This is a genomic window from Streptomyces yaizuensis, from assembly GCF_034961445.1.
Taxonomy (GTDB): Bacteria; Actinomycetota; Actinomycetes; order Streptomycetales; family Streptomycetaceae; genus Streptomyces; species Streptomyces yaizuensis.
In genome coordinates, this window is record NZ_BSBI01000018.1 from 1 (window position 1) to 179,014 (window position 179,014).

Sequence of the window (179,014 nt, forward strand, 5' to 3'; positions counted from 1 at the left end):
GCATCGCCACCCTCGCCACCACCCTCCGCCAGAGCGACCCCACCACCGCCATGCGCCTCGCCCTCGCCGCCCACCACACCGCCGACCTCCCCGAAACCCGCGCCGCCCTCACCACCGCCGCCACCCAAAAAGAACACGGCGTCTTCATTCCTCCCGACCCGGGCACGGCGGACCCTCAGGCCCAGTACCGGCTCACCGCCGACGGCCGGACACTTCTGCGGATCGGTGCCCGGGAGATCGTCCGCTGGGATGTCAACACCCACCGCCGCACCGGGTCGTTCCCCGGTCTCGGCAAGCACGCGCAAGCCTCGTACTCGGTAAGCCCCGACGGCCGCAAGCTCGCCGTGATGAGCCTCGACGACGGTGTACTGCTGTGGGATGTCCCGGCGGGCCGGGTGACGAAACGGATACAGAGCGAATTCGGATTGGCGGAGTTCAGCCCCAGCGGCCGAACCCTCGTGATCCAGAACGGCGGTTCCGGCCGAGGGGAGACCACGCTGCTGAGGGATGTGGCGAGCGGGCGGGTGCTCTGGCAGCAGACGGCGACAGGCCACAGGGGTTCCCCTGCCACCTCGGCCGCGGTGAGCGCCGACGAGCGTCTGGTCGCGTACTGCGAGTCCGGGCGGCAGATCCGCCTCTGGGAGATCGCCACCGGTCGCCCGCTGCCCGCCCCCTGGGCGCCCTGGGCCAACGGCCCAAAACCGCCCGGGTCCGACAAACGCGGCTGCTTCTACCCACCCCGCTTCGCCAAGGGCAGCGAACGCCTTGCCCAGGAGCACCCCGACAACGGTGTCCGCGTGTGGGACATCGCCTCGGGACGGCGGCTGATCGACACCGCCGAGCCCGCGAGCTACACAGTCGCGTACAGCTCGGACGGTGAGTACCTGGCGGCGCACAACAGGGGCACGATCCAGCTCTGGCGCATCACCGGGGACGGTGACGAGCCCGACTTCCGGTACGACGTGCCCGACGCCGCTTCGGCCGGGCTGGTCCTCGATGTCGGGCAGCGGCAGGTCCGCTATCTCGTGGGGAAGACCGTGCGCTCCTTCAGCCTGGACGGAGTCGTGACGTCCGACTGGTCCGGCACCAAAACCGCGACCGTCCACGGCCCGGACGAGCGCGACGTCGCCTCGGTCCGGCTCACCCCGGGCGTGGGCCGGCTGCGGTTCCGGCTCGACGCCGACGGCCGGACGACCGAGTTCTCGCGCGCCTGCAACCCACCCTCCTGGACACAACACCGCAGCTGCCCGGTGACCATGGCGTTCAGCGCGGACGGGCGTACGGTCGCGTTCGGCACACAGAGCAGCCAGGATCGGTCCGGCCAGGGCTTGAGCGACGTGGTTCTCAAAGAGACACTGGGCCTTCTCCTGGAGAGCGTGACCGTGGTCGACGTCCGCACCCGCCGGACCACGGCCGTCCTCCGCAGGACCCTTCCCCAGAACCATGCCGGTCTGGAAATCGGAGGCATCGCCTTCGCCCCGGACGGCAAGTCCCTGCTGGTCACCCGGCCGATGGGCGTCAAGGGCACGGTCGACCAATGGGATCTGCGCACCGGCAAGCGGATCCGCTCCATCCCGGGGCCGGCCGGCCAGATACGTGCGCGCCCCGGGGCCCGGACCGTGCTGGCCGCGAGTGGCGACCTGCTCGATCCGGCGTCGCGCCGGGTGACCCATACCGCCCTGGCGCATGAACGTATCGAGCACCTCGCCTACAGCCCGGACGGCAGCCGGCTCGCGACCGCCGACAGGTTCGGCCGGGTCACCCTGTGGGACCCGGTCCGCCATCGGCAGCTGGCCGTGTTCCCGTCGGACTCCTCCGAACCGTCCAACTCCGCGAAGGTCCTGGCCTTCTCACCGGACAACCAGACCTTGGCGGCCGGTTCGAAGGGCTCGGTGCGACTGTGGGACGTGCGTTCCCTCCAGGAGATCGGCATGCCCCGGCCCACGGGAGGCAGCGTCGTGTCCTCGCTGGCCTTCGGCCCCGACTCGAAGACCCTGCACGTCACCAGCTGGAACGTACCGGCGCGGACGTACCGGCTCGACTCGCGCAGCCTCGTCGCCCAGGTGTGTGCCCAGGTGCGTACCGGACTGTCGGAGGAGGAGTGGAATGCCCGCTTCGACCACGCCCCCTACCGCGCCACCTGCAAGAAGGCGTAGGTCTTTCACGGAGACGGTGGCAGTGGGGGCGGGGGCAAGAGCGGCGGCATGGGCCGGGTCAGGCCCCATTTGTGGATCCTGCCGGGGGTGAAGGGCACGTCCCGGACGGTGCGCAGGGCCGCTTCGATGCCGCCCCGGGCGTAGGCGGCGGGCACGTCGGCCCCGGTGAGGATGCGCAGTTCCGCGGCGATGGAGGGACGCAGGCGCTCCTCGTCGGTGAACTCCTCGACCAGGTCGGTGAGGGTGACGGGCACCCCGAAGCGGTGGCAGACCGCCGGGTCCAGAGTCTCCCGCAGCTCGCTCCACCGCTCGTCCGCGAATGGCAGTTCCTCCGCGTCGCCGCTCAGCCAGAGGCCCGCGATGTTGCCGAAGCGGACGAGGGCGTTGAAGCGGACCTCGTCGTCCGGGTCCTCGTGTGCGCTGCGCAGCAGCAGGCCGGCGGCGGCGGGCGAGCCGATCAGGAAGACGGGGTCGACGGCCGCCCGGCGGACCTCGGCGCCGGGGTCGGCCAGCGCACGGGCGAGCGCGTGCGGCGAGTCCTCGTCCAGGACCAGGCGGTACGCGCCGACGGCCAGTGCGCGGGCGGCCTCGTGCGGGCTCGCGAGGAGGGGGTGGAGGGCCGCCGCGCCGCTGTGGTCGCCGGTCGTGGCGAGGGCGATGGCCGTGTTGACCAGCAGCAGGGGCCACTCCGGGTCGACCGGTTCCCTGCGCTGTTCCGCCAGGACCGCGCGAAGGGTCTCGTCCGTCCCCGTACGGGCCGCCCCCTGGAGGGCTTCGGCGGCGGCGGCCCGGGTGGTGGGGGGTGCCGTGCGGTCGGCGAGGGTGGCCTCGACCCGGTCGGGTCCCTCGTCCCCGCCGCTGCGGGCCAGCGCGTACAGGACGCTCGCCGCCAGGGCGGCGGGGCCCGCGCCGGTGTGGGTGAGCAGCACCGGGACCGCCTCGGGGGTGGTGCTGCGGCGGATGACCTCGTACAGCACCGGGTGGTGGCGGTCGGGCCGTTCGACGGCGGTGGCGAGGACGCGGCGCAGCGCCTCCGGGCCGGCGGCGAGCAGGTCGCGGACGGCGCGCTCGGCCCGCGCGGGGTCGTCGCCGGATCCGCCGGGTCCGCCGGGTCCGCCGGGTCCCTCGGCGGCCAGGGCCTCCTGGATCAGTTGCTCGTACGCGGTCATGCGGTGCCGCTCCTCTCGCCCGCCCGGGATCGACTCCGGAGATCGCACAGGCCCCGGAGACTCCGGAGATCACGGAGACCCCGGAATACTAGGAAATGTCCTTCCTGATATCGGCCTTGATCGACTCGAAGAACGAGGTGATCGGCCGGTGCTGCTCCCTCCTGATGAAGATCAGGTTGTGTACGTCGTTCGTTCCGCCCCAGTTGACGGGCTTGATGTGGTGCTCGTCCCACGGGTTGACCATGTAGAGGTCGAGCCACGCCATCCCGAGTTGCGACGCCACCTCGTTCTTCGCGTTCTTCTCCGCCCGGTCCCGCTGGCCCGGCTGGTTCCGCTGGGGGTTGTTCCGGAGCAGCTTGTCCTTCTCGGCGTCCGCGCGCCGGCGCAACTCGGTCCGCCAGGCCTCGGTGAACTGGGCGCCCCCTGTGCTCCCGCCGGGGACGGTGTAGGTGCCACTGGGACGCGGCACTGTGCCGTCGGCCCGGTTGAAGTGGACGTTCCCCGGGTGCTTGTCGATGGGGCGCAGGAGGTCGTACCTGCTCCAGGCGGACTGGATGAAGTTCGCGAAGTCGCCGGTGAAGGTCTGGTCGTCGACCTTCCTGGCCTTGTAGAGCCCCGGTCCGCCGCCCTTGATGAGGACCGGCGGGCTTGTCTGCGACGGGTTGATGGACGCCTTGAAGTGGACGGCCCTGCTGGTGGCTCCCTGCGCGCCCTGAGCGCCCTGCCCGCTCTGGCCGCCTTGTTCGACCACGAGGGTGAGGGCGGAGAGCTTGTGGCGGCGGCGGATCGGGGGGAGGCCCTTGCGCAGGCTCTCGACGGTCGAGTCCGGTTTCACCAGCCCGCGTGCGTCGCTGAGCGCCGCGCCCAGGGCCTTGTCCTGCTCCTCCGGGGTGCGTTTGTCCTTCCGTGTGAACTTCCGTGTGAACTTCGCCGCCAGCTTGGAGCCGAGCTTCTTGATCAGACCGATGATCTTGTCGAGGACCCAGTCCACGGCCGTGTTGACCGGTCTGGCGAGCGCCTGGACGATCTGCTTCACCTTCGCGGCGATGCCGCCGATGCCCAGCAGTGAGGCCAGGAAGCCGAGGAGTACGGGGATGGAGCGCGCGAGGGCGCGTTCGACCAGGGCGGGGACGCCGCCGCTGCCGCCGCGGGCGATGGCGATGACGGCGTCGAGTACCGCGTTGACGAACTCGATGACCCGGCGGCCCTGGGTGACGACGAAGGTGATGACGTCGATGATGAGCTTGACCGCGCGGACGAAGGCCGACGCCGGGTTGAGCAGGGAGAGGATCCAGGTGATCCCCGCGGTGACGATCGTGGGGACGACATACTCGATGACCTTGTCGAGGAGGTTCTTCCGCAGGTCGCCGACGCGGGCCTTGAGGTCGTCCCACAGGGCGGCGACTCCGCGCCTGCGGACCTCCGCGATGATCGGCAGGGCCGTCTCCGCCGCCGCGACCAGCCGCTCCGGCACCCGGCGGGTGATCCTGGACCGGATGTTGGCCCAGGTCAGCCCGAGCAGTGAGGCGAGCAGCGACAGGACGCCCTGGGTGTCGAACTTGGCGGGGAGCTGGATGCCCGCCTCGGTGGCCTGGCCCAGCAGCCAGGACATGATGCCCTGCCGCAGATGTGTGCCGATGTTGCTCAGGAACTGGCGCAGGCCGGCGCCGACGGCGCGGACCAGGTTGCCGAGGAAGCCGATCGGGTCGGTGAGGATCATCATGACCGCCTGCGCGGCCTTGGCCAGGACCGCCAGGAGCAGCCGTTTCAGCTCCAGGATGGTGTCGATGACGCCCTTGACGGCTTCGACGGCCTTGGCGACCAGGCCCTTGTTCCGCTCCCGCTCCACCGCGATCTCGTCGTCCACCGACTTGAGCGCGTCGGTGTAGCGGGTGGCGAGGGTGTCGACGAGTTCGGTGCCCTTGTCGTCCACGGACTGGGTGAGTTCCGCGAACCGGTCCTCGAAGCCGGCGGCGGCCTCCCGGCCGATCGCCCTCAGGTCGGCGGGGAGCCCGTTCACCGCCGTGCGCATCTCGGTCCTGCCGTCGGCGATCCGCTTCTTGGCCTTGCCGAGCTGGGTCCCGATGGTGGTGGCCACCTGGGAGATGACCTGCCGCATCCGGCGCAGATAGCCCTCCCGGGCCTGGTCGAAGATGCGGTCCGCCTCGGCGGGCAGCCCGGCGAACAGGTCCCGGAGCCAGCGCAACGAGCCGCCCGGCCCTCCGTACCGGCGGTCCTTGTACTCCTCCATCTTCTGCCGGTGCTCGGCGGTGAAGGCGTCCCGGGCCTCCTTCTCACCCGCGGTGAACTGGTCGTCCACCAGCTTGTCGAGACCGCTCAGGATGGTCTCGACGTCCTTCTTCATCACGTCGAAGACGCCTTGCAGGACGGTCGCGACCTTCGCCCGCTTCTCCTCGTCGCGGGCCTTGGCGCCTTCCTTTCCGGCGCCGACCCGCCGGCCCGCCGCCACCCGCTGGGCGCTGATGGCGCCCATCGCCGCCGCGCCGGCCTTCCGGGCCTGTGCGGTGGCGCCGTTCAACTCGGCCGCCTCCGCCTTGCGCATCCTGCCGGGGGCGGTGGCGGAGTGCTGTTCGGCGGTCTTCTTGTGCCCCAGGGCCTGGGTGAACGCCGGTTCGTTGGCCTTCCTGAGCTGGCCTTCGGTGATCTGTGCCGCCGCCATCCGACCCTGGACCCGGGCGGGTCCGGCGGACAGGTCGGTGGCGGAGGGGGGCAGCCGGTCGGGTACGGCGTTCGCGGCGTTCGGCGGGGCGGGCGTGCCCGGCGGCCGGTCCGCTGCCAGTGGTGTGACGGGTTTGGGGACGGCGGCGGAGGTGTCGGGCGGGGCGGCGGTCGTGGTGGCGATCTCCCCGGCGGACTGCTCCTTGCCGTCGCCGACCTTGCCCTGGACCTCGGCGCGGACCTCGTCGGCCTTGCCGGAGTCGGCGAACTTGTCCGCCTCGTCCAGGTTCTTGGGGGCCTTCTCCTTGATCGCCTTCTCCACCGCGGCGATGAAGGCCTCCTTGTCGAAGTCCTTGGGTTTCGCCTCGTTCATCCGCTCGGCGTTGGCGGACTTGCCCTGGGCCTGGGCGTCGTCCTTCGGGGGCAGCGCTGCGGCGTGCGCCGCGTCGGCCTCCGTCCGCGCGGGCGGGTGCGACGAGGACACCGCGCGCTTTTTACGGCGTACGTCCTGTTTCAGCGCGGCGAACTTCGGGTCGGCGTGGGGGCCGGGTCGGCGCGCGCCTCCCGCGGCGGCCTGTCCCGCTCCGCCAGGGGCCGGGGCCGCCGCGGGAGTCGCCTGGGGTTCCGTCGTGGGACCGGCCGCCGGCGCACCGCCACCACGGGCCGCCGCCACCGCGCTGTTTCCCACCGGGGCCTGCGCCGCCGCTCCGGGCGGCGGTCCCGGGGGCCGGGATCCCGGCCTGCTCACCAGGGCGGCCGCCATCGCGGCGTTGGACACCGGGCCCGGCGGCCGGGCCCCGGCGGCGTGCGCCTCCGCCCGGTCCCTGACCGGCGCGGGGATCGGCGCCACCGCCTTCGGCCGGGGCGCGCGTGTCCGGGCCAGTGCCATCGCGGGGCCTCCCCGTACTCCTCGTACCCCTGTACTCCTCGTACCCCTCGTCCGGTGCCGAGCGTGGCAGTACGGGCGTGACCGGGCCGTCGTCAGAGCGTCGCCGAACCGTCTCCGGGGCCGGCCGGTCCGTACACATCCGGCTCCCGGTCCGTTCCCTGGGCCTGCGTGAGCAGCTTCTCGAACGGGATCCGGTCGAACAGCACCTCGTCGGACTCGCCGTCGGGGACCGTCCGGCCGTTGACCACCACCGTGGGTGTGCCGGGCCCCCGGGGACGTTCGAATCTCTCGTACGCCTTCTGCGAGGCGACGACGAAGTGCCGGAACTTCATCTGCCGGACGGAGTGGTCGAATTCGTCGCCGCGCAGCCCCGGCACCCTGTCCGCGAGGGCGAGCAGCTGCTCGGTGGTGTACTCCTTGCCGGGACCACCCTCGGCCCGTTCGGGCGGTTCGGGCGGTTCAGGCGATTCGGGCGGTTCGCCGAAGAGGACGTCGTGGTACTCGGTGAACTTGCCGACTTCCAGCGCCGCGCGCAGGGCGTTGACCGCGCGTGCGGAACCCTTGCCGCCCATCCCCCGGTCACGGGACGACGCGAAGGTGTACTCCGCCTTCACCCGGCGGTCGAGGAGCAGCTGCCGCAGCGACGTGGCACCGCCGGACCGCTCGAACTCCTCGACGACCGGGCACCTCGGGTCCTCGAAGACCCGCACCGTGGAGGTCGCCATCGGATCGCCCACCGCGATGGTCGTGCCGTCGGGTCCCAGCGACTCGGGCAGCTCGGCGATCCCGGCGTAGGGCAGGGGATCCTCCCACCCGCCTTCGGACGGCGACGGCCACCCGCACCCGGCCAACGCCACGACCAGCACACCCGCGGCGACCGCCGTGGTCGCCTGTCTCACATACTTCACCTGCTGCGATCCCCCTTCCTGCGGATGGGAGGACTGTAAGGGCTCGCTCACCGGACGTATACGTGACCGACCGTCGAGGACTTCGCACGCGGGATCAGCCCTACGGCAAGTCCAGCCACCGGATCGGGTGTTGTGCAGAGGATCAGGTCCGGGGACGCGTGCCGCGCGCGCTCTTCCCGGCCTGCTCAGGGGCGTTTGAGACAGTTTCCGGCCGGGCCGCGAATCCGTCTTGACCTCAAGTCAACTTGAGGTTGCACAGTTGGTTCATGACGCAGACGACAGCCAACAGCGACCCCGCCGGAAACCCCGCCGACCCCGGTGCGATCTCCGGCACCGACACCCGGTTCGGCTTCGGCGATCTCGACCGCCTGATGTCCCTGATGACCGGCGACGAGAAGCACGGACCCGCCGCGACCTCCACCCTGGACGCGCTGTGGGTCCTCTACGACCGGGTGCTGCGGGTGTCGCCCGGCGCGCCGGACGACCCGGACCGGGATCGGTTCCTGCTCTCCAAGGGACATGGGCCGATGGCTTATTACGCCGTAATGGCGGCCAAGGGGTTCTTCTCCGAGGAGCTGTTGTCCGGTTTCGGGGGATACGACTCGCCGCTCGGGCACCACCCGGACCGGGTACTGGTGCCCGGGGCGGAGATCGGCAGCGGCTCGCTGGGGCATGGGCTGCCGCTCGCCGTGGGGAGCGCCCTGGGGCTGCGGCTCCAGGGGCGTACGGACTCCCGGGTGTGGGTGCTGATCGGGGACGCGGAGCTGGACGAGGGCAGCAACCACGAGGCCATCGCCTACGCGGGCCCGGCCGGTCTTTCGGCGCTGCACGCGGTGGTCATCGACAACAGCTCGGCCACCCATGGCTGGCCCGGCGGCATCGCCTCCCGTTTCGAGGCGGCGGGCTGGTCCGCCGTGACCGTGGACGGGCGCGACCACGAGGCCCTGTACGCGGCGTACACGATGGCGCACCCGGGACGGCCGCATGTGGTGATCGCCCGGGTGGAGTCCAAGCCCGACCTGGGCGAACCCAAGCCCGGCTGACCGCCCCTCCCCCGTAGAGACCTCGTCCGCAAACCCGACCGACGCATCCGACGCATCCGACGCACCCGACCCGACCGACGCATCCGACTCAAGGGACACCCGCCATGGACACCATGCGTGAACGCTTCATCTCGACCACCTCCCGCCTGCTCGACGAGGACCCCCGGCTGGCCGTCGTCCTCGCGGACATCAGCGCCGACGGCTTCCGGCCCGCCCAGCTGGCGCACCCGGACCGGGTGATCAATGTCGGCATCCGGGAACAGCTGCTGGTCGGCGTGGGCGGCGGGCTGGCGCTGACCGGGGTCCGGCCGGTCGTCCACACCTTCGCCAGCTTCCTGGTGGAGCGCCCCTTCGAGCAGGTCAAACTGGATCTCGGCCATCAGGACGCCGGTGCGGTGCTGGTCAGCGCGGGCGGCTCGTACGACTGGCCGGCCGGGGGGTTCACGCACATGGCGCCCGGCGATGTCGCCCTGCTGGACACCCTGGACGGCTGGACGATCCATGTCCCCGGCCACCCGGACGAGGCGGAGACCCTGCTGCGCCAGGCGGTCAGGGGCGACGACCGGGTCTATGTCCGGCTCTCGCTCCAGCAGAACGACAGCGCTCTCCCGGTGACCGGCGCGGAGTTCCTGACCCTGCGCGAGGGCGGCTCGGGGGTCGTGATCGCGGTGGGCCCGATGCTCAGCGCCGTGGAAGAGGCGGTGGCCGGGCTGGATGTGACCGTGCTGTACGCGACGACCGTACGGCCCTTCGACAGCGCCACCCTGCGGCGGGCCACCGAGAGGGCGTCGTCCGACGTGGTGATCGTCGAACCGTATCTGACGGGCACCTCCACGGCCGCCGCCAACGACGCGCTGCGCGACCTTCCCCACCGGGTCCTCGGCCTGGGGGTGGGGCGCAAGGAACTGCGCCGCTACGGGCAGATGTCGGACCACCTGACGGCGCACCGGCTGGACCCGGCTTCCCTGCGGGAGGACATCACCGGTTTCCTCGGCGTGCGGTGAGCGCTCCGGACGGTCGAAAACGGAGTGCGTACCGGGGGTCGGGCGGCCCATGATCGACGGATGACCGGCTACGAGGTACTGCTCATCGGGGGACGCTCCGGCGTCGGGAAGACGACCGTCGGATGGGAGGTGTCCGAGCTGTTGCGGGCGGCGGACGTCGACCACTGCGTCGTGGACGGGGACTACCTGGGCCATGTGAGCCCGCCCCCGGCGACGGATCCGCACCGTTCCGCGATCACGGAGCGGAACCTGCGGGCGGTCTGGGCGAACTTCGCCGCGCTCGGCCAACGGCGTCTGATCTACACGAACACCGTCAGTGTGCTGGAGGCCGACATGGTGTGCCGCGCGATGGGCGGCGGCCCGTCGCCGTCGGCACCGGCGGTGCCGACCCGGGCCGTCAGGGTGCTGCTGACCGCGACGGACACGACGGCCGGCGCCAGGCTCGGCCTGCGGGAATCGGGATCCGGGCTCGCCGCCCACATCGAGCGCAGCGCACGCGCGGCACGGCGCCTGGCGCGGGAGGCCCCCGCCGACACGGTCACCGTGGCGACGGACGGGAAGTCGGTGCTGGACGTGGCCCGCGAGGTCGTGGCCGCCACGGGCTGGCGGACCGGCACCTGACAGCGGCATCCGACCGGCGGCGCGGCCCGGGGCGGGCTCGACGCCGGGACTCCTGGGGTCCGGCGCCGACTTCGCGACCGGACCCGGCGGTCTCCCGGACCGCCGCCCCCTCTACCATGGTGTCCATGATGACCGGATTTTCCCTACGCCGGCCCCAGGGCGGGGCGCGTAGGGAAGGAAGAGATGGCTCACTCACCGCACCGGCGCTGGAAGGGTTGCCCGCTGTGCGCGCCGCACAAGCTGCGGGGACACGGTCGGCCGGTCCGTGACCCTTGGCCGGTTCTGCGGAAGCTGGGGCGGAAGCGCCGCTTCGGCCGCCGCGACCTCGGCGACCAGGAATGACACCCGGCCAGGAATGACGTCGCACGACATCGGCTGACATCAGCTGACATCGGCTGAGCCCGCCGGACCGGACCGGGCCGGATTCCGTCCGGTCCGGTCCGGCGGCCACGTCGGCCCCCCGGGAAGTGACCCGGCGGCCCCGGCCACAGGGGCTCCTCCCCCGGGGCCAGTAGACTCGACGGCTGTGGCGGATACCCAGTACGAAGACCTGTTGCGGCTGGTGAGCACCTCCGGGACGGCCAAGGCCAGCCGGACGCGCACCGGCACCCGAAGCGTCTTCGGGCACCAGCTGCGCTACGACCTCGCGCAGGGTTTCCCCCTGATCACGTCAAAGAAGGTGCACCTCAAGTCGATCGTGTACGAACTGCTGTGGTTCCTCCGCGGCGACTCGAACGTCGGCTGGCTGCATGAGCACAACGTCACCATCTGGGACGAATGGGCCGACGCGCACGGCGATCTCGGTCCCGTCTACGGCGTGCAGTGGCGCTCTTGGCCCGCTCCGGACGGCAGGCACATCGACCAGATCAGCGAGGTGCTCGACATGCTGCGCCGGGATCCGGACTCCCGCCGGATGGTGGTCTCCGCCTGGAACGTCGCCGAGTTGGACAAGATGGCCCTCGCGCCGTGCCACGCCTTGTTCCAGTTCTACGTCGCCGACGGCAGGCTCTCCTGTCAGCTGTACCAGCGCAGCGCGGACCTCTTCCTCGGTGTCCCGTTCAACATCGCCGGCTATGCCCTCCTCACGCACATGGTGGCGCAGCAGGTCGGCCTCGAACCGGGTGACTTCATCTGGACCGGGGGCGACTGCCACATCTATGACAATCACGTCGAGCAGGTGGCCGAGCAGCTCTCGCGCACGCCGTTCGAGTTCCCCCGGCTGCGGCTGCGTCAGGCCGACTCGCTCTTCGCGTACGCCTACTCCGATGTGGAAGTGCTCGGCTACGAGCACCATCCGGCGATCAAGGCCCCGGTCGCGGTGTGACGGTCGGGCCCGCCCAAGAGCAGGGCCCGGGCCTTTTCGCGCGCGCGGACACCGTCCCTGCCCGTGTCGCGACGCCCCTGCCCGTGTCGCGACGCGCCTGCCCGGGGTGCGTCCCTGCCCGTGTCGCGACGCACCGTCCTGCCCGGCGGTACGATCGACCCAGGATTTGAACCTGTTCAAAACTTTGGGGGACCCGCCATGCCCGGACCGACGGCAGCCGGATCGACCGACTCACCCGCCACCCTCCTGGGGCCCACCGCCCTTGCCCTCGGCGCCTATTCCGCCCTCAGCATCCTGGGGCAGCCGGTCATCTACGAGCTGGTTCCTCCGCTCGCCTTCCTGACCCCTTTCGCGGTCATCGCCGGAGCCCTCGCCATGGTCCTCGGCGCGGCGGGCATCCTGTACGCACGCCGGGGCGTCGGCCGGATGGGGGTCGCCGTCGCGGGGACCCTCCTCGGCACCATCGGGTTCACCACCGTGGTCGTCTTCCTGTTCCTGCTGGTGAGCGCCTACTGAGCCCGCGCCGCTCACGGGCGGCCCCGCGCTCCGCGCCCCAACGGCCGTACAGGTCCCGCGACTTGGTCTAGACCTGACGGCACCAGGAAGCTACGCTCAGACTTGGTCTAGACCGCACTGCTTGATCGCCACCCCCACCCGGCGACCCCCACACTCCCCCAGGAGCGAAGCATGCGCAGGAAGATCACGTCAGTCCTGGTCGGTCTCGGTGTCCTCGGCGGCACCCTCGTCGCCGCCTCCGGCAGCGCGCAGGGGCACGGTTACGCCAACGCCGCGCCCAGCCGCCAGCAGCACTGTGCGACGGGCACGGTGCAGAACTGCGGCCAGATCCAGTGGGAACCGGAGAGCGTCGAAGGCCCGAAGGGGTTCCCGGCCGCGGGCCCCGCCGACGGGCAGATCTGCGCCGGCGGCAACGGCCGCTTCTCCGAGCTGGACGCCCCGCGCGGCGGCGCCTGGCCGACCGCGCAGCTCGCCTCCGGCCAGAGCCACACCTTCAGCTGGAGGATCAAGGTCCGGCACGCCACCGCCGACTTCCGCTACTACATCACCAAGGACGGCTACGACCCCAACAAGCCGCTGACCCGCGCCGACCTGGAGCCGCAGCCGTTCCTGAACGTACCGTTCGGCGGGGTGCGCCCGGCCGCCACGGTGACCCACACGGGCACGCTGCCGCAGAAGTCCGGACGTCATCTGATCCTGGGCGTCTGGACGATCGCGGACACCGCGAACGCCTTCTACGCCTGCTCCGACGTACGGTTCTGACGGCGCACGGCACTGCCGACGTACGGTGCTGATCAGGCACCGTTGATCAGGTCGCCGTACGCGGTACGGCCGTGATGGACGGACGGACGGCTGTGCCGGCCCCGGTGCCCCGGGGCCGGCACACCCCGCCGACCGGCGACGCGGGCCTCAGGCCCGCATCTCCTCCACCAGCGCCGACGTGCTGCTGTCCGCCCGGCCGGCCCGTATCCCCCGCTCGAACACATCCACGACGGCCTGCGGCAGGGTCGTGTCCACGCCCGCGTCCGCCATGGTGCGCAGCACGTGTTCCGCGCTCGCCGCGGCCATCGAGAGACGGTCGGCCTCGCCCGCGTGGTTGCCCGCGTCGACCCGGGCCGCGTAGAAGGCGAAGAGACCCGGGTCGGCCGCCACCGCCGTGGCCGCGTGCGGAACGATGTCCGCGGCCTTGATGCCGTGGGCGTTCGCCAGGGCGACGGCCTGCCAGAAACTGAGCAGCGAGGTCCAGAACATCGTCATGCCGATCTGGTACATGAGCGCGGCCCGCGCGGGCTCCTCGCCCAGGTAGTCCACCCTGGTCAGCACCTCCAGGGCGGCACGGTGGCGCTCCAGGGCCTCGCGCGGACCGCTGTAGAAGGTGTACGAGGCAGGGTCGCCGATCCCCGAGGGCGCCGCCGTGACACCTCCGGCGAGGAACTGCCCACCGCGTTCGGTCACCCAGCGCGCGCCCTCCTCGGTCCGCTTCGGCGTGTCCGAGCCGAGGTTGACGATCACCCGGCCCCGCAGCGCGTCCTCGGCGGTTCCGAGCAACGTGTACATCGCGGCGTAGTCGGTCAGGCTCAGGACCACGAGTTCCCCGGCGCGCAGGGCACCCGCCACATCCGGCGCGAGCACCGCGCCCCGCTCGACCAACTCGGCCGCCCGGGAGGGGGTGCGGTTCCAGAGGGTGACCCGGTAGCCCTGGTCGAGGAAGGCGCCCGCCATGGCCCGGCCCATGGGCCCGAGGCCGATGACGGTGACCGTGCGGGTGTCGGTGTCGGTGTCGGTGTCGGTGTCGGTGTCGGTGTCGGTCGAAGGCGCCACGTCGGTTGTGGACGATGACGCGGGAGTGGTCGCAGAAGTGGTAGCGGGAGTGGTCGCAGGAGTGGGCGTGCCGGTCATGAGTGCCTCCGGACATCGATAACTAGAGCGATCTATCTAGTGTGCTGGCGGGACGCTACCACGAACCCTTCGAAGGCGGGGACCGTGGGCGGTTCACGCAGCCCTCGGCCTGCGGAAGTCAGCCGTCCCACGCCCCGGCCCCCGGGCCGGCGGCCTTCCCGGCCTCCGGCGCCCGTCAGGCCTTCCCGTTCCCGCTCCCGTTTCCGTCCTCTTCCGCGCTCTCGGGGGCTCCCGTCTCCCGCAGCCCGCCGTCCGCGAGCCGCAGCCACCGGTTCACGCCGATCCGGGCGAGGAACCGCTCGTCGTGGCTGACCACCACGAAGGCACCCCGGTACGAGCCGAGCGCGCTCTCCAGCTGAGCGGCGCTGACGAGGTCCAGATTGTTCGTGGGCTCGTCCAGCAGCAGCAGCTGCGGGGCCGGTTCGGCGCACAGGACACAGGCAAGGGTGGCGCGCAGGCGCTCGCCGCCGGAGAGCACGCGTACGGGGAGATGGGCCGCGGCGCCCCGGAAGAGGAAGCGGGCCAGCAGGTTCATGCGTTCCGCGGGCGGGCGGCCCGGGGCGTACGCGGCGAAGTTCTCCGCCACCGTGCGGTCGGGGTCGAGCAGGTCGAGGCGCTGGGAGAGATAGGCGATGCGTCCGTCGTTGCGGCGGATCTCCCCACTGGCGCCGCTCACCACACCCTGTCCCGCCTCCCCCGTTCCCGTGCCGGCTGTCGCCTCGCCGCCGATCAGGCGCAGCAGGGTCGTCTTGCCGGTGCCGTTGGCCCCGGTGAGCGCGATCCGTTCGGGGCCCCGGACGGTCAGGTCGATGCCTTCCGGGGCGAAGAGCGCCCGCTCGCCGTGGTGGACCTGGAGCCGTTCGCCGTGGAAGAGGGTGCGTCCGGCGGGTACGTCGGTCTCGGGCAGGTCGAGCGTGATGCGCTGGTCGTCGCGCAGGGCCCGCTCCGCCTCGTCCAGCCGGGCCCTGGCCCCGTCGACGCGGGCGGAGTGCGTCTGGCCCGCGCGACCGGCGGACTCCTGGGCTCCGCGTTTCATGTTTCCGGCGAAGATACGGGGCAGACCGGCGCTCTTGAGGTTGCGGGCGGCGTTGCTCGCGCGGCGGTCGGCGCGTTCACGGGCCTGCTGCAACTCCCGCTTCTCCCGCTTCAGCTCCTGTTCGGCGTTGCGGATGTTCTTCTCGGCGACCTCCTGTTCGGCGCGTACGGCCTCCTCGTACGCGGTGAAGTCGCCCCCGTACAGACGCAGCCGGCCCCGGTCGAGTTCGGCGATGCGGTCCATGCGGTCGAGGAGCGCCCGGTCGTGGCTGACGAGCAGCAGGCAGCCGTGCCAGTCGGCGAGGACGTCGTGGAGCTTGTGGCGGGCGTCGGCGTCGAGGTTGTTGGTGGGCTCGTCGAGGAGCAGGACGTCGGGTCGTTTCAGCAGCTGGGCGGCGAGGCCGAGGGAGACGGCCTGGCCGCCGCTGAGGGTGGAGAGGGTCCGGTCGAGGGCGAGGCCGGCGAGGCCCAGCCGGTCCAGTTCAGCCCTGGTGCGGTCCTCGATGTCCCAGTCGTCGCCGATGGTGGTGAAGTGCTCCTCGCGGACGTCGCCGGATTCGACGGCGTCCAGGGCGCGGATCACGTCGGCGACGCCGAGGACTTCGGCGACGGTGAGCCCGCCGGAGAGCGGCAGGCTCTGGGGCAGATAGCCGAGGGTGCCGCCGACGGAGACGGATCCGCCGGTGGGCCTCAGCTCGCCGGCGATCAGCCGGAGCAGGGTGGACTTGCCGGAGCCGTTGGGCGCGACGAGGCCCGTACGGCCGCTGCCGAGGGTGAACGACAGGTCGTCCAGGACGGGGGTGTCGTCGGGCCAGGCGAAGGAGAGCTTCGAGCAGACGACGGAGGCGGGGGCGGCGGCGCCGGGCGCGGGCAGGGTCAGGGGCATGGAGGGACCTCGCGGAAAGCGGGCGGGCGGCCGCCGGGCAGGGGCCGTCCGCGTGACATGGGCGGGAGCGGAAGGGGACGACGAAGCGGGCCACTGCGCGGCGATGTGCTCACGCGTGGGGGCGCGACGCGTCCGTGCGTCGGCCCGTGGCCTGCCGGAACCGGGTCTTCACCCGGAGATGTCGTCAGTCCCTGCCATGTCTGGTCTCCTCGGTCGGTGACAGTGGGACGACTGTAGCAACCGGGGGCGCCGGGACGCCTCCGGTTTTTTCCGCCGCTCTTCCGCTGTTCTTCCGCCGCTCTTCCGCCGCCTTTCCGCCGCCTTCCGCTGCGCCGGGCGGGTGCGCACCGCCGCTCAGACGCGGGCCGTGGCCTCCTCGGCGGTGAGCGTGGTCCCGAGGCTGCCCTCGTGCAGGTCGCCGAAGACCTCGATCCGGATGGACTGGTCGATGCCGCCCACGGAGACCGGGTCGAATCCGGCGGTACGGATCAGGCCGGCCACCGTGTCCCCGGCCGCCCGGTCGTCGGCGGCGTAGAAGGCGACCGCGCGCGGGTTGCGGTGCGCGGCCGCGCCCAGGGTCTCGGCCATGAAGGTGCCGAACGCCTTGACGAGGCGGGCGCCGTCGGGGAGCTGGGCCGCGAGGACGCCGCCGGAGGACTGGTCCTGGGGGATCGTCTTGGTGAAGGAGCCGTCGGCGGCCGGGGCGATCGGGTTGGACGGGTCGACGACGATCTTTCCGTTCAGCCGGGCGCCCCAGGCGTCGAGGAGCTGTTTGATGACGTCGAACCAGACGGTGAGGACGAGGACGTCGGCCCGGTCGACGGCCTCGTCCACGGAGACGGCCGTGACGCCGTCGCCGAGCCCTTCGGCGACCCGCCGGGCGTCGGCGGGATCCCGGCTGGCGATGAGCAGCTGCTCGCCGCCCTTCGCCAGGTCGGCGGCCAGGCGGGAGCCGATATTGCCCATTCCGATGATGGCTGTGGTCATGGTGGTGCTCCTCGCGCTACGCAAAAACAGTGGGGACGGTCGACAGCGGGACGGATGGCAGGTTCAGGAGATCAGCGAAAGGGCGGGGACGGCATGCCGCGCGGGTCCGCACGGGTGAACCCGCGGCCCGGGGCCGGGGTCGGCCGGGGTCCCGGCGGCCCGGTGCGCGGTCGCGTGGCTGTACGGTCGGTCGTACGACGACGGGGGCCGCCCCGCGTTCCATCTGTGCAGGAGATACGACGAGGGAGTCGCCCGATGACCGAACGGCTCACCGTGGCGGTACTGGGCACGGGCGTGATGGGCGCCGCGATGGCCCGTAACCTCGCCCGTTCCGGCCATGCCGTACGGGCCTGGAACCGCACCCGCGCCAAGGCCGAGGGCCTCGTCGCGGACGGTGTCGATGTCGCCGCGACGCCCGCCGACGCGGTGCGGGACGCAGACGTGGTCCTCACCGTGCTCCACGACGGACCGGCCGTACTCGACGTCGTGCGCGAGGCCGCCCCCGCGCTGCGCTCCGGCGCGGTCTGGGCGCAGTCCACCACCGTCGGCGTGGACGACGTGCCGGAGCTGGCGGGGCTCGCCCGCGAACACGGGCTGGTCTTCTTCGACGCGCCCGTGCTCGGTACGCGGGAGCCCGCCGAGGCCGGGCAGCTCCAGATCCTCGCGGCGGGACCCGCCGGGGACCGGGCCTCGGTGACACCCGTCTTCGACGCGATCGGCTCCCGTACGGTGTGGACCGGCGAGGACGGCGCGGCCGGGACCTCCACCCGGCTGAAGCTGGTGGTCAACAGCTGGGTGCTGACCGCCACCAACGCCGCCGGCGAGATCCTGGCCCTGGCCGGGGCGCTCGGTGTGGATCCCGAGGGCTTCTTCGATCTGATCGCGGGCGGCCCGCTCGACATGGGCTATCTGCGGCTCAAGGCCGATCTGGTGCGCGACGGCCGCCTGACGCCGGCGAGTTTCGCGGTCGCCACGGCGGCCAAGGACGCGCGCCTGATCAGCGAGGCGGGGCGGCGGTACGGGGTCCGGCTGGACCTGGCGGATGCGGGGGCGGCGCGGATGGAGCGCGCCGCCGCGCAGGGCCATGGGCGGGAGGACATGGCCGCCGCGTACTACGCGAGTTTCCCCGAGGAAACAGACACCGGCGACCGCCCAACCTCCCCTTAAATAAGGTGCGTTGACGAGAAAGGCCGTCCTAGGGTCCGGAATCATGGATGACATCGAGGACGGCTGGTTCGGGGAGAGCGTGGCGGCGGGCTACGACACGTCGACGGGTATGTTCGCGCCGGACGTCGTGGCGGAGACCGCCGATTTCCTGGCGGCCCTCGCCGGCGGCGGCCGGGCGCTGGAGCTGGGCATCGGGACCGGGCGGATCGCCCTGCCGCTGGCCGCCCGGGGAGTCCCCGTCCACGGCATCGACATGTCGCGGGCGATGGTCGCCCGGCTGCGGGCCAAGCCGGGCGGCGCCGGGATCGGGGTGACGATCGGCGATTTCGCGACGACGCGCGTCGAGGGGGCGTTCTCCCTCGTCTATCTCGTCTACAACACCATCAACAATCTGACGACGCAGGACGCCCAGGTGGAGTGCTTCCGCAACGCCGCCGCGCATCTGGAGCCCGGAGGCTGCTTCGTCATCGAGGTCGGCGTCCCGGATCTGCGGAAGCTCCCGGCCGGGCAGACCGCCGTCCCGTTCCACATCAGCCCGACGCGCTGGGCCTTCGACGTGTACGACGTCGTGACCCAGGCGTTCAGCTCCAACTATGTGGAGCTGGTCGACGGGCAGGGCTCGTACCGGTCCATTCCGTTCCGGTACGCCTGGCCGGCGGAGCTGGACCTGATGGCCAGGATCGCGGGGCTGCGGCTGCGCGACCGGTGGGAGGGGTGGTCGGGGGAACCCTTCACCAGCGGGAGCGAACGGCATGTCTCGGTCTGGGAGAAACCGGCCGACGCGTCCTGACCAAGGGCAGGTTCTAGCGGGGCAGGCTGGACAGCCACCCCAGCAGCAGTTCGTTCAACTCGGCCGGCTTCTCCTGCTGGATCCAGTGCCCGCAGTCCTCGATGGCATGGGTCTCCACGCGCGGCAGCGACTGCGGGAACGCGTCGATCGCGTCCTGCATCCACTGCGCCGAGAGGTCCTGGTCACCGGCCACGAACAGCGCGGGGCAGTCGATCGCCGCGCCCGTCCACTCCGCGGTCAGCTCCCAGTCCCGGTCGATGCTCCGGTACCGGTTCAGCGCGCTGCGGACTCCCGCCGTCCGCAGCGCGTCGACGCCGTGGTCCAGGACGTCGTCGGTGAGCCACTCCGGCGTCGCGGCGGGGAACTGGTCGCACATGCGTGAGCCGTCGGGTACGAGGAACGCGGCCGGGGCGCTCGTACCGGCGGACACCGCGGCGTACAGGCCCCGCAGCCAGCCGCGCGGATCGGCCTCGATCTCCGCCTCGGCGAGCCCCGGTGTCTGGAAGAAGTCGATATAGAAACGGAATCCGGCGGGCCCGACCGCGGCGAAGTTCTCCGTGGGGACGGTGTGGTTGCGGGAGGCGTACGGAATGCTGAGCAGCCCGAGGGCGCGGACGAGGTCGGGCCGGGCGAGGGCGGTGTGGGAGGCCACGTTCGAGCCCCAGTCGTGGCCGATGACCACGGCCGGCTGCCCGGCGCCGAAGGCGTCCACGACGCCGACGACGTCCGAGACGAGTTGCGGCATGGAGCAGTCGTCGGGTGTCGGGGCCGGGGTCGAGCGGCCGTAGCCCCTCAGGTCGAGGGCGGCGACACGGTATCCGGCGGCGACGAGCGCGGGGATCTGGTGGCGCCAGCAGTACCAGGTCTCGGGGAAGCCGTGGATCAGGACGACGAGCGGGCCTTCACCGTCCGTGACGACGTGGACGGGGCCGCCGGGGACGTCGACAAAGCGGGAGGGGTGGGGGCTGACGGTCACGGGTCACTCCTTCAGGCGGGGCGGCAGAAGTCCAGGCTGAACGACGCCGAGCACTCGGTCACGGCGGGGACGACGCCACTCCCCCGGACCAGCTGGAAGAGTCCCAGCACCACGAGGACGGCGAGCAGCACCGTGAAGACGCGCTGGTGCCGGCCCTGGAAGCGGAGGTCGGTGAAGGTCCGGTAGGCGTACCCGAACGAGGCGAGCCCCGCGACGATCGCGGTGAAGTTGAGGTAGGTGTACTCGGTCAGCTTGCCGTTGACGATATTCCGCTGCTCGATGACGACGGGCAGCAGGAACGGAAGCAGTGCTACCAGGGCTATGCCGATGGCGATGCGCTTGACGAGTCGTCTGTCCACGATGTCGATGTCGGTCACCCCGTGATCGTAGGACGGCCCGGCCGGGGCGGTGATCCCCTTCCGCGAAGGGGCAGTTGATCGTTTCCCCTCCGGGATCGACCGGTTACCGGCGTATGAGCATCGTCGCGTGATCGAGACAGAGCGCCTGACCCTGCGTCCGTTCCGTCCGGAGGACGCCGACCGGTTCGTGGCCCTGCACGCGGACGACCGGGTCAACGCCTTCGTGGGTACGTACACGCTGGAGACGGCCCGGGACCGGCTGCGGTTGAGCGAACGCCAGTGGGCCGAGCGCGGCCATGGCATCCTCGCCGTCCACCGCAGGAGCGACGACGCCTTCCTCGGCCGCTGCGGTCTCACCCACTGGGAGGCCTTCGGCGAGACGGAGATCGGCTGGACCCTGTCGGCGGAGAGCTGGGGCCACGGTTACGCGACGGAGGCGGCGCGGGCCTGCCTGGACTGGGCCTTCGGGGCGGGGGCGCTGGGCGTCCCCTACATCACGGCCATGATCCACCCCGGCAACACCGCGTCGGCACGGGTCGCCGCCCGGCTGGGCTTCTCCCGGCTCCGGGACGACACATTGATGGATCGGGGAGTGACGGTGTACGCCCTCCATGCCCTGGACCGGCCGGCGGCGGACGCGGCGGGCACGGCAGGCACGGCGGGCGCCTGAACCGGCCGGCGGCGCGGACCGGGGCACCTTCCCCCGGGGGAGTTCACCGTGCGGGTGCCGTCAGCGGGTGCCGTCAGCGGGCCCCGGTGAGCCCCCCGTAGATCTCGCCCAGCCGACGACCGGGGCGGCCGGGCTCCTCCCCGCCCGTCCCCGTCGCCGCCTCCTCCGCTTCCGCTTCCTCCGCTTCCTCCTCCGAGGTCGGATACCCCGCTGTCCAGGGCACCGCACACGGCCCGGAGTGCTGCGAGTCCGGGCAGAGAAGGCCGGTCAGCTCCTCCGGCAGTCCGGCCACGTCCTCCCGGGACGGCAGGAGGACACCCGTCCTGATCTCGTGGACCCGCCGCTCGCCCGGGGCCTCGCCCGGGTGCTCGGCCGCCCACTGCTCCGGCAGTTCCTCGTACAGCTCCGCCACGGTCATCACCGCGTCCGGCGTCGGCTCGTCGGGGCCCACCACGGACTGCTCGCACGGTACGGCCCGTTCCGTCAGGAAGCGGCGGAACTCCCCCGCGACCTCGGCGGCCACGGCCGGGGACGCGAAGACACCCGTCCGGATCTCGTACAGCGGCACGTCGTGCCCCGCTCTCTCTCGAAGTCTTCATGCCGTCAGGTCAGGACGACGGGGTTGGTGAGCGCCGCCATCCGCCCCTCGTGCACCCCGGTACCAGGAACGGCCCCGGCCGGGGAGGTGGTTCGGCGGGAAGCCCGCGTGCTGGTGCTGCCCGGCCGGCGCCTCCCTGCCCGCAGCCGCGCGGACCGGGCCCGGCTCCCCTCCCCCGGGGGCCGGGCCCACCGCGTGCCCGCGGGGACGTCCGTACCGCCGTGACGACGAGAACGAGCGGCCCGGTCTCCCCCGAGCGACACTCCACCGTACGTGGCGGTCCCGGCGTGTCGGCCACGGCCCGGCGCCCAGGCCACCCGAACGGCCGGTACGCATCGCCGCGCGCGCAACTCCCCTGCCATCTGCCCCGGTTCGACCCAGTTTGGCCCGGCCGGTGATCACGTAATGACGAAACCGCTGCCGGGCAGCCGGTGTTCCTCAGAAGCCGGGCTCACTCAAGGGCACCGACCTCGTGTCAGGAAGGCAGGCCGTACGCATGACCAGTATTCGCCGCCGTGGCCACACCCATCGCTCCGGCCCGCGCTCAGTCCCGCGCTCCCGTCCGCACGGCCGGCGCCGAAGCCGGGCGCGGGCCCTTCTCGTGGGATGTGCGGCGCTGGCCGTCGCCGCGGGTACGACTTCCGCTGGGGCCGCCGGCCCCGGGTCGGGCTCCGGGTCCCCGCCCGAGCAGCGCGCCCGGTGGAGCAGTTCGCAGGTGGCCCCGGACCGGGCGTCCGCCCTCAAGAGCACCCGGGTCGACGCGCACCGCACCTGGGTCGCGGGGCTGCGCACGGCCCGCCTGGGCAACGGGCTGATCACCCTGCGGCCCGCGCTCTGGGAGCGCGACGAGCGCGTGGGTCCCGGCTGGAAGCAGCTGCCGACCGTGCCGGTCGAGGCGAACAGCATGCGCTTCAACGATGTCGACGCCGTGTCGCCGGACGCGGCCCTGGTCGTCGGGGACAACCTCACCGGCGGCGGAATCGTCACCCAGCGGTGGGACGGTACGCGGTGGCGCACCGAGCCGGCCCCCAGCGCCCCGGACGCCATCGGTGGCGGGCTGCTCGCCGTCGACGCGCGCACGCCCGGGGACGCCTGGGCGGTCGGCTGGCAGCAGGTGCCCATGGCCCCGGACACCTCCCGGCACGTGGGGGTGATCCAGCGCTGGAACGGCACCGAGTGGAAGCCCGCGCACCTGCCGGACGTGGGCGAGGGCCCGGCGGGCGAGGTCACGTTGTGGGACGTGGTCGCCACCGGCCGGGACACGGCATGGGCGGTCGGCAACCTTGTCGACGGAGCCGGGGCCGGGGCCGGGGCCGAGCCGCTGGTCCTCCGGTTCGACGGCACGCGGTGGCACAAGGAACAGCTGCCCTCGTTCGCAGGCATACGGGCGGGTCTTGAGTCGGTGACGGCCGGTCCCGACGGGACGGTGTGGGCGGTCGGCAGGAAGGCGCTGGGCGGGGGTGTGCGTTCCGGGCTCGTGCTGCGGTACGACGGGCGGAGCTGGACCGAGGTGCCGGTGCCGGACGATGTGCAGCGAATCCATTCGGTGGCCTTCGCGGGCGGTGCGCCGGTGGTCGTCGCCACGGTGGCCGACGCCTTCGCGGGCCAGGCGCCGAGGGTGCTGCGGTACCGGCACGGCTCCTGGGGCTCGCTGGAGCTGCCGGGTGCGGTCGACGGCGCTCCGCTCAGCGCCTGGCACGTCTCCGCGCACAGCGACGGTCTCGATGTCGCGGGCAGCCTCCCGTCCGCCGACGGTCAGGAACTCGGGCCCGCCGTCGTGCTGAGCCTGCGCCGCTGACTTCCCCCTGACGTTCCGTACTCCCCCGACGTTTCGGACGCCCCTGACGTTTCGGACGCCCCGGAGGGTCAGGCGTGGGAGCCCGCCGGGGAGAGAGCCGCCGGCCTCTCCCCACCGTCCGCATCCGCGTCCGGGCGCAGACGCGGGGCTGCGGTGAACGGCGCCGGCAGGACGATCCGCACCCGCCGCGCCGCGCCGGCGGCTGCTTCCCGCAGGTCCCGAGCCCGTACGGGATCTACGTCAACGATCCCTTGCGGCTGCGGTCCGGCCGTCCCCGACCGGACCCGTTCCCGCGTCAGCAGTGTCAGACCGCCCGCCACCATCGCCCCGGCGCCCAGCGCGAGGACCGAGCCCACTCCCCCGTACCGGAAGGACTCCCCCAGCAGCGCCATCCCGATCACGGCCGCCACCACGGGGTTGACCACGGTCACCACCGCCAGCGGCGTCGCGAGGCCCGCGCCCCGGTAGGAGGCCTGCGAGGCGACCGTGCCCGCCGCCGCGAAGGCCGCGATGACGACCACGGTGGTGAGCGCCCCGGCGGTGTTCCCCGCCGCCCAGTCGACAGCGGCGGCCTTCGTGAAGACCGAGCCCACCCCGTAGGCCACGCCCGCCGCGCAGGCGAGAAAGGTGCCGCGTGTGACCGGACTGCGGCGCGCCGCGCGTCCCGCCGTCGTGAGCGCGGCCACCGCGGCGAACGAGGCGCAGGCCAGCGGCGCCCGGTCGGCGGCCGCGAGGGAGCCGGTGCCCGCCGAGCCGGTCAGCGCCAGCAGCCCGGCGAGTCCGGCGGTGGCCATCGCCGCCCCCTGCCAGGCGGTCGCGCCGGCCCGCCGCCCGGTGCAGAGCACCGCGAGCGGCAGCGCGAAGACGATGGTCAGCGCCCCGAGGGGCTGCACCACGCTGAGCGGCCCGCAGGCCAGCGCGACGACATGGAGCAGTGCGCCGGTGCCGTTGAGGCTGTTCGCCGCCCACCAGCCGGGCGTACGGAGGAGGGTGGCGAGCCCTTCCGGTGTGGTGGACGCGACCCGCTCCTGGACGATCGCGCCGCCCGCGTAGGCGATCGCGGAGACAAGGGAGAGCAGCACCGAGAGGGCCAGGCCCCCGGTGGGGTCGAAGGTCATGTCCATCCTCACTCGCTCGTCGTCCCGTGTGCGGGGAGCGGCTGTACGGGGGGGGTGAACCGGCGTACCGGCGTACCGGCGTACCGGTGTACGAGGGCTGTACGGGTTCGGTAGGTCGGTACCGGGCCGCGGCCTGCGGCGCCGGTGCCCCGGATCCGGATTCCGGGGGTGGGGGGCCGGCGCTGGTACCCGGACCGGGTTGGGTCGGGGACTCGCACAGCAGCGTCCTCCAGCGCGCCTGTGGGTCGCTATAGGCCCGGTACAGTCCCCGCTTTAGGCGCGTGTGCCGGCCCGCGACGGCCGTCTGAGCCACCCGAGCCCTCACAAGCGTCCAAGCACCACCAGCAGCGAAATCGGCCCCATTCGCCCCGCACGGGCCTGCCGTTGCCCCGCTGCCCTCCCCCGCAGCGGCGCGCACACCGTACCCAGCGATGCGAACACTGTGCTCATCTTTTAACGGCGTACGCTTCCTGCGAATGGCGTGCGCTACCGTGGGGCCGGACGAGACGAAGGAGGGCGCATGCCCGTCGACCCGCAGCCGATTCCGTCGGTGTGGGCCCGGCCCCGGGACCGCCGTGAGCAACCGTCCCTGAGCCGGGAGCAGATCGTTTCCGCGGCCGTCGAACTCCTCGACACCGACGGCATCGACGCCTTGAGCATGCGCAGGCTCGGCACCCGGCTGGGCGCGGGCGCGACCTCCCTCTACCGGCATGTCGCCAACAAGGACGAGCTGATCGAGCTGGTCGTCGACCAGGTCTACGGGGAGCTGGACATCCCCGTCCCGGACCCCGGGACCGCGCCCGGCTGGCGGGTGCTCATCACCCGGCTCGCCCACGACATGCGGGCGCTCGTCCTCGCCCACCCCTGGATCGCGTCCGTCCTCGGCGGTCTTGGCGTGGCCTATCTCGGGCCCAACATGACCCGCCTCTCCGACCGGGTGCTCGGTCTCTTCGAGACGGCGGGCTTCCCGCCGGACGAGGCGGACAGCGCGGTCCGCGTGATCTTCGCGTACGTCACCGGCACGACCGCGGGCGAGGCGGCCTGGCTGACCCTGCTCGCGCGGAGCGGGCAGAGCGAACAAGAGTCGCTGAGCGGGCTGTGGCCCGCCACGGAGGAGGCCGTGCGCGACCATCCCCGGCTCCACCGGTCGTACGAGGCGGCGCGCAAGCACGACCCGGCCGCGCGCCGCGACCACAACTTCGCCTACGGGCTGGATCGGACGCTCGACGGGCTGGCGGTCCGGCTGGAGCAGCTGGGCCGGGCGGGAATCCCCTCCGGAGCGAACGGCACATCCGGCGCGAGCAGTACGGCCGGGACACACGGGGCCACCGGGACACACGGGGCGACCGGGTCGGAGCGACTGAGCGTCCCCCGGCCCATGAGCCACCGAACCTGGGAGAAGGGGCGGACGGGATAGACGAGGCACAGTGCCCGGCGGCCTTGCGGGGCGCGGCGGTCCCCCCGGGAGCGCGCGTCCTCTCACCCGGTGACGGCGCGCGCGGCCCCGCCGTGCGTCCGGCGCGGGAGCGGTCGGGCGCACGGCAGGTCCGGCGGGAAGCGGAACGACGGCTCCGGCGGTGTCCGGATCGCCCACGGCCCGCGTTGCCTTCCCTCGACAACCATCCGCCGATGCGCTTTATTGCTACGGGCGCCGGCCGTCGGCCAGCACGGCCGGGCGCCCTTGTCACGGGGAACGACGAGGTCCACGGGGGACGTGTGCCCGGTCAGCCGGGTCGGCTTCGCCCTGCGCCAGAGTGCCGCAGGGCTCCTTCGGCATGCCCGGACTCCTCCCTTCCGCACCTGACTCCCGCGCCGGAGACGACGTCGGAAACGATGCCGGGACCGCCATCGCGAACCGTACCGGAACCGGCTTCACCCTCCAGGTCTCCACGATCCAGGCGAAGCAGGCACTCCGCGCGTATCAGGCAGGAGAGACCGGCCCCTCGGCGGCACGCCGACACCCCGGGGGCGTACGAATATCCCCCGCGCGCCCCCGGTCTGATGATCTGCCGCGCGGGCCGTCTCCCCTGCCGATCTTTCTCGTTGTACGCGCCAGGGCGGGAATCCCGGTCCCCCCGGGACACCACGCGCCGCCCCGCCGTTCCCGGCACCTGCCGGACCCGCGGAAGACGGTCGGTTAGCCTGTGCTGAATACATCTGTGAAGTTGAGTCGCTTCAGTCGCTGAAAGGAACGTCGATGCCCCCTGACCTGGGGATTCCTAACAGCGACTCAGCCCTGGGCGGGTCCGGCACAGCGTCCGACGCTGTGCCTGCGCCCTGGGCGGACCCGCTGGAGACCGCGCTGTGGTGCGCCGCGCAGGGGTGGCCCGTCCATCCCCTGTCCCCCGGGCGCAAGACCCCGGCGCCCAACTGCCCCGACTGCCGGGACCGTCCCCATTCGCCCCAGGAGTGCACCTGCATTCCGGCGGGACACTGGTGTCACGGTTTCCACGCAGCCACCACGGACCCCGCCGTCATCGGCGCCTGGTGGGGGCGGCAGCCCCGGTTCGGCGTCGGCGTGGCTTGCGGGCCCGCCGGGCTCGTCGTCATCGACGTCGACGCCCACCCGGCCCCGCTGCCCACCCCCGACCGGCTGCTGCCCGGCATCCACATCCCCGACTCGGTCTGCCTGGACGGGCTGCGGCACGGCTTCCACAGCCTGGCCGTCCTCGCCGCGCTGCGCGGCCGGCCCGACCCCGCCGAGGACGCGAGCACCCTGCGCGTACGGACACCGTCCGGAGGGCTGCACCTCTGGTACACGGCCCGCCCCGGGCAGGAGTGGCGCTGCTCCACGGGCTCGGGCGCCGCGCGCGCCCTCGCCTGGCAGGTCGACGTCCGGGCGCACGGCGGGTACATCATCGCGCCGGGCACCCGTACCGCCTCCGGCCGTTACACGGTCTGCGGCTCCGTACGGAAACCCGCCCCGCTGCCCGAGTGGCTCGGGGCCGAGCTGGCGCGCACCGGCCATCGACCCGTGCCGCCACCACCACGGGGGGCCTCCCCCACCCCCGTACCCTCACGGGCCCGTGCCGCCGTCATCGCCGCGCGCGGCGGGCGGGACTCGGCCGAGCGCGCGCTCGCCACCGTGCTCGCGGCGGTCGTGGAGTGCGCTTCGGCCCCCGAGGGCACGGGATTCAGCGAGAAGCTCAACCGGGCCGCCTTCACCGCCGGCGGGCTGGTGGGCGCGGGCCGGATGAGCGCCGAAGCCGCCGAGTCCGCGCTGCTGGCGGCGGCGCTGCACGCCCGCCCCGGGCAGGAGCGCCGCTGCCTGGCGATCATTCGCAGCGGTATGGGCGCGGGCAGCAGGCGGCCACTCGACCTGGGAGAACGCAGGTGAACGACGCCCCCATCTCTCAAGAGTCCACCCACACCACCCGCCGGGAGCACTCCCGGGTGACCCGGGAGCAGACCGACGGGTCCGTGCGCGAGAGCGACCACGGACCGGTCCAGGGCGCCCGGGACACGTCCCAGGCGAGCCTGTTCGACCCGGTCGAGGTGGCCCGTCAGATCATCCTGGGCTCCCCCGGCGGCGTCCCCGCGCAGGCGGCGCCCGGGCCGGAGACCGCCCGCGTCGCCAGCGAGCACGGCGTGCTCCCCGACAGCCTCAGCGACCGGGGCAACGCCAAGCTCTTCGTCTCGCTGTACGGGCGGGACTTCCGCCATGTCCCCGGGCTCGGCTGGTACCGCTGGAACAAGTACCGCTGGGACCTGGACGAGGACGACGGCGTCATGTGGGCGGCCGGCGAGATGGCCGAGATGCTCGCCGAGACCGATGTCCGGGGCCGGTTCACGGACAGTTCGCTGCGCCGGCACCGGCGCCGGGCGCTGTCGACGGCCGGCATCAAGGCGATGCTGGCGCAGGCGAAGGCCGCGCCCGGGATGGTCCTCAGCCCGTCGATGCTCGACGCCGACCCGTACGCCCTGTGCACCCCCGAGGGCGTCATCGACCTGACCCGGGGCACGCTCACGCCGCCGGATCCGGAGAAGCACTACCACGCCCGGTCCACGAGCGTGGCGCCCCGGCCCCGCGCGACGCCGCGCTGGGAGCGCTTCCTCGCGGACTGCTTCGGCGACGACGCCGAGGGCCGGCAGATGATCGACTTCCTGCATGAGCTGCTGGGGTACTCGATCACCGGCGATGTGGGCGCGCAGGTGCTGCCGTTCCTGTACGGGCAGGGCAAGAACGGCAAGAGCGTGCTGCTCGACGTGATGGTCAAGCTGCTGGGCGACTACGCGGACGCGGCGCCGCCGGGCTTCCTGATGGCCAGGCCGTTCGAGGGGCACCCGACCGACCTGGCGGAGCTGCACGGCCGGCGGATCATCGTCTGTTCGGAGCTGAAGCCCGGCGACCGCTTCGACGAGGCCCGGGTGAAGCTGCTCACCGGTGGCGACCGGATCAAGGCCCGCCGGATGCGGCAGGACTTCTTCAGCTTCGGCCCGACGCATAAGCTCTGGCTGCTGGGCAACCACCGGCCCGAGGTGGGCACGGGTGGGTACGCGTTCTGGCGCCGGATGAAGCTGATCCCGTTCGAGCGGGTCGTGGACGACGACCGCAAGGTGGACAACCTCGCCGACGTCCTGGTCACGGAGGAGGGTCCGGGGATCCTCAACTGGCTGGTGGAGGGGGCCCGGCGCTATCTGAACGGCCCCCGCGACCTCACGGGCCCGGAGCAGGTGCGGACCGCCACCACCGCGTACGCGGAGACGGAGGACCACACCGGCCGCTTCCTCTCCGAGTGCTGCACGCTCGGCCCGGCGATGCGGGCGGAGCAGACCCAGCTCTACGCGAGCTACAAGGACTGGTGCCAGCTGGAAGGAGCCAACCCGGCATCCTCCCGCGCCTTTGCCGCCCGGGTGCGGGACACTGTCGGCATCTCCACCCCGAAGGAGATGATTCTGTCCAACCAGCGCAAGTTCTATCCCGGGATCGGGCTCAACGCCGAAGTGGGAGAAATGTCATGAGTGCCCTCATCGAGCCCACACAACTGGCCCACGAGGCCGAGCTGGTGTGGCTGGAAGACATCGAACCCCTGGACTACGTACGCCAGACCCTGGACCGGCTGCCGACCCGCCGGGGCAGGCCCGCGTACCACCGCGACGGCCGAATGGTCGGTTATGCGGTTCTTGGTCCGAAGGCACGTTCCTCCCGGGTGTCGGGGACCTTCCTCCGGCGGGTCTTCTGGCTGCTCCCGCACGACCGGGACGGGCGGCCGGACGGGCTGTACGCGTCGGGGGCGCCCTCGGAGGCGGTGGACCCGAGGACCATCAAGGCCGGGGTGAAGGGGTACAAGACCCAGCGCTCCGAGGGTGGGCCGGAGTCGGCCGCCATGCGTGAGCTGGGGATAACGCTTCCGATGAACTGAGGGCCCGCCGCGACCGGAGCGGCGGGCGGGCGGCGGCGGGCATCCCGCCGGCCGCAGCGACTGAAGCACGAGGGCCCTGCCGGGCGATGGACGACCGGCAGGGCCCTCCGACGTGTCCGGGGCGGGCGGCAGTCGCTGTCGGGGGCCGTTCGAGACTGAAGCCCAGCGACCCTGAAGCGTTCGGTAGCTGCTTCGGTCTCAGCATAAAACAGCAGGTCAGAGGCTGTTTCCTGACCCCTGAGCGACTGAAGCGACTCAGCGATCCTGTCTATAAGACATTTCCCGGGTGTGGGTATGTGTCCGCGTGTACAAGATTTACGTTATAGATACGGTCGCTCAGTCGCTTCAGTCGCTATTGAGGTATCAACACCTCATCTGACCTGGGGATTTACCATGAGACTGAAGCAGCTACCCAAGAGTCGCTGAGTCGCTCGACTCCGAGCCCCGCAGCGGGAACCACTCCCCCGCCTGGAGAAAAAGCCCTGAGAGCCCGCCTGAGGGCTTCAACCCCCCTCCCCGGTCAGCCAGTCCAAGGAGTCCCCCCGAGGGCCCACAGCCCCGCTCCAAGCCCTTTCTGGGCGGGGCTGGAGCGGGGCCGCGGAATCAACGGAGCGTGGACCACCGGCGGTTGTCCCGCCCGGCCGGCTCCCCCACCGGGGAGACCGGGCGCGCGGTCCGCACCACGACCGGCGTGGAGACCTCTTCCCGCGTCTGCTCCCGGGTCTGGTTCCGCGTCTGAGCCCCTGTCTGGTTCTTCACCTGGCTCTGCACTTGCACGTGCACCTGCCCCTGCGGCTGCCCCTGAACCTGTCCTGATGACTGGTTTTCAGCCATTCCCGCTGTGTCACCCGTACGGCGGTTGCGCCGACGGAGTGCACGGGCGCGGTGCCGGGCCGAAGGCTCCGGCAGCGGCGGGCGGACCATGGTGATCAGCCGTACGAGCTGATGGAAGCAGGCCAGTGCCGCGAGCGACGGAAGCGCTGCCGCCGCGATCCCCGGGAGGGTCCTCGGCGCCTGGGTGACGCAGAGCACGGTGGCCAGGGAGGTGAAGAGCAGGACCACGAACCAGGAGTGCAGTGCCCGCCGCCGGTGCAGCGCGGCCCGCAGGATCGACAGCGACGCCACCGTCCACGGGCCGTACACCAGCAGCGGCCACCAGGCGATCAGCCCTGCTTCGGTACGGTCGGCCGCCACATTGCGCAGCGGCTCCATGGCGACCATCCCGCCGAACACACTGACCATGGAGACCAGCAGGGCCGCCAGGAGGGCGATGGTGAAACTCAGCAGCCGCCCGAACACATAGCGCCGGCCGCGCTCGCTCGACCACCACTTGCGCTTCCTCCGCCGGTTCGGCCCGGAACGGGTCCGGCGGACGACAACAGACGGAGCGGCTTCCCTCCTGCCGGTTTCCCGAGCGTCGGTCGCCTCGTCCGTGTCGTCGTACTCACCGGGCTCGTCGGCCCCGTCGTACGCACTGTTCCCACCAGGTCCGCCGGACTGGTGGTTGCGCTCGTGGTCGTCGTCCTCGTACCCGGACTCATACCCGGACTCGTGCCCGCTCCCGTGGTCGGATGCCCGCTCGTACGCGTGACGCCCGGCCTGGTCCTCGTGCCCGGTCCGGCCGTCGTGGGCGTATGGGTGGTACGGGTCTCCGTACCAGGGTCCGCCGTCATAGCCGGGTCCCTCCCCCACTCCGGGGTATCCGGGCTGGTACGTCACGCCGGTGATACCGCCGGGTGCGAACGCTCCTGCGGGCGCGTCTCCCAGCTGGGCGTTGCGGAGCATCTGCTGAAGCTCCGCCGTGGGATCCCAGGACGGGTCCCACCCCGCGGCCAGGGACTCCCCGCCCAGGGGACCCATGGGATGCACCGGGGCCATGAAGCCCAGGGGATCCATCGCCCCCACAGGGCCTACAGGACCCAGCGGACCAAAAGCCCCCATGGCTCCCATGGCTCCCAGCGGCACGTCCTGGTGGTGTCCCGGGAATCCCGGGTGAGGTTCACCCCAGCCCGGGTGGCCATCCGGTGGAGGGGGGCCGTACGCATGGTGGGTGCCGTGAACCGTGTACTCCTCTGTCATCGCCTCCGTGTCCTCTACGCGTCGCCACGCACGGACGCTCCTGCGGTCCCCGACATCCGCCGGAAGTCCGATTGGATCTGCTCCAGGGCTGTCAGCAACTGCTTGAGGACCGACGAGGAGTACGTCAGCTCGATCCGCTGGTCCTCGCGCTGGAGAGCGGCCCGCCCGGTCGGAGGCGCGGCCGACCGGGGCACGAACACCCACGTCGTCGACCGGGCCGCTTCCGCGCCGACCACCACGCGCCCTGAGGGCAGGGGTGCAGTCTTTGTTCTCGTCATGTCCCGGTTAACGACGGTGTGGAAGACCGTGAATTGCGGCAAGTGGGCGACGCGTTTGGGCCATATGGGCGTTTTACCAGATGTCCATCTCTTTGTACGACGAACGCATGACCTGTCCGCCTGCTCCCCGGCCCCTCCCGGACCACTCCCCCACCGGCTCGGCACCCTCCTTTTATTACGGCGTAATACTGAGCCGACGAGCCTCTCCCCCGGCCTCCTGCCCTGCCGGCCCACCCCCCCTCTTCATTACGGCGTAATGAAACATCGTCGGCCCGCGCGTCCCTCAGTCGGAGCAACCTCATGGCTTACTAACGTGTCGGTGAATCAGTTGATCACGTGAGTTAGTAAGGTGACTCCATGACTTCGCCCTCCTCCGGCGACCGGGAAAAGGTCGTCTCCAAACTTCCCGCCGCGCTCCAGCAGGATCTGAAGGTCCGTACGGCTCAGCACGGCGTCGACATCCAGCACGCCGTCGAAGCGGGCATCACCGCCTGGCGCGGGCTCGGTGCGAACCTCTCCCCCATCGACACCGCCGGAGCCAGGTCTTTCTCGACCTGGCTCCCGCCGGGTCAGTGGGAGGAGTTCCGCCGGGACTGCGCGGCACGCGGCGTGCCGCTCGTCCAGGGGCTCGCCCAGTCCGTGCAGCTCTGGCTCGACCGCAATCCCGCCCCGGGCATTCAGCGGCCCGTGGTCGTCAAGCGGTTCATCGTCTGCAACCAGAAGGGCGGCGTCGGCAAGACGGCCGTGACCGCCGGTGCCGGCGAGGCCCTGGCCGAGGACTCGGAGCGACTCCACCCCGTACGCGTCTCCAAGTACCTCGCCAGCGCCCGCGCGGGAGCCGAGAACGGCAACGGCCCCACCGACGACGACCCGCTCGACTTCGAGGATCTGCCGGGCCTCGGGCTGCGGGTGCTGCTCGTGGACTTCGATCCGCAGTGCCACCTCACCAAGCAGCTCGGTCATGAACCCCTCCCCCTCGACGGCGACAGCCTCACCAAGCACATGGCGGGCGAGGGCAAGGCGGAGCTGCGCGAGCTGATCGTCACCGTCGAGGGCGACCGCTTCGGCGACCGGCTGCACCTCCTCCCGGCCTGTACCGACGCCTTCCTTCTGGACGTCAAGCTCTCCGGGGTCCGCGCCCGGGAAGCCGCGCTGGAACGGGCGCTCGCTCCCCTGGAGGACGAGTACGACGCCATCCTCGTCGACTGCCCGCCCAGCCTCGGCCTGAGCATGGACGCCGCCGCCTACTACGGACGCCGCCGTCCCGGTGAGACCCCCGGCAACTCGGGCGTGCTCGTCGTCGTCCAGGCCGAGGACAGCTCCGCCGACGCCTATGGACTGCTCACCTCGCAGATCGAGGACCTCCGCAGCGATATGGCGCTGGAACTGGACTACCTCGGGATCGTCGTCAACCACTACGACGCCCGGCGCGGCTACATCGCCACTTCCTCGCTCCAGAACTGGATGGAGATAAAGGATCCGAGAGTCGTGGGTGTCATCGGTGATCTGAAGGAACAGAAGGAAGCCGTCCGGGTCAAGCAGCCGCTGCTGGCCTACGCTCCCCGCAGTGGCCAGGCCGTGGCCCTGCGCGCGCTCGCCCGGGAGATCTCGTGAGCAAGGCGTCCAGGCTGGGAACGGGCTCCTCGTTCCAGCAGGCCCAGTCCATCAGTCCGCGCCGGCAGGCGATCAACGACGCGACCAAGGCCCCGACGGCGGGCGCACTGCCCCCCGTCGAACTCGGCGTCGATGTGATCAGCCTCAACCCGGCCAACCCCCGGACGGAGCTGGGTGACCTCTCCCATCTCGCGGGGAGCATGCGGGACCACGGTCAGAAGACCGCGATCAGCATCATGTCCCGCTTCTCGTATGTGGAGGCCAACCCGGACCACGAGAGCGGTCTTGAGCCGGGCACCAAGTATGTCGTCATCGACGGCAACTCACGGCTGGCCGCCGCCCGGGAAGCGGGCATGACCACCATCAAGGTGATGCTGGACGAGAGCCTGGGCCGGAACCCCGACGAAATACTGGAATCCGCTCTGGTGGCCAACATCCACCGGCAGGACCTGGACCACCTGGACGAGGCCCGTGCCCTGGAACAGCTCCTGTCCGTGCACGGCACGCAGGAGGCCCTCGCGGCCCGGCTGCACCGTTCGCAGGGATGGGTGTCGCAGCGGCTGGCCCTGCTGAAGCTCACCCCGGATCTCCAGCGGAAGCTGGAGACGGGGGAGGAGCCGGCCGAACTGCTCCGCAGCGTCGGGCGGAAGAAGCCGGACGAGCAGGAGGAGCATCTGCGGCTGCTGAAGGAGAAGAAGGCCAGGGCCGCCGAACGCAAGGCGGCGCTGGCAGCGGAGGAGCTGGCGCGGGAGACGGCGGGGGAGGAGCCCGCAGCCTCGGAGCCGTCCGGTGGGGCGGCCGCCGAAACGCCGGTCGTTCCCCGTCCGGCCGACGGTCTTCATTACGGCGTAATGAAGACCGTTCCGCAGAGCGCCGCGCAGACCGCAGCGACCGAGCCCCGGCCGGAGCCCGCAGCCGCGCCGAAGCCCCCGGCCTCCGCCCCCCAGGCGCCGGCCGGAGCGATCGAAGCGACCGGAGCGACCCAAGCGACGGAAGCAACGAAACCGGTACAGGTAACGCCCGCGTCGGCGGACCCCGCCCGATCCACCGCCGAACCCGATCAGCAGCCGCGTCAGATCAAGATGCCCTGGGGTGACGGTGCAGCCAGCATGGACATCATCTTCGCCAAGGTCTTCGGCTCCGAACGACAGCGGATGATCGGCCGCTATCTGGAGCTTCTCGGCGACCCGGAGGCATTCGTCTCCGATCTGGTCGCGGCCAGCAGCCCCGAGTACCGCCGCAAGGTGGCAGAGCTGCTGCTCGCAGCGGAGTAGCGGAACGGCCCGACCGACGGCGCTGCCCGGCGGTGGGGGAGTGGACTCTTTATTACGGCGTAATGAAGAACGGTCCACCTCCCCCGCGCCGGGCGCCGGGGAGCGGGAACGGCTGGGGTTCAGGGGGCCGAGTATTACGCCGTAATAATCGACGGCCTTCCGGCCGAGCAGCCGGAGCACTCACCAACCCCGCCCGCCCCGGCTCTCATCCGCTGTCCGGCTGCCCCGCTGCCCCTTCTCCCCGGCCCTTGGTCGGACCGACGTCAGCAGGACGTCGGTCCGACCAAGGGCCGGTTTTATTACGGCGTAATACTCGCCCCCTCGACGGGAGCCGGTCTCCCGACTCCCGCCCCCCGAGACTCCCGGCTGTCGGCTGTCGGCTGTCGGCTCCAGGTCTCCGGCGGCACGTCGGCTCGACCCGTCCTGGGGGCCCCGACGGCCCATCGCCCTCTCCCCTTTATTACGCCGTAATGGCGAGCGGCCCCGAAGCTGCTCGCGCTGGGCAGGCGTCCGGGGAGCCCCGGTCTTTTATTACGGCGTAATACTCGGACCGCCGACCGCCGACCGCCGACCATCCGTGTCCCGGAGAGACAGCGGGGGAGTGGGGGAGCGGGGGAGTGAGGAGGCGGATGCCCGCCGGGTGACGGCGGGGGCTGCTGTCCGGGTCCGGGTCGGGCTTCATTACGGCGTAATAATCCCCACCGGGTCTCCGGACCTGCCCAGCAGGGGTCATCGCGCGGTCTGTTTCCGCCTGCGTGCTCCGTACGGTGTGCTGATCCTTCACTCTCCGTACGATGCTCCGTCAGATGTACACCGTACGAGGACGTGCGGCGGCCCACTGGTTCCGGACCCACGAGGAATGAACCATGCACACGCCGAGCAATGAGAACCAGTACCAGCACTCCTCCGGGAACGGTGGCTGTGCCGGCGGGGGAGGGTGGCATCCGGCGGAGTTCCCCGCGCGCTTCCCAGCACCGTCCCCCGCGTCGCCGATCGGTGGGGCGGCTCTCCCCGTACCGGGGCCGCCCGCCCCGCCCTTCGGGCCAGGGGTGCGCGCGGGGCTGCGGCCGGGTCCCCTCGGGGGCGACGCCCGGGAGCACCGGGAGGTGCCGCCCGATCTGGCGCACTGGTCCGGCCGCCTCGATGCCCTCCGCGCCGAGTACGACGTCCCCGGTGCCTCGCTCGCGATCCTGACCGGCGGCCGGATCCACGAGGTGGCCACCGGGGTGCTCCACCGGGGGACCGGTGCACCCGTGACCCCGGCCTCGCTCTTTCAGCTCGGTTCGATCGCCAAGGTCTACACGGCGACGCTGGTGACCCGGCTCGCCGACCTGGGAGCGCTGGATCTGGATGCGGCGGTCGCGGACCTGGTGCCGGAGTTCTCCGCTGCCGGCTCGCCGGGAGCGGACCGGGGGATCACCGTCCGGCAGCTGCTCTCCCACACCGGTGGACTTCCGTGCGACTTCTCGTACGACCCGGGCCGGGGCGACGACTGCCTCGCCCGCTATGCGGCGGCCGTCGGCTCGATCGCCCCCGACCGCCCGCCGGGGCTGGCCATCTCGTACAGCGGTACCGGCTATGCCGTTCTGGGACGGCTGGTCGAGGTGGTCACCGGTCAGGTGTGGGACGCGGCGCTACGGGACCGGTTGCTCGACCCGCTCGGTCTCGACCACACGGTGACGCTGCCGGAGGAGGCCCTGTGCTTCCCGGTGGCGATGGGTCATCTCGCCGGTGATGGCGGCCGGGAGCCCACGCCGGTCCCGCACTGGGATCCGACTCCGCGTTCGCTCGGGCCCGCGCGGCGGGTCGTCGCCACCGCCGCCGATCTCGTCCGGCTGGCCCGGATGCACCTCGCCGGCGGCACCGCTCCGGGCGGCGCCCGCGTGATGTCGGTGGACGCCGTCGCCACGATGCAGCACCGCGAGACCGGGGTGCCCGATCAGTGGACGGTCGGGGCCGATGGGTGGGGGCTGGGCTGGACGCTCTACGACTGGGACGGCATCCCCGGCTTCGGGCACGACGGTGTGGGCATCGGGCAGCACGCGTTCCTGCGGGTGGTGCCGGAGACCGGGGTGGCCGTCGCCCTGCTCACCAACGGGGGACGGGCGCGCGCGCTGTGCCGGACACTCCTCGGTGAACTGCTCGACACGCTCTCCGGAGTGGTACTCCCGCAGGCCTTCGCACCGGCCGCCGACCCGCCGACGGTGGACCCCGCCCCGCTGGTCGGCACCTATCGACGGGCCGGGGCGGTCATCACCGTCACGGAATCCCAGGGGCGGGGACGGCTGCGGTACGAGCCCGACGAGCGTTTCCTCATGTGTTCCGTCCCCCGGGACATGGACCTGGTGCCGGTGACGGACAAGGTCTTCGCCGGACCGGCGATCGGCGCGGGGACGATGGGGGAGTGGCTGCCGGTGGTGTTCACGACCCTGCCCGACGGCAGCCGGTGCGTGTACCTCGGCATGCGGGCAGCCACCCGGTACCCGTAGACCTGTTTCATCCTATGATCTGAACTGTCCGAAAGAAGAAAGTAGTTGGGCAACTACCCCAAACCATCCACAGGATGCGGTACCCCGCTGACCATCTGTCATAGGGGCTCAGCCGGAGAACGGGCGAAGTCGGAGATCCTCCGGAAGCCGCCGCGACATGGCCGAAAATCTACGGCGCCCGCCCGTGCGTCGGGGGCGACGCGTACGAAACCCTGGGACGGAAACACCGACGGCCGGGGACCCGCAGGTCCCCGGCCGTATCCGTATCACTTCTCGTCCTTCTCGGCAGTGCCACCGGCGCCGCCCCGCCGTCCCGGTCAGGAGACCGCGCGGAAGATCTGACGCCGCCTCTCGTCGTCCTTCCGCCGCCGCTTCTCGGCGAGCTGGTCCTGATAGGCCGTGACGGCGCTCTGGTACCGCTGGACGAAGTCGGGGGCGTTCAGCCGCTGCTCCCTCGGCATGGCCCGGACCGCCGCCACCGCGTCCTCGGGTGAGAGGTACCCGGCGAGCATCGGATTGATCTGGTAGATCCCCGGCCGCTGCTTCTTCACCAGCTGCGCCAGGTCCAGGTCGCGCAGGGCCGCGTTGACGGCGGCCCTGCTCAGCCCCAGGAGCTGGGCGATGGTGATCTGGTCGATCTCGATGCGCCCGCCGGGCTCGCTGTGCGCCCTCAGCTTGAGCAGCACCCGGTACGCCGCAGGCAGCAGATCGAGATCCGCGACGACCCCCTCCGCGTTGACGGCGGCGAAATGCAGACCGCTCACTTCTCTCTCCTCTTCTCCTGCTGCTCGGCCCGCCGCCGGCGCCGCCGGGCCCGCTCTTCCGCCCGCTCCGCCCGCAACCTGGCGATCTCCTCGCGCATCTTCTCCAGGGAGGGGAAGCGCACCAGCTCGGGGAGCGTCTGGTCCGAACGGATCCGGTTGATGGTGGTGTGCTGGTCCACTTTGACGTATTCGGCGGGTGTCGTCTCGGTTCCGGGGATGAACTCCGCCACCCGGTAGCTGTAGGGCGGGTTGAACTGGTACACCCCCCGCTTCACCTTGAACACGATTCCATGGAACATGATTTCGCTCAGGGTTTCGTTGACCTTGGTGCGTGAGATGTCCAGAACCGTCGCCATTTCGTCCTGCGTCAGCTGGATCCGCCCGCCCGCCCGCTGGCAGGCGATCAGCAGCAGAATCATCCGCAGCGGCAGCGCCTCCCGGAAGAACTGGGCGATGACGAGGAAGAACTCAAGGCTGTCCATGGAGAAGGCGTTGGGCTGCTCCGGAGTCCCGTAGAACTCCAGCTGCCTCCGCTCACCGTCGAGCGTCAGCTTCCGCCCCGGGTAGCGCCGGGCCACGTCGTCCAGCTGCCGCACCGGCCGGAGCAGCGGCTGATCCCAGGCGTCCGCCGGATCGCTCAGGGGCAGCTGCGGCTGTGGCTCGGACAGAGGCATCCCGAATACATCGGCACCAGTGTCGCGGTACTGCCGCTCACTCGACATGACACTGCTCCCCCGATCTGGATCTTCGTTCGAGGACAGTATGTCATCTCCGCTTGACACCCATGTCGCACCAACACGACATGGCAGCACGTTCCGTCCCCCTAGGGGGTACATATCTCGCCGCCCTCGACGCAATCCGCCCGTCCCTCAGGGTCCGAGAAAATGTCGCCTCGGCTTGACATAGGCCCGATCGCCATGTCGCCCGCACTTGACACAGGAAATCCCGCTGTGTCGCCTCCAGTTGACATCGCGAGCCCTCTATGTCAACTCCAGGCGACATAAAAACTTTCCTAATGTCGACTGGAGTTGACATTTGAGCCTCGTTATGTCCCCTCACGAGGGACACATCGATCGCGTTATGTCCCCCCAGGAGGGACATAACTCAGCGACCACACCACCTCTGACCTGCGGTTTTGTGGTTCTCCGTAATTATTAAGTGACGGCTCCGTAGGGCGTTCCCGTCGCTGGCTGATGCCGCTTCGCGCGCGGGCCCGTCTGTTCGGCGTCGACCATGGTCAGCAGCAGCGGAACTGCGTCTCGGGTGGTCAGGGCCGTGACGACCCCTCAACGAGACCTTGGGGCGGTACGGCTGGAATGTGCCTCCGCCGCCCGGCCCGAGGGGCCGAACGGCTAGTGTGTCCCCGTACGCCGGAAGTGCCCCGACGGCCGTGAGGGGTCGGCGTTCGGTGGCTGAGGCACGATCAGGGTTGTGGGGGAGTACCCACCGGGAGAAACAGCCGGGCGTCGCCCGGCTCTCTTCGGCAGGAGCGTCCCAGCGGAGCGCACCGCGTACCCGTCGCTTCAGAAACCGACGTACGGAGACGGACGTTGAAGGCGAAGCCCGAGAGGAGTTGGCCCGGGCCGCGTCCACGGCCCGGGCCAACTCCAGGGCCCTTCTGCTGTCCCTCTGCGGGCCTTGTGAGGCTGTCGGCCAATCGGCCCCATGACAGGCGCTGTTGCCGCGCCACAGAGCCCCACAGGCGGGTCAGGGCCGGTCAGATGTGCTCAGGGCGCTATCTTGTGCGCGATCCAGGTGTCCAGCTCGTACCGGGCGCCGATCACGTCCAGCGTGCCCGCCGTGACCCGGGTCGCTATCTCCGACTCCCCGAGCAACTGTGTCCGTATCCGCCGGACGTTCTCGTTGATCGACACGTTCTGCCGGTCCGGGGTGCCGACCGAGGGAATCGCGTCCTTGATCGCCTCGGTCAGGTACGTGAGGCGGGGCGGATAGGGGTTGGGGAGCGTCGGATCAGTGTTGTCCTTCTTGCGGATCGCCTCCTTCACCGCGCCGCAATTCTGGTGTCCCAGGACGACGATGAGCTTCACCGTGGGCTCCAGGGCGGCGTAGATGATGCTGCCGAGGACCGCTCCGTCCAGCACCTGGCCGGCGGTCCGGGCGACGAACAGGTCGCCGAGGCCCTGATCGAATATCAGCTCCGGCGGTACGCGGGAGTCGATGCAGCTCACGATCATCGCCCACGGGTGCTGTGCCCCGACCAGCAAGTTGCGCGTCCACGCGTCCTCGCGGGGGTGCACCTGCCCCTGGTTCATCCACCGGGCGTTCCTCAGGAACAGTTCGGTTTCGGCCGCGTGCGGGGTGCCGGGCGGGGCGACACCCGGGTCCCGCAGGGGGACCGTCCGGGGCGGGGCGGCGAGGGAGGACGCGGCGCCTGTCAATCCGGTTCCGGCCACCAGCCCGCCGGCGACGATGCCGCGTAACAGGCCACGGCGGCTGCCCTTCGCGACTGACTTTGTTGATACTTGCTTGCTTCTTGACTCTTCCTTTCCGCTTTCTTTCATGAAATGAGAATCTACGGGCGGAGACCCTGTATGTAAGCGACCAATCACGCCAAGGCGCGTTATGGGGTATTGGGTGATTGGTGATCACGTGATGGGGGTGCCGGGAGCAGCCGAGCCCCGGCCCTCCCGCGCGGCCCCGCCTTCCGCCGAAGCCTCGTCGGCACCATCCCTGCCTGGCAGTTGTCCCAGGTACGCCCGCTGCGGTACGGCCGAAAGCCCTTGCGGGGCCGTCGGCGTACGGGCGTGGGCGGGCCCGTACCGTACGACGGATTGGCCCCCGGGGGCAGTTGCGCGGCACCAAGGTCAAGACCGGGGCCGAAAGACGACTGGACTTTCGGGGGCCGGGTGCTAGGAGACGAAGCTGCTCCCCGGTGTCCGGCCCCCGACGCTTCTCCGGCTCAGCCCTTACGGCTCATCAGGTAGGTGTCGATCACCTTCTTCATGTCCTTCCCGGCATAGAGCCAGTGGCCCACCGTGTCCACGGTGATCAGGGTCGACTTGGGGAAGGCACGGGCCATGCGCTGGGCGCCCGGCAGGGGAGTGGCCGCGTCCAGGGCGGCGTTGACGACGAGGACGGGCGGCAGGGCGCCGGTCGCCCGGTCGGGCCGGGGCTTCGGCGGCATGCTCCAGCCCTGACAGCCGAGGATCATGTCGAGGGCCTGCGCGTTGTAGCGGACGTGCGGGGCGGCCTTCGCGACCCGGTCGAGCATGGCCCGGTAGTGCGCCCAGTCGCGGATCCGGTAGTCGTTGTCCCGGCAGAGCACGAGCTGCCAGGTGAGTTCGGGGCCGTCCGGGGAGAGGAGGACCTGGCCCGTGCCGCTCCGCAGGGCCGCCAGCTGCTCGGCCGCCCACTCCGGGTTCCAGCGAAGGAAGGCGCGGGTCAGAAGCCCCGACAGCTGATCGGCGCTGACCTTGGTCTGCGTCGGCCCCTCCGGGCCGGGCTCCAGGAGCGTGCCCGCGTCGGCACGCGCGAACAGCCGGTCGGTGACGGCGATGACGTCCTGGCCCTTCAGCGCGCAGGCCGGATCCTTCTCGCACCAGGCCGCCAGCCGCTTCAGCGCCTTGTCGGCGGTGACACTGGCGTCCGTGAGATAGCGCTCGGCGCCCGCCCCCTCCGGGTCCACGGCGCTGTCGAGCGCGAGCGCCCGGAGCCGGTCCGGGAAGAGGCGCGCGTACCGCTCACCGACGGAGGTGCCGTACGAGTGCCCCAGGAAGCTGATCTTCCGCTCGCCGAGGGCCGCACGGATCGCGTCCATGTCCCGGGCCACGCTCTCGGTGTCCATATGGGCGGCGAGCGGGCCCGTCCGCTCGATGCAGCTCTGCGCAAGCCGCCCGTTGAGCGTGCGCAGCCGCTCGAACTCGGCGGCGTTCCGGGGCCGGGTCGGGATCGACTCGCTGATCGTCTCGTCGCACTGGGCGCCCTGGCTGAGGCCGACGCCGCGGGGGTCGAACCCGACGATGTCGAAACGCTGGAGCATGGCGGGCCCGTACCCGCCGACGGGGTCGTCGGCGTAGAACGCGCTGTCGGAACCGGACGATCCGGGCCCGCCCGGGTTCGACAGCAGGACACCGATCCGCTTCGAGGGGTCGGTGGCCCGCTGCCGGGCGACGAAGATCCCGGTCCTGGGCCCGTCGGGCTTCGACCAGTCCACCGGCACCTCGACCGTCGCGCACTCCGCCCTCGGGCTGGGGTCGGGGTAGGGCGGCTCGGCCTTGGGACAGGCGCCCCAACTGATGGGCGGGGGAGAGAAGGTGACGCGGGACGGCTCCTGGGCGAGTGCGGTGCCGGGGAGGGCCAGGCCGGCGGAGGCGGACAGGGCCAGGAGTACGGAGAGGGTCCGCCGTCTCGTGGTGGGGTTCACGCGCATGATCGTGTTCATGCGGGTCACTGTCGCGGCGCTGCGTGATGGCGGCTTGATGGGCGCGTGGTGGAGAGGTAACAAGTGCCTACGCGACGGTGGTTGATGTCGGTTTGCTTGCGGCGGCGCTGCTGGGTGGTGGGGCCCCGGCCGGTGCAAGGGGGTCGGCCGGGGCCCCACCGTTTCCCCCGGCCCGGGGGCAGTGCGGGCCGGGGGGTGCCGTGCGCGGGCGCGGGCCCGGGGGTGCGGAGGCGTGGTCGCACCGTCCGGGGCGGGGTGCGCTGCGCGCACGGCTGCTGGGGGTGTCTTGGGGTGTCTTGGGTGGGCTCAGTTGGCTCAGTGGGCCCAGTTGGCTCAGAGCTGTTCGGCTATGCCGGCGCCGAGCAGCCCGAGGGACGACAGGCAGGTCATGGTCAGCAGGCAGGACCACGGCAGCCAGCCGGGTATCGGGGTCCGTGCCTTTCGCTGAGGCGGGTCGTCGCGCACGGCTCGGCTCACGGCTGCCGCTCCGGAATCCGCAGCGCGCACCACACGCTCGCCCGCCCGGCTCCCCACGCGTCGGCACACGCGGCCACCAGCTCCAGCCCGCGCCCGCTCTCGTTCTCGTTCTCGGCGTACGCCTCTCCGGTCGGCCGCTCGGGGAGGTCGACCGTCCCGCCGTCGCCGACCTCGATGCGTACGTACGTCTCCATCCGCGACAGCCATAACCGGACCACCGGCCCCCGCCCGTGCGCGAAGGCGTTCGTCACCAGCTCGGAGACGATCAACTCGGCCCGCTCCACCAGCCCGTCGGCCTTCCAGTAGCGCAGCCGAGCCCGCGTGATCCGCCGCACCCGGCCGGGCCACCGGCGGTCGGCGTCGGGGAGGGGGTCGCCGGGGTGGCCCTGGCGGGCCATGGCGACCTCGCAGAAGTCGTCGGCGGTGGGTGGTACGTGGACCGGACTCCTTATCGAGCCGGTGGTGAAGGAGGTCATGGTGGTCTCCGACCGTTGCACGTCCGGGGTGTTTGGTGTCGCATCCGAGTCAAGCCCTCCGGCGCGGCGGATGACCAGACATCGCGAGTGGTGAATACGTTCAACAGTGTTCAACCGGGCCCAAACGTGCTCAACAGGACGTGACGCGCGCTAGCTTGGATCCCGTGAATCGTCAGCCCAATGGGCCGCTCAGGGAACTGATCAGAGAGTCGGGACTGAGCTACGAGGAGGTCGCGCGCGAGGTCAGGGCTGTGGCGGCGGAGTCCGGGGACAGCACGATCCACACCAGCAAGTCGAACGTGGCCTACTGGGTACGGGGCACGCCACCGCGAGCACAGACGGCCCAATACTTGCGCGAGGCGCTTGCGCGGCGACTGGGCCGTTCGGTCTCGTCCGGTGACATCGGACTGACTGTCCTGGATGACGATTCCGCCCCGGTCGATCTGGGGCTTACCGTCGAAGGTGATCCAGTGGAGACCCTGAGGCGCCTAGGGAGGGCCGACATCGAACGCCGTAGCTTCCTCACCACCGCCGCCTACTCAGTGGCGGCCGCCGCGCTGCCGCTCGGTGCGGCCGACGACGCCCATGCCCGTACGCGTAGGGCCCTGCGCGGCGGTGTCGCCGGGGAGCAGGAGATCCGGGCCGTCCAGGACATGGTGGCCATGTTCACCGCGATCGACGAACGGCATGGCGGTCAGCACGGCCGAAGTGCCGTCGTCCAGTACCTCACCAGCGATGTCGCCGGTCTGTGCCGTGCCCGCTTCCGGACCGCCCGGCAGCACGACGACATGCTCAGCGTGGCCGCGTCCCTCGCCTATCTGGCCGGCTGGAAGGCGTACGACGCCGGTGAGACGGGGCTCGCCCAGCGGTACTACCTCCAGGCGTACGCCCTCACCACCGAGGCCGGAGACCTGCCGCACCAGGCGTTCAACCTGCGGATCCTCGCCCACCACGGAATGCTGAGCGGCCGACCGGACCACGTGCTCCAGCTCGCGGACGCGGCGCTCGCCCGCGCCCGTGGGCGGGTCGACCCGGTGACCGAGTCCGTGTTCGTGATCTGCCGGGCCCGCGCGCTCGCCGCAGAGGGGCGGTACGGGACGGCGCTGGCCGAAGCGGACCGGGCGCGGGCACTGGCTGAGCGGCCCGGGACGGCCGACGCGATGACGGGATGGGCGTCGATGTGGGGCGCGGCGTCGGCGACCGTCGCCAGCCATACCGCGAAGCTCCACGAGCGGGTGGGGGACCATCCGCGCGCCGAACGGCACTACGCCAGGGCCCGACAGCGGTACGGCGGCACTGAACACCGGCGGATCGCCTCGCTGTCGGCCGCCGCCGAAGGGCACGCCCAGTGCCGTCAGGGCCGGATCGAGGCCGCGTGCGCCACCTGGGGTCAGGCCCTCGACGGCATGGCGGGCATCCGCTCGGCCCGAACGGTCAAGGCCGTAGGCGCCATGCGGTCCGCCCTCGCCCCGCTGGCGGCACGCGGTGCGCGCCCGGCGCGGGAACTGGACGAACGGGCCCGGCTCTGGCTCCGTGCGAGCACCTGACGACGACCACAGGAAGGAATGCCTCCATGCCCCTTGAACTCCGCCATGTCACCCCCGACGGGCTGCCCGATGTCCGGGCGGCGATCCTGGAGATCCATGCCGAGGTCCGGCACCGGGACTTCGGCATGACCCGGGAGTTCCACTCCGTCGAGCGCTTTGACGAGCGGCTGTCCGCGTACGCGTCCCGCCCCGGTTGGGCCGCCGTGCTCGGGTACGAGGAGGGGCGGCCCGTCGGTTTCTGCTTCGGGATGACCCTGGCGGCCGACACACGGTGGTGGAGTTCCATGATTCCCCCGGTCGCCGACGACCTCGTACGGGAGGACGGCCGCCGGACCGCCGCGCTCAACGAGATCGTCGTGCGGCGGCCGTGGCGGGGGCGCGGTGTCGCGCGGCGGATTCACGACACCTGGCTCGAACGGCGGCGCGAGGAGCGGGTGACGCTGCTCGTGGATCCCGCCGCCGGTGAGGGGGCCGTGCAGGCCGTGTACGAGGGATGGGGGTACGCGAAGGTGGGGGAGCAGCAGCCGTTCCCCGACTCGCCCCGGTTCGCGGCACTCGTACGGCCCGTGTGGGAGCCGTCGAGCATGTGAGTCCCGCCGTACTCCGGAGGGACACCCGCGCTGTTCCGCCGGCGGCGGAACACCGGGTGGACCGGGCCTGCCGATCACTACGGTCCAGTCCCATGACGACTCCCATGACGGCTTCCATGACGACGATTTCGACGCGTACGGTCGAGTACCCGGCCGACGGTCTGACGATGATCGGGCATCTCGCGCTCCCGGCCGGTGTCGACCGCCGGCCCGCCGTGCTGGTCGGACCGGAGGGCATGGGGCTCAGCGACGTCGAGCGCCGCCGGGCCGACGCTCTTGCCGAGCTGGGGTATGTGGCGCTGGCCTTCGACCTCCACGGCGGGCGCTACTTGAGCGACCCCGGGGAGATGCTGGCCCGTTGCCTGCCACTGCTCGCCGACCCCGACCGGATGCGGGAGATCGGCCATGCGGCGCTCGACGTGCTGCGTGCCGAACCGCGCACCGACCCCGACCGGATCGCCGCCGTCGGCTACGGCACCGGGGGCGCCGTCGGGCTGGAACTCGGGCGCGGCGGTGTCGGTCTGCGTGCGATCGGGACGGTCAACGGACTGGCCACGGGCCGGCCGGGCGAGGCGGCGCGCATTCGCTGCCCGGTGTGGGCCGGGGTCGGGTCGGAAGACCCGATCATGCCGCCCGCGCAACGGGACGCGTTCAGCGCCGAGATGCAGGCAGCGGGCGTCGACTGGCGACTCGCGGTCTACGGCGGCGCCTTGCACGCCTTCCACCATCCGCCGGTCGACCACCCCGTGGTCCCCGGCGTCGGCTACCACCCACGGCACGCGCGGCGCGCCTGGCGGGACATTGTCGACCTGCTCGCCGAGTGCCTGCCCGTGACGGAGGATCCGGGAGTATGACCCGGGCAGGGCGCGTCAGTCGATGACGGCCGTCGCCTCGACCTCCACCAGATGCTCGGGTACGTCCAACGCCGCGACGCCCAGCAGGGTCCCCGGCGGGACCGGGGTGACCCCCAGCCGTTCGGCCGCCCGTGCGATCCCCGACAGGAGCTGCGGCATCTTGTCGGGGGTCCAGTCCACGACATGGATCGTCAGCTTCGCCACGTCCTCGAAGGTGGCCCCGACACCGGCCAGCGCGGTGCCCACGTTCAGATAGCACTGCTCGACCTGCGCGGCGAGATCACCCGCGCCGACCGTGCGCCCGTCGGCGTCCCACGAGACCTGACCGGCGACGAACACCAGCTTCGAACCGGACGCGACCGACACCTGCCGGTAGGCGTCGACCCGGGGCAGTCCGTCTGGGTTCACCAGGGTGATGGTCATGTCGTACGCCTCCTGCTAACGCTCTCTTATGGTTACTGGGAAACCGTAGGAGAGTCTTCGCTGACGTGGAAGAACGCACTTTTCGGTGACTGGGGAACCTGCCGGTGACCCAGCAGTTCAGCGGCTTGCCGGCGCGGAAGGGTGATGCGGGTCAGTCGTCCGGCCCACCGGCAGGGCCCTCCGGGCGGGGGTCGGGTGCAGTGGAAGGAACCGAGCTGTTTCCGCCGCAGGGGCGGGAGCGTGTGCCGGTACGAGAGGCGGTTCCCGAATGGCGCGACGTCCGTACGCGAAGCTGGCGGCTGCGGCCGCCGTCACGCTGCTGCTCGGCGGGGCCACGGCACCGGTCGCCTACGCGGCCCCGGCAGTCGTGCCGACCGTCTCTGTGGCGGCGCCCGTGAGCCCGTGTGCTCGTGAGGGCGACGTCATCGCCGACGACGAGAATCCCCACATCTACTACGTCTGTGACCAGTTCCTGTACCCGAACCTGTACACGTGTCCGCTGGATTGGTACTTCTACCCGGGGCCCAACGTGTGTCTCCCGATCCCGCCCGGAGGTGAGCGCCTGCCGGCCTGACAGGGAACTCGTGGATCTTTCACCTGACAGCTTCTAGCGTGTCGCCATGGCAGACATACCCCTCGGACCCGCCCTGACGGATGCCGTCATCGCCCGCGTCCTGGCCCCGGTGGTCGCCGGGGAGCTGGTCGTCCCGTACCCCGGCCGGTGGGAGCGGCCTCCGTACGCGTCGCGCGGCGGGCGGGCGGTCGTCGCCGGGGATCCCGGGCTCAGCGTCCTCGCCGTCGACCGGGGGAGCGGGGCCGTCGTCCTGCTCGATGACGCCGGCGAGTCCACGGTGAACGGTTCCGCCGCCGCGCTGGTGGAGTGCGCGCGCCGGTACACCGCCGCGATACGGAGCCCGGAGTCCGGCGATGAGGAGTGGGAGGGGATCGGGCAGGCGCTCCTGACGGAACTCCGCGCCGTCGACCCGGTGGTGGCCGACGACGAGGGCTTCTGGGCGGTGGCCGCCGAGGAGGTCGGGTACGGGTTCCACGCGCTGGAACCGACTCCGAAGCCGAAAGCGGAGGCGGAACCCGAGGCGGCGGAGTCCCGGCCCCGGCTGCTCCTGGCCATGGACGAGGACCGGCGCGCCGACCTGTTCCCGTCCGACCGGTGGCGGCTGCTCGCGACGGCCGTCCGGCTGACCGTGGCGCCCCCGCCGGAGCGGCTGGAATGGGCGCTGGAGGTGATGGAGGAGGCCGCCCGCGTGTGGGAGCGTCCCGCGCCCCGGCCCGATGTGCTGGTGTACGCCTCCGGTACGGCAGGTACGGCCGACACGGTCGGGTTGCCGCAGCGGCTGTCCGGGCTTCGGCTCGTCTGCCGTATCGCCGCACCCGGCACCCCGCCCCGGTTCGACCCCGCAGCGGACGACGCGACCGGCCCTGCCGTGGCCGTTGTCGACGGGGCCGATCCGGTCGCCGGCATTCTCGACGCCCTCAACACCCTCCGCAGCCCGTGGTCCGGGCACTGATCCGGCGCCGACAGGGGCCGGGTTACGATGCAGCCGTTCCGGAGGGGGTTGTATGGCCAGGTCACGCGAGAACCGACACGTCGAGCGCAAGAAGAAGGGCGACGACGACGGCGGCTGCTGTTTCGCGATCCAGGACACCTACATGCTGTGCTGCGGCCGCTTCATCCCCGCGCTGCTGCTGAGCGTGCTCACCGCGCGGCTCCGCAGCGGCCCGCGCCCGCGCGCGCACGACCCCGCCGCGCCCCGGCCCACCGGTCGGGCCGCCGCCGCGCTGTACGGGGCGGTCCGGCACTACCGGCAGGACGTCAGCCCGACGCGGCCCGCGTGCTGCCCGTACACCCCGAGTTGTTCCACGTACGCGGTCAAGGCGCTGCACCGGCACGGAGCGGCACGCGGGCTGCGGCTGATCACCGCACGCCTCTGGCGCTGCCGCCCGGCGGCCGCCCGCCGCCGGGGCGGTTACGACCCCGTACCCGACTAGGCAACCTCGTGCCGACGGCACCGACCCCCGCGGTGGGAGCCGGTGCCGTCGCGGTCATTCAGCGCAGGGGCGCGTCCTCGACCGTTCCCGTGACGATCGGGCCCGGCACCAGGTTGCCGTCCCCGTCGAAGATGTGCATCTGCGCCCGCAGGCTCTCCTCCGGCTCGGTCAGCGCGTCGGCGGCCGTGGGCACGGACACCTCCAGGCTCGTGCTGCCCTCGGGGACGGAGGTCCAGAGGTAGGAGTTGTCCGCGGACAGGGGCCGCTCCGGGTCGGCGGGCAGGCCGAGTCGGTCGGAGAGCCACTGCGGGTCGACGTCCTTCGTGGACAGCTCCGTGCCCCCCTCCACCGGCAGGAAGGTGAACGGCGTCTCGATGGTGGTGTCGGCCGGCGCGGAGAGCTGAACCTTCCACGTGAGCTTCTGGCCCTCGGTGACCGGGCCGGCGACCGGGGTCACGGTGATCGTGGGGATGGGGTCGTCGTTCCGGACGAGGACACCGCCCAGCGCGGCGCCGACCGCCGTGCCGCGCACGGCCTTGGCCGCGACCATGTGGTCGAGGTCCACGTCGTAACGGGAGTTGCCCGTGACCGTGACCGACACGGTCGCGGGGCGACCGGCGCTCACCGCCACCGTGCGGACCGTGGACTCCCCCGTCTTCGGATCGACAACGGCCAGCTTGATCACGCCGGTGCCCTTGCCGGTGGCGCGGACGGTCGTACGGTGGGTACGGGTGCCGGAGTCGCCCTCCTGCACCGTCATCCTGCTGATGTCGAGACGCGGGAGCGCGACGGGGCGGACCGCCGGGGTGCCGGGGCGCCAGCCCCAGGCGTCCATCAGCCACAGCTCGCCGGAGCCGCTGCGCGGGGTCAGCTCCAGGGACCGGATCCGCTTCAGGTCGACGCCCGAACCGGCGGCCGCCTTCAGCGGTACGCGCAGCTCACGCGCCCAGTGCGCGGTTGTGTTCGCGGAGCCGGGCAGGCCGTCGACGGTGACCTGGCCGAGCTTCACGCGCTTGCCGGAGGTGTCGGCGAGGGTGACGTCGAGCCGGGTGCCCTTGCTGTTCGGCGGCACGATCAACCGCAGGGCCAGCGCGTCGGAGCCTGCCAGCGAGAAGGAGCGCTTCGGCGTCAGCCGGACCGGGGTGCCCGGCTTGGTCCAGCGGGCCGTGACCGCGTTGCGGCCCGGCTCGTCGCGGGCGACGAACCATTCCGCGAAGTGCGGCGACCGGCCGGGGTCGGAGCCCGGCCGGCAGGCCTTGGCGTCATCCGGCGTGACCTGCCGGCACACGCGCCCGTTCGTCACCGAGAGCGGGGCGTCGGGCAGGATCGCCGCCGTGCGGTTGCCGCCGACGGCGTGGGTCAGGACCCGGGCGGGGTCCGCCGATGGCGCGCGCCGGCCCGAGCCGTCGAGCAGCGGGCGGACCCGGTCGTCGCCCGCGAGGAACAGCCGCGCGGCGGCGGCGATGTAGGTGGTGCCCGCCGCCCGCTGCTGCCGGGCGCTGAGCCGGTGCCTGGCCTTCGGCCCGCACACCGGACTCTCGTCGTCCCAGACGTCGTCGGCGGCCGGGCCCTCGGCCTGGCCGGGCGTCCACTCCGTGTTGAAGTAGTTGTGGTTGGCGCCGACCATGTACACCGCGCTGTGCAGCGCCGCGCCCCGGCCGATGCCCCGGGTGCCGTCGAGACGGATCTGCCCCTGGAGGTCGCTCACATCGCCGTCGCAGCCCGGCAGGATCGTCATGGAGGGCACGTCGGGCGCGGGGTTCTGGCCGAAGAGGGTGGGGCCGATCAGGACGGTGCCACGGATCCGCCAGCTCACCCGCCCCCGGTAGCCGTCCTCGGCGGGCGGCGGCGGGGAGACGCTGTCGAGGGCCGCCCGGTTGACGCCCTCGCCGCCCCGGGAGTGGCCGACCAGGAGCACCTTCGAGAGGTCGGCGGGCTCCGTCGCGCGCACGGCCCCGGGGGCCTTCGCGGGGTCCTTGCCCCACTGGGCCCAGCGGGCGAGGTGGTGGCGCACCAGGGACGAACGGGCCTGCGTGCCCTGGTCGGCCGTGCGGCCGTCCTGCGCGTTGACACCGTTCGCGGAGATGGAGATCGTCACATAGCCCTGCGACGCGAGGCGTTTCTGGTCGTGCAGATGGCCGCGGTAGCTCGGGAGTTCCTTGTAGCCCGGCTTGCACGGCCAGTTCATGGTGGGCATCTTCGTGCCGGGTTGGTAGCAGGTGGCGTTGCGTCCGTGGAGGAAGAGCGCCAGGGGCCGCTTCCCCGGGGCGTCCGTCGGGCCGACGACCGTGGCGCGCATCTCCACGGGCTCCTTGTAGCCCGGCAGCCTGACCGGCTTCAGCGCGTACTCACCGCTGGTGGTGCGGTACTTCCCGGGGACACCGGGGTCGACCGCGTTGGCGGGCAGCGGGGCCTGGGGCGCCGGCGCGGCCGCCGAATGCCGCTGGCCGGGCGCCCGGTCGGACCCGGAACCGGTCTCGGACTCTGCCCCGGCTTTGTCGAGCCGCCGCGAACCGGCGAACACCTGGAGTTCGCTCAGCGGTCCGACCTGCCCCGCGTCGGCGGGGAGCCGGAAGGTGCGGTGGTCGGGGGAGGGCTTCGGGATGCCGAGCGTCCGCGTCCCCGAGCGGAACTCGACCAGCGCGCCACCCGTGCCGACGGGCTCGGGCGAGCGCCAGACCAGCTCACCGCCCGCGAAACGCCACCCCTCCGGCAGCCGTTCCCCCGTGGCGCCCGGTGGCGCGCCGGGTATGGACTCGGCGGTCGGCTGCGCGTGCGCCGGCACTGCCGCACCCGCCGTGAGCGCCACGGCCGCCAGGGCGGTCGTCAGCGCGCGTGAGACGTGGCCCACGATGGTGTCTCCTCGTTGTTGGTCCTGCTCAGTGCCCCTGGGGATCCCCAGGGGCACCCCCGCACCGGGGAGACGCTGACGTGTCGTCAAGCGTTGTTCCGTGCCAGGAACCTGACAGGAATCTGACAAGTGGCAGGCACGGTTCGGACGGACGTCAGGCAGGGGCCGGACGGACGTGGGCGGGCGTCAGGCGGCGGTCGCGGGGCCGGTCGGCCGTCGGTCCGCCGTCGGCGCGGTGCGTGGTGCGGTGCGCGGCGCCCGGCGGGGCCTGAGTGCGAGGGCGAGCCTGAGGCCGGCGGTCACCGCTCCGGCCGCCGCCGCGACCCAGAGGGCGGCAGCGGCGTCGGGCACCCAGGTCGTCAACTGCCCCAGCGGGAACGTGCGGGCGATCAGCGCCAGCGCGACTCCGGGGCCGGCCCCCACGAGGCACCAGAGCACGGCCGGTACGGTACGGCGCCACCCCCGGGCCGTGGCGGGCCGCCGCAGCAGCAGGACGGAGCGCCCCGCCGCCAGGAGCAGTGCGAGGGCCAGGCCGGTCGTGCCCCAGACGGTCAGGTGATGAACGGTCGTACCGGGTACGGGTCCGGGGTCGCCCCCGGTGAGGATGCGCGCGGCGCCGAAACCGGTCTGCATGACGGCCCCGTCCTGGAGCAGCCCGTACAGGTTCTGCTGGATCACGAGGGCGGTGTTCCGCTCCGGCAGCAGGAAGAGCGCCGCCGCGTATCCCGGGGTGGCGCCCGTATGCCACACGGCCCCGCCGCCCGCCCCTTCGAGGCCGCCGACGCGCCAGCCGAATCCGTATCCCGTGCCCTCGCCGCCGCGCGTCAGCCTGCCCTCGGTGCGCATCTCCCGTACGGACGCGGCGGTCAGGACGGCGTCGCCGCCGGTGGTGGCGGTACGGGTCGAGCGGAGCTGGAACGAGGCGAAGGCCGCGAGGTCGTGGAGGTCGCCGCCGGTGTATCCGTACGCCGCGCCGTGGTCGTCCACGCCGTCGGGGGTCGCGGCGGGGAATCCCCACAGCAGGCGATGTCCGGGGGAGAGGTTCCGCTTCCGGGCGGAGGCGCGGTCGGCGATGGCGCCGTCCATGCCCGCCGGGCGGAGGACGCTGTCGCGCAGGTGTTCCGGATACGGCCGCCCGGTGACGGACTCGACGACGGCGCCCAGGGCGAGGTAGTTGGCGCTGCTGTACGCGTACGTCGTGCCGGGCGGGCCGAGCGGGGTCACGTCGTCCAGCGCCGCCAGCCGTTCGGTGGGCCCGGGGGAGTCGGCGTCCGTGCGGTCGGTGACGCGGAGAGCGGCCGACGCGGGGATTCCGGCCGTCTGGTGGAGCAGGTGGCGGACGGTCACGGCGGAGGCGTGCGCGGGGCCGCCGAAGCGGAAGCGCGGCAGATGCCGGGTGACCGGGTCGTCCAGCCGCAGGCGTCCCTCCTGGACGAGGGTCATGACGGCGGTCGCGGCGATGGGTTTGGCGACGGAGCCCCACAGGAAGGGGGTGCGGTCGGTGACGGGGTCGCCGCGTCCGTCGGTGCCCCAGGACCGCTGGTGGAGCGGCCCGTCGGGGCCGACGACGGCGTACGAGAGCCCGGGGGTGCGGGTGTCGCGCATCCGGTCGCGGAGGTACGTGTCGATCGCCGCGTACCGGCCCTCGGGGCCGGGGGAGGCAGCGGCGGCGGGCGGGGTCAGGAGGAGGAGCAGGCAGAGCAGGCAGAAGAGGTGGAGCAGCAGGGGGCGGACGCGCATGGGGAGTCCTCACCGTTCCTCGGAGACGGGTGGCGGCACGGATAACCGTATAGCGATACGGTTATAACCGTACGCTGGTACGGTCATCAAGTGCCCAGGACCGCCGACCACGACGAACGCCGGCGCCAGATCGCCGTCGCCGTCCGCCAGCTCATCGCCGAACACGGGCTCGACGCCGTCACCGTCGCCCGCACCGCCGCCACCGCCGGAATCTCGGTCGGCCTGGTGCAGCACTACTTCCGCACCAAGGACGAGATGCTGCTGCACGCCTTCCAGGACGTCAGCGCGCGGATCCGGGCGCGGGCCGAGGAGCGGATCCGGGCCGGGACCGAGCACCGCAGGCCCATCTCCGCGATCATGGCCGAGGTGATGGCCGAGTTCCTGCCGCTGGACGACACCCGCCGCACCGAGTTCCGCGTCACCCGGGCCTTCGCGGGCCGCGCCCTCGACGCGCCCGCCCTCGCCGAGGTCGACGCGGAGACCGCGCACCGGCTGCGCGAGGACATCGCCCGCGCCGTCCGCAACGGCCAGGAATGCGGCGAGGTCGAACCGGACCTGGATCCCCGGCCCGCCGCCGTCCGGCTCACCGCCGTCACGGAGGGGCTCGCGGCACAGCTCTACCGGGCCCCGGCCGGCGTGCACGGGATCCCCGCCGCCGAACTGGCCGCCACGGTCGTCGCCGCCGAACTGGCCGCCGTCTTCACGGGCGAGTGCCGCCAGTACACCCGGCCCGCGTCACCCTGAAGCCGGGCGGCCCGCAGTCCCCCGGTGCGCCGTCCGCCTGCTCCCGCCGCCCTCCGCTCCGGCGGGAAATCACTACCGTGATGGCCGGAAAGGGCACAGACTTGGCTCATGGCTGACATGGAGTCGTTCCGGGAAGCGGTCACCGCGTGGGCGGCCGGTGGCCCCGACGGCCCCGACGACCCCGACGACCCCGGCGACTTCGCGCGGGAACTGGCCGCGCGACTGGCCGTCAGGACGGTCGTCCTGCTCGAAGGCCCCAGCGATGTCGCGGCGGTCGACGCGCTGGCCGCCGGCCGCGACCGGGACCTGGAGGCCGAAGGGGTCTGCGTCCTGTCCATGGGCGGCGCCATGAGCGTCGGGCGCTTCGCCCAGCTCCTCGGCCCTCCCGGCCTGGGACTGCGGCTCACGGGGCTGTGCGACGAGGCGGAGCGCCGCTACTACGCCCGTGGCCTGGAGCGCGCCGGTGCGGCACCGGACTTCTTCGTCTGCACGGCGGATCTGGAGGACGAGCTGATCCGCGCGCTGGGCGTGACCCGGGTGGTGGAGCTGATCCGGGCGGAGGGCGATCTGCGTGCCCTGGAGACCTTCCTGCGCCAGCCCGCGCAGCAGGGCCGCACGCCGCAACAGCAGCTGCGGCGCTTCCTCGGCACGAAGAAGGGCCGCAAGATCCAATACGGCCGCGTCCTGGTCGAGGCCCTGGACCCCGGCCTCGTACCCGCGCCGCTCGACGACCTGCTCGACCACCTGCTCGCCGGGGTCTGAGTCCGGTCCGAGTCCGAATCACAGCGCAGGGCCTCGGAAGTACCGGAGTCAGACGGGGCGAAGGGCCCCGGCGGCGCTGCCGGAGATGTTGCGCACGCCGGGGGCCGTGTCACAGGACTGGCCGGGTGAGAGGGTGAGGCCGATCCATTCGATGACGGCGGCCTGGCCCGCGTACCGGCCGCCCGTGACGGTGCCGCTGAAGGCGACCTGGTCGCCGGGCTGAACAGGGCCGAGTTCGGTGATGGAGATCGAACTGGAGGCGGCACCGGTGCCGCCGTTCCAGTCGATGGTGACGGTGCCGGTGACGTTCTCACTCGTCAGGCAGCTCACGTCGCCCTGGCCGGAGACGCTGACGGCACCGCCGAAGAGGGGCAGCGGGTGGCCGGAGTCGAGGCAGCCGGACAGTGAACCGGCGCCGGTGAACGTCTGCGCCTGGACGGTGTCGAGCAGCAGCCCGGGGCTGAACTCGACACCGAGGCTGCCGCTGGGGCACAGCACCAGCGGGGCGGCAGCCTCGGCGGAAGCGGGCGTGGCCGCCGCTTGCGGGGCAGGCGCCGCTCCCAGGGCCGCCCCGGCGGCCAGAAGGGTCGCGGCACAGGCCGAGAGCCCCCGGCGGACGGTCGTACGACGGGCGGCGCGGGCGAGCGGGGAGGACATGGTGGAGAGGGAGATGGGCATGGTCGTCTCTTTCTGGAATGGCCGGGGGAGTGATGTTCGGCGCGATCCGGTGAGAGGTGTGGGGGGACGAACCTGCGGTTGGCCGAGTCCCTGATGACGAGGCCGGCGCCGGGAACCGGCTGTTCCTTTCGGCACACTCAGGTCGGTTGGCACGGGTGTCGTGCCTGTCCTGAGGGCGATGCCGGCCCGTTCTTGCGCATCGGCTTCTTTCTGGATGAGGAGAACCCGTTGGGCGGTCCGCAGACAGCGGAGAGGCGGCTTCTTCGGCTGCTTGCCTGGTAGATCCCTCCCAGTGGCCCAGAGCACCCCGCTCCCAGAGGTGCTTTCGCCAAGCTCGTTGTAGCGACACGGCGACAGAAGCTCACAGCGGGAACGTCACCGGGTGGCGCCGCGTGCTGCCGCTCCGGGCGACACCGCGATTCCTTGCCCTGGTGGAGGGCTGGAGAAGGGCCGCAGTACCTGCCGGGCCGACGGGCGTGACGTGCGGGCCGTTGGGGTGGTTCGATGCGCGGGCGGCCGCTGGGAGGGTGGTCCGGCTGGCCGCCTGCCCGGGCCCGGGGTCTGATCGCGGACATGAGGAGTCATCACTTCAGGGCGCGTACCCGCACCATCGTGCCGGCCGTGCTGGCCGTCGCGGTCTCCGCCCTGACCGGCCCGGCGGCGGCCACGCCGCCCCCTCCCGTACCCGTGCCGCTGACCGAGGCCACCGAAGCCGTCCCCGGGCAGTACATCGTCCTCCTGGAGAGCGGCACCACACCGGCGTCGGTGCTCTCCACGCTCGGAGCCACACCGCGCCATGTGTACGAGCATGCCCTGAACGGCTTCTCCGCCGCCCTCACCCCCGCCCAGCTGGAGGCGGTACGGATCCTGCCGGGGGTGCGGGCCGTGGAGGAGAACGCCGTCGGCCGCGCACCTGCCACGGTCTTCGAGAGGGCCGACGCCCCGGCCTCCGTGCCGGGCGGGCGCGGGCGCTCCGCGCGCCCGGTGTCGGACGACCTGTGGGGGCTGGACCGGATCGACCAGCGGTATCTGCCCCTGGACGGCCAGTACAACGCCAAGAGCACCGGGAAGGACATCAGGGTCTACGTGGTGGACTCCGGCATCGACGCGAGCCACCCGGAGTTCGGCGGCCGCGTCTCCAAGGGAGCGGACTACGTCAACGACGGCAACGAGTTCTGCGGCAGTCACGGCACCCATGTCGCGGGAACCATCGGCGGCAGGACCGTCGGCGTGGCACCGGGGACGCGGCTGGTCAGCCTGCGGGTCAACGACTGCGCGGACTCGGGGTCCCTGGACGACTACGTCGCGGCCTTCGAATGGGCCGTGAAGGACGCCGAAGGCCACGGCGTTCCGGCCGTCCTCAACGCCTCCCTCGGCGGCTCCGGCAGGTTCCAGGCCATCGACGACGCCACCCGGAGCCTCTGGAAAGCCGGCGTGCTGCCTGTGGTCGCCGCGGGCAACGAACGAAGCGACGCCTGCGGCCTGACCCCGGCGAACTCACCCTTCGCGTTCACCGTGGCCGCCACCGACTCCGACGACAAACAGTACGAGCAGTTCGCCGGCTCCGGAGGCACCAACTACGGCAAGTGCGTCCAGCTCTACGCGCCCGGCAAGTACATCTACTCGGCCTTCTCGGGCGGTGGGTACGGACTCATGTCCGGGACCTCGATGGCGACCCCGCACGTGGCCGGCGCGGCAGCCCTGTACAAGGAAGTCCACCCGAAGGCGACCGCCGCGGACGTATGGCGCTGGCTGCTCGACAGCGCGACCCCGGGACAGGTGACCGACCCCGGGCCCAACACACCGAACCTCCTGCTCTACCTCAACGGGATCTGAGCCCGCCCCTGCCGCTGATCTCGGAGTGTCCGGGACCAGGTGCCCAGGGTCCGCCAGAGCTTTGACCGGGGGATTCCCTCTCACGCCCGGCCGAGGCCCACCACCGCGTCCGCCGCCGTGCGCACGACATGCGGGTGGTTGAGCAGATCCGTGCTGTCCGCCCACTGATCCACGGCCCCCACCAGCGGCAGCCCCCGCAGCTCCGGATCCGTGACCGTCGCCGCGAGCGCCCGTGCGAACCGGTCGGCGCGCAGCACCAGGAACGGCCGCGAGTGATAGGGCCGGGGCGCCGGATCCACCGGTGCGGTCAGCCCCGACGCGTTCTGGAGCGCGGCGACCGTCCCGTAGGCGGCGCACAGCCCCGCCTCCCGCGCCGGATGGTCCGCCGCCGCCAGCACCGACCGCAGGACGGGCCCCAGCTCCGCCGCCACCGGCAGCTGCCCGAACGCGCTCCCGAGCCACTTGTCGTACGGGGCGTACCGGCGCTCCAGCAGCAGGCACAGCCGCATCAGATCCCGTACGAGAGCGGCGGCCACCACGGCCGACCCCAGGTCGTCGCCCACCTCGGCGCAGCGGCCCGTGAATGCCTCCCGCTGCGCGATCCGCTGCCACTGGCAGGCCAGCAGATACCGCCACACCTGCTCCGGGTACCAGGCGAGCCGGCGCCGCACGGCGGTGAGGTCGCCGGGGCCGTCGTGGAAGACCGCGCCCCCGGTGGTCTCGGCGAGCGACTGCTGCGGCATCGCCAGCCAGTCGCGTACCCCCGGCTCGCGTACCCCCGGCTCTCGTTTGCCGCCCGGCCAGGGTCCCAGCCGTTCCGTCAGCCAGCCGTCCAGGTCGTGCGTGCGCACCCGGTGGGCGACCGGGCCGTCGGTCGGCGTCGCGTGGCCGACCGGGGCGACCGGGGCGACCGGGGCGACCGGTTCCAGGGGGGCGTCGCCGCCCCGGAAGTGTGTGGGCCAGCCCCGTACCTGCTTCGGCAGCCGCTCCGCGAGCACCCGGTGGATCTCGGCCCCGTACCGCTCCCGGTCCCAGGCCCTGACGAACAGCTCCAGCCGGGGACCCCAGTCGTGGTCCGTGGAGCGCGCCGTGTCGAAGCCCAGCACCTCCGAGCCGGCGCCGATCAGCGCTGCCGCGTACGGGAGCCCCGGGAAGACCTCCCGGAGCAGCGGCCGCACCCCCTCCTCGTACAGGAGACGGGACAGCTCGACGCCGGGCAGGAACTCGGGACCGGAGATCATCATGGCGCCATCCTGCGGGCCGGTCCCCGCCGTCGCCACGGGATTTCGGCGGCGGAAGGCTTCGGGCGGGCAACCTCGGCGGCCGTTGGCCGCGACGGAACGCGCTCCTGCGCGTTCTCCCTGCGTACACGGAAGCACTCGCAGTACTGAATGACCGCAGCACGTAAGCCGCGTGCGCCGGACCGCCGACCCACCCCCAGGAGGTGACCCCGTGTGCGGCATCGCCGGATGGGTGTCCTTCACCCATGACCTGACCCGCCAGCGGCCCGTCCTCGACGCCATGGGCGCGACCCAGTCCTGCCGGGGCCCCGACGCCCACGGCCACTGGCTCTCCCGGCACGCCGGGCTGGCCCACCGGCGGCTCGCCGTCCTCGACCTGCCGGGCGGGGCGCAGCCCATGACCGTCCGCGCCCCCGGCGGCGACCTCGTCATCAGCTACAGCGGCGAGGTCTACAACCACCGTGAGCTGCGCGAAACCCTCGTCGCCCGGGGACACTCCCTGACCACCCGCAGCGACACCGAGGTGGTCCTGCACGCCTACGCCGAGTGGGGCGACGGCTTCGCCGCCCGGCTGAACGGCATGTTCGCGTGCGCGATCTGGGACACCCGTACCGAGCGGCTGATCCTGGTCCGCGACCGGCTCGGCGTCAAACCGCTCTGCTACCGGGAGGTCCCCGGCGGGATCGTCTTCGGCTCCGAACCGAAGGCGCTCCTCGCCCACCCCGGCGCGGACCGGACCGTCGACGCCGATGGGCTGCGCGAACTGTTCCAGCTCACCCGCTCCCCGGGCGCGGCGGTCTGGCGCGGTCTGCGCGAGCTGCCGCCGGGGAGCCTCCTCACCGTCGACCGCGACGGGCCGCGCGAGCACGTCTACTGGCGGCTCCAGGCCCGCGAACACGCCGACGACCTGCCCACCACCGTCGTACGGGTGCGGGAGCTGCTGGAGGACACCGTCGCCCGCCAGTCCGTCGCCGACGTCCCGCTCTGCGCCCTGCTCTCCGGCGGCCTCGACTCCACCGCGCTGACCGCGCTGGCCGCCGCCGGGGCCCGCCGTTCGGGCGCCGGACCCGTCCGCACCTTCGCCGTCGACTTCACCGGCTCGGCCGAGTCCTTCCGTACGACGGAACTGCGCGAGACCCCCGACGGGCCCTACGTCCGTGTCGCCGCCCGCCACCTCGGCACCGACCACCACGACATCGTCCTCGACCCGCGTGCCCTGACCGACCCCGCCGTGCGGCACGCCACCGTGGCGGCCCGCGATCTGCCCGGCGCCCTGGGCGACCTGGACCTCTCGCTGTACCTGCTGTTCCGGGCGGTACGGAGGCACTGCACCGTGGCCGTCTCCGGCGAGGGCGCCGACGAACTCTTCGGCGGGTACGCGTGGTTCGACCACCCGGCCGCGCGGCGGGGCGGCACCTTCCCGTGGTCCGCGCTCCTCGGGGCCGTCGAACGGGAGTCGCTGGCCCTGCTCCGCCCGGAGGTCGCCCACCGGCTGCGGCTGGCCGAACACCTCGCGGACCAGTACGCCGACGCCGTCCGCCGGGCACCCCGGCTGCCCGGCGAGGACGACGAGGAGGCCCGGATGCGACTGATCGGCCATCTCCACCTCACGCGGTGGCTGCCGTCGCTGCTGGAACGGAAGGACCGCATGAGCATGGCCACCGGCCTGGAGGTCCGGGTCCCGTTCTGCGACCACCGGCTCGTGGAGTACGTCTTCAACACGCCGTGGCACATGAAGAGCTTCGACGGCCGGGAGAAGAGCCTGCTGCGGGCCGCCGTCCGCGACCTGCTGCCCGCGCCGGTCGCGGAGCGGCGGAAGTCCCCGTACCCCAGCGTCCAGGACCCGTTCTACGCGCAGGCCCTCCAGGACACGGCCAAGCACATCGCCGCCGAGCGCAACGACACGCTCTTCACGCTGGTGGACAACGGCTGGCTGACCCGGGCGATGGCCGTGGACCCCGCCGCCCTGGACCTCGGCACCCGGCACGGCCTGGAGCGCGTTCTGGACCTGGCGGCCTGGATCGATCTGTACGAGCCGCACATCACGCTCGACTGATCGCTGATCGCTGATCGCTGATCGCTGATCCCTGGCCCTGATCAGTCGAGTCGGCCGGCGGCGGAGTGCTCAGCCGGCCGCCGCCCGAAGCCGGTGCGGCAGCTTCCAGCCGTCGGCGAGTCTCGACGGGTGGACGTTGTCCCCACCGCCGAAGAACTCGCAGAACTTCATGATCAGCGGGTCCCAGCGGAGCGGGTCCACATAGTGCGTCCCCGGGATGACCAGGTCCTCCTCGACATGGGCGCGAAGGACTTCGACCTCGAAGGCGGTCGCGTGCGACGCGGGACCGCCGAAGGGATGGGACGAGACGACGCGGCACTCCAGCTGGATGGGGCATTCGGCGACCCTGGGGGGCCGGACCAGGTCCGATGCCTGCTCGGTCAGCCGTGCGGCCGAGAACTTGTCCGGCTCGTAGCGGTAGCCCTGCCGCACCCTGTACTCCGGCATGACCTGCTTTCCGGTGGTGAGCGCGATGCGGTCGACCGCGTCGACCATCGCCGACGACGGCAGGTTGAGCACGCACTCGCCCTCCCGCAGCAGGTTCGCGGTGGTGTGGGCGTTGTTGCCGAGACCGATCATGCAGGACTGGCCCAGCCACCACGCCGAGGAGATCGGCGCCAGGTTCGCCGTGCCGTCCTCGTTGAGTGAGCTGATCAGCACCACCGGTGTGCCGAAGTACAGGACCTTGAGCCCGGGGACGACGTGCATGCGCTGTGCCTTTCGCGGAGTGCCGGAGTGCCGGAGTGTTGGAGGGGCGGACCGCGATCACAGGGACACGGGCCTTCACCGACTCTCGCGCGAGAGGAGTACTGATGCTGGCGGAAATAGGACAACGAATTTCGGCCGAGTCGATCGAGTCGATTCAGGGAGCGGGGGCCAGGAACTCCGTCAGGACACGGTTCAGTTCGGCGGGCCGCTCCTGCGGAAGGGAGTGGTGGGAGGCGCCGGGCAGGGTCACGACCCGGGCGGCCGGCATCAGCGTGCGGGCGGTGGCGGCCACCCGGCCCACCGCGTGCGCCCGGCTCTCCCCGGCGAGCGCCACCAGCGTGGGCACGGAACAGGACCGCAGCTCCGCCGCCTTGGGACGGCGCATGGTGACCACCTTCGACGGCCGCACCGTCCCGGTGCTCTCCAGGAACGCCCGCCACACCGGGTCCCCGGCCGGGCCGCCGCTCTCCCACTCGTGCAGGCCCCGGACCCGCTCGGGCGTGCGCCGCAGCAGGACGGGCAGCGCCCGCAGCACATAGCGCGGGCCCGGCTCCCCGAAACAGGCCACCGGGTCGAGCAGCGCCAGCCGGCCGATCCGGTCGGGCGCGTGGAGCGCGTACCGCAGGGCGATCCAGGCGCCGTAGGAGTGGCCGCACAGATCCGCCCCCGCGAGATCCAGCTCACGGACGAGCAGATCGAGCCACGCCATCAGATCGTCGGGGCCCCGCAGCGGAGCGCCGTTGTGGAGGCTGCGGCCGATGTCGCCCATCAGGTCCACGGCGTACACCCGGTGGTCGCGGGCCAGCTCGCCCGCGTTGGCGTACCAGACGACCGACGTCGTCCCGCCGCCCGGGAGCAGGACGACGGGGGGCGCGTCGGGCGGGCCGCAGACATGGACCCGGGTGGAGCCGTACCGGGACGGCACGTCCAGGCTCTCCACCGGCACGGGCCACCGCGCCAGCACCGCCTCGTACCGTTCAAAGAAGAGTGAGCCGTCACCCATGGCCGCCTTCGCCCCCGATCGCGCCGTGATGCCCTGCGGCCGCCGGTCCGGTGTACGCGGCCCTCCGCCCGGCCCGGGTCGTGCTGCCGCGCGTGCCCGTATGCCTACCGCATTCTGATCGCTCCCGCCGCCCGATGGGCCTCTTCACGCCGTAATGGCTGAAATGTGGGTACGGGGGTACATGTGCCACGGTGGCGCACTGCCGGCTCTGCGGCCCCGCGACCGGAACCGGCCCGGCGTGATGCCGTCGGCGGAAAATAATCCACGGACGCACGCCCCCGGCCTGCGGGATCATGGAGGATGCTCCCGAACCACTGGCAACTCACCGAAGACGTCGACGACTTTCTCGCCCGAGCCGGAGAGTTCCTGCGCTCACGGCCCGTCGTCCACCTCATGCCGCTGACCGTGACCCAGAGACTCCGTATCCGGGGGGCGGCCTACTACGGCACGGGAGCCCCCCTCTTCGGCCGGCTGGAGCGGGCGGGCGAGGTCCACGCGACCTTCCACCGGCTCCCGTCCCACGGGCTGGGACTCACCCCCCTCACCCCCGGACAGGCCGACACCCTCGCCGCCCACCTGGCCGGCCTCGGGCACTCCCTCCCCTACGTCAGCGCGGACCACGCCACCGCCACCGCCTTCGCCGAGGCATGGCAGCGGCACACCGGCGCGACACCGACGCTGCGGGTGCGGCTCTGTCTCTACCGGCTCGGCACACTCACCCCGCCGGCCCCCTTCCCGGCCGGCCGGGCGCGCGTCCTGGGCGAGGAGGACCGCGAAGAAATCGTGCACTGGTGCAACGGGTTCGCCGCCGCCGTCGGCGAGAACTCCTCCATGGACGCCGAATCCTGGGCCGGCTCACGCTTCGGGGACAAGCGCTACACGCTCTGGGAGACCCCGGACGGCACGCCCGTCTCCATGGCGGGCGCGAATCCGATGGTCGCGGGACACGTCCAGGTCGACCCCGTCTACACCCCGGCCCACCTGCGCGGGCACGGCTACGCGGCCGCCGTGTCCGTCGAGGTGAGCCGGGTGGCGCTGGCCGAGGGCGCGAGCGAGGTCGTGCTCTTCGCCGACCTCGCCAACCCCACCAGCAACGCCCTTTACCGGCGCATCGGGTATCTCCCCGTCACCGAGTTCGCCACCTACGACTTCTCGTAGGCCGCGCCGGACGCCGTCCCCGCAGACCGCGCCGGACGGCGTCCCGGACGCTGCTCCGGACGCCGCACCGCACGCTCCTCGCGACCGTGCCACGGATCCCGGACCTGACCAACCAGCACGGCCTTCGGCTGCTCCACGCGCCCCGGCGGGTAGGACCCCTTCCCCCCTCACCGCCCGAAGGACCGAGGAACACCATGGCCGCCACCCCGACCGCCCCGCCCACCGGCACCGGCTCCGTGCCCGCCGCCGGTGGGCGGGCCCGTACCGCAGGACTCCGCTACGGGCTCCTCTTCGGCCCCGCCGTCTTCGGCATCAGCTCCGCCGGCGTCGCCCTGCCCGACGTGGCGGCCGGACTGGGCTCCGGCGCCTCCGCCACCGCCTGGGTACTCACCGTCCACGCGCTCGCGCTCGGCATCGGCACCGCGCTCTTCGGACGGCTCGCCGACGCGCACGGCATCCGGACCGCGCTGCTCGTCGGATCGGCCGTGCTCGCCGCCGGCGCCGTGGTCTGCCTGCTCGCCCCCGGCCTGCCCGCTCTCGTCGCCGGGCGGGGCGTGCTCGCCGCCGGATCCGGCGCCCTGACCGCCTGCGCACTCGCCCTCACGGCGACCGCCGCCCCCGCCGAACGGCCCCGGATACTCGCCGCGTTCGGCGCCACCCTCGCCGTGTTCACCGCCGCCGGCACCCTGGCCGGCGGGGCCGTCACCGCCTGGCTCAGCTGGCGCGTCACCCTCGTCCTGCCCGCGTTCTCGCTGCTCGCCGTCCCCCTGTGCCTGCGCGCCGCCACCCGGCGGAACGGCTCGGGCCGCCCCCTCGACGCCCTGGGCGCCGCGCTGCTCACCCTCGTGGCCGGGGGCCTGCTGCTGCTCATCCAGGCCCCCGCGCTCGGCCTGCCGGCCACCGCCGTCGCCGCCCTCGCCACCGTCCTGCTGCTGTCGGCCGCCGGGCTGGCCCTGCGCGTCCGTACCGCCGAGACCTCCTTCGTCCCCCGGGCCCTCGTCACCGACGGCGGCTTCCTGCGCGCGGCGGCCACCGGTACGGGCGTCTACGGCGGGCTGTTCGCGACCATGTACGCCGTGCCGCAGATCCTGGTGCGCGAACACGGCTGGAGCGTCCTGGAGATCGGTGCCTGGCTGCTGCCCGGCGCGATCGCCGGCTCGCTCTGCTCCCGGCTCGCCGGACGGCTCCCCGCCGCGACCGGCGGCAGCAGGCTCCTCGCCGCGACGGCCCTGGCCTGCGCCCTCGCGCTGGCCGCCCCCGCGCTGGTCCCGGGGGCCGCGGGGCACGCGCTGCCGCTGCTCCTCGCGGCCTCCCTCGGCTTCGCGGGCACCGCCGTCACCCAGGTCGTCATCACCGCGCTGCTGTCCGCGCGCGTCGAACCGGCCCTGCGGGGCGGCGCGATGGGCCTGCTGAACCTCGGCTACTTCGTCGGCGGCGGCGCCGGCAGCGCCACGGCGGGGGCCGTGGCCGCCTCCGGATCGCTGACCGCCGCCCTGTCGGCCGTCGCCCTCTTCCCCCTCACGGCGGCCGTGACGGCTCTGACCCTGGGCCGGCCCGGCGGCGCGCGCCGCCGCACGTGATCCGCCGAGCGACGACCTCGTCATCCTCCGGGCCGCTCACCTCCGGGCCGCCGCGACGCCGGCCGCCACCGCCCGCGCGCCCGGATGAACCCGCCGCCGGCGAGGTGCGCCTCGACCCGCCCCGAGCGACTGGACCTGGCCGGAATCCGAGGAGTGACTGCGGCCCTCGCGGCCGAGGGCACGTCGTTCCGTGACGAGTGGGGGCAGGTCGCAGCGGGCTCGGGCTGCCGCGCGCGGCCCGGTCGGGACGAGCGCGCGGGTCGAGGCGCCGTCCGCCGATGCGTGGCGGCGGCTCTCCCACCCCGTGGGACCGGGCCGTCAGCCCGCCGGGGTCCCCTCGATGACGTGGTAGTCGGGCACGCCGTCGGCGACCTTCACCGCGACGGCCGACGTGAGCGTGAACCCGCTGTCGGCCAGCAGCCGCCCGTACTCGTCCCGGGTGCGTTCCCGGCCGCCGGCGAAGACCAGGTTGTTGAGGTCGGTGAGGCCGTACGCGGCGGACTCCTCCGGGGTCAGCACGTCCGGCATCAGCGTCTCGACCAGGAGCAGCCGGGCCTGCGGCGGCATCGCGGCCCGGCACCGGCGCAGGACGGCGAGCGCCTGCCGGTCGTCCCAGTCGCGGACCACGTTGTTGAGGAGGTACGCGTCCCCGCCCGGCGGTACCGCCGTCGCCGGGTCGTCCGCCACGGCGGTCCAGCGGTCCGCGAGGCCCGTGCCGGCGAGGGCCGCCGCCGTGCGGTCCAGGGGCTCCTGCCGGTCCACGAGTACGGCCCGGAGCGCGGGCACGGCGGTCAGCACGGCCGCGATCAGGGTGCCGTCGTCACCGCCGCCGAGGTCGACGACCGTGCCGAAGCCGGAGAAGTCGTACGCGGCGGGGACGCCGGGCGCGAACGCCGCCGTCGCCTGGGCCTTGCCCGCGTGGAGCCGCGCCGACAGGCCGGGGTGGCGCCGCAGTGCCTCGTGGGCGGTGAGGCCGGTGCCGGGGATGCGGTGGGTCTCGCCGGTGCGGACGGTACGGGTGAGGGCGCCCCACGCCTGCCACAGCTCGGGGGCGATCGTCAGCCCGATCTGCTCCCGGGGGGAGCCGGGGCCGCCGGAGCGCAGCTGCCGGCCGAGGTCCGTGAGGGCGAAGCGCTCGGTGTCGAGCTGGGTGACCAGGCCGAGTCCGGCGAGGGCCCGGAGCAGCCGGCGCAGTGCCGCCGGGTCGGTGCCGGTCCGTTCGGCGAGCGGCCCGGCGGCGAGCGGACCGTCGGCGAGGCCGTCGGCGATCCCCAGTTCGGCGGCCGTCCAGAGGATCTGCGCCGGTACGTAGCCGAGGGCCAGCTGCTGGAGGGCGGGGTCCATGGGGACGGCCGCCGCCGTCTCCTCGTCGGGGCGGGTCATGAGGTGAGGAGGTGGAGCGTGTTGACGCCGACCATGTCGGGCGTGGGGAAGAACGTGGGCGGCCGCTCCGGGTCGGTGCGGAGCACGGGGAAGCGGTCGAGGAGGGCGTTGAGCGCGACCTTCGCCTCCAGCCGGGCGAGGCCGGCGCCGACGCAGAAGTGGACGCCCCGGCCGAAGCCGAAGTGCGGGTTGGGGTCGCGGGCGGGGTCGTACACCTCGGGGTCGGGGAAGCGCAGCGGGTCGCGGTTGGCGGCGGCCAGCCACAACATGACGATCTGGTCCTTGGGGATCTCGACCCCGCCGATCCGGACGTCCGTGGTGGTGCCCCGGGCGAGCGCGGCCGAGGGCGACAGCACCCGCAGGGCCTCCTCGATCGCGCCGGGGACCAGGGAGCGGTCGGCGCGGACCTTCGCCGTCTGCCCGGGGTTCGCGTCCAGGCAGAGCACCGTGTTCCCGAGGGTCATGGTGGTGGTGATGTGCCCGGTGACGAGGAGGATGTTGGCGAAGTTGACGATCTCGTTGTCGGTGAGGCGTTCACCGTCGATCTCGGCCTCGGCGAGCTGGCTGAGCAGGTCGTCCTGGGGCCGGCGGCGGCGCTCGGCCAGCTGCGCCGCCATGTAGTCGAGGAGGGGCCGCAGCCGGGCGGTCGCGTCCTGGATGTCCTTCTGGCCCTGCTCGCTGTCGTCGAGGAAGGAGAAGCCGCTGAAGCTCTCGATGACGTCGTCGGCCCAGCCACGGAAGAGATCGCGGTCGGAGGCGGGGACGCCGAGGAGTTCGGCGATGACGATGACGGGCAGCGGATAGGCGAGGTCGGAGGCGAGTTCGAGGGCCGGTGCGCCGTCGACCCGGTCGAGGAGTTCGCGGGTGATGTCGACGACGCGGGACTCCATGGCGGCGACGAGCCGGGGGGTGAAGGCGCGGCTGACGAGGTTGCGGTACTTGCGGTGGACCGGCGGGTCCATCTGGGACAGGTCGCCCTCGGTGAGGGAGGAGTCGACGCCGACGGGGAGCAGCCGGGCGAGGTCGGAGGAGAAGGTGGTGTGGTCGTTGAGCGCGGTCAGGCACTCGGCGTGGCCGTAGACGTTCCACACGCCCTGGGTCTCGTCGAACTCGACCGGTGCGGCGGGTCGTTCCCCGCGCAGCCAGCGGTGTTCCGGGTGGATGTCCCACCGGTCGACCACGGTCGTCATGGAGTGCTCCTTGTCAGGCGGGGGCGTGAGGCGTCAGGTCAGGCGTGGGGTCAGGCGGGGGAGGCGATCACCGGCAGGGTGTCCACCCCGTCGGCGTCGACCACCTGGAGGAAGGTCGGGGGCCGGTCCGGGTCGGTGGTGATGCTGGGGTAGCGGTCCAGCAGGGCGTTGATGGCCGCCTTGCCCTCCATGCGGGCCAGCTGGCGTCCGACGCAGAAGTGGATGCCCCGGCCGAGACCGAGATGCGCGTTGGGCGTCCGCTCCAGATCAAAGGTGTCCGGGTCGGCGAACTGCCGCTCGTCCCGGTTGGCGGCGCCCGTCCAGGCGATCAGCATCTGGTCCTTGGGGATGACCGTGCCGCCGATCTTCGCGTCGGTGTTGGTGGCCCGGCCGACGCCGCAGATCGGACTCATGAATCTCATCGATTCCTCGATGAGTCCCGGTACGAGAGAACGGTCGGCGCGGGCCCTGTCGTTCTGATCGGGAAAGGCGTCGAGGCAGAGAATGGTATTGCCGATGAGCATGGCCGTGGTGAGGTGGCCGTTCACCATCAGGCGATTGCAGATATTCGATATCTGGCTGTCGTTCAGCCGCTCGCCGTCGATCTCGGCGGCGACGAGTTCACTGATCAGGTCTTCCTGCGGCTTGGCGCGGCGGGCCACGGCGAGGTCGCGCCAGTAGTCCCGCATTTCCCAGAGCAGGGACAGTTCCTGTTCCAGTTCCTCCTGGCCGGCGAGCTGTTCCTCGGGCGACTCGAACTCCTCGCCACCGTCCAGCATCTTGTCCATCCAGGTGCGCAACAGTGCCCGGTCGGCCGCCGGGACGCCCATCAGATCGGAGATCATGACGAGCGGGAGCGGCGCGGCGAAGTCCTTCATCAGGTCGAACCGGGGCCGGTCGGCGATCTCGTCCAGCAGTTCCCCGATGACGGTGGAGACCCGGGACTCCAGGCGGGCCACCAGCTTCGGGGTGAAGGCGTGGTCGACGAGCCCGCGCAGCTTGCGGTGCTGGGGCGGATCGGTGTGGCTGAAGTCGCCCTCGACGATGGCCTCGTCCAGTTTGATGGGGTCGAGCCGCATCATATCGCTGGAGAATACTTTCGGATTGCTGAGGATCTCGGCGCACTCGGCATAGCCGTAGACGTTCCAGATCTTCAGTTCATCGTCGTACGAGATCTGTTCGGCGGGGCGTTCTCCGCGCAGCCAGAAATGATCCGGATGTATTCCCCACTGGTCGACTGGCGACGTCATGGGTGTGTCCTTCCATGGGAGGAGAGAGGAAGAGAGAGAAAGAGAAAGAGAGCCGATCGGCTTTCACCAGTGTTCAAGTGCCCGGATGGCAGTGTCAAGATCGGCCGGGTTTTGGCGGGAGTTGCCGGCGCTTCGGTGAGGTCCGCGCCTTGCCGGTGCCGGTGCCGGTGCCCGTGCCGGTGCCCGTGCCCGTGCCGGTGCCGGGCCCTGTGCCGGGCCCTGCGCTGTCCCGATGCTGTCCCGTCGCCAGGACAGCACCGGGACAGCACGGAAATCCCGTCCGCCGGAGCGGGCTCCGGCGGACGGGAAGGAGGGTGGGAAGGGGGGGTGGTGGCGGTGGCGGCGGTCAGCCGATGCGCTGGAGGGCCTTCTCGCGGCGCTCGGCGACGGAGGAGCCGGACTCGCGGCGTGCCATCCGGCGCAGGACGACCGGCGCGAGCGCCAGCCCGATGACGGCCCAGGCCCCGAGCACGCCGACGGTCTCCAGATGCCGCCAGGACTCGCCGATCTCGACGGCCGCCGCGCTGTCCGGCAGCAGGGCGGAACGCATGCCGAGGCCCAGCCAGTAGACCGGGAAGACCTGGGCGAACCACTGGACCCAGTCCGGCATCGACGTCACCGGGTAGAAGATGCCCGAGGTCGCGATCATCGCCATCATCGGCAGCATGATCAGGCCCTGGCTGCGGGCGCTGGCGAAGAGCGAGCCGAGGACCGCGCCGATCGGGAGCGTCGCCAGCAGACCGAGGGTCAGCACCCAGAACATGGTGAGCCAGGCTCCGGCGCTGCCGACGGAGATCCCGGGGACGAGGAACAGCCCGGGGATCAGGAAGATCGCGAGGTCGAGGACGAGCCCGAAGGAGACGAAGACCACCTTCCCGGTCAGATAGCCGAGCATGCCGTTCGGGGTGGCCTTGGCCCGCAGCAGGGTGCCGTCCTCCCGTTCCGCCGTGAGGAGCTGGCTCATGGTGACCATCGCCATGGCGGAGTTCATGCCGAGGATGCTGGGCAGCACCAGGGCACCCAGGTCGAAGCCGGTGTCCTGGAAGGAGACGTCCCGGACGAAGTAGAGGACGACGAGCATCAGCACCGGCCAGAGCAGGTGGTTGAGGATGTCGCCGCTGTTGGTGACCGACTGGCGCAGCTCGATCAGGCCACGGGACCAGCCCGCGCGGAGTGCTGTCGCTCGGGGGTTCATCGGGTCACCTCGTGCTGCTCGTCCGGCTGGTCGGTGGCGGCGCGGCCGGCCTCGGCCCGCCGTACCAGGGTGAGGTAGGTGTCCTCCAGCGAGGCGCGGCGGACCTCCAGTTCGCCGATCTCCTCGCCGTACCGCCGGAAGAGGTCGAGGACGAACTTGGTCGACTCGGTGGTGTTCCGCTCGTACCGCTGTCCGTCGCGGGTCCAGCGGACCTCGTCCTCGTCGGCGATGCTGCGGGCCAGCTCGGCCGCCGTGCCGTCGGCGATGATCCGCCCGCCGTCCAGGATCATGATCCGGTCGGACAGCTTCTCGGCCTCGTGCAGGTCGTGGGTGGTGAGGACGATGGTGGTGTCCCGCTGCGCGGACAGGCTCTCGACCAGGCCGTGGAACTCGCGGCGCGCGACGGGGTCGAGACCGGCGGTGGGCTCGTCCAGGAAGAGCAGTTCGGGCCGGCCGACGAGGCCGACGGCCACATCGAGCCTGCGCCGCTGGCCGCCGGAGAGCATCCGTACCTTCTTCCCCGCGTGCGGGGTCAGTCCGACGGCCTCGATCAGCTCGTCCGTGGCCCAGGGGCGGATGGTCTGCCCGGTGCTGTACGGGGCGTAGTAGCGGCCGAGGTGGGCGAGGAGTTCGCGGACCCGCCAGCGGCCGTGGTCGCGCCAGGACTGGAGGACGACGCCGAGGCGGGCGCGCCACCGCTCGTCGCCCTGTGCCGGGTCGGTGCCCAGCACCTCGACCCGGCCGGCGGACCGCATCCGGAACCCTTCGAGGATTTCCAGGGTGGTGGTCTTCCCGGCCCCGTTCGGCCCGAGGAGGCAGACCACCTCGCCGTGGTGCACCCGGAAGCCGACGTCCCGGAGGATTTCCGTGGTGCCGTAACTCATGCGCAGGCCGTCGACGTCGAGGACGACTCTCTCGCGAGTGGTCATAGGGGATTCCTTGTCGTGGACAGATGTCGGCGGGCGTTCGCAGCGGGGTGCGGCCCGGAAACCGCTCGGGGGACGGACGATTTCCGGGCCGCCGCAGGGCCGCCGGGGGCTGTACGGTCGCTTCGCTTCCGGGCCCACCGGGGCCGTGGCTCGATGCCCGGCCGGGCGGCGCGGGCGCGGTCGGCGGGCCGCGCGCGCCGCCCTCACGGGGTCATGGGGTCACGGGTCACCAGGAGCGGCGGATGACGATGTCGCCGCCATAGGTGCGGGCGCGCACCTCGACGACCTCATCGGTTTTCTTTGGGCCCGAGGCCCCTTCGAGCTGGTTGCGGACGCTGCCCGATGCCGTGCTGACATCCAGCTTGGCGGAGGTGCCCTCCCGGATCCCGACCTCGATCTCGGCGGAGGCCGCGGTGATGGAGACCAGTCCGCGCGCCACCTCACCGATCCGGACGCTGCCGTGCGAGGTCTTCACCTCGATGTCGTCGTGGGCGCGCCCGACCCGGAAGTCCGCGTTCATCCCGGTGAGCTTCAGCTCGCCGGTGATCTCGCCGATCCGGGTCTCGCCCATGTCGTTGGAGACGGAGGCGCTGCCGTCGATCCGGTCGACCCGGATGGTCCCCGAGCCGTTGGCGATCCGCGCGGGGCCGCCCGCCCGGGCGACCACGATCTGTCCGTGGGACGTGGACAGGCGCACCGGGCCGGCCTGGCCGAGGCGGATGTCGCCCTCGGCGACATCGAACCGGCACTCGCCGAGCGGGCCCTCGCCGCGCAGCGTCGCCCAGGCCCCGCTGCCCCGGACCTCGGAGCCCTCCGGCAGACCGATGATCACGTCGACCGAGCCGCCGCGCGAGACCGAGGCCGAGCGGCGCAGCGGCTGCCCCTTGATCAGCAGCTTGCCCCGGGAGAAGTCGACCTTGGTGTCCGCCGCGGCCTTGACGTCCGCGGCGCTGGAGCCGTCGCTCGGACGGACCTCGACCACCGTGTCCGTCCGCGGACCGGCCGTGAGGTGGATGTCCCCCGTGGCGAGTTCGATCCGCACGGAGATCGGGTCTGGGGTGTCGAACGTGGTCATGCCGGAACTCCCTGGTGAGCTGGTCGGAGCTGGTCGGATGCACACGGGCTGCCGCACCCGAAGGGGCGGGGCCGGTATGCCCCGACCGCCCATAGCGCCATAGTGACACATTAATGGCGCCATTGACAACGGCGCAGGGAGGAAAGCGGCGTCAAAGCGGGCTCTGTATGGCGTCAAAGGGCTGGCTTCGGGGCGGGAAACCCCCTCCCACGTGGAGGGATGGGGGTGCGCGGGTCGGTTTTCCCGGGGTCGTGCACCACATGCGCCACAATGGCGCAACGGTGACCGCGCGGTGGCCCCGGCGGGGGAGCCCCGAGGCCGGCGACTCCAGTCAGGTCACCGGCGCACGCCCGGGTCACCGGCTCCCGCAGGTCACCGGCTCATGCCCGGGTCACCCGGACCGGCAGCACATTCACCCCCGTCGTGTCATAGCCCGGCGAGAACACCGGCGTCCTCTCCGGATCCGTCCTGATCTCCGAGAAACGGTCGAAGAGCAGGTTCATCGCCACCCGGCCCTCCATCCGCGCCAGCGGCGCACCCAGACAGAAGTGGATGCCCCGGCCGAAGCCCAGATGGGCGTTCCGCTCCCGGGTCACGTCGAACGCGTGCGGATCGGTGAACTGCCGCTCGTCCCGGTTGGCGGCCCCGTACCAGACCAGGACCATCTTCCCCGGCTCCATCCGCTGCCCCGCGACCTCCACCTCCCGGGTCGTCGCCCGGTACGTGGCCGCCACCGGGCTCAGATACCGCATGGACTCCTCCAGCAGCCCCGGCACCAGCGACCTGTCCGCACGGACCTTCGCGGCCTGCTCCGGATAGTTGTCCAGGCAGAGCACCGTGTTCCCGATCAGCATCGTCGTGGTCAGATACCCCGCGATCAGCAGCATCTTCCCGAAGTTGACGATGTGGTTGTCCGTCAGCCGCTCACCGCCCACCCGGGCCTCGATGAGCCGCCCCAGCAGATCGTCCTGCCGCCGCCGGCCCCGGCACGCCGCCGTGTGCTCGCGCAGATACGCCAGCATCTCCCGCATCGGCGCCATCGACTGCTCGAAGACCCGCTCCTGCTCCGCCGTGTCGTCGGACATCGACAGATCGCCCAGGCTCTCCGTCATCCCGCGCATCCACTTCTCCAGCAGATACCGGTCGGCGGCGGGAATGCTCAGCAGCTCCGCGACCACCGTCACCGGCAGCGGATACGCCAGCGAGCCCATCAGATCAAACGATTCCTCGTCCGCCACCGCGTCCAGCAGCTCCCGCGTCACCTCCGTGATCCTCGGCTCCAGATCCGCCACGACCTTCGGCGTGAACGCGTGGCTCACCAGCTTCCGCAGCTCCCGGTGGTCCGGCGGATCCGTCTGGAGCAGATCCCCCTCCGTGAACGACTCGTCCATCCCCATCGGCAGCAGCTTCGCCGTGTCCGACGAGAACGTCCCCGGATCCCCGAGGACCTCCATCGCCTCCGGGTAGCCGTACACGTTCCACGCGTCCATCTGCTCGTCGAAACGGACCAGCCGCTCCGGCCGACGGCCGTACAACCAGAAGTGCTCCGGGTGGATGCCCCACCGTTCGGCCAGCGCTGTCATGCGATTCCCTCGTCCCTGCCGTTCCCTGTGCTTCCGTGCTTCCGTGCTTCCGTGCTTCCGTGCTTCCGTGCTTCGGGCGCCTCCGCGCCCCCTCCCGCCGGTCAGCCCGCGGCGGCCCGGCCGTCCCCCGCCATCGCCTCCCGCAGACTCCGGGGACGCATATCGGTCCAGTGCTCCTCGACATAGGCCAGGCACGCCGCCCGGCTCCCGTCGTCCAGGACCACCCGCCAGCCCTCCGGCACCGCCGCGAACGTCGGCCACAGCGAATGCTGCTCCTCGTCGTTCACCAGCACATGGAACCGGCCGTCGGCGTCGTCGAACGGGTTGCCGCTCATGCCGCAGCTCCCTTCCCCCGGGCGGTGCGCCCGGCGATGATCGAGTCCGCGATCTCGCCGCCGCGGACCGCGATGTTGGACAGCAGGGACGACGAGAGACCGTGCGTGTGCTCGGTGCCGCCCTGCAGATAGATCCCGCACGACAGGTCGTCCGTGGTGGCCACGCGATAGTCGCGGCCCACCCGGTAACGGCCCTGCTCGTCCCGCGGGCAGTACTTGTCGAGGCCGCCCAGGACCCGTGCCGGGTCCATCGGGTCGTACCCGCTCGCGCACACCAGGACATCCACGTCCAGGTCGTACTCGTCCTCGTCGGCCAGCGAACGGACCGTCACCCGGGTGGTGTCCCCGGTCCGCGCCACGCCCGCGACCCGGGACAGATTGACGAAGTCCAGCCGCCGCTCCCCGCTGACCTCGTCGTCGTAGGCCCGCTGGTAGAGGCCCCGGATCACCTCGTCGTCCACCACCGAGTAATTGGTGTTGCGGTGGCGCTCCCAGATCGCGTCCTTCGCCCGCTGCGAACCGCGGTAGAAGTCGTCCACCGCGCCCGGGTCGAAGACCTGGTTCGCGAAGGGCGTGCTGTCCGCGATCGAGTACCCGTACGAGGGCAGGATCGCCGAGATCCGCGCGTCCGGCAGGGTGTCGTACAGGAACCGCACGATCTCCGCCGCGCTCTGGCCCGCGCCGACCACGGCCACCCGCTTCAGCGGGCCGCCGCTCCACCCCCGGAACCGGTGCAGGAACGCGGAGCTGTGCCAGACATGCCCACCCGCCTCGATCCCGGCCGGCATCCGGGGCACCAGACCGGTGGAGACGACCACATTGCGTGCCTCGACGCTGCGGGTGCCGCCCGGCGCGGCCGGGTCGCTCACCTCGATCCGCACCCGGTCCGCGGGGCCCCGCCCGGCGGCCCCCGCCAGCTCGACCGCCGTCACCTCGGCGCCGTACGACACCCGGTGGCGCAGCCGGGTCTCCGCCCAGTCGAGATAGTCGTGGAACTCGCGCCGCGTCGGGTAGAAGTCCTGGTTGTTGACGAACCGCGCCAGCCGCCCCCGCTCGTGCAGATAGGCCACGAAGCTGAACGACGAGGTGGGGTTCCGGAACGTGGCCAGATCCTTGAGGAAGGAGACCTGCATCTTCGCCGACGGCACCAGCATCCCCTGGTGCCAGCCCAGCGCCGGCTGACGCTCGAAGAAAGCGGCCCGCAGCGGCTCCGGGTGCTCCTCCAGCGCGATCGCCAGCGACAGGCTCGACGGGCCGAAACCGATGCCCACGACGTCGTACGGCTCGCCCTCCGGCCCCCGGCCGTCCGCCCGGTCCCGCTCCCCGGCCCGGGTCACCCCTTCCGAAATCGGTCGTTCCCGGTGTTCCTGGTTTTCGCGTTCCTGGATGTCCACAGACATCGTCCCCTCAGTTTCCGGCCAGTTCCTGGCAGATGATCGAGCAGATCGCGGCGGCCTGCCGCGGCAGATACAGGTCCTCGTGGGAGCTGTGGATGTCGTACTCCCGCACCTCACCGCGGATGTGCGGTCGCCAGAGGTCCGCGAACGACCCCTCCGGCTTCGGTACGGCGTTGAAGAACAGCGCGTCGCCGTCGTACTCCGGCACCCCGGAGCCGCGCATGATCCGCGTGTAGTTCAGACCCACCGCGACGGCGCGGTCCACCAGGGCCTCGTGGTCGGCCGACCCCGCCGACCCGGCGAGATGCCGGGCGAAATAGGCGCGGATCTCGGCCTCGGTGGGCGCCGCCCGGTCCGCGAGCAGCGAGCTGGGCACACTGTCCAGCAGCGCGAGCAGCGCCACCTCGTGCCCCTGGCGGCGGAGTTCGGCGGCCATGGCGTGCGCCAGCGTGCCGCCCGTGGAGTGGCCCAGCAGATGGAACGGACCCTTCGGCTGTACGGCCAGCACCTCCCCGACGTAGTCGGCGACGACCTCCGCCACCGAGCCGGGCAGCGCGGTCACGCCGTCGAAGCCCTTCGCCTGGAGCCCGAGGACCGGCCGGTCCGCCGGGAGCCCGTCCGCGAACCCGAGATACGGCCAGCACAGCCCGCCCCCCGGGTGGACCCACCACAGCGGCTCCCGGTCGCCCTCCTTCCGGATGGTCAGCACCGGCTGGTACGGATCCGACGACTCCGCCGAGCCTCCGTCGGTTTCCAGCCAGGCCGCGAGACCGGCAGGTGTCGGCGTACCGAACACCACCCGCAGCGGCACCTCCGCGCCGAGCACCACCCGGATCCGGCCGATCAGCCGGGACGCCAGAAGCGAATGCCCGCCCAGCGCGAAGAACCCGTCGTCCGCACCGACCCGGTCCACGCCCAGCACCTCCGCGAACAACCCGCACAGCAGGGTCTCCCGCAGGGTCGTCGGCTCGGCGCCGCCGGCGGCGGCCCCGTAGTCGGGCGCCGGCAGCGCCCGCCGGTCCAGCTTCTGACTGGCGGTCAGCGGCAGCTCCGGGATGGCCATCACCACCGACGGGACCAGATGCTCCGGCAGCAGCCCGCCGAGGCGCCGCCGCAGCTCCACCGGATCGAGGTCCCGCCCGGCACCCGGATCGAGGTCCCGCCCGGCACCCGGATCGAGGTCCCGACCGGTCCCGGGGACGACGTACGCCACCAGCCGCCGGTCGCCCGGCCGCTCGTCCACCACGACGACCGCCCGCGCCACGCCCGGCAGGGACAGCAGGGCCGCCTCCACCTCGCCCGGCTCGATCCGGAAGCCCCGGATCTTCACCTGGTCGTCGGCACGGCCCCGGAAGACCAGCTCGCCGTCCTCCGTCCACACGGCCACATCGCCGGTCCGGTACATCCGCGCACCCGCAGGACCGAACGGGCAGGGCACGAACCGCTCGGCCGTCAGACCGGGCCGGCCCACATAGCCGCGCGCCACACCCGCGCCCGCGATGTACAGATCCCCCGGCACCCCGGCCGGCACCGGCCGCAGCCCGCCGTCCAGGACGTACACCCGGGTGTCCTCGATGGGCCGGCCGATGGTGAGGACACCGCCGTCACCCGTCAGCGGAGCGCCCATCGTGGCGCACACCGTGGTCTCCGTCGGACCGTACACATTGAGCATCCGGCGCCCCGCCGACCAGCGGGCGATCAGCTCCGGCGGGGTCGCCTCGCCGCCCACCACCAGGCACTCGACGGTGGTCAGGGCGTCGTCGGGCAGTGCGGCCAGCACCGGCGGCGTCATCATCACATGCGTCACCCGGCGCGCGGCGAGGGTCGCGGCCAGCGGGGCCCCCGGAGCCAGCTCCTCCGGGTCGGCGATGACGGCCGCCGCACCCGACAGCAGCACCGTGAACAGCTCGCACAGCGATACGTCGAAACTCGGCGAGGCGAGCTGGAGCATCCGGCTGCCGCCGGTGATCCCCATCCGGGTCACATGCGCGGCCACCAGGCTCGCGACCCCCCGGTGGGTGACCGCGACCCCCTTCGGGCGGCCCGTCGAACCGGAGGTGTAGATGACGTACGCGACATCGTCCACGGAGACACCGGAGACACCAGGGACACTGGGGACCTCAGGGACCGGGTCCGCCGTGGTGCCTCCGGCCGCCGGCAGCGGCTCGTCCACCCGGAGCGCCGGAAGGCCCGTCGGGGCCAGCGCCCCGGCCGTCGCCGCGTCCACCAGGGCCAGACCTGCCCCGGAATCCGTCACCGCGTACGCGATCCGGTCCGCCGGATGGGCGTGGTCCACCGGCAGATACGCGCCCCCGGCCGTCATCACCGCCAGCAGCGCCACCACCAGCTCGGGCGAGCGCCGCAGCGACACCGCCACCACCGAACCCGGCCGCACCCCGCGCCGGACCAGCTCGCGCGCCAGCCGGTCGACCCGGGTGCGGAGTTCCGCGTACGTCAGTTCCGTGTCCTGGAAGACGACGGCGGTCGCGTCCGGGGTCGCCGCCGCCTGCCGGGCGAACAGCGCGGCCACGGAGTCGGCGGCCGGACCGGAGGCCGGTCCGGCGGCGGCGTTCAGCCACCGCTCCCGCTCGGCGGGCGCCGGCCCGGCCAGCCGGCCGACCGGAGTGTCCGGGTCCGTGGCCAGCTGCCGCAGTACCCGGCCGAGGCGGTCCGCGACGTCCTCGGCGGTGGCCCGGCCGATCAGACCGGCACGGTGGTGCAGTTCGAGCCGCAGCTCCGGTTCGGCCGTGGCCGAGAGACCGAGCGGGTAGTGCGTCCCGCTGGTGGCGGTGAAACCGCTGATCGCGAAGTCCGTCCCGCTCCCCGCACGGGCCAGTTCCGCGCTGTCCACCGGATAGGACTCGAAGACGACGGTGGTGTCGAAGAGGGTGGGGAGTCCGGTGGTGCGCTGGATGTCGGCGAGGCTGAGGTGGTGGTGGTCCAGGAGCGCGGTCTGACGGTCCTGGAGGGTGGTGAGGACGTCCCGCAGGGACTGCCAGGGCGAGAGGGTGACGCGGACCGGGAGGGTGTTGATGAACAGGCCCACCATGCTCTCCGCCCGCGGCAGGGCCGGGGGCCGGCCGGAGACGGTGGAGCCGAAGACGACGTCGTCGCGTCCGGTGAGGCCGGAGAGGACGAGCGCCCAGGCGCCCTGGACGACCGTGTTGAGCGTGACCCCGAGTTCGGTCGCGCGGGCGCTCAGCAGCGCGGACAGCTCGGCCGGCACCGGTACGTCCGTCTTTCCCGCCCCGCCGTCGGCCGCGCCGTGGTCCTCCTGGCCTGTGGCGAGGAGTGTGGGTTCGTCGAGTCCTTGGAGTTCGTGGGTCCAGGCGGTGGTGGCGGTGGTGGTGTCCTGGGTGGTGAGCCAGGTGAGGAAGTCGCGGTAGTGGGGGGTCTGGGGGAGGGGGGTGCCGGTGTAGAGGTGGAGGAGGTCCTGGAGGAGGAGGGGGAGGGACCAGCCGTCGAAGAGGATGTGGTGGGCGGTGAGGACGAGTTCGGAGCGGTCGGGTGTGCTGGTGTGGAGGGCGAGGCGGATGAGGGGTGGTTGTGCGAGGTCGAAGGGGGTGTTGCGGTCCTGGGTGAGGTAGGTGTCGAGGGCCTCGGTCCCCCCGGAGGCGGTGAGGTGCTGCCAGGGGAGCGCAGCGCTCTGGGTGACGAGCTGGACGGGGTGTCCGGTGTGGTCGGTGACGAAGGCGGTGCGCAGGTTGGGGTGCCGGTCCAGGAGTGCCTGTCCGGCGGCGCGCATGCGGTCGGGGTCCACCGGTCCGGACAGGTGGTAGACCATCTGCATGTGGTAGGCGTCGTACGAAGCGCCCGCGAGCTGCGCGTGGAACAGCAACCCCGACTGGAGCGGAGTCAGCGGCCAGACATCCACCAGGCCCGGATGGCCGCGCTCCCACTCCACCAGCTCCGCCTGTCCGACGGTGACCAGCGGGACGTCGGACGGGGTGAGCCCGCCCGCGCCGGGGGCCGTCGTATGACGCGCGATCGCGGTGAGCGCGTCGCACCACAGGTCCGCCAGCTCCCGTACCTCGTCCTCGCCGAGAAGACCCGTGGGGAACGCGAACCGGGCGCGGAGCGACGGCCCGTCGCCCTCATCGGTGACCAGGGCGTTCAGGTCCAGCGTGGCGAGGGCCGGCAGCTTCGGGTCCAGCGCCGCCAGCACATCACCGCCGTCGGCCGACTGCGTCCAGCCGAGGCCGCGCAGCTCCTCGGGCATGTCGGCGGTCGAGAACCGGCCGAGGTAATTGAACGAGATCTGCCCCGAGGGCGCCGCCGCCAGCTCCGCCCGCGTGTCCGGGTTGAGATGGCGCAGCAGACCGTAGCCGAGCCCCTTGCCGGGGATCGCCAGAAGCTGTTCCTTGACGGACTTCAGGACATGACCCGTGGTGGGCCCGGACGCGTAGGCGTCATCGAGGGGGATGCCGGTGAGGTCGAGTCGTACGGGGTAGACGCTGGTGAACCAGCCGACGGTGCGGGAGAGGTCGGCGCCGGGGACGGCTTCTTCCTCGCGGCCGTGGCCTTCGAGGCGGATGAGGGTGGTGGGTTGCTCGATGCCCCTCTCGTGGCGCCAGCGGGTGACGGCGAGGGCGAGGGCGGTGAGAAGGGCGTCGTTGACGCCGCTGCGGAACGCCGCCGGGACCGTCGTCAGCACGGCTTCGGTGACGTCGGCGGGCAGGCGGACCCAGAAGCTCCTGACCGTGGACTGGGTGTCGACCGTCGGGTCGAGGGCACGGCTGCCCAGGAGCGGGTCCGGGCCGTTGACGATCGTGCGCCAGGTGTCGAGTTCGGCGGTCCGCTCGGGACTCGTGGCCGCTTCGTTGAGCGCGTGCGCCCAGCGGCGTACGGAGGTCCCCACGGCCGGCAGTTCGGGGGTGCGGCCGTCGCGGATGCGGGACCAGGCGGTGGCGAGGTCCGGCAGCAGGATCCGCCAGGAGACGCCGTCCACGACGAGGTGGTGCAGGACGATGATCAGCCGGTTCGGTGCCAGCCACGTGAACTGGGCCATCGTTCCGGCCGCCGGGTCGAGGCGGCCCACGGCGTCGTTGAGTTCGCGCTGGAGATGCGCGTCCTCACCGGCGTGGTGGAGCAGGGCCCGGACGTCGACGGATCCTGCGGGAGCCACGGCGAGTCCGCCATCGTCCGTGCAGCGTGAGCGGAGGATGTCGTGGTGATCGATGACGGCGGTCAGGGTGGCGACGATGCCGTCCGCGTCGATGCCCTCGGGGAGGTCCACCACGGTCGTCATGGGGAAGCGGTCGGTCCCGGCCGCCAGATCCCGCAGATAGCCGTTCATGGGGAGGGGCTGGACGGTTCCGGTGCCGCCGCCGGGCAGCTCCGTCAGGACCACGGCCGACTCCGCCGCATGCCCGGCGACCACCTCCGCCAGACCCGCCACCGTCCGGCGCTCGAACACGTCCCGGGGCTTCAGCTCCAGCCCCTGTTCCCGGGCGCCGGCCACGATCTGGAGGGAGCGGATGCTGTCCCCGCCCAGCAGGAAGTAATCGTCGTCCAGACCGACCCGGTCGGCGCCCAGCACCTTCGTGAACACCCCCGCGAGCAGCTGCTCGACCGGGGTGCGGGGCGCGCGGAACTCCGCCCTGCGGGTGGTCCGTGACGAGGCCGGAGCCACCGCAGGTGCCGGTGCGGATGCCGGAGCGAGTGCGGGCAGCGGCGCCTCCGGCCGGGCCACCAGCTCCCGGAGCGTCGTGACGAAACGGTCCGTCAGCCCCTCGGCGGTCGACCGGTCGAACAGGTCGGTCGCGTACTCCAGGAAGCCGACCACCCCTTCGTCCGGCACATCGGCCATGGTCAGGAAGAGATCGAACTTCGACGTCCCCGTGGGGACCGTCCGCAGCTCCGCCCGCACCCCGCCCAGCGGGAAGTCTCCGCGCTGGATGTGCTGCCACCCGAACATCACCTGGAAGAGCGGGTGGTACGCGGGGGACCGGTCCGGGTTCAGCAGCTCCACCAGCCGCTCGAACGGGAGATCCTGATGGTCGTACGCGGCCAGTGCCTTGTCCCGCACCTGGTCCACGATCCGCGCGAACGACGGCTCCCGCGGTATCCGGACGCGCAGCACCCAGGTGTTGACGAAGAACCCGACCAGATCCGCCAGACCCTCGTCGGTACGGCCCGCGATCGGTGAGCCGATGGCGAGGTCGTCACCGCCGCCGGACTGCCGCAGCAGTACCGCGAACGCCGCCTGGAGCACCATGGACACGGTCGCGCCCCGCGCCGCCGCCAGCTCCCGCACCGACGCCGCGAGAGCGCCGTCCAGGGCGAAGTCGACCACGTCACCCCGGTGGCTGGGCGCCGCAGGACGGGGCCGGTCCGTCGGCAGCGGCAGCGGCTGCGTCAGCCCGGTCAGCTCGCCCTGCCAGTAGGCGCGCTGCTCCGCCGCGCGGCTCCCCGGGTCGCTCTCGTCGCCGAGCAGCGCGTTCTGCCACAGGGTGTAGTCGGCGTACTGGACCGCCAGCCCCGGCCGGTCCGGGGCCCTGCCCGCGCTGCGGGCGGTGTACGCGGCGGCCAGGTCGCGGGTCAGCGGCGGAATCGACTCGCCGTCGCCGGCGATGTGGTGCAGGACCAGCAGCAGGACGTGCGCGGTGGGCGACTCGCGCAGGATCCGGGCCCGGACCGGCAGCTCGGCGGCGAGATCGAAGGTGCGCGCCGCCTCGGCGGCGATCTCCGCGTCCAGGTCCTCGGGCGCCGGCGTCGTCAGGGGGATGTCGAGGGACAGCTCGCCGGGGGCGATGACCCGCTGGTGGGGGTGGCCCGCAGCGTCCTCCTCGACCGTCGTCCGGAGCGTTTCGTGGCGTACGACCACGTCGTGCAGGGCGGCCCGCAGCGCGGCCACGTCCAGCGGTCCTTCGAGCCGGAGCACGACGGGGAGGTTGTACGTGGGCGACGGCCCCTCGAACCTGTCCACGAACCACAGCCGGCGCTGGGCGGCCGACAGCGGCGTCCGCTCCGGCCGGTCCACGGCCGGGCGCAGCGCGGGCCGTGCGCCCGGCCCGGAGGCTCCCGGTGTCAGCAGCGCGGCGAGCGCGGCGGCGGTCGGCGAGTCGAAGACGGCCCGGATCGGGACGTCCGCGCCCAGCGTGGTCCGGATCCGGCTGACCAGCCGGGTGGCGAGCAGCGAGTGCCCGCCGAGGGCGAAGAAGTCGTCGTCGGGCCCGGCCCGGTCCACGCCCAGCACCTCGGCGAAGAGGGCGCACACCACTTCCTCCTGCGGGGTGCGCGGCCTGCGGGCGGTGTCGTCGCCGCGCTCGGGCTCGGGCAGCGCGGCCCGGTCCAGCTTGCCGTTCGCGGTGACGGGCAGGGTGTCCAGGACCACGAAGGCGGGCGGGACCATGTGGGCCGGCAGCCGCTCCCCGGCGTGGGCGCGCACGGCGGCGACGAGTTCTCCCGCTTGCCCCGCTTCCCCCGCTTCCCTTGCGTCTCCTGTCCCGTCTTTCCGGGTGGGGACGAGGTACGCCGCCAGCTGGTGGCCGCCGGTCGCGGTCGGCCGGGCCACGACCACGGCACGCTCGACACCGGGGTGGCCGCTGAGCACGTTCTCGATCTCGCCGAGTTCGATCCGGAAGCCCCGGATCTTGACCTGGTCGTCGGCGCGGCCCAGGTATTCGAGGGAGCCGTCCGGGCGGCGGCGGGCCATGTCGCCGGAGCGGTAGAGCCGTTCACCGGGCCCGCCGTAGGGGTGGGCCACGAACCGCTCGGCCGTCAGTCCGGCACGCCCGTGGTAGCCGCGCGCCAGATGGAGGCCCGCGATGTAGAGGTCACCGGCGACCCCGGTGGGCACCGGCCGCAGCGCGCCGTCGAGCACGTACACCCGGGTGTTGGGGACGGGCGTGCCGATGGGCGGGGTCGCGTCGCCCGCGAGGGGTTCGCTCATCGTCGCCACGATGGTGCTCTCGGTGGGACCGTACGCGTTGATCAGGCGGCGCCCCGCCGACCAGCGGGCCACCAGCTCGCCGGAGCTTGCCTCGCCGCCGACGGCGAGCCCGGCCAGGTCCGTGAGCCCGGCGGGGTCCAGACCGGCGACGACGGAGGGCACCAGCAGGGAGTGGGTGATCCGGCGGTCCCGCAGGAACTCCTCCAGGGCCTCGCCGACGACGGGGCCGTGCGGCGGCAGGACGAGCGTCGCCCCGGCGGGCAGCGCCATGAGCACTTCCATCAGGGCGCCGTCGAAGCTGACGGACGCGAACTGGAGCACCCGGCTGTCGGCGGTGATTCCCAGCCGGTCGGCCAGCGCGGCGGCCAGGTTCGCGATGCCGGTGTGCGGCACCAGCACACCCTTCGGGGTGCCGGTGGAACCGGAGGTGTAGATGACGTACGCGAGGTCGCCGGTCGCGGGACGGGGCTCGGGGGCGGCCGGCGAGCGGCGCGCGATCGCCTCCCGGTCCCCGTCCAGGTCGACGAGGGTGACGCCGGAGCCGGCGGGCAGGTCGAGACCGGTACGGGACCGGGTGTCCGTGACGACGAGCCGGGCGCCGGAGTCCCGCAGCATGAACGCCAGCCGGTCGGCCGGGTAGCCGGGGTCCAGCGGGACATAGGCCGCCCCCGCCTTGACGATCGCGAGGAGCCCGGTGATCAGCGCGGAGCCGCGCTCGACGCACAGGCCCACCCGGGACTCCGCCCCGGCGCCCAGGGACCGCAGCTGGTGGGCGAGCCGGTTGGCGCGCTCGTCCAGCTCACGGTAGGTCAGAGCGCCCCGCTCGTCCTCGACGGCGACGGCGTCGGGGCGCTCGGCGGCCCGTGCCTCGAACAGCGCGGGAAGGGTGGCCGCCGCGATCGGGCGGTGCTCGCCCTGCCACCGCGTCAGCAACCGCTCCCGTCCGTCCGCGCCGGGCAGCCCGAGCCGCCCGACCGGCAGGGACGCGTCCGTGACCAGCTGTTCCAGTACGTCGTGGAAGCGCGCGGCGATCGCCGTCACGGCCTCCGCGTCGAACAGGTGGTGCTGGTACTGGAGCGCCACCCGCAGATGCGGATCCGCGTCCGCCGTCACCACGAGCGGGTAGTGGCTGCCGGTGTACGGGGTGATGCCGGTGACGGTCACCCCGGCGGCCGAGTGGGCCTCGGTGAGCGCGACCCGGTCCACCGGATAGGACTCGAAGACGACGGTGGTGTCGAAGAGGGTGGGGAGTCCGGTGGTGTGCTGGATGTCGGCGAGGCTGAGGTGGTGGTGGTCGAGCAGTGCGGCCTGACGGTCCTGGAGGGTGGTGAGGACGTCCCGCAGGGACTGCCAGGGGGTGAGGGCGGCCCGCACGGGGAGGGTGTTGATGAAGAGCCCGACGGTCGAGTCGGCGTGCGGCAGGGCCGGGGGCCGGCCCGAGACGGTGGCGCCGAAGACGACGTCGTGACGGCCGGTGAGGGCGGAGAGGACGAGCGCCCAGGCGCCCTGGACCACGGTGTTGAGCGTGATCCCCAGCTCGGCCGCGCGGACACCCAGCCGGCGGGACAGCTCCGCCGGGATGTCCACGTCGACCTGCCCGACCTCGTCGCTCTGCTCACCGGCGGGATCCGGGGCGAGGAGTGTGGGTTCGTCGAGTCCTTGGAGTTCGTGGGTCCAGGCGGTGGTGGCGGTGGTGGTGTCCTGGGTGGTGAGCCAGGTGAGGAAGTCGCGGTAGTGGGGCGGTTGGGGGAGGGGGGTGGTGTCGGTGTAGAGGTGGAGGAGGTCCTGGAGGAGGAGGGGGAGGGACCAGCCGTCGAAGAGGATGTGGTGGGCGGTGAGGACGAGTTCGGAGCGGTCGGGTGTGCTGGTGTGCAGGGCGAGGCGGATGAGGGGTGGTTGTGCGGGGTCGAAGGGGGTGGCCCGGTCCTGGGTGAGGTAGGTGTCGAGGGCCTCGGTTCCGCCGGTGAGGTGCTGCCAGGGCAGGGGGGTGTGGTGGGTGACGAGCTGGACGGGGTGTCCGGTGTGGTCGGTGACGAAGGCGGTGCGCAGGTTGGGGTGCCGGTCGATGAGTGCTTGTCCGGCGGCGTGCATGCGGTCGGGGTCGACCGGTCCGGACAGGTGGTAGACCATCTGCATGTGGTAGGAGTCGTAGGACGCGCCCGCGAGCTGCGCGTGGAACAACAACCCCGACTGGAGCGGAGTCAGCGGCCAGACGTCGGCGAGACCGGGATACGCCCGCTCCCAGGTGTCGATCTGCCCCTGCCCGACGGTGACCAGCGGAACGTCGGACGGGGTGAGCCCGCCCGCGCCCGGCCGGGTGACGTGGTCCGCGAGCGCCCGCAGCGCCTCGCACCAAAGCCCCGCCAGCTCGTGCACCGCGTCACCGGTCAGGACACCGGTGGGGAACGCGAACCGGGCCTGGAGCTGCGGACCGTCCGCGCCATCGGTGACCAGGGCGTTCAGGTCCAGCGTGGCGAGGGCCGGCAGCTTCGGGTCCAGCGCCGCCGTCATGTCGCCGCCGTCGGCCGACTGCGTCCAGCCGAGGCCGCGCAGTTCCTCCGGCATGTCCGTCGCGGAGTAGCGCCCGAGGTAGTTGAACGAGATCTGCCCCGAGGGCGCCGCCGCCAGCTCCGCCCCGGTCTCCGGGTTGAGATAGCGCAGCAGACCGTAACCGAGCCCCTTGTCCGGCAGGGCGAGCAGCTGCTCCTTGACGGCCTTGAGCGCGCGGGCAGGGGTGTCGTCGCCGTCGAGGGGGATGCCGGTGAGGTCGAGTCGTACGGGGTAGACGCTGGTGAACCAGCCGACGGTACGGGAGAGGTCGGCGCCGGGGACGGCTTCCTCTTCGCGGCCGTGGCCTTCGAGGCGGATGAGGGTGGTGGGTTGCTCGATGCCCCGGTGGTGGCGCCAGCGGGTGACGGCGAGGGCGAGGGCGGTGAGAAGGGCGTCGTTGACGCCGCTGCGGAACGCCGCCGGGACCGCCGTCAGCACGGCCTCGGTGACGTCGGCGGGCAGGCGGACCCAGAAGCTCCTGACCGTGGACTGGGTGTCGACCGCCGGGTCGAGGGCACGGGTGCCCAGGAGCGGGTCCGGGCCGTTGACGATCGTGCGCCAGGTGTCGAGTTCGGCCGTCCGCTCGGGGCTCGTCGCCGCCTCGTTCAGCGCGTGCGCCCAGCGGCGCACCGATGTGCCGACAGGGGGCAGTCCGGGCGCGCGGCCGTCGCGGATGTGCGACCACGCCGCCGCCAGATCCGGCAGGAGGATCCGCCAGGAGACGCCGTCCACGACGAGGTGGTGCAGGGCGATGATCAGCCGGTTCGGTGCCAGCCACGTGAACTGGGCCATGGTGCCGGCCGCCGGGTCGAGGCGGCCCACGGCGTCGTTGAGTTCGCGCTGGAGATGCGCGTCCTCGCCGGCGTGGTGGAGCAGGGCCCGGACGTCGACGGATCCCGCCGGGGCCACGGACAGTCCGCCGTCGTCCGTCTGTCGTGAGCGGAGGATGTCGTGGTGGTCGATGACGGCGGTCAGGGTGGCGACGATGCCGTCCGCGTCGATGCCCTCGGGGAGGTCCACCACGGTCGTCATGGGGAAGCGGTCCGTGCCGGCTGCCAGGTCTCGCAGGAAACCATTCATGGGGAGGGGCGGTACGGGTCCGGTGCCGCCGCCGGGCAGCTCCGTCAGGACCACGGCCGACTCCGCCGCACGCCCGGCGACCACCTCCGCGAGACCCGCCACCGTCCGGCGCTGGAAGATCTCGCGCGGGCTGACCTCCACACCCCGCGCCCGCGCCCTGGACACCACCTGGATCGACCGGATGCTGTCCCCGCCGACGGCGAAGAAGTCGTCGTCCAGACCGACCCGGTCCACGCCCAGCACCTCGGCCAGGACCTCCGCGAGCACCCGTTCGGCCGTCGAACGCGGCGCGCGGTAGACGCCACCCGTGACCACCGGCTCCGGCAGGGCCGCCCGGTCCAGCTTCCCGTTCGGCGCCAGCGGCAGCCGGTCCAGCGGCACGAACACCGACGGCACCATGAACTCCGGCAGCCGCTCCGAGACGAACGCCCGCAGCTCCGCCATCGACACACCGGCGGTCAGGTCCACCGCGAGGTCGCCGAGGCTCGCGACCGTACCGCCGCTCGCGCCCGCCGACACCACATAGCCGACCAGCTGCTTGGAACCGCCCCGCTGGTACGTCGTCACCACCGCGTGCTCGACGCCGGGGTGGGCCGTCAGCGCCGCCTCCACCTCCCCGGCCTCGATCCGGAAGCCGCGCACCTTCATCTGGGCGTCGTCCCGGCCCGCGAACTCCAGCTGGCCGTCCGCGTTCCAGCGGGCCAGATCGCCCGTGCGGTACATGCGCTCCCCGGCCGGGCCGAACGGGTCCGCCACGAACCGCTCGGCGGTCAGCGCCGGCCGGCCCTGGTAGCCGCGCCCCACCGCGCCCGCCACATACAGCTCGCCCACCACACCCGGTGGCACCGGCGTCAGCCCGGGACCGAGGACATACGCCCGCATATTGCCCAGCGGAGCGCCGATCGGGGCGCTCCCTGAGCGGGCCGGCAGCCCGGTGGTGTCGCAGGTCGACGCGTAGAAACTCTCGCTCTGCCCGTACGCGTTGATCACCCGTACGCCGGGGAACGCCGCCCGGACGCGCTCCACCAGGGCGTGCGGCAGCGCCTCACCGGCGAAGACCACGCTCTCGACGGTGGTCCTGCCCGCGATGTCGTCGATCAGCTCGGCGAAGACCGAGGGGACGGTGCTGATGACACTGCCCGACCAGCCGTCGCGCTCGCCCAGGACGAGGACGTCGCGGACCACCTCGACGGTGCCGCCGGTGCTCAGCGTGGTGACGATCTCGAAGACCGAGACGTCGAAGTTGACCGATGTGCCGGCCAGCATCCGGGAACCGGGCTCCAGACCGACCGCGCCGGCCAGCCGCAGCACGCCGTTGACGACGCCGTGGTGGGTGATCGCGACGCCCTTCGGGGTGCCCGTGGAGCCCGAGGTGTACATGACGTACGCGAGATTGTCCGGCCGGACCACCGCCGGCATCGCCTGCGGTCCGTCCGGGTCCGGGTCCGCGTCCGGGTCGGTGTCGGTGTCCGAGGCCAGGTCCAGGTCGTCCAGGTGGAGCACGGGTGTCCCGTCGTCCGGGAGCACCTTCGCCGTCTCCCGGTCCGACAGCAGGAACAGGGGACGGGCCTCCGCCAGGATCAGCCCCAGCCGCGCGCTCGGATAGCGCGGGTCGATCGGTACGTACGCGGCACCGGACCGCAGGATCGCCAGCAGCGCCGTCACGAGGTCGGCTGAGCGCGGCAGCGCCAGACCCACCAGCGTCTCGGGGCCCGCGCCCCGCCCGGCCAGCGCACGCGCCAGCCGGCCGGCCCGCGCGTCGAGTTCCGCGTACGTCAGCTCCGTGTCGCCGCAGACGACGGCGACCGCGTCGGGGGAACGCCGCGCCTGCCGCTCGAACAGTCCCGGAACGGTCAGCTCCGGGGTCGGCTCGGCGGTGTCGGCGAACCGGGCCAGCAGCTCCCGTTCGGCCGGCGCGAGCACGTCCACCGCGCCCACCCGGGCGTCCGGATCGGCCACGAGCTGCCGCAGCACCCGGACGAACCGGTCGCCCATCGCCTCGACCGTCGACCGCTCGAACAGATCGGTCGCGTACTCCAGCGTGCACCGCACCCCGCCGTCGACATCGGCGAAGTTGAACTCCAGATCGAACTTGGCGGTCCCGCTCGGCACCGCCTCCAGACGGGCCGTGAGCCCCGGCAGCGCCAGATCGATCGCGGCCTCGGTCTGCCAGCTGAACATCACCTGGAAGAACGGGTGGTACGCGGTCGACCGCTCCGGGTTGAGGGCCTCCACCAGCCGCTCGAACGGCACCGCCTGGTGGTCGTACGCGTCGAGCGCCTTGTCCCGGACGCGGGCCAGGACGTCCCGCAGCGGCGGGTTCCCGGAGAGGTCGGCCCGCAGCACCCACGTATTGACGAAGAAGCCCACGAGGTCGGTCAGCGCCTCGTCGGTGCGGCCCGCGATCGTCGACCCGACCGTGATGTCGTCCCCGGCGCCCAGCCGGTGCAGCAGCACCGCGAGAGCCGCCTGCACCGTGATGGACAGCGTCGAACCGTGGGCCCGCGCCAGCCGTTCGACGGCCGCCCGCAGCTCCGGCTCGATCAGGAACTCGACCGCGTCCCCGCGGTGGCTCGCCTCCGCCGGGCGCGGGTGGTCGACCGGCAGCCGGGACTGCTGCGGGCAGCCCGCCAGCTCCTCGCGCCAGTACCGCAGCTGGGTGGCGAGCACGCTGTCCGGGTCGTCCCCGTCGCCCAGCAGCTCCCGCTGCCACAGCGTGTAGTCCCCGTACTGCACATCCAGTTCCGGCCAGTCCGGCGCACCGCCGCCCACCCGGGCCGTGTACGCGGCGGCCAGGTCACGGGCGAGCGGCCCCATCGACTCGCCGTCGGCGGCGGCGTGGTGCACCACCAGCGCGAGCAGATGCTCACCGGCCCCCACCCGCAGGATCTCGGCGCGTACGGGGATCTCGGCGGCGAGGTCGAAGGCGTACGCCCCCACCCGGGCGAGGTGGTCCGCCACCTCGTCGGCAGGGACGTCCACCACCGGCACCGCGAGCGGGTGCTCACCGGCCGCGGCGACCCGCTGCACCGGCAGGCCGGCGGCGTCCTCCACGAACAGGGTCCGCAGGCTCTCGTGCCGCTCCACGACGTCCGCCACCGCCGAGGACAGAGCATCCACGTCGAGCGCTCCGCTCAGCCGCAGCACGAACGGGATGTTGTAGGTCGCCGACGGCCCTTCGAACCGGTCGATGAACCACAGCCGCCGCTGCGCAAAGGACAGAGGGATCATTTCGCGTTAACTCCTCGATGGGGCTTTCGCCGCAGGCAGAGTCGGCCTCCGGTCGGAGGCACGGAACAAGGGATGGATATACGCGATGGACGCGATGGAGGCGAAGTACGCGGCAACAGGGGCCGCCGGGAGAATTCCCGGGAAATGCGGCTCGCTCTTCTCCCCATGCTTTCCGGACAGCGCGTGGCCGGTCAAGAGAGAAGACGGCACGACGGGACACGCCGCGGGTGAGCGACGTGTCCCGTCGACAGGACACGGGTGCGCGGGGGGTTCACCCGCCGGCGCCGCGCCCTCCCACCAGGGCCGCGACGGCGGCCACCGTGGGATTCTCGTACAGCTCCTGGGTGCTGACCCGCACCCCGAAGCGGTCGTCCACCATCGTCAGCAGCCGCGTCGCGCGCAGGGAGTTGCCGCCGAGGTCGAAGAAGGAGTCCTCGCGGCCGATCTCCGGGCGCCCCAGGGCGTCGGACCAGATGAGCGCGACGGTCCGCTCCAGGTCGGTGGCGGGCGGCGCGGACCTGCGGGCGGGCCGGCCGGGCGCGGCGTCCCGCAGCAGCTGGGCGGTGTCCACGGCGCCCCGGGCGTCCCGGGGGATCCGGGCCACCCGCACCAGGCGCACCGGGACGGGACAGTCCCGGACGGCCGGCGCGACGGCCGCGCGCACGGCGTCCGCGGGGTCGGCGCTGTCAGTGCTGTCGGTGGTGTCGGTGGCGTCGGCGGCGTCGGTCGTGTACGCGATCAGCAGCTCACCGGCGCGCAGCCGCTCCGGGGCCATCTCCTCGACCATCGCCGGGTTCGTGGCGTCCAGCCCCGCGAGCAGATAGTGCTCGGGCAGCGCCAGGGACTCCAGGAACAGCCGCAGCCCGTCGGACGGATCGAGGGCACGGAATCCCCTGCTGCGCGCGGGGGCCGCCGACTGTTCCCGGTTCATACCGACGCCCGCCCACATGCTCCAGGCGACACAGTGCACGGTGCGGCGCCGCTCGTGATGCCAGTGGTCGGCGAAACCGGCGAGAAAGGAATTGGCGGCGGAATACGCGCCGAAAGAATGCCCGCCGAATTCCCCGTTGACGGAACCGAAAAGCACGAGTACCGCCTCCGGGCGGTCCGCGAGGACATCCGCGACGGCGAGCGTACCGGACACCTTGGCGCGATAGTGCCGGGCGAACGTCCCGGGCGACTCCCGGATCAGCGTGTGCTCCTCCAGGCGTTCCCACTGATCGGTCGGGTCCGCGCCGGCCAGGTGGAGCACGCCGTCGAGCGCCCGCCCCCAGCGGGACTCCGCCCCGGCGACCGCCGCCCGGAGCGCGGCCGTGTCGGCCACGTCGAGCTGCTCGTAGACGACTTCGCCGAGGGCGCTCAGCTCCGCGAGCCGTTCGGCCCGCTCGCCGTCGGCGGGTGACCGGCCCACGAGCAGCAGCCGTACCCCGTACGACGCGCTCAGATACCCGGCGAGGTCGTGGGCCATGCCGCCGAGCCCGCCGGTGACCAGATACAGGCCACCGGGGGTGACGGGGGCCCCGCCCGGGTCCGGCGCGGGGACCGGGCGCAGCCGGGGCTGCCAGCGGTGCCCGTCGCGGGCGGCGACGACACCGGTGGGAGCACGGTCGGCCAGCTCGGCCCGGAAGGCGTCCGGCCACCGGGCGGGGTCGGCCGGCAGGTCGACCTGGCGCAGGGGCAGCGCCGGATGTTCGGCGACGGCGGTCCGCACCAGACCGGGCAGCGCGCAGGTGGCGAGGTCGATCCGGTCGCCGTCGCGGACGTGCACGGCACCGGACGTCAGCACGAGCAGCAACGGGGCGCCGCCGCTGCGGTCCTCGCCGCCGTCGTCGCCGAGGGGGTCTCCGCCGCCGTGGCCCGTGTCGGCGACCGCGCCGAGCAGGGCGGTCAGCTCCCCGGTCAGCGCGGCGAGCCGGCCGGCGGGCGCGTCACCGTACGGGGTGGGCGCACCGGCGTCCCGCGCGGCTGCCGCGTCCGCCGGGGCGGCTGTGGTCAGGGCGTGCGCGTGGATGACCGCCGAGATCCGGCCGTGCCGCCCGGCCACCCCGGCGAGGATGTCCCGCAGCCGCGCACCGTCGGGCGCCCCGGCCGGGCCGGGCCACTCCTCCGGGGGGACCAGGACCACCGGACCGGCCGGATCCAGCCGCTTCAGGTGTTCCTCCGTGCCGATGAGCACCCGTACCCCGGACGGTTCCCGGCCGTCGCCCGCGCCACCGGCCGGTTCTGTCCTGGCCCACTGCCGCGCGAACAGCCAGGTCTCCGGCTCCTTCGGGGCGTCCGCGCCGATCACCCGGCCCGCGAAGGCGTCCGCCCGGAACGCGGACACCAGCGCGGACCGCTGGACCTTGCCGCTGCCGGTCTTCGGGAACTCCGCCTCCGTCACCGGGATCAGCAGATCCGGCGCGAGCCCCACCTCGCGGACGAGGACCGCGCGGACACCGTCCGCGATCCGGGCCAGCGCGTCGGCGTCCCGGTCGCGGGGGACGAAGAACACCGCCAGCCGGTCCGAGCCCGCGCCGGGCTCGCGGATGCCCACCGCCGCCGAGAAGGTGACCCGTACCCCCTCGACCTGCTCCACCACGCTCTCCAGCTCGTGCGCGAGGTAGTTGACGCCCCGCACCACGATCTGGTCCTTCTTCCGCCCGGCGATCACCAGCTCGCCGTCCCGGACGAACGCGAGATCACCCGTGCGGAACCAGCCCTCCGCGTCGAACGCGTCCCGGTTGGCGTCCTCGTTGCGGAAGTAGCCCGTCATCAGGGTCTCGCCACGCAGGCACAGTTCGCCCATCCGGCCCTCGGGCAGGACCGCTCCGGAGTCGTCCACCACCCGGATCCGGACACCCGGGATCGGCCGGCCGACCGTCGTCAGCGTCACCGCCTCCGGGTCGCCCGGCGGGATCTCGCGGATGGCCTCCGCCAGCGACACCGGGTCGACGGTGACCGTGCCCGCCGACCGGTCGTCCAGGCGCTGCCGCCCGTACGTCACCCCGGAGCAGGTCTCCGCCATGCCCCACGCCGGCACCATCGCGTCGGCGGGCAGCCCGTGCGGTGCCAGCAGCTCCAGGAACCGGTGGCTGGTCGCCGCCACCACCGGCTCGCCGCCGTTCAGGACCGTACGGAAGCGGGACAGGTCCCAGCTCCGGTCCGTGCGGATCTCCCCGGCGCGCTCGTTGACCATCGCGAAGGCGAAGTTCGGCGCCCACGTGTTCGTCGCGCCGTAGCGGTCCGCCCACTCCAGCCAGAGCAGCGGGTCCGCGAGAAAGTGCTCGATCTTGGCGTTGACGTGCAGGCACCGCAGGAACACATCGCGGATGTTGCAGTGGACCACGGTGACATGGTCGAACGGCATCCAGATGAGGCTGACCTCGTCGCCGCCCATCCCGCTGAAGCCCGCGTACCCCAGGGACCGGGCGACGACCGTGGCGTTGGTGTGCTGGACGCACTTGGGTACGCCGGTACTGCCCGAGGTGAGCAGATTCAGCACCGGGGACCCGGGCGTCGCCGGATACCAGTCGGTGTCCGGCGCGTGGTCCAGCAACTCCCCGGTGGTGAGGATGCGGACGTCCGGTTCGCCCCACAGCTCCCGTACCCCCGCGAGCGCGCCCGCCGTGGCGTCGTCGGTGAGCAGCGGAGGGCCGCCGAGCAGCTTCCACACGTTGTGCAGCCGGCGGTTGGTGTCGTTGGGCGCCGTGTACGTGGTGGCGACCGCGACCGGCGTGGGCAGGAAGCCGCCGAGCACACAGGCCCAGAACGCGGTCAGATAGGCCCGGTTGTCGTCGAAGGTGAAGAGCGCGGCGTCGCCCGGCCGCAGCCCGGCGGCGCGCAGCCCGGTCAGTACCCGCTGCGCCTCGGCGAGCAGCTGCGGATAGGTCTGGAGTTCGTCCTCGCGGCCGCGCCGGATGAAGACCGTGCCCTTCTCCGGGGCCAGCTCGGCGGCCGCGCGCAGCGCCTCCTGGAGGGTGGCGGGTGCGCCCGCAGGGACGGGGACCGGGCCGCCGTCGAGTTCGGCGGCGGGCAGGGTCCGGGCGGGTGCCGGGGGAGAAGGGGGAGCGGGAGGCGAGGGAGGAGAAAGGGGAGAGGGAGCAGAGGGAGGTGACGGGGGCGCGGGGGTCGCGCCCGCGCGGACCGTTCTGCGGACCACCGCGACCGCGTCGCCCACACCGGGCACCGACCGCGCGGCGGCGGCCGCCTCCGTGAGGAGACGCGGACCGAACGCATCCGTCTCCGGTACCGCTGTCATGACGTCCTCCCGTCCACGGGGGCCCCGAGGAGCTGCCGGCTCAGGAACGACACCACGTCCCCGGCGCCCGATTCGAGAAAGTAGAAGTGGCCGCCCGGATAGAACCGGACGGAGAAGTCGGCGCCGGTGTGCTTGCCCCACCCCGTCACCGAGCCGGTCGGCGTACGCGGGTCGCTGTCGCCGCAGAGGACCGTGATCGGGCAGTCCAGCGGCTCCGCCGGCGCGGTCCGGTGCCGCTCCCACAGCGTGAAGTCCGTCCGCAGCACGGGGATCAGCGACCGCATCACCGACTCGTCCCGCAGGATCTCCTCGTCGATGCCGCCGAGGGCGACCATCTCCGCCCGGAACGCGTCGTCGTCCAGCTGGTGCAGCTGCGGCGTCCCCTCGAACTCGGGCGACGCCTGCGCGGACAGGAACAGATGCTCCGGCCCCCGGCGCCCGCGTGCCCGCACCGCCTTCGCCAGCTCGAACGCGAGCGCCGCCCCGCAGGAGTGGCCGAAAAACGCGTACGGGCGGTCCAGCACCGGCCGCAGCGCGTGCGTCAGCGTGGTCACGAGCGGGCCGACCTCCGTGAACGGATCCTCGGCTATGCGGTTCTGCCGGCCCGGCAGCTGCACCGCCACCAGCTCGATCTCCGGCGGCAGCAGCCGGGCCCAGTCGGCGTACGCCGCCGCGCCCGCGCCCGCGTGCGGCAGGCAGATCAGCCGGAAGGCGCTCTCGGGCCGGCCGGCGCGCCACAGATACGGCGTACGGGCGATCAGCTCCGGGAACTCGGTCGTCCTCGTGGTTTCCATGGTTTCCGTCGTCTCCGTGGTCATCGACGCCCCCTTGAGCTGTTCCGGCTGTTCCGGCTGTTCTGGCTGGGTCGGGACATGGACTGCTACTCCTTGGTCGCTCTGCGCAGCCGGGGGCCGCTCTGTGTGGCGATGGCGTCCCACTGACCGGCCAGGCCGGCGACGGTCGCGTGCCGGAACACGGACCGGATGGAGACGTCGACGCCGAATTCGTTCCGGATCCGGCCGATCAGCCGGGTCGCGAGCAGCGAGTTGCCGCCCAGCGCGAAGAAGTCGTCGTCGATGCCGACGGTGTCCTCGCCCAAGACCTCAGCGAACAGCCGCGACAGACGCTCCTCGTGTGCGTCGCGCGCGGTCCTGTGGCCCTCACCGGCCCCGCCGGCCTCGCGGGGCAGCCGGGCCGTGTCCAGCCGCCCGCCCGCCGTCAGCGGCAGGCTCTCCAGGACCACCACGGCCACCGGCACCAGCCGGGCGGGGAGCCGCCGGGCGGCGAACGCCCGCAGCTCGTCCGCCTGCATGGGCTCCGCGCCCCCGGCGACGACATAGCCGACGGCCCCTCGCGGACCCGCCGCGACGGCCGCCTCCGCCACCCCGGGGTGACCGAGCAGCACCGCGCGGACCGCCTCCGAGCCCGCCGGGACGCCGGAGCCGCCGAGGGGCAGGGGTGTGCCGTCCCGGCCGCGCCGGACCCGTACACCCGTACGGCGCAGCCGGGCCCCGGGCGGTCCGGACGGGTCCGGGACGAAGCGCGCCGCCGTCAGGCCCGGCCGCCCGGCGAAGCCGCGCGCGCCCTCCTCCGGGACGTACAGCTCGCCCACGGCGCCCGGCACCACCGGACCGAGCGCGGGACCGAGCACCCGGGCCCGGTCCGCCGCCGGGGCCTCGCCGGGCACGGCCGCTCCCTTGCGGATCTCGACCGTACGGCCCGCGCACAGCGCCGAGACGAGATCCGCCGCCCTGGTCTCCGGGCCGAGGAACAGCGGTCCGGCCCCAGCACCTTCGCTGTTCGTGAACCGGGCCGGTTCGGCCGCGAGCCCCGCGTGGGTCACGGCCGTCCCGAGCGGTTCGCCCGCCGCGTCCGGTACGTAGTCGAGCCGCGCCGGCAGCCCGCCCCAGGCGCCGGCGGGGATCCGGGGCACCGCGCCGTCGCCGTCCTCCGCGTCGTACGTCTCCACGGGGATACGCGGCAGACCGGCCGGCAGCGGGGCCGCCGCCTCGTCCACCACGGCCGCCTGCGGGCGGGCGTCCCGCAGCACCGCGTCCGACCACGGCCGGGGGTCCTGCGGATCGATCTCCACGCAGCAGGCACCGGAGCCGAGGACGCCCAGCAGCGCCACCACCCGGTCGACCGGGTGCGCGCAGTGGACCGCGACGACCGACTCCGGGCCGAGACCGTTCCGTACGCACGCACGCGTCAGACGAGCGGCCCGTTCGGCGATCTCGCCCACCGTGTCGGGCACCCCGTCCACGACGAGCGCCACCGCGTCCGGGCCAGTGGCGGCCCGCCGCGCGAACAGCTCCGGCAGCGGTACGACAGCGGAACGCGCCGCCGGGCGCGCCACCGGGAGGGGTTCGGCGAGCGTGCCGATCCGGGCCCGGGGGTCGGCGAGGAACGCCCGCAGCAGGGCGAGGAAGCGGTCCGCGATCCGCCCGGCTCCGGCCGCGTCCAGGGCCCGGTACTGGTACTGGAACCGCAGCCGCAGCCCTCTCCCCATCTCCTCCTGTTCCTGCTCCTGTTCCTGTTCCACCATCAGGACGAGCGGATAGTGCGCCCCCGCCAGCGAGCGGAACGCGGGCACGGGCAGCCCGGCACCGGCGCTCGCGGCGGCGATGGCGGCCTGGTCGAACGGCGAGGACTGGAAGACCAGCAGCGTGTCGAAGAGCACCCCGAGACCGGTCGCGTCGTGCAGGTCGGCCAGGGCGGCGTGGTGGTGCGCGAGCAGCGCCTCCTGTGCCGACTGGAGCCCCGACACGACGTCCGCGAGCGACATCCAGGGGGTGCAGCGGGCCCGGACCGGCAGGGTGTTGATGAACAGCCCGACCATCGACTCGACGCCGGGCAGCGTGGCCGGACGGCCGGAGACCGTGGTGCCGAAGACGACGTCCGTGGAGCCGGTCAGCTCGGCCAGCACCGCCGCCCACACCGCCTGGACGACGCTGTTGGGCGTACGGCCCAGGGCGGCCGCCCGGCGCAGCAGCTCCCCGGCCTCGGCCGGAGCGAGGGCGGCGTCGAGCACGCCGTAACCGGTGTCGGCGGCGGTGTCGGCTTCGTCGCCGGTGCTGTTGTCGCCGGTGCTGTCGTCGGTGGCGGTGTCGTCGGGTGCGACGAGCGTCGGCCCGGCGAGGCCTTCGAGGGCCCGCGCGTGGGCCCGGACCGACGCCTCCCGGTCCTCCGCCGCGAGCCACGCCAGGAACTCCCCGAAGGGCCGTACGGCGGGGAGCGCCGCGCGGGTGTCCCCGTACAGCCGTACCAGGTCGTGCAGGATCAGCGGCTCCGACCAGCCGTCGAAGAGGACGTGGTGGGCGGTGAGGACGACATGCGTGAGGTCCGGGGCGGTACGGATCAGGGCCAGCCGCAGCAGCGGCGCCTCCGCCAGGTCGAACGGCGTCCTGCGGTCCTCCTCCAGGAAGCGGTCGAAGCCGTCGGCGCTCAGCGTGGCCTCCCGCCACGGCAGTTCGACACCCTCGGTGATCAGCTGGACCAGGTCTCCGGCGGCGTTCGGGACGCAGGCGGCCCGCAGGCTCGGATGCCGGTCGAGGAGCGCCTGCCCGGCGGCCCGCATCCGGGCGGGGTCCACGACGCCGGCCGCGCCCGCCTGGCCGTCCGCGCCGCCTGCGAAGGTGAACACCAGCTGCACCTGGTAGGTGTCGCTGCCGGGACCCGCGAGCATCGAGTGGTGCAGCAGCCCCGACTGGAGCGGGGTCAGCGGCCAGACGTCCACCAGACGGGGGTGGGACCGCTCCCACGCGTCCAGTTCGGCCTGGCCGACCGTGACCAGGGGGACATCGGACGGGGTGAGCCCGCCCGCGCCCGGCCGGGCCACGTGGCCGGCGAGCGCCCGCAGCGCCTCGCACCACAGGTCCGCCAGCTCCCGTACCTCGGCGGGGGAGAGCACCCCGGCCGGCGCGCCGAACACCGCGCCGAGGCGGGGCCCCTCCGGGGTCCCGGTCACGGTCGCGTTGATGTCCACCTCGCACAGGGCGGGCATGGCGGCGTCGTGTCCGGCGTCCAGCTCGGCCAGCTCGGTGACGTCGGTCAGCTCACCGCTCTCGGTCCAGCCGAGGCCGCGCAGCTCCTCCGGCATGTCGGCGGCCGAGAACCGGCCGAGGTAGTTGAACGAGATCTGTCCCGAGGGCGCCGCCGCCAGCTCGGCCCCGGTGTCCGGGTTGAGGTAGCGGAGCAGACCGTAGCCGAGTCCCCTGTCGGGGACGGCGAGCAGCTGTTCCTTGACGGCCTTGAGCGCGCGGGCGGGGGCGTCGGTGCCGTCGAGCGGGATGCCGGTGAGGTCGAGTCGTACGGGATACACGCTGGTGAACCAGCCGACGGTACGGGAGAGATCGGCGCCGGGGACGGCTTCTTCTTCGCGGCCGTGGCCTTCGAGGCGGATCAGGGTCGAGGGCTCGTCCACGCCCCGGTCGCGGCGCCAGCGGGTGACGGCGAGGGCGAGGGCCGTGAGGAGGGCGTCGTTGACCTTGCCCCGGAACGCCGCCGGGACCGTCGTCAGCACGGCCTCGGTCACGTCGGCCGGCAGCAGCACCCGTACCCTCTCCACCGTCGACCGGACGTCGACCGCCGGGTCGAGCCGCCGGTTCCCGAGAAGCGGGTCGGGGCCGTTGACGATCGTGCGCCAGGTGTCGAGTTCGGCGATCCGCTCGGGGCTCGTGGCGGCTTCGTTGAGCGCGTGCGCCCAGCGGCGTACGGACGTCCCCACGGCCGGCAGCTTGGGCGCGCGGCCGTCGCGGATGTGCGACCACGCCGCCGCCAGATCCGGCAGGAGGATCCGCCACGAGACCCCGTCCACGACCAGGTGGTGCAGGACGAGCAGCAGCCGCCCCGGGCCGGCCGGTGGCTCGAACCAGACGAACCGCGCCACCGCACCCGCCGCCGGGTCCATCCGGCCCGCCGCGGCCTCCACCTCCGCCACCAGCAGCGGATGCCAGGACTCCGGTGCCCACCGGCCGTCGCAGGGGACCCGGCGCAGCAGCGCGTCCGCGTCGACCGTGCCCGCCGGCGCGACCAGGAGGCCGTCCGGGAGGCCGTCCGGGAGGTCGTTCGGGAGCAGCCGGGCGCGCAGCAGGTCGTGGCGGTCGAGCACGGCGGTGAGCGTCGCGGCCAGGCCGGCCCGGTCGATGCCCGCCGGGAGTTCCACCACCATCGCCTGCGACAGCCGGTCGAAGCCCGGACCCAGCTCCTGGATCCACCGCGCCACCGGCATCAGCGGCATCGGGCCCGTGCCGCCGCCGTCCAGCTCGGCCAGCCGGGGCGCCGGTTCCGTGCCCCCGTCCGCGTCGACGGGGGTCGCGGCGGCCGCCAGCTCCCCGACCGTTCCGTACCGGAAGATCTGCCCCGACGTGGTGGACACCCCGCGTGCCCGCGCCCGGGTGACGACCTGGATGGCCTGGATGCTGTCGCCGCCCAGGGCGAAGAAGTCGTCGTCCAGGCCCACGCGCGGCACGCCGAGGACATCGGCGTAGACGGCGGCGAGGGTCCGCTCCAGCGGGGTGCGCGGCGCCCGGTAGTCCGTGCCGGTGAACTCGGGGGCGGGCAGCGCGGCCTGGTCCAGCTTGCCGTTCGGGGTCAGCGGCAGCCGGTCCAGGACGACGAGGGCGGCGGGCACCATGTACTCGGGGAGCCGGCCGGTGAGGAATTCCCGCAGCTCGTCGGGGAGGAGCGGGTGCCGGCCGCCGTGGGTGGCCGCCCCCGGGCCTGCCGTGTTCTCCGGGCCTGCCATGTCCCTCGGGCCTGCCGTGTCCCGTGGCGCGGGCACCACGTACCCCACCAGCTGTCTGCCCGCTCCGCCGCGCCGGTCCTCCCGGGCCGTCACCGCCGCGTGCGCCACCGCCGGATGGTCCAGCAGCACGCTCTCGACCTCGCCGGGCTCGATCCGGAAGCCGCGCACCTTGATCTGCTGATCGGTACGGCCCTGATGGACCAGGTTCCCGTCCGCGTCCTCGACCACGAGGTCGCCGGTGCGGTACATCCGCTCGCCCGCGGGCCCGAAGGGGCAGGCCACGAAGCGCTCGGCGGTCCGCTCCGGCCGGCGGAGATAGCCCCGGGCCAGCCCGGCACCGGTGAGGTACAGCTCGCCGGGGGTGCCCGGCGCCACCGGGCGCAGCGCGTCGTCCAGCACATGCGCGCCCATCGCGTCCAGGGCCCGGCCGATGGGGACATCGGCGCCGGGCACGGCTCCGTCCGCCATCCGGTGGGTGATCGCGAACACCGTGGTCTCGGTGGGGCCGTAGCCGTTGACGAAGGCCGTCCCCGGGCACGCGGCCATGGCCGCGCGGACGACGGGCGCCAGGACCCGGTCGCCGCCCGCCCACACCTCGCGCAGACCGGCCAGGGCCGCCGCGTCCTCCTCGACCACCAGGTTGAAGAGGGCACTGGTCAGCCAGAGCGCGGTGACGCCGTGCCGGGCCACCAGCTCCCTGACGCGGTGCGGGGTGAGATCGCCGGGCGGGCCGAGGACGACCCGGCCGCCGTTGAGCAGCGGCACCCACAGCTCGTACACGGAGGCGTCGAACGCGAGGGGGGAGTGCAGCAGCACCCGTTCATGGGCACCGCCGTGGAAGCGCGCGTCCGACGCGAGGGCCACCACGTCACGGTCGGTGACGCCGATGCCCTTGGGGACGCCGGTGGAACCCGACGTGTAGATGACGTAGGCGAGCTGCCCGGGGTGCCGGGCCCGCCCGTACGCGGGGGTGGCGTCCTTCTCGGGGGAACCGTCGGGGGAGCCCTCGCGCAGGAGGTCGGCCACGCTCGTGACGGGGAGATCGGCGCTCCCGGCCCCCGGGGCCCGGCCGTCGGGCGTCAGCCGCAGCACGGGCCGGACGTCGCCGAGCATGAACGCGATCCGCTCCGCCGGATAGCCGGGATCCACCGGCAGATAGGCGGCACCGGCCTTCACCACGCCCAGCAGCGCCACCACCAGCTCCGGTGTGCGCGGCAGCGTCACGGCCACCACGGACTCCGGTCCCACGCCGCGCCGCAGCAGCCCGGCGGCCACCCGGTCCGAGCGCCGGTCGAGTTCGCGGTACGTCAGCGAGGTGTCGCCGCAGACCACGGCGATCGCGTCGGGCGCCGCCGGGACCTGTCGCGCGAACAGCGCGGGGATCGTTCCCCCGGGCGGCCGGAGGGCCGTCTCACCGGCCGTCGTCCCGGGCCGGTCCCGCTCCATCGGATCATGCACAGCCATCACTCCACGCGAGCAAGCGGATCGGAGAATCGTTTCGAAAACTGCGAAAACTGCGAACACTGCGAACGGTGCCGGGCGGTCCATGAACTGAATATGTGTTCATGCGAACGCGAACCACGGACCACGGCGGCAGGAATGCGGGGAACGGAAGGGAAACGGGAAGAGAACCGTGCTTCCGGACCGGCGCGACCGGCGCGGCATTTCCCGTCGGCATTCCGGAAAAAGGGGTCGGCGCCGTGAATCCCGCGGGGGACCGCCGCGCTCCCGGCCCCGGCCGGAAATCCGCCGGCCCCGTGGAGCCATTCCACACCTTCACGCCTGCCCGCTGCCGGGTCAAGCACGCCGGGAGCGGTCGGGACCCGGGCCACCGGGCCGTCCCGGTGTCCCGTCGACAGGACGTCACGAGGGCCTTTACGGTGAGCCGGGCCGACCTGGGCCGACCTCGGCCGGGCCGCGCGCCGACCGGGACGCCGGGACGGAACGCCGGTGACGGAACGCCGGTGACGGAACGGCCGCCGGCGGCCGCCCGTCCTGTCGACGGGACACGGCGGGCCGCGCGCCGATTCCGCGCGTTCCGCCGAATCCGCCGGTCCTGCCGACCCATCAGGCCCTTCGGTTCAGCCGATTTCCCTTCCGGCCCGCCCCGCCGTGGGCGGCGACCGTACTGCCCACCGAGCGAGAAAGAACGAGGAAACCATGGTGCCCCAGCCATTCCCGCTGGTCTGCCTGCCCTTTGCCGGAAGTGGCGCGGGCTTCTACCGCGCCTGGCAGGAAATGGCCGGACCGCAACAGTCCGTCGGAGTGATTCCGGTGCAACTGCCGGGCCGGGAGGAACTCTTCCTGGAGGCGCCCTTCACGGACGCGATCGAGGCCGCCGCGCTGCTCGCCCCGCGGATCGTCGAACTGACCTCCGGCGTTCCGGACTTCGGCATCTTCGGACACAGCCTCGGCGCGGTCCTCTCGTACGAGATCGCGCGGGAACTCCTCCGCATCGGCCACCCCGGCCTGCGCCATCTCTACGTCAGCGGCTCGCCCGGCCCCGGCAACGGCCGGGACGCCCGCGCGACCGGGCTCCGCGACGACGAGTTCATCGCCCGGGTCCAGGAGTTCGCGGGCTACCGGCATGCCGCATTCGACGATCCCGACCTGCGCGAACTGCTGCTGCCCTCCCTCCGAGCCGACGTCGCCATGCACGAGAACTACAAGCCGTCGTCGGACGAGCCGCTGGACCTGCCCGTCACCGCCCTGCGCGGCGCGGACGACGCCCTGGTCACCCGGGAACACGCGCGGCAGTGGAGCGCGACCACCAGCGCCGGGTTCCGCTACATCGAACTGCCGGGCGGCCACATGTATCTGTCCGACGGCCCCGGGGCGCTGCTGAGCGCCATCGCGACCGGCTGAGGGAGAGGAAGCCTTGACCGGCATGGACAGGCAGTCGCTGGCGGGCCGCACCGCCGTGATCACGGGAGCGGCCCGCGGCCTCGGCCGCGAGTGCGCGCTGCGGTTCGCGGCCGAGGGCGCCGACCTGCTGCTCCTCGACATCGCGGCCGACCTCGACGGGGTGGGCTACCCGCTGGGCACTCGGGCACAACTGGACCACACAGCCGCGCTCTGCGAGGCGCACGGCAGCGCCGTCGTCGCGGTCGCGGCGGACGTCCGCGACCCCGCGGGGGTCACCGACGCCGTCGGCCAGGCGCTCGCGCGCTTCCACGGCGTGGACGTACTCGTCAACAACGCGGGGATCGCCACGCCGTCGGGCGTACCCCTGCACGAGTTCGGCGAGGAGGACTGGGCGCTCATGCTCGACGTCGACCTCTCCGGCGCCTGGCGCATGATCAAAGCGGTCGTACCGGTCATGATCGAGCAGCGCTCCGGCAGCATCGTGAACGTCTCCTCCACCGCCGGGCTGGTCGGCTACCGGCACTTCGCGGGGTACGTGGCCGCCAAGCACGGCCTCATCGGGCTGACCCGGGCGGCCGCGCTCGACTACGCGCCCCACCGGATCCGGGTCAACGCGCTGTGCCCCGGCTCCGTCCGGGACAACCCGCTGGTGGAAGGCCGGATGCTGGTCGAGATCGCGCGCTCCCTCGAACTGCCGGCCGCCGACCACGAGGAGATCTTCCTGCGCGACCAGCCGATGAACGCGCTCATCGAGTCCTCCGACATCGCGGGGGCGGCCCTCTGGCTGGCGGGCGACGACTCCCGGCAGGTGACCGGCACGGTGGTCACCGTCGACGGGGGGTTCAGCAGCAGGTGAGCCGCGAACGCCAGCAGCAGAACCGCGAACGGGCAGTACGCGAACGGGCAGTACGCGAGCAGACACCACGCGAACGGGCACCAGGCGAACGGGCATCCCGGGAGCAGGCGCCCCGGGAGCAGGTGCCCGACGAGCGGGCGCCCGGTGCGCGGGCGACCCCCGACATCCGCATCACACGACGTCCCTCACCGGCGGGAGACCGGACCATGGCCACCCATCACGACGTACGCGCACCGCGCCACGACGCCCACCCGTTCCCATTCCCGTCCTCGTCCCCGTCTCCGCCGCAGTCTCCGTTGCCGTCTCCGTCCCCGGACGAACCCCGGGCGCGGGTGCTGCCCGCCCGGTACCGGCCGGCCGACCGGGAAGGCACCTGCCACGCGCTGGTCGTCCGCCTCCCGGACGACCTCGGGACGGCGGACGTCCGCGAGCGGCTGGCCACCGCCCTCCGCGACCGGCCCGAGGCGGATCCGCCGCGCCTGTGGGAGACGGTGGTACCGGCGGCGTACGACAGCGAGCCGGCCCGCGCCCGCGTCTCCCGCGAGGCCCTGCGCCCGGCCCGTGCCACCGCGCCGTTCCGCGCGGTCCTGCTGCGGTACACCGACGGCGCCCGCGAACTGGTGCTCGTCGCGGTGCGGCGGATCCTCGGACCGGCGGCGCTGGACCGGATCGCGGACCTGGTTCTCCTGGGTGGGGCGGCGGGAGCAGGCGTCCCGCACCAGGCGGCCGGCGACTGGCCGCCCGGACCCCTCGACCGGGAGACGGCCGGCTGGGGGCTCGGCGACCCGGGCCGCGCCGGAACCATCGCCGCCCGCCCGCTGACTCTGCCCCCGGCGCCCACCGGGGACATCGCGGCGGACATCCCGGGGGACACCACCGCTCCGCTGCTGGCCGCCCTCGCGCTCACCCTCTCCCGGTACACCGGCGAACCGGACCCGGAGATCGGCTGGTACGACCTGCGCGGTGACAGCTCCAGGGGCAACGGCGACGGCGACGGCGACCGCAACCCCGTACCCGCCGTGCTGCGCATCGACGGCATCGACGAGGACCAGCCGCCCGCGCACCTGCTCGACCGCGCGGCCCGCGCCCGGGACCGGGCCCCTGCGGAACCTGCGGAACCTGCGGAACCTGCGGCCGCCGACACCGCGACCGTCCGCGCCGCCGCCGTCGGGGTCGTGCTCACCGCCGCCCGCGACGACCGCGTCCACGTGCCCGTGCAGACACCCCCGTACCCCCTGACCGTGCACGCCGCCGTCCGGCCCGACGGCACGTTCTCCGCCGGGTACTGGTACGACGAAGGCATCGTCGCCCCCGAGGTCGCCGCCCGGTTCGCCCGCTCCGTCGAACGGCTGGCCGCGCTGCTCGCCCGCACCCCCGGCGCCGTCGCACCCACCGCACTCGCCGACGTACCCGTCCTCGACGCCCATGACGAGGCCGAGGTACTGCGGCTGGGCGGCGCCGGTGTCCGTACCGCCGCCGCCGGGGCACGGATCGACGAACGCTTCGCCGCCGTCGCCCGCCGCCGCCCCGACGCCGTCGCCGTCGCCGACGAGAAGCGGGAGCTGACCTACGCCCGGCTCGACGCGCTCGCCGAAGAGACCGCGGCCGGGCTGCGCGCCCTCGGCGCCGGGCCCGGCACCCGTGTCGGCGTCTGCCTGGAACGGGACACCTCCCTCGTCGTCATCCTGCTCGGCATCCTCAGGGCGGGCTGCGCGTACGTGCCGATGGACCTGCGCTACCCCGCCGACCGCCTCCGCTACATCACCGAGGACGCCGGGCTCCCGCTCGTCGTCGCCGACCCCGCAGGCTTCCCCGACCTCCCGGGCATCACCGTGATCGGCCCGGACGAACTGGCCGCGCGCGGCACCGGCGGCCCGCCCGCCACCGCCACCGCCACCGCCACCGCCACCACCACCGCGACCGGCGCCGCGCGGAACACGGCGGACGACCCCGCGTACGTCATCTACACCTCCGGTTCCACCGGCCGGCCCAAGGGCGTCGTCGTCCCCCACCGCACCGTCTCGGCCCTGCTGGACGCCACCACGGGAGACTTCGGGCTCGGCCCGGACGACGTCTGGACGCTCTTCCACTCCAGCGCCTTCGACTTCTCCGTCTGGGAGATCTGGGGCTGTCTCCTCACCGGCGGACGGCTGGAGGTCGTCTCCTACTGGACCGCGCGGGACACCGCCGAGTTCCACCGGCTGCTCGCGGAGCGGCGCGTCACGGTCCTCAACCAGACCCCGTCGGCCTTCTCCCAGCTGGTACGGGCCGACCGGGAGGCGCGCTCCGAGCTGTCCGTACGGCTGTTGGTGTTCGGGGGCGAACCGCTGGACGTGGCACTGCTCGCCCCCTGGTTCACGCGGTACTCGCCCACCCGCTGCCGGGTCGTGAACATGTTCGGCATCACGGAGACCACCGTGCACGTCACCGCGCAGACCGTCACCCCGGCGGAGGTGGTGGCCCGTTCCCGGTCGGTCGGCCGGGCCCTGCCGGGGTGGTCCCTGTCCGTGCGGGACGGCCGGGGGCGGGTCCTGCCACCGGGCGCGGCGGGCGAGATCTGCGTGGGCGGCGCGGGCGTCGCCGACGGCTATCTGGGCCGGGACGAGCTGACCGCCGAGCGCTTCGTCGCCGACGCGGTGACCGGCGGCCGCGTCTACCGCAGCGGCGACAAGGGGCGGCTGCGGCCCGACGGGCGCCTCGACCACCTGGGCCGGCTCGACAACCAGGTCAAGATCCGCGGCCACCGCATCGAGCTGGACGAGATCCGGTCGGTGCTCGCCGCCGACCCCGGGGTCCGCGCGGCCGTCGTCGTCGCGGGCGAGTCCGCGCCCGACGAGCCCCCCGGCGGGCGGATCGACGCGTACGTGGTGCTCGACGGCGCGGCCGGCACCCGGGAGGTGCTGCGCGAGGCCCGGCTGCTGCTGCCCGACTACATGGTGCCGGCCACGCTCACCGCGATCCCCGCGATCCCGCTGACCCCCAACGGGAAGCCGGACCTCGCCCGGCTCCCGGCCCCGGGCACGACCGCCCGCCCGGCCCCGGCACCAGGGGACCCAGGTGACACGGGAGAGGCGGACACCGGGGGCTCTCAGGGCGTCGCCGACGAGATCCTGGCGGTCTGGAGCGCGTACCTGAAGACCGAGGTGGGCCGGGAGGACAACTTCTTCGAGGTGGGGGGCAATTCCCTGCTCGTGGTCCGCGTCCTCACGGCGCTGCGGGAGCGGGGACTGCCCCCGGTCACGTTGCGTGACTTCTACACCCATTCGACGGCGGACCGTTTCATCGGACATGTGGAACGCCTGGCCGGGGCCGGGGCCGGGGCCGGGGCCGGGGCCGGGGCCGGGGCCGGGACGGGGGCGGAGGCCGACGGGGGCTGAGTACCGGCCGAACGCGGCGGAGGACGGAGGGGAGCGCGCGGGACAGGCGTCCGCCGGTGGACACGGGGTCCGTCCACCGGCGGGCTTCCGCTGTCCCCTGCTGCCCTCCGCTGCCCTCCGCTGTCCATCGGCGGGTCCCGGCCTCGGGGAATCCCCCGACCGGGCTACGGCCGATGGCGCCATGCTGGCCCGGCCCCGCCCGGCGCATCGTGCCGGGCAGCGCCGACGCCGCCGCGATCGCCGCTTGCGCGTGGCGCCACTGCGGTGTGAGTATGACGCCATGGAACTCATGCGGTATGTCGAGACCCTGCGGCAGGAGCTACTGGTAGCTGCCGAGCCGGGCGACGCGCAGGCGCGCGAGATCGCCGAGCGTCTCGTCACCCCGCTGTCCTCGGCCGTCCGGCTGGTGCTGCTCGACGCGCTGTCGACCGCCGCCGACGAGATCACCCGAGAGCTGGCGCCGGGCTCCGTCGAGGTCCGGCTGCGCGGGCTCGACCCGGACTTCGTGGTCACGCCTCCGGCCGACCAGGAGCCGGCCGGAGGGCTCGACTTTCCGCCGCTGGGCCCCGTGCCGCCGCTGCCGCCCGTGAGCCACGTACCGGCGAGCGGGGAGGACCGGGCACCCTCGCGCATCAACTTCCGGCCACCGGAGCACCTGAAGGCCCGTATCGAGGAAGCGGCGGGCCGGGAGGGGCTTTCGGTCAACGCCTGGCTGATCCGCGCGGTCACCGGGGTGCTGGAGTACGACGAGCGCGCCCGGCGGCCGGATCCGCGTGCCCCCCGGGGCGGCGGTGAGCACTTCACCGGCTGGGTGACCTGACTCCGGCCGCCCGCCCCCCTGCCCGCCCGGCACCGCCCAGGGCGCGGCGCGCACCCAGCAGCCCACCTGAGAGGCCCGTCATGGCTGTTTTCGAGACGCCTCGTCCCCTCGTCGTGAGCATCGATCTCGCGGTCGGGGACGTCCGGATCGCCGCCGGCGAGCGCACCGAGACCACCGTCGAGGTGCGTCCGCGCGACCCCGGGTCCGAGGCGGACACGGCGGCGGCCGGTGCCACCCGCGTCGACTGCTCCGGCGGCCGGCTGACCGTCAGGGGGCCCAAGCCGCTCGCCCTGTTCGGCCGGGTGGGAGAGGTCGAGGTCGTCATCGGGCTGCCGGCGGACTCGGAGATCTCGGCGGCGGCCCAGGCGGGCGGCTTCCGGGCCACGGGCCGGCTGGGCCAGTGCCGGCTGCGGACCGCCAACGGGGACATCCGGCTGGCCGTGACCGGCCCCCTCGTCGCCGCCTCCTCGTTCGGGGACGTCACGGTCGACCGCGTGGACGGTCCGGCCGAGGTCTCCGCCGGTGCCGGGGCGGTACGGATCGGCGAACTGCGCGGCACCGGCACGGTCCGCAACGCCAACGGCGACACCTGGGTCGGCGAGGTGTCCGGCAGGCTCCAGGTGCGGGCCAACGGCTCCATCTCCGTGGACAAGGCGTACACGACGCTGGAGGCGAAGACCGCCCGTGGTGACATCCGGGTCGGTGAGGCCGTCTCCGGTTCGGTCACCCTCGCCACGTCCCGGGGCCGGGTGGACATCGGCATCGGCGTGGGCACGGCGGCCCGGCTGGACGTACGGACCAAGTCCGGCGAGGTGCACAACTTCCTCACGGCGGCCGACGGGCCGGGCGAGTCCCGGGCGACGGCCGAGATCCACGCGGCCACCGCGCACGGCGACATCGTGATCCGGCGGGCCTGACCGGCCCCGCGCGCCCTCGTCCCCACCTTTATCACATCACCTCTTTGAACCTCGTTCAGCTGTCGATCGGCCTTCGGAAACCGAACTGGCCGGTGGCGCAGTCGATTTGGCTATTCGGACAGTTGTACATGCCAACTGTGTGCGGTCCGTCATGTTAACGCGATTTTGACGAAAGCGCCCTGGTCGGCGGGGTGGTGGGGGTATCAGGCAACGGTTCGTTTGCCGCTGTGAAGTATTTTCGGAATGTACCATTCCACTAGCTTCAAAGTTTTTGCCGGCGCCGACTCTTTCTTCTTGAAGTGGCACCCGTCTCGGGTTCTACTGTTGGATGACCGTTCGAAGGAGCCGGGGTGTGGAACCCCGATCTTCTTCTGAGCCGTCAGCTGCATGATTTGGGAGACTTGTGGTCGAGGCGAACGGGGCGCCTGGAGCGATGCGCGCATTTCTGCGGTTACGTGCGGGGACGTGGTCCATCCCTACCGGACGCCGACTCGGCGGTGCCGCGGCCGGCTCGCGGCGGCGCCGCCGACCGGCCGGGAACTGACCACTCCTCCGCGTCCGCTCACCACTCGTGACCCGCATGCCGGCCGTTCGCCGACGAACGGCCCGCCCGGCTCTGACGCCGTGGCCGAATGAGGGCGGCCGACCGCCCGTTCATAGCGTCCCGCGTACTCCGTCGCGATATCCGTCACCTGTGGCCCCGTCCCCGACCGGAGGGCCCTTGAGCCCTTGTCCCCAACCGAACTCTGGTACGGAGGAATTGATGACCCACCCGATGACCCCCGACGGATCGAAGGTTGCGCTGTTCCAGAAGAGACATGACGCGGTACCGGGACAACGATGCCTTCAGCCCGAGGAAGTACGCCGCCAGGTGCTCACGACCAAGACGGGACTCCAGATACCGGCAGGACTCACCTTCGACGACTGGGAACGGGCGGGCCGTCAGCTCTCCGGGATACTGAACTCGTCCTCCTGGTGGCTCGGGGACTGGCTCGTCTACGGCAAGGACCACTACACCGACCGCTACCAGCGCGGGATCCGGGCCGCCGGGCTCCAGTACCAGACCCTGCGGAACTACGCCTGGGTCTCCCGGCGCTTCCAGCTCCACCGCAGGCGCCCGGCGCTCAGCTTCCAGCACCACGCGGAGCTGGCATCCCTGCCCGTCGGCGACCAGGAGATGTGGCTCGACCGCGCCGAGCGGCTCAAATGGACGACGAAACAGCTGCGCAGCGCCATGCGCAAGGCCCGCGAGGCCGCCGTCGAAGGGGCGCGGCCCGAGGGCGAACCCACCCAGCGGCTCGCCGTCCCCGGCAACCGCATCGAATGGTGGCACCGGGCCGCTGAGCGGTCCGGCATAGCCTTCGAGCAGTGGGTGCTCGCGACCCTCGACAACGCTGCCGAGCGCGTTCTGGAGCAGGTCGCCGAGCGGGCCCAGGCCGGCGTCTGAGCGCCCCGTGGGGGACCCGTGGGGCCCACCGTCCCACAGGAGGCACCGCCGCCGTACAGCGGAGGGCGGCGGCGGTGCCCACGGGCGGTCCACGGCGGCACGGCACGGGAACCGGACGGCCGCCGGGGCGCCGCGCGCGCTCGGTCGGCCGTCGGCCGTGGCGGCCGCCGCGGGTGGCCGACCGGCCGGGAGGGCCCGCATCCCGCGTGGATGCGGGCCCTCCCTCCGTCCGGGTTCACCCCAGCCGGCCCATCATGTCCGCCGTCTCCAGATGGCGCGCGCAGCCCCGCCCGCTGAACGACTCCCGGACCCGTTCCCGGATCTCCGGCCGCTGCTCCTGACTGAGTTTGAACATTCCTTCCGCCGCTGTGACCCGTACCCGGAACGCTCCCACGCCGGGAGCTATCTTCCGGAAATAGCCCAGCGACTCTGTCATGTCCCAGTCGGCGCCGAACTCGGCCTCGAAGGCCCGCACGGTGTCCTGCACCACGGCCAGGGTCTCCTCCAATGAATCGATCCTCTCGACCGAGCCGCGCAGGTGCACCGAGGTGAAGTTCCAGGTGGGCGCGGCCGGAGTGATGTCGTACACCGTCGGCGACACATAGGCGTGCGGACCGGTGAACGCCAGCCGGACCGGAGTGCCCGTACGCAGGGCCGCCCAGTGCGGATTGGCCCGGTTCATATGGCCCAGCAGCACGGCGCCGGAGAGCCCCGTGGGCTCCCCCGACGGGTCGGCGACGGCCTCCCCGGGGTTCCGGATGACCGGGAGATGGGTGGCGAGTGGCGCCTCGCCCGGCCCGCCGTCGCTCATCATCAGCGCCAGCGGATTCCTGCGTACGAGATCGGCCATCCAGGAGGCGTCCGGTTCTCGGTACTGGTGGGGAACGAACATGGGAATTCGCCCTTTCCGGGGTCGGGTTCGAGCGGGCCGGGACAGTGCGGGGCCCGGCCGGGAGATTGAATCGGTGATCGGGGAATGCGAAGTCCGCCGATCCGCGAACGGCGTTGTCCGCATTCTCCTCCCATGGCACGGTGTCCTGTCGACAGGACACCGGAAGAATGTCCCGGTGACGGGACAAACCATGGGGCAGTGCATTTGCATAATCTGCACCGCATCGACGGGACTTGCCGGGTCCGTGGATGTCGCGGCAAGAATACATTTCCAAATTCCGGGTGGGGCCGGGGATGTCTCGCGCGGAAACGCCGAATTTTCTGGAGGGGTCCTCCGTGGGTGGGTCGTCCGAGTCGCCGGTGTTGTCGGTGTTGTCGCAGTCATCGGCGTTGTCAGGGTCATCAGAGTTGTCAGAATCATCAGCGTTGTCGGAATCATCGGGGCCGTCTGGGTCATCGGGGGCCCGGCGCCCCCTCCGGACCGTGGTGATCAAGTTCGGCGGGAACGCGATGGTGGACGAGGAGTTGAAGGCCGCCTTCGCCCGGGATGTGGTCCTGCTGCGGCGGATCGGCTTCAGACCGGTCGTCGTGCACGGCGGCGGCCCCCAGATCAGCGCCCAGCTCGCCCGGCAGGGAATCACCGGCGAGTTCCGGGCGGGGCTCCGGGTGACCAGCGACGAGGCCATGGACGTCGTACGGATGGTCCTCGCCGGCCGGGTCCAGCGCGAGTTGGTGGGGCTGCTGAACCGGCATGGACCGCTGGCGGTCGGGATGACCGGCGAGGATGCCCGGCTGCTCTCCGCGACCCGGTACTACGCCGACATCGGCGGCGAACGCGTGGATCTCGGCCGGGTCGGGCGGATCACCCGCGTCGACACCGGCGCCCTGGAGGCGCTGCTCGCCGACGGCCGGATCCCGGTGGTCTCCTCGATCGCCCGCGCCGAGGACGACGGGCATGTCTACAACGTGAACGCCGACACGGCCGCCGCCGCCATCGCCGCCGCGCTCGGAGCCGAGACCCTGGTGGTCCTCACCGACGTACCGGGTCTCTACGTGAACTGGCCGCACAGCGACGAGGTCGTCGGCCGGGTGACCGCGAGCGAGTTGGAGCGGCTGCTTCCGGAGCTGGACGGCGGGATGGCGCCGAAGATGCGGGGCTGCCTGGACGCGGTCCGTGACGGGGTCGGCAGCGCCCGGGTCGTGGACGGCCGGGTCCGGCACGCCGCCCTGATCGAGATCCTGGCCGAGGGCTCCACCGGGACGATGGTCGTCCCGGACCCGGACCCGGACCCGGACCCGGGCGCCGATGCGGGCGCGGGCGGGGGTCCGGGCGCGGTCATGGACCCCTGGGGCGGAGGCCTGTTCCCGGGCTGAGCCACCCCGCACCCCGGCCCGGTGCCCCTGGGGCCGGGGCCGGGGCCGGGGTCGGGCCGGTCCTGGGGGCCGGTGTCCTCCGCGATGCGTCCGGGCCACACCGTGCGTACGGCAGCACGGGCGTCGCGGGCAGCACGGGCGTCGCGCGCGGCTGGTTCTGTGTGATCCGGCGCCATCGGTGGCCGCTCTGGCGCCAGGCTGGTGCAGTGGGCGATTTCGGTGGCCCCAGCGAAGAGGACGAGGCCCGCGCGGGTGACCCGATGTGTTCGCATATTCCCTTTGACCCGTTGAGTTTCGGCCAAGCTGATGGAGATGGCCGGAGCGGCGCCACATGGCGCCATCACTGTGCCATGATGGCATCATGAATTTCACGCCGTACGTCGACTACCTCCGGTACGAGCTGACGGCCGCTGCCGACGGGTACGGCCACGAGGCCCGAGAGCTTGCCGACCGGCTCGCCGGTCCGCTGGAGTCGGCCGCGCGGTTCGCCCTGCTGGGCGCGGTCTCGGCGGCCATGGGCGAGGTGAACCGCCGGCTGGCGCCGGGCTCCGTCGCCATCCGGCTGCGCGGGCTGGACCCGGAGTTCGAGGTGACGCCACCGCCCTGGTCCCCCCTCACCGAGCCCGTGGTCCTCGCCCCGCCCGTACACCAGGCCTGTCTGGACGATGTCTTCCGGGTCGTCACCGGAGGCCCCGACCCCACCGACGACCCCCCGGCCCCCGCCTGACCCTCCGCCTGACCCCCCGCCCGACCCTCCGCCCGACCCGCCACCCTCCCCTCATATCCGTCCCCCGCCCGACCTCTCAGGAGCGTTTCGCCGTGGCCCTACTCCTCTACACAATCGGCCGGTTCGCCTTCCGCCGGCGGGCCACCACCGCCCTGCTGTGGCTCTGCGTCCTTCTCGGGGCGGGCTTCGCCGCCGCCTCCGCCCCACCGCTGCCCTCCGACACCTTCACCATGCCGGGCACCGAGACCCAGAAGGCGTACGACCTGCTGGAACGGAGATTCCCCGAGTTCAGGGCCGACGGCGCCGAGGCCCGTATCGTCGTACGGGCCGAGAGCGGCGCGAAGATCTCCGACCCCGCCCAGCGCGCGAAGGTCGACCGGCTCTTCGCCGACCTCGCCCGCTCCCCGCAGGCCGACACCGTGGTCGACCCCTACGAGAGCGAGGCCCTCAGCGAGGACGGCACCACCGCCTACGGCTCCGTCGCCTACACCGCGGGCCCCACCGCCATCAGCCCCGAGACCCACACCTCCCTCGCCGACGCCGCGCGCGACGCCCGGCGGAGCGGCCTCGTCGTGGAGATGGGCGGCGACGCCCTGCCGCCCCAACAGTCCATGGGCACCGGCGAGGTCATCGGCCTGGCCGTCTCCGCCGTCGTCCTCTTCCTCACCTTCGGCTCACTGGTCGCCGCCGGTATGCCCCTGCTCACGGCCCTCATCGGCGTCGGCGTCGGCATCTGCGGCATCGTCGCCCTCGGCAGCACCCTGGGCCTCTCCTCCACCGCGTCGACGCTCGCGATGATGCTCGGTCTCGCCGTCGCCATCGACTACTCCCTCTTCATCATCTCCCGTTACCGCGCGGAGATCGCCGAGGGCCACGACCCGGAGGAGGCCGCCGGACGGGCCGTCGGGACCGCCGGATCCGCCGTCGTCTTCGCCGGGCTCACCGTCGTCGTCGCCCTCGCCGGCCTCGCCGTCGTCAATGTCCCCATGCTCACCAAGATGGGCCTCGCCGGCGCCGGGACCGTCCTCGTCGCCGTCCTCATCGCCATCACACTCGTCCCCGCGCTCCTCGGCTTCGCGCCGGTCAGGGTGCTGCACCGCCGCGACCGCCACCACCACGACGGCAGGGCCCTCTCCAGCCGCGAGCGGCGCAAGGCGCGGCGGTGGGCCGAGCGGCGGCAGCGCCCCAACCTGGGCACCCGCTGGGCCCGGCTGGTGCTGCGCCGCCCCGCCGCCGTGCTCCTGGTCGGCGTCCTCGGCCTCGGCGCCGTCGCCGTGCCCGCCGCCGATCTGCGGCTGGGCCTGCCGTCGGAGGGCACGATGGCGCCCGAAACCACCCAGCGCAAGGCGTACGACTTGCTGTCGGACTCCTTCGGCCCCGGCTTCAACGGCCCCCTGACCGTCGCGGTCGCCGCGCAGGACGTCACCTCGGCGGCCGAGACCGTACGGGCCGGGCTGAGGGGGACCCCGGGCGTCGTCACCGTGGGCGCACCCGCCGCCAACAAGGCCGGGGACACCGCGATCCTCAACGTCGTACCGGCCGCGGGCCCCAGCGACCCGAAGACCGAGGAACTGGTCCGCGTCCTGCGGGACAAGGCCCGCGGCATCGAGGCGAGGACCGGGGCCGAGGTACTGGTGGCGGGCCAGACGGCCATGTTCATCGACTTCTCGAAGACCCTCGATGACGCCCTGCTCCCGTATCTGGGGCTGGTCGTCGGCCTCGCGTTCGTGCTGCTGACGCTGGTCTTCCGGTCGCTGCTGGTGCCGCTCAAGGCCGCACTGGGCTTCCTGCTCTCGGTGGCCGCGGCCCTCGGGGCGGTCGTCGCGGTCTTCCAGTGGGGCTGGCTCGCCGATGTCTTCGGCGTCGACCAGCCGGGCCCGGTGATGAGCACGATGCCCATCTTCATGATCGGGGTGGTGTTCGGTCTCGCGATGGACTACGAGGTCTTCCTCGTGACCCGGATGCGCGAGGCGTACGCGCACGGCGAGCGCACCCACGACGCGGTCGTCACCGGCTTCCGGCACGGCGGCCGGGTGGTCACGGCGGCGGCCCTCATCATGACCAGTGTGTTCGCCGGATTCATCCTCCAGGACAACGACTTCATCCAGATGATCGGCTTCGGTCTCGCGACCGCCGTCCTCTTCGACGCCTTCGTGGTCCGGATGGCCATCGTGCCGGCGCTCTTCGCGCTCCTCGGCGACCGGGCGTGGTGGATGCCGGGGTGGCTCGACCGGGTGCTGCCGAACGTGGACGTCGAGGGCGGACAACTGGCCGGGCGCTCCCCGGCTCCGGCTCCGGCCCCGCGGCCGGCCTTGGCACGTCCGGCGCCGCAGCCGACCGACTGAGCGGGCCGCGAACAGCCAGGGCCGGGGAAGGAAAAGGTCACGGCCGCCCGGCCCGTCTCACAGGGCGGGCTGGATGTCCGTACGCAGCCAGTACCGGCCGCCCTCGCGTCCCAGCAGGCACAGGTCGACGAGATAGCGCCGGACCGTGACATGGTCGGTGCCGGCCCCTTCGCACCAGGTCCTCAGCTTCTCGTTGACCGCGCGCTCGTCGTAGGCGGTGTCCTCGGCGAACGTACGGTGCGTCAGATGCTGGAGCACCACCCGGCGCCGCGCCCACTGCGCGGGCAGCCGTACCAGACGGCCGTCCCGGACGAAGGTCCGCAGCAGGGACTCGACGCGCTCGTCGTCGTACCCGTGTCGCTCGGGCTCGCTCTCCCCGGCCGCGCGGCTCGCGCGCACCGACTTCCCGAAGTGCCCACCCCGTGCGACCAGCCGTCCGCCGGTCTCCGTCACCAGCCCGCCGGCCCGCAGCCGGCGCACCGCGGCGACGGCGTCCCGCGCGGACACCCCGGCGGCCCCGGCCACGACCGCCGGGGTGTCCGCGCCGAGGACCACGGCGGAGAAGACTTTCAGCCGGGACGGCTCGGCGAGCAGGGCGACGATGTCGAGCGCGCTCGGGCTCGCATCCGGCTCCGCATCCGGACTCGGCGTCAGGTTCGGCGTCAGCTTCGGGCTCGGGCTCGGGCGCGGCGTCGGGCTCGGATGGGCGCTCATGGGTGGGTCACTCGACTCTCATCGGCACCCGGGGCGGGCGCGGTGGACGGCCCTGTGATGCTCCGGTCCGCCCGCGCCACGGGTCAACAGCTTTTCCCCGCCCCGGTCACCTCCGGACGGCCCCGGCCCGCCCGCGCCGGTCAGTCGAACCAGTCCGGCTCACCGGCCTCGATCAGCTCCCGCAGCACCGCCCGGTCCCGCAGGGCCTCCCGCAGCACCGCGCCCAGCGCCCGGAGCGCGGCCGGGTCGTCCCCGTACGCCACGAACATCCCCGCCTCCGGGTCCATGCCCACGGCCCCCGCCGCCTCCGGACCCAGCCGGGCCCGCAGCGCCGACCGGGCCACGCCCGCCCAGCCGTAGCCGCCGGCCTCGTAACCGAGTTCGGCGAAGGTCTCCTCCGCGGCCATCATGTGGTCGTCGGTGAGCATCAGGCAGTAGTGGCCCGGCCTGTGGTCGTATTCGAAGAACCTCAGCGGGGTGAGATCCCCGTGCCCGGCATCCGCCGCGCCTGTCGTGTTCGTCATGGGACGACCCTAGGAGACCCCACTGACAACGCCTGTCGGAGCTGCCGGGGCGGGATCCGCTAGCGCAGGTTGTCGCCCCAGCCGCCCTGGATCATGGTCTGGAACGCCCACCGGCCGTCCCGCTTGATCAGGACGTCGGCGTACCGCAGCCGCTGGGTGTGGCCCTCCGCCGTCATCGTCGAGTCGGTGAAGACGACGGCCATCGCGGGGCTCAGGAAGACGGGGGAGCGCTCGGACTCGAAGGTGATGTCCGTGGATCCGTCCCCCATCACCTGGGTCATGGTGCCGACGAACTGCTCGCGGTCCCACTGGGCGGACGCGCCCTCGCCCTTGGCGTCGTCGCTGACGAGATTGAGGGGGAAGACGGCGAGATCGGCCATCCGCTCGATGTCACGCCGGGCGGCGGCCGCGTCGTACTCGGCGAACCATGCCTCGATACCCGCGAGATCGTCGGCGGTGGGGATGTATCCGGCGTCGGGAAGCTGGGGCACGTACTCTCCTCGGAGCTGCTAGTCCATCTTGACTACATGAACTGTATCCCCGATCCGCCCTCTAGTCAAACTTGATTAAGTGGTTTCGTTGAGTGCCTGGCGCAGGGGTGTCCGGCCGTGGTTCACCCCGGGGCGCGCATGCCGCGCGGAGGGCCCGATGCCGGGTGATGCTGGTTCCGCCCTGAACCGGACAAAGGAGACCGCAATGCCGCGACGTCGTGTGGGCGCCGTTCTCGCCCTGGCCCTGGCCCTCGCCCCGGCCACCCTCGTCACACCGGCCGCCTCCGCCTCGGCGGCATCCCAGCCGGCGCGGACCGCATCCCCCGTCATCAGTCTGTGCTGGGTGGTGAACTCGCTGAACTACGACTACTGCTGCGTTTCCAAGGAGCCCCTCAGCTACTACGGCCTGCATGGGGTCTTCGCTCCGGCGTGCCCTGCCCCGCGTCCCGACGAGATGTGAGGCGCGGCGGTTCCGGGGATGCGGAACGTGGAGACGGGAAGGCGGCCGAAGCCTACAGTTCGGTGGATGAGTGACACTCTTCCCATCGCTGAGGCGCGAGCCCGGTTGGGGTCGCTGGTCCGCCGCGCGTCGCAGGCCCGTGAGCGCGGCCACGGGCGTGCCGCACGCAGAGGTGCGGGCGCGACTCGGGCTGGATGGGGCTTCCTGACGTACGCGATCACCTGGGACGAGGCAGCCGTCGACGCGGCCGGCAGGGTCGGCTGACCCCGTGCGCGCGGCGGTCCGCGGCCCCTCGGCGCCCCTTCCGCGCCGCCCTCAGGTCAGCGCGTCCACGAGCATGAAGCCCGCCACGGCCAGCAGCAGCACCGCGAACGCCTGTTGCAGGCGCGGGCCCGGGACGCGGGTGGCCAGGCGGCGGCCGTCCCAGGCGCCGAGGATCGCGGCTCCCACGAAGGGCGCGATCACCGCCCAGTCGATCCCGGTGGCGGTGGCGCCGCGCGTGGCCAGGGAGGCGAGTGAGTTGGCCGAGATGACGAGCAGGCTCGTGCCGACGGCGGCCTGCATCTCGAACGCCAGCACGGTGACCAGCGCGGGCACGGCCAGGAAGCCGCCGCCGACGCCGAGGAGGCCGGTCAGCGCCCCGAGGCCCGCGCCGGTCCCGGCGGCTCTGGCGTGGCGGGGGCCCGGGTCGTCGCCGGCCGGGGCCGTCTGCCAGGGGCGCAGCATGAGGACGGCCGCGAGGCCGGCGACAGCGGCGAACGCGGCGGTCAGCACCGGCTGGGGCAGCCGCGCGGCCGCGGCCCCCGCCGCCGCGGCGGGCAGTGCTCCGGCCGCCGCGAGGAGCAGGCCCGTGCGCCAGCGGACGGTCCCGGCGCGGGCGTGGGCGAAGAGCGCGGTGAGCGAGGTGGCGGTGACGATGATCAGGGCGGCGGTGGTGGCCGCGGCAGGGGTGAAGCCGAGCAGATAGACCAGGACGGGTACCGCGAGCACACCGCCGCCCCCGCCCAGCGCGCCGAGCGCGAGACCGACCACGCCACCGGCGACCAGCGCGAGGATCAGCGAGGTGCTCACGGTATGACGCCGCTCGCGGTTCCGCCGCCGTCCCGTACGGTGTGCCGGGGCGCGGTCGCCCCGGTGGCGGCCCGGCGCCCGTCCGCCGGCGGGCCGCAGCCGTTCGGGGCGGCCCCGGCGCACGCGGATGCCAGGGTGTCGACGTACAGCACGGGGGTGACTCCTTACGCGGGTGGTGTACCCCGGGGGGTATCTGGTATTCACCCTAGCAGGGGTACCCCGGGGGGTATTCCGGCAGGCATGGCACGGTGCGGCACGGTGCGGCAAGGTGCGGATTTCTTCATTCCGGCTTACGGTCCGCAGTCGCGGTCAGCCCGCGAGCCGCCGGGCGAGACCGATCAGGTCCGCCACCCGCAGCACCCGGCCGCCGGAGCCCGGCAGCGGTACCCGCAGCGGCGCCGTCCAGCGCGCCGGGATCGCGTCCAGCCCGTACCGGGCACCCGCGAGCGTCCCGGTGACCGCCGCCACCGTGTCCGTGTCGCCGCCGGTGTCCACCGCCGCCCGCAGCGCGTCCTCGAAGGACCCCGTCGTGCGCAGGGCCCACACGGCGGAGCCCAGGCAGGGCCAGACGGCGCCGTTGAACTCGGTCGCCCGGTCCGGGTGCCAGCCGGGCGCGAGGACCGCCGCGTACCGCTCCCGGGAGTCGGGGCGCACGGACCGCAGCGCCTCGGGGAGCGCCGCGAGCGGATCCCCGCCGTCCAGCGCGGCCCGGACGAGTTCATGGAGGACGGCCACGCCCTCACCGGCGGCGGGGTCGCCGTGGGTCAGGGCCGAGAGCCGGCGGGCGGCGTCCATGGTGGCGGCCCGGCGGTCGCGGGCGAACCGCACGGCGGACGTGGACGCCCGCATCAGCGAACCGTTGCCCGCCGCGCGCCCGGTCACGCGGAAGTGCTCGGCGGCGGCCCGGTCCCAGGGCAGCCCGTTGGTGAGGACGTCCTCGGTCTGGAGACCGATGTCCTTCGGCTCGGCCGCCGCCCACCGCTGGAAGCGCGCGAAGAGGTCGGCCGGGTCCAGCCCGCCCCGTTCCACCAGCGACTCACCGGCCAGGACGGCCATCTGGGTGTCGTCCGTCGCCTCGCCCGCGTCCCAGCCGCCGCCCCCGCACATCTCCCCGCCCGAGCCGGGTACGGGGAACCGCGCCGAGAACGCCCCCGGAGGGCCGAACTCGAACGGCGCGCCCAGTGCGTCACCCACCGCCGATCCGACGACCGCGCCGGCGGCCCGCTGTCCACGTTCCCTCGCCTTCCTTGCCTGCGTCGCCGTCATCGCCGTCATCGCCTTCATCGCCGCAGGCTATCGGGGGGACAGCAGGCCGTTCGCCTGCGTTCTCGCCTCAGGCGGGCAGCCTGGTGTCGACGACGAAGGCGATCTCGACGACCTGGCCGGGGAAGGTCAGTCCGGTGACGCCGACGGCCGTACTGGCCGGCCGGTGGTCGCCGAAGTACGCCAGGTTGCCCCGCGCCAGCGCCGCCGCGTTCCGCCGCAGGTCCACCACGTACAGGACCTGCGAGACGACCTGGTTCCGGGTGACGCCGTAGTGGCCCAGGATCCTGTCGGTGTTGAGATGGGTCCGCCGGAGCTGGGCGGCGAAGTCGTCCGCGTGGAGGAAGTCGCCCGTCTCGCCGAACGAGAGCTGCCCGGAGATGTGGATCAGCTCGCCGGACCTGATCGCCTGCGCGTAGCCGAAGTCGCTCTCGGCCGGCACGCCGTACCGGAAGACATCGGGGGTGGCCATGCTCACGGTGCTCGCCCTTCGGTCGTGTCGTGCTCTCTTGTGGTTACTCGGGAACTGTAGGAGAGTCAGTGCTGACCTGGAAGAACGCACTTTTCGGTGACTGAGGAACCTGATGGTGACCAAACATCTGCTCACGGGCCTGCCCGAGGACGCCGACCTGCGGCGCGCCGACTCCCTGGCGCGGGAGATCTTCTCCGACGTCGCCAACAAATGGGCGCTCCTGATCATCGAGGCGCTCGGTGAACGCACCCTGCGCTTCAGCGAGCTGCGGAACGAGGTCGAGGGCGTCAGCCACAAGATGCTCACCCAGAACCTGCGCATGCTGGAGCGCAACGGCCTGGTCGACCGGAAGGTGCACCCCACCGTGCCGCCCCGCGTCGAGTACACCCTCACCGAACCGGGCCGGGCCCTGCGCACCACGGTCGACGCCATGTGCGGCTGGACCCATCAGTACCTCGGCCGCATCGAGGACGCGCGCCGCCGCTTCGACACCTGACGGGCCCGCACCACGCCGCCTACGTCCGCGCGTGGGGCGTCGGACGGCGGGTCCACAGGGTGAGGTCGCTGCTGGTGGCGACCGCCAGAGTGTCACCGGAGGGGGAGAATCCGGCGGTCCGCAGCTCGGAGTGGCGGGAGTGGAAGACATGCCACCACGTCCGGCCCGCCGGCTCCCGGTACAGGCCGCCGCCGCCCCGGGAGAGGAGCACCCGGTGGTGGGGCCAGTCGGGGCTGACGACATCCAGGCTCCAGCCGTCGGACGTGCCGGTGTGCGGGCCGCCGCCGTACAGACCCGCGATCCGCACCGGGACGCCCGCGATCGGGCCGAGCCCCGGGCAGACGAGATCGGGGTGGTCCTCGGGGGAGTCGGTCTCCGGGTCCGGGTCGCGGTCGCGGGCCAGCCGCTCGCCCGTGACCGCGTCGAACAGCCCATGGCCGGCGCCCGACACCACCATGACGAGATCGTGCCCGGTGGTGGGGTGCACCGCGAAGCCGATGCCGGTCAGACCGCCGACGGCGTATCCGGGGACCCCGGGGGCGGCCGGCGGGCCGGGCAGGGGCCGCCACGGCTCCGGGGCGGGGACGACGGGAGCGGCGAGACAGCGCTCGCGCAGCCGCTCCTGGTACTCACTGAACATCGCGGCCCCCTGATGTCGTCCTCATGCGGTCCTCCTCATGCCGTGCCGTGCTCACGCCGCCCGCATGTCGTCCGCGACGGGGAAGCCCAGGGACCGCGCCCGCGCGGCGACGGCCGCGAGGTCGGCGGTGGGGGAGAGGGCCAGGACCGTGGCCCTCTCCAGCGGGGAGCCCGCGAGGACCGCCGATACCGCCGCCCGGTCGACGGACAACTCGTGGATGTCCTCCGCGTAGGCCGTGTAAGCACCGCCCGTGCCGTCGGTGACCAGCTCGAACAGCCGCTCCGCGCCGTCGGGTTCGGCGGAGGCGTCCGGGCCGAAGGCGACCGGGCCGCACCGCCACGCGTCGTCGCCCGGCTCCCGCCAGACGCACACCGTGGCGTCGAGGAAGCCGTCGAACAGGAACGCGGGGTCCGCCGTGTGACGCGCGAGCCCGGCGGGCAGTCCGTCGAGCAGGCCGGGCCAGTGGGCGCGGGGCCGTATCCGCCAGGGAGTGGCGTCGCATTCGTGGTCGAAGCCGAGGAGGAGGACTCCCGCCGGGTCGAACACGATCGCGTACTCGTCCCCCGAGCCGTTGTCCATGCGGGCCACGGCGACCCCCTCGGCCCACGCGGGAGAGAAGTCGTGCAGGGGAGCGTACGGGGCGAGCACGGTGTCGAGCAGCGGGAGCGCGCGGCAGCGGTCGCGCAGCACATCGGGTGTGGGCAGCAGGGTCACCAGGTCATGAACCGTCATACCGCGATTCAACCGCGCGCCACTGACAGTCCCCTGGGCCGGATCCGGCGATCGCGTGTCACCGCGCCGGTCGCTTCGGTCGCTTCGGTCGCCGCCGGATCCGCTCGGCGCCATCGGCTACCGGACGGCCACGCGGCGGCCATGGGGCGGACGCGGCAGTGATCGGGACAGGGGTCAGTACAGCTCGGGCCGGACGAGTACGGAGCGCACCGGTTCGCCGTGGCGACGCGCGTACGTCACCCGCTCCCGCACCTCCCGCAGGGTGCGCGGCCGGTACCCGGGGCCGCCGCAGCAGGACTTGTGGAAGCGCACCCCCGCGTGGAGCAGTACCGCGAGGGCTCGCCACGCGGCGATGTCCCGCCGCCGGGGAGGCGCGAACGCCGACCCCACATGGATCAGGGCTCCCGCGCAGCGCGGGCAGACGCGCTCCCGCCCGGCCCGGTGCGGCTCCTCCTCGTACGGCTGCTTGTACGAGGCACGGCAGGGGAGGCAGACGTACGACGTTCTGGCGGGACGCATGAGGGCCAGCCTAGGTAGGCCGCCGGGGCGGGCCAACATGTTTTCCGGCGCGGGGCGGTTGGCGCCGGCCCTCCCGCTCCGAGCCGTGTGCCGCCTCCCGTACGTGGGGCCTGTACGTGGGGCCTGTACGTCCGGTCCGTACGTCCGGTCCCTTGCGTACGGTGCGACGATTGGTGGCGGTCCGTGACCGAGCTGTGGCAGTCCGCAGCAGTCGCGCGATGGATCCCGCCCGTCGGTCGCTTGGGTCGCTTGAGTCGCTGGGCCGGCCCTCCCGGTGGCGCCCCCATGGCCTCAGTGGCCCCCGTGGCCCCTGGGGTCCCGTCGGGCTCAAGGGCTGCGGTGACCCCGGCTGTTCCCGATGTCCGGCAGGCCCGAGCGGACCCCGAGCGGACCCGAGCGGCGCAGGCCCTCGCGCCGGCGTCGCAGCGTACCGGAAAAACCCGGATCGCCCCCCGTCCGACCTGCTTGGATGCCCATATGACCGACACACATCACGACAGCCGCGCCGCTGTCCTCGCCGAGTTGGAGCGCTACTGCGACGCGGTGCCCCGTTCCGGCGCCAGGGCCGAGGACTTCGGTCCCCTCACCCTCTTCGTCCGGGACGGCGGCGCGGGCGGGCCCTACTACGCGCGCCCCGCCCTGGACGCGACCGGCGTGGTCACCGCCGACGCGGTGGCCCGGGTCAGGGCCCGGCAGCGGGAGTTGGGCGTGCCCGAGAGGTTCGAATGGGTCGCCGAGACCACGCCCGCCCTGCGTGCGGCGGTGGCCGGGACCGGACTCGCCGTCCAGGAGTACCCGTTGATGGTCCTGGATCCGGCTGCTCCGGTGCCCGCCGTGCCGGAACGCGCGGACGGGGTGTCCGTGCGGATCGTCGCGCCCGGCGATCCGGTGCTGCCGAGCGCGCTGGCGGTGCCGTCGCTCGCGTTCGCCGACCCGGGGACCGCGACGGGGCCGGCGGGCCGGGCCGAGATCGACGCGGAGATCCGCCACCAGGGGGCGGACGGCGCCGTCGCGCGGACGGAGGGCCGGATGCGCGCCGGGTTGACGCGGGTCGCCGCCGCCGTCGACACGGACGGCGTCGCCCTGTGCGCCGGGCAGCACCAGCCGGCCGTCGGGGTCAGTGAGATCGTCGGCGTGGGCACGCTGCCGTCGGCCCGCCGCCGTGGCCTCGGCCTCGCCGTCACCGCCGCCCTCGCGGCCGACGCCCGCGCCACCGGGGTCCGCACGGTGTTCCTGTCCGCCGCGGACGACGATGTCGCGCGCCTCTACGCCCGGCTGGGCTTCCGCCACGTCGGCACCGTGCTGATCGGCGAGCCGCCCGAGTAGGCCGAGCCGCCCGAGTAGGCCGAGTGGGCCGGGTAAGCCGAGAACGGCGGCGGGGGCGGCATACCGGAAACCAGCCGCACGGAACGGCACCTCCGCCCCCGTGTCCGCGCACCCTGTACGCCCTGGCCAGGCCCCGCTACGGCTGCCCGCCAGGACCCTCGGAGTGCGCGGTTCCGGCCACGACACCCCGTACCGCCCCGCCTCAGGACGCCGGTACGAGCACCCGGATCAGCCGTTCGACCTGGGAGTGCGCCTCGGCTGCGGTGTCCGGTGCCCCGGTCATCAGAAGATGGTGCATCGTCCCCACCAGGGCCAGTGCGACGCACTCCGCGTCCACGTCCTCCCGCGTACGCCCCAACCGCACCTCCGCGCGCAGATAGCCGCTGATCGACGCCTGGATCGCGCCGAACCCCGGTGCGCCGTCGCCCCACGCCCCGCGTACCCGCCGCGCCGCCTCCGGGCGGGTCACCGCCAGGCCCACGACCCCGGTGTCCAGGGACAGGACCGCCGCCGCCACGGTGGTGAGGTTGTCCGTCACCGCCCCCGTGCCCGCGCGGCCCGGCAGGCCCTCCGCGACGGCCGCGCTGCGGGCGAACCGGTCCAGCACGAGTTCCGCGACGAACGCGTCCAGTCCGGCGAAGTGGGTGTGCAGCACACCCTTGGCGCACCCGGCCTCCTCCGTGACGGCCCGGCTGGTGAGGGCGGCGGCGCCGTCCCTGGCCACGACCCGTTCCGCCGCGTCGAAGAGCCGCTTGCGCAGGTCGGGGATCGCCACTCCACGCGGTGACATCGCATGTCCTCCAGGAGACAGGGGAATTGCCAGTATGGGCAAGCGCCCATACTGTTTGGGCACGCGCCCATTCTAGGGCGGTCCACTCCGCTGGAGGTCATCGCCATGCACGGAACCCAGGACACCCGCGAAACCCCCGTACCCGCCGCACTCACGGTCCCCACCGTTCCCGCCGGAATCGCCAACACGGACCAGGCGGCGGCGTGGAACGGCTACGAGGGCACCCACTGGGCCGCCCACCAGGAGCGCTGGAACGCCGTCAACGCCGGATTCGACCGGCCCCTGCTCGACGCCGCCGCCATCACGCCCGGGGAACGCGTCCTCGACATCGGCTGCGGCGGCGGCGCCACCACCCGCCTCGCCGCCCGCGCCGCGGGCGCCGGCCACGCCCTCGGACTCGACCTCTCCGGCCCCGTACTGGAACACGCCCGGACCCGGGCCCGCCGCGAGGCCGTCGCCAACATCGCCTTCGAACAGGGCGACGCCCAGGTCCACCCGCTGCCCCCGGCCGCCTTCGACATCGCGATCAGCCGCTTCGGCATCATGTTCTTCGCCGACCCCGTGGCCGCGTTCGCCAACATCGCCCGCGCGCTGCGCCCCGGCGGCCGCGTCGCCTTCCTCAGCGCCGCCGAACCCGAGGGGAACGAATGGCTCCAGGCCCTCGTCTCCCTCCGCGACATCCTTCCCGTGGGCGGCTTCGGCGCCCCCGGCGGCCCCGGCATGTTCGCCCTCGCGGACGCCGCCACCGCCACCGCGCTGCTGACGGAGGCCGGTTTCCGGGACGCACGGGCCGAGCACGTCCGCGCCTACGGGACCTGGGGGCGCGACGCCGGGGACGCGGCCGACTTCCTGCTCGACTCCGGGCCCGGCCGGCACCTCCTCGCCCAGGTCGGCCCGGAAGCCGCGACGGAGGCCCGCGCCCGGCTCACCGCCTACCTGGGTACGTACGGGACCGCCGGGACCGCCGGAAGCGCCGAATCCGGGAGCGGGGGCGGGGGCGGCCTGCGGCTCCGCAGCACCGGCTGGCTCCTGACGGCGACCCGACCGGCCTGACGGCGACCCGAGCGACCCGACCTGCCCGACCTGCCTGGCCACCCGTACGCAGGGCTCCGCCGGCGCCCTGCCGCAGGACGGACCCCGCCACTCCACCGCACGGTGAGTGGCGGGGATTCATGCTGGTCCGGTCTCCGGACCACCCGGCGCGAGGATCATGTCGACCAGGTGGTCGAGGGCCGCGGCCGAGCCGGGGTCCTGGAGCTGTGCTTCGGGGGCCGCGTCGGGTGCCGTCCGGCGCAGTTCGAGCCAGCCCAGATAGGCGGCGTACGCGGCGAGGGCCCGATGGCGGGCGTCCCGCGGCCCGAAGCCGACGTCGGCGTACACCTCTTCGAGGAAGGCGAGTCGGGCCCGGGTGACGCGCGCGACGACCTCGGCGACGGCGGGATGGCCGGTATGCGCGGCGAGGGCCGGCTCCAGCCCGGCGATCTTCTCGTCCCCCAGCGCCTCGGCGAGCAGGGTCCGCGCCCGCGCCAGGGGGTCGGCCTCCTCCCGGACGGCCGCGATGACCTCTGCCGTACCGTGCCGCTCCCAGGTCTCCAGGGCGGCCACCAGGAGGGCCTCCCGGTTCTCGAAGTGCCAGTAGAAGCTGCCGCGCGTGACGCCGAGTTCCCTGGCGAGTACGTCCACCGCCACTGCGGCGACCCCGCCGCGGGCAAATGCCCGCAGTGCCGCCAACGTCCAGTCGCCCTTGCTGACCTTGCCCTTCGCCATGTTCCGTACAGTACTGTACGGAACATCCATACAGTGATGCATGGATCTGCCCCGGTGCCGGTGGCGGACCTGTGGAGTGGGGAAGGGCGGCAGCGTGAAGGCCATGGAATGGCTGCTCGGTTCGGCGGGCGGCCCCGGAGGCGGTACGGGAAGCCACTCGGGAAGCGGTACGGGAAGCCGTACGGGAAGTGGTACGGCGGGCGGCGCCGGAGGTGGCGCCCGCGCCGCAGCCGGTGTCGCAGCCGTCGGCCTGGCGGCGGCGGGCGCCCTGCACGTGGTGTGGACGGTCTCTCCTTGGCCGCTGGCCACCCGTGCCGAGTTCGCGGCCGCCGTGGTCGGCGTCGGGGAGAGCCGACTGCCCTCGACCCCCGAGACGCTGGCGGTCGCCGGACTGCTCGGCGCGGGTGCGTGGCTCACGGTCACGGCCGCCCGGCCGGCGCACCGGCTCGCCCCCTCACGGCTGGTGCGGACGGGCCTGTGGACGCTCTCCGGCGTGCTGGCCGCCCGCGGACTGGGCGGCCTGCTTGTGTCCGGCCTCGACCTGAGGGAAGTTCCCGCCGAGTTCCGGCACTGGGACCTCGCGCTGTACTCGCCGCTGTGCCTCGCGCTGGGCGGCCTGACCGGCTACCTGGCGGTCCGAACCCGCCCCGGGAACCATCCTGACCCGCGGAGCGGCAAAGCCGCATGAGAGCCTTGCATCCGTGGCAACTGAGACCGAGGTAGGAGAGCTGTTGCACCGGCGCGGCTGGCGGAAGGCGTTCACGGTCGCTGAAAGGGTGAACGCCTGGGCCGCTCTGGTGAGAGCCATCGAGCGCGGCTACGGCGATGAGATCTACGAGTACGCCAACGACCTCTACTGCCGGAACTGGCTGCACGAGGCGTGGCTCCACCTGGACGAACACATCGTCCAGCTCTGGACCCCGCAGATCAAAGCTCTGGACGACCGGTACAAGGCCGCGACCATCGACGACGACGGGCATGCTGTCGACCAGTTCCACGGCATACCCGGCCCCGACCTCTGGTGGTGGCGGCGTCACCCCCGCATCCTCACCGGACGTCTCGGGCGTTCGCTTCGCTCCGTCGGCGCCGTGGGCACCGACCTGGACACGGCGTGATCCTCAGTCCCATGGGATGACAGGACAGTCCTCAGGACACTGCGTCGTCCGCCCCCGGACGCATCGCGAGCAGGTCCCCGCCCCACGCGTCCAGGGTGTCTCCGAGCCCGGCGCCACGGGCCACCGACTCGACACGGGCGAAGAGACGCCGCTGCGCCGGCACGTCGCCCGTGGCCGAGATCCGGTCGATCGCGTCGACCAGTTCCGTCGTCTCCCACCCCGGCAGCGGATACCGCTCCAGCTCCCACACCAGGTACTTGTTGTAGGGGCGGGGCCGGCGGTCCAGGGCGAAGAGCACGTCCAGCAGGAAACCGACGCTGTCGGCGGCGTCGAGCCTGGCGGCGAGCGCGAGGCCGTCGCGGGCGTTCTTGACCGACCGGTAGAGCGAGTTGGCGTACGCGTCGAGCCGGTCGGCCGCCTCCCGCGCGGCCTCGTCGGCGTTGAGCCGGCCCTTCGCCGCGACGATCCTGGTGATCTCGCCGTCGAGCCGGTCGAGGAGCACCCGGGACCGGGCGAGCGCGTACCGCTCGTACCCGCCGAGCCGGCGGAACGCGCCGACCGGCATCACCAGGAGATCGAGCGTCGCGGACCGGTGGCCGTCGAGCCCGGCGAGCGCACCCGCCGCCACGGGGCCCGCGGCGTCGGCGCTGTCCGCGCCGTCCGCGTGGAGGATGTACAGATCGTGGTCGGAACGCCCGGTGGCCATGCCGTCGTGGGCGTGGGAGCCCTTGAGGACGAGCCCGGCGACGGAGGGGTCCGCGGTGGCGGCCGCGACGACGGCGGCGAAGGTCAGCGGAGGCCGGGACGGCTGGGATGACGGGAACGGCTGGTGCGGCTGGCGGGTCATGGGGCGATCTCCGGTCGGTTCGGCGGGGAACGGACATGCCGGGCGGCCCTCGTCACCGCGTCGATGGAGGGTCGTCCTCCGGTGGGTCGGGCAGCCGTGACACCGCCCTGAAGATCAGCACATGCCGGGCACGGTATCGGCTCGGCCGGCCGCGCGCAGCCCCTTTCCCCGGCGGGAGCCGCCCCTGCCCCCGGGGAGCCCGCCCCCGGACACGGCGGTTCGCCTTCGCCTACGATGCCCGCTCATGGCGATCCTCGTGCATCTGACACCGGCGTCGAACGCGGCACGCGTCCGCCGCTCCGGGCTCCGTGCGGCGGGCAGCCGGGGCGGCGGAGCGCGCGGAGTGTTCTGCTTCCCCGTGCTGCCGTCGTACACCCTCACCCACCAGTGGCTGCGCGAGCTGGCCCGGTTCGGGGGCGGCGGCGGTCTCGTGGCGGTCCATGTCCGGCTGCCCGACACCGAAGAGGTACGGGTCGGGCACTACGGCGACGACGGCGTCCGCACCACCGCCGCCGGCGCGGTGGCGCGGATCGCGGCCCTGGACGACCCGCGCGGCTGGGAGGTGTTCGTCCCCCGGTCGGTCCGGCCCCGGGAGGTGCACCGGATCCGCGCCGTGCCGCAGACGGTGGGCTGGCGGTACGTGCCCGGCGCGCACGGCCGGCGCCCCTGTACCTGCCAGGGCTGCCGGATACGCGGTGGGTACGGGGCGCGGCGGCTGCGCGAACGGCTGGCGCATCCGCTGGACGGCCCGCCGCCGCCGGCCCGGATCCTGCTGGCCCGGATCGCGGCCGCGGGCGACCCGGGTGATCCGGCCGCGCTGCGGGAGGCGCTGGACTGGTTCAGCTTCCGTCGCAGGGGCCCGCTCCGCCAGCTGGCCCGGCTCGCCGACCACCCCGACGCGGGCGTACGCGGGGATCTCGCGTGGGCGGTCGCCCACTGGTCGACGCCCGGGGTCGCGGATCTCCTGGACCGTCTCGCCGGGGACCCGCACCCGTACGTCCGGGACGCGGTGGAGACCGTACGCGAGCTGTCCAGGCGGTGACGCCCCGCCACGCCCCGCCGTCCTGCCGTGCCGCGACGCCCGCCCCGTACGGTCCCGATGCCCGCCCCCGCCGTACGGTCCGTGGTCCCGAGGCCACGGCGGGGTGCGCCGCTGCGCCCGTCCCCCGGTCCGGTTGCCAGAATGGTGCCCGGTCATCGGTGTGTGAGGAGGTCGGGTGCCGGACAGTGAGCCGGCCGTTCCCCTGGCGTTCAAGGTCGGGGTGTGGCGGTCGTACATGGAGGTCCACCAGGAGGTGCTGGCGGAGATCGGACGCGCGTTGGACGAGCGGCACCGGCTGTCGGTGAGCGAGTTCGACACGCTGGTGAACATTCCGTCCGCCGGTGCGCGGATGAAGGATCTCGGCAAGCGGACGGTGCTGACGCAGAGCGCCGTGAGCCGGATGTGCGACCGGCTGGCCAAGCGCGGCCTGGTCACGCGTACCCCGGTCGCGGAGGACCAGCGGGGCGCGCTGATCCTGCTCACCGACGAGGGCCGGGCCGTGCGGAGGGCGGCCGTGCGGACCAACGCGGAGGTCGTCGACCAGACGTTCGCCGCCCGGCTGAGCGGTGCGGATCTGGCGGCGCTGGGCGCGATCCTCGACCGCTTCGCCGTGGCGGCGGGCGCCGAGGGATGCGGCCTTCCGGAGTGACGCACGTCACATCATAAAAGCCGACCGGGTGGAATGAGGGCCGCATCTTCTCTGTTTGGATGAATGCGCACGCAACAAAAGGGCGCGCAGCAGGCCACAGCCGCCACGGCGGCCCCACCTGAAGGAACCGCAGAACCATGAGCAACAGCTACCTCACCGACCGGCTCACCCCCGAGAACACCGGCATCCTGCTGGTCGACCACCAGACCGGACTGCTCCTCGGCGTCCAGGACCACGACCAGAACGAGGTCCGCCGCAACGCCCAGGCGCTCGCCCGGACCGCCAAGGTCTTCAACCTTCCGGTGGTGGCCACCACCTCCGCCCCCCAGGGCCCCAACGGCCCGCTGCTCCCGGAACTCGTCGCCGAGCTGCCCGAGGGCGCGCCGATCATCCACCGCAGCGGCGAGGTCGACGCCTTCGACGACCCGCGCTTCGACGAGGCCGTCCGCGCCATGAACCGCCCCAACCTCGTCATCGCGGGTGTCATCACCGACGTCTGCCTGATGTTCGCCTCGCTCTCGGCCCTCGGCCGCGGCTACAACGTCCACGCCGTCTTCGACGCGTCGGGCACCACCAACAAGCTCGCCCGTGAGACCTCCCTGCTGCGCCTCCAGAACGCGGGCGCCACGCTCAACAGCACGGTGGGCGTCGTCTCCGAGCTGCTGCGCGACTGGAAGACCCCCGGCGGCCCCGGCACCGCCGACATCTTCAGCAGCCTCGCGATGCCGTTCTACGGCGCCGTGATGGCCAGCCACGCCTCGGCGAGCGGCAACGGCAACGCCTGACCCCGGACACCCGGGCACGCCCCGACACCCGGATGACCGGGCACCCGGACACCCCGGCCGGGCCTGCCGCCGAACCATCGGCGGCAGGCCCGGCCGGGCCGCGTCGCCCACGCGCCGGGGCGCCGGCTCCGGTGGTGTGTTCCCGTACGACAGGGGGGTGCGGTGTCACGAGGCCGGATGGGCCTCCGCGAGCAGTTCCAGACGGCGGTGGTGCCAGTCCGAGAGCGGCGCCAGCGCGTCCGAGAGTTCACGGCCGAGCGGGGTCAGCGAGTACTCGGTCTTCAGCGGCCGTGTGTCGTACACCTCCCGGTGGACCAGACCGTCCGCCTCCATCTCGCGCAGGGCCTGCGTCAGCACCTTCTCCCTGAGGCCCGTCAGCTGCCGCCGTATCGCCCCGGGGCGCTGGGGCCCGGACTCCAGCACCCACAGCAGCGGTGTCTTCCACTTGCCGTCGATGACGGCGATCGCCGCGGTCACACCGCAGACATTCGGGTCCAGTGCGCGTACGCGTGCCACGGATGCTCCGTTCATGTGGTTTATGTGCTTCATGCGCTCCATGTGATGCACAGGGGAGTTGAAGCATGTCCGTACGGTCCGAACAGCGGGCCGCCCTCCACTCTTCCGTCACCGCTCCCGCTCCCGGTCCCGCTCCCGGTCTCGGCCCGATGGGCCGGGCCCTGGCCGGAACACCTGTTTGGGTCGCGGCCCGCAGGGGAGGATGAACAGGGCCGTGCGGTACCTCCCGGACGTGCCCTGACGTACGGAACGGATACGGGGGAGGGGACCACGCTGATGGACCTGGAGCGCGGTATCGGCGGCGGCACCGGCGACGACACGGGCAGTGGCACCGGCGACGGCACCGACGCGGCGGCCGTGTTCGACGCCCTCGGCGCCGACTACGAGCGCGCGTTCGCCGCGTCCCCCGCCCACCTGGACTCGCTGCGGCGGCTGATCGACGCACTCCCGCCGGGCAGCAGGGTCCTCGACGTGGGCAGTGGCACGGGCCGCCCCACCGCGCGCACCCTCGTCGACGCCGGCCATCACATCCAGGGCATCGACGTCTCTCCGGTCATGGTGGAACTCGCCTCCCGCCAGGTGCCCGAGGCGTCCTTCCTCCGCGCGGACATCCGCACCACCGACCTCGCCGACGCGAGCTTCGACGCCGTCTGCGTGTACTTCTCCCTGCTCCAGATGGACCGTACGGAGCAGGCCGATGTGCTGCGCCGGCTCGCGCGGGCCCTGGTCCCTGGCGGGCTGCTGGCCGTCGCCACCGTCCCGCTGGACGTGGAGGCCACCGATGTGGTGTTCATGGGGCAGACGGTCCGTGTGACCAGCTTCGGCGCGGACGCGTTCGCCGCCACCGTCACCGCGAGCGGATTCTCGGTCCTGTGGCAGGAGGCCGGCCTTTTCGCACCCGACCACGCCGACGCTACCCCCGAGCCCCAGCTCTTCCTGCACGCCCGCCGGGACTGACCCCGGGCGGCGGTCCGCCCCGGCGGCCGCTCCGGCGGTCCCCCATCGGGGCGCCGGTGCGGGCCGTTCGGGTCTGCCGGGGCTGTGGCGCCGGTGCCGGACCGGCCCTCCGGGTCATGCTGGTGCCGGACCCGACCGGGGTCCCAGCCCACGGACCGAGGAGAGCGGGATGCCGGACGACACGGTGACACGATTCCTGAAGGCCCTGAGCCCGGAGCACCGGGCCGAGGTGGAGCGCCTGCCCCGGGAGGACCGGGAACGCCTCGCCGACGCCTGGGAGGCCGAGTTGGTGAAGGACCACGACCTCGACATCCTCAGCGAGCTGTCACCGCCCGCCGCCGAGAGCGAGGCGGCCCGCCGGGTCGTGGAGGGCCCGTCCTGATGCTCCCGCCGGGCCGCCGTCCCTGAAACCCTGCGCCTCCTGCCTCCCCTGCCTCCTGCCTCCTGCCTCCTGTGCGAGGCTTACGCCTCCTGCGCGGGCGCGCGCCGGATCGGGGCGACCGTGGGGACGGGCTCCCGGGTGAGGAAGTCGACGACCAGCCGGTTCACCAGCTCCGGCTTCTCCTGCGTGAGGAAGTGCGAGGTCCCGGGCACGATCGCCAGCTCCGCCTCGGGCAGTGCCTGGAACATCTCCGTCATGTGCGCGAGGGTCACCAGATCGTCGTCCGCGAACATCACCAGCGTCCGGGCCGTGACCTTCGCCAGGTCCCCCGCTTCGAGGTCCGGTTCCTTCGCCGCCATCTCACCGATCTTGGTGGCGACCACGGTGAAGTGCTCCTCGCCGTCCGGCGACACCTCGCCGTAGGCCGGGCCGAGATAGCGGGCCAGCTCGTCCACGTCCCACTCCATGCCCTCGGGCTCGGCCGAACCGGACTTGTTGAAACCGCCGCTGATCAGAACGAGCCGCTTCACCAGGTCGGGCCGCTGCATGGCCACGAACATCGCTGTGAACGCGCCGTCGCTGTGCCCCACCAGATCGGCCGGCCCGCCGACCACCGTCTCCAGGAAGGCGATCATGTCGTCCGCCATCAGCTGGTAGGTGATCGGGCCCGGGACGTCCGGCGTGTGACCGTGGCCCCGCCGCTCCGGGGTGTGGACGCGGTAGTGCTCGGCGAGCGCGCCCAGGTTCGGCTCAAAGAACCGGGCGTCCACCAGACCGCCGTGCAGCAGCACCAGCGGTTCGCCCGTGCCCGTCACGTCGTACCAGGTCTTCACCGCGCCGAGCTGAACGTACGTACCCATGACTCCCCTTGCATCCCTGAACGGTCGGACCCGGTCGATTTCGGGCCACCGATGTGATCGTTTCGCAGCGTAGACGTCAGAGTCGGAGGAAAGTCATCGGTCCCGTGGACACGGATCCGGACACGGACCCGGCGAACCGTCCCGTGCACGGCGCTAGCCTCCGGTGCATGAGGCTGTTGAGCGTGAATCTGGGCCGTCCGAAGGCCGTGGCGTACACCAACGCCCCCAGCGGCGTCACCGGGATCTTCAAGGAGCCCGTCGACGGGCCGGTCCGGGTGGCGGACCCGGGTCCCCCGGGCCTCGGGGGCAGCGGTCTGGCCGGCGACACGGTGTGCGACCTGCGCCACCACGGCGGCGACGATCAGGCCGTGTACGCCTTCGCCCGGGAGGATCTGGACTTCTGGGAACGCGAACTGGGGCGGCCGCTGCCACCCGGCACGTTCGGGGAGAACCTCACCACCGCCGGCGTGGACATCACCGGCGCCAGGATCGGCGAGCGCTGGCGGGTGGGGCCCGAACTGATCCTGGAGATAACGAGCGGACGGATCGCCTGCCGCACCTTCCAGGGCCGGATCGGCGAGCAGGGCTGGGTCAGGCGCTTCACCCGGCAGGCCGTCACCGGCGCCTATCTCCGGGTGATCGCCCCCGGCGAGATCCGCGCCGGCGACCCGGTCGAGATCGTGCACCGGCCGGACCACGGGGTCACGGTGGGCATGGCCTTCCGGGCGGTCACCCTGGAACGGGAGCTGCTGCCCGGGGTCCTCGCGGCGGGTGAGGCGCTGCACTCCGAGGTGCTGCGGCTGGCCCGTGAGTATGTCGCCGCGCTCGGGGAAGGCGAACGGAGCGACAGGTGAGTACGTGATAGGTGCCTACGCGACGGTGTCCACCGGCGAACGCGCGTCAAATCCGGCGAACCGTTAGGAACCGGGCGCGAGGCCAGGTATGGAACTAAGTGTGGGGTATAAAGCGTTCTCACGGATGACGCGTGATGGCACGCGTCGGGGGAAGACGACACGCAACCGAGGTGGCACCAGTGGCGATGTGGGACCGGATCAAGGATCAGGCGACCAAGGCCATCCAGCAGCAGGTCCAGGGGTCCGGCGGCGCGCGGACCGGCTCCGGGCACGGACAGGGCGGGCATGGGCACGGCGGGTACGGGCAGCCCGGCCACGGACCGGTCGGCCATGGCCGGCCCGGCTCCGGACAGGGTGCGGCCGGAGGGTCGAAGGCCCAGCTCGTGGGCCTGTTGAAGACTCAGCTCGGCTCGCTCAAGACGGAGCTGAAGAGCGGCGCCTACCGGGACGCGAGCATGGCCACGTGCGCCCTGGTCGCGGCCGCCGACGGGCATGTCGACCCCGCCGAGCGGCAGCACGTCGAGTCGCTGATCCTCTCCAACGAGGTGTTGCAGAACTTCCCGGCCGACCAGCTGCGCAGCCGTTTCAACAAGCATGTCGACCTGCTCATGACGGACTTCGCCCGGGGCCGGGCCGAGGCCCTCCAGGAGGTGGCGAAGGCCGCGAAGAAGCCGACCGAGGCGCAGGCCGTCGTCCAGACCGGCATCGTCGTCGCCGGGGCCGACGGGTACATCACGCCCGCCGAGGAGCAGGTCCTGCGCGATGTGTGCGGGGCGCTCGGGCTCTCCCCGCAGCAGTTCGGCATCTGAGTCCGGTAGCCGGTATCCGGTATCCGGTATCCGGTGACCGGGACACACTGCCGGCGGCCGGTCCTGAGGCCGGTCGCCGACGCCGGTCGGCCGCGATCGGCGAACGGCTTTGATCGACGGGCGGCCGTGACCGGCGGGCGGTCTCAGCCGACGACCGGGTCCCGGAGGACCTCGGCGAGGACGCGGCTCTGCACGCCCGTGGGGTCCGGGCTGGACAGACCGGCCATGGTCGCCAGCGCCTTCCACAGCGCCCAGCCGCGTGCCCGCCGCCAGGTGTCGTCGTCCAGCCCGGCGGCCTCCCGGAAGACCCGCCGTTCGGTCCCGGCGAAGTGGGTCCAGGCGATGACCAGATCGCAGGCGGGATCGCCGGTGCCGCAGGTGCCGAAGTCGATGACCGAGGACAGCGCGCCGTCGACGGTGAGCAGATTGCCGACGGCGATGTCGCCGTGGAACCACACCGGCGGATGCGGCCAGGCCGATGTCAGCGCGCTCGCCCAGATCGCCCGGCAGGCGGCGGTGCCGTCGCCGCCGAGGGTGCCGTCGAGCCGGTCGAGGGCGTATTCGACCTGGTCACCGTAGACGCTGGGGTGACAGCCCCGGTAGAAGGAGTGGCGCCCCCCGGCCGGTCCCCGCCGGGCCGGGGCCTTCCGCAGCGCGGTCAGGAAGGCGCCCAGGTCGTGCGCCAGCCGGACCCGGTCGACGTCCGCCGCGAACTCGACGGTCTCCCCGGGGAGCCAGCGCCGTACCGACCAAGGGAACGGGTGGCCCGGCCCCGGGCGGCCGGTCGCGACCGGCACCGGAACGGGTAGCGGCAGATGCTCCGCCAGGACGGGCAGACAACCGTCCTCCTTGGTGATGGCGGCCGCGTAGCGCTCGGCACTCGGGAGGCGCACGGACAGTGCGTCGCCGAGCCGGAAGGTCCGGTTGTCCCAGCCCTGGCGGGCCACGGGCCGGATCGCGAGGCCGCCCCACTCGGGGAACTGCTCGGCGACGAGGGTGCGGACGATGTCGGTGTCGATGTCGGTGTCGATGTCGGTCACGGCCCCAGTCTGTGCGATCTTCGCTGCGGCTCCCACGGATTTTCGACGCGCACGGTTCTTGCACGGTTCTCGCGCGGGCTCCCACCGGCTCCCACCGGCTCCACGGTTCCCAAACGGCTCGTTGGGGTGCGCGGCGGCGCTCCGGGAACGTACGCCCCGCGGCGCACTTCCGTAGGGAGGGCGCACGCCTTCTCACGGCTCCGCCCCACGCGGGAGGCTGATCGTGTCGTAGGAGAATCCCATCAATTCGGGAGGTATTCATGATGGTCACGCGTGTCTTAGTCGCTGTCGCGGCCGTGGCGGGGCTGTTCGCGGCCGGGTCGGGGGCGGCGCTGGCCGCTCCGGCGGCGGCCGCGGTGAGCCGGTTCGACGACGGCAGCTTCGAGTATCCGACCGCGCCCGCGAACGCGTTCACCACGGTGACCGCCGGGCAGCCGATCGGCCCGTGGAAGGTGACCTCCGGCGCGGTCGACCTGATCGGTGCCGGATTCTGGCAGGCGGCCGAGGGCGACCAGTCCGTCGACCTCAACGCCGGCCAGGCGGGCGCGGTGGCCCAGACCTTCTCCACGACCGCCGGGCGGACCTACACGGTCACCTACGCGCTCGCCGCGAACCCCGCCGGCGGCCCGGCCGTGAAGTCCGGCCGGGCCCTGGTCGACGGGCAGAACTTCCAGGACTTCACCTTCGACTCGACCGGGAAGACGTTCGCGGCGATGGGCTACGTCCAGCGGCAGTTCACGTTCGTGGCCGGTGGGTCCACGACCACCCTGGCCTTCGCCAGCACGGTGTCCGGCCCGTACGGGCCGGTCATCGACGATGTCCGGGTCGAGACCTGCCGCCCCTGCTCCTGTGCCAAGTGACGTCCTGACCCGCTGACGTCCAGGCGTCCAGGCGTCCAGGCGTCCAGGGGTCCGGGCGTCCAGGGATCCAGGCGTCCGGGCGTCCTCACGGACCGAACCGGTGCTGCCGCCGGGCGGCGGGGCTCCCACCCCGGCCACCCGGCGGCGATCCGTGTCGAAGCCCGGTCAGCCCACCGCGTCCGCACGGTCGACCGACCGCCCGGGACCGTCTTCCTCGGTTTCGCCGTCCCCGGCGTCCCTGCGGTCTTCGTGTCGACGGAGCGCCGACGCCAGCCGGTCACGGGCCTCGGTCTGGGCGGCGATCCGCTCCTCCAGGACGGCCAGCCGGTCCCGCGCGATCCGCAGGCCCTTCTCCGACGGCGGCGCGGCACTCACATCCCCGTCCAGACAGGGCAGGAAGGCCTGGACGTCGTCCAGGGTGAGGCCGGCCGCGAGCAGATGGCGGATGTTGCGGACCCGTACAACCGCCCGTTCCCCGTAGACGCGATAGCCGTTGGGCGCCCGCTCCGAGGAGATCAGTCCGGCCTGTTCGTAGTGGCGCAGGGCGCGCGCGGTCGTCCCCGTCATCCCGGCCAGTTCCCCGATCCGCACCCGGACCACACCTTCCGTCCCCCGCCCTGCCCGACGGGGAACTCCTATCACGGGTGCGCTCACGCCACGACGGCGCCGCCGTCCACCGGGAGCACCACGCCGGTCACGAAGGACGCCTCCGGAGCGGCGAGCCCGGCGATCGCCCACGCCACCTCGTCCGGGCGGCCGATCCGGCCCAACGGGGTCCGCGCCAGCTGCCATTCCCGCACCTCGGCCCTGCGCTCCGGGGTCAGCCCCTGGTGCTCGCCGATCGGGGTGTCGATCGCGCCGGGCGCGACGGCGACCACCCGGATCCCGCGAGGCGCCAGCTCCACCGCCCAACTGCGGGTCAACAGCTCCAGCGCGGTCTTGCCGGCGGCGTAGACGGAGCTGCCGGGCCAGGCCCGCTGTCCCACGGACGTGCTCACGTTGACGACCACCCCGCCGTCCGCGGCCTCCAGGAGCGCCAGCGCGGCCTGGGTGAGCAGGACGGGCGCGACGAGATTGGTCGCCAGCTGCTCGGTGATGATCTGTGCGGTCAGGGTACCGAGAGGGCCGCCGCGCACGATGCCGGCGTTGTTGACCAGGACGTCCAGCCGCCCGTTGGTCTCCCGTACGGACCGGACGACGTACTCGGGCCCGTCGGGGGCGGTGATGTCGGCGGCCAGCGGCGTGATCCGGTCATGTCCGGCGGCGGTCTCGGCGAGCGGGCCGGGACGCCGTCCGACCGCGACCACGTGGGCGCCTTGGGCGGCGAACGCCCGCGCGGTGGCCCGGCCGATGCCCGTACCGGCACCGGTGACGAGGACGACCCTGGCGGTGGTGTTGCTGCTCTTCGCGTTCATGCGGCCATCGTGGAACCCTGCCGTCTGCGTCAAGGTCAAGTCGCAGGTGGGCGGGGTCGGCCCGGCACCCTGCCGACGAGGGCGCCACTCCTTCGGGTGAACGGCCCATCCGCCCGGCCCTCCGCTCCGGATTCCCCTCGTGAGCGAAGAAGACACGGACCCGGCGCCGCGCCCCGGGCGGATCCCCCGCCTCCTGGCCGCGGTTGCCGGGCTGCTCTCCGGAGCCGCGGCGCTCACGGTGGCGCACGCGGCGGCGGTGCGGGAGCGGCCCACCACCTCGCCGGTGGTCGCCGTCGGCGGCGCGATGATCGACCGGGTGCCCACCGCCGTGAAGGACTGGGCGATCCGCGCGTTCGGCGAGAACGACAAGGCCGTCCTCCAACTCGGCATCGTCGCGGTGCTCGCCGTCGCGGCCGCCGTCCTCGGCCGGGCGGCGCTCACGCACCGGCGGGCCGGGGCGGCCGGAGTACTCCTCTTCGGGGCGGTGGGCGCGTGGGCCGCGCTCGGTCGGCCCGACGCCGCCGGTCCCCTCGATGCCCTGCCGTCGCTGGCCGGGGCCCTGGCCGGCGCGCTCGTGCTGTACGTACTGACCGGCCGGCTGGCACCACGGCGTGCGGCGGCCCCGGGCCCCGGGACCGCACCGGCCGCGGACAGCGCCGCCGGAGCCACGACCTCCCACACCCAGACCGACGCCCGCACCCACACCCAGACCCACTCCGGCTCCAGGGGTCGGGGCGCGGACGAACCCCCGTGGGACCGGCGCGGCTTCGTCGCCGCCGCCACCGCGGCGGCCGCCCTCTCGGCGGGTGCCGGCGGACTCGCCCGTACCCTCGGCCGGGCACGATCCGGGGATGCCGCGAGCGCCCGGGAGGCCGTGACACTGCCCCCGCCCGTCTCCCCGGCGCGTCCCGTGCCCCGCGCGGCCCGGCTCCCGATCCCCGGCGTGAGCCCGTTCATCACCCCCGTCAAGGACTTCTACCGCGTGGACACCGCCCTGGTCGTCCCCGAGGTCGACGCCACCCGCTGGCGGCTGCGTATCCGCGGGACCGGCGTCACCCGCCCCGCCGACCTCTCCTTCGCCGATCTGCTCGGCCGGGGGCTGATCGAGCGTGACATCACCCTGACCTGCGTCTCGAACGAGGTGGGCGGACCGTACGTCGGCAACGCCCGCTGGATCGGCGTCCCCCTCGCCGGCCTGCTCGCCGCGTGCGGCGTACGGCCCCCGTCGCGCGGCGGCCCCGCCGACCAGCTGGTGGCCCGCTCCGTCGACGGCATGACGATCGGCACCCCCGTCGAGGACGTCATGGACGGCCGCGACGCCCTGCTCGCCGTCGGCATGAACGGCGAACCCCTCACGTTCGAGCACGGCTTCCCCGTCCGGATGGTGGTGCCCGGTCTGTACGGCTACGTATCCGCCTGCAAGTGGATCGAGGAGCTGGAGCTGACCACGTTCGACGCCTACGACGCGTACTGGGTCAAGCGGAAGTGGGCACGCCGGGCGCCGGTCGGGACCCAGTCGCGGATCGACACGCCCCGGCCGTTCAGCCGCCCCGACGCGGGCCCGGTGATGGTCGCGGGCGTCGCGTGGGCGCAGCGGCGCGGCATCAGGAGGGTGGAGGTCAGCGTCGACGACGGGCCCTGGCGGGATGCCGTCCTGGCCGCCGAGGACAGCCGCGACACCTGGCGGCAGTGGTCCTTCGCGTGGCGGCCCGAGCCGGGTACGCACACCCTCACCGTCCGGGCCACCGACGGCGACGGTGCCGTCCAGCCCGCCGAGCGGACCCGGCCCTTCCCGGACGGGGCCCGCGGCCGGCACTCGGTGGTGGTCACCGTCGTGTGAGCCGCGCGCCTCCCCTGACCGAATCGAACCGAACCCCCATACCAGCCATACCCCTTCCTTGTGCGGCCTCCGGCCGCGCCCCCATCTCAGGAGACAGAAACCATGACCGCTCGTACGACCTCCCGCGTCCGCCGGGCCGCCGCCGCCTTCGTCGCCGTCACCGTGCTGCCGCTCGCCCTCGCCGCGTGTTCCGACAGCGGCGGCGGCAGCGACAGTGGCGACGGCGACCGCAAGGACCCCGTCGCCGCCAAGGCGAAGACCGAGGCCCCTGCGGAGGCCGCGGAGCAGGGCGGGCCCTTCGGCCCGGCCTGCGCGTCCGTGCCGAAGGACGGCGCGGGCTCCTTCGACGGCATGGCCCAGGCCCCGGTCGCCACCGCGGCCTCCGCCAACCCGGTCCTTTCCACCCTGGTGACGGCGGTCTCCGAGGCGGGCCTTGTCGACACCCTCAACACCGCCGAGAACATCACCGTCTTCGCGCCCACCAACGCCGCCTTCGCCAAGCTCCCGAAGGACGCGCTGAACCGGGTCCTGGGCGACAAGGAGCAGCTGACCAAGCTCCTCACCTACCATGTCGTCGGCGACCGGCTCGCCCCCGCCGACCTGCGCAAGGGCTCGTTCGAGACGCTGGAGACCTCGATGCTCACCACCGCCGGAACCGTCCCTTCCATCACGGTCAACGACTCCGCGAAGGTGGTCTGCGGCGATGTCCGCACGGCCAACGCCCGCGTCTACCTCATCGACACGGTGCTGATGCCGCCCGCGAAGTGAGCCCGGCGCCGCGCGGGCGGGCCCGTACCCCGGTCGACAGGGGTACGGGCCCGCCCGTGCGGCCGTCCTGTTCCGTGCCGTCCCGTCCCCGTGCCCTCCGACGGGTCAGGCCGGCAGGCCCATCGTCGCGACGGGCGACGACGTCGGACGGGGGGATCCGCCCTCGGGCTCGACCGTGATGCCCATGCCCGACGCGGTGCCGACGGCGCCCCGCATCAGCACCGCCTGGCTCGCCCGGCCCGGGTCCATGACGCCGGCCGGCCGCATCACGCCCCCGTCCTCGAACCAGAGCTGGTAGACCTTGCCGCGCGGCGGCCCCGCCATCCCGGAGGCGAGGAACACGGCCCGGTCCCGGCTCTTCGACACCACCACGGTCGCCGTGGCACCGCCCGCCAGCCGTGCGGTGCCGCTTCGGGCGTCCGGCGCGGCCAGCACCCCGGTGATGCCGGCGATGTCGCCGGCGTGCCGCTCCGCCCGTTCGGCGCGCGCCCGCGCGTCCCCGGCCCGTTCGTACTGCCACAGCGCGGTCGTGCCCAGAGCCGTCGCCGCCGCCAGACACGCGGCCAGCGCCCAGCGCGAGGCCCCTCCGGCGCGGCGCGCGGACCGCCGGAGCCGGGCGGCGGGGGCCGCCGGGCCGGGCGGGAGCTGGCGTACGGACGTGACCTGGCCGAGGACCCGTTCCCGCAGGTCGGGGCGGGGGGTGACGGTCTCGGCGAGGGCCAGGCGGGCGGCGGCGGCCAGGAAGTCGGCGCACTCGCGCGCACAGGAGTCGCACCCCGCCAGGTGGCGTTCGAAAACGGCCCGTTCGTCGTCGTCCAGGGCGTCGAGCGCGTAGGCACCCGTCAGCGTGTGCGGATCGGTGCCGGTCACGCGCCCACCCCCAGGCAGTCCCGCAGCCGGATGAGACCGTCGCGCATCCGGGTCTTGACCGTGCCGAGCGGCAGAGCCAGCTGCTCGGCGACCTGACGGTAGGTCAGTCCCCGGTAGTAGGCCAGGGTGACCGACTGCCGCTGGAGCGCGGTCAGCGTGCGCAGACAGCGCCGTACCTGCTCCCGCTCCAGACGGGTCTCGACCTGTTCGGCCACCTCGTCGTACGCGGGGGACCGGTCCAGGAGGGCCGCCCGGTGGTCGCGGGCGGCGGCGGCCTCGGCCGACCGGACCCGGTCGACGGCCCGCCGGTGCGCGAGCGTCAGGATCCAGTTGACGGCCGTACCGCGCTCGGGCCGGTAGCGGGGAGCGGTGCGCCAGATCTCGACCAGGACCTCCTGCGCCACCTCTTCGGACTGCGCGCGGTCGCGCAGCACCGCGCGGACCACTCCGAACACGGAGCCGGCGACGGCGTCGTAGAGCGCGGCGAAGGCGTCCTGGTCACCGAGGGCGACCTCTCTCAGCAGCTCCCCGGGGTCGGGGCCGGACGACGGCTTCCCTCCGATGTGGACGGCTTCTTTCACGGAGCGTTCCTCCAACGGGGCGGGACGGGCCAGTATGTCCCGGGTAATCCGGAGCCGGGCCGCCCGTGGATGGGTCCGGCGGGGGAAGTTCCTCCCGTCCGGCCGTTGGTGGAGCGCCCGCCTTCCTGAAGGCCGTTCACCCACGCCCGCGTCGTGTCCCTGTCCCGACGGGCTCAGCTGTCGCCGCTGTCGCCGCTGTCGTCAGTCGCCGTCGGTCGCCGGGCGCCGCGCGACGAAGACGAACTCCCTGCCCGGCCGGTCGGGCGCGTCACGGACGTCGTCGATGACGAACCCCCGCTCGGTCAGGTCGGCCTCGATCTCCCGCCGCTCACGGAAACGCAGGGTCGACTCGGATGTCAGGGTCTCCCCGTCCGACGCGAACACGCAGGTCCCACGGAACGTCACGAGCGGCGGGCGCACGTCGACCAGGTCGTACCAGCTCTCGACGGAGCCGACGCCCGGGATCTCCGTGACCTGGTAGGAGGCCTCCCGGTGCCAGTTCTCCCAGGCGCGGCGGGCCGGGTCCCGGGTCTCGAACACCAGGCGTCCGCCGGGGCGCAGCGCTTCGTACGCCCCCCGCAGGGTCCCCCGCCACACCTCCGGGTCCACGATCGCCTGCGCCACGTTCCCCGTCATCGTCGCGAGATCGACGCTCAGCGGCGGCAGGGTGGTCGCGTCGCCGTCGATCCAGCGCACGCGCCCGCCGCCCGGCTTGCCCCGGGCCACGTCGACGGAGGCCCGGGCGGGATCGACACCGACGACGTCGATCCCGCGCTCGGCGAGCAGCAGGGCGAGCACCCCCGTCCCGCACCCGATGTCGAGGACGCTCCGCGCGCCGAACTCCTCCACGATACGGAGATACGGGTCGAGATCGCCGCGATCCGGGTCGAGCGGGTCGTAGATCGCGGCGAGCCGGGGATTGCGGAAACACTCGTCAGCCATGGGGGCGACGGTAAGTGGGTCCCGCCCGTACGGCCACTCATTTTCGGTGCCGGGGCGGTGGGGGAGGGAACACCGGCGGCCCGGCGCGGCCCGGCGCGGTCAGGCCGTGGCCACCGTGGTCGTCGTGGCCACCGTGGCTATCAGGGCGTAGCGTTCGTCGGCCACCGCGCGGCCCCAGAGGGTGGCGTCGGCACTGAGGTGCTCCACCCGCAGATCGGTGACGAGGGGGCGGAGAGCGGCGGTGAGGTCGCCGGCGCCGACGCCGCCGGCCCAGGGCAGGGCGCCGGCGCCGGGCACATAAGGGGTTCCGCCGCCCTCGCCGGACTCGCGCCAGCGGCCCTCGACGAGTACGAGGGTCCCGCCGGGGCGCAGCAGTGCGGCCCACTCCCGCAGCGCGGCATGCGGGTCGGGCAGGGTCCACAGGAGATGGCGGGAGAGCAGGACGTCGTACCGGTCGTCGCCGGTGGGCGGCCGGGCGGCGTCGCCGACGAGGAAACGGGCCGCCCGCCCGGCGGCCGCCAGCTTCGCGCGGGCGTGCACGACCATACGCGGGGAGAGGTCGACCCCGGTGACCCGGTGACCGGCCTCGGCGAGCAGGAGGGAGAGCGATCCGGTGCCGCAGCCCACGTCGAGTACGTCCAGGGGCCCGGCGGCGGGCCCGGACGGCAACCACGAGTTCAGCAGGCGGGCCCACGCGTCGCGGGTCTCCCCGGCCCGCAATCCGTGGTCGGGCTCCTCGTCGAAGCGGGGAGCGGCGGCGTCCCAGTAGGCGGATACAGCAGCGGAGATCGTCATCCCGTCAGCGTGCCACCCGCCACTGACAACGCCCCCTCGCGGCCGGACCGGCCCATTCGACATGTCCGGTGAGTTCGGTGTGTCCGCCGGTGTTCAGGAGGCGAAGGCCGCCGGCTCCCCGAGCCGTCGCGCGGCGGTGCGCCAGGCCGCCGTGACCCCCTGCTGGACGGCGGCGGTGGCGTCCGGGAGCGCGGCCGGCAGCCGCAGCGGCGCACCCAGGTGCACATGGACCCGGGGCCGCCGGACAGGAGCGGACAGAAAACCCGCGAGCTGCTTCACCTTGCCACCGGAGCTGATCCGCCGCGCACCCGCCTGGCCGAGGGGCACGATCCGCGCCCCCGTCACGGCCGCCAGCCGGGCCGGGCCGGTCCGGAACGCCTCGGGCGCGGCCTCCGCCGCGTCCCGCCGGTCGGGGATGCGGCCCTCCCCGTAGACCAGGACACAGCGTCCCTCCTCCAGCGCCGCCGACGCGGCGTCCAGCGCGTTCGCCGCGTGCTCGGTCCTGCGGTGGACCGGTATGTGGCCGCCGTGGTCGAGCAGCCCCCGCAGTACCGGTACGCGCCACAGCCCGGCGGCGGCCAGGACGACGGGCTCGATCCCCAGCCGCCGCAGCGCCGCCAGCACCACGCCGGGGTCCGCGAGGGACGTGTGGTTGGCGACGATGAGCGTGCCGGGCCCGGGAGCCGTCCGCTGTTCGCTGGTGACGGTCAGACGGCCGAGCACGGGCACGGCGGTCGCGGCGATACGGCTGAGCATGGCGGGAGCCCCCGTGGTACGGACGGACAGGACACCCCTATCCTCGCCGCCCGGGCGGCCCCCGTCCTGAGTGCGCGTACTCATCCCGCATCCGCGCCCGCCCCCTGTCCCGTACCGCATCAGCCGTCCCGTACGATCGCCGGAATCGTCCAAGTCCCCGACGAGGACCCGACGAGGGCCCGAGGGAGAGGCAGCCGTGCTGATCGGATCACGGGCCGGATTCGGCCTGGACCTGGCCACCGGGCTGGAGGGGCTGCTGCTCCACGCCGACGTGTTCGTCGGCGGACTCCTGGTCAACGCGGCCGACAACGCCTTCTACCCGCCCCTCCTCGCCCACTGCCTGGGCGGAGAACTCCGCCGCCACGGCTCGCCGTCCGGACGCCCGACCGGGTTCACCACCCCGGCGGAGGCGTTCCGTGCCGCCGAGCGCTGGGCGTTCCGGGACACCGGCGCGACCGAAGTCCCCGGGGACCCCGGGCCCGAGTTGGCGCGGTACGAGTTCCTGGAGTGGGGCGAGTGCACCGACGGCGTCACCGCGTACGCCTTCCCCGACGGCGACCGCGTCCACCTCGGCTGCCGGCTGCGCGCCGAAACCGGCCCACCGCAGCCGCCGGTCACGGTGACACTCGGCCGTACCCTGTTCGTCACGACACTGGAACGGGCCCGCGTCGTCGCCGCGGACATGTGGGCCGCCCGACCCGGACAGGACGGCACATGACCCGCACGGAGTCCGGTACGCCCGCCGACGTGTGGATCCTGCTGCGGGAGCGCCCGGCGGGCCCGGTGCGGAGCACCCAGGCGCTCCTGGACGCGCTGACGGAGACGTACGGATCCCGCTTCGCCGTGTGGCACACCGACGAACTGCTCATGGGGGTCACCGGCGGCCGGCTCGTGCTGCGGACCCTGGGCGGCGTCGACGTCCCCCCGCCCCGGGTCGTCCTGGTCCGGCAGGTGCCCGGCACCATGAGCGGCAACCGGGAGATCACCCTGCTGCGCCACCTGGAACTCCTGGGCGCCGCCGTGGTCAACCCGCCCGACGCCCACCGGCGCTGCGGCAACAAGATGGAACAGCTCCAGCACCTCGCCCTGGCCGGGCTGCCCGTACCCGACTCCCTCTCCTACGCGACGGCACCGCTCGCGGGTGTGGTGCGCGCCCCCGGGGTGCCGATGCCGTGCGTGGTCAAGTCCGGCAGCGGCATGGGCGGCGAGCAGGTGTTCCTGGCGGCGGACGGAGCGCTGCTGAGCGCCGTCGCGGGCAGCCTCGCCCAGGACGTTCCCTGGGTGCTCCAGGAGTACGTGACCCACTCGCACGGCCGGGACCTGCGGGTCGTCGTGGTCGACGGCCGGGCGGTCGCGGCGCAGATCCGTACCTCCGCCGACGGCTCCCTGACCGCGAACCTCGCCCGTGGCGGCACCTCCGAGGTCTGCACGGGCCGCTACCCGCGGGCCGAATCCCTCGCCGTCGCCGCCGCCCGCGCGCTCGGCCTCTCCATCGCCGGTGTGGACCTGCTGTTCGGTCCGGCGGAGCGGCCCGTCGTGTGCGAGGTCAACGCCGTCCCCGGCTTCCTCGCGTACACCTCCCGGGTCGTCACCGCGATCCTTGAGTACGCCGAAAGCCTGCTGACCGACGCCTCCTGACCGACGGTTCCCGACTGCCTGACTGCCTGCTGTCGACCGGTGCTCCGCGGACATCGTCAGTCCGCGTGGCCGCCGACGGCGGACGCCCGGTTGTCCCCGGCGGCCGGGGTCCTGCCCCCGGAGCCCGCGACCACCGTGCCCCGCGCCGCGCGGGCACGCCCCGCGAGCAGCAGGACCACCACGGTGGGCACCAGCAGCAGGCCGAAGGCCGCCCCGTAACCTCCGGACGGGGACGCCCCGGCGCCGATACCGGCGTTGAGCACGGCCGACGACAGGGCCATGACGGTGATCTGCCCCAGGTTCTGCGCGGTCTGCATCGCACTGCTCGCGTGCCCCTGCCGGCCGGGCGCGCTGTGCGAGAGCGACAGCACCGTCAGCGACGGGGCCAGCAGCCCCATGCCCACGGCTGCCACCGGCATGGCCGCCGCGGCGGCGAGCACCGGCGCCCCGGGGAGCGACCCGGCCACGGCGAGACCGGCCGCCACCGTCATGATCAGTGCGCCGACGGCCACGAGCCGGTGCCGCGGCCGCTCCTCCAGCAGCCGCCCCTGTACCCAGGAAGCGGCGGCCCATGCCAGGGCGGCGCCGGTGAACGCCAGACCGGTCACCACCGTCGACACGTTCCGCTCGTCGATCAGCATCAGGGGCGCGAACGCCTCGATCGTGAAGTACGTACCCGAAGACAGCCCGCAGAGCAGGACCGTCGCCGGCAGCCCCTGGGCCGCCCGCCAGGTGCCCGGGGGGAGCAGCCGGGGAGCGAGCACCACCAGCAGGGCGAAACCCCCGGCGGCGAAGAGCAGATGGCGCACGTCCCAGCCGGACACGCCGTACTGCGCCAGGGCCGCGCCGAGGCTCACCCCGGCGGCGAGCAGCAGCGGCGGACGGGACGGCGCGCTCCCTCGCGAGTCCGGGGCCGGGCCGGCCGGGTCCGCGGGGAGGGCCGGCCGGTGCCACGCGGCGCCCCGCAGGGCGACCGCCAGCACGATCGCGGGCAGCACTGTCAGCGCGGCCAGCCCGTGGAACACCATCCGCCAGGACCACCACTCCGACACCAGCCCGGCCAGGGGCGGGCCCGCGAGCGACGGAATGATCCAGCAGGCGCTCATCAGCGCGAGGGCACGCGGACGCAGCCTCTCCGGATATGCCTGGCCGATGGCGGTGTTGATCGACACGGCGACCATGCCGGCCGCCAGCCCGTCGGGGAACCGCCCGGCCGCCAGGTCGTTGTTACGGGCGCGGCGTCACCGCGTACCACTCGTTTTCCGGGGCGTGAGCCGGCGACCCGTACGGCGCTGTCCACCCCGTGCCGGTGGGCAAGCGTCCTGTGGGTCAGGCGAGTTGAACGATTCACAGGGTGCCGGTGAGAAAACTGATCAACTCGCAAGGATGGTGCGCACGGGACGCCCAAGCCAGAATGTGGCGGATGTTGAGGTTCTGGCGTTCACCGGCGGATCAGCCGTTCTGGGCCCGTCCCGCGCTGCTGGGCATCGCCGCCCTGGCGGCCGTGCTGTACTCGTGGAACATCCAGCGGAGCGGATACGCGCACTACTACGCGGTCGCTGTCAAAAGCATGTCAGTGAGCTGGGAGGCGTTCTTCTACGGTGCCCTCGACCCCGGCGCGACGATCACGCTCGACAAGTTGGCCGGGGCCTTCGTCCCGCAGGCGCTGTCCGCCCGCGTCTTCGGATTCCATCCATGGTCGCTGACGCTCCCGCAGGTGCTCTGGGGCGTGTTGTCGGTGCTGGTCCTGTACCGGGTCGTCCGGCGCTGGCTCGGTCCGGCGGCGGGCCTGCTCGCCGCGGGTCTGTTCGCCCTCACTCCCATCGTCGCCTCGATGTTCGGCCACTCCATGGTGGACGGGGCGCTGACGCTGTGTCTGCTCCTGGCCGCCGACGCGTTCGCCGTCGCGCTGGCAGGGGCGAAATCGCGCTGGCTGGTTCTCTCGGCGTTCTGGATCGGCGTCGGCTTCCAGACCAAGATGCTCCAGGCGTGGATGGTCGTGCCCGCGTTCGCCGTGACCTATCTGCTCGTCGCCCCGGCTCCCTGGCGGCGGCGGGTCGGGCACCTGGCCGTCGCGGGTGTCACGATGGTCGCCGTGTCGCTGAGCTGGGCGCTGCTGTACGTGGTGACGCCCGCGAAGGACCGGCCCTACGTGGACGGCACCACCAACAACCATGTGTTCTCCATGGTCTTCGGCTACAACGGGCTGGAACGTTTCGGTGTCCATGTGCCGGGTACGGTGCGGTCCGGTTTCACCGACGCGCAGAAAACGGGTGACCTGCGGTTGCCTCCCGGGCTTTCCCTGCCCGGCGCTCCAGCGGCCGGGAACCCCGCGCAGCCTGCGCAACCCGGAACGGTTCCGCCGCCGGGAGACACGAAACCGGAACCGGAACCGGAACCGAAACCGGAACCGGGAGCGGTACTGCCACCGGGCGACGCACAGCCCGCACCCGGCCCGGCGCCGGGCGCGCCGCCCGGTCCCGGTGCCGTGGGCACGCCCGGGGCGGCTCCCGCCCCGGACGCGGCCCCGGCCGCCATGGCGGAGCCTCCCCGGGCCTGGCACAAGCTGGTCGACGAACGGTACGCGACCCAGGTGGGCTGGCTCTACCCGCTGGCCCTGGCGGGCTTCGCGGCGGGCCTGTTCCTGCATCACCGCACCCGCCGCGGCGACCCGGTGTGGGGAATGTTCGTCATGTGGGGGTTGTGGCTGGCCACGTTCGCCGTGGTCCTCAGCCGGATGACCGTCCTGCACAGCGCCTACCTCGCCTCTCTCGCGCCCGCGCTGGCGGCGCTGGCGGCCGCGGGGGTCGTGCTGAGCCTGCGGCTGTACCGCGACGGACGGCTGTCGTGGCCGCTGCCGTCCCTGATCGTCGCGCAACTCGTCTGGACGGGGTGGCTCGCGTCCCGGTACGCCGACTTCCTTCCCTGGCTGACCTGGCTCTCCCTGGGCGGGGCCGCGCTCGCGGCGGCGGCGCTGACCGCCCGGGGCCGGCTGCGCCGGGCGGTCGTACCCGTGGCGGTGTTCGGTTTCGCGGCGGTGCTGGCGGTCCCGGGCGCGTGGGGTCTTTCCGTGCTGGACGCGAAGTACGCGGGCAGCGCCTTCGAGGCCGGTGCCGGACCGAGCGGCCCGGTCGGGGTGGACCTGGACGCCGACACGAGGGACACCCTCACCGACGCCCAGCGGCGCCTGGACCGCTATCTGGTCGCACAGGGGGACGGCGCCGCCCATCCGGCGGCCATGACCTGGCAGACGGCCGGCGAGTACATCATCCCCACGGGCCGGTCCTACCTGCCGCTGGGCGGGTTCTCCGGACAGGCCCCGCAGCCGACGCTCGCGCGGATACGGCAGCTGGTGGACGAAGGGGAGCTGCGGCACGTCGTGCTGGGCCGCGGAGGGGGCCTCCTCACGAACGACTCCGAGATGTACCGGATCCTGGTCTGGGCGGCCTCCGCGTGCCGTCCCGTACCCCCGGCCGAGCACGGTGGTGACGCCACGCTCCTCGTCTTCCGGTGCGACACCGCGGGCTGAGCGGTCCGCGGTCCGCACGGATCGCCGATGCGGGGCTCCGGCCCGGCCCGGCCTGTGAGCAGGGCCGGGCAGGGCCTGGCAGGGCCGGAGGCGGTGCCTGGGGGCTCCGGGATTCCGTGCCGGTCCGCACGCATGCGCTGACTGATCGTCAGCTATTTTTCTTCCTGTTTCTCCTGGACCGTGGATGCGTATTGCATTCACTGTTGACAATTCGGGAGGCCGGGGCCGGTCCGCCGGGGCGTGCGGGATTGTGGACGGCCATGGGCGGCCCTGTCGGTGATCCTGTCCGGTGTGCCCATTGCTATAGGGGTTTCAGGGGCTTTGGCTGATGGCCTGTGCCCGCCCGCCGGTTGCCCGTCATCCCCAAGTGATAATCGGCCGCGACTGGTTACACGCCGTATCGAGGTCCCTGTGCGGGCACCTGGGCAGCCTTGGTGGAATTGATGGCAGGATAGTTGTGCTTCCTTTGTGTGCCAGGGTAAGTGGTGAGTGCCGATAGCCCGGAATCACCAATTCCGCTACTCGCCGCAGCCGGTGATATTTTGGAGTAACCAGATTACTGAATGTAACCGCCGGGTCGGGAGGGCCTTGTCTACCTGGCAGTATCTGGAGGCTGAGGGCGAAAGTACCTGGACATGGCGCTGTGTGCTTGTGATTCTTGGTTCGGTGCGCGCGAGCCGACGCACGGATCCTGAGGGCCACTGTACCCACCAGTGGGGTTACCAACGGTATCCGTGGCGCGACGGTCATCGGGGTGAGTGCTCATAGGGGGACTGCATTGAGTTATTCAAACGCAGCAGTGAGAACTTTATTGACGACTGGAAACCTCGACATACCGATAGCGGATATCGCACGCGAAAGGCGTGAGGTGCTGACCGGGGCCGAAACAGTCACAGTCCATATTGCATCACTGGTGCCTGGTGAGTCCGTTCGGTCGGAAGGTATTGAGCAACCCCATGTCGCCGCGCTCGCGCAGATCGAGGGGCCACTTCCGCCGATTCTGGTCGACCGGCGGACCATGCGGGTGCTCGATGGAATGCACCGGCTCCTGGCGGCCCTGCTCAAAGGCCGGCAGACGATCGAGGTGGAACTCTTCGACGGCCCTCCGGAGGACGCATTCCTGCGGGCCGTCGAGGCGAACGCCGTACACGGGCTTCCGCTGTCACAGGTCGACCGCCGGGCCGCCGCCGCACGGATCATCATGTCCCACCCCCATATGTCGGACCGGGCGATAGCGCAGGTGGCCGGGTTGGGAGCGAAGTCCGTCGCCGCCATCCGGCGGTCAACCGCCTCCGTGCCGCAGTTGAACACCCGTGTCGGCCGCGACGGCAGGGTGCGACCCCTGAACGGAGCCGAGGGCCGGCGCCGGGCCATGAGGGTGCTCGCCGAGCACCCCGAGGCGTCGCTGCGCGAGGTCGCCAGGCTGTCCGGGGTGTCGCCCGCGACGGTCAGTGCCGTGCGCCGGCGCCTCGCCGCGGGCGAGTCCCCCTTCGCACGGGGCACGGAGCCGGGCGGGACATCCGGCTCCGAAGAGGACGGAAGACCCGGCGCCAGAACGGGACCGGGCTTCCGAAGGCCCCCGGCGTCCATGGATCCGGCTCGGCTGCTGGAGAAGCTGCTGCGCGATCCCTCCCTGCGGCACAAGGAAGGCGGGCGGCAACTGCTGCATCTCCTGCGCCAGAACGCTCTCGGCGTGCAGGACCTGATGGACCTCTCCGATGTCGTACCTCCGCACTGCCGGTCCCTGGTCGTCAATCTCGCGCGCCACTACCGGGACGCGTGGGACAGCTTCGCGGAGACGCTCCGTGATCCACCCGGAGCCTCCTGAGCCACCGCCCCTGGAGGCTCCGGCAGGGCCGGTCCCGCGCCGGGACCGGCCCGTGGGGCGGTGGCCGGGGGCGCCGTCGCCGGTGGCGGCGGACTCAGCCGCCACCGGTGTTCAGCCAACGGGACAGCTCCGCCGCCGAGTCCTTGCGCACCACCAGTTCGACGACACCGCGGGCACGGTCCCGCGCGTGCTCGATCCGGATGTCCTCGATGTTGACACCGATCTCCCCGACCGAGGCGAACAGCTCCGCCAGGGCCCCCGGCTCGTCGGAGATGGTCGTCGACACGGTCGCGAGTTCCGTCCGCCGGGTACCCGGTTTGCCGGTGATCCTGGAGCGTCCCCGGATCCCCTCCCGCAGCAGCTCGTCCAGCCGCTCCGCCGCGCGCCGGCGCTTCGCCGGGTCGGTGTCGGAGACGGTGCGCAACGCGTCGACGGCCTGGTCCAGGTCGGTGGCGAACATCTCCAGGACATCGGCCACGGCCCCGGCGTTGGAACGGAGGATGTCCCCCCAGAGCCGGGCGTCCCCCGCGGCGATCCGGGTGACATCGGCGACCCCCTGCCCCGACAGCCGGATGCTGTCCTCGGACGCGTCCGCCAGGCGGGCGGCCAGCAACGAGGAGATCAGGTGCGGCGCGTGCGAGATGAGGGCCACCGCGTGATCGTGCACATCGGCGTCCATGACCACCGGCATGCCGTCGCACAGCGCCACCAGCTCCAGCGCCCGGTTCAGCACCCCCTGGCCGGTCACCTCCGACGGGGTGAGGACCCACGGGCGCCCCTCGAAGAGATCGGCCCGGCCGGCGAGCGGCCCGGAACGCTCGGTGCCGGCCAGCGGATGGCTGCCTATGTAGCTGACGGGATCCGCCCGCATCGCGCGCACATCGTCGTGCGGGACCTTCTTGACGCTGGCGACATCGACATAGGCGCGGGCCAGGCCCCTGCCCTGGACACGCGCGAGCACACTGCCGACATGAGCGGGCGGTACGGCCAGCACCGCCAGGTCGACCTGACGGTCGGGCGGTGCCAGGGTTCCCGCGCCCATGGCCTCCGCCGTCTTCGCCGCTGTCCGGTCGACGTCCTCCAGGTGCACACCCACCCCGCGCCGGGTCAGCGCTAGCGCCACGGATGTACCGATGGCTCCGGTGCCGATGACTGTCGTGGTCCTCATCGTGCTCCCCTGTAGACGGTGATCCGGGAACCGGGATCCGTTCGACGGCAGGGCGGTCCCGGGAGCGGTGGCGAGAACTCCCATGACGGCCGGGCGCCGGTAATTCCGCGATTCCTCGATCGGTCCTCCAACCATTCCTCCAGGAGCTGGACTTCGCAATGCCCGGCGGGGCGACCGTCATAGCTGAAGATTTTTCAGGTGTTCAACTGAGGCGCCGCCCCGGTCGAACACAGTGGCGGTGGACCCGTCTTGTGCGGCATGGTGCTGAGTTGGTCACATCGATATGCGGTTCTTTCCAGTTCTAAGGAGTTGGACCCTTGCAGCCAGTGCTGAGCCACGACAACCTGCAACCGACGGAAGAAGTGGAAATAAAATCGCTCTCCATTGGTGGATCACCACGAATCTCCGGCGAGAGCATGGAGCACGTGGAGAGTTTGATCGCGGCCAGTGGACCCCTCCCGCCGATCACGGTGCACCGGCCCACCACCCGCGTCATCGACGGCATGCACCGGCTCCGGGCCATGACGCTGATGGGCCACAAGACGATCGCGGTGCGATTCTTCGACGGCACCGAGGAAGATGCCTTCGTCCTGGCGGTGAAGTCGAACATCGCGCACGGCCTGCCGCTGTCGGCGGCCGACCGGGGCCGGGCCGCCGAGCGGATCATCACCACCCATCCCCGCTGGTCCGACCGGATGATCGCCTCGGTCGTCGGCACCTCGGCCAAGAGGGTCGCGGAGATCCGCCGTACCGTCGGCCCCGACGGAACGGGCGAGCTGCCCCGCATCGGCCGGGACGGCCGGGTCCGCTCCCTGGACGTGAGCGAGGGGCGGAAGCTGGCCCACGACATGATCGTCAGTGATCCCGGCCTCTCCCTGCGCCAGGTGGCCCGCGCCGCCGGAATCTCGCCGGAGACCGTCCGCGATGTCAGGAACCGGGTGCTCCGCGGCGAGGACCCGGTGCCCGGTGGAAGGCCCCGCGGCCTCCCGGCGCGGACCACAGGACCCCAGCCCGCCGACCGCGCCGGGAGGACCGCCGTCGGATGCGAGGTGGCGCCGCCGCCGGCCGTGGTCGTGGAACGGCTGAGCGCCGATCCCGCGCTGCGCCTCAATGAGAACGGCCGCGACCTGCTACGGCTCCTGACGATTCATACGGTCCGCTCCGAGGACTGGAACAGAATCATCGAAAGCGTTCCGCCGCACCGCATGAGAACCGTCGCCCACCTGGCACGCTCCTGCGCCGATAAATGGTCCGAGGTCGCCACCCGCATCGAGCGCAACGCATCCCAGCTGACCTAGATTTTTACATTCCCGACACATCACGATGGAGGCGGAAATGGATATTCGTTCGGTCGATCACGTCGAATTCTATGTGGAGGACGCTGAGGAAACGGCGGGCCGGCTCTGCGATTCCTTCGGGTTCGTGATCGCCGGCCGCGGCGGGCCGGGCACCGGCCTGCGCGGCTGCGAGTCGGTCCTGCTGCGCCAGAACGACATCGCCCTGGTGCTGACCACGGCCACCGACACCGGCCACCGCGCCGCCGAGTACGTCAAACTCCACGGGGACGGCGTCGCCGTCATCGGACTTGAGGTGGACGACGCGCGGACCGCGTTCGAGCAGGCCGTGGAGCGCGGCGCCGTCCCGGTCGCCCCGCCCGAGGAGTTCGGGCCCGTGGGCCGGAGGGTCACCTTCGCGACGGTGGGGGGATTCGGCGACGTCGAGCACCGGCTCGTCTCCCGGGAGGGCTCCGGAGGGCCGTTCGCGCCCGCCATCGCGGACACCGGCGCCCCGCGGACGGACGGCATCCTCAAGCGGGTCGACCACTTCGCGGTCTGTGTGCCGGCCGGTCAGCTGAGCCGGACCGTCCGCCACTACCAGGAGGTCTTCGGCCTCAGCCAGACCTTCGAGGAGCGCATCGTCGTGGGCTCGCAGGCCATGGACTCCAAGGTGGTCCAGAGCACCTCCGAGAAGATCACGTTCACGATCATCGAACCCGACACCACCCGCGACCCGGGCCAGATCGACGCGTTCGTGGAGTCCCACGGCGGCGCCGGCGTCCAGCACGTCGCCTTCCTCACCGACGACATCACGGACGCCGTGCGCACCAGCGCGGAGCGCGGCGTACGCTTCCTCACCACGCCGAAGAGCTACTACGACATGCTGTCCGCGCGCCTCGGCGAGATCGGTGTCCCGGTGGCGGAGCTGAGCGCGCTCAACATCCTCGCCGACCGCGACCGGTCGGGAGTCATGCTCCAGATATTCACGGAGACCACGCACCCGCGGCGGACCTTCTTCTACGAGCTGATCGACCGCCGCGGCGCCCACACGTTCGGCAGCAACAACATCCAGGCCCTGTACGAGGCCGTCGAACGCCAGCAGGCGGCCGACGCGGCGCCGGCCTGACCCGGGACACCCGGCACGGGACCGGGCACCGACCTTCCACCACCGATGTCTTCTTCGTCCGCCGTGAAGTGGGGCCTTGATGGAATTGACGCTCGCTGAGTTCGCCTGGCTCGCCCAGAAGCGGCTGGACCCCCCGGTCTGGGACTTCATCGAGGGCGGCGCCGGAGAGGAACGGACCCTCGCGGCCAACACCGCCGCGTTCGACCGGATCTGCCTGCGCCCCTCGGTCCTGCGGGGTGCGGACAGCCCGGATCCCACGGTGAAGATCCTGGGCCGGACCTGGGACGCGCCCCTGGCGGTCGCCCCCGTCGCCTATCACACGATCGCGCACCCCGAGGGCGAGCTGGCCACCGTCCGGGGAACGGCCGCCGCGGCCGGCGTCCCGGTCGTGATCAGCACCTTCGCGGGCCGCACCTTCGAAGAGCTGGCCCAGGCGGCCGACATCCCCCTCTGGCTCCAGGTCTACTGCATGCGGGACCGCTCGATCACCCGCGGCCTCGTCGAGCGTGCGGAGAACGCCGGTTTCGAGGCCCTCGTCCTCACCGTCGACGCGCCGCACCTCGGCCGCCGCCTGCGGGACCTGCGCAACGGATTCCGGCTGCCGCCGGGCATTCTCCCCGCCAACCTCGCGGGCGACGGGTTCGCGGAGCCCGCCGCGCACTCCCGGACCGGATTCGACCCCGGCCTGGACTGGTCGGTGGTGGACTGGCTGCGCTCGGTCTCGGCCCTCCCGATCCTGGTGAAGGGGATCCTCACGGGCGCCGACGCGATCCGCGCGACGGAGGCGGGCGTGGACGGCATCGTGGTCTCCAACCACGGCGGCCGCCAGCTCGACGGCGTACCGGGGACCCTCGACGTACTCCCCGAGATCGCGGCGGCCGTCGGCGGCCGGGTCCCGGTCCTCCTCGACGGCGGGGTGCGCCGCGGCCGGGATGTGCTGGCGGCGCTCGCGCTCGGCGCCGACGCGGCCCTCATCGGCCGCCCGGTGCTGCACGGCCTCGCCGCCGGCGGGGAGGAGGGCGTGAAGGGCGTCTTCACCGTCCTCCTGGACGAGCTGACCGACGCCATGGCGCTGGCCGGTCTGAAGACCGTCACCGACATCGGGCCCGCGCTCGTCGGCCCGGCCCCGCACCCCCTCCGTCACGGCGGCGGGGCCTTCCCCACCGTCCCCGTCGGCCCTGCCGTCCCGACCGGCGGGACGGGCCGGGGGACCGAGGCGGACCGGCCGTCCGCGACGGTGCCGGACGGCGACCGGCCGCACCGCACCGACCTGCACCTGAGCGACCTGCACGCGAGCGTCGCCGACCCGGTCATGGGCACCATGAACTTCCTCAACGAGGTGACCCTGCGCTACCCCCGGGCGGTGTCCTTCGCCCCCGGGCGGCCCTACGCCGGATTCTTCGAGACCGAGCAGATCTTCGGCTACATACGCCGCTATCTCGACCACCTCGCCGAGCAGGGCAACTCGCCCGAGCAGGTGCGGGAGACGCTGTTCCAGTACGGGCCGTCCGCCGGGCTGATCCGTGGGCTGATCGCCGAATCCCTGCGGGCGGACGAGGGCATCGACGTACCACCGGAGTCGATCGTGGTGACGGTGGGCTGCCAGGAGGCGATGTTCCTGGCGCTGCGCGCGCTCATGGCAGGCCCCCAGGACGTGCTGCTCGTGTCCAGCCCCTGCTACGTGGGGATCACCGGCGCCGCCCGGCTGCTGGACATCGCGGTGACCGCGGTCGACGAGGACGGGACGGGCCTGTCGTGCGCGGCCCTGGAGGCCGCCGTCCTGGCCGAACGGGCGCGCGGCAGACGCCCCAGGGCCGTCTACGTGGTCCCGGACCACTCGAACCCCTCCGGCGTCACCATGCCGCTGGAGACCAGACGGGCCCTGCTCGAACTGGCCGCCCGCCTCGACCTCCTCGTCCTGGAGGACAGCCCCTACCGCCAGGTCAGCCCCGGCCCGCAGGTGACGGCGCTGAAGGCCCTCGACCGGGACCGGCGGGTGATCCACCTGGGCTCGTACGCCAAGACCGTCTTCCCCGGCGCGCGCATCGGGTTCGTGGTCGCCGACCAGCCGGTGCGGGAGCCCGACGGCGGTACGACCCTGCTGGCGGACCACCTGGCCACGATCAAGAGCATGGTGACCGTGAACACCTCGCCGCTCAGCCAGGCGGCGGTGGCGGGCGCCCTGCTGGAGTCCGGTGGCAGGCTCTCCCGGCTGAACGAGGAGACCGCCGCGTACTACGGGGAGGCCATGCGCTTCACCCTGGAGTGCCTGGCGCGGGAGTTCCCCGCCGGGCACAGGGAACGGCTCGGCGTGAGCTGGAACGAGCCCGGCGGCGGCTTCTTCCTGACGCTCCAGGTGCCCTTCCGTGCCGACAACGACGCGCTGGCCCGGTGCGCGAAGGAGTTCGAGGTCATCTGGACCCCGATGTCGTACTTCTATCCGCAGGGCGGCGGCCACCACACCATCAGGCTCTCCACCAGCTATCTCACCCATGCCGACATCGAGAAGGGCATCTCCCGGCTCGCCCGGTTCATCGCGTCGCAAGCGGCGCCGGCGGCCTGAGCCGGCCTGAGCCGGCCTGACGAGAAGGGCCCGGCCGACCGGCCGGGCCCTTCTCGTCATGCCGGGGACGAACCCTGCCGTCAGGCCGGATCCTGCTCCTGCCAGAACATGCTGTCGGGCGACGCCACGAGACCGCCCTCGAAGACGGGGATGTCATCCCCCGCGTACTCGCCCAGCTGGGCCTTTGTCTGGACCTGAGAACCCTCCTGCATCGCCTGCCGCACCACCGCCGACCGGAACAGCGGAGCCATGTTCTCCTCCCCCTGATCCACCAGGGAGTCGATGGCGTCCGCGAACTCCGCCGACCGCTGCTTGAGCCGCAGGGCACCCGACTCGGCGTCGGTCAGATCGAAGTCGGCACTGGACATGCCGGCCACCAGCTCGACGAACGACTCCAGCTCGGCGTGATCGCTCTTGATGACCTTCTTCGCCGACCAGAAGTACGAGTCCTCGTCGACGTGCATGTCGTAGAACGAGGTCAGGAACTCGTAGAAGACGCCGTACTCCCGGCGGTACCGCGCCTCGAACTCGTCGAAGGCCCGCTGCTCGCCGATCTTCCCCGCCAGGACGCTGTTGATCGAACGGGCCGCCAGCAGCGAGCTGTAGGTGGCCAGATGGACACCGGAGGAGAACACCGGGTCGACAAAGCACGCCGCGTCGCCGACGAGCACCATGCCCGGCCGCCAGAAGGTCGTGTGGTGGTAGGAGTAGTCCTTGCGCACCCGCAGCTGCCCGTACTGGCCGCTCGTGACGCGGGTCGCCCCGTCCAGATACTCCTTGATCATCGGGCACTCGTCGATGAGGCCGCGCAGCGCGGCCTCCGGGTCGCCCTGGATCTTCGCCGCGTCCTCCCGGCGGACGACCGCGCCCACACTGGTCAGCGTGGGGCTGAGCGGGATGTACCAGAACCAGCCGCTGCCGAACGCCACACACAGGATGTTGCCGGAGTTCGGCGGATCCAGCCGTTTCCCGTTCTCGAAATACCCGAACAGGGCCAGGCTGCGGAAGAAGTCCGAGTACTTCCGCACACCGCCGACCTGCTTGTGGATCCGGCTGGTGTTGCCCGAGGCGTCGACGACGTACTGGGCGGACACCTCGCGCTCGGTGCCGTCCGGGTCGGTGTAGCGCAGCCCGGACACCCGCCCGTCGCCGTCCTCCACGACCTCGGTCACCGTGCGGTTCTCCCGGACCTCGACGCCCCTGCGGGCCGCGTTGTCCAGCAGGATCTTGTCGAACTTGCTCCGCTCCACCTGATAGGCGAACGAGGTCGGACCCGACACCTTCGACGAGACGGAGAAGGAGAAGTTCCACGGCGTGGAGTTGGCCCCCCACCGGAAGGTCCCGCCGCGCTTGTGGGGAAAGCCCGCCGAGGCCAGCTCGTCGGTGACCCCGAGCAGATGGCAGATGCCGTGAATGGTGGAAGGAAGCAGGGACTCGCCGATCTGGTATCTGGGGAAGGTCTCCTTCTCCAGCAGCAGGACACGGTGCCCCTGCATGGCCACCAGTGTCGCGAGCGTGGAGCCCGATGGGCCACCGCCCACCACCACCACATCGAATTCCTCGTGCTGTGCTGTGCTCATTCGGCCTCCCGGAACGCGCCGCTGTGGTCATTGCACTGGGGATCCTCTGCCAGAGTTCCACAGGCCGCGACGGTTCCCCAGGCTGGACGGCATCCCCTGCCTGGACACCGGGACGGTAGGTGCCGTGCACCGGGACGGAAGGTGCCGTGCGCCCTCGTACGGGACGGTCCCGGGAACGAAAAAACGGGCGCCGCCGGGAAGGTTCCCGGCGGCGCCCAGACGGCGCGGGTCGTACGGGGGATTAACTGACCCGGCGCCGAATCCGCCAGAGGCCGAATCCAGTGAGGATCCCGCTGATCAGAAGATAGATCGCGGTCTCCAGCCACTGGAACGCCCAATAGCGGCTCTTGGGGTGGTAGCTGACATCCACATGAAGGTCCTGCTTGGCGAGGCACACGGCGGCGTCACCGAAGGTGCCGCCCGCACCGGTCTTGGGCGGGGTGTCGAGGCAGCCGTTGAACGTGGCCCCGTCGAGGGTCTTGCCGTCCTTCGTCCGCAGCGGGCTCGTCTCGGCGATCCACGCCTCGGGCTGCCCGGGGATCTTCACCCCGTTGATGACGGGCCCGCCACCGATGCTGCCCAGGCTCTGGGCCTCGTTGATGGACTGGGCCGACATCGCCAGCGTGGTCCTCTCCGGCGAGATGAGGGCCGGCCGCACCACGTTGGGGAAGAAGAACTGGAAGACGAGGAAGCCGACGAGGGTCACGGCCATCGCGGGCAGGGTCTTGCGCAGCAGGAGCCCGAGGATGGTGCCGAGGGTGAACGCCAGTGCCGCATAGCCGATCGGGGTGATGTTGCGTGCCCCGAACACGAAGGTACTGAACTCGTTCCTGATGACCTCGTCGAACGGACTGGCCGCCCAGGTGAGCAGCGCGGCGGCCGCACCCGTCAGGATCATGGAGGCCACACCGACCAGCAGGATCTTGCTGAGGAGCCAGCGCGGGCGGGTGACGCTCTGGTTCCACACCAGCCGGTGGGTGCCGTTCTCCAGCTCCCGGGCGATCAGGGGAGCGCCCCAGAAGGTGCCGATGACGGCGGGGATCAGGCCGAGCCCCGCCGCCAGGAACAGCAGCGTGTTCTCGTGTGCGCCGCGGAACTGGCTCCTGGCCTTGGCGCAGTCGGCCGCGTTCTGACAGTTGGCCTGATAGACCTCGTACCCGTCGCGGACGTCCCCGCCGACGTACAGCAGATAGACGGCGATGAGAGCCAGCGCACCGGCACCGGCGAGTGCCTGCACGCGAAACTGCCGCCAGTTCAACCACATCATCGCGTGCCCTCCCAGGCTGCCGCACCGGCCGGGGCCGCGGACGGGCCGGCCGCCCGGGTCATGTATCCGAGGACGAGTTCCTCCAGCGAGACGGGCTCGACCTGGAACGGCAGGGAGGAGGGGTGTACGGAGGTGCGGACCACCGCGGTGCTGTGCTGCCCGCTGTGCTCCACCGAGATCACATCGATCCCGGCGGGCAGCCGGTCCAGCCCGCCCCGGGGCGCGACCAGCCGGGCGTGCCCGGCCAGCAGGTCCCTGGTGTCGCCGGCGACCTGCACCCGTGCGTCGCACAGCACGATGATGTAGTCGCAGACCTGCTCGATGTCACCGAGCAGATGCGAGGAGAGGATGGCGCTGGCGCCCAGCTCCAGCACGAACTCCATCAGGTTCTGCAGGAACCCCTTGCGGGCCAGGGGGTCCAGCGCCGCGGCCGGCTCATCGAAGATCAGCAGCTCCGGCCGCTTGGCCGCCGCGATCGTCAGCGCCAGCTGCGCCCGCTGGCCGCCGGAGAGCTGTCCCGCCTTCTGCGCGGGGTTCAACCCGACCTGGCTGATGCGCCGCTGGGCGAGGGCGGGATCCCAGGCCGGGTTCATCTTCGAACCGAGCTTCAGGTGCTCGGCGACGCTGAGCGTGCCGTACACCGGTGTGTTCTGGGCGACGAACCCCACTCGGGCCAGGTGCGACGCGTCGGCCGCCGGACGCGCCCCCAGCACGGTCAGCGATCCGGCCGTCGGCTCGGTCAGCCCGCAGGCCAGGTGCAGGAGCGTCGACTTGCCGGCCCCGTTCGGGCCGACCAGACCGATGACCCGGCCGGAGGGGATGTCGAGGTGCACGTCGTTCAGGGCCAGTCTGCCGCGGCGGCCGTACTGCTTGGTCAGTCCGTCCGCGTGGAGAGTCAGAGGGGGGTCTGCGTTTGGCATGACCCCATACTCCGAAATCGGCGGCCCTCCCGGCATCAGCCCAAAGCACGGTTCCCATTTTCGGCGACCGTACTTTTGGCCGGTTCGGCTCCCAGGTCCCGCTGCTGCGCGAACTGGGTCCGGTACAGCTCGGCGTAGAGACCGCCGTTGCTGATCAGCTCGTCGTGGGTGCCCCGTTCCCGGATCCTCCCCTCGTCGATGACGAGGATCTGGTCGGCGTCGTGGATGGTGGAGAGCCGGTGCGCGATGACCAGTGAGGTACGGCCGGCCAGGGCCGTCTTGAGGGCCCGCTGGATGGCGAGTTCGGACTCGGAGTCCAGGTGCGCGGTCGCCTCGTCCAGGACGACGATGGGAGGCGACTTGAGCAGCAGCCTGGCGATGGCGAGCCGCTGCTTCTCCCCGCCGGACAGCCGGTAGCCGCGGTCGCCGACGACGGTGTCGAGGCTGTCGGGCAGCTGGGAGATCGTGGGCCAGATCCGCGCGGCCTCGCACGCCTCGATCAGCTCGGGTTCGGTGGCGTCCGGCCGCGCGTACAGCAGATTGGCCCGGATCGTGTCGTGGAACAGATGCGCGTCCTGGGTGACCACGCCGACCGCGCCGTGCAGCGAGCCCAGCGTCAGGTCACGGACGTCGTGGCCGCCGATCCGTACCGTTCCGGAGGTGGCGTCGTAGAGCCGGGGCACCAGGTGGGTGATGGTGGTCTTGCCCGCGCCGGAGGGGCCGACCAGCGCGGTGAGCCGCCCGGCGGGGGCGTGGAAGCTCACCTCGTGCAGGACGAGCGCGTTCTCGCCCTGTTCGCTCTTGCTCAGCGGCGCCGACTCCAGGGAGGAGAGGGACACCTCCTCGGGCGAGGGGTAGCGGAAGGCGACCCGGTCGAACTCGACCGGGGGCGCGGTGTCGTTCCCCGGTCCGGAGGCCGCCAGCCGCTGGGCGCCGGGCCGCTCGGTGATGATCGGCTCAAGGTCCAGCACCTCGAAGACGCGGTCGAAGCTGACCAGCGCGGTCATGACGTCGACCTGGATGTTCGTCAGCTGGTTGATCGGGTTGTAGAGCATGATCAGCAGGGCGACCAGGGCCACCAGCGTGCCCAGTTGCAACGTACCGTCGATGACGAACCAGCCGCCGAAGCCGTAGACCATGGCGGTCGTGATCGTGGTGAGCAGGCTGAGGAGGATGAACAGCAGGCGCCCGTGCACGGCCATCGAGATGGCGATGTCACGGACCCGGCTCGCCTTGCGGGCGAAGTCGGTGGCCTCCTCGTCGGGGCGGCCGTACAGCTTGACGAGCATCGCGCCGGCCACGTTGAACCGCTCGTTCATCATCGAGCCCAGCTCGGCGTCGGTCTGCATGCCGCTGCGGGCCAGCCGCCCCAGCCGATTGGCGATGATCTTCCCGGGGATGAAGAAGAGCGGGATCAGCACCAGGGCCACGAGGGTGATCGGCCACGACAGGTAGAACATCGCGCCGAGGACCAGGATCAGCGTCAGCACGGTGGACAGCGACTGCGAGAGCAGCGAGGTCAGTGCCTGCTCCGCGCCGACGACATCGGTGTTGAGCCTGCTGACCAGGGATCCGGTCTGGGTACGGGTGAAGAACGCCAGCGGCTGCCGCTGCACATGCGCGAACACCTTGGTCCGCAGATCGAAGATGAGTCCCTGACCGACCCGGCCGGAGAACCAGCTCTGCGCGTAGATCGCCACCACGTTCAGCAGGGCGAGTCCGACGACGATCCCGGCGAGCCCGAACACCACCGACTTCTCACCGGGGATGATGCCCTCGTCGATGATCTCCTTGAAGAGCAGCGGGATCGAGACCGTGATGACGGAGTCGACAACCGTCGCCAGCATCACGACCGCCAGCGACCGGCGATAGCGCATGGCGTAGGGGATGATGCGCTTCACCGTGCCGGGTTTGATCGGCTGCGGCTCGACCAGTCCCTCGACACGTAGTCCTATCGTGCCCAGACTCGGGTCGTCTCCTATGGTCACGGAAGCTCTCCTCAGTGGTTGTCGAGAAACTCGATGATCGCGGCGTTGAACGCGTCCGGCCGTTCGAGATAACCGAGATGGCCGCAGCCGGGGATCTCGACGAGATCGCAGTCGGGGATGGCCCCGGCGACCTCCGCACCCAGGTGCGGCGGGGCGATGAGATCGTCGGCGAAGGTGACGACCCGGCAGGGAGCCTTCACCCGGCGCAGCGCCGGGCGGCGGTCCCCGGTGAGGTCGGCCCAGGCGTGCCGGGCCTGCGCCGCCCCGCCGCCGGACATCTCGAAGACGCCCAGCCAGGCCGCCGCGGCGCTGTCGTCGTCGAGGGTCGCCGGCGAGAACATCTGGAACACCGTCATGGCGGCCTCGTATCCGGCGGGCAGTCGCACACCGCTCTCGACCAGCGCCCTCTCCGCCTCGGAGAGGGCGCGGCGCGCGGTGTCGGTGCGGGCCCGGGTCGCGGCGAGCACCGCGCACCGCACGAGTTCCGGGTGGTTGATCGCCAGTTCCTGCGCGATCATCGAGCCCAGGGAGGTGCCGACGATCCGGCAGGGCCCCAGGTCCAGTGCCTCGATCAGCGCCTTGGTGTCGCCGACCAGGTCCGCGAGCGTGTATCTGCCCGGTGGCGCGGCGGAGGGCGGGACCCCCCGGTGGTCGAAGACGACGGTCGAGTGGCCCGCCGCGTGCAGCGCGGGTGTCTGGTGCGTCGTCCAGACCCGGCCGGACGAACCCGATCCCATGATCATGAGGACCGGTTCGCCCCGGCCCGAACGGTCGTAGGCGAGCCGTATCCCGCCCGCGGTGACGAAATCCGTGGTGTTCCGGCCGGCGGCGTAGCCCATCCAGCTCTCCATCCTCGTCGTCGGAGGTCCAGTCGTCGAAGGCCCGGTCGTCGAAGGCCCGGCGGTCCGCGGCCGTCGGGCCGGGGCCGCCCCGCGGGCCGGGCGCCAAGGCGGCGGGCGGGCCGCCGCCGGACGTCCGTTCCCGCGTCCGGGGCGGGACGCGAGGATCGCGAGCCGGTGCACGGGACACCCCTCGGCGGAGGCGGGGGGTGTCCCGCGCCTCGGGCACGGAAGGAGCGGAACGGCCGGGGCCGCGCCGGTCCCGGCAGGATCGTGAGGGGGATCCGGTGGGTCACTATCGCACGCGTCCGGGCCGTCGGCGCCGTCTGTGGCACCGGCGGCGTGGACACCTCCTGTCACGCCGTCCAACTGCGGTGATGCTGTCGGTTGGACAGCCGCCGGCAGCGTCCATGCCCGCTGTCGGCGATGGTTGATACGCCGTGCGGGCCTCGGTCATATTGAGCTGCCCCGAGCCTCGACACCCATGCGAAATCCCCGTGCTGTTTCCGAACCGGACGCCCGGAGCCCACCGGGCCGAGGGAGGGACCCCGTTGTCAGACTCCGACCTTCCGGCCACCCCGCCGACGCCCGAACAGATCCGTTCCTGGCTCGTCGAACGCGTCGCCTACTACGCCAAACTGCCCGTCGAGGAGATCGACGGAGACGTCCCCCTGCCGGACTACGGACTGGACTCGGTGTACGCCTTCGCCCTGTGCGGAGAGATCGAGGACATCCTCGGCATCCCCATCGAGCCCGTCCTGCTCTGGGACGTCGACACCATTACCGCGCTCACCGCCCATCTCTCCGGACCGGCGGCGGCCTGAGGGATTGTGAGGGAGAGGGCGATGCGTCGACACGACCTCCGCGAGCTGACATCCGGCCAGCTCGGCGTCTGGTACGCGCAGCAACTCGCGCCGGAGAGCCCGGCGTACAACATCGGCGAGTACGTGGAGATCCGCGGCGACGTGGATGTCGGGCTGCTCGTGACGGCGCTGCGGCGTTCGCTCGACGAGGCCGAGACCTTCGCCCTCCGGTTCCGTTCGCGGGCCGGGACGCCCGGGCAGTACATGGACGACGCGCCCGACCACCCCGTCCACGTCGCCGACCTCAGCGCCGTGGACGACCCGCGCGCCGCTGCCAAGGCCTGGATGTCGGCCGACATGGACCGCCCGGGAGACCTCCTCGCCGGGCCGCTGTCGGCCCACGCCGTGTTCCGGCTGGGTCCGGACCACGTCCTCTGGTACCAGCGCGCCCACCACATCGTCCTCGACGGGCTCAGCCTCTCGACCTTCGCCGCCCGGGTGGCGGATCTCTACACGGCGCTCGTGGCCGGCCGGGACCCACTGGCCGCACCGGGGCGGGCGGGGGCCGCCGGCGGCGCACTGAAGCCGCTGTCCGTACTGCTGGACGCGGACCGCTCCTACCTCGGGTCCGGGGAACTCGAACGCGACCGGCTGTTCTGGCGCACCGCCCTCGCGGACCTGCCGGACCCGGACGGCGGACACGGGAACCGGGCCCGCGCCCTGCCCGGGCGCCCGGAGTCGCACACGCACGAGACCGACGCGGCCGCGGCGGCCGACCTGAGAGCGGCCGCGCGCCGGCTGCGCGTCAGCTTCGCCGGACTCGTCCTCTCGGCCGCCGCCCTGTACCGGCAGCGCTCGACCGGAGCACGTGACGTCGTCCTCGGCATCCCCGTCCCCGGGCGTACCACCCGGCGGGAGATCGGGATCCCCGGCATGACGTCCAACGTGGTGCCCCTGCGGCTGGCCGTCCCGAGGGGCGGCACCGTCGGCGACCTTCTGCGGCAGACCTCGAACGCCGTCCGCGACTGCCTGCGCCACCAGCGGTACCCGTACGGGAACATCCTCGCCGACCTGGGGCTCGTCGGCCGTGGCTCGCTGCGCGGCCTGAGCGTCAACGTGATGTCCCTCGGTGTGCCGCTGCGGTTCGCGGACGCCGTCGCCACCCGTACCGGCCTGTCGGGCGGCCCCGTCGACGACCTGGCGATCACCGTCTACGAGAGGGTGGCCGGCGGCGGCTTCCACACCGTGGTCGAGACCAACCCCGACCTGCGTGACCCTCGGGAGGGAGCGGAGATCTCCCGGCGGTTCCGGGGGCTGCTCGGCCGTCTCGCGGCGGCCCCGGCCGACGGACGCACCGACCGGATCGACGTCCTCGACGAGGCCGAGCGGCGGCGGGTGCTCGTGACCTGGAACCGGACCGGGACCGGGACCGGGACTGGGACTGGGACTGGGACTGGGACCGATAGCGGCACCGGCACCGGCGCCGGCACCGGCACCGGCGGTGGGACGGCGCTGGAGCGGTTCGAGGCATGGGCGGCCGGCACCCCGGACGCCGTCGCGGTCGTGTGCGGCGACACGGAGATCACCTACCGGGAGCTGGACGCGCGGGCCGACCGGCTCGCCCGGCTGCTGAGCACGTACGGCGTCGGCCCGGAGTCGGTGGTCGCGGTCCGCCTGCCGCGCGGCCCCGGGATGCTGACCGCGACCCTGGCGGCCTGGAAGACCGGGGCGGCCCATCTGCCGATCGACCCCGAACACCCCGCCGCGCGGGCGGAGTTCGCGATCACCGACAGCCGGGCGGCCGTGCTGATCGGGAACGGCTCCGACCCCGGCGCCCCGGTGGCGGGCGGGATCCCCGTCATCGACCCGGCCGTGGCCGACCCGGAGACGGCCGCCGTCGCCGGGACGACCGGGGAGCACCCCCTGCCGGGACCGGCCGGGGAGCACCCTGCCGTACCGCCGCACCGCACCGACCCGGACCAGCTGGCCTATGTGATGTACACGTCCGGGTCGACGGGTGTCCCGAAGGGCGTCGCCGTCACCCACACCGGCCTCACCAACTACCTCACCTGGGCCGCGGAGTTCTACGGAATGCGCCCCGGGGACAGGGCACCCCTGCACACCTCGCCCGCGTTCGACCTGACGGTGACGAGCGCCCTGGTGCCCCTGATGAGCGGCGGCACCGTGGTGATCAGCCCCGAAGGAGGCGCGGAAGGGCTCGCCACCCTGCTGAGCGCACCCGTGGACGGACCCTACGGCCTGGTGAAACTGGTCCCCGCGCATCTGCCGCTGCTCTCCGCCGCACTGCCCGCGGCCGAACGGGCGGCGGCGGCCCGGCGACTGGTCGTGGGCGGCGAGGCCCTGCCCGGTGCCGACGTACGCGCCTGGCTGGCCGACGCGCCCGACACCGTGATCGTCAACGAGTACGGCCCCACCGAGACGGTCGTCGGCTGCTGCGTGTTCGAGGTGACCGCCGGGCAGCCGACGACCGACGCGGTGCCCATCGGCCGGCCGATCGCGAACACCCGCCTCTACGTCACCGACGACGCGCTCAACCCGGTGCCGCCCGGCGTCGTGGGCGAGCTGTACATCGCGGGAACCGGGCTGGCCCGCGGCTATGCGCGCCGCCCGGCACTGACGGCGGAACGGTTCGTGGCCTGCCCGTTCGGCACCCCGGGCGAACGGATGTACCGCACCGGCGACCTGGCCCGCTGGACCGAGGACGGACAGCTCGTGTTCGCCGGCCGCGCCGACGACCAGGTCAAGATCAATGGATACCGGATCGAACCGGGAGAGATCGAGGCGGTACTCGCGGGACACCCGGCGGTCGCCCGCGCGGTGGTGGTACCCCGGCGGGAACCGGACGGCCACGCACGGCTCGCCGCCTACGTCGTCCCGGCGAACGGGACCGAGGTGGACGTCGCGGAGCTGCGCCGGTTCGCCGCGCGGTCGCTGGCCGCACACATGCTGCCCTCGTCGGTGACGGTACTGGAGACACTGCCGCTCTCCCCCAACGGAAAGGTCGACCGGCGGGAACTGCCCGCACCCGGCGTCACGGTGTCGGACCGCGCGCCCCGCACACCCCGCGAAACGATCCTGTGCCGGCTCTTCGCCGAGGTCCTGGGACTGCCACGGGTCGGCGTCGACGACGACTTCTTCGTCCTGGGCGGCCACTCGCTGCCCGCCACCCGGCTGATCAGCAGGATCCGGGCCACCCTGGGGGCCGAAGTACCGATGAGGGCCCTGTTCGACGCGCCGACCGCCGCCGCCGTCGACGCCTGGCTCGACCACGGCGGCCCGGCCCGGCCGGCGCTGCGGCCCGTGCCGCGCCCGGACACCGTCCCCCTGTCGTCGGCCCAGCGGCGGCTCTGGTTCCTGCACCGCATGGAAGGCCCATCGGCCACGTACAACGTCCCCCTGGGCCTGCGGATCACCGGACCACTGGACCGGGCGGCGCTCCAGGCGGCCCTGGGCGACGTGGTGGGCAGGCACGAGACCCTGCGCACCGTCTTCCCCGAGACGGACGGGGTCGCCCGGCAGCGGATCCTCACCCCCGAGGAGGCCCGCCCCCGGGTCCGGGTACGCGACGCGGCGGACGGGACCCGGCCCGGGCGGCCCGCCCCCGCCGCGCGCCATCCGTTCGACCTGGGCCGGGAGCTGCCCCTGCGGGCCGAACTGGCGGCGCTCGGACCGGATCAGCACCTGCTGGTGCTGGTCGTGCACCACATCGCCGGGGACGCCTGGTCGATGAGCCCCCTGGCACGCGACCTGGCCGCCGCGTACGCCGCCCGCGTGGAGGGCCGGGAGCCGCGGTGGGCGCCGCTGCCGGTGCAGTATGTGGACTACACCCTGTGGCAGCACGAGCTGCTGGGCCAGGAGAGCGACCCGGGAAGCCTGCTCGGGCGCCAGGTCGCCTACTGGCGGGACCAGCTGGCCGGGCTGCCCGTACAGCTGCGCCTGCCCGCCGACCGGCCCCGCCCGGCGGCGGCGACCCACCGCGGCGACCTGCTCCCGTTCCGCCTCTCCCCACGGCTGCACCGGGCGCTGGCGGAACTGGCCCGCGAAGGGGGAGCCACCCTGTTCATGGTGGTCCACGCCGGTCTCGCGGCCCTGCTGACCCGGCTGGGCGCCGGCGACGACATTCCGCTGGGCGCCCCCATCGCCGGGCGCACCGACGACGCCCTGGAAGACCTGGTCGGCTGCTTCGTCAACACGCTGGTGCTGCGCGCCGACACCTCGGGCGACCCGGCCTTCCACGACCTGCTCCGGCGGATCAGGGAGACCGACCTCGCCGCCTACGAACACCAGGACGTCCCCTTCGAGCATCTGGTCGAGGTGATCAACCCCGGTCGGACCCCGGCCCACCACCCCCTCTTCCAGGTCGGCCTCAGCCTCCAGAACGTCTCGCCCCCCGCCTTCGGGCTGCCGGGACTCGACACCCTGCCGGAACGGGTCGGCACCGGCACCGCCCGGTTCGACCTGATGATCAGCCTCACCGACAGCCACGCCGAGGACGGAACGGAGGCAGGCGTGGAGGGGACGATCGAGTACGCGACCGACCTCTTCGACGCGGGAACTGTCCAGGCCCTCGCGGACCGGCTGATCCGGCTGCTCGAACAGGCCGTCGAGGACCCCCGGCGGCGACTGAGCGATCTGGAGCTGCTCACCCCCGACGAGCGGCGTCTCCTCCTCACCGAGGTGAACGCGACCGCCGCGGAGGTGCCCGACGCGACCCTTGTCTCCCTGTTCGAACGGCAGGCCGCCGCCTCCCCGGACGACACCGCCCTGATCCTCGACGGACGGGAACTGACCTACGCGCGGCTGAACGCCCGCGCCAACCAGCTGGCCCGGTACCTCGCCGGCCGGGGCGCCGGGCCGGGCACCTTCGTGGCGCTGGCGCTGCCACGCTCCCTCGAACTGGTCGTCGCGGTGTACGCCGTGCTCAAGACGGGCGCGGCATACCTGCCGGTCGACCCGGAGCACCCCGCCGAGCGGATCGCCCGGATCCTCACCGACTCGGCCGCCCCCCTCCTGATCACCACCGGGGAGGCAGGACTCCCCGAGCCGCCCCCCGGCACCTCCGTCTTCGTCCTCGACAAGCTGAGAACCGGGGACCTCGCGGAGACGGACCTGACGGACGCCGAGCGGACCGGACCGCTGACCCCGGGCCACCCGGCCTACATGATCTTCACATCCGGTTCGACCGGACGGCCGAAGGGCGTCGTCGTGCCCCACGCGGGCGTCGTGAACCGTCTGGCGTGGATGCAGGCCGAGTACCGCCTCACCCCCGCCGACCGGGTCCTCCACAAGACACCGGCCACGTTCGACGTGTCGGTGTGGGAGCTGTTCTGGCCGCTCCAGACCGGCGCCGCCCTGGTGCTGGCCGCCCCCGGCGGACACCGGGACCCCGCCTACCTCACCCGCGCCATCCGCCGGCACGCCGTGACCACCCTCCACTTCGTGCCGTCGATGGCGGCCGCCTTCCTCACCGACCCCGGCGCCCGCGACTGCACCGGACTGCGACGGATCATCTTCAGCGGCGAGGCGCTCCCGCCCGAACTGGCGGAACGATTCCGCGACACCCTGCCCCACGCCGGACTGCACAACCTCTACGGACCGACCGAGGCGTCCATCGACGTGACCCACTGGCATCACCGGTCCGGCTCGGCCGGCGCCACGACCGTCCCGATCGGCCGCCCGGTGTGGAACACCCGCGTCCATGTCCTGGACGAACACCTCAAGCCGGTCCCGCCCGGCACTCCGGGCGAGCTGTACCTCGCCGGAGCGCAGCTGGCCCACGGCTACCTGGGGCGGCCGGCGCTCACCGCCGAACGCTTCGTGGCCTGCCCGTTCGGGCCATCGGCGGAGCGGATGTACCGAACCGGCGACCTGGTGCGATGGACGTCGCGGGGAATCCTCGTGTTCCTCGGCCGCGCCGACGACCAGATCAAGATCCGTGGCCAGCGGGTCGAGCCGGGCGAGATCCGGGCCGCACTGGCCGAACACCCGGCGGTGGCACAGGCCGTGGTGGTCGCACGCGAGGACACCCCCGGTGACCTGCGGCTCGTCGCCTACATCGTTCCCGCAGGGCCGGCCACGGAAGGCTCGTCCACGGATGGTCAGGTCACCGAAGACCCGGCCACGGAAGGCCCGGCCACGGAAGGCCCGTCCCCCGAAGGCCCGGTCACGGAAAGCCTGCCCACGGGAGACCCGGCCGCCGGGATCCGGGCGCACGCCGCCGCACGACTCCCCGACTACCTGCGCCCCTCGGCCGTCATCCTGCTCGACGCACTGCCCCGCACCCCCAACGGAAAGCTGGACCTCGCCGCACTGCCCGCCCCCGACTACCTCGCGGGCCGCAGAGCGAGCCGGGAGCCCGCCGACGAACGGGAGGCGGCCCTGTGCCAGGCGTTCGCCGAGATCCTCGGAGTGCCCGAAGTCGGCGTCGAGGACGACTTCTTCCTCCTCGGCGGACACTCCCTCCTCGCGACCAGACTCATCGCCCGGATCCGCGTCGCGCTGGGTGAGGAACTGCCGATCGAGGAACTGTTCGCGACACCCACACCGGCCGACCTGGCCGCCTGGCTCACCGAGCACGGCAGCACGGCCCCGAGCGCCCGACCCGCACTGCGCCCGATGCGCTAGGGACCGTCGTCGCGACGGCGCCGCCCGCCCGGAGGGGCACGCCGCACAGACGGGACTCCGACGACACCACCCAGGTCCTCAACTCTCCGGTCACAAGGAGGCGTTCCCATGATTCCCGCGTCGTACGCTCAGCGGCGGCTGTGGCTCCAGTGGCGGATCGGCGGACCCGGCGCCACCTACAACAGCCCCATGATCCTGCGGCTGACCGGACCGCTGGACCGCGACGCCCTCACCACCGCACTGCGCGACGTCATCGTCCGGCACGAGGCCCTGCGCACCGTCTTCCCCGAGACCGACGGCGAACCGCACCAGCGGATCGTCACCGTCGACGCCCTGGACTGGGAACTGCCCGTGATACGGGTGACCGGGGGCGACGGCCCCGCCCCGCACGACCGGCTGCGCACCCTCGACGAACTGCGCTGGGACCGGCCGGTGGTGGACCTGCCGACGGTCGCGCCCGCCGGCGACCTGCCCACGGACGTGATCGACGCGGACGACCTCCCCCGAGCCGTTGCCCGCACCGCGGCGTACACCTTCGACCTGTCGGCGGAGATACCCGTGCGGGCCTGGCTGTTCGCCCAGGCCCCGGAGGAGCACGTACTCGTGGTGGTCATCCACCACATCGCGACCGACGGCTGGTCCGACGGCCCCTTCACCCGGGACCTGTCGACCGCGTACGCGGCCCGCGCGGAGGGCCGGGCACCGGAGTGGGCGCCGCTGCCCGTGCAGTACGCCGACTACACGCTCTGGCAACGCGACCTCCTCGGCGACCGGGACGACCCGGACAGCCTGCTGTCACGGCAGGTCGGCCACTGGCGCGAAGCGCTCGCCGGAGCACCCGAGGAACTGACGCTGCCGACCGACCGGCCGCGCCCGGTGCAACCGTCCCACGGCGGGCACGCGACAGGCGTCAGCGTCCCGGCCGAAGTCCACGGCGCGCTGACCGCGCTGGCCCGCGGCCGCCGTGCCACGGTCCCCATGCTGCTCCAGGCCGGGCTGGCGGTGACGCTGTCGCGGCTCGGCGCCGGCCAGGACATCCCCATCGGGACGCCGACCGCGGGGCGCACCGACGAGGCGCTGGACGACCTGGTCGGTTTCTTCGTCAACACCCTGGTGATCCGGGCCGACCTGTCCGGCGACCCCACCTTCACCGAGGCGGTCGACCGGGTGCGCGCCACCGCCGTGCGCGCCTTCGGCCGGCAGGACGTGCCGTTCGACCGGCTGGTCGAGGAGCTGGCCCCCGTACGTTCCCTCGCCCGCCACCCCCTGTTCCAGGTCGTCCTGGCCCCGCTCGGCGACCAGGCCGCGATCGACGTCCACGACCTGCGCGGCGAGGCCCTGTCGATCGGGCGGAGCACCGCCAAGTTCGATCTGGAGGTGACGCTGGGCGAGGTCTTCGACGGCGATGGCGCACCGGCGGGGATACGCGGTGTGGTGACGGGCGCGGCGGACCTGTTCGACGCCGGCACGGTCGAGCGGATCGCCGGCTGCCTGGTCCGGGTGCTCACGGCGGTGGCCGCCGACCCGGAGTCGCGGGTGAGCGCGGTGGACGTCGTGGGCGCGGACGAGCTGTCACGGCTGGTCCACGGGTGGAACGACACCGCGGTCGCGGTGGCGGATGTGTCGGTGCCCGAGGTGTTCGCGGGGCGGGTGGCCGCCGTTCCGGAGGCCGTGGCCCTGGTGTCCGGTGGTACGGAGGTGTCGTACGCGGAGCTGGACGCGCGCTCGGACGCTCTCGCGCGGGTGCTGGTGGCTGCCGGTGTGGGGGCGGAGTCGACCGTCGCGGTGGCGATGGAGCGGTCGGCGGAGCTGGTGGTGGCTCTGCTGGCGGTGCTGAAGGCGGGGGGCGTGTACCTGCCGCTGGACGTGTCCTGGCCGGTGGCGCGGATGCGTGCGGTGGTGAAGGACGCGGACGCCTGCCTGGCGCTGGTGCACGAGGCGACGGACGGGCTGGACATCGGGATCTCCGCGGTATCGGTCCATGCCACATCGGACGCGGCCGTCGGGCTGCCGGGTCCGGTGCCTGCGGGGGCTGCCGCGTATGTGATGTATACGTCGGGGTCGACGGGTGTGCCGAAGGGTGTGGTGGCGACCCATCGTGATGTGGTGCGGCTGGCGGGGGACCGTTGCTGGGGTCCGACTCCCCGGGTGCTGTTCCATGCGCCGCATGCGTTCGATGCCTCCTCGTACGAGCTGTGGGTTCCGCTTCTGTCCGGTGGCACCGTCGTGGTGGCGCCGAACGAAGCAGTGGACGCGCCGGGGCTGCGGCGTCTTGTCGCCGCTCATGACCTGTCGCATGTCCATGTGACGGCGGGGTTGCTGCGGGTGCTGGCGGATGAGGATCCGGGGTGCTTCGCGGGTGTACGGGAGGTGCTGACCGGCGGGGATGTGGTTCCGGCGGAGTCGGTGCGGCGGGTGTTGGCGGAGAACGCCGGGGTCCGCGTGCGGCAGTTGTACGGTCCGACGGAGGTGACGCTGTGCGCGACCCAGCATGAGATCACCGACGCCGCTGAGGTGGATGCGGTGCTGCCGATCGGCCGGCCTCTGGACAACACCCGTGTGTATGTCCTGGACGGTCGTCTGTCTCCCGTTCCGGTCGGTGTGGCCGGTGAGCTGTATGTGGCGGGGGCCGGTGTGGCCCGGGGGTATGTGGGGCGGTCCGCGCTGACGGGTGAGCGGTTCGTGGCCTCTCCGTTCCGGCCCGGTGAGCGGATGTACCGGACCGGTGACCTGGTCCGTTGGACGGCGGACGGCCGGCTGGTGTTCGCGGGTCGTGCGGACGAGCAGGTGAAGATCCGTGGGTTCCGGGTGGAGCCGGGTGAGGTGGAGGCCGTGCTCGCGGCCCATCCGGCGGTCGGACAGGCGGCCGTGGTCGTACGGGAGGACACCCCCGGCGACAAGCGGCTCATCGCCTACCTCGTCCCCGGCGAACACGGGGAGCACGGGGAGCAGGGCGCTTCGATCGCCGAAGCGGTCCGCGCGTACGCGGCCGACCGGCTGCCGTCGTACATGGTCCCGTCCGCGTTTGTGGAGCTGGAGACCCTGCCCCTGACGGTCAACGGCAAGCTGGACCGCAAGGCGCTGCCGGCTCCCCGGTATCTCTCGGGCGCCGGGCGGGCCCCCGCGAATGTGCAGGAAGAACTGGTGTGCGCCGCGTTCGCCGAGGTGCTGGGCCTTGAACACGTCGGTGTGGATGACGACTTCTTCGCGCTGGGCGGGCATTCGCTGCTGGTGGTGTCGCTGGTGGAGCGGCTGCGGCGGCGTGGTGTGTCGGTGTCGGTACGGGCCCTGTTCGTGTCGCCGACGCCTGCGTCACTGGCGGCGGGGGCGGGCCCCGAGCCGGTGGAGGTGCCGCCGAACCTGATCCCCGAAGGTGCTGTCGAGATCACGCCGGAGATGCTGCCCCTGGTCGAGCTGACCGGGGCCGAGATCGCCCGGGTGGTCGAGCAGGTCCCGGGTGGTGCGGCCAATATCCAGGACATCTACCCCCTGGCCCCGCTCCAGGAAGGCATCTTCTTCCACCATCTGATGGGCGACCGCGACGGCGACGACGTGTACGCCATGCCGTTCACCCTGCGGATGGACTCGCGAGCCCGCGTGGACTCCTTCGTCGCGGCATTGCAGGGCGTCATCGACCGGCATGACGTGTACCGCACGGCGATCGTGTGGGAGGGGCTGCCCGAGCCGGTCCAGGTGGTGTGCCGGGACGTGCGGCTGCCGGTGACGGAGGTCGTGCTCGACCCGGAGGGCGGGGACCCGGTCGAGCAGCTGCTCGCGGCCGCCGGTGGACGGATGGACCTGGACCGCGCGCCCCTGCTCAGCGTGCACGCCGCCGCCGAGCCGGATGGTGCCGGCGGGTGGCTGGCGCTCGTACGCATGCATCACCTGGTCCAGGACCACACCGCCCTGGAAGTGGTCATCGGCGAGATCAAGGCGTTCCTGGCGGGGCGGGCCGACGCGCTGCCGGAGCCGGTGCCGTTCCGCGACTTCGTGGCACAGGCCCGGCTGGGCATGTCCGACGACGAGCACCGGGAGTACTTCACCGGGCTCCTCGCCGACGTCACGGAGACCACCGCTCCCTACGGAATGCTGGACATCCACGGCGATGGCAAGGGGGTCGCCCAGGGCCGGCTGGCCGTGGACGACGGTCTTGCCGCGCGCGTCCGCAAGGTCGCGCGGTCGCTCGGGGTGAGCCCTGCGACGGTCTTCCACGTCGCGTGGGCCCGGGTCCTCGCGGCGGTGTCCGGGCGGGACGACGTGGTGTTCGGGACGGTGCTGCTGGGCCGGGCGAGCGTCGGGGCGGAACGCGTTCCGGGGCTGTTCATGAACACCCTGCCGGTCAGGATCAGAGCGGCCGCACAGCAGGCCGGGCAGACCGTGGCGCAGGCGGTGACGGGCATGCGCGACCAGCTCGCCGATCTGCTGGTGCACGAACACGCGCCCCTGACCCTGGCCCAGGCCGCCAGCGGCCTGCCCGGCGGCCGGCCCCTGTTCACCTCGATCTTCAACTATCGGCATATCCAGGTGGACGTCGAGCAGTCCGGCACCGGCATCGAGGGCGTCGACGCCGTGCTGACAAGGGATCCGACGAACTATCCCCTCGACATTTCCATCAACCAGAGCGCATCCGGATTTGAATTCATCGTGGAGGCGAAGAACCCCGTCGACCCGATGTCGGTGTGCAAAATGCTGAACACCGCCGTGGCGAATGTGATCACCGCTCTGGAGGAGACACCGGATATCCGCCTCGGGGCGGTCGAAATCCTTGACCCCGAATATGTCGCATTGCTGCTCGACGCCAATGACACGGGTGTGGTGGTTCCGGGTGGTCTGGTTCCGGGGTTGTTCTCGGAGCGTGCGGTGGGTGTGTGGGATGAGCCGGCGTTGATCGGTGTGGGGGTGGAGTTGAGTTATGGGGAGGTGGAGGAGCGGTCGAACCGGTTGGCGCGCTGGCTGATCGGTGCGGGGGTGGGGCCGGAGTCGGTGGTGGCCCTGGTGTTGGAGCGGTCCCCGGATCTGCTGCTTGCGGTATTGGCGGTGCTGAAGGCAGGCGGAGCCTATGTCGGGGTCGATCCGGGCCTTCCCGCTGAGCGTGTGGCGTTTGTCGTGGAGGACTCGGGCGCGGCGGTGGTGCTGGACGACGCCGGCCTGAGTGCGGCGATGGCCGACCTGGGGGGTTTTTCGGGTTCGGTGGTGTCGGATGGTGATCGGTTGGGTGGGTTGTTGCCGGGTCATCCGGCGTATGTGGTTTATACGTCGGGGTCGACGGGTGTGCCGAAGGGTGTGGTGGTGTCGCATGGGGGGTTTGCGAATCTTTCGTTGAGTCATGGTCGTTTTGGTGTGGGGCGGGGTGCGCGGGTGGCGCAGTTCGCGTCGGCGGGTTTTGACATGTTCTGTGAGGAGTGGTTGCTGGCGTTGTTGTCGGGTGCTGCGTTGGTGGTGGTGCCGGATGGTCGTCGGTTGGGTGGTGAGCTGGCGGGGTTTTTGTCGGAGTTCGGGGTGACGCATGCGACGTTGCCTCCGGCGGTGGTGGCGTCGTTGCCGGTGGGGTCTTTGGGTGTGGGCTTTGTGCTGGATGTGGGTGGGGAGGTGTTGCCGGGGGAGTTGGTGGA

131 protein-coding genes and 4 pseudogenes are annotated in these 179,014 nt (G+C 72.6%); 66 read left to right on the forward strand and 69 right to left on the reverse strand.

What is annotated here, in order from left to right; translation table 11 throughout:
* On the forward strand, positions 1-2,156 hold a 2,156-nt coding region (locus tag SYYSPA8_RS32705), incomplete at its 5' end, for a WD40 repeat domain-containing protein (RefSeq protein ID WP_407706136.1).
* Between the two features lie 5 nt (positions 2,157-2,161).
* Here SYYSPA8_RS32705 and SYYSPA8_RS32710 read toward each other — a convergent pair.
* The 3 genes from SYYSPA8_RS32710 to SYYSPA8_RS32720 all read right to left on the reverse strand — a co-directional run bounded on the left by SYYSPA8_RS32710 (position 2,162) and on the right by SYYSPA8_RS32720 (position 7,792).
* The gene (locus tag SYYSPA8_RS32710) at positions 2,162-3,325 is read right to left on the reverse strand and encodes a HEAT repeat domain-containing protein (RefSeq protein WP_323451047.1); all 1,164 of its coding nucleotides are present in this window, start codon (positions 3,323-3,325) and stop codon (positions 2,162-2,164) included.
* 88 nt (positions 3,326-3,413) lie between these two features.
* Positions 3,414-6,893 (reverse strand): HNH endonuclease signature motif containing protein, encoded by a 3,480-nt coding sequence (locus SYYSPA8_RS32715; protein ID WP_323451048.1) that lies wholly within the window; start codon positions 6,891-6,893, stop codon positions 3,414-3,416.
* 92 nt (positions 6,894-6,985) lie between these two features.
* Positions 6,986-7,792 carry a DsbA family protein gene (locus SYYSPA8_RS32720; RefSeq protein ID WP_323451049.1) on the reverse strand — a complete coding sequence of 269 codons (807 nt, stop codon included), beginning with the start codon at positions 7,790-7,792 and terminating at the stop codon, positions 6,986-6,988.
* A gap of 275 nt (positions 7,793-8,067) precedes the next feature.
* Between SYYSPA8_RS32720 and SYYSPA8_RS32725 the strand changes: the two genes are divergently transcribed.
* From SYYSPA8_RS32725 to SYYSPA8_RS32750, 6 genes are all read left to right on the forward strand, one after another.
* Positions 8,068-8,844, forward strand: coding sequence for a transketolase (locus SYYSPA8_RS32725; RefSeq protein WP_323451050.1), 777 nt, complete (start codon positions 8,068-8,070; stop codon positions 8,842-8,844).
* A 104-nt stretch (positions 8,845-8,948) separates the two neighbouring features.
* Entirely contained in the window at positions 8,949-9,848 is a 900-nt protein-coding gene (locus tag SYYSPA8_RS32730; protein ID WP_323451051.1) for a transketolase family protein, read from the forward strand.
* Between the two features lie 60 nt (positions 9,849-9,908).
* Complete coding sequence (locus tag SYYSPA8_RS32735; RefSeq protein WP_323451052.1) at positions 9,909-10,469, forward strand: hypothetical protein; 561 nt, start codon at positions 9,909-9,911, stop codon at positions 10,467-10,469.
* A gap of 526 nt (positions 10,470-10,995) precedes the next feature.
* Positions 10,996-11,793, forward strand: coding sequence for a thymidylate synthase (locus tag SYYSPA8_RS32740; protein ID WP_323451053.1), 798 nt, complete (start codon positions 10,996-10,998; stop codon positions 11,791-11,793).
* A gap of 198 nt (positions 11,794-11,991) precedes the next feature.
* Positions 11,992-12,309 (forward strand): hypothetical protein, encoded by a 318-nt coding sequence (locus SYYSPA8_RS32745; protein WP_323451054.1) that lies wholly within the window; start codon positions 11,992-11,994, stop codon positions 12,307-12,309.
* Positions 12,310-12,480: 171 nt separating this feature from the next.
* On the forward strand, positions 12,481-13,071 hold the full coding sequence (locus SYYSPA8_RS32750; protein ID WP_323451055.1) for a lytic polysaccharide monooxygenase auxiliary activity family 9 protein: 591 nt from the start codon (positions 12,481-12,483) through the stop codon (positions 13,069-13,071).
* A gap of 147 nt (positions 13,072-13,218) precedes the next feature.
* Here the strand turns inward: SYYSPA8_RS32750 and SYYSPA8_RS32755 are convergent, their stop codons facing one another.
* The 3 genes from SYYSPA8_RS32755 to SYYSPA8_RS32765 form a co-directional block, all read right to left on the reverse strand.
* The gene (locus SYYSPA8_RS32755; protein WP_323451056.1) at positions 13,219-14,130 is read right to left on the reverse strand and encodes an NAD(P)-dependent oxidoreductase; all 912 of its coding nucleotides are present in this window, start codon (positions 14,128-14,130) and stop codon (positions 13,219-13,221) included.
* Positions 14,131-14,383: 253 nt separating this feature from the next.
* Positions 14,384-16,129: an ABC-F family ATP-binding cassette domain-containing protein gene (locus SYYSPA8_RS32760; protein WP_323451057.1), complete on the reverse strand. Its 1,746-nt coding sequence runs from the start codon at positions 16,127-16,129 to the stop codon at positions 14,384-14,386.
* A 354-nt stretch (positions 16,130-16,483) separates the two neighbouring features.
* Entirely contained in the window at positions 16,484-17,116 is a 633-nt protein-coding gene (locus tag SYYSPA8_RS32765) for an NADPH-dependent F420 reductase (RefSeq protein ID WP_323451058.1), read from the reverse strand.
* Between the two features lie 255 nt (positions 17,117-17,371).
* Here SYYSPA8_RS32765 and SYYSPA8_RS32770 point away from each other — a divergent pair, with 255 nt between their 5' ends.
* Complete coding sequence (locus SYYSPA8_RS32770; RefSeq protein ID WP_323451059.1) at positions 17,372-18,283, forward strand: NAD(P)-dependent oxidoreductase; 912 nt, start codon at positions 17,372-17,374, stop codon at positions 18,281-18,283.
* A 43-nt stretch (positions 18,284-18,326) separates the two neighbouring features.
* Positions 18,327-19,073, forward strand: a complete 747-nt coding sequence (locus SYYSPA8_RS32775; protein WP_323451060.1) for a class I SAM-dependent DNA methyltransferase — start codon at positions 18,327-18,329, stop codon at positions 19,071-19,073.
* A gap of 13 nt (positions 19,074-19,086) precedes the next feature.
* Here the strand turns inward: SYYSPA8_RS32775 and SYYSPA8_RS32780 are convergent, their stop codons facing one another.
* Together SYYSPA8_RS32780 and SYYSPA8_RS32785 are read right to left on the reverse strand one after the other, a co-directional pair.
* Complete coding sequence (locus tag SYYSPA8_RS32780; protein WP_323451061.1) at positions 19,087-20,049, reverse strand: alpha/beta fold hydrolase; 963 nt, start codon at positions 20,047-20,049, stop codon at positions 19,087-19,089.
* Positions 20,050-20,060: 11 nt separating this feature from the next.
* Positions 20,061-20,426 (reverse strand): hypothetical protein, encoded by a 366-nt coding sequence (locus SYYSPA8_RS32785; protein ID WP_323451062.1) that lies wholly within the window; start codon positions 20,424-20,426, stop codon positions 20,061-20,063.
* A gap of 109 nt (positions 20,427-20,535) precedes the next feature.
* Here SYYSPA8_RS32785 and SYYSPA8_RS32790 point away from each other — a divergent pair, with 109 nt between their 5' ends.
* A complete protein-coding gene (locus SYYSPA8_RS32790; protein WP_323451063.1) occupies positions 20,536-21,078 on the forward strand; it encodes a GNAT family N-acetyltransferase in 543 nt (180 codons plus the stop codon).
* A gap of 73 nt (positions 21,079-21,151) precedes the next feature.
* Here SYYSPA8_RS32790 and SYYSPA8_RS32795 read toward each other — a convergent pair whose 3' ends face one another.
* A complete protein-coding gene (locus SYYSPA8_RS32795; RefSeq protein ID WP_323451064.1) occupies positions 21,152-21,646 on the reverse strand; it encodes a hypothetical protein in 495 nt (164 codons plus the stop codon).
* Between the two features lie 745 nt (positions 21,647-22,391).
* Between SYYSPA8_RS32795 and SYYSPA8_RS32800 the strand changes: the two genes are divergently transcribed.
* Positions 22,392-23,474 carry a hypothetical protein gene (locus tag SYYSPA8_RS32800; protein ID WP_323451065.1) on the forward strand — a complete coding sequence of 361 codons (1,083 nt, stop codon included), beginning with the start codon at positions 22,392-22,394 and terminating at the stop codon, positions 23,472-23,474.
* A gap of 68 nt (positions 23,475-23,542) precedes the next feature.
* Here SYYSPA8_RS32800 and SYYSPA8_RS32805 read toward each other — a convergent pair whose 3' ends face one another.
* On the reverse strand, positions 23,543-24,592 hold the full coding sequence (locus SYYSPA8_RS32805) for a DMT family transporter (RefSeq protein WP_323451066.1): 1,050 nt from the start codon (positions 24,590-24,592) through the stop codon (positions 23,543-23,545).
* Between the two features lie 520 nt (positions 24,593-25,112).
* Between SYYSPA8_RS32805 and SYYSPA8_RS32810 the strand changes: the two genes are divergently transcribed.
* The 4 genes from SYYSPA8_RS32810 to SYYSPA8_RS32825 all read left to right on the forward strand — a co-directional run bounded on the left by SYYSPA8_RS32810 (position 25,113) and on the right by SYYSPA8_RS32825 (position 29,955).
* Entirely contained in the window at positions 25,113-26,009 is an 897-nt protein-coding gene (locus SYYSPA8_RS32810) for a TetR/AcrR family transcriptional regulator (RefSeq protein WP_323451067.1), read from the forward strand.
* A 780-nt stretch (positions 26,010-26,789) separates the two neighbouring features.
* A complete protein-coding gene (locus tag SYYSPA8_RS32815) occupies positions 26,790-27,929 on the forward strand; it encodes a bifunctional DNA primase/polymerase (protein WP_323451068.1) in 1,140 nt (379 codons plus the stop codon).
* Positions 27,930-28,069: 140 nt separating this feature from the next.
* Positions 28,070-29,554, forward strand: a complete 1,485-nt coding sequence (locus SYYSPA8_RS32820; RefSeq protein ID WP_407706141.1) for a DNA primase family protein — start codon at positions 28,070-28,072, stop codon at positions 29,552-29,554.
* A complete protein-coding gene (locus tag SYYSPA8_RS32825) occupies positions 29,551-29,955 on the forward strand; it encodes a DUF6009 family protein (protein ID WP_323451069.1) in 405 nt (134 codons plus the stop codon). Before SYYSPA8_RS32820 ends, SYYSPA8_RS32825 begins: the two co-directional genes overlap by 4 nt.
* 603 nt (positions 29,956-30,558) lie before the next feature.
* On the opposite strand, the gene SYYSPA8_RS38435 is transcribed toward SYYSPA8_RS32825, so the two are convergent.
* Entirely contained in the window at positions 30,559-31,833 is a 1,275-nt protein-coding gene (locus tag SYYSPA8_RS38435; RefSeq protein ID WP_407706137.1) for a DUF2637 domain-containing protein, read from the reverse strand.
* A gap of 215 nt (positions 31,834-32,048) precedes the next feature.
* Positions 32,049-32,312 carry a hypothetical protein gene (locus SYYSPA8_RS32835; RefSeq protein ID WP_323451070.1) on the reverse strand — a complete coding sequence of 88 codons (264 nt, stop codon included), beginning with the start codon at positions 32,310-32,312 and terminating at the stop codon, positions 32,049-32,051.
* A 357-nt stretch (positions 32,313-32,669) separates the two neighbouring features.
* On the opposite strand from SYYSPA8_RS32835, the gene SYYSPA8_RS32840 reads away from it, so the two are divergent.
* The 3 genes from SYYSPA8_RS32840 to SYYSPA8_RS32850 all read left to right on the forward strand — a co-directional run bounded on the left by SYYSPA8_RS32840 (position 32,670) and on the right by SYYSPA8_RS32850 (position 37,689).
* On the forward strand, positions 32,670-33,926 hold the full coding sequence (locus SYYSPA8_RS32840) for a ParA family protein (RefSeq protein ID WP_323451071.1): 1,257 nt from the start codon (positions 32,670-32,672) through the stop codon (positions 33,924-33,926).
* On the forward strand, positions 33,923-35,200 hold the full coding sequence (locus tag SYYSPA8_RS32845) for a ParB/RepB/Spo0J family partition protein (RefSeq protein ID WP_323451072.1): 1,278 nt from the start codon (positions 33,923-33,925) through the stop codon (positions 35,198-35,200). Before SYYSPA8_RS32840 ends, SYYSPA8_RS32845 begins: the two co-directional genes overlap by 4 nt.
* Positions 35,201-36,066: 866 nt before the next feature.
* The gene (locus SYYSPA8_RS32850) at positions 36,067-37,689 is read left to right on the forward strand and encodes a serine hydrolase domain-containing protein (RefSeq protein WP_323451073.1); all 1,623 of its coding nucleotides are present in this window, start codon (positions 36,067-36,069) and stop codon (positions 37,687-37,689) included.
* Positions 37,690-38,006: 317 nt separating this feature from the next.
* Here the strand turns inward: SYYSPA8_RS32850 and SYYSPA8_RS32855 are convergent, their stop codons facing one another.
* From SYYSPA8_RS32855 to SYYSPA8_RS32880, 6 genes are all read right to left on the reverse strand, one after another.
* On the reverse strand, positions 38,007-38,453 hold the full coding sequence (locus SYYSPA8_RS32855) for a helix-turn-helix domain-containing protein (RefSeq protein WP_323451074.1): 447 nt from the start codon (positions 38,451-38,453) through the stop codon (positions 38,007-38,009).
* Positions 38,450-39,175 (reverse strand): hypothetical protein, encoded by a 726-nt coding sequence (locus SYYSPA8_RS32860; RefSeq protein ID WP_407706138.1) that lies wholly within the window; start codon positions 39,173-39,175, stop codon positions 38,450-38,452. Before SYYSPA8_RS32860 ends, SYYSPA8_RS32855 begins: the two co-directional genes overlap by 4 nt.
* A 1,005-nt stretch (positions 39,176-40,180) precedes the next feature.
* Positions 40,181-40,852: a carbonic anhydrase gene (locus SYYSPA8_RS32865; RefSeq protein ID WP_323451076.1), complete on the reverse strand. Its 672-nt coding sequence runs from the start codon at positions 40,850-40,852 to the stop codon at positions 40,181-40,183.
* A 521-nt stretch (positions 40,853-41,373) separates the two neighbouring features.
* Positions 41,374-42,855: an alpha/beta hydrolase gene (locus tag SYYSPA8_RS32870; RefSeq protein WP_323451077.1), complete on the reverse strand. Its 1,482-nt coding sequence runs from the start codon at positions 42,853-42,855 to the stop codon at positions 41,374-41,376.
* A 333-nt stretch (positions 42,856-43,188) separates the two neighbouring features.
* Positions 43,189-43,332 carry a hypothetical protein gene (locus SYYSPA8_RS32875; protein WP_323451078.1) on the reverse strand — a complete coding sequence of 48 codons (144 nt, stop codon included), beginning with the start codon at positions 43,330-43,332 and terminating at the stop codon, positions 43,189-43,191.
* Entirely contained in the window at positions 43,329-43,808 is a 480-nt protein-coding gene (locus tag SYYSPA8_RS32880) for an ATP-binding protein (protein ID WP_323451079.1), read from the reverse strand. The genes SYYSPA8_RS32875 and SYYSPA8_RS32880 overlap by 4 nt, the downstream gene beginning before the upstream one ends.
* 164 nt (positions 43,809-43,972) lie before the next feature.
* Here SYYSPA8_RS32880 and SYYSPA8_RS32885 point away from each other — a divergent pair, with 164 nt between their 5' ends.
* The 3 genes from SYYSPA8_RS32885 to SYYSPA8_RS32895 all read left to right on the forward strand — a co-directional run bounded on the left by SYYSPA8_RS32885 (position 43,973) and on the right by SYYSPA8_RS32895 (position 46,799).
* Positions 43,973-45,355 (forward strand): hypothetical protein, encoded by a 1,383-nt coding sequence (locus SYYSPA8_RS32885; RefSeq protein ID WP_323451080.1) that lies wholly within the window; start codon positions 43,973-43,975, stop codon positions 45,353-45,355.
* A 26-nt stretch (positions 45,356-45,381) separates the two neighbouring features.
* Positions 45,382-45,945, forward strand: a complete 564-nt coding sequence (locus SYYSPA8_RS32890; RefSeq protein ID WP_323451081.1) for a GNAT family N-acetyltransferase — start codon at positions 45,382-45,384, stop codon at positions 45,943-45,945.
* A gap of 116 nt (positions 45,946-46,061) precedes the next feature.
* A complete protein-coding gene (locus tag SYYSPA8_RS32895; RefSeq protein ID WP_323451174.1) occupies positions 46,062-46,799 on the forward strand; it encodes a dienelactone hydrolase family protein in 738 nt (245 codons plus the stop codon).
* Positions 46,800-46,814: 15 nt separating this feature from the next.
* Here the strand turns inward: SYYSPA8_RS32895 and SYYSPA8_RS32900 are convergent, their stop codons facing one another.
* Complete coding sequence (locus SYYSPA8_RS32900; RefSeq protein ID WP_323451082.1) at positions 46,815-47,222, reverse strand: RidA family protein; 408 nt, start codon at positions 47,220-47,222, stop codon at positions 46,815-46,817.
* Positions 47,223-47,490: 268 nt separating this feature from the next.
* Here SYYSPA8_RS32900 and SYYSPA8_RS32905 point away from each other — a divergent pair, with 268 nt between their 5' ends.
* From SYYSPA8_RS32905 to yidD, 3 genes are read left to right on the forward strand one after another with little or no spacing between them, the layout of a single operon-like run.
* On the forward strand, positions 47,491-47,796 hold the full coding sequence (locus SYYSPA8_RS32905; RefSeq protein ID WP_323451083.1) for a hypothetical protein: 306 nt from the start codon (positions 47,491-47,493) through the stop codon (positions 47,794-47,796).
* A 46-nt stretch (positions 47,797-47,842) separates the two neighbouring features.
* Entirely contained in the window at positions 47,843-48,748 is a 906-nt protein-coding gene (locus SYYSPA8_RS32910; protein ID WP_323451084.1) for an SUKH-4 family immunity protein, read from the forward strand.
* A gap of 52 nt (positions 48,749-48,800) precedes the next feature.
* Positions 48,801-49,229 carry a membrane protein insertion efficiency factor YidD gene (gene yidD / locus SYYSPA8_RS32915; RefSeq protein WP_323451085.1) on the forward strand — a complete coding sequence of 143 codons (429 nt, stop codon included), beginning with the start codon at positions 48,801-48,803 and terminating at the stop codon, positions 49,227-49,229.
* Between the two features lie 58 nt (positions 49,230-49,287).
* Here yidD and SYYSPA8_RS32920 read toward each other — a convergent pair whose 3' ends face one another.
* Positions 49,288-52,080: an alpha/beta hydrolase gene (locus SYYSPA8_RS32920; RefSeq protein ID WP_323451086.1), complete on the reverse strand. Its 2,793-nt coding sequence runs from the start codon at positions 52,078-52,080 to the stop codon at positions 49,288-49,290.
* A 186-nt stretch (positions 52,081-52,266) separates the two neighbouring features.
* Positions 52,267-53,820, reverse strand: coding sequence for a serine hydrolase domain-containing protein (locus tag SYYSPA8_RS32925; RefSeq protein ID WP_323451087.1), 1,554 nt, complete (start codon positions 53,818-53,820; stop codon positions 52,267-52,269).
* Positions 53,821-53,910: 90 nt separating this feature from the next.
* Here SYYSPA8_RS32925 and SYYSPA8_RS32930 point away from each other — a divergent pair, with 90 nt between their 5' ends.
* A complete protein-coding gene (locus SYYSPA8_RS32930) occupies positions 53,911-54,564 on the forward strand; it encodes a TetR/AcrR family transcriptional regulator (protein ID WP_323451088.1) in 654 nt (217 codons plus the stop codon).
* A gap of 108 nt (positions 54,565-54,672) precedes the next feature.
* The gene (locus SYYSPA8_RS32935; RefSeq protein WP_323451089.1) at positions 54,673-55,326 is read left to right on the forward strand and encodes a TOPRIM nucleotidyl transferase/hydrolase domain-containing protein; all 654 of its coding nucleotides are present in this window, start codon (positions 54,673-54,675) and stop codon (positions 55,324-55,326) included.
* Between the two features lie 48 nt (positions 55,327-55,374).
* Here the strand turns inward: SYYSPA8_RS32935 and SYYSPA8_RS32940 are convergent, their stop codons facing one another.
* Positions 55,375-56,004, reverse strand: coding sequence for a hypothetical protein (locus SYYSPA8_RS32940; protein ID WP_323451090.1), 630 nt, complete (start codon positions 56,002-56,004; stop codon positions 55,375-55,377).
* Between the two features lie 573 nt (positions 56,005-56,577).
* Between SYYSPA8_RS32940 and SYYSPA8_RS32945 the strand changes: the two genes are divergently transcribed.
* Positions 56,578-57,840: a S8 family peptidase gene (locus tag SYYSPA8_RS32945; protein WP_323451091.1), complete on the forward strand. Its 1,263-nt coding sequence runs from the start codon at positions 56,578-56,580 to the stop codon at positions 57,838-57,840.
* An 80-nt stretch (positions 57,841-57,920) separates the two neighbouring features.
* On the opposite strand, the gene SYYSPA8_RS32950 is transcribed toward SYYSPA8_RS32945, so the two are convergent.
* Positions 57,921-59,084, reverse strand: a complete 1,164-nt coding sequence (locus SYYSPA8_RS32950; protein WP_407706139.1) for a DUF4037 domain-containing protein — start codon at positions 59,082-59,084, stop codon at positions 57,921-57,923.
* A gap of 208 nt (positions 59,085-59,292) precedes the next feature.
* On the opposite strand from SYYSPA8_RS32950, the gene asnB reads away from it, so the two are divergent.
* Positions 59,293-61,137, forward strand: coding sequence for an asparagine synthase (glutamine-hydrolyzing) (gene asnB, locus SYYSPA8_RS32955; RefSeq protein WP_323451092.1), 1,845 nt, complete (start codon positions 59,293-59,295; stop codon positions 61,135-61,137).
* Positions 61,138-61,206: 69 nt separating this feature from the next.
* Here the strand turns inward: asnB and SYYSPA8_RS32960 are convergent, their stop codons facing one another.
* Positions 61,207-61,845: a flavin reductase family protein gene (locus SYYSPA8_RS32960; RefSeq protein ID WP_323451093.1), complete on the reverse strand. Its 639-nt coding sequence runs from the start codon at positions 61,843-61,845 to the stop codon at positions 61,207-61,209.
* 154 nt (positions 61,846-61,999) lie between these two features.
* A complete protein-coding gene (locus SYYSPA8_RS32965; RefSeq protein WP_323451094.1) occupies positions 62,000-62,848 on the reverse strand; it encodes an alpha/beta fold hydrolase in 849 nt (282 codons plus the stop codon).
* A gap of 300 nt (positions 62,849-63,148) precedes the next feature.
* Here SYYSPA8_RS32965 and SYYSPA8_RS32970 point away from each other — a divergent pair, with 300 nt between their 5' ends.
* A complete protein-coding gene (locus SYYSPA8_RS32970) occupies positions 63,149-64,006 on the forward strand; it encodes a GNAT family N-acetyltransferase (RefSeq protein WP_323451095.1) in 858 nt (285 codons plus the stop codon).
* 194 nt (positions 64,007-64,200) lie between these two features.
* Positions 64,201-65,586, forward strand: coding sequence for an MFS transporter (locus tag SYYSPA8_RS32975; RefSeq protein WP_323451096.1), 1,386 nt, complete (start codon positions 64,201-64,203; stop codon positions 65,584-65,586).
* Between the two features lie 318 nt (positions 65,587-65,904).
* Here the strand turns inward: SYYSPA8_RS32975 and SYYSPA8_RS32980 are convergent, their stop codons facing one another.
* The 13 genes from SYYSPA8_RS32980 to SYYSPA8_RS33040 all read right to left on the reverse strand — a co-directional run bounded on the left by SYYSPA8_RS32980 (position 65,905) and on the right by SYYSPA8_RS33040 (position 102,128).
* Positions 65,905-66,969, reverse strand: coding sequence for a methyltransferase (locus SYYSPA8_RS32980; protein ID WP_323451097.1), 1,065 nt, complete (start codon positions 66,967-66,969; stop codon positions 65,905-65,907).
* The gene (locus tag SYYSPA8_RS32985; RefSeq protein ID WP_323451098.1) at positions 66,966-68,159 is read right to left on the reverse strand and encodes a cytochrome P450; all 1,194 of its coding nucleotides are present in this window, start codon (positions 68,157-68,159) and stop codon (positions 66,966-66,968) included. The genes SYYSPA8_RS32980 and SYYSPA8_RS32985 overlap by 4 nt, the downstream gene beginning before the upstream one ends.
* A gap of 50 nt (positions 68,160-68,209) precedes the next feature.
* A complete protein-coding gene (locus tag SYYSPA8_RS32990; protein WP_323451099.1) occupies positions 68,210-69,409 on the reverse strand; it encodes a cytochrome P450 in 1,200 nt (399 codons plus the stop codon).
* A 346-nt stretch (positions 69,410-69,755) separates the two neighbouring features.
* Complete coding sequence (locus SYYSPA8_RS32995; protein WP_323451100.1) at positions 69,756-70,604, reverse strand: ABC transporter permease; 849 nt, start codon at positions 70,602-70,604, stop codon at positions 69,756-69,758.
* Positions 70,601-71,533: an ABC transporter ATP-binding protein gene (locus SYYSPA8_RS33000; protein ID WP_323451101.1), complete on the reverse strand. Its 933-nt coding sequence runs from the start codon at positions 71,531-71,533 to the stop codon at positions 70,601-70,603. The genes SYYSPA8_RS32995 and SYYSPA8_RS33000 overlap by 4 nt, the downstream gene beginning before the upstream one ends.
* A 226-nt stretch (positions 71,534-71,759) precedes the next feature.
* Positions 71,760-72,608, reverse strand: a complete 849-nt coding sequence (locus SYYSPA8_RS33005; protein ID WP_323451102.1) for a DUF4097 family beta strand repeat-containing protein — start codon at positions 72,606-72,608, stop codon at positions 71,760-71,762.
* A 380-nt stretch (positions 72,609-72,988) separates the two neighbouring features.
* On the reverse strand, positions 72,989-74,191 hold the full coding sequence (locus SYYSPA8_RS33010) for a cytochrome P450 (RefSeq protein ID WP_323451103.1): 1,203 nt from the start codon (positions 74,189-74,191) through the stop codon (positions 72,989-72,991).
* 101 nt (positions 74,192-74,292) lie between these two features.
* A complete protein-coding gene (locus tag SYYSPA8_RS33015; RefSeq protein WP_323451104.1) occupies positions 74,293-74,526 on the reverse strand; it encodes an MbtH family protein in 234 nt (77 codons plus the stop codon).
* Positions 74,523-75,926, reverse strand: a complete 1,404-nt coding sequence (locus SYYSPA8_RS33020) for a lysine N(6)-hydroxylase/L-ornithine N(5)-oxygenase family protein (RefSeq protein ID WP_323451105.1) — start codon at positions 75,924-75,926, stop codon at positions 74,523-74,525. Before SYYSPA8_RS33020 ends, SYYSPA8_RS33015 begins: the two co-directional genes overlap by 4 nt.
* 7 nt (positions 75,927-75,933) lie before the next feature.
* Complete coding sequence (locus tag SYYSPA8_RS33025; RefSeq protein ID WP_323451106.1) at positions 75,934-90,678, reverse strand: non-ribosomal peptide synthetase; 14,745 nt, start codon at positions 90,676-90,678, stop codon at positions 75,934-75,936.
* Between the two features lie 271 nt (positions 90,679-90,949).
* Positions 90,950-94,918 carry an SDR family NAD(P)-dependent oxidoreductase gene (locus tag SYYSPA8_RS33030; RefSeq protein ID WP_323451107.1) on the reverse strand — a complete coding sequence of 1,323 codons (3,969 nt, stop codon included), beginning with the start codon at positions 94,916-94,918 and terminating at the stop codon, positions 90,950-90,952.
* Positions 94,915-95,736 carry a thioesterase II family protein gene (locus tag SYYSPA8_RS33035; protein WP_323451108.1) on the reverse strand — a complete coding sequence of 274 codons (822 nt, stop codon included), beginning with the start codon at positions 95,734-95,736 and terminating at the stop codon, positions 94,915-94,917. Before SYYSPA8_RS33035 ends, SYYSPA8_RS33030 begins: the two co-directional genes overlap by 4 nt.
* Positions 95,737-95,798: 62 nt before the next feature.
* Positions 95,799-102,128: a non-ribosomal peptide synthetase gene (locus SYYSPA8_RS33040; protein ID WP_323451109.1), complete on the reverse strand. Its 6,330-nt coding sequence runs from the start codon at positions 102,126-102,128 to the stop codon at positions 95,799-95,801.
* A gap of 696 nt (positions 102,129-102,824) precedes the next feature.
* Between SYYSPA8_RS33040 and SYYSPA8_RS33045 the strand changes: the two genes are divergently transcribed.
* From SYYSPA8_RS33045 to SYYSPA8_RS33070, 6 genes are all read left to right on the forward strand, one after another.
* The gene (locus SYYSPA8_RS33045) at positions 102,825-103,529 is read left to right on the forward strand and encodes a thioesterase II family protein (protein WP_323451110.1); all 705 of its coding nucleotides are present in this window, start codon (positions 102,825-102,827) and stop codon (positions 103,527-103,529) included.
* A 22-nt stretch (positions 103,530-103,551) separates the two neighbouring features.
* Positions 103,552-104,385 carry an SDR family oxidoreductase gene (locus tag SYYSPA8_RS33050; RefSeq protein WP_323451111.1) on the forward strand — a complete coding sequence of 278 codons (834 nt, stop codon included), beginning with the start codon at positions 103,552-103,554 and terminating at the stop codon, positions 104,383-104,385.
* Between the two features lie 296 nt (positions 104,386-104,681).
* A complete protein-coding gene (locus SYYSPA8_RS33055; protein WP_323451112.1) occupies positions 104,682-107,762 on the forward strand; it encodes a non-ribosomal peptide synthetase in 3,081 nt (1,026 codons plus the stop codon).
* A 280-nt stretch (positions 107,763-108,042) separates the two neighbouring features.
* Positions 108,043-108,582 carry a hypothetical protein gene (locus SYYSPA8_RS33060; RefSeq protein ID WP_323451113.1) on the forward strand — a complete coding sequence of 180 codons (540 nt, stop codon included), beginning with the start codon at positions 108,043-108,045 and terminating at the stop codon, positions 108,580-108,582.
* Between the two features lie 80 nt (positions 108,583-108,662).
* Entirely contained in the window at positions 108,663-109,499 is an 837-nt protein-coding gene (locus tag SYYSPA8_RS33065) for a DUF4097 family beta strand repeat-containing protein (protein ID WP_323451114.1), read from the forward strand.
* 871 nt (positions 109,500-110,370) lie between these two features.
* On the forward strand, positions 110,371-110,946 hold the full coding sequence (locus tag SYYSPA8_RS33070; protein WP_323451115.1) for an LmbU family transcriptional regulator: 576 nt from the start codon (positions 110,371-110,373) through the stop codon (positions 110,944-110,946).
* 235 nt (positions 110,947-111,181) lie between these two features.
* On the opposite strand, the gene SYYSPA8_RS33075 is transcribed toward SYYSPA8_RS33070, so the two are convergent.
* Entirely contained in the window at positions 111,182-111,838 is a 657-nt protein-coding gene (locus tag SYYSPA8_RS33075) for an FMN-binding negative transcriptional regulator (protein ID WP_323451116.1), read from the reverse strand.
* Between the two features lie 476 nt (positions 111,839-112,314).
* Here SYYSPA8_RS33075 and argB point away from each other — a divergent pair.
* From argB to SYYSPA8_RS33090, 3 genes and pseudogenes are all read left to right on the forward strand, one after another.
* Positions 112,315-113,211 (forward strand): annotated as a pseudogene (gene argB / locus SYYSPA8_RS33080) (acetylglutamate kinase); the annotation flags it as partial.
* A 361-nt stretch (positions 113,212-113,572) separates the two neighbouring features.
* Positions 113,573-113,857: pseudogene (locus SYYSPA8_RS33085) on the forward strand (hypothetical protein); the annotation flags it as partial.
* Between the two features lie 173 nt (positions 113,858-114,030).
* Positions 114,031-116,283: an MMPL family transporter gene (locus tag SYYSPA8_RS33090; protein WP_323451117.1), complete on the forward strand. Its 2,253-nt coding sequence runs from the start codon at positions 114,031-114,033 to the stop codon at positions 116,281-116,283.
* 57 nt (positions 116,284-116,340) lie between these two features.
* Here SYYSPA8_RS33090 and SYYSPA8_RS33095 read toward each other — a convergent pair whose 3' ends face one another.
* The 3 genes from SYYSPA8_RS33095 to SYYSPA8_RS33105 form a co-directional block, all read right to left on the reverse strand.
* Entirely contained in the window at positions 116,341-116,997 is a 657-nt protein-coding gene (locus SYYSPA8_RS33095; protein ID WP_323451118.1) for a DUF2087 domain-containing protein, read from the reverse strand.
* Positions 116,998-117,137: 140 nt separating this feature from the next.
* The gene (locus SYYSPA8_RS33100; protein WP_323451119.1) at positions 117,138-117,521 is read right to left on the reverse strand and encodes an immunity 51 family protein; all 384 of its coding nucleotides are present in this window, start codon (positions 117,519-117,521) and stop codon (positions 117,138-117,140) included.
* A 59-nt stretch (positions 117,522-117,580) separates the two neighbouring features.
* Positions 117,581-118,012: a nuclear transport factor 2 family protein gene (locus SYYSPA8_RS33105; RefSeq protein ID WP_323451120.1), complete on the reverse strand. Its 432-nt coding sequence runs from the start codon at positions 118,010-118,012 to the stop codon at positions 117,581-117,583.
* A gap of 205 nt (positions 118,013-118,217) precedes the next feature.
* Here SYYSPA8_RS33105 and SYYSPA8_RS33110 point away from each other — a divergent pair, with 205 nt between their 5' ends.
* Complete coding sequence (locus SYYSPA8_RS33110; protein ID WP_323451121.1) at positions 118,218-118,472, forward strand: hypothetical protein; 255 nt, start codon at positions 118,218-118,220, stop codon at positions 118,470-118,472.
* Between the two features lie 66 nt (positions 118,473-118,538).
* Positions 118,539-118,736 carry a hypothetical protein gene (locus SYYSPA8_RS33115; RefSeq protein WP_323451122.1) on the forward strand — a complete coding sequence of 66 codons (198 nt, stop codon included), beginning with the start codon at positions 118,539-118,541 and terminating at the stop codon, positions 118,734-118,736.
* Positions 118,737-118,787: 51 nt separating this feature from the next.
* Here SYYSPA8_RS33115 and SYYSPA8_RS33120 read toward each other — a convergent pair whose 3' ends face one another.
* The 4 genes from SYYSPA8_RS33120 to SYYSPA8_RS33135 form a co-directional block, all read right to left on the reverse strand.
* Positions 118,788-119,543 carry a sulfite exporter TauE/SafE family protein gene (locus tag SYYSPA8_RS33120; protein ID WP_323451123.1) on the reverse strand — a complete coding sequence of 252 codons (756 nt, stop codon included), beginning with the start codon at positions 119,541-119,543 and terminating at the stop codon, positions 118,788-118,790.
* Positions 119,540-119,695, reverse strand: a complete 156-nt coding sequence (locus SYYSPA8_RS33125; protein ID WP_323451124.1) for a hypothetical protein — start codon at positions 119,693-119,695, stop codon at positions 119,540-119,542. Before SYYSPA8_RS33125 ends, SYYSPA8_RS33120 begins: the two co-directional genes overlap by 4 nt.
* A gap of 157 nt (positions 119,696-119,852) precedes the next feature.
* Entirely contained in the window at positions 119,853-120,827 is a 975-nt protein-coding gene (locus SYYSPA8_RS33130; protein ID WP_323451125.1) for an ADP-ribosylglycohydrolase family protein, read from the reverse strand.
* A gap of 49 nt (positions 120,828-120,876) precedes the next feature.
* Complete coding sequence (locus SYYSPA8_RS33135) at positions 120,877-121,278, reverse strand: RidA family protein (RefSeq protein WP_323451176.1); 402 nt, start codon at positions 121,276-121,278, stop codon at positions 120,877-120,879.
* Between the two features lie 112 nt (positions 121,279-121,390).
* Between SYYSPA8_RS33135 and SYYSPA8_RS33140 the strand changes: the two genes are divergently transcribed.
* Positions 121,391-121,774 carry a winged helix-turn-helix transcriptional regulator gene (locus SYYSPA8_RS33140; protein WP_323451126.1) on the forward strand — a complete coding sequence of 128 codons (384 nt, stop codon included), beginning with the start codon at positions 121,391-121,393 and terminating at the stop codon, positions 121,772-121,774.
* 19 nt (positions 121,775-121,793) lie between these two features.
* Here the strand turns inward: SYYSPA8_RS33140 and SYYSPA8_RS33145 are convergent, their stop codons facing one another.
* From SYYSPA8_RS33145 to SYYSPA8_RS33155, 3 genes are all read right to left on the reverse strand, one after another.
* A complete protein-coding gene (locus SYYSPA8_RS33145; RefSeq protein ID WP_323451127.1) occupies positions 121,794-122,414 on the reverse strand; it encodes a hypothetical protein in 621 nt (206 codons plus the stop codon).
* Positions 122,415-122,465: 51 nt separating this feature from the next.
* Positions 122,466-123,146 (reverse strand): hypothetical protein, encoded by a 681-nt coding sequence (locus tag SYYSPA8_RS33150; protein WP_323451128.1) that lies wholly within the window; start codon positions 123,144-123,146, stop codon positions 122,466-122,468.
* Between the two features lie 174 nt (positions 123,147-123,320).
* Entirely contained in the window at positions 123,321-123,665 is a 345-nt protein-coding gene (locus SYYSPA8_RS33155) for a deoxyxylulose-5-phosphate synthase (RefSeq protein WP_323451129.1), read from the reverse strand.
* Between the two features lie 477 nt (positions 123,666-124,142).
* On the opposite strand from SYYSPA8_RS33155, the gene SYYSPA8_RS33160 reads away from it, so the two are divergent.
* Positions 124,143-124,991, forward strand: a complete 849-nt coding sequence (locus tag SYYSPA8_RS33160) for a GNAT family N-acetyltransferase (protein WP_323451130.1) — start codon at positions 124,143-124,145, stop codon at positions 124,989-124,991.
* Between the two features lie 202 nt (positions 124,992-125,193).
* Here the strand turns inward: SYYSPA8_RS33160 and SYYSPA8_RS33165 are convergent, their stop codons facing one another.
* The gene (locus tag SYYSPA8_RS33165) at positions 125,194-125,781 is read right to left on the reverse strand and encodes a TetR/AcrR family transcriptional regulator (RefSeq protein WP_323451131.1); all 588 of its coding nucleotides are present in this window, start codon (positions 125,779-125,781) and stop codon (positions 125,194-125,196) included.
* 105 nt (positions 125,782-125,886) lie between these two features.
* On the opposite strand from SYYSPA8_RS33165, the gene SYYSPA8_RS33170 reads away from it, so the two are divergent.
* Entirely contained in the window at positions 125,887-126,834 is a 948-nt protein-coding gene (locus tag SYYSPA8_RS33170) for a class I SAM-dependent methyltransferase (protein ID WP_323451132.1), read from the forward strand.
* A 117-nt stretch (positions 126,835-126,951) separates the two neighbouring features.
* Here SYYSPA8_RS33170 and SYYSPA8_RS33175 read toward each other — a convergent pair whose 3' ends face one another.
* Complete coding sequence (locus tag SYYSPA8_RS33175; RefSeq protein ID WP_323451133.1) at positions 126,952-127,548, reverse strand: TetR/AcrR family transcriptional regulator; 597 nt, start codon at positions 127,546-127,548, stop codon at positions 126,952-126,954.
* A 40-nt stretch (positions 127,549-127,588) separates the two neighbouring features.
* On the opposite strand from SYYSPA8_RS33175, the gene SYYSPA8_RS33180 reads away from it, so the two are divergent.
* Together SYYSPA8_RS33180 and SYYSPA8_RS33185 are read left to right on the forward strand one after the other, a co-directional pair.
* Positions 127,589-128,236: a DUF3995 domain-containing protein gene (locus tag SYYSPA8_RS33180; protein ID WP_323451134.1), complete on the forward strand. Its 648-nt coding sequence runs from the start codon at positions 127,589-127,591 to the stop codon at positions 128,234-128,236.
* Positions 128,237-128,249: 13 nt separating this feature from the next.
* Complete coding sequence (locus tag SYYSPA8_RS33185) at positions 128,250-128,663, forward strand: hypothetical protein (protein WP_323451135.1); 414 nt, start codon at positions 128,250-128,252, stop codon at positions 128,661-128,663.
* 31 nt (positions 128,664-128,694) lie between these two features.
* Here SYYSPA8_RS33185 and SYYSPA8_RS33190 read toward each other — a convergent pair whose 3' ends face one another.
* Entirely contained in the window at positions 128,695-129,510 is an 816-nt protein-coding gene (locus SYYSPA8_RS33190) for a hypothetical protein (protein ID WP_323451136.1), read from the reverse strand.
* Between the two features lie 244 nt (positions 129,511-129,754).
* Between SYYSPA8_RS33190 and SYYSPA8_RS33195 the strand changes: the two genes are divergently transcribed.
* From SYYSPA8_RS33195 to SYYSPA8_RS33205, 3 genes are all read left to right on the forward strand, one after another.
* Complete coding sequence (locus SYYSPA8_RS33195) at positions 129,755-130,552, forward strand: HEAT repeat domain-containing protein (protein ID WP_323451137.1); 798 nt, start codon at positions 129,755-129,757, stop codon at positions 130,550-130,552.
* Positions 130,553-130,727: 175 nt separating this feature from the next.
* Positions 130,728-131,201 carry a MarR family winged helix-turn-helix transcriptional regulator gene (locus tag SYYSPA8_RS33200; protein ID WP_323451138.1) on the forward strand — a complete coding sequence of 158 codons (474 nt, stop codon included), beginning with the start codon at positions 130,728-130,730 and terminating at the stop codon, positions 131,199-131,201.
* A 137-nt stretch (positions 131,202-131,338) separates the two neighbouring features.
* Positions 131,339-131,986: an isochorismatase family protein gene (locus SYYSPA8_RS33205; protein WP_323451139.1), complete on the forward strand. Its 648-nt coding sequence runs from the start codon at positions 131,339-131,341 to the stop codon at positions 131,984-131,986.
* Between the two features lie 165 nt (positions 131,987-132,151).
* Here SYYSPA8_RS33205 and SYYSPA8_RS33210 read toward each other — a convergent pair whose 3' ends face one another.
* The gene (locus SYYSPA8_RS33210; protein WP_323451140.1) at positions 132,152-132,502 is read right to left on the reverse strand and encodes a winged helix-turn-helix transcriptional regulator; all 351 of its coding nucleotides are present in this window, start codon (positions 132,500-132,502) and stop codon (positions 132,152-132,154) included.
* A gap of 276 nt (positions 132,503-132,778) precedes the next feature.
* Here SYYSPA8_RS33210 and SYYSPA8_RS33215 point away from each other — a divergent pair, with 276 nt between their 5' ends.
* Positions 132,779-133,459 (forward strand): class I SAM-dependent methyltransferase, encoded by a 681-nt coding sequence (locus SYYSPA8_RS33215; protein ID WP_323451141.1) that lies wholly within the window; start codon positions 132,779-132,781, stop codon positions 133,457-133,459.
* 169 nt (positions 133,460-133,628) lie between these two features.
* Positions 133,629-133,841, forward strand: a complete 213-nt coding sequence (locus tag SYYSPA8_RS33220; protein ID WP_323451142.1) for a hypothetical protein — start codon at positions 133,629-133,631, stop codon at positions 133,839-133,841.
* A gap of 80 nt (positions 133,842-133,921) precedes the next feature.
* Here SYYSPA8_RS33220 and SYYSPA8_RS33225 read toward each other — a convergent pair whose 3' ends face one another.
* On the reverse strand, positions 133,922-134,701 hold the full coding sequence (locus tag SYYSPA8_RS33225) for an alpha/beta fold hydrolase (protein WP_323451143.1): 780 nt from the start codon (positions 134,699-134,701) through the stop codon (positions 133,922-133,924).
* Between the two features lie 167 nt (positions 134,702-134,868).
* On the opposite strand from SYYSPA8_RS33225, the gene SYYSPA8_RS33230 reads away from it, so the two are divergent.
* Both SYYSPA8_RS33230 and SYYSPA8_RS33235 read left to right on the forward strand, forming a co-directional pair.
* Complete coding sequence (locus SYYSPA8_RS33230; RefSeq protein ID WP_323451144.1) at positions 134,869-135,555, forward strand: MOSC domain-containing protein; 687 nt, start codon at positions 134,869-134,871, stop codon at positions 135,553-135,555.
* A gap of 179 nt (positions 135,556-135,734) precedes the next feature.
* Entirely contained in the window at positions 135,735-136,364 is a 630-nt protein-coding gene (locus tag SYYSPA8_RS33235) for a tellurite resistance TerB family protein (protein WP_323451145.1), read from the forward strand.
* A gap of 143 nt (positions 136,365-136,507) precedes the next feature.
* Here SYYSPA8_RS33235 and SYYSPA8_RS33240 read toward each other — a convergent pair whose 3' ends face one another.
* Positions 136,508-137,404, reverse strand: a complete 897-nt coding sequence (locus SYYSPA8_RS33240; protein ID WP_323451146.1) for an aminoglycoside phosphotransferase family protein — start codon at positions 137,402-137,404, stop codon at positions 136,508-136,510.
* 260 nt (positions 137,405-137,664) lie between these two features.
* Here SYYSPA8_RS33240 and SYYSPA8_RS33245 point away from each other — a divergent pair, with 260 nt between their 5' ends.
* Positions 137,665-138,264, forward strand: coding sequence for a choice-of-anchor C family protein (locus SYYSPA8_RS33245; RefSeq protein ID WP_323451147.1), 600 nt, complete (start codon positions 137,665-137,667; stop codon positions 138,262-138,264).
* Between the two features lie 165 nt (positions 138,265-138,429).
* Here the strand turns inward: SYYSPA8_RS33245 and SYYSPA8_RS33250 are convergent, their stop codons facing one another.
* Positions 138,430-138,855 carry a MerR family transcriptional regulator gene (locus SYYSPA8_RS33250; protein WP_323451148.1) on the reverse strand — a complete coding sequence of 142 codons (426 nt, stop codon included), beginning with the start codon at positions 138,853-138,855 and terminating at the stop codon, positions 138,430-138,432.
* A 59-nt stretch (positions 138,856-138,914) separates the two neighbouring features.
* Positions 138,915-139,679: an SDR family NAD(P)-dependent oxidoreductase gene (locus SYYSPA8_RS33255; protein WP_323451149.1), complete on the reverse strand. Its 765-nt coding sequence runs from the start codon at positions 139,677-139,679 to the stop codon at positions 138,915-138,917.
* 139 nt (positions 139,680-139,818) lie between these two features.
* On the opposite strand from SYYSPA8_RS33255, the gene SYYSPA8_RS33260 reads away from it, so the two are divergent.
* Both SYYSPA8_RS33260 and SYYSPA8_RS33265 read left to right on the forward strand, forming a co-directional pair.
* Positions 139,819-141,519 carry a molybdopterin-dependent oxidoreductase gene (locus SYYSPA8_RS33260; RefSeq protein WP_323451150.1) on the forward strand — a complete coding sequence of 567 codons (1,701 nt, stop codon included), beginning with the start codon at positions 139,819-139,821 and terminating at the stop codon, positions 141,517-141,519.
* Between the two features lie 102 nt (positions 141,520-141,621).
* Positions 141,622-142,287 (forward strand): fasciclin domain-containing protein, encoded by a 666-nt coding sequence (locus SYYSPA8_RS33265; RefSeq protein WP_323451151.1) that lies wholly within the window; start codon positions 141,622-141,624, stop codon positions 142,285-142,287.
* Between the two features lie 105 nt (positions 142,288-142,392).
* Here SYYSPA8_RS33265 and SYYSPA8_RS33270 read toward each other — a convergent pair whose 3' ends face one another.
* The 5 genes from SYYSPA8_RS33270 to SYYSPA8_RS33290 form a co-directional block, all read right to left on the reverse strand.
* Positions 142,393-143,157 carry an anti-sigma factor gene (locus tag SYYSPA8_RS33270; RefSeq protein ID WP_323451152.1) on the reverse strand — a complete coding sequence of 255 codons (765 nt, stop codon included), beginning with the start codon at positions 143,155-143,157 and terminating at the stop codon, positions 142,393-142,395.
* A complete protein-coding gene (locus SYYSPA8_RS33275) occupies positions 143,154-143,738 on the reverse strand; it encodes a sigma-70 family RNA polymerase sigma factor (RefSeq protein ID WP_323451153.1) in 585 nt (194 codons plus the stop codon). Before SYYSPA8_RS33275 ends, SYYSPA8_RS33270 begins: the two co-directional genes overlap by 4 nt.
* A 201-nt stretch (positions 143,739-143,939) precedes the next feature.
* On the reverse strand, positions 143,940-144,680 hold the full coding sequence (locus SYYSPA8_RS33280) for a class I SAM-dependent methyltransferase (RefSeq protein ID WP_323451154.1): 741 nt from the start codon (positions 144,678-144,680) through the stop codon (positions 143,940-143,942).
* Positions 144,681-144,779: 99 nt separating this feature from the next.
* Positions 144,780-145,475 carry a class I SAM-dependent methyltransferase gene (locus SYYSPA8_RS33285; RefSeq protein WP_323451155.1) on the reverse strand — a complete coding sequence of 232 codons (696 nt, stop codon included), beginning with the start codon at positions 145,473-145,475 and terminating at the stop codon, positions 144,780-144,782.
* A 93-nt stretch (positions 145,476-145,568) separates the two neighbouring features.
* The gene (locus tag SYYSPA8_RS33290; protein WP_323451156.1) at positions 145,569-146,231 is read right to left on the reverse strand and encodes a lysophospholipid acyltransferase family protein; all 663 of its coding nucleotides are present in this window, start codon (positions 146,229-146,231) and stop codon (positions 145,569-145,571) included.
* Positions 146,232-146,427: 196 nt separating this feature from the next.
* Here SYYSPA8_RS33290 and SYYSPA8_RS33295 point away from each other — a divergent pair, with 196 nt between their 5' ends.
* Together SYYSPA8_RS33295 and SYYSPA8_RS33300 are read left to right on the forward strand one after the other, a co-directional pair.
* Positions 146,428-146,949, forward strand: coding sequence for a hypothetical protein (locus tag SYYSPA8_RS33295; RefSeq protein ID WP_323451157.1), 522 nt, complete (start codon positions 146,428-146,430; stop codon positions 146,947-146,949).
* The gene (locus SYYSPA8_RS33300; protein WP_323451158.1) at positions 146,946-147,869 is read left to right on the forward strand and encodes an ATP-grasp domain-containing protein; all 924 of its coding nucleotides are present in this window, start codon (positions 146,946-146,948) and stop codon (positions 147,867-147,869) included. The genes SYYSPA8_RS33295 and SYYSPA8_RS33300 overlap by 4 nt, the downstream gene beginning before the upstream one ends.
* Positions 147,870-147,925: 56 nt before the next feature.
* Here the strand turns inward: SYYSPA8_RS33300 and SYYSPA8_RS33305 are convergent.
* Positions 147,926-149,089: pseudogene (locus tag SYYSPA8_RS33305) on the reverse strand (MFS transporter); the annotation flags it as partial.
* A 203-nt stretch (positions 149,090-149,292) separates the two neighbouring features.
* Here SYYSPA8_RS33305 and SYYSPA8_RS33310 point away from each other — a divergent pair.
* Both SYYSPA8_RS33310 and SYYSPA8_RS33315 read left to right on the forward strand, forming a co-directional pair.
* Positions 149,293-151,398, forward strand: coding sequence for a glycosyltransferase family 39 protein (locus SYYSPA8_RS33310; RefSeq protein WP_323451159.1), 2,106 nt, complete (start codon positions 149,293-149,295; stop codon positions 151,396-151,398).
* A gap of 1,018 nt (positions 151,399-152,416) precedes the next feature.
* Positions 152,417-153,226: a transcriptional regulator gene (locus tag SYYSPA8_RS33315; protein WP_323451160.1), complete on the forward strand. Its 810-nt coding sequence runs from the start codon at positions 152,417-152,419 to the stop codon at positions 153,224-153,226.
* A 94-nt stretch (positions 153,227-153,320) separates the two neighbouring features.
* Here the strand turns inward: SYYSPA8_RS33315 and SYYSPA8_RS33320 are convergent, their stop codons facing one another.
* Positions 153,321-154,394: a prephenate dehydrogenase gene (locus SYYSPA8_RS33320; RefSeq protein ID WP_323451161.1), complete on the reverse strand. Its 1,074-nt coding sequence runs from the start codon at positions 154,392-154,394 to the stop codon at positions 153,321-153,323.
* 416 nt (positions 154,395-154,810) lie between these two features.
* Between SYYSPA8_RS33320 and SYYSPA8_RS33325 the strand changes: the two genes are divergently transcribed.
* The 3 genes from SYYSPA8_RS33325 (at position 154,811) to SYYSPA8_RS33335 (ending at position 159,360) form a co-directional block, all read left to right on the forward strand.
* Positions 154,811-155,692, forward strand: a complete 882-nt coding sequence (locus tag SYYSPA8_RS33325; RefSeq protein WP_323451162.1) for a ParB/RepB/Spo0J family partition protein — start codon at positions 154,811-154,813, stop codon at positions 155,690-155,692.
* A 37-nt stretch (positions 155,693-155,729) separates the two neighbouring features.
* Positions 155,730-156,797: a 4-hydroxyphenylpyruvate dioxygenase gene (hppD, locus tag SYYSPA8_RS33330; protein WP_323451163.1), complete on the forward strand. Its 1,068-nt coding sequence runs from the start codon at positions 155,730-155,732 to the stop codon at positions 156,795-156,797.
* A 79-nt stretch (positions 156,798-156,876) separates the two neighbouring features.
* Positions 156,877-159,360: an aminotransferase class I/II-fold pyridoxal phosphate-dependent enzyme gene (locus tag SYYSPA8_RS33335; RefSeq protein ID WP_323451164.1), complete on the forward strand. Its 2,484-nt coding sequence runs from the start codon at positions 156,877-156,879 to the stop codon at positions 159,358-159,360.
* An 80-nt stretch (positions 159,361-159,440) separates the two neighbouring features.
* Here SYYSPA8_RS33335 and SYYSPA8_RS33340 read toward each other — a convergent pair whose 3' ends face one another.
* From SYYSPA8_RS33340 to SYYSPA8_RS33360, 5 genes are all read right to left on the reverse strand, one after another.
* On the reverse strand, positions 159,441-160,940 hold the full coding sequence (locus SYYSPA8_RS33340) for a tryptophan 7-halogenase (protein ID WP_323451165.1): 1,500 nt from the start codon (positions 160,938-160,940) through the stop codon (positions 159,441-159,443).
* Positions 160,941-161,181: 241 nt separating this feature from the next.
* A complete protein-coding gene (locus tag SYYSPA8_RS33345) occupies positions 161,182-162,207 on the reverse strand; it encodes an ABC transporter permease subunit (protein WP_323451166.1) in 1,026 nt (341 codons plus the stop codon).
* On the reverse strand, positions 162,204-163,127 hold the full coding sequence (locus tag SYYSPA8_RS33350) for an ABC transporter ATP-binding protein (RefSeq protein WP_323451167.1): 924 nt from the start codon (positions 163,125-163,127) through the stop codon (positions 162,204-162,206). The genes SYYSPA8_RS33345 and SYYSPA8_RS33350 overlap by 4 nt, the downstream gene beginning before the upstream one ends.
* A gap of 35 nt (positions 163,128-163,162) precedes the next feature.
* Complete coding sequence (locus SYYSPA8_RS33355; RefSeq protein WP_323451168.1) at positions 163,163-165,115, reverse strand: ABC transporter ATP-binding protein; 1,953 nt, start codon at positions 165,113-165,115, stop codon at positions 163,163-163,165.
* Between the two features lie 11 nt (positions 165,116-165,126).
* Positions 165,127-165,954, reverse strand: a complete 828-nt coding sequence (locus SYYSPA8_RS33360; protein WP_323451169.1) for an alpha/beta fold hydrolase — start codon at positions 165,952-165,954, stop codon at positions 165,127-165,129.
* Positions 165,955-166,505: 551 nt separating this feature from the next.
* Here SYYSPA8_RS33360 and SYYSPA8_RS33365 point away from each other — a divergent pair.
* The 3 genes and pseudogenes from SYYSPA8_RS33365 to SYYSPA8_RS33375 form a co-directional block, all read left to right on the forward strand.
* On the forward strand, positions 166,506-166,778 hold the full coding sequence (locus tag SYYSPA8_RS33365; RefSeq protein ID WP_323451170.1) for an acyl carrier protein: 273 nt from the start codon (positions 166,506-166,508) through the stop codon (positions 166,776-166,778).
* Between the two features lie 21 nt (positions 166,779-166,799).
* Complete coding sequence (locus SYYSPA8_RS33370; RefSeq protein ID WP_323451171.1) at positions 166,800-173,402, forward strand: non-ribosomal peptide synthetase; 6,603 nt, start codon at positions 166,800-166,802, stop codon at positions 173,400-173,402.
* Between the two features lie 108 nt (positions 173,403-173,510).
* A pseudogene (locus tag SYYSPA8_RS33375) lies at positions 173,511-179,014 on the forward strand (non-ribosomal peptide synthetase); the annotation flags it as partial.

Excerpts from the sequence above, each read along its gene's own strand:
- SYYSPA8_RS32710 (WP_323451047.1), bottom strand. The coding sequence starts at position 3,325 with ATGACCGCGTACGAGCAACTGATCCAGGAGGCCCTGGCCGCCGAGGGA.
- SYYSPA8_RS32715 (WP_323451048.1), bottom strand. The coding sequence starts at position 6,893 with ATGGCACTGGCCCGGACACGCGCGCCCCGGCCGAAGGCGGTGGCGCCG.
- SYYSPA8_RS32725 (WP_323451050.1), top strand. The coding sequence starts at position 8,068 with ATGACGCAGACGACAGCCAACAGCGACCCCGCCGGAAACCCCGCCGAC.
- SYYSPA8_RS32730 (WP_323451051.1), top strand. The coding sequence starts at position 8,949 with ATGGACACCATGCGTGAACGCTTCATCTCGACCACCTCCCGCCTGCTC.
- SYYSPA8_RS32735 (WP_323451052.1), top strand. The coding sequence starts at position 9,909 with ATGACCGGCTACGAGGTACTGCTCATCGGGGGACGCTCCGGCGTCGGG.
- SYYSPA8_RS32745 (WP_323451054.1), top strand. The coding sequence starts at position 11,992 with ATGCCCGGACCGACGGCAGCCGGATCGACCGACTCACCCGCCACCCTC.
- SYYSPA8_RS32750 (WP_323451055.1), top strand. The coding sequence starts at position 12,481 with ATGCGCAGGAAGATCACGTCAGTCCTGGTCGGTCTCGGTGTCCTCGGC.
- SYYSPA8_RS32760 (WP_323451057.1), bottom strand. The coding sequence starts at position 16,129 with ATGCCCCTGACCCTGCCCGCGCCCGGCGCCGCCGCCCCCGCCTCCGTC.
- SYYSPA8_RS32765 (WP_323451058.1), bottom strand. The coding sequence starts at position 17,116 with ATGACCACAGCCATCATCGGAATGGGCAATATCGGCTCCCGCCTGGCC.
- SYYSPA8_RS32770 (WP_323451059.1), top strand. The coding sequence starts at position 17,372 with ATGACCGAACGGCTCACCGTGGCGGTACTGGGCACGGGCGTGATGGGC.
- SYYSPA8_RS32775 (WP_323451060.1), top strand. The coding sequence starts at position 18,327 with ATGGATGACATCGAGGACGGCTGGTTCGGGGAGAGCGTGGCGGCGGGC.
- SYYSPA8_RS32805 (WP_323451066.1), bottom strand. The coding sequence starts at position 24,592 with ATGACCTTCGACCCCACCGGGGGCCTGGCCCTCTCGGTGCTGCTCTCC.
- SYYSPA8_RS32810 (WP_323451067.1), top strand. The coding sequence starts at position 25,113 with ATGCCCGTCGACCCGCAGCCGATTCCGTCGGTGTGGGCCCGGCCCCGG.
- SYYSPA8_RS32815 (WP_323451068.1), top strand. The coding sequence starts at position 26,790 with ATGCCCCCTGACCTGGGGATTCCTAACAGCGACTCAGCCCTGGGCGGG.
- SYYSPA8_RS32825 (WP_323451069.1), top strand. The coding sequence starts at position 29,551 with ATGAGTGCCCTCATCGAGCCCACACAACTGGCCCACGAGGCCGAGCTG.
- SYYSPA8_RS38435 (WP_407706137.1), bottom strand. The coding sequence starts at position 31,833 with ATGGCCCCGGTGCATCCCATGGGTCCCCTGGGCGGGGAGTCCCTGGCC.
- SYYSPA8_RS32835 (WP_323451070.1), bottom strand. The coding sequence starts at position 32,312 with ATGACGAGAACAAAGACTGCACCCCTGCCCTCAGGGCGCGTGGTGGTC.
- SYYSPA8_RS32840 (WP_323451071.1), top strand. The coding sequence starts at position 32,670 with ATGACTTCGCCCTCCTCCGGCGACCGGGAAAAGGTCGTCTCCAAACTT.
- SYYSPA8_RS32850 (WP_323451073.1), top strand. The coding sequence starts at position 36,067 with ATGCACACGCCGAGCAATGAGAACCAGTACCAGCACTCCTCCGGGAAC.
- SYYSPA8_RS32860 (WP_407706138.1), bottom strand. The coding sequence starts at position 39,175 with ATGTCGAGTGAGCGGCAGTACCGCGACACTGGTGCCGATGTATTCGGG.
- SYYSPA8_RS32870 (WP_323451077.1), bottom strand. The coding sequence starts at position 42,855 with ATGAACACGATCATGCGCGTGAACCCCACCACGAGACGGCGGACCCTC.
- SYYSPA8_RS32880 (WP_323451079.1), bottom strand. The coding sequence starts at position 43,808 with ATGACCTCCTTCACCACCGGCTCGATAAGGAGTCCGGTCCACGTACCA.
- SYYSPA8_RS32890 (WP_323451081.1), top strand. The coding sequence starts at position 45,382 with ATGCCCCTTGAACTCCGCCATGTCACCCCCGACGGGCTGCCCGATGTC.
- SYYSPA8_RS32895 (WP_323451174.1), top strand. The coding sequence starts at position 46,062 with ATGACGACGATTTCGACGCGTACGGTCGAGTACCCGGCCGACGGTCTG.
- SYYSPA8_RS32900 (WP_323451082.1), bottom strand. The coding sequence starts at position 47,222 with ATGACCATCACCCTGGTGAACCCAGACGGACTGCCCCGGGTCGACGCC.
- SYYSPA8_RS32905 (WP_323451083.1), top strand. The coding sequence starts at position 47,491 with ATGGCGCGACGTCCGTACGCGAAGCTGGCGGCTGCGGCCGCCGTCACG.
- SYYSPA8_RS32910 (WP_323451084.1), top strand. The coding sequence starts at position 47,843 with ATGGCAGACATACCCCTCGGACCCGCCCTGACGGATGCCGTCATCGCC.
- yidD (WP_323451085.1), top strand. The coding sequence starts at position 48,801 with ATGGCCAGGTCACGCGAGAACCGACACGTCGAGCGCAAGAAGAAGGGC.
- SYYSPA8_RS32925 (WP_323451087.1), bottom strand. The coding sequence starts at position 53,820 with ATGCGCGTCCGCCCCCTGCTGCTCCACCTCTTCTGCCTGCTCTGCCTG.
- SYYSPA8_RS32935 (WP_323451089.1), top strand. The coding sequence starts at position 54,673 with ATGGCTGACATGGAGTCGTTCCGGGAAGCGGTCACCGCGTGGGCGGCC.
- SYYSPA8_RS32940 (WP_323451090.1), bottom strand. The coding sequence starts at position 56,004 with ATGCCCATCTCCCTCTCCACCATGTCCTCCCCGCTCGCCCGCGCCGCC.
- SYYSPA8_RS32945 (WP_323451091.1), top strand. The coding sequence starts at position 56,578 with ATGAGGAGTCATCACTTCAGGGCGCGTACCCGCACCATCGTGCCGGCC.
- SYYSPA8_RS32950 (WP_407706139.1), bottom strand. The coding sequence starts at position 59,084 with ATGATGATCTCCGGTCCCGAGTTCCTGCCCGGCGTCGAGCTGTCCCGT.
- SYYSPA8_RS32960 (WP_323451093.1), bottom strand. The coding sequence starts at position 61,845 with ATGCACGTCGTCCCCGGGCTCAAGGTCCTGTACTTCGGCACACCGGTG.
- SYYSPA8_RS32965 (WP_323451094.1), bottom strand. The coding sequence starts at position 62,848 with ATGGGTGACGGCTCACTCTTCTTTGAACGGTACGAGGCGGTGCTGGCG.
- SYYSPA8_RS32970 (WP_323451095.1), top strand. The coding sequence starts at position 63,149 with ATGCTCCCGAACCACTGGCAACTCACCGAAGACGTCGACGACTTTCTC.
- SYYSPA8_RS32975 (WP_323451096.1), top strand. The coding sequence starts at position 64,201 with ATGGCCGCCACCCCGACCGCCCCGCCCACCGGCACCGGCTCCGTGCCC.
- SYYSPA8_RS32980 (WP_323451097.1), bottom strand. The coding sequence starts at position 66,969 with ATGACCCGCCCCGACGAGGAGACGGCGGCGGCCGTCCCCATGGACCCC.
- SYYSPA8_RS32985 (WP_323451098.1), bottom strand. The coding sequence starts at position 68,159 with ATGACGACCGTGGTCGACCGGTGGGACATCCACCCGGAACACCGCTGG.
- SYYSPA8_RS32990 (WP_323451099.1), bottom strand. The coding sequence starts at position 69,409 with ATGACGTCGCCAGTCGACCAGTGGGGAATACATCCGGATCATTTCTGG.
- SYYSPA8_RS32995 (WP_323451100.1), bottom strand. The coding sequence starts at position 70,604 with ATGAACCCCCGAGCGACAGCACTCCGCGCGGGCTGGTCCCGTGGCCTG.
- SYYSPA8_RS33000 (WP_323451101.1), bottom strand. The coding sequence starts at position 71,533 with ATGACCACTCGCGAGAGAGTCGTCCTCGACGTCGACGGCCTGCGCATG.
- SYYSPA8_RS33005 (WP_323451102.1), bottom strand. The coding sequence starts at position 72,608 with ATGACCACGTTCGACACCCCAGACCCGATCTCCGTGCGGATCGAACTC.
- SYYSPA8_RS33010 (WP_323451103.1), bottom strand. The coding sequence starts at position 74,191 with ATGACAGCGCTGGCCGAACGGTGGGGCATCCACCCGGAGCACTTCTGG.
- SYYSPA8_RS33015 (WP_323451104.1), bottom strand. The coding sequence starts at position 74,526 with ATGAGCGGCAACCCGTTCGACGACGCCGACGGCCGGTTCCATGTGCTG.
- SYYSPA8_RS33020 (WP_323451105.1), bottom strand. The coding sequence starts at position 75,926 with ATGTCTGTGGACATCCAGGAACGCGAAAACCAGGAACACCGGGAACGA.
- SYYSPA8_RS33025 (WP_323451106.1), bottom strand. The coding sequence starts at position 90,678 with ATGATCCCTCTGTCCTTTGCGCAGCGGCGGCTGTGGTTCATCGACCGG.
- SYYSPA8_RS33030 (WP_323451107.1), bottom strand. The coding sequence starts at position 94,918 with ATGACAGCGGTACCGGAGACGGATGCGTTCGGTCCGCGTCTCCTCACG.
- SYYSPA8_RS33035 (WP_323451108.1), bottom strand. The coding sequence starts at position 95,736 with ATGACCACGGAGACGACGGAAACCATGGAAACCACGAGGACGACCGAG.
- SYYSPA8_RS33040 (WP_323451109.1), bottom strand. The coding sequence starts at position 102,128 with ATGGCTGTGCATGATCCGATGGAGCGGGACCGGCCCGGGACGACGGCC.
- SYYSPA8_RS33045 (WP_323451110.1), top strand. The coding sequence starts at position 102,825 with ATGGTGCCCCAGCCATTCCCGCTGGTCTGCCTGCCCTTTGCCGGAAGT.
- SYYSPA8_RS33050 (WP_323451111.1), top strand. The coding sequence starts at position 103,552 with ATGGACAGGCAGTCGCTGGCGGGCCGCACCGCCGTGATCACGGGAGCG.
- SYYSPA8_RS33060 (WP_323451113.1), top strand. The coding sequence starts at position 108,043 with ATGGAACTCATGCGGTATGTCGAGACCCTGCGGCAGGAGCTACTGGTA.
- SYYSPA8_RS33065 (WP_323451114.1), top strand. The coding sequence starts at position 108,663 with ATGGCTGTTTTCGAGACGCCTCGTCCCCTCGTCGTGAGCATCGATCTC.
- SYYSPA8_RS33075 (WP_323451116.1), bottom strand. The coding sequence starts at position 111,838 with ATGTTCGTTCCCCACCAGTACCGAGAACCGGACGCCTCCTGGATGGCC.
- SYYSPA8_RS33095 (WP_323451118.1), bottom strand. The coding sequence starts at position 116,997 with ATGAGCGCCCATCCGAGCCCGACGCCGCGCCCGAGCCCGAGCCCGAAG.
- SYYSPA8_RS33100 (WP_323451119.1), bottom strand. The coding sequence starts at position 117,521 with ATGACGAACACGACAGGCGCGGCGGATGCCGGGCACGGGGATCTCACC.
- SYYSPA8_RS33110 (WP_323451121.1), top strand. The coding sequence starts at position 118,218 with ATGCCGCGACGTCGTGTGGGCGCCGTTCTCGCCCTGGCCCTGGCCCTC.
- SYYSPA8_RS33115 (WP_323451122.1), top strand. The coding sequence starts at position 118,539 with ATGAGTGACACTCTTCCCATCGCTGAGGCGCGAGCCCGGTTGGGGTCG.
- SYYSPA8_RS33130 (WP_323451125.1), bottom strand. The coding sequence starts at position 120,827 with ATGAAGGCGATGACGGCGATGACGGCGACGCAGGCAAGGAAGGCGAGG.
- SYYSPA8_RS33135 (WP_323451176.1), bottom strand. The coding sequence starts at position 121,278 with ATGGCCACCCCCGATGTCTTCCGGTACGGCGTGCCGGCCGAGAGCGAC.
- SYYSPA8_RS33140 (WP_323451126.1), top strand. The coding sequence starts at position 121,391 with ATGGTGACCAAACATCTGCTCACGGGCCTGCCCGAGGACGCCGACCTG.
- SYYSPA8_RS33145 (WP_323451127.1), bottom strand. The coding sequence starts at position 122,414 with ATGTTCAGTGAGTACCAGGAGCGGCTGCGCGAGCGCTGTCTCGCCGCT.
- SYYSPA8_RS33150 (WP_323451128.1), bottom strand. The coding sequence starts at position 123,146 with ATGACGGTTCATGACCTGGTGACCCTGCTGCCCACACCCGATGTGCTG.
- SYYSPA8_RS33155 (WP_323451129.1), bottom strand. The coding sequence starts at position 123,665 with ATGCGTCCCGCCAGAACGTCGTACGTCTGCCTCCCCTGCCGTGCCTCG.
- SYYSPA8_RS33160 (WP_323451130.1), top strand. The coding sequence starts at position 124,143 with ATGACCGACACACATCACGACAGCCGCGCCGCTGTCCTCGCCGAGTTG.
- SYYSPA8_RS33165 (WP_323451131.1), bottom strand. The coding sequence starts at position 125,781 with ATGTCACCGCGTGGAGTGGCGATCCCCGACCTGCGCAAGCGGCTCTTC.
- SYYSPA8_RS33170 (WP_323451132.1), top strand. The coding sequence starts at position 125,887 with ATGCACGGAACCCAGGACACCCGCGAAACCCCCGTACCCGCCGCACTC.
- SYYSPA8_RS33175 (WP_323451133.1), bottom strand. The coding sequence starts at position 127,548 with ATGGCGAAGGGCAAGGTCAGCAAGGGCGACTGGACGTTGGCGGCACTG.
- SYYSPA8_RS33180 (WP_323451134.1), top strand. The coding sequence starts at position 127,589 with ATGGATCTGCCCCGGTGCCGGTGGCGGACCTGTGGAGTGGGGAAGGGC.
- SYYSPA8_RS33190 (WP_323451136.1), bottom strand. The coding sequence starts at position 129,510 with ATGACCCGCCAGCCGCACCAGCCGTTCCCGTCATCCCAGCCGTCCCGG.
- SYYSPA8_RS33195 (WP_323451137.1), top strand. The coding sequence starts at position 129,755 with ATGGCGATCCTCGTGCATCTGACACCGGCGTCGAACGCGGCACGCGTC.
- SYYSPA8_RS33205 (WP_323451139.1), top strand. The coding sequence starts at position 131,339 with ATGAGCAACAGCTACCTCACCGACCGGCTCACCCCCGAGAACACCGGC.
- SYYSPA8_RS33215 (WP_323451141.1), top strand. The coding sequence starts at position 132,779 with ATGGACCTGGAGCGCGGTATCGGCGGCGGCACCGGCGACGACACGGGC.
- SYYSPA8_RS33220 (WP_323451142.1), top strand. The coding sequence starts at position 133,629 with ATGCCGGACGACACGGTGACACGATTCCTGAAGGCCCTGAGCCCGGAG.
- SYYSPA8_RS33225 (WP_323451143.1), bottom strand. The coding sequence starts at position 134,701 with ATGGGTACGTACGTTCAGCTCGGCGCGGTGAAGACCTGGTACGACGTG.
- SYYSPA8_RS33230 (WP_323451144.1), top strand. The coding sequence starts at position 134,869 with ATGAGGCTGTTGAGCGTGAATCTGGGCCGTCCGAAGGCCGTGGCGTAC.
- SYYSPA8_RS33245 (WP_323451147.1), top strand. The coding sequence starts at position 137,665 with ATGATGGTCACGCGTGTCTTAGTCGCTGTCGCGGCCGTGGCGGGGCTG.
- SYYSPA8_RS33255 (WP_323451149.1), bottom strand. The coding sequence starts at position 139,679 with ATGAACGCGAAGAGCAGCAACACCACCGCCAGGGTCGTCCTCGTCACC.
- SYYSPA8_RS33265 (WP_323451151.1), top strand. The coding sequence starts at position 141,622 with ATGACCGCTCGTACGACCTCCCGCGTCCGCCGGGCCGCCGCCGCCTTC.
- SYYSPA8_RS33280 (WP_323451154.1), bottom strand. The coding sequence starts at position 144,680 with ATGGCTGACGAGTGTTTCCGCAATCCCCGGCTCGCCGCGATCTACGAC.
- SYYSPA8_RS33285 (WP_323451155.1), bottom strand. The coding sequence starts at position 145,475 with ATGACGATCTCCGCTGCTGTATCCGCCTACTGGGACGCCGCCGCTCCC.
- SYYSPA8_RS33290 (WP_323451156.1), bottom strand. The coding sequence starts at position 146,231 with ATGCTCAGCCGTATCGCCGCGACCGCCGTGCCCGTGCTCGGCCGTCTG.
- SYYSPA8_RS33300 (WP_323451158.1), top strand. The coding sequence starts at position 146,946 with ATGACCCGCACGGAGTCCGGTACGCCCGCCGACGTGTGGATCCTGCTG.
- SYYSPA8_RS33310 (WP_323451159.1), top strand. The coding sequence starts at position 149,293 with ATGTTGAGGTTCTGGCGTTCACCGGCGGATCAGCCGTTCTGGGCCCGT.
- SYYSPA8_RS33315 (WP_323451160.1), top strand. The coding sequence starts at position 152,417 with ATGCGGGTGCTCGATGGAATGCACCGGCTCCTGGCGGCCCTGCTCAAA.
- SYYSPA8_RS33320 (WP_323451161.1), bottom strand. The coding sequence starts at position 154,394 with ATGAGGACCACGACAGTCATCGGCACCGGAGCCATCGGTACATCCGTG.
- SYYSPA8_RS33325 (WP_323451162.1), top strand. The coding sequence starts at position 154,811 with ATGGAGCACGTGGAGAGTTTGATCGCGGCCAGTGGACCCCTCCCGCCG.
- hppD (WP_323451163.1), top strand. The coding sequence starts at position 155,730 with ATGGATATTCGTTCGGTCGATCACGTCGAATTCTATGTGGAGGACGCT.
- SYYSPA8_RS33335 (WP_323451164.1), top strand. The coding sequence starts at position 156,877 with ATGGAATTGACGCTCGCTGAGTTCGCCTGGCTCGCCCAGAAGCGGCTG.
- SYYSPA8_RS33340 (WP_323451165.1), bottom strand. The coding sequence starts at position 160,940 with ATGAGCACAGCACAGCACGAGGAATTCGATGTGGTGGTGGTGGGCGGT.
- SYYSPA8_RS33345 (WP_323451166.1), bottom strand. The coding sequence starts at position 162,207 with ATGATGTGGTTGAACTGGCGGCAGTTTCGCGTGCAGGCACTCGCCGGT.
- SYYSPA8_RS33350 (WP_323451167.1), bottom strand. The coding sequence starts at position 163,127 with ATGCCAAACGCAGACCCCCCTCTGACTCTCCACGCGGACGGACTGACC.
- SYYSPA8_RS33360 (WP_323451169.1), bottom strand. The coding sequence starts at position 165,954 with ATGGGCTACGCCGCCGGCCGGAACACCACGGATTTCGTCACCGCGGGC.
- SYYSPA8_RS33370 (WP_323451171.1), top strand. The coding sequence starts at position 166,800 with ATGCGTCGACACGACCTCCGCGAGCTGACATCCGGCCAGCTCGGCGTC.